Below are 227,541 nucleotides of genomic sequence, written 5' to 3'. Positions count from 1 at the left end.
ACCTGCGCGATATCGTCGAGCGGACTCTAGCCTAGAACGTTCGTGGCTAAATTGAATCGCTCCAGGCGGCAAAGCGTCCAAATCCGTCGATTTTTAATCTTTTTTTACTTAGCCACTGGACAAGGCGAATCACCTTTGATTCTTTACTGACGATTCGGAAGTACGGCGTTGCCGGATCATTTCAGCAGGTAAAAGATCGGGGAGTGCCATTTGATGGCAAAGGCGGACGCGTGGGGCGCGCCCGGCAGGATAGTTTTTGGCTGGCGAGCGACTCCGCGCCGCAGCCTGTCAGGCAACGCGCGCCTTTTCGCGGAGCCGACCTATCGCAACCTGCTGGCCGCCGAACCTCTGCTTCGCAAACTGATCCCGGCGCTGATCATTATCTTTCTGATCGTGGTTGCCGGCTTGCGGATTCTCTCGCTGATGAACGCGCAGGATGAGACGGAGCGTAACGCCAAGGCGATGCTCACGCTCGCCGCCGGCCAGCTGATCGAAACGGATTATGCCGAGGGCGGCGCCCAGGACCTGCTCGAGCGCATCGCACGCGCCGGCGCCCTGGACAGCGGCTACGTGCTTGCGATGACCGACGGCAACTTCAAGGTAGAGGCCGTCAGCCCGCGCTCGACCCAGTGGCAGGGCCGTCTGCTCGACAGGATGATCACGGGCGGACAGCCGCTGTTCCTGTTTGGCGAACGCGCCGGCGTGATGGATGTCAAGATCGGCGATAGCGACTGGTACGCGGCGCTGCAGCTCAGCCCGGACAGGAGCAAGGCGGCCGTCGCGCTGGCGCCGCAGGATGCCGTCTTCGCCGAATGGCGAAAGACCGTCTCGCTGAACGTGACGCTGTTCGTGCTGACGGCCGGTGTCCTGATCGTCGTCCTCTACGCCTATTTCAGTCAGGCATCCCGCGCCCAGGCGGCGGATCGCATCTATATCGATGCACATCAGCGCATCGATATGGCGCTGGTCCGGGGCCGTTGCGGCCTGTGGGACTGGGACATGGTGCGCGGCAAGATGTACTGGTCGCGTTCAATGTACGACATGCTGGGCTACGAGCCCTGCGAGACGATGCTGTCGTTCGGCGAGGTCGATGCCATCATCCATCCCGAGGATGGCAACCTTTTCGAACTCGCCAACCAGATCGTGGCGCGCGAGATCGATCATATCGACCAGGTCTTCCGCATGCGCCATGCCGACGGACAATGGGTGTGGATGCGCGCAAGGGCGCAGGTGATGGACCCCGAAGCGCCGGAAATCCAGCTGATCGGCATCGCCGTGGATGTCTCCGAGCAGCGGCATCTGGCGCTGCGGTCCGAGGCCGCCGACCTTCGGCTGCGCACGGCGATCGAAAACATCAACGAATCCTTCGTGCTCTGGGATTCCGGACAGCGCCTGGTGATGTGCAACTCCAAGTACCAGCAGGACAACGGGTTGTCCGACCGCGATGTCATGCCTGGCGTATCGCGCGAGCAGCTGGAGAAAAGGATGCTGGCTTTCGCCGCCGAACGGCGGATCGCCAACGCCAACGGTCCGCGCGGCGGCCTGACCTTCGAAAGGCAGCTCGCCGATGGCCGCTGGCTCCAGGTCAACGAATTGCAGACGCGGGACGGCGGCACCGTGTCGGTCGGCTCCGACATCACGCAGATCAAGCAGCACCAGGAAAAGCTCGTGGACAGCGAGCGCCGGCTGATGGCAACCATCCACGACCTCAGCCTGGCCCGCCGCGCCGAGGAAGAGCGCGCGCGGGAAATGGCCGATCTCAACCGCAAGTACATCAAGGAAAAGGACCGCGCCGAGGCCGCCAACCAGGCGAAGTCGGAATTCCTCGCCAACATGTCGCATGAGCTGCGCACGCCGCTCAATGCGATCATCGGCTTTTCCGAGCTGATGGAGCAGGCGCTGTTCGGCCCGCTCGGCTCGCAGCGCTATGAAGAGTACGCCACCGACATCAACAGCAGCGGCAAATATCTGCTCGGCGTCATCAACGACATACTCGACATGTCGAAGATCGAGGCCGGCCAGTTCTCGATGGAGCGGGAAGAGATCGACCTCAGCCCGCTGATCAGCGAAACGGTGCGTGTCATTTCGCTCGCGGCGGCGGAGAAATCCATCACGGTGGATACCCGCATCGCCGGCCCGGTCAAGCTCTTTGCCGACCGGCGGGCGATCAAGCAGATCGTCATCAACCTTCTGTCCAACGCGGTGAAATTCACCGGCCAGGGCGGCCACATAACGGTGAAGGCGCGCAACACCTCCGGCGCCATGACGCTGACGATCGAGGACAATGGCTGCGGCATTCCGAAATCGGCGCTCGGCAAGCTCGGGCGACCGTTCGAGCAGGTGCAGAACCAGTTCTCCAAGAACCACGCCGGTTCAGGGCTTGGACTGGCGATCTCGCGCTCGCTGGCCGAACTTCACGGCGGCGCGCTGAAAATCCGCTCCACCGAAGGAGCTGGAACGATCGTTTCGATCCGCATTCCGGTGAGGAAGCCGGTCCGCGCCATCAAGGCGGCGGCCTGAGCCGATAAACGAAAACGCCCGGCGGTTTATTCCGCCGGGCGTTTCCGTTTTCAGGCCTCAGACCAGAACTCAATTGTCGTTGTGGTGACCGCGCTTGCCGTGCTTGCCGCGTCGCATTTCGCTCTTTTCGATCTTGCCGTCATCGTTGCGGTCCAAAAGCGCGAACCTCTTCTTCTGCTGCGCCTCGATCTCCGCCTTGGTGACGGCACCGTCGCCGTCGGTATCGAAACGGTCGACAAGGCGCTTGGCCATGCGTTCGGAGCGCATCTTCTCGATCTGCGCAGCCACCTCGGCCACGGTCATCTTGCCGTCCTTGTCGGCATCGGCGTCGCCGATACGCTTGTCCATGGCGGCCGTGAACTCCTCGAAGCTGACGTCGCCATTGGAGTCGGCGTCAAGCTTGTCGAAGCGCATCGCGCCATGACGGGGACCCTTCGCGTCACCGCGGTCGGCTGCGACCGCGACGGAACCGGCGGTGCCGGCGAGCGCCAGGAAGGCAATGGCGAGTTTGGTTGATTTCTTCATCGGTAACTCCTGTTTGCATCGTCACCCCCGATGCTGCGGAACCGTGGCTGCGGGCGCACCCTCATCCACGCTTCCTGCGAAGCAGAAGGTCGAAGTCCTTTCGAACCTTCCGCGACGTTTCCTTCAAATGTGCCTCCAGCACCTTCATGTCCGGCAGGTCAGTCGCCGCCAGCAGGAGGTCCGCAAGTCCTGGAGGCACGTCGTCCTTCTGGAACGAGCCGGTGAGGCACAGCCTGATGATCTGTGTCAGCGTCAAATAGAGCGAATATGCGGCGCTGAGCTCATCCCTGATGCCGGGATCGGCAAACTTCGGATCGAGGCGTGACAGGATCTCGCCGGTTCCCGTCGTACGGATCTCGCCATCGACCTGCCCGGTCAGAACCGCGACCTGGGCGATGAACTCCAGGTCGATCAGCCCGCCGGGGACCAGCTTTATGTCCCAGGCGTCCTGCGCCGGCTTCTCCTTCTGGATCAGTGCGCGCATGTCGGCCGCCTCCGCCCTGATCTTGGCGGCGTCGCGCGGCTGAGAAAGGATCGCCGCCACTTCGGTCTCGATCTCGCCGCACAGGCTCTCATCGCCGGCGACCGCGCGCGCACGCGCCAGCGCCATCTGCTCCCAGGTCCACGCCTCGCTGCGCTGGTACTTGCGGAAGGCATCGAAATGCGTCGCCACCGGCCCCTTGTTGCCGGAGGGGCGCAAGCGCAGGTCCAGTTCATAGAGCACGCCCTCGGCAGTAGGCGCGGAAACGGCGGCAATGAGCCGTTGCGTCATGCGCATGAAATACTGCGACGGAGCCAAGGGCTTGGCGCCGTCGGATTCCTCGGCGTCGGCGGCGTGATCGTAGAGCAGGATCAGATCGACGTCGGAGCCGGCGGTCAGTTCGCGGCTGCCGAGCTTGCCCATGCCGAGCAGCGCCACGCGACTGCCGGGAACCCGGCCATGCCGCGATGCGAATTCCTCCATCACCGCGTTGAGCGCGGCGTCGATGGTCAAGTCGGCAAGATGCGAAAAGGCCCGGCCGGCGCGCGCCGGATCGATGGAACCAGCCAGAAGGCGCACGCCGATCAGGAATTGCTGTTCGGAGGCGAAAATGCGCAGCCGGTCCAGCACTTCCTCGTAGGCGCGGTCGCCTTCGAGGAAAGCGGCGAGCCGCGCCGACAGGTATGCGCGATCCGGCAATTCCGTCAGCAGAGCAGGATCCAGCAGCCCGTCGAAGACATGCGGGCGGCGCGTGATGATGGCGGCCAGCCGCGGCGCCGAGCCCATGATCGTCGCCATCAGCCTCAGCAGCGCCGGATTGGACTGAAGCAGCGAAAAGAGCTGAAGCCCTGCCGGCAAGCCGGCGAGGAATTCGTCGAAACGCAGGAGCGCCTCGTCGGCCCGCCTTGTCTTGCCGAAGGCTTCCAGCAGAGCCGGGGTCAGCTCCGTCAGGCGTTCGCGCGCTTCGGCGGAACGGGTGACCTTGTAGCGGCCGAAATGCCAGGTACGGATGACCCGGCAGATGTCGCTCGGGCGCTCGAAGCCCAGCTTGCTCAACGTTTCCAGCGTGTCGGGATCGTCGACATCGCCGGTGAAGACCAGATTGCCGAGGCCGGCGGAAAGCTCCGGTGCGGTCTCGAACAGCGCGGCGTAGTGGCCTTCCACGTCACGCAGGGCCGTGCGGAATGCGGCGGAAAAGGCATCCGCGTCCTCAAAGGCCAGCATATGGGCAATGCGTTCGAGACCTTCGTCGTCGTCCGGCAGGACATGTGTCTGCTCGTCCGCCACCATCTGCACGGCGTGCTCGACGCGGCGCAGGAACCAGTATTGGGCAGCAAGCGCATCGCGCGCTTCGGCCGTGATCCAGCCGCGTTCGGCAAGCTGCGCGAGCATCGGCACCGTCTGCTTGCCGCGCAGTTCAGGGAACCGGCCGCCGGCGATGAGCTGCTGGGTCTGGACGAAGAACTCGATCTCGCGGATGCCGCCCCGGCCGAGCTTGACGTTGTGGCCCTTGACGGCGATTTCGCTGTGGCCCTTGTGGGCGTGGATCTGGCGCTTGATCGAATGAACATCGGCGATCGCCGCATAGTCCATGTATTTGCGCCAGACATAGGGCTGAAGCTCCTTGAGAAAGGCATTGCCGGCCGCGATGTCGCCGGCGACGGGACGCGCCTTGATCATCGCCGCGCGCTCCCAGTTCTGGCCGCGGCCCTCGTAATAGTTCAGCGCCGCCTCCACGGGGATGGCGAGCGGCGTCGAGCCGGGGTCGGGGCGGAGCCGGAGGTCGGTGCGGAAGACATACCCGTGCTCGGTACGGTCCTGCAGGATGCGCACCAGCCGCCGGCTCAGGCGCGAAAACAGGTCGGTCGCGTCGAGCGGGTCAATGACGGCGGGAGCCTCGGGTTCGAAGAAAACCACGAGATCGATGTCGGACGAAAAGTTCAGCTCATGACCGCCGAGCTTGCCCATGCCGAGCACGATCCAGCCGGATTTCTCCGATGGCTTCTTCGGGTCCGCGAGCTTGAGCTTGCCCTGGCTGCCGGCGTCGCGCAGCAGGAAATCTATGGCAGCGGTGACGCAGGCTTCGGCGAGGTCGCTGAGACGGCGAACCGTCAGCGCCGTGTCGGCCTCGCCTCCCAGTTCGGCCAGCGCGATGAGGAAATGCGCCTCGGTCTTCAGCAGCCGCAGCCGCATCATCAGCGCGGATTCGGTGACGTCCTCGGCATAGGCGCAGTCGCCAAGCTCTTCCAGAATCCTGGCCAGCCGCTGCTCGACGGTCATGTCGAGCAGCGTATCCAGCATTTGCGGGCGCCGCCGCGCCAGATCGCGCAGGAAAGGAGACAGGTTGAATGCGGCAGCCAGGAACGCCGGCACCGCGCCCTTGCCGGCCAGCGATTTTGCCAGGCGCGGCAGGTCTTCCTCAGTCGCGGCGGCGGCAACATCGGCAAGATCCTCGCCGGCATCCGCCGCATCCAGAGGCGCCAGCGTCAGCCGGGGCTGCAAAAGCCATTCGGGCCTGGCGCTTTTGCGCACCGCGCTGGATTTCATCGGCTCTCTCCGGTCGACTGCTTTTCCCCTTCGGGAAAATCCATGACGACGGATAATCCGGGATCGCCGGGCAGAAGATCAAGCGTTCCGTGGTGGAATTTCATGATCGCCTTGGCGAGGCTGAGACCCAGTCCCGAGCCGGGCTGCGAGCGGCTGCGTTCCAGCCGCACGAACCGTTCGGTGGCGCGCGCGCGGTCGACATCGTCCGGAATCCCGGGGCCGTTGTCCGAAACGGTGAGCTTTACGCGGCCACCCGCGCGAGCGAGCGCAACACGCACGACCGGCTTGCTGCTCGAGTCCACCGAGTATTTGATCGCGTTGTCGACGATGTTGGACAGCGCCTGGCCGATCAGTTCCCGGTTGCCGTCGATGGAAAAAGCCTGGCCGACATCCGTCTCGATCGCCACGCCGGCTTCCTCGGCCACCGGCTCATAGAGATCGACGACATCGCGGATCGCGGCCGCCAGATCGACCTTGACCGTACTCTCGGAGGAGTAGCCGGCCTCCAGCCGCGAGATCATCAATATGGCGTTGAACGTCTTGATGAGATGATCGGATTCGGTGATCGTGCCTTCCAGCGCCTCGCGGTAGTCGGCTGTCTTCTGCTTTCCGGCAAGGGTGGCTTCGGCACGGTTGCGCAGCCGTGTCAGCGGCGTCTTCAGATCGTGAGCGATATTGTCCGAAACCTGCTTCAGGCCCTCGTTCAATTCGGCGATGCGGGCCAGCATGGCGTTGAGGTTTTCCGACAACCGGTCGAACTCGTCGCCGGCGCCGGTCACCGGCAACCTGCCGGACAGGTCGCCGCCCATGATACGGCGGCTCGCTTCCGAAACGCCGTCGATACGCTTCAGCGCCGCGCGGCCGACGAAGAACCAGATGAGCAGGCCGCCCAGGCCCATCATACCCAGCGCCAGCATCAGCGCGCGCCGCACGACGGCGCGGAACCGCTCCGGTTCGCCAAGGTCGCGGCCGACCAGAAGAATCATCTGGTTCGGCAGCCGCAGCACCAGCGCCATGGCGTTGTGCCCGGTTTCGCCGCCTTGCGCCTGGCTCGGATCGGAAACGTTGCCGCGCTGCCGCCCCTCCCCCTCGCCGAAGCGCTGGTAGTAGAAGGGCTTGCCGGTCCAGCCCTCGGTCTCGAGCACGCCGGGCTCGAGCGCTTGCACATTGCCGGCCAGGATCTGGCCGTTCGCATCGGCGATGAGGTAGAGGTTGGCGCCCGGCTGGCGCGAACGCTGCTCGACAGACCGGGCAAGTACCGGCAGGCCGCCGCGCTGATACGCGCGGGCAAGCCCCAGCACTTCCTCGTTGATGGTTTCCTGGGTCTGCGCCGCCAGCATGCGCGCCGACAGCGACGTCATGTAGAAAACCAGCAGGACGGCGCAGAGCGCGAAAAGAAGAAGAAAGAGCGCCGAGAGCCGCGCAGCCGTCGTCTTCATGATGGCAGGCACGGAAAGCGCCATCGTCGCTAGCTACCTCTGAGCATGTAGCCGGCGCCGCGGATCGTATGCAGGATCGGCGTGTCGAAGCCCTTTTCGATCTTGGCGCGCAGCCGCGAGACATGGACGTCGATGACATTTGTCTGCGGGTCGAAGTGGTAGTCCCAGACGTTTTCCAGCAGCATGGTGCGCGTCACCACCTGCCCGGCGTGGCGCATGAGATATTCGAGCAGGCGGAATTCGCGCGGCTGCAACGTGAGTTCGCGGCCGGCGCGCCGCACCGAATGGGACAGGCGGTCGAGTTCCAGGTCGCCGACGCGATAGACCGTATCGCTCTCCTTGGCGCTGGCGCGGCGGTTCAGAACCTCGACGCGGGCAAGCAGTTCGGAAAAGGCATAGGGTTTGGTCAGATAGTCATCGCCGCCGGCACGCAGGCCGGTGACGCGGTCGTCCACTTCGCCGAGCGCGGAAAGGATCAGCACAGGTGTGGTGTTGCCGCGCGACCGAAGCCCGGCGATCACGGAAAGCCCGTCGCGGCGGGGCATCATGCGGTCGATGACCATGACGTCGTAGTCGCCCGAGTCGGCCAGCGCGAAACCGACCTCGCCATCACCGGCGACGTGCGCCGTATGGCCGGCTTCGGTGAAAGCCTTCTCCAGATAGTCCGCGGCCTCACGATCGTCTTCGATGACGAGAATCTTCATGGGCTCGTTATACGGCATTTCGGCTGGTCTTGTGGACGGCATGTTAGAGACCTCGCGCGTTTTGCGGCAGCGGGCGATGGGGGCCCGCTGCCGCCCGAACCGGATACGATGACTGACTAACGCATCGCGGCGCGGTGCTTCCAGGACGGAGGCTCGGGGGTGTTGAAACCTCCGCCCGGAACGGTCAGGTCAACCCTTGTCGACCGGGAGCGCGACGAAGCGGTTGGCGTCGTCACGGCTGATCTGGACGAGAACCGACTTGCGTCCAGCCTTGGCCGCATCGGCCATGGCCTTGGAGATGTCGTTCGGGCCGCTCACTTCCTGCGAATTGACAGCGGTGATGACATCGCCGACCTGGATGCCGCGATCCGCCGCGTCGCTGTCGGGATCGACATCGGTCACGACGAGACCCTTGCCGTCATCCGACTTGGTCACGGTCAGGCCGAGGTCGTCGAGCGAAGCCGTCGCGCTGGGCGCCGACTGCTGATCGTCCGCCGACGCCTGCTTGTCGGTGTTCGGCAGCTTGCCGAGATCGACGCTAATCGTTTCGGACTTGCCGTTGCGCCAGACCGTCACATCCACCGGCTTGCCGGGATTGTAGGCCCCGATCAAACGCGCAAGCTCCTTGGTGCCAGCAACATCCTTGCCCGCGACCTGCGTGATGATATCGCCGGGTACGATGCCAGCCTTCTTGGCCGGGCTGTCGTCTTGCGCGCTCGAAACCAGCGCGCCCTTTTCCGACTTCAGGCCGAGTGACTCGGCGATTTCGGGCGTCACCGGCTGGATTTCGACGCCGAGCCAGCCGCGCTGGACGCTGCCGTTCTTCATCAGGTCCTGAACGACCTGCTGGGCAGTCGAGGCGGGGATGGCGAAGGCGATGCCGACATTGCCGCCGGAGGGCGAGAATATGGCTGTGTTGATGCCGACGACCTGGCCGCTGAGGTTGAAGGCCGGACCGCCCGAATTGCCGCGGTTCACGGCGGCGTCGATCTGAATGAAATCGTCATAAGGACCGGCGCCGATGTCACGGCCACGAGCCGAAACGATGCCCGCCGTCACAGTGCCGCCCAGACCGAATGGATTGCCGACGGCAACGACCCAGTCGCCGACCCGAACCTTGGCGTCATCGGCAAAATCGACATAGGTGAATTTCTGGCTGCCGCCATCGACCTTCAGGACCGCCAGATCGGTGCGCGGGTCGGTGCCGATGAGTTTGGCGTCCAGTTCCTTGCCGTCGTCGGTAACGACGGTGAAGGCGCTGCCTTCTTCGACGACGTGATTGTTGGTGACGACATAGCCATCATCGGAGATGAAGAAGCCGGAACCCTGGGCGACCGGACGCGGCTTGTCGTTCCTGTGATCGCGACGGCTAAACCGCGGGCCGCGGTCCGGCCTGCCATCACCGCGGAACTGCTTGAAGAACTCGCGCAACTGCGGATTGTCCGGAAGACCGTCCGGACCCTGGAACATGTCGGAGCCGTCATCGGAAGCGGGCTGCATCTTGGCCTTCACGCGCACGCTGACGACGGCCGGCGAAACCTGCTGGACGACATCGGCGAAGCTCGGGACCTGCGCGGCTTCGACCTTGACGGCATCGGCCAGAACAGGTGTCGTGCCGGTGGTGACCGCGCCGACGCCAATGGCGCCAGCAATCGCGAGAGATGCCACGGCAGCCAGAAGGCGGGTGCGGGTACGGGATGATTGGGGGGCGGTGTTCATGGTCTCGTGTCCTTTTGAACGGGATGCAAACGGCATCCGCTGACACGAGAGATAGAGCGGCTCACATTACGGGGCCATTTCCGGTAAATGAAATTTTGGTAATGTGGGACCGGCTTCTCAAAAGCGGTTTGCGCCAGTCACTCGCCGCGTCGCAACAGTTCGTCGAGCGTGGCCTTTTCCTGTGCGGTCAACACGGCGGTTTCATCCATCTTCTTCGAACGCGAAGCACGCAGCATGACCAGGCCTCCGGCGAGCAGGAGCAGGACAGGCGTTCCCCATAAAAGCGCGTTCTTCAAATCGAACCGGGGTTTCAGCAGAACGAATTCGCCATAGCGGGAGACGATGTAGTCCATGACTTCGTCGTCGCTGTCGCCGGCCTTCAGGCGCTCGCGCACCAGAAGCCGCAGGTCGCGCGCCAGATCGGCATCCGACTCGTCGATGGACTGGTTCTGGCAGACCATGCAGCGAAGCTCTTCCGAGAGTGTACGCGCCCGCGTTTCCAGTACCGGGTCCGACAGGATTTCGTCAGGGCGAACCGCAAAGGCAGGCCCCGAAGTCAGCGCGCAGAGCATGGCGGCTGCCAGAAGTGCCGAAATTCGAGAATTGTTCATGATGTGGCTATGGCGCGCTGAGGCTTGCGGCGCGACGGTGCGCCGACCCGTAGACGCCGGTCCATGAGCGACATCGTCCCGCCCGCCATCATCACCAGTGCGCCGATCCAGATCAGCGTCACCAGCGGCTTCCACCAGATGCGCACGGCGAGCGATCCGTCCTCCGCATCGTCGCCGATGGAGACGTAAAGCTGGCTGAGACCGATGGTCCGGATGCCGGCCTCGGTGGTCGTCGTTTGCCGCACGGGATAAAGCCGCTTGGCGGAAACGATCTCGCCAGCGGAAACGCCATTTGAACCGGTCAGGGCGAAGCGGGCACGCTCCTCGGCATAGTTCGGACCCTGCACCGGGTACAGGCCCTCGAAGCGCAGCGTATAGCCAGAAACCGTGACACTTTCTCCGGGGCGCATCGACAGGATGTTCTCGGTTCCAAAACAAACCGTGCCGACAATTCCCAATGTCGTCAGCCCCAGACCCATATGGGCGAGCGCGGTGCCGTACATGGAGCGTGGCAGGCCGGTGAAACGACGGGCCATGGTAGGCAGGCTGGTGGAGCCGGCTCCCGACTTCACAGCAAGGTCGGTCAGCGCGCCGACAATCAGCCAGAACGCCAGCCCGGCGCCCAATACGGCGAAAACCGAACTGCCGTCGACGAACAGCGCCGTCACCAGCATGGCGCCCAGCGCCACGGCAAAGGCCGTCATCAGCCTTTGAGCGGCGGCGAACACGTCACCCCGTTTCCAGGCGAGCAAGGGTCCGAACGGCACCAGAACAAGCAGCGGCACCATCAGAGGAATGAATGTCAGGTCGAAAAAGGGCGCGCCGACGGAAATCTTGTCAGCCGAAATCGCTTCCACCGCCAGCGGATAGAGCGTGCCCACCAATACGGTGGCGGTCGCGGTGGTAAGGAAGAGGTTGTTCAGCACCAGCGCGCCCTCGCGCGAGATCGGCTGGAAGAGGCCGCCCGCAGTCAGCGACGACGCCCGCACGGCGAAAAGCGCCAGCGCGCCGCCGATGAACAACATCAGGATGCAAAGGATGAAGACGCCGCGTGTCGGGTCGGTGGCGAAGGCATGGACCGACGTCAGCACGCCGGAGCGCACCAGGAACGTGCCGAGCAGCGACAGCGAGAAGGTCAGGATGGCCAGCAGCAGGGTCCAGATTTTCAGCGCCGAGCGCTTTTCCATGACGATGGCGGAATGGAGCAGCGCCGTGCCGGCGAGCCAGGGCATGAAGGAGGCGTTCTCGACCGGATCCCAGAACCAGAAGCCGCCCCAGCCGAGCTCATAATAGGCCCAGTAGGACCCCATGGCGATGCCGCCGGTGAGGAACACCCAGGCGACCAGCGTCCACGGCCGCACCCAGCGCGCCCAGGCGGCGTCGATGCGGCCTTCGATCAGCGCCGCCACGGAAAAGGAGAAGCAAACCGAAAAGCCGACATAGCCGAGATAGAGCAGCGGCGGATGGATGGCGAGGCCGAGGTCCTGCAGGACAGGATTGAGGTCGCGCCCTTCGATCGGCGCCGGCGATAGCCGGACAAACGGATTTGACGTCGTGATGATGAAAAGGAAGAAGGCGGCGCCGATGAAGCCCTGCACGGCCAGGACATTGGCGCGCAGCGTTGGCGGCAGGTTGGCGCCGAAGAATGCGATCAGCGAGCCGAAGAACGTCAGGATGAGCACCCAGAGCAGCATCGAGCCTTCATGGTTGCCCCATGCGCCGGTGATCTTGAACAGGAGCGGCTGCAGCGAATGCGAGTTCTCCCACACATTCGCGACCGAGAAATCGGATTGCGCATAGGCGATCGCCAAGGCGGCAAAGGACAGCAAGGTCAGGAAAAAGCCGGAAATGGCGACCGGCGCCGCCACCGCCATCAGTCGGTCGTTCCTGGTCCGGGCGCCGACCAGCGGCACCGCCGTCTGGACAAGCGACAGCGCAAAGGCAAGTACGAGCGCGAAATGGCCGATTTCAACCATGTTACTGACTGCTCTCCTGCCAGACGCCCTTCGCCTTCAGGCCGTCGGCGACCTCCTTGGGCATGTAGCGCTCGTCGTGCTTGGCAAGCACGCTGTCGGCGATGAAGGTGCCGCCGGCATTGAAGCTGCCCTCGGTGATGACCCCCTGTTCCTCGCGGAAGAGATCCGGCAGGAGGCCGGTATAGGTCACCTTCACCGAACTGTGCTGGTCGGTTACCGAAAATGCGACCTTCGCGCCCTGCTCCCGCACGATGGTGCCCTTTTCGACCAAGCCGCCCAGCCGGATCCGCTGGCCCGGCTGCAAGGTGGCGGCGGCGAGATCGCTCGGCATGTAGAAATAGGACGCTTTCTGGCCAAGCGCATAAAAGGTCAGGCCGGTGGCGGCGGCCAGAAACGCCAGCCCGCCCAGGATCACCGACAATCTCTTCTGCTTGCGTGTCATCGCGTTTCCGAGAGTCCAAGCGAGGTAGCGAAGGCGGTCAGCTTGGTCGCCTCGTCGCTGGCGGCGCCGAAAGCGGCGACGCCCCGATCGAGAGCGTTGCGTGCCTGGTCGTGCCTGCCCAACACCATGTAGGAACGAATGAGGCGCATCCATCCTTCCTGGTCACGCGGATTTTGTTTCAACTTTTCGTCGAGACCGGCGACCATTCCTTCGATCATGGCGTCGCGGTCCTGCGCGTTCATGGCCGACGCCGCCGCAACATCGCTCGCGTCGGGTCCGGCGGAATCTGCAGGTTGCCCGCCAGCAGAAGCCAAAGCCTGTGTCACCGCGCCATGCCATGGCGAATCCGGCGGAAGATCAACGAGCATCGCCTGCCACGCAGATGCGGCTTCCTGCTTGCGGCCCTCCTGCATCAGCGCCATGGCGAGATAGAAGCGCGCCTTGGGATTGGTTGGCTCGATCTTCAGAGCAGCCTCGAACGCAGCTTGAGCCTCGGCCGAAACCACCCCGCCGGAAACGTTGGCGATGGCTTCACCGAGCCCGGCCTGCCTTGCGGCGGTCGATCCCTCGAGCCGGATGGCGTGGCGATAGGCGGATGCGGCATCGTCAAAGCGCTGCATGCGCAGATAGATTGGGGCCAGCACATCCCAACCCCGTCCGTCGGAAGGATCGGCCGCCAGATGCGCCTCGGCGCGGGCGACGAGTTCATCGACGCTGCTCTCCGCGGGATTTTTGGCCAGACGGCTGCTCAAAGGCTGCGACGGCAAATCCGGCGAACCCAAGCCTGCATAGAGGCCCCAGCTCAGAACAGGAACGGCAAGTACGGCGGCGGCCGCCACGATACGCACGAACGTTGCCGGGCCTGACTTTGCGTTACTGGCAGGCTCGTTTCGGTCAAGCTGGAGAATGCGCCGCCCAATTTCGGCGCGTGCCTGCTCGGCTTCGGCTGGCTTGATGAGCCCGCGCGCAAAGTCTCTGTCCAGTTCGGCCAGTTGGTCGCGGTAGACTTCGAGATCATGGCTCGTGTCGGCGGATACCGTGCCAGTGCGAGCGGTCAACGGCAGCAGGACAGCAAGGCTGGCGGCCAGCGTCATTGCAGCGGCTATGACCCAAAAAAGCATGACACACCCATAGCCGCGCCACTCGTTTCTGCCAACACAAGGCGCCTGCGACGCTTTGGCGGAACAGACCGGCCTGTCAGGTCAACGGCGTCCAGCTTCCATCGGCGTTCCGGCATGCCGTTCCACGTGCAGTGACAGCCGGACCACCGGCGGTGACCGTATGCCTGTACTGTCGGCAATCCTGCGAGCCGACCCGGTAGGGCTGCGCGGCAACCACTTCGCCGTAGTGGTTCGCCTGATCACCTTTCCAGGCGACCGGCTGCCCGCTCGCCGTGTATTCCAAGGCCTTGTACTCGGCCTCGAGGCCGCTGCGCTTTTCCTGGGCGGTGAGCCCCGACCCGATGTTGCCGCCTACCAGCCCGCCATTCATCGCCGCGATGAACCCGGTTCCGACCCGCCCGCCGCCGGAAGCACTCTGACTGGGCTGCGTGGTCTTGGGCGCAACATCCTGGCCGCGCTGCAAACTTGTGGTGCTGCAACCGGAAACAACCAGAAGCGCTGCAAAAATAGCCAGATGATTCTTCATGCTAAACCCGGTTCTAGCCGCATTCTCGCAGCTGGCATCGCGTTATAGTTGATCTTTGGCCGAAATTTGGCCTGTTGCGTGCTTCAGCCATCATGAAACGCCGCGAAGGCGAACCTTCGCCTTGAGCCCTCCCAGTGACGACCTCTCCAGTGCAAGGCCGCCTCCATACTCGTTGACAAGGTCCGCGACAATGGCCAGCCCCAAGCCTGTACCGGGTTTCGTTTCGTCCAGCCGCCTGCCGCGCTGGAGAACTTCCCGGGCTTTGTCTTCGGGTATGCCTGGTCCGTCATCCTCGATGACAATTTCAAATCTGTCATCGGCATCTTCCTCGCCTACCGGCGGCACGACCGAGATTGCGACGGTGCTTTTTGCCCATTTCATCGCGTTTTCCAGCAGGTTGCCGAGCATTTCCTCAAGATCTTCCCGCTCGCCTGCGAAGACAACCTCGTCCTGCGGCAGCGAAAGCGAAAGTGAAATATCGGGATTGAGCTTCCGCATGACCCGCGTCATGCGCTGCGTCAGAGGTCCGACCGGCGTGCGGTAGACGACACTGTTGCGCTGGGCGGCGACGCGAGCGCGCTGGAGATAATGCTCGACCTGCTTTTGCATCGAGGATGCCTGCCCGACGATCAGCTTGCCCTTGGCACCGCCCAGCGCATTGCCTTCGTTGATCAACACCGCCAGCGGCGTCTTGAGCGAATGGGCGAGGTTGCCGACCTGGGTCCGGGACCGCTCGACGATGCGCCGGTTGTTTTCGATCAGGGCGTTGGTTTCGTTGGCGAGCGGTTCAATCTCGCTGGGGAACTTGCCGTCGAGCCTTTGCGCGGTGCCTTCGCGCACCATGGCCAGCGCGTTCCTAACCCGACGCAGCGGCTGCAGGCCGAGAAGGATGGCCGCGGCATTGATGGCGATCATGCCGATGCCGAAAAGGGACAGATAGGTCAGCAGGCGACGCTGGAAAGCGCCGATCTCCCGGTCGAGCTCCGACTGGTTGCCCATGACGCGAAAGCGGGCGGCACGGTTCTTCGCGTCGAGGACAAACTCGCTTTCGAAAACCTGCAGCCGCTCGCCGTCTATTCCGTCGATGGTGTAGCTGCGCTGGAAGGCGATGTTGAACGGCACCTCCGTGACGCTCGGCGACGGGATCGATTTCGTCATGGATGATGAGCGCAATTCGCCCCTGACGCCCTCGGAGGCCGGCATCACCGACCAGTACCAGCCGGAATTCGGCTCGGAAAACCTCAGATCGCCAAGATCGGGTGAACCGGTCAACGCGCCACCTTCCGATACGCCTACCGAGCCGATGAGGTTGAACAGATGCGCCGAAAGCAGGCTCTCGAATCCGCGTTCGCTGGCTTGGCGATAAAGGGTCGTGATCAGCGTGAAGATGACGACAAGCGTCAGGATCGCCCAGACGGTGGAAAACGCGACGACCCGGAATGTCAACGAGCGGAACCAGAAGCGCATCGAAGGCGCTTTACCCGGCACGCGTCTGGTGGGAGCCTGTTCCGCCTCAGACCTCCGGTTCGCGGATACGGTAGCCCATGCCGCGGACTGTCTCGATCATGTCGACGCCCATCTTCTTGCGCAGCCGGCCGACGAAGACCTCGATCGTGTTGGAGTCGCGGTCGAAATCCTGATCGTAGAGGTGTTCAACAAGCTCCGTGCGCGAGACCACCTCGTCCTTGTGGTGCATGAGATAGGCCAGAAGCCGATACTCGTGCGAAGTCAGTTTCAGCGGCACGCCATCGACGTCAGCTTTCGACGCCTTGGTGTCCAGTCGCAACGGACCGCAGGTCAGCTCGGACGAGGCATGGCCCGCGGCGCGCCTGATGAGCGCGCGAACCCGGGCGAGAATTTCCTCGATGTGGAAAGGCTTGGTGACGTAGTCATCGGCGCCGGCATCGATGCCGGAAACCTTGTCGCTCCAGCGGTCGCGGGCGGTAAGGATGAGGACCGGCATCTTGCGACCGGCGCGGCGCCAGCGTTCCACGACACTGATGCCATCGATCTGCGGCAGGCCGATATCGAGAACCACGGCGTCATAAGGCTCGGTGTCGCCGAGGAAATGCCCCTCTTCGCCATCGAACGCCTTGTCAACCACGTAACCGGCATCCGACAGCGCATCGGAAATCTGCCGGTTCAGGTCCTTGTCATCCTCGACAACCAGTATGCGCATGCAACCCTATGCGGTTGGCTCCAACACGGAGCAAGGTATAGCCGATTCCCGTATTGCAAGAACGGGCAGTTAATTCTGGGGCACGACAATCTCGGCGCGGCGTGGCCGCTGGCCATCCTTGCCAGGCACGAGGACAACGACAACGCAAACAGCCTGCCCGCCGCGTGTCGACTGCGACGCTTTGGCGAGCGTCCCGCCTTTCTGGGCGGCGACCTCCTGTCCGATCGCGTAGCAATCGGAGGCAACCGTGAGCAGAGTATCGGAACGGGAAGGCTGAGGCCGGGGAGCAGCCCCGGCCTGCGGCGCAAACAACGCGCCGGCGCAAAGCGCCAGCACCATTGATCCCACTGAGAAACGCGACTTGTTCATACCGAATGCTCTACCGCATGGGTGCTGAACGTGAAATGAACGTCGCCCTCAATCGAAGTTCCCTTCTCCGTTTGCATCCCGCCGCGCGGCGACGCTGTGAAACACTCTATCCGATCCTTTCCTTTGCGGACAACCGGCCAAAGACCGCAACAAGGCCGGAAATCGCGCTGACCGCCTGCAAAACCGTGTCGGTGAAGGCCGAACTGTCGATCCCGTCGACAGGTATGCCCGTCAGGCCGGCGGTGCCGGTGAGAATGGTGATGATCGATGCCCAGATCGTCCGGGACAGGTACCAGGGTTTGCTTGTCGCCATTTCCGTTTCCTTTTCTGATTGCGATACGTCATGGAAGCGTGAAGCGGCGGCGCGCCGGCACACCCCAGCCGACCGCCGCGCTGAATTGACGGACCGTCACATCAATCTCTCCGGCAGTGGCGAGATCGGCAGCGATGGACGCGGCTTCGTAGAGCCAAGACGGTTCGGAGGTTGTCGCGGTCCGGACAATTGCTCCGCCCGCCGGCGCGATTTCGATGCGGTATTGTTCGACATCCTCGCCAAGCGGAATGTCGCCGCCATCCCAGCGGTCGGCATCGATACGGCCGCGGCGCATCCACGAGACAGCCAGATCTCCATCGGCCGGATGGGCTTTCAGATGAACAGGCGACAGCGGTGTCAGTGCGCGCACGCCGCCAACGGCCTCGGTCGTGGCATTATCGGTCAGGGAATCGATAAAGCTCCCATCGACGCGCCAGTTGAGTTGCAGTCCGATTTCGCCCGCGAGCAGCCCCGCCGGCACGACAGCATCGTCCAGCAAAACGAAGTCGGCTCCTGACGAAGCTCCAACCAGCATCGCGTCGTCGGTTCCGAGTTGGCCGCGCAAAAGACCTGAAAGCTTCCAGATTTCCGCGCCGATCTGCTCAGCCGTCTCGAACTGCAGGATTTCCCACGCGCCGGATGCCGAGCGGACGGCAGCCGTATTGGCGCCATTGAGAAGCTGGAGCCGGCTGACGCTCGCAACCTCGGACTCGAACAATTCGACCGAGATGGACGTCGTTTTGGCGACCCGTCCTTCGAAGCCGGGAAGCAAGGGTTCGGTCAGTTTGCCGAGCCGCGCCGGCTGGCCGACTGTCGCGCGGACGGCAAAGCCCGTATCTTCGGGAGAGACAGACAAAGTTCTGGCCACCCAAGGCGTTTGCCACAGCGCCACGCGGAACTGGTTCTGCGCTTCGTTGCTTCCGATCCCCGCCGGCAGATCGAGAAACAGTGTGTGAGGCTTGCCTATGGCAACCGAAACAACCGGCAACGCCGCGGGAATCGAAGACCGCCAGGGCGACGGCGGGACAGCAAGGATCTGCCGGGCCGAAACCGTCCTCAGAATGCCGTCCTCGACATCGGTGACGAGAAACTCGGATCCGTTTCCGGACGCGGGGAGCCTGACCACCATGCCGCCTCGAACTGATGGCCGCGCAGGCTTTCGGGATCCTCCGACGAGAACATCAGCGCGACCGATCCGTCGTCCCACACCAGACGCCGGCGGCTCGCCTCGAAGCGGGGCCGGTCATGCCGCGACAGCGTGACGATGCCGGACGGACCTTCGATCATCACGTCGCGCACGTCGGCCAGCGTCTCGCCGATCAGCGCGATGCGGCCGTATTTCCGCTCGGCCAGCGGCGGAAAGCCGCGCACATGGCTGTTGACCCATTCGGCGCCGAGCCGGGTCTTTCCAGCGCCGCGCCCGCCAAGCACCAGCCAGGTGTCCGCGGCATCGCGGCCATATTGCGCCCAGCGCGCGTGGCTGACCCACTCATCGTAAAGAAGCTCGGCTTTCGCCCGCCCCAGAGCCTGCTGCGTCCAACTGCCGGGCGTAGTCCCGTGCGAGTTCGACGATCCGCTCATCGATGCGCCGGAGCGCGTCGGCCATGTCCGCATCTCGTTTTATCTGGTTCTCTTTCGCGCTGCTTTCGCCGCGCGTGATTTCGCCGATTTTTTCGAGTGTCCGCATGATGGCGGAAATAGCGTCGATCAAGGTCTTGTCGGAGCGCCCTTCCCGTTCCGCCGCTTCGGCGCGGGAAATGGCACCGTCGAGCAGCAGCCGCAGCCGCGCCTCCTGATCGGGCAGCTCGCCGGAAGCCAGACGCGCCGCGAAACCGGAGCGCCACCCCTGCTGGCGCGCGACCCGGCGCACGGTAGCCAGCTTGTAGCCGGAAGCTTCCGACAGATTTTCGGGCGTAAGCGCCGCGCCTTCGAAAAGCGCACGTATGGCGACCCACTGCGTTTCCACACCGGTTATCATGGCACCCAGATCTGTTTGCTGAGCCGGTCGGACAATCAGGACCGGCAACCCCGTCGGCGCACTTTTCCGACGATAGAGCGAGACTACCAAACCACCGTTACGGTGTCAAGAATATATTCCTATTTCGGCTAATCTTTTTTCCTGCCGAATTGGCAGCCCTCCCACCCTTGCCCCTCCCCGATAAATCATAGACAACTCCTCCCCGACTGCGGTGCCCTGAAATTGCCCGCATGCGCTGCCAGTTTGGCGTCGGGGAACGCCGGAAGTCGGGATGACTGAGCCTTTCGAGCCGAACAGAAAAAGAGGGCCTGTCGCCGCGTGGCTGCTGGCGCTCGACGCATGGCTGGATTCCTCGCTCTACGAGGTCGGCTTCGCGGCGCGCGAATTCTGGGAAGCGGCGACGATTTTCTTCCGGCGCTTCCGCGTCAAGGGATGGCGGCGCTGGCTATTCGAACTGGCCGGCGAAGGGTTCACCATGGGCGCCGCGGGTTCGGTGGTGCTTCTGGCGCTGGCGCTGCCCGCCTTCCAGGAAACCGGCGGCGACTGGCGCGCGCAGGACGATTTCGCCGTCACCTTCCTCGACCGCTACGGCAACGAGATCGGCCAGCGCGGCATCATCCAGCGCGATTCCGTGCCGGTGGATGCCATGCCGGACCCCGTCATCAAGGCGGTGCTGGCGACCGAGGACCGGCGCTTCTTCGATCATTACGGCATCGACGTGCTCGGCCTGGCGCGCGCGCTGACCGAGAACGTGCGCGCCAATTCGGTCGTGCAGGGCGGCTCGAGCATCACCCAGCAACTGGCCAAGAACCTGTTCCTCAGCAATGAGCGCACGCTGGAGCGCAAGGTCAAGGAAGCGTTCCTGTCGCTGTGGTTGGAAGCCAATCTGTCCAAGAAGGAAATCCTGCAGCTCTATCTCGACCGCTCCTACATGGGCGGCGGCACTTTCGGCATCGAGGCGGCGGCCGATTTCTATTTCGGCAAAAGCGTCAAGGACCTGAACCTCGCCGAGGCGGCCATGCTGGCGGGGCTGTTCAAGGCGCCGACGAAATACGCGCCGCATATCAACCTGCCGGCGGCGCGCGCCCGCGCCAATGTCGTGCTGACCAATCTGGTCGATAGCGGCTTCATGACCGAGGGCCAGGTGCTGCAGGCGCGGCTGCATCCCGCCGATGTCGTCGATCGCGGCGAGCAGAAGAGCCCGGACTATTTCCTCGACTGGGCGTTCGAGGAGGTGAAGCGCATCGCCGCCAAGTCGGGACAGCATTCGCTGGTGGCACACACGACCTTCGACGCCAATCTGCAGAAGGCAGCCGAAGAGTCGGTCGAATTCCACCTGCGGCAGTACGGCAAGGAGTATAACGTAGCCGAAGGCGCGGTGGTGGTGATCGAGACGAACGGCGCGGTGCGGGCGATCGTCGGCGGCCGCGACTATGGCGCCAGCCAGTTCAACCGCGCCACCAAGGCGCTGCGGCAGGCCGGCTCATCCTTCAAGGCCTATGTCTACGCCACGGCGATGGAGCATGGCTTCAAGCCGGAATCGGCCATTTCGGACGGCCCGATCAACTGGGGCGGCTGGATGCCGAAGAATTACGGCCGCAGCTATTCCGGCAAGATCACGCTGCTGACCGCCTTCGTGAAATCCATCAACACCGTGCCGGTCCGGCTGGCCAAGGACTATCTGTCGATCCCGCCGATCGTCGCCATGGCGCATGCCATGGGCGTTGAATCGCCGCTGGAGAGCTTCAAAACCACAGTCCTCGGCACATCGGGCATGACGGTGATGGACCAGGCGACCGGCTACAGCGTCTTCGCCCAGAACGGCTTTGCAGGCAGCCGGCACGGCATCACCCAGCTTGTTACGCACACCGGCGAAGTGGTCTACGATTTCGGCAAGGATGCACCGCCGCCGCACCGGGTGCTCAGCGAGCAGGCGCTCAAATCCATGAACTCGATGCTGGTGCAGGTGCCGGAGATCGGCACGGCGCGGCGTGCGGCGCTGCCCAACATCCGCTCCGGCGGCAAGACCGGCACGACACAATCCTATCGCGACGCCTGGTATGTCGGTTTCACCGGCAACTACACCGCAGCCGTCTGGCTCGGCAACGACGATTTCAGCCCCAGCCGCAACATGACGGGCGGTTCGCTGCCCGCCATGATCTGGCAGCGGCTGATGGTCTATGCGCACCAGAACATCGACCTGAAGCCGATACCGGGCATCGACCATCCTTTCGTCGATCCCAAGATCGCGGCCAAGGCTGGAGAAGCGGAAAAGAAGCTGGCGGCGGAAGAAGCTGCGAAAGCAGAGGCCGATCGGCCTCCAGTCCTTTCAAGCCGGACCACCCGGCTGTTGCGTGAACTCAGCGGAATCTTCCGTTCGGCGCCGGCACTTCAACCCAGGACCGGACCTGAGGCGCTGTCGGCATTGTGACGCATCGGCAGGAAGCCAGTTCGCCGGACCGCACCGAAATGGCGCTGTGCTTGCCAGCAACGGTCGCCGCGCGATATGCCGTGGTCCCCTGCCCTCCATTCCGCTGCGCATGATCAAGTCCGTCTTTCCCATCCTTGTCGCACTCGCCATCGCCATCGGCGGCGGCGGCGCCAGCGTCTGGTACGCATTGAAGGCTGAGGGTGGCGTCGGCGCCATCACGATCGGGCAATGGACAGCGTTCCCGGACCTCGGCACGCCCGATGCCGATCCTTACTCGCAGGCACGGGTGGCGCGGGAAGGCGTTCTGGCCCTCGGCAGGGCGGAAGGGCTTTCCTTTGTCGCCGAGCGAGACAATGAAGGCCGGCCGCTGCGCCGCGAATGCAGCTACGCGATCGAGGGCAGTTACCCGACTGCCCGGTTCTGGACGCTTTACGGGGCCGACGAGGCCCGCGCCGTCATCGATACCGGCAAGCCGCGTCCGGCGGCGCTGCACTCGTATCAAATCCTGCGGCAACCCGACAATTCGGCGACGATCTCCGTCGGCAAACGTCCCTCGCCCGGCAACTGGCTCCCGATCAACGGGGCCGGCGGCCTCAGTTTCGTTCTCACCTTTTACGATACGCCCATCGCCAGCAGCACCGGCCTGTCGGACATCGATATGCCGCTGATACGCAAGGTGGCCTGCGATGCGTAGGCTGCTGCATGCCATCATGCTGGGCATTCTGGGCGCCGGCATCGTTCATATCGTCGTCTTGTTTCTCGTGCCGGAATTCTCGGACCGCAACGCCTGGTCCCGCCTGTCGGAAGTTTCCGGGCTCTACACGATGGTGCGGCTCGATGCGGAACCGGCCGCCGCCCCTGTCGTAAAGGGGGTCGACCCGCTGTTCCAGGCGGCGGCTTGCCGGTTCGATCTTGGGGATGGAATGCTACAGATCAAAGCGCCGGGCAAGGTGCCGTTCTGGTCTGTCGCCGTCTACGACCGCGGCGGGCACATCCTTTACAGCCTCAACGATCACAGCGTCATAAACGGCGTGCTGGACGCCGTCGTGCTGACTCCGGCCCAAATGCTCGAAGTGCGCAAGGAATTGCCGCCCGAGTTCGAAAGTTCGGTCTTCATCGAGGTGCCGGCCAACGAAGGCATCGCCGTGATCCGGGCCTTCACTCCCGACAGCAGTTGGGAGCCGGCCGTATCGCGCTTCCTTGAGGACAGCGCGTGCCAGGCAAGGCCGGCTGGTTAGTGCCGTGGCTCGGACTTGCTCTGCCCCGCCTGACCTGCGGCGACATTGCCGTCGCGTTCATCGTCCAGCCGCTTTTCGTAGCGGACACCGGGAAAGATGATGATGGCCGCGGCCGGGCCCAAGGTTTGTGACGTTTGTCCTGATGCCGCGTTACGCGGCGTGAAAGACAGTATCCTGCCCATGTTCGCGTATTCCTCTCGGTTACCCCGGAGCACAACGCAACGCCTCCATAAACGATAAGGCCACCAGAGGGTTAACGGAACGCTAACGGATCGCCGATAAGTTGATCTTTGTTTCTGCGACCGCGAAACCGCCACACAGGCGACCGAGGTTGCAGACCGTGTAAAGTGTAAGGCGTACCCAGTGTCATATCCCGACTTCCGGCACATCGCTGCCAGAACCGAATCCGGCAAGGCTGAACGGCTTTTCCGCGCCGTCGTCGCCGCCTTCTGCCAGCTGACCCGGCCCTCCAAGCGGGAAATCGCTCAACTGGAAGATCTCACCTTGCCGCTCTTCGACAGCGTCTCGGCGGAGTCCCGACGCTTCGTCGCCGCGGCCCTTTCAGAATGCGACCATCCGCCCATCGGGCTGGTGCTGCGTCTGTGCGACGAGCCGGTGGACATCGCGGCGCCGCTGCTGGTCCGGTCCAAGGCGCTTGCCGACATCGACCTCATAGCGCTGATCGGGCGGCACGGACTTCCTCATGCGCGCGCCATCGCGCGACGCAAGGAGTTGAACCCGGCCATCACCGATCTCATCAAGGCGCTGGAGAAGCCGACGCTGGTCCATTCCCGCGAACCTGAAAGCGTGGCCCCCAAGCCTCAGGTCCCCGAAACGGCGCCCGCGCCCCGCATCGCACAAACTCCGGGCAAGGCGGCCGAAGAAACGCGCCACCGCCTCCGCGCCATCATGGTCGCCGGGCACAAGCCGGATCAGCGGGCCGAATTCCAGACCTATGACAAATTGCGGGAGACGGCGCTCACCGGCCACGCCGCATTTTTCCAGACGGCGCTTGCCGATTGCCTCGGCGTCGATCTGATGACAGCCCGGTGCCTCACCGCGTCGTCGGACTACTCACTCCTGCTGACGGCGCTCCGCTCCCTGGAACTGAGCGAAGACCAGGCCTTCCTCATCGCGGTTGCCGTATTCCCGGCATCGTTTCCGCATCCGGAGGCCATTAGGCGTTTCCTCGAACGCTATCGCGCCCTGGGACACGATACGATCCGCGACCGTATCCGCGAATGGAAAGCGCAGGCGATTTCCCATGCGGTCGGGCCGCGGTCTCCGACCGCCAACACCGACAGTCCGGCGGCCGCGAAAGCCGGCGCCGGCCTCAGAGCCTGACGGAAATCAATTCCTCGACGGCAAGCGGGCCGGGCTCGATCTCGACGACCCATATGTCGGAATCGAAGCGCTGCTCCTTTGCCAGGCGCGCTTCCGCCGCGTCCGGATCGCCACCGGTATCCAGACGGCTGAAAAAGCGCTCGTCGGGCTTGGCCGAATCGTAGGTCGTCTGCGGCGCCGGCCCAAACAGGTCCGTCTCCCCTAGCCTGCCCCGCACCAGGATAAACACGGCTCCGGCCTCGGTGGCGCCGCGCCGGACAACGGCGGCGAAACCACCAGCGCCAAAGATCCGCCGTATCAGGGCCGAAACCCAAAAGTCCGTTGTGACCCGCATTCATGACTCCTGACTGGGAGCCAACATAGCGGGAATTGCTACTGTTCGCGATGCGATCAGTTTGTCAGGCCGATTTCGCGCATCTTGGTGTAGACCACCTCGTCCGGTTCGCCGGTTTCCGGCAGGCCGAACAGCGACTGGAATTCGCGGATCGCCGCCTTGGTCTGCCCGCCGACGACACCGTCGAGCTTGATGTCGTTGTTGCCGAACGCCTTGAGGCCGGCCTGGATCCTGACGATCCTGTCATTCGTGCTCGGCGGCTGGGTTTCGGTTTCGACCGAAGCTTTCAACACCAGGCTCGCGGCAGAGTCGGACCGCGCGGCGGGCTTCGGAACGGCGGCCGTCGTTGCGCCGAGCTGCTCGATCAGCGTGTCGTCGATCGACCCGGTGACAGTCAGGCCGACCTTGCGCTGATAGGCTTCGACCGCGCTACGCGTATTGGGTCCGGTCAACCCGTCGACCGTGCCGCCGTAGAAACCCAAATCCCTCAGCACGCCCTGGACCCGCTTCACCGCCGGATCGCCGACCGCCGGAGCCGCGACGGCGGGGCGTTCTATGTTGATCGTCGTTTCAGGCTCCATCACCGGAGCGGGAAAATGCTCGATGCTTCGCGTCTCGAAGAAAGCGCCCGAATGTGGATATGGCTGATACCAAAGTGCATTGGCCGACACGTAGAAGAGCGTCACCAGAAAGGCCGTCGAGCCGCCGACCAGGATGGGGTTGCTGGAAATGAAGCCGCCCACGGCCACCGCGCCGTCCTGAAAGGCGCTGTGACGTCTGGCGGGAGCCTTCTTGCTAGGCCGTTTTGCGGAGCGAGCCATCGCGTTCCTCTTTCGTAGTCTTCGCGGTCATTGGCAGCACCACCTGTTTCGAAAGGCGCTCTTTCGGGCCATCGACGGGAAGGCTGACCGAAACCTTGGTGCCCATTCCAGGCGCGCTCTCAACCGACATCGTCCCATCGTGAAGTTCGACCAGCCCCTTCACCAGGGAAAGGCCGAGACCGGTGCCTTCGAACCGGCGCGTATAGTCGTTCTGGATCTGCATGAAGGGCTGGCCGAGCTTGGCGAGATCGTCGGCGGCGATGCCGATGCCGGTGTCGCTGACCCAGAAATGAAGCCGCGAGCCTACCCGGCTCGCGCCGATGACCACATTGCCGTAGTCGGGCGTGAATTTGACGGCGTTGGAAACCAGATTGATGAGAATCTGCTGCACCGCCCTGCGGTCGGCCGCGATTTCCCCGATATCCGGCCCGAGGCGGGTGTCGAGCGCGATGCCTTTCTTCTCGGCCTGCAATTGCATCATCGACTGGCACATGCCGACCGCATCGGAAAAACGGAAGGCCTCGGGCTGAACCGAATAGGCGCCCGACTCGATGCGCGAGACATCAAGTATGGACGTCACGACATCGAGAAGGTGCTGGCCCGACTCCCTGACGAGGGCGACATATTCCTTCTGTCGCGGGTCCTTGAAGGAGCCGAACATCTCGTGCAGCAGCATGTCCGAGAAGCCGAGAATGGCGTTGAGCGGCGTGCGCAGCTCATGGCTGACGGCGGCCAGAAAGCGCGACTTGGCGACATCGGCGCTTGCCGCCGTTTCCCCGGCAGCTGTCAGTGCCCGCCGCAACTCCACCACATCGTCATTCGTAGTCAGGATGCCGACCGTCGCGCCGGTCGCAGCCGGTTGCGCGAGTTCGAGTGAGAAATCCCCGTGGTTGTTGCCACCTTCGCCTGCTTCGGACCGAGGCAGGCGGATGCGCAGGTCAACCTTGCGCCGGGTCGCCCCCTCACGCATGTCGGCCAGAGCGCTGAGATAAGCGACGCGATCGGCCACATGGATGCGGTCGAACAGACCGGTGCCGGTCAGCAATTCCGGCGCGATGTTGAGCAGGTCGCGGGTCTTGCCGGTTCCGTCCAGGACATCGCCGTTACGCCCGAAGCGGAAGACTGCCGCATCGATTATGTCTTCGAGGACAAATTCCCGGTAGTGCTCCTGCCCGTCATGGAACGATGTCAAAAAGGCTTTGGCCCGCGGTAGGAACGTGATGGCCCATGCCAGCGGAATCAGCCAATGCCAGGCCGCCGGCACGGCAGAGCCTGCCGGAAAGACAGTACCAATGATGAACTGCAGCACGATTGCCGCGCACCCGGCCACCGCGCCTTCGATTGCGGCGCGCCGTGACGGTGTGACCCAAAAGGCCTCCAGCGGCAGGATCAGGACCAGAAGGGCAACAGGCGATGCGAGGCCGCCGGCCGAGGCAACCAGCCCGGCAATACCCAGGGCGGCGACGAACAAGGCAATATGCTTTGTCCAGCCAAGCCGCGCAGCGGTTGCGGCCGCCAGTGCAGTGAACCAGCCGAGACCGAAAACGGCAAATATCACGGCGACAGTGACGCCGGCGCCGATGCTGGAAGTGGCCAGCGTCACCGCGGCGCCCGCCAGAAGAAAGGGAGCGACAAGCGCCTGACCGATGAAGCGCCGATGACTCTGACGCTGAGACTCCTCCGTGACGCCCGGATTGACCAGGCGCTCGCAACCCGACGCGATGGCGTCGGACAAATCGGAGACTCTGTTTACAAACGAACTCAACGCAACGCACCCGTACCTGTCTGCTTGGCAGATCCTTGGTTGCTCCGACCCTCGCATCCAGCGTTTAAGGAAAGGATAAAACAGGGCCGCGGAAAGGACTTTCCCCGGCAAATGTCGGGCTCATCGGCGCGTCATCCCACCCGATCTGCCGCCATAGTAAACGGGCCGTTAGCCGGGCATTCGAAGGTGCGGACGAACGCAAAATCGACATGACTCCACCTGTCGATTTTATCTGATCATAATCAATGACTTGCATGGTTAATCCAACCTGAAGAAACCGATCCCGATTCGAGACAGGACCAAATGGAAAGGGGACCTTTCGAATTTGCATAAAATTTGCCGAAATTTTTCGCTTCGTTTGAAAGTCGTCCTTCGTCCGGCCATGTCATGATAGCCTCAATAAACGAGGCCAAGCCGACTGAGCGAGGCCCGTCACGAGAGAGGTCGATCCCATGGGCTTGCTGATAAGAGCCGCATTCTGGTTTTCGCTGGTGCTCCTGGCGCTGCCGCTTGGAACGGGCACGGACGAGACGGGCCGCGAGGCTGTTGGTCCCCTGCAGGCGTTGATGGCCGCGCGCGAGGCAGTCGGCGACATCGCCGGCATTTGCGAACGCAAGCCGGAAGTCTGCGAAACCGGCAAATCGGCCATGCACACGATCACCGTCCGCGCCAGGCACACCGCGGCGATTGCCGCCGAGATGCTGGACGACGACGCTGTTGCCCCGGCCGCCACAGCCAGACCGACCGAAACGGTCGAACTGCCGGACACCGTCAATCTGACCGGCAGCGTTCTGCCGAAGAACTGATTTCCGCTTCCAAGTCTACGCCTCTTCTTTTTCGCCCTCCAAGGCGACACCGCAGCCTCCGACCTCCGGCTGCGGTGCTTCTTTTTCCGTGACCTTGCGCGGCCGGGTGATTATATCCGGCGCATGGGCACGACGATCCAGACGATCCGCGACGACTTCTCCCTGCTGGAAGAGTGGGAGGACCGCTATCGCTACGTGATCGAACTGGGTGAGGCCTTGCCCGAGTTTCCCGATGCCCAGCGGATCGCGATGAACAAGGTGCCCGGTTGCGTGAGCCAGGTCTGGCTGACGACCGAATACGGATCGGGCCGCGATCCCGTTCTGACATTCGAGGGCGATTCGGACGCGCACATCGTTCGGGGACTGGTTGCCATCATGCTGGCGCTGTTTTCCGGACAGAAGGCGAGCACCATCTTGAGCACAGACGCCGAGGAAACGTTGAAGACGCTGGGGCTCGACGAACATCTGTCGCCGCAGCGCGCCAACGGCCTTCGCTCGATGGTCAAGCGCATCAAGCGCGACGCCGAGGCCGCCCTTGCAAGCACTGCCTGAATAGATTCAGTCGATGCTTGGGCGGTAGTCTTCAGCACCCCAATGCAATGCCTGCCGGCGATGCGTCCCAGTTACTGCCGGGTGATAGTGCCGGGCCAACGCCGCCAAAGCCGTTTTCAGCACAATTTTAGCCGACCGCACGGGCCAGCCGCGTTCCATTTCGACCAGTTCCAATCCCTTCAGAAAGCAGCAGACGTCGATCAGCACGCCGGCAAGTTCCGGTCCGACTGCGGCGATTGCTCTGTCGACGCGCTGTCTCGCGGCGAGCGCGGCGTCGGTCAGATCGACCATGCCGCCGCCCGACCCGCGTTTTCCGGACGACACGCTGGCGATCCAGTTGGCGCCGAGGCGCGGCATGATCTGGCCGCGCGTATAGTCGGCGCGCAATCGTTCGCCGGCGTCGAACTCTCGCCGGGTCAGAAACAACGCACCGTCCCTGCCCTTCCTGCGCGCCAACTGGCTCAGCGGCGATTCCGCCATGTTTGCCAGCACCACGCCGGGGCCAGCCTCAGTTTCCACCGTAATCGTGTCGAGATCCCGCTGGCTGGAAGAACTTTCCAGTCTCGCCGCGAGAAGCCTTTGCGCCAGACGCGCTCCTTCGGCGGAAAGGGCTGCGGTGTGCGAGTTCGGCGCCACAAGGCCTTGTGTCGTCATGGCGTCCCACACGGTGCGGTTCACGGCAATGGTGCCGCGCGTTTCATGTTCAAGCAGCACCTTGCCAGTGGCGGTGGCCGGCCGCAGCGAAGCCGGTCCAGCGGCCAGGAAGCGCAGCACGCGGTGCCCGCCTTCGGGAAAACCCTCCAGATTTTCCACGATCAGATATCCAGGCGGTTCCGGAAAGCGGCGTGGGCGATGCGCTCCACCACTTGCACGACGCGGTCGAACTCCTGATCGTCGCGCATGTCCTCGATGACCTGGCAGGCGTGGAGCACGGTCGTCCTGTCACGGCCGAAACCCCTGCCCACTTCCGCCTGGGTCAGTTGCAGGACGACATGGGCGACATACATCGCGATCTGCCGCACGCGGGAAACCGGAACTGCCGTCCGTCCTGCCTTGCGCAGTTCCTTGCTGGAAACGGCGAAGAACGCGGCAACGATATCGATCAGGCATTCGCATATCTCGACGCTGATCTCGTCGCGGCGCTTGGCTGTCGGCTGCCAGCCGGCCTGCGAGACATCTTGTGTCGGGCCTTCAGCTTCTTTTGGCGCGGCTTGCGACATCAAATGCACAGAACTTCTCCCCCTTGATAGGAATAAGTTCCTTATATGCCGTGACCGAAGCCTTGTGAACAAAATAAGAACAAGTATCCAGGGTCCGCTCACGCAAGTTCATGAAAAGCTTGCGGTTTTAATTTCCGGAGGAACAAACCTCCGCTGTTTCTTTCCCCGCGTCCGCGGCGCCCCCGATAGTCGGGTCATTGGCAGTATTGCGGGGTTTGGGAATGGAAGGTTTCGAACAGGGCGCACGGCAGTTTCGCGCGCGCAAGCAGGCGGAAATCGATCACGCCCGCCAGATGGCGGCAATGAGCCTTGCATGCGGATTGGATATGGCGGCTGTCCTGCGGGAGCCGGCGGAAAGCAGGATCAGGATCTTGCGCCGCCTTGAACGCGTCATCGAACGCGAGCGTCTGAAAGGGATGCGTCGCCACTGGAGCTACGATTTGAACCGCCACATCGCACTGAAACAGGTTTTGGACCGGTTGCGCGATCTTACCGGCGTCCCTGCGTCCCGGCAGGCGGTCAAACCGGAGTAAGCCGGAAAAACAAACGGCGCCCGAAGGCGCCGCTCAAAGCATAGCAGGGCCGTTGGGCTTATCTGCTGACCTTGCGCTTGCGGCCGAGGCCCATCTTCTTGGCGAGTTGGGAACGGGCCGCCGCATAATTCGGCGCGACCATCGGATAGGTCGCATCGAGGCCCCACTTTTCGCGATACTGGTCCGGCGTCAGGCCATAGTGGGTCATCAGATGCCGCTTCAGCGACTTGAACTTCTTGCCGTCCTCGAGGCAGACGATGTATTCTTCATGGACCGAGCGCTTCGGGTTCACGGCAGGTTTCTGCTTGTCCACCGGCGCCTGCTCGGGCGCACCGCCGACACGGCCGAGGGCCGCGTGAACGTCTGCGATAAGGTTTGGCAATTCACCAACCGGCACAGGATTGTTGCTGACGTATGCCGCGACAACATCAGCGGTCAACTCGATCAGCATGTCGCTGTTGGTTGATGGCGTTTCGGAAATATCCATCGTCTTTCAGGCCCCAACGAGAGTTCTACTTTTCGCCCCATTTTTGTTTGAAAGGGCGTTATGCGATTCTCACAGGCAATAAAGCTGCGAGTCGCTCGACGATTTTCTTAATGGACTTGTTCAAAAAGTATGTCAATTCGATCAGCAAATATATTTGTTCTCTTTGCCGAGATACTAGCTGTAGCGTCCCAATAGCTACAATTCGTATAACTATTTGGACAGCTTTGAACGGGCAGCCAGTAGATACGCGCACAAAAATCTCCACCCTTACGTGGAAAATCTGCCTCGCCTGCCGCTGAGTAAGCTGAATAAATCACCCAATCGGAAACATCTTCCGGATAAAAGCTTCCATGCTGAAAAATTTTGAGGCAAGCCGGAGTGCGCCGACGTCAATTCCCCAACAATTTTCATATCGCCCTTGAACCGCATGGCATCGGCGTGCTCATTCGTCGCGCAACAGCGGATAGCGAGATGCAATGACCAGAAATGCAGTGTTTCCGAGCGCGGCGGCGCCGCGGCCTGAAAAAGTGGCGACCACCCATACCGTCCATGGCATAGCGCGTAGCGATGAATATTCGTGGATGCGCGCTGACAACTGGCAGGAAGTGTTTCGCGACCCCTCGCTGCTCGCGCCCGGAATCCGTACCCATCTCGAATCCGAGAATGCCTATCAGCGCGCCCTGATGGCCGACACGGCCGATCTGCAACAGACGCTGTTCGCCGAGATGAAGGGCCGCATCAAGGAGGACGATTCTTCCGTCCCCATGCGGGATGGTCCTTTTGCCTACGGCTCGGCATTCAGGCTGGGCGGCCAGAGGCCGCGTTATTTCCGCACGCCCCGCGATGGCGGCGAGGAACATGTCCTTCTCGACGGCGACACCGAGGCGGGTGACCTTTCCTATTTCCGTCTCGGCGGCGTCGAGCATTCACCCGACCACAAGCAACTCCTGTGGTCTTTCGACGACAAGGGTTCCGAATTCTATACGCTGCGCGTGCGGGATCTTTCGGGTGGGCAGGATGCGGCCGACCTGGTCCCCGATACCGGGGGCTCGGGTGTGTGGGCCGCCGACAGCGGCGGCTTCCTCTACACCTATGTCGATCCCAACCACCGGCCCTGCAAGGTTTTCTTCCACGCCGTGGGGACGGACCCCAGGCAGGACAGGCTGATTTACGAGGAAACCGATCCGGGATTCTTCATGAGCGTCGGCGGCACGCGCAGCAACGAATGGATCCTGATCAGCATAAGCGACCATGAGACATCGGAATATCGGCTGCTGAGTGCTAGCGATCCACTTGCCGAACCTGTGATCGTCTCACCGCGCGAAGAGGGTCTGCAATACGATCTCGAGGAAGGCGGCGACATCTTTTTCGTGCTGACGAACGCCGACGGCGCCGAGGATTTCAAAATCATGACGGCGCCGGCCAAGGACCCCCGGCGCGCCAACTGGAAAGAACTGGTGCGGCATGAGCCTAGCCGGCTGATCCTGTCGATCATCGGCTTCCAGGATCATCTGGTGCGGCTTGAGCGCAAGGACGGTCTGCCGCGCATTGTCGTCCGCGACCGCATAACCGGCGACGAGCATGTCATCTCCTTCGACGAGGAGGCGTATTCGCTCGGCCTTTCCGGCTCCTACGAATACGACACGGAGGTGATGCGCTTCTCCTATTCGTCGATGACCACGCCTTCGCAGCTCTTCGACTACAATATGCGCACGCGCGAACGGACCTTGCTGAAAACGCAGGAAGTGCCGTCCGGCCACGATCCGGACCACTATATCACCCGCCGGCTCATGGCCCCCGCGCAGGATGGCGAATTGGTGCCGGTTTCGCTGCTGCATCATCGCGACACGCCGCTCGACGGGTCGGCGCCCTGCCTGCTCTACGGCTATGGCTCCTACGGCATCGCCATGCCGGCGGGCTTTTCGACCGCCTGCCTCTCGCTGGTCAACCGCGGCTTCGTCTATGCCATCGCCCATACGCGCGGCGGCAAGGACAAGGGCTACCACTGGTACGAGGACGGCAAGCGCGACAGGAAAACCAACACCTTCAAAGATTTCATCGCGGTGGCGCAGCATCTCGTCAAGGAAGGCTACACGGCGCACGACCGTATCGTCGCGCAGGGCGGTTCGGCCGGCGGCATGCTGGTCGGCGCGGTTGCCAACATGGCGCCGGACGCCTTCGCCGGCTTGATCGCTGAAGTGCCCTTCGTCGACGTGCTTTCGACCATGCTTGACGCTTCGCTGCCGCTGACGCCGCCGGAATGGCCGGAATGGGGCAATCCGATCGCGTCCGAGAAAGATTACCGCACCATCGCCGCCTACTCGCCCTACGACAATGTCGGAGCGCTTGATTATCCGCCCATCCTAGCGGTGGCTGGCCTCACCGACCCGCGCGTGACCTATTGGGAGCCGGCGAAATGGGTCGCCCGGTTGCGCGACCGGAAATCGGGCAGCAACCCGGTGCTGTTCAAGATCAACATGGATTCCGGCCACGCCGGCGCTTCCGGGCGCTTCTCGCGGCTGGAGGAAGTCGCCTTCACTTACGCCTTCGCGCTCAAGGTCACGGGCCTCGAAGACAAGGCGCCATTGTCGTAAGCGCGGACAGACGACATCGTCTGCGCTTGCCAAGCCGATCGTTCTGTTACCGGAGACCACAATGCTTCTGGTGGATGTCTATCTCGACCGATCGCCCGTCCAGGGCATCGGGGTCTTCGCCAAGACGCATATCGCCAAGGGAACGCTGGTCTGGAAACTGCACCCTGACTACGACCGCCGCATTGCGGTCGAGCAGTACGAGCGGGAGACCGGGCCGGTGAAAGATTATCTCGACCGCTACTGCTATCCCGACCGCCGCGACCGCAACTTCATCGTCTTCGAGGCCGACGACGCGCGCTACATGAACCACGCCGACGACCCGAACTGCGACATCTCAAACCCGGAGGAAATGTATGCGTTGCGCGACATCGCGCCGGGCGAGGAACTGAGCTGCGACTACAATCACTTCTTCGAGGACGGCTTCGAGTTTCTCGGCGACCGGCACGTGTGAACGTTCAGGTCAGTTGGCCGGCGCGGGCTTGCGCGCCGGATAGCCGTTCGGATGCGGCGGTATCGCCTTCAGGTAGGCGGCGATGGCGTTACGATCCTCCGGCGTCAGCTCGGCCATGTTCTTCTGCACCTCGACCATCGAGCCGCCGGTGGAGTCGAAATCGGGCGTGAAGCCGGTCTCGAGGAAGCTGGCGATATCGCTCTGCGACCAATCGCCAATGCCGCCTTCCCCTTGCGTGATGTTGGGGACGATTCCCTCGCCCTCGGCCGCACTGGCGCCCGCCAGCCATTGGCTCTTGTCGGTTCCGCCGGTGAAGCTGCGCGGCGTGTGGCATTCGCCGCAATGGCCGGGACCTTCGACAAGATAACGGCCAGCGAGGATTTCAGCCGGCGCGCCTTCGGGGAACGCGACCACCGGCTGATCGTCCAGATAAAGCCGCTTCCACAGGCCGAGACCTCTGCGGACAGTGAAGGGAAAACTCAGCTGATGATCGGGCGCCTTGCCGGCGACGGCAGGCAGGGTCTTCAGGAAGGCGTATAGATCGGCGATATCGGCCGGCTTCATCCGGGCATACGAGGCATACGGGAACGCCGGATAGTAGTGCTCTCCCGACGGCGACACGCCCTTCATCATGGCGTTGGCCAGGTCTTCCGCGGACCATGAACCGATGCCGTCCGCCTTGTCCTGCGAGATGTTGGGCGCAACGAACGTGCCGAACGGCGTCTTCAACTGCACGCCGCCAGCAAGCTCGAATCGGGCATCGCCCTCGGCCTTCGGCTTTGCGTGACAGGATGTGCAGCCGCCGGCGAAGAAGATCCGCTTGCCTTTGACCGGGTCGCCCGGCCCAAGCTGGGCAACGGCCTGCGGGTCCAGGCGAACCGGCGCCGACAGATACCAGCCCGCCACGGCGCCGACGCCGATCAGGACAATGAGAGCGCCGGCGAGCTTTTTCAGCAAGGGCTGGCCTCGTCAGCTCTTCTTGACGCGGTAGGCCTGGTGGCAGCCGCCGCAGCTGGCGCCGATCGGGCCGAACTGGGCCTTGAGCGCGTCGGCATCGGCGGGCGCTGCCTGCACGGCGGCCTTCACCGCCTGCACATATTTGTCTTCAGCGGCGTTGAAGCCGGCCTTGTCTTCCCAGATTTTCGGGCTGGCCTCGGTGTCGCCCTGATCGCTGCCGGCCGGGAACAGGGCTTCGACGTCGAACTTTTCGCCATTGGCTTCCAGCGCCTTGAGCGCCGTCATGACGGCGGCGGCGTCGTAGGTTTCCTCGCCCTTCACGAATTTGGAAAGGCCGGCGACGATCTTGCCGCGTTCCTTCATCAGGGCCTGTCTGTCCGCGATCGGGTCTGCAAACGCCGCTGTTCCGGCTAGGGCGAGCATCGAGATGGCGATAACTAGCTTTCTCATTCCAGGCTCCGTGTTGGGATATATCGTATGGGAACGTATCGAAGAACAACGCTCGGCGTCGCGTAACAATTCCCCCGTCCTCGCTCACGCTTTCGTTACCGCGCGCGAGCGGGCCAAAAAAAGCCCCGGACCAGCCGGGGCTTTTGCTCGATCAGGCTTTCGCCTTCTCATACATCTCCAGCACGTAATCCCAGTTGATCAGGCTGTCGACGAAGGCTTCCAGATATTTCGGCCGGGCATTGCGGTAATCGATGTAATAGGAGTGCTCCCACACATCGACACCGAGGATCGGCGAAGCCCCATGCACGAGCGGGTTCTCGCCGTTCGGCGTCTTGGAAATCGCCAGCTTGCCGTCCTTGACCGACAACCAGGCCCAACCGGAGCCGAACTGCGTCGTGCCGGCGGCGACGAAATCGGCCTTGAACTTGTCATAGCCGCCAAGATCGCTGTCGACTGCCTTCTGCAGCGCGCCGGGCAGTTTGTTGCCGCCGCCACCCTTCTTCATCCACTTCCAGAAATGAATGTGGTTGTAGTGCTGGGCGGCATTGTTAAACAGGCCGGGGTTCTTGCCGAAAGACTGCTTCACAACCTCTTCGACCGACAGGCCATCCATGCCGGCTTCGGCCGCCAGCTTGTTGCCGTTATCGACATACGCCTTGTGGTGCTTGTCGTGGTGATATTCCAGCGTTTCCTTGGACATGTAAGGCTGAAGCGCCTCGTAGTCATACGGCAATGCGGGCAATTCAAAAGCCATGGATCGTACTCCCTTGTGCAAAAAACCAAGCGTCGCTACGGCACTAACATAGGTCTCGCCAGAATTGAAACAACTCCGGTGCGCAACGCCATTCTTTAAAAACTTGTAGTGAAATAACCGCCGGATATGGACCGGGTCGGTGGCAATCCCGCGCCTGTGTGGTGACCATGCGTTGCAAAGTCCTTGCACCTTGCGCCCCGGCGTTTCACAACTACCGCCATGCATCATGCCTATGTGTTCGACGCCTACGGGACGCTTTTCGACGTTCATGCCGCCGTGCGCCGGCACGCCGAGGCGATCGGCCCTGACGGACAGCTGCTTTCCGAGATATGGCGGGCCAAGCAGCTCGAATATTCCTGGGTCAGGACCCTGATGGGCGCATACACCGACTTCTGGAAGCTCACCGAGCAGGCGCTCGACTATGCCCTGAAGAAGGTGCCGTCCGCCGACCCGGGGTTACGCGCGACATTGCTGGAAGCCTATTGGCGGCTGGACTGCTATCCGGAAGTGCCCGCCGTGCTGCGGGCGCTGAAGAAATCCGGCGCGCGGCTGGCGATCCTGTCGAACGGCTCGCGCGAAATGCTGGAGGCGGCGGTCAAGTCCGCCGCATTGGATGAAATCCTCGACGATATCTACTCGGTGGATGCGGTGCGCCGGTTCAAGACCGACCCGGCGGTCTACGACATGGTGACGACGGCGTGGCGGCTTTACCCGGACGCGATCTCGTTCCAGTCGTCCAACCGCTGGGACATTGCCGGCGCCACGAAAGCCGGTTTCCGGACAGTCTGGATCAACCGCGCCGGCCTGCCGGACGAATACACCGACCTGGCGCCGAAGCTTATCCTGCCCTCGCTTGAAGGACTGCTGACGGGCGGGTAAACGCCGTTGCCGAATGGCAACAGTGTCGCCGCCATCGTCATGTCGCCGTGATTTGTTCACCTTACCGCCAGATTTGGCGTCGCCTATCGCCACACATCGATAGCCTCGGGCGTTGAAGAACGCGCCTGCCCGGACACAAATTGAAAAGAAGAAGAATGTTGAAGAATTCGTCGTCTCAAACGATCACCCGTCGCCGCTTCCTCAATACGGCGGCGCTGGGTGCGGTATCGGTCGCCGCGGCGGCCTGCTCCACGGTGGGTCGAGAACCCCCGCCAATGGAACCCGTCGCTCCCGCCGGGCCGGCCTTGCCCGACTACGCGACCATGTACGGGCCGATGATCGACGAAGGCTTTGAAATCCCGGCAATACCCATCGACAAGATCGATCCGCAGTTCCTGCGCCAGGTCGTTGCCGACCCGACCGGCGAGAAGCCGGGGACCATCATCGTCGATACGACCGGCCACTTCCTCTATCTGGTCCAGCCCGGCGGGCAGGCGATCCGCTACGGCGTCGGTCTTGGCCGCGCCGGTTTCGAATGGGCCGGCAACGCCAATGTGCAGTGGAAGCAGAAATGGCCGAAGTGGACGCCGCCGGCCGAGATGATCGCCCGCCAGCCCGAGCTGCAGAAATACAGCGTCGACAATGGCGGCATGCCGGGCGGCCTGACCAACCCGCTCGGCGCCCGCGCGCTCTATCTGTTCCAGAACAACGAAGACACGCTCTATCGCCTGCACGGCTCGCCGGAATGGAACTCCATCGGCCGGTCGGTCTCCTCAGGCTGCGTGCGGCTGATGAACCAGGACATCATCGATCTCTACGACCGCGTCCCCGGCAAGGCTCCCGTGATCGTAACGAGCAATCTGGGCCAGGCCGTTGCCGGTGGCTCGTCCTATCGCCGGGCGATCCCGATGGACGCCGGCGTTCCGGAGGAAGCCGAACTGCTCGGCCGCCTCTGGTAGCATCTGTGGCGCGGGTTAACGCCCGCGCGAGAGACTTCCCAAAATGCCGCGCACGATGGCGCGGCCCACCGATGAGCCCACCGAGCGGACGACGGATTTGATCGCCGCTTCCGCCACCGTCTGGCGGTTCGAGGCGCGCGGCGCCCGGCGCTGGGTCGTGCCGGCCGGCGCGTCATCGCCGCCGAACCCCGGCAGCGTCCAGCGGGATTTCCCGCTCTCTTGCGCCTGCTGTTCGGCATCCTGGGCCTCGGTGGCCTTTTTCTGCAGCATCTCGAAAGCCGATTCGCGATCAACCGTCTCGTCATATTGTCCGGCGACGGGGCTTTCGAGGATGATCTTGCGCCGTTCGTCAGGTGTGATCGGACCCAGCCGCGAGGACGGCGGACGGATCAGTGTCCGCTGCACCATCGAAGGTATGCCTTTATTTTCCAGAGTAGAGACCAGCGCCTCGCCGGTGCCGAGCTGGGTGATGACGGTGGCGCAATCGAAATCCGGGTTTGGCCGGAATGTCTCCGCCGCCACCCGCACCGCCTTCTGCTCGCGCGGCGTATAGGCGCGCAGGGCATGCTGGATGCGGTTGCCGAGCTGGGCCAGCACGGTCTCCGGCACATCGAGCGGGTTCTGGGTGACGAAATAGACGCCGACGCCCTTGGAGCGGATGAGCCGCACCACCTGCTCGACCCGGTCGACCAGCGCCTTGGGTGCCTCGTTGAACAGGAGATGCGCCTCGTCGAAGAAGAATACCAGCCGCGGCTTGTCCGGGTCGCCGACCTCGGGCAGTTCCTCGAACAATTCGGACATCAGCCACAGAAGGAAGGTTGCGTAGAGACGCGGGTTCATCATCAGCTTGTCGGCGGCCAGAACGCTGATCGCGCCACGCCCGTCGCGGGTCGTGCGCATCAGATCGGCGATCTTGAGCGCCGGCTCGCCGAAGAAGTTCTTGCCGCCCTGCTGTTCAAGGATGAGAAGCGAGCGCTGGATGGCGCCGATGGAGAGCTTGCTGACATTGCCGTAGCGGGCGGCGATTTCATCGGCGCGCTGGGCGAGATTCGCCAGCAGCGATTGAAGATCCTTCATGTCGAGAAGAAGGAGGCCATCCTCGTCGGCGATGCGGAAGGCGATGTTCATGACGCCTTCCTGCGCTTCCGTCAGGTTCATCAGCCGCGACAGAAGCAGCGGCCCCATTTCGGAAACGGTCGCGCGGATCGGGTGCCCCTGCTCGCCGAACAGGTCCCAGAAGATGACAGGAAATTCTTGGAACTCATAGGGATCGAGCTTGATCTGCTCGGCCCGCTTGGCGAGGAAATCCTGCGCGGTTCCCATCACCGCAATGCCTGAAAGATCACCCTTGATGTCGGCGCAGAACACCGGCACGCCAGCATTCGAGAACCCCTCAGCCAGGATCTGCAGCGTCACGGTCTTGCCCGTACCTGTCGCGCCGGTGACGAGACCGTGGCGATTTCCGTAGCGCAGCAGCAGTTCCTCGGGCCGTTGGTAGCTGTCGTCCGGCTTGCGGCTGGCGCCAAGGAAGATGCCCGTGTCTTCAGCCATTCTATGGTCTCCGCAACGCTTTCCTGTGGCTCCGCACCGCCAGAGCCCTATGGCAGGTATAGTGAAGCCGCCCTGAAAATCAAAGATACAAGTTCCAAGCTGCCCTTTGTGTGCATTGCGATGCAGAGCAAGGGACCCTAGACTGTCCCGGCCCGGCTAGCGGCAATGACAGATCAAGAAGGATGGGAGCCGGAGCGGCGATGGAAACCCTTGAAACGGAAAAAGCTGGACGGCGGCGGTGGCTGGAATTGGCCGACAAGGCGCTGGACGGCGCATCGTTCGAGGACAGACTGGTTTCGCACACCGAGGACGGCGTCCGCATCGAGCCGCTGTACGAACGGGCTGCCGAAGGAGAGCCTAGCCTGCGCGTCAACCCGGAAGCTGCATGGGCTATCGTCCAGCGTGTGGACGATCCCGACCTCGATCGTGCGAAGGCGCAGGTCGAAGACGATCTGTCTCAGGGTGCGACAGGCCTGGCGCTGGTTTTCGAAGGCGCACCCAATGCCTTCGGCTACGGATTGCCTGCCGGCGCCGAGACGCTGGAGCGTATCCTGGAGGGCGTTTCCCTCAATCAGGTGCATCTGCGCGTCGATGTCCATCCCTCCAGCCGAGCCATGGCCGACTGGCTGGTCGAGCTGTTGACCCGCAGACGCGTCGATCCGGCGAAATTGAGCCTGTCTTTCGGCATCGATCCCGCCGCGATCTTTGCCGGCACCGGCCGGCTGCGCATGTCCATCGAAGCGCTGCAGGCTTCGATGCCGCAGTCGCTGGCGCATTTTTTCGCCATGGGGGTTCCCGGCATCCTGCTCGAAGCAGATGGACGCGTCTTTCATAATGCCGGCGCAACCGAGGCGCAGGAGCTTGGCATCATGCTGGCGTCGGCGGTCGCCCACCTGCGGCTGTTCGAGGAAGCGCGCCAGGCGCTGATCTATGCCGCGCCGCATATCGGCTTCGCAGTGAGCGTCGATCAGGATCAGTTCGTGTCAATGGCCAAGATCAGGGCGCTGCGCCAACTGTGGAAGCGTGCGCAGGAACTGTGCTCGATCCCCCCCTCGGTCGCCCACATCCATGCTGAGACGTCCTACCGAATGATGACGCGGCAAGATCCGGAAACGAACATCCTGCGCAGCACAATCGCCTGTTTCGCGGCGGCCACGGGTGGCGCGGACACCATATCGATCCTGCCGCATACGATCGCGCATGGCCTGCCCGCGCCCTTCGCGCGGCGCATTGCCCGCAACACGCAGCTCATCATGGCGAACGAAAGCCATCTCGATCATGTCGGCGATCCCGCTTCGGGCTCGGGCGGCATCGAAGCGCTGACCAACGGCCTGTGCGAGACCGCATGGTCGGTCTTCCAGCAAATCGAAGCGGAAGGCGGCATACTGGCAAGCCTGCAATCGGGCCGCATCCAGCAGCGCATCAACGCCGCGCGCACCCAGCGCGCCGTTGCTTTCGACAGTGGCCATCGGACGATTGTCGGCACGACACTTCATCCAGCCGCGACCGAACGGCAGGCGGAAACGCTGCCGGCGGACCATCGCGCAGTGCCAGCGGACGGAGTGGTCTTTTGCGAAGCCCTGCTCCCAGGACGCATAGACGAATCTCTCGGAGCGGCCGAATGATCCCCGATTTTGGCCGCATCGGCTGGACGGCGTCGCGCGAAGCGGCCGCCGGGCCGAAAGGCATCTGGCATACGCCGGAAGGCATCAAGGTAAAGCGCCTCTATACGCAGGACGATCTCAAGCGCCTGCCGGCGCTCGACACATATCCGGGCCTGCCACCCTTCGTGCGCGGCCCCTACCCTACCATGTATGTCCAGCAGCCGTGGACGATCCGCCAATATGCCGGCTTCTCGACGGCCGAGGAATCCAACGTCTTTTACCGGCGCAACCTGGCGGCGGGGCAGAAGGGGCTTTCCATCGCCTTCGATCTGGCCACCCATCGCGGCTATGACAGCGACCATCCGCGCGTCGCCGGCGATGTCGGCATGGCCGGCGTGGCCATCGACTCGATCCTCGACATGCGCCAGCTCTTCGACGGCATCCCTCTCGACCAGATGACGGTGTCGATGACCATGAACGGCGCCGTGCTGCCGATCCTGGCGCTCTACATTGTGGCCGCCGAAGAACAGGGCGTCGCCCAGAAGGATCTCGCCGGCACCATCCAGAATGACATTCTCAAGGAGTTCATGGTCCGCAACACCTACATCTATCCGCCGAAGCCTTCGATGCGGATCGTGTCGGACATCTTCTCCTATACCTCGCGGCACATGCCGAAGTTCAACTCCATCTCGATCTCCGGCTATCACATGCAGGAAGCCGGGGCGACGGCGGACCTGGAACTCGCCTACACCATCGCCGACGGCATCGAATATGCGCGCGCCGGGGTCGCCGCCGGGCTGGACATCGACAAGTTCGCGCCGCGCCTGTCCTTCTTCTGGGCCATCGGCATGAACTTCTTCATGGAGGTCGCCAAGCTTCGCGCCGCCCGGCTCCTGTGGTCGCAACTGATGGACAAGAACTTCTCGCCGAAGGACCAGCGCTCGCTGTCATTGCGCACGCATTGCCAGACGTCGGGCTGGTCGCTGACGGCGCAGAACCCTTATAACAACATCGTTCGCACCATGATCGAGGCGATGGCGGCGACGCAGGGCCACACGCAGTCACTGCACACCAATTCCTTCGACGAGGCTCTGGCGCTGCCGACCGACCATTCGGCGCGGATCGCCCGCAACACGCAGCTCATCCTGCAGAAGGAATCCGGCACCACCCGCATCATCGATCCGTGGGGCGGTTCGGCCTATGTGGAGCGGCTGACGCATGATCTCGCCGCCCGCGCCATGAGCCATATCGAAGAGGTCGAGGCGCTGGGCGGCATGGCCGCGGCGACCGAGAAGGGCATTCCCAAGCTGCGCATTGAGGAAGCGGCGGCGCGCACCCAGGCCCGCATCGATTCCGGCGAGCAGAGTGTGATCGGCGTCAACGCCTATCGGCCGGAGCAGGACATGGAGGTCGATGTCCTCAAGATCGACAATGCCGAGGTGCGGGCGCGTCAGCTTTCCAAGCTGCAGCAATTGAAAGGCACTCGGGACGTCGCCGATGTCGAGAATGCACTGAGCGCGCTGACCCGTGCGGCAGAAAGCCAGGACAATCTGCTGGAATTCGCCATCCGCGCGGCGCGGGCGAAAGCGACGGTGGGCGAGATTTCGCTGGCGCTGGAAAAGGTTTTCGGCCGGCACGTCGCCACGGTGCAGACCATATCGGGCGTCTACCGCAAGGAACTCGGCGACAATGCGGCCGTCACCCGGTTGGAAGAAAAGCTTGCGGCCTTCGAGAAGAAGACTGGCGGCAAGCCGCGCATCCTGGTTGCCAAAATGGGACAGGACGGTCACGACCGCGGCCAGAAGGTGATCGCCACAGCGTTCGCCGATCTTGGTTTCGACGTCACCGTCGGCGCGATGTTCCAGACGCCGGAGGAAATCGCCAGACTGGCCGACGAGCACAATGTCGATATCGTCGGCGCATCGTCACTGGCGGCAGGCCATCTCACCCTGATCCCGGAACTGAAGACTGCGCTGAAGAAGATTGGCCGCGATGGCGTTCTGGTGGTCGCCGGCGGTGTCATCCCGCCGCAGGACTACGACGCCGTTCTGGCGGCAGGCGCGGCGGAAATCTTCCCGCCGGGAACGGTTATTCCGGAAGCTGCGGAGCGGCTGATGGAGCGGCTGCTGGCCGAAGACTAAGCGTTATAATCTCTGTTGTAACTTCGTTCGTTTGTGTTATAATTCTCGTTACAACATAGGAGCATCCCATGAACACGGTCATCCGCAAGATCGGCAATTCCGAAGGTGTGATCCTGCCGAAGGAGATACTCGAGCGCCTGAACATTAAAGCCGGAGATCAGCTTTCAATCACTGAAACGGCGAAGGGCGTCACGCTTGAAGCGGTTGACGACAGCTTCGAACGCCAGATGAAGGCCGCGCGCGAGGTCATGGACAAATACAAGGTCGCGCTCCAGAAGCTCGCGGAATGAACTGGGAGTTTCTGAGCCGGCGATCCGTGGAGGCCATGCATGCTGAACAGTTGCGCAGGCACGGCGGCGCGCAAGGCCTAAGGGATGAAAATTCGCTCGAGTCCGCTTTGGCGCGTGCTGAAAACAAAGCTAATTATGGCGAGCCCGCCATTCACGATTTAGCGGCCGGCTACGTTTTCGGAATTGCCCGAAACCACGCCTTCGTCGATGGCAACAAGCGAACGGCCATCGTCGCCGCCGGTACGTTCCTGATCGTAAACGGGTACGCGCTAACCGCCGACAACGGCACGATTTATGAATTCACGATGGGAATCGCAGCTGGCGAAATAGATGAGGAAGGCGCCACCGCCTATTTCAGAGACCATACCGTCAAGCTGGCCCCATAAGCCCTTCACCCCTTCGCGCTCAGCTTGACGATCTCCCATTCCCTGCCGTTGACCGTCACCAGGTCGCCCGCCTTTTTACCGAACAGCGCCTGCGCCATCGGCGACACATGCGAGATGGTGCCCTTGGCCGGATCGGCTTCGTCCTCGCCGACGATTTTCCAGTGGACCTTGCCGCCGTCCTCATCTTCCAGGGTGACGCCCATGCCGAAGCGGGCCACGTCGCTATCGGCATCCGGAACGGAGACTTCCGCGTTCTCGCGCCGCGCCGTCCAGTAGCGAAGATCGCGCGACGCCATGGCGAGGCGTTCGCGGTCCTCTTGCCGCTCCGCCTTGCCAAGCTCCTCGCGCAACCTCGCCAGTTCGGCTTCGATCTGCGCCAGTCCGTGTTCAGTCACCAGATTGCGGTGCGCGCTCACCGGCTTTTCGCCGATGTCGGCGATGGATTCGTTGTCTTCTTCGCGGGTGAAGGCTCTGCTCATCGCCCGAATCTAGGCCCGCAAGCCCGGCTTCACAACCGCAAAGCGACATCCGCGATCTGGCACGCTAATTGCGCCGTACAGCTTGAGAGCCGGAAAGCTGTGCCAATGTTGAACAGAAGACGTTTCTTGACCGGCACCGCGGGCTTCGCGGTGCTTGGCCTTGCGATTGGCAAAGCCGGCGCAACCAACCTCTCCACCATCCAGACGGCATCCCTGCGCGGCTCGATCAACGCGACCGATTTCGGTGTGCGGTCCGGCGCGACGGACGACCAGAGCAAAGCTTTTGCAAAGATGCTGCGCGAGGCAAGCGACCGCAATGCGCCGGTCATGCTGCCGCCCGGCACCTATATCGTCTCGAACCTCACCCTGCCCGACCGGGTGCGGCTTTCGGGCGTTCCCGGCGCGACGCGCATCGTCTATGGCGGCGGCGGCCATCTGATGATGAGCGAAGGCGCCGAGGTGGTCGATCTCGCGGGCCTCGTTTTCGACGGCGCCAATCAGTGGATCGGCGACCAGGCCGAAGGGCTGCTCGACCTGCGCCGCGTCGGCCATCTCACCATCGATGATTGCGTCGTCGCCGGCAGCGCGAGAAATGGCATCGTGCTTGAAGGAGCCGCCGGCCGCATCGAACGATCCACCGTCACGGGCGCGGCCGACGCCGGCATATGGTCCATCCAGGGCGCCGGAATGCGGATCGCCGGCAACAGCGTGGCGGACTGCGCCAATGGCGGCATCCTCGTCCACCGCTGGCAGGCGGGCGAGGACGGCACCATGGTCTCCGGCAATCGGGTGCAGCGGATCGGCGCGGCCGCCGGCGGCACCGGACAGAACGGCAACGGCATCAATGTCTTCCGCGCCGCCAATGTCATGGTCACCGACAACATGGTCTCGGACTGCGCCTTCTCCGCCGTGCGGGCGAACAGCGCCAGCAACGTCCAGATCGGTTCCAACACCTGCCTGCGCTCCGGCGAAACGGCGATTTATTCGGAGTTCGCCTTCGAGGGCGCGGTGATCAACGCCAACATCGTCGATGGCGCCGCCAACGGCATCTCGATCGTCAACTTCAACGAAGGCGGCCGCATGGCCACCTGCACGGGCAATGTCGTGCGCAACCTGTCGGCGGTCGGGCCCTATACGCCGGACTCGCCCGGCTTCGGCACCGGCATCTGCTTCGAAGCGGATACGACCGCTACCGGCAATGTCATCGAGAACGCGCCGCTCTATGGTCTGCAGATCGGCTGGGGACCATACCTGCGCAACGTTGTGGCCAGCAGCAACATCATCCGAAACGCTGGCACCGGCATCGCCGTTTCGGTGGTCGAAGGGTCCGGATCTGCGATCCTTACCGACAATGTCATCGACGGCGCCTTGAAGGGTGCGATCGTCGGCCAGCGCTGGGCGGAACCGGTAACAGGCGACCTCGCTTCAAGCGGCAATGCGGGCTATGCGCATTTGACGGTGGAGAGAAACCACGTCAGCTAAGCAGGGCTCCGCCCGGCTGCAGCAGGCCGACCTTTGCGCCGACACGGCTTTCGATGCCCGGCCGTGCGAGTTCGTCCAATCTGGCGGCAAGTGTCGCGTCGGCGCGCAGCAGGCGTGACAAAACAGCCGCGATCATTACCTCGGCGGCGCGTCCCGCGCCGTCGTCGCATTTCAGCGCGATGCCAAACCCAAGCTCCGGAATCGCGGCGCAATAGACGCCTTCGGCGCCGGTCTTGACGAAAATCCGTCCCGGCGCCGCCTGCATCAGCGGAACATCGGCCCTGCCCGTACCCGCCACAAGGAAAGGCTCGGCCATGCAGGCGGACAGAAGCCGCTTCGCCGCCGCGGCCCGCTTTGGGTCCAGCCCAACTCCGGTTGCTATTTTGGCAAAACCATGGGCGAAACTGCGCAGCGGCACGGCATAGGTCGGGATCGAGCAACCATCGGTGCCGCAAAGCTCTGTGCGTTGCGCCGCGCCGGTGACGGATTGCATCGCGTCTCGCACCAGCTTCTGCGATTCATGCCCGGCCTTCACGTAGCCGGATGGCGCTACGCCAAGATGAACGCAGGTGCAGAGAAAGCCGGCGTGCTTGCCGGAGCAGTTGTTGTGCAAGGCATTCGGCCAGCCGCCCGAACGCGCCAGTTCGATGGTCGCATCGTGGCTGGAAGGCCAGTGCGCGCCGCATTCCAGCGCCTCCTTGTCGAGCCCGGCTTTCGCCAGCATCGATGCCGCCAGATCGACATGCTGCGGTTCGCCTGAATGGGAAGCGCAGGCCAGCGCCAGTTCGCGGTCGCCGAAACCATAAGCATCGGCGGCACCGCTTTCGACAAGCGGCAGCGCCTGGATGGCCTTGACCGCCGAGCGCGGAAAGACCGGTTGGCCGGCATCGCCGATCTCCCAGACGGTCCTGCCATCGGCATCGACTACCGAGATGGCGCCGCGATGGGCGCTTTCGACCACCTCGCCGCGCAGAACCTCAACCAGAACCGGATTCGTCATGCTGTCACCGCACGGCCATCATCGACTGACGACTATTGCGGCGCAAGGCGACATGCAAGCGGCGTTCTTACCCTCCCCCTTGTGGGGAGGGTAAGCAAGATCGCGTGCGGAGCAAGCGACCGAGACGGGGCGGGGGTAAAAGGACTTTGAGCCCAACCCACCCCGAGATGCAACTACTTCACCCGCTCCAGGATCGACACGTAGTTGGCGACGGCGGCGCCGCCCATGTTGAAGATGCCGGCCAGCTTGGCGTCCGGCACCTGGATGCCGCCGGCTTCGCCGGTCAATTGCATCGAGCTCAGCACATGCATGGACACGCCGGTCGCGCCAATCGGATGGCCCTTGGACTTCAGGCCACCGGACGGATTGACCGGCAGCGGGCCTTCCTTGCCCGTATAGCCGTTCAGCGCCAGCTTGCCGCCTTCGCCCGGCGCGGCAAGCCCCATGGCCTCATATTCGATCAGCTCGGCGATGGTGAAGCAGTCATGCGTCTCGACGAAAGAGAGGTCGTCGACGGTGACGCCGGCATTCTTGTACGCCCGCGCCCAGGCTTCCGAAGCGCCTTCGAACTGGAGGATATCGCGCTTCGACATGGGCAGGAAATCCTGCACATGCTCGTTGGCGCGGAAGCCGATCGCCCGGCGCATGGTCTGCGCCGTCTCGGCATCCGTCAGCACCAGCGCGGCCGCGCCGTCCGAAACCAGCGAGCAATCCGTGCGCTTCAGCGGGCCGGCGACGAACGGGTTCTTCTCGCTTTCGTGGCGGCAGAACTGGTAGCCGAAATCCTTGCGCATCTGCGCATAGGGATTGTCGACACCATTCCTGTGATTCTTGGCGGCGATCATGGCCAGCGCGTCCGACTGGTCGCCATAGCGCTGGAAATAAGCCTGCGCGATCTTGCCGAACACGCCGGCAAAGCCCGCAGGCGTATCGCCCTCCTCCGGCAGGTAAGAAGCCTTGAGCAGGTTCTTGCCGATTTCCGGGCCGGGCGTCGTGGTCATCTGCTCGGCGCCGACAACCAGCACGACGCGGCCGGCGCCGGAATCGATGGCGCGGATGCCCTGCCGCACCGCCGCCGAACCGGTGGCGCAGGCGTTCTCGACCCGCGTCGCCGGCTTGAAGCGCAGCCGGTCGTCAGCCTGAAGCACAAGGCTGGCGGTAAAATCCTGCGGCGAGAACCCGGCGTTGAAATGCCCGAGCACGATCTCGTCGACGTCTTCCGGCCCGATGCCGGCGTGTTCGAGCGCTTCCAAGGCCACCTTGGTGATCAGGCCTTCGAGCGTTTCGCCCTCCAGCTTGCCGAAGCGCGAATGCGCCCAGCCAACGATACATGCGGTCATCGGTGCCTCCAGCATTTGTCTTGAAGAGATGTAATCCAGCCTGCTCCCATCGCCAAGATGGTTCAAGGCTGAACCGACTGCGCCAGAGCGCAATACGACGCACAACGGATGCGCATTTTTTATTGATTGATGAGTCAATAAAAAATAAAATCGGTGAAAGGAGCAGAACGATGCCAAAAATCGGAATGGAACCCCTGCGCCGCCGCGCGCTCATCGACGCCACGATCTCCGCCGTGGGAGAGCGCGGCTCGCTCAACGTCACCGTTTCGGAAATCGCCGGACGGGCTGGCGTCTCATCGGCGTTGGCGCATCACTATTTCGGTCCCAAGGAAGAACTGCTGCAGGCGACGATGCGGCAACTCCTCGCCGATCTCGGCACCGATCTCGGCAAGGCTCTGGCCAAGGCTTCGACGCCACGCCGGCGCATCAGCGCGGTGATCGCGGTCAACTTCAACGCCGCCCAGTTCCGCGAGGAGACGGTGCATGCCTGGCTCGCCTTCTATGTCGAGGCGCAGAATTCGCTGATGCTGCGGCGGCTGCTGAGGGTCTATGCGCGCCGCCTGCATTCCAATCTGATGAGCGGGCTTATGCCGCTGGTGGGCCGGCCGGAAGCCACGCGCATGGCGGAGGCGATCGCCGCCCTGATTGACGGGCTCTACATCCGCCGCGCATTGCGGGACGGCCTGCCCAACCCTGCGAGCGCCGCCGCGCTTGTCGAGGACTATGTCGACGCCAAGCTGGCGAACCGGTCGGGCACATGACCCCTGTTCGGATTTCGCACGACCCTCGCCCCGGTGCGCGGTGTGGCAGCCATGCTTGAGGCGGACTTCGTCATCGTCGGTTCCGGTTCCGCCGGTTCCGCGCTGGCCTACCGGCTGTCGGAGGACGGCCGGCATTCGGTGATCGTCATCGAATATGGCGGCTCGGATGCCGGGCCGCTGATCCAGATGCCGTCGGCGCTGTCGATCCCGCTCAACATGCCACTCTACGACTGGGGCTTTTCCAGCGAACCGGAGCCGCATCTCGGCGGCCGGATTCTGGCGACGCCGCGCGGCAAGGTGCTGGGCGGATCTTCCTCGATCAACGGCATGGTCTATGTGCGCGGCCATGCCCGTGACTTCGACCACTGGGCCGAGGAAGGCGCGGCCGGCTGGAGCTTCGCCGACGTGCTGCCCTACTTCAAGCGCATGGAAGACAGCGAGGACGGCGAGGACGGCTGGCGCGGCATCGGCGGACCGCTGCATGTGCAGCGCGGCCCGAGGCTTAACCCGCTCTACAGCGCCTTCCTCGAAGCCGGCCGGCAAGCGGGCTTCGAGACCACCGACGACTATAATGGATCGAAGCAGGAAGGCTTCGGGCCGATGGAACAGACAATCAAGAATGGCCGGCGCTGGTCCGCCGCGGACGCCTATCTGCGGCCGGCGCTGAAGCGGCAAAATGTGAGTCTCGTCAAAGCCTTCGCGCGGCGGGTGGTCATCGAGAATCAACGCGCCGTCGGGGTCGAGATCGAAGCTCGCAAACAGATTCAAGTCGTTAAGGCGCGACGTGAAGTGGTCGTCGCCGCATCGTCGATCAATTCGCCCAAGCTCTTGATGCTGTCCGGCATCGGCCCGGCGCGGCATCTGGCCGAGAGCGGCATCGATGTCGTGGCGGATCGGCCGGGCGTCGGGCAGAACCTGCAGGATCACATGGAGCTCTACATCCAGCAGGAATCGACAAAACCCATCACGCTCTATTCGGTGCTCAATCCTCTCTCGAAGGCGCTGATCGGTGCGCAATGGCTGTTCTTCAAAACGGGGCTCGGCACCACCAACCATTTCGAGGCGGCGGCCTTCGTGCGCTCGGCGCCGGGCATCGATTATCCAGATATCCAGTACCATTTCATTCCGGCCGCCGTGCGCTATGACGGCAGAGCGGCGGCGAAGTCGCACGGCTTCCAGGCGCATGTCGGCCCGATGCGCTCGAAGTCGCGCGGCTCGGTATCGCTCCGGTCGTCAGACCCTTGGGCAAAGCCGGCGATCCGCTTCAACTACATGTCGCATCCCGACGACTGGTCCGACTTCCGCCATTGCATAAGGCTGACCCGCGAGATTTTCGCGCAAGCCGCGTTCGACGACTATCGCGGCAAGGAGATTTCGCCCGGCAGCGCGCTACAGTCCGACGAGGAACTGGACGCCTTTATCCGCGACCATGCCGAGAGCGCCTACCACCCGTGTGGCACCTGCCGCATGGGTGGCGCCGACGATCCGCGCAGCGTCGTCGATCCCGAGTGCCGGGTGATCGGGGTCGAAGGTCTGCGCGTGGCGGACTCCTCGATCTTCCCGCGGGTAACCAACGGCAATCTGAACGCACCATCGATCATGACGGGGGAAAAGGCCGCCGACCATATATTGGGACGAACGCCGCTGCCGCCGTCCAACCAGGAACCATGGATCAATCCGCGCTGGCAGGTGAGCGACCGGTGATTGCGGTCTACAACCCCTCATCCGACCTCGCTTCGCTCGGCCACCTTCTCCCACAAGGGGAGAAGGAAACGCGCCGGGACGCGCTGACGCCAATCGCCAACATAGGCGATTTGCAGTAAGCCATGTGCAAGCTGCCTTCTCCCCTTGTGGGAGAAGGTGGCCGAGCAAAGCGAGGTCGGATGAGGGGTAATCGCGCCGCTCCCTGTGCCAAGGAGAACTCATGAAAGCTCAACCCAAGGCCTCCCACTACATCAACGGCCGTTTCGTCGAAGACGACCAGGGGGCTGCCCTACCCGTCATCTATCCGGCGACCGGGGAGACCATCGCGACGCTGCATGCGGCGACGCCGAACATCGTCGAACTGGCAGTCGAAGCGGCGCGCGCCGCGCAGCCGGCCTGGGCGAGGCTGAAGCCGGCCGAACGCGGCCGCGTGCTGCGCCGCGCCGCCGATCTGCTGCGCGAGCGCAACGAGCATCTGGCGCGGCTGGAAACGCTCGACACCGGCAAGCCGCTGCAGGAGACGCTGGTGGCGGACGCGCCTTCCGCCGCCGACTGCCTGGAATATCTCGGCGGCGCGGTCGCTTCCTTCAATGGCGAATTCATCGATCTTGGCGGGCCGTTTGCGTATACGAGGCGCGAGGCGCTCGGCGTCTGCGTCGGCATCGGCGCCTGGAATTACCCGATCCAGATCGCCGGCTGGAAATCGGCCCCGGCGCTGGCCATGGGCAACGCCATGGTTTTCAAGCCATCGGAACAGACGCCGCTCTCGGCTCTGGCACTGGCCGAAATCTACACGGAAGCCGGGCTGCCCGACGGGCTGTTCAACGTCGTGCAGGGCTACGGCGACGTCGGCGCGGCACTCGTCGAGCATGAGGTCGTCGCCAAGGTCTCCGTCACCGGCTCGGTTCCCACCGGCCGCAAGGTGCTGGCGCTGGCCGGCTCGAAGATGAAGCACGCGACGATGGAACTGGGCGGCAAGTCGCCGCTGATCGTGTTCGACGACGCGGACCTCGAAAGCGCCATCGGCGGCGCGATGCTCGGCAATTTCTATTCGAGCGGCCAAGTCTGCTCCAACGGAACCCGCGTCTTCGTCCAGAAAGGGCTGCACGACCGCTTTGTCGAACGCCTGCTGGAGCGGACGAAGAAAATCCGCATCGGCGACCCCCTCGACCCCGAAACGCAGATGGGGCCTCTAGTCAACCGGACGCAGCACGAGAAAGTGCTGTCCTATATCGAGGCCGGAAAGCAGGAAGGCGCGACGCTGGCTTGCGGTGGCGGCGTGCCGTCGCTGCAAGGTTTCGATGGCGGCTTCTTCATTGAGCCGACCGTGTTCACCGGCGTGGCGGACACCATGCGTATTGCGCAGGAGGAAATTTTCGGCCCGGTGATGAGCGTGCTCGCCTTCGAGGGCGAGGAGGAGGTGATCGACCGCGCCAACGACACCGAATTCGGCCTCGCCGCCGGTGTCTTCACCGCCGATCTTGCCCGCGCCCATCGCGTCATCGGCGAGTTGCAGGCTGGAACCTGCTGGATCAACGCCTACAATCTGACACCGGTCGAGATACCGTTCGGCGGCTTCAAGCAATCCGGTATCGGCCGCGAGAACTCGCTGGCAGCGCTCGAGCATTATTCGCAGGTGAAGTCGGTTTACGTGGAGACCGGCAAGGTCGACAGCCCGTACTGATCCCGAAGCCAGATTGCGCGGCGATTAGTCCCGCCCCGCGGTGCTGTCCAGATACTGCGTCAGCGCACACACCAGGTGATAAAAAATGCTGGCCGGCACGTCCTGCGCCAGCGAACGCCCGCGCTCATCGATGCGATCGATCCACAGCCCTGTCGGCGCCGGATCGACGTGCCACCGGAACAGCCGTCCGACGCGCGCCTCGACTTCCGGCTTCATGTCCGGACCGCCGGCGGAATCCAGCGCGATGGCAGCCTTGATCGCCTCCGATTGCGGCCAGCTGCGCGAGACCTGGTCGAGCGGCATGCCTTGACGAGACACGGCAGCGTAGGCCAGGCCGGTGGCGCGATTGAGCCCATTTGCGATGGCGGAAGCGTAAAGCTTGCGGGCGAACACCATCAGGTCGTTCTGGCCGCTGCGCGTCGCGAAATCGACCAGCAGCGACGCCCATTCGAAATGGTGGCCCGGCTCCGTCCACAACCCTTTCTCACCTGTAACCGGACGCCATTCGGCGTCGAAATATTCGCCCAGCGTCCAGCTTTCCGGATCGAAGAAATGGCTGCGGAACAGGTCGATGATGCGCGCCGCGCGGCGCAGGTAAGTGCGGTCGCCGGTCGCCTGATGCCATGCGAGAAACGCTTCCAGCAGATGCATGTGCGGGTTGGAACGCCGTTCCTCCTCGCCGTCCGAGGTTTCGAGAAAACCCGTCAGCCGCCTGTCTTCCAGATGCGCATCGAGGAAGGCGAAGGTTTCGCCGGCAAGGGCTAGGGCGTCCGGATTGCCGCACATATGCGCATAGGCCAGCGCCAGCAGCACGCAGGAATGATCGTAGGCGTCCTCGGCGGCATCGGCGACCGTGCCATCGACGTTCAAGGTTCGCACCCACCCGCCCCGGTCCGTGCGCCCGTGGCGCGTCATGAATTCGATGCCATGTGCGATCAGCTTGTCGGAAGGACCGTCCCAGCCGCGCGCCTTGGCCACGGCGAAGGCGTAAACCTGGCGCGCCATGGTGCGCATGCGCTTCGGCTTCATCAGCGGCCTGGCGTCGAATCCGAGCGCTTCGTGAAAACCGCCATGATGCTCATCGACACCGGCGGTCGACCAGAGCGGCAATGTCTCCTCGAAGAGCCAATGCCGGACCCGTCGACGCCACGCGCCGCTTTCCATGACGCGGTCATGCGCCGGCGTGAACCTGGTTTCGAGACGGCCGCCTTTTTCGAGCTGCTCGACGATCTTGCGCACATTCTGGCTGTGGCTAACCGGCGCGACGAATGTCGCGTCGGCTGTCGCCACGATGGCGACGTCCCTCATGCCCACGGCCGAGAGCAGGCGGCCCTCGCTGCGGATATACGAGTTCTGGCAGTCTATCGCGACGACATCGCCGAGGATGACATTGCCGTTGCCGTCCAGCGGCCCGACATCGAGCAGGGATTGCCAGGAGCCCAGGTCATTCCAGCGGAACGTGGCCGGAACCATGGCGATGTCCTTCGCCTGCTCCATGATCGCGTAATCGATCGAAATGGACGGGATTGCACCATATAGCTCGGCAGACATATAGAGGCCCGAAACATCGGCGGACGCCTGGCTGAACGCCGCTTCCGTGGCGTTCCAGATTTCGGGCTGGAATTTCAGGAAAGCGTCGCGCATGGCGCTGGCGCGAAACAGGAAGATGCCGGTATTCCAGTAGAAATTGCCAGCCCGCAGATATTCTTCCGCCTTGGCCAGATCCGGTTTCTCGACGAAGCGCGACACGTCGAACACACCGCCCTTCTCGTCCGCGACTTCGATATAGCCATAGCCGGTTTCGGGATGGCCGGGCTTGATGCCGAACACCACCAGCCGGCCTTGGCGGGCGGCTTCGGCGCCGGCTTCCACGGTCTGCCAGAATCGCGCGGTGGTCGAAATCTCGTGGTCGGAAGGAACCACCAGCACCAGGCTGTCGCCGAATTGCCCAAGCGTCCGCAAAGTGGCCAGCGCCACCGCCGCCGCCGTGTTGCGGCCGAGCGGTTCGTAAAGCGCGCCGCCGCCAGCCAGATCGAGGCCGGCGAGGTCGGCATTGATGCGGGCCGCGTGCCGTTCGGCGGCGATCAGGAACACCGGCGTTTCGCCGGCACCCTTGTCGCGGGCGGTGAGACGCAGCAGCGTCTTGACCAGCATCGAGCCGCCGCCGGACAGGTCGTGGAACTGCTTCGGATTGTCCTCACGCGACAGCGGCCACAGGCGCGAGCCGACGCCGCCGCTCATGACGAAACTGACGATGCGTTGGCTCATGCGGGTACCGTGGTCAGAACGTCTGGTTGTACGGGCCGACCTCGGGATTGCGCCGCAGCACGGCATCGACCCCCTCGAACATCTGCCGCCGGCGTTCGGACGATACAGGGCTTTCGACCACGACGACAAGCTCCGGCTTGTTGGAGGAGGCGCGTACCAGACCCCAGGTGCCATCCTCGGCGACGACGCGCACGCCGTTGACCGTGATCAGATCGACGATGCGCTGGCCAGCGAAGATCGCACCTTCCGCCTTCATCGCCTCGAAAGCCGCAACGACCCTGTCCACCACGCCATATTTCACCTCGTCGGCGCAGTGCGGCGACATGGTTGGCGTGCCATACGTAAGCGGCAAGTCGCGGTAGAGATCGGCCATGGACTTCGCCGGGCTGCGGTCGAGCATCTGGCAGACGGCGATCGCGGTGACGAGGCCATCGTCGTATCCGCGCCCGATGGGCGGATTGAAGAAGAAGTGCCCCGATTTCTCGAAGCCGGCGATGGCGTTCAGTTCGGCAACCCGCCTCTTGATGTAGGAATGCCCGGTCTTCCAGTAATCGGTCACGGCACCACTGGCTTTGAGGTCCGGATCGGTCATGAACAGGCCGGTCGATTTGACGTCAACCACGAATTGAGAGCCCGGATGCAGCCGCGAAATATCGCGTGCGAGCATGACGCCGACCTTGTCGGCGAAGATCTCGTTGCCCTCATTGTCGACCACGCCGCAGCGGTCGCCGTCGCCGTCGAAGCCAAGGCCGATGTCGGCGCCTGTCTCCAGAACCTTGTCACGGATGGCGTGCAGCATCTGCATGTCTTCCGGGTTCGGATTGTAACGCGGGAATGTATGATCGAGTTCAGTGTCCAGCGGGATCACCTCGCAGCCGATGCGCTCCAGCGCTTCCGGCGCGAAGGCGCCCGCCGTGCCGTTGCCGCAGGCCGCGACAACCTTCAGCCGGCGCGAGATGCTTTTGCCCGCGGTGACGTCATCCAGATAGGCGGCGCGGAAATCGGCAACGAAGTCGTAGCTGCCGCCGCCGGTCAGATCGAAATCGCCGGCCAGCACAATTTGCTTCAGCGCAGTCATCTCGTCCGGGCCAAAGGTCAGGGGCCGCGCCGCGCCCATCTTGACGCCGGTCCAGCCGTTCTCGTTATGCGAGGCCGTCACCATGGCGACCGAGGGCGTGTCGAGCGCGAACTGCGCGAAATAGGCCATCGGCGACAGCGCCAGGCCAATATCCTTGACCCGTGCGCCGGCGGCCATCAGGCCGGAAACCAGCGCCAGCTTGATGCCCAGCGAATAGGCGCGGAAGTCGTGGCCGGTGACGATGTCCGGTCCGACGCCGAGGCGGCGGATCAGGGTGCCCAGGCCCATGCCCAGCGCCTGGACGCCGACGAGATTGAGTTCCGGCGGCACGTCGCTGCCGTCGCGGCCGAACCACCAGCGCGCGTCATATTCGCGGAACCCGGACGGCTTGATGAGCGCCGAGGTTTCAAAGGCGAATGTGTTCGGCAGGGCCTCGGAAACGATCTTCAAGGACAATCGGCGGCACTCCAGACACAAGTTGTCGTCGCACCTCGCAGGCACGGGCGCGTCGTTTGCAGTCTTTTAGACCGGCTTGCCTAACGGGAAATTGAAAACATCCGGCGATCTGCGGATAAAGCTAACGATTTGCCTCGCCGGCCACGGCTTTGGCGCTTGCAGGAAGCGGACGCGGCGGCTATAAGCCCGCCGTCTGGCAGCGGAGTGTAGCGCAGCCTGGTAGCGCACCTCGTTCGGGACGAGGGGGTCGCAGGTTCAAATCCTGCCACTCCGACCAGCCAGATTTTTCCCGCTTCCACCTCACCTCAGCACGATCGCTATCGGCGTCGGCCGATCCCAATAGGCAAAGTCCGTGCCGCGCTGATCGCGATTTTGGAACAAGGCGCCGTTTCCGATAAACGCACAGGCGCTGCCGCCGGAATCGGCCAGTATGGCGTCCGTCATCCCCGATTCGGCCGCGATTTCCGATAGTTCGCGGGCGCTGCAACTGGCCCCGATCAGATAGTGCAGATTACCGACGTGATCGAAGCCGACTATGGATTTCGCCCGCTCTTCGGATTCCACGAATTTATGGAATGTCGCCGGCACGCAGCGGGTGTCCTCGTCGCTCCGGCAGAAACTGTCCATCCCCTCGCCTGACGGAACTACCGTTCCGTCGCTGACCAGCCTCGGCCCGCCCTGGAATGCTTCCTGTATATCGCCGTCCAGCGTCCACTTTACGGACCCCGTATCTATCAGCGAATCGATGGCCTCGGCGTTGAAACCGGCCGTCTTCCTTATGACGACAACGCAACCGCTGGCGGGGATGGCGAGTTGGCCTTCCGTAGCCCAGGCAATCACCTTGTCACGTATGATGACGAACCCGTAGCAGTCCTCGCCCAGCTCCGCATAAGGCTGCGCCTTTGGATGACGAATATGAAACCGGATGTCCGCACGGGAACCAGGCGACAGCCGCTTTCCGCTTTCGGTCTCCAGCACCATATCATCCATGGACATCTTGCGGATGCTTATGGCTCCGGACACCGCTTGAACCAGTGTGTTCCTCGGCAACAAGGCGGGCGCGTAAACCTTCCCTGCCCTGACGCAGAGCCCGTAGACGTCGCCGATCGCGCAGAAGTCCGAATTCACTTCATCGGGATCCATCGAGAAGAAGGGCCCGACCGTCAGCACCTGGTTGTGATAGTCGATGCCGGTCCTGCGGATTGTGCCCAGCCGATCGAAAAACAGCCGCCGCTCGAAGGTCGAGTCCCGCCAGCCGGCATAATCCCTCAGATGGCGGCTGGAATGGATGAAGCCATTGTCGAAAAGGGCGCGGACCTGGCCGCTGTCGGAACCGTTCGCGGCATGGGCGGCCAGATAACGCTTCGCCAATGTCCTGAATTCCAGCATGTTGGCGTTGCCGATCCTGCGATCGTTCCGGAACATTGACGGAATCTCCGAGCCAAGCTCCGGCAGCAACATACATTCGACATTGCCGTGAAAGGCCGCGTATGCGTGGCCGAAATCCTTCATCAGCACAGCGCCGTCCTCGTTCTTCGTATCAATTACACTGAACGATTTGGCAGAAATCTTGATTAAATCTCTGTGAGAATGGCTCACGCTATCCGGCAAATAGCTTTTTTGAATATTTATTCCATTCATTCTTCAATTTAACCTATGGTTTATTTTCCCGCTTCGAGAATATGTGACGTTCCGGGTGGTTGCAACGCTTTATGCCAGCGTTTTCGCGGCAATCGGGGTCGTCACAGATTTCGGCCCAGAAGCTACCGGTCCAAAGCCTCCACACGTCTATGCAATCTTTAGTTGCATTGCCAGTTGTCGGATTGGCGAAGAAGCAATGGCATCCTCTTTGCCATGGAAACCGTTGGCAGGCACCCCTCGTATTTCAAGGATTTCGGCTCCTGCCGCCGCGCCACATCGGCCGTGGAGTTCGCCCTGCTGGCGCCGCTCTTCATCTTTCTTTTGCTCGGAATGGTTGCATATGGCATTTATTTCGGCGCCAGCCATTCGCTGCAGCAGATCAGCGCCGATGCCGCGCGCACCGCGGTTGCAGGCCTCGACGCGACGGAACGGCAGACCCTGGTCAGCCAGTTCATCGCCGCCAACGCCGCCGGCTACCCGTTCATCGATGCGCTGAAGCTGACGGTCGCAGCCGATGACAGCACGGCTGACGCCAACCAGTTCGTCGTTTCGGTGACCTACGATGCACGCGACCTGCCGATCTGGAATCTTTTCAGAACCCTGCCGCTGCCGGACACGACCATTTCGCGCCGTTCGACGATCCGTATCGGAGGATTGTGATGCAGCTGGGACCCTGGACTTCCATTCTTCGAAGGGCAGCCGGCGACCGCAGGGGAAATTTCGCGGTCATGACCGCTGTCAGCATGCCGTTTGCCATCGCGTTGAGCGCCTTCGCGGTGGATCTCGGCTCGCTCTACACCGAGCGCAGGGAAGCGCAATCGATCACCGACCTCGCGGCGATCACCGCGGCCGCGAATATGTCCAATGTCGAGGCGGCTGTGCTGGCGACGCTCGGCGACAATGGCTTCCCGCCAGCCACCGTCCAGCAGCCCGACCAGGCGTTGAAGCCGACGAAGGGGAAGCCGGTCGTCGAAATCATCAAGGGCCGCTACGTCGCTGACGCCACCGCGGCGATCGGCAAGAGGTTCGAAGCCGGCGCCGAACCGGCCAACGCCGTCAGGGTTTCGCTGCGCAAGACCGGCAATCTGTATTTCGGCGCCTCCCTGATGGAGGAGCCGATCATCGGCACCTCCGCCATCGCCAGCACATCGTCGCAGGCGGCCTTTTCGGTCGGCTCCCGGCTGCTGAAAGTGGATGGCGGCATCCTCAATGCCCTTCTCCAGGGGTTGGTCGGCGGCAACATCTCGCTCAGCGTCATGGACTATAACGCGCTGATCGCCGCCGATGTGAACGTGCTCTCATTCCTCGATGCGCTGGCTGTGGACCTCAATCTCACCGGGGGCACCTATTCGCAGGTGCTGGCGTCGCAGGCGACCGTCGGCCAGATCGCCAAGGCGATGGCAAACACCGCCGGCATGGGCCAGTCCGGCAAGCTGGCGCTGCAGGCCATAGCGGCGGGAGCGGCGAGCACGGTCAAAATTCCGCTCAATCATCTGGTCGATCTCGGTCCTGTCGGCAGGCTGGGGCTTGGCCAGCAACCTGCCGGGCTTTCCGTGGACGCCAGCGCCATGAGCATGCTGACGGCGGCGGCGGCGCTCGCCAACGGGTCGCACCAGGTCGAACTCGCGCTTGGCGCAACAATTCCCGGACTTGCCGGCGCGACATTGGCGGTCGCCATCGGCGAACCCGAGCAGTTTTCGCCATGGCTGGCGGTCGGCGAAAAGGGAACTGTCGTCAGGACCGCGCAGACGCGCATCAAGCTTGTCGCCACCGTCGGCGTCGGCAACAGCAATCTTGGCGGCGGCATCGAGCTCTTGTCGGTCAAGCTGCCGCTTCATGTCGAAGTGGCGCACGCCGAGGCAAAACTGACCGACATCACCTGCTCGACAGGTCGGCCGGACAGCCGCAAGGTCACCATTTCCGCCCGGCCCGGCATCGCCTCGCTACGAATTGCTGATGCCGACGCCACCGGCTTTGCCGATTTCAGCAAGCCGCAGAGCTTCCGCGACGCCGCGATCGCCGAGGTGAGCGTGAAACTGCTGCTGCTTACGCTCGACCTGCTGGGGGTCAATGGGTCTGCCTCGGTGGCGGTGACCAACAACAACCCGACCACGCTTGTCTTCGACAATGCCGATATCCTCGCCAAAAAGATCAAAACCGTCTCGACGCGGAACGTGACCCAATCGCTGACGACATCGCTCGTCAACGACCTTTCCCTGAAGGTGAGCGCGCTTGGCCTCGGCCTCGACGTGACGGCGCTGCTCGGCACGGTGAAGCCGGCCGTCATCACGCTGTTGAACGGCGTCACCGCGCCGGTCGATACGCTGCTCTACAATGTGCTGGCGGCGCTCGGCATCAAGGTCGGCGAAGCCGATGTGCGCGTGACCGGCGCAAGCTGCGGACGCTCCGTGCTGGTTCAGTAGCCGCGCCGTCAGCCCAGCTGGCCGATGAACGCCCGCAATCCGGGCAGATGCAGCGTGCCGCCCTGCAAGGCGGCGCCATAGCCGGCGAAATCGATGGCCTCGATCGATCCCAGGTCGGCCGGCAAAGTCCAGGACGCATCGCCTTCGGCGAAATTGAAGGCGCAGAGCAGCCGCTCCCCGCCGCCCTCGCGGACGAAGGCCAGCATATCGCCCTCGGTCTCCAGGAACCGGATCGACCCCGCCACCAGCGCCGGATGCGCCTTGCGGATCGCCAGCACGGCGCGATAGTGGTTCAGGACCGAGTTGATGGCGGCTGCCTGCACGTCGACGGCGCGGGCGCGCTGCGCGTCCGGCACCGGCAGCCATGGCTTGCCGGTCGAGAAGCCTGCATTGGCGGCGTCCGCCTCCCAGACCATCGGCGTGCGGCAGCCGTCGCGGCCCTTGTTGCCCGGCCAGAAGCGGATGCCGACCGGATCGCGCAGATCCTCGTAGCGCAGTTCCGCCTCCTGCAAGCCAAGTTCCTCGCCTTCGTAGAGGCAGATCGAACCGCGCAGGCACGCCAGCAGTTCGATCGAGAATTTCGCCACCGCATCGGCATCGCCGCCCGGCCGTGTCCAGCGGCTGACGTGGCGCACGACATCGTGGTTGGAGAATGCCCAGCACACCCAGCCATCCGGCGCCTGTGCCTCGAAGGCTTCGACGCAGCCGCGCACATGCGCGGCGGAGAACTGCTGGCCTAGCAAGTCGAAGGTATAGGACATGTGCAACTTGTCCCCGCCCGACGTGTAGGCTGCCAGCGTCTGCAAGGACCGGCCCTCGTCGCCGATTTCGCCGACGCTGGTGCGCGCGCCGTACCCATTCAGCACCGATCGAAAGCGCTTCAGGAAATCGAGGTTCTCCGGCTGCGTCTTGTCGAACAGATGCTCCTGGAACAGGTAGGTGCTGTTTTGGCCATTGGTGCCCTCGATGCTGGACGGCAGCGGCGGGTTGTCGCGCAACCATCGGTCCTGGACATAGTAATTCACCGTGTCCAGCCGGAAGCCATCGACGCCGCGGTCCAGCCAGAAACGCACGGTCGAGAGCAGCGCGTCCTGCAGGTCGGGATTGTGGAAGTTCAGCGCCGGCTGCGCGGCGAGGAAATTGTGCAGGTAGTATTGCCGGCGCGTGGCGTCCCATTCCCAGGCCGGCCCGCCGAAGACCGACAGCCAGTTGTTGGGCGCGGTGCCGTCCGGCTTTGGGTCGGCCCAGACATACCAGCCGGTCTTGCCGTTATCGCGGCCTGCACGGCTTTCGACGAACCACGGATGTTTGTCGGAGGTGTGAGCGAGAACCTGGTCAATGATGACTTTCAGGCCGAGCCGATGCGCCTCGGCGACCAGCGTGTCGAAATCCTCCAGCGTGCCGAACATCGGATCGACCGCCTCGTAGTCCGAAACGTCGTAGCCCATATCGGCCATCGGCGACTTGAAGAAGGGCGAAAGCCAGATCGCGTCAACGCCGAGCGAGGCGACATGGCCGAGGCGGCTGGTGACGCCGCGCAAATCGCCGCTGCCATCGCCGCTCGTGTCCTGGAATGAACGCGGATAGATCTGGTAGATCGCGCAGCCGCGCCACCAATCGGCATTATCCTGATTGGACACCGTCCGCTCCACACCTTGTTGCGTGGTCATGCCAAGACCTTTCCTAGCCTGCATAACATGACGAGGTTCTAGCCGACCTCGACCCGGCTTTCTAAAAGGAAACGCACCGCGCGTCCCGGCATCGGGCGTGACAGATCTGCGTCGTCATGTTCGGGCTGCGCCGGTCGCCACTGGAAGCCCTCGCGCGCGGGCAGCGTGAAGACGCAGGCGCGGCGGTCGCCATTGACCAGCACAGCGAGCCGACCGCCCTCGTTCATCGACAGAACCATGATGAGACGGCGGCGTTCCGCGTCCTCCCAGTCGATCGTCCGCATCGCCACGCCGGTTTCAGTCAGCCACGACACCTTGTCATCGCTCAGCCATGCGGTTTCGGACAGTGCCGGCGCGGAACGGCGCATCGCCGAAAGCGCGGCGACGAAATCCTCCAGCGCCGCGTCGCGGTGCCGCCAATCCAGCCATGTGACGGCATTGTCCTGCGCATAGGCGTTGTTGTTGCCGCGCTGGCTGCGGCCGAACTCGTCGCCCGCCGTCAGCATGATCGCGCCGCGCGAAGCGAACAGGGTGGCGAGCAGCGCGCGGACATCGTTGCTGCGGGCGGCCGTGACCTTGGCGTCTCCGGAATCCCCCTCGACGCCATTGTTCCATGACAGGTTCTCGTCGTGGCCGTCGCGGTTGTCCTCGCCATTGGCTTCGTTGTGCTTGTGCGCATAGGCTGCGATGTCGGCCAGCGTCATGCCGTCATGCGCGGCGATGAAGTTCACGCTGCGGGTGGCCCTTGCGCCCTCGGACGCGAACACGTCCGACGAACCGGCCAGCCGAGTCGCCGGCGCGCCGACCGTGCCGCCGTCGCCGCGCCAGAAGCGGCGCACATCGTCGCGATATTTGTCGTTCCATTCCAGAAAGGACGGCGGGAAATTGCCGAGCTGGTAACCGCCCGTCCCGATGTCCCACGGCTCGGCTATCAGTATACGGTCTGAAAGCACCGGATCGGCGCGCATGGCGGTGAGGAGCGGCGCGTCCGCCCGGAAGCCGTCATCCGTGCGGCCCAGCACTGGCGCAAGGTCGAAGCGGAAGCCGTCGACACCGGCATGGAGAACGAAGTGCCGCAGGCTGTCGAGCACCAGTTCCTGTACGACCGGATGGTTGCAGGCCAACGTGTTTCCGGTGCCGGTGTCGTTGACCAGCCTGCCGTCGCGATGCCGGTAGTAGGCCGGCGCATCCAGCCCGCGCAGCGACAGCGTCGGCCCGTGCGCATCGCTTTCGCCGGTGTGGTTGAAGACCAGATCGAGGATCACTCCGATGCCAGCGCGGCGCAGCGCTGCAACAGCATCACGCAGATCCGCCAGTCCGCCCGGGGCCAGCCGTGGATCGAGCGCCATGAAGGTCACGGGGTTATAGCCCCAGGCATTGGTGAGCCCGAGCGGTCCCAGATGCCGTTCGTCGATCCACGCCGTCACCGGCATCAGTTCGACCGCCGAGACGCCAATCCTGGTGAGATGCCTGATGACGGCGGGATGCATCAGCGCGCGGATCGTGCCACGGTCTTTTTCCGGGATGTCCGGATGGAGCATCGAAAAGGACCGCACCGAAAGCTCGTAGATCAGACCGCCGGGTTGAAAGAGCGGCGGCGTCGGCTTGACCGGCGCTGGGGCGATAGTCACCGCCTTCGGCATCAAGGGTGCCGTGTCGCCACCCTCTCCCCGCCGCGCGGCCAATCGCGGATCGTAGATGTAAGGGCGATCGATCTCGATGGCATACGGATCGACCAACAGCTTGTCGGGATCGAACCACAGGCCGTTGTCCGGGTCATAAGGCCCTTCGGCACGAAAACCATATTTCGCCCCGGCCTTCAGGCCCGGCACGACACGCGCGTGGACGCCCTCGCCTTCGGGTTTCAGCTCGAGGCGTTCGACTTCACGCGTGCCGCTTTTGTCGAACAGGCAGACCCACAAGCGTTCGGCGCCGCCGGACCAGACGGCAAAGCGGACGCCGTCCTTGTGGACAAGGCTACCAAATCGCGGATGGACTTCGGATGCTGATTTCGACGGGCTCAGGTAATCACGCTCGGCTTGTCGCGGCCGGTATGGCTGCGAATCCCGGCAATATCATCGGCGGCGGCGATCAGGTCGGCAAGCGCTTCCTGCGTATCGATGCCGTGCTTGCTGGCATCGGGCTCGTAGCGCTCGACATAGAGCCGTAGCGTCGCGCCTGACGTGCCTGTGCCGGACAGCCGCAGCACGATACGTGACCCGCCTTCGAACAGGATGCGGATGCCCTGATGCTCGCTGACCGACCCGTCCACCGGGTCGTGGTAGGCGAAGTCGTCGGCCTTCTCGACCGTCAGGCCGCGCACCTTCTTGCCCGGCAGCGATCCGAGCCTGGCGCGCAGTTCATCGACCAGCGCATTGGCCTTGTCGCTCTCCACCTCCTCGTAGTCGTGGCGGGAGTAATAGTTGCGGCCATAGGTCGCCCAATGCTTCGTCACGATGTCCTTGGCGCTCTCGCCTCGCGCGGCGAGGATGTTGAGCCAGAACAGCACCGCCCACAGACCGTCCTTCTCACGCACGTGGTCCGAGCCGGTGCCAAAACTTTCCTCGCCGCACAGCGTCACCTTGCCGGCGTCGAGCAGATTGCCGAAGAACTTCCAGCCGGTCGGTGTCTCATACATCCCGACGCCGAGCTTCTCCGCCACGCGGTCGGCGGCGGCGCTTGTCGGCATCGAGCGCGCGATGCCGGCGATGCCCCTGGCGTAGCCCGGAGCAAGCCTGGCGTTGGCGGCGATGATCGCCAGCGAATCCGACGGCGTGACAAAGATGCCCTTGCCGACGACCATGTTGCGGTCGCCGTCGCCATCGGACGCAGCGCCAAAATCCGGGCCGGAAGCGCTCATCACGTCGTCGTAAAGCGCCTTGGCATGGACGAGGTTCGGATCGGGGTGGTGACCGCCGAAGTCCGGCAGCGGATGAAAATTGCGGCAGGTGCCGTCGGCAGCGCCAAGCCGGTTTTCGAGAATTTCCTTGCCATAGGGGCCAGTGACCGCGCTCATGGAATCGAAGGCCATGCGGAAACCGGACTTGAACAGCTTGCGCAGCGCGTTGAAGTCGAACAGCTCCTCCATCAACTCGGCGTAGTCGGTGACGGGGTCGATCACCTCCACCGTCATGCCGGCGGCGTCCACCGTGCCGATCGTGTCGATGTCGATCTTGGCTATGTCGGCGATGCGGTATTGCGAGATCGCCTTGGATTTGGCGAAGATGGCGTCAGTCAGCTTTTCCGGCGCGGGGCCACCATTCTCGGCATTGTACTTGATGCCGAAATCCTCATGCGGGCCGCCCGGATTGTGGCTGGCCGACAGGATGATGCCGCCGAACGCCTTGTATTTGCGGATGATGTGGGAAGCGGCCGGCGTCGACAATATGCCGCCCTGCCCGACCATCACCTTACCGAAGCCGTTGGCGGCGGCGATGGCGATGGCCTTCTGGATGACTTCTCGGTTGTAGTAGCGGCCGTCGCCGCCGATCACCAGAAGCTTGCCCTTGAACCCATCCAGCGAGTCGAAGATCGACTGTATGAAGTTCTCGGCGTAGTTTTCCTTCTGGAAAACCGGCACCTTCTTGCGCAACCCGGAGGTGCCCGGTTTCTGGTCGTCGTAGGGCTTTGTCGCGACGGTGCGTATCATGTTTCAGGCAATCCTTTTCGAGAGAAGCCGGCGGTAGATCTCAACGTATTTTTCGGCGCTTCGATCCCAGGAAACATCCGCCTTCATGCCCTGCTGCTGGATCGAGGTCCACACAGCCTTGTCGCGATGCGCCGCAACCATACGGCTGACGGCATGGAGCAGCGCGTCGCCATCGTCGGGCGCGAACTGGAAGCCGGTGGCGACGCCGGCGGCCATCGCCGCTTCATTGGCGTCGATGATGGTGTCGGCAAGGCCGCCGGTGCGGGCGACCAGCGGCACGCAGCCGTAGCGCAGGCCATAGAGTTGCGTCAGGCCACAGGGCTCGAAACGCGAGGGGATGACGATGGCCTCGCAACCGCCCTGCAGAAGATGCGACAGGCCCTCGTCATAACCCACCACCACGCCGACGCGGCCGCGATGCCGTGCGGCAGCCGCCAGCAACGCACCTTCCAGCCCGGCGTCGCCGGAACCCAGAATGGCGAGGCGCGCACCCGCTGCGACGATGCCGGCGGCGGCCGACGCGAGTATGTCCATGCCCTTCTGCCAGGTCAGGCGGCTGACGATACAGATGATCGGACTGTCGTCGCTATCCAGGCCGAAGCGTTCCTCGACCGCTCTCTTGTTGGCAGCGCGCGCCTTCAGCGTCTTTGCCGTGTAGTTGGAAACGAGGTGCTTGTCGGTCGCCGGGTTCCAGATATCGGTGTCGATGCCGTTGACGATGCCATGGAGATCGACCGAGCGCATGTTGATGAGGCCATCCAGCCCCATTCCGAATTCCGGCGAGCGGATTTCCTGCGCATAGGTGGGGCTGACGGTGGTGATCGCCCAGGCGGCCTGCAAGCCGGCCTTCAGATAACCGACGCCGCCATAATATTCGACGCCGTCCAAGGCCATTGCCTGCCCTGGCAGTCCAAGCTGACCGAAGATCGCCGCCGGATAGCGCCCCTGAAAAGCGAGATTGTGGATCGTCATCACCGTCGGCGTTGTCACGGCCTTGCCGTAGCGCGCGTAGGCGAGCGTCATCGCCGCCTGCCAGTCATGGGCGTGGACGATATCCGGCAGGTAACCCGGGATAGCGCCGCCGGCAATATCGCCGCCAACCTGGCTGAGCGCTGCAAATCGCCGCCAGTTGTCGGGCCAATCATGGCCGGTCTGGTCGCCATAGGGACCGCCGGCACGGTCGAAGAGGTGCGGCGCATCGAGAACAAACAGGTCGAGCCCGGCAATATTGACCGCGTGGACCGACGCCTTGCCGCCCTGCAACTGGGCGTATTGCAGCACGGCCTTCTTTTTCTTGAAGGCGCTCATCACCGAGGGGTAACCGGGAATGAGCGAGCGCATCCCTATCCCTTTGCCCGCCATCGCAACCGGCAGGGCGCCGGCGACGTCGGCCAGCCCGCCGGTCTTGATCAGCGGGAAGATCTCAGAGGCGACGGAAAGCACTTCCATGCGTCTACATACCCAATTTGTCGATCATATCCTGCGTGATCAGGCATATGCCCTTTTCCGAAACGCGGAAGCGCTTGGCGTCCAGAACCGGGTCCTCGCCCACCACCAGTCCCTCTGGAATATGGACCCCGTGGTCGATCACAACTCGGCTGAGGCGTGCGTTGCGCCCGACGTGGCAGTCGGGCAGCATCACCACCTCTTCCAGCTTGGAGTAGGAATTGATGCGCGCGCCGGTGAAGATCAGGCTGCGCCGCAGCGACGCTCCGGACACGATGCAGTCGCCGGACACAAGCGACGAGATCGCCTCGCCACGGCGGCCATCCTCGTCGTGGACGAACTTCGCCGGCGGCTTCAATTCGGCATAGGTCCAGATCGGCCAGTCGCGGTCATAGAGGTCGAGTTCCGGAATGATGTCGGTCAGGTCGATATTGGCTTCCCAATAGGCATCGACCGTTCCGACATCGCGCCAGTAGGGTTCGGCCTCCTGGGTGGAGCGCACGCAGGATTTGGCGAACCGGTGAGCGATGGCTTTGCCGCCCTTGACGATCTGCGGAATGATGTCCTTGCCGAAATCGCGGCTGGAATTCGGGTCGGCGGCATCCTTGCGCAGCATGTCCATCAGGAACTTGGTGCGGAAGACGTAGATGCCCATCGAAGCGAGCGCGAAATCCGGCTTGTCGGGAATACCTGGCGGGTCGGCCGGTTTCTCGACGAAGTCGATGATGGTGTCCTTCTTGTCGACATGCATGACGCCGAAGCCGACGGCTTCCATGCGCGGCACCTCGAGGCAACCGACGGTCACGTCCGCGCCCGCATCGACATGCTGGCGCAGCATCAGCTCGTAATCCATCTTGTAGATATGGTCGCCGGCGAGGATGACCATGAACTCCGGGCCATAACTCTCGATGATATCGATATTCTGATACACCGCGTCGGCCGTGCCTTCGTACCATTGCGTTTCCGAAACGCGCTGGCTGGCGGGCAGGATGTCGAAGCTTTCATTGCGTTCCGGCCGCAGGAAGTTCCAGCCGCGCTGCAGATGGCGGATCAGCGAATGCGCCTTGTATTGCGTCGCCACGCCGAGTCGGCGGATGCCGGAGTTCAGCGCGTTGGACAAAGCGAAATCGATGATGCGGGTCTTGCCGCCGAAATAGACCGCCGGCTTGGCGCGCCGGTCGGTCAGTTCCTTCAGGCGGCTTCCGCGCCCGCCGGCAAGCACATAGGCCATGGCGTCGCGGGCCAGCGGCTGGGTGCGTTTCATATCGGCCATTCAGTCCTCCCCAAAACCCTTATTGCGGAACGAATTCAAGCATGATCGTGGCCAGCGGCGGCAGCATGAGCGTGGCCGCGGCCGACGCGCCATTGGCGTGAGCCTGCACCGCCCCCGCATTGCCCTTGCCCGAACCACCGTAGTCGGTTGCATCGGTGTTCATGATCTCGCGCCATTCACCCGCATGCGGCAGCGGCACGCGATAATTGTCGCGCGGCACCGGGGTGAAATTCGAGATGACGGCCACCGGGTTCTCCCCCGGCGCCTTGCGCAGCCAGGCGAACACCGAGTTCTCCTTGTCGTCGACGATCAGCCATTCGAAGCCTTCCGGCTCGCAATCCCGGGCGTGCAGCGCCGGACGCGAGCGGTAGAGGTAGTTCAGGTCGCGCACCGCCTTGCGCACGCCCTGGTGCGGGGCGTGGTCGAGCAGGTTCCAGTCGAGCGCGCGTTCCTCGCTCCATTCTCGGCGTTGCGCGAATTCCTGCCCCATGAAGAGCAGTTTCTTGCCGGGATATCCCCACATGAAGGCATAGAAAGCGCGCAGTGTGGCGAATTTCTGCCAGTCGTCCCCGGCCATCTTGGCGAGCAGGGTGCCTTTGCCGTGCACCACTTCGTCATGCGAGAGCGGCAGAACAAAGTTCTCGCTGAAGGCGTAAACCAGTCCGAAGGTAAGCTGGTCGTGATGATGCTTGCGGTGGACAGGCTCCTTGGCGAAATACTCCAGCGTGTCGTGCATGAAGCCCATGTTCCACTTGAAGCCGAAGCCGAGCCCGCCTTCATGGACGGGCGCCGAGACCTTCGGCCAGGACGTCGATTCTTCGGCGATGGTCATGACGCCGCTCTGGTGGCCGTAAAACTCGGTGTTCATTTTCTGCAGGAAGCTGACCGCTTCCAGGTTCTCGCGCCCACCTTTCTCGTTAGGGATCCACTCGCCCGCCTTGCGCGAATAGTCGAGGTAGAGCATCGAGGCCACCGCATCCACCCGCAGCCCGTCGACGTGATATTTTTCCGCCCAGTAAAGCGCATTGTTGACCAGGAAAGACCGCACCTCGCTGCGGCCGAAATTGTAGATCAGCGTGTTCCAGTCGGGATGGAAACCCTTGCGCGGGTCCTCATGTTCGTAAAGCGCTGTGCCGTCGAACCGCACCAGTCCGAACGCGTCGACGGGGAAATGCGCCGGCACCCAATCCAGCAGGACGCCGATTCCGGCGCGGTGCGCGCCATCGACGAAGCGGGCGAACCCCTCCGGCTCGCCGAAACGGGCGGTCGGCGCATAGAGACCAGTGGTCTGGTAGCCCCAGGATGGATCGTAGGGATGCTCCGAGATCGGCAGGAACTCGATATGGGTGAAGCCGGCATCGACCACATAAGGGATCAGCCGCTCGGCAAGCTCGTCCCAGGAGAGGAAGGTGCCGTCGTCGCGGCGCTGCCAGGAGCCGGCGTGAACCTCGTAAATGGAGACCGCCTCGCGGCGGCTGTCGGCGGCGCCCCAGAATTTGCGATGCGCCTCGTCACCCCATTCGTGCGCGTAGGGCGCTGCGATGATAGAGGCCGTATCCGGTCGCAGTTGCGAGCGGAAGGCGAAGGGGTCCGCCTTCAGCGGCAGGCGCACACCATCGCCGGCCAGGATTTCGAACTTGTAGCAGCGGCCGGCATCAATGCCGGGAATGAAGATTTCCCAGATGCCGGTGTCCTGCCGGTTGCGCATGGCATGGCGGCGGCCATCCCATTCGTTGAAATCGCCGACGACCGAGACCCGGCTGGCGTTGGGCGCCCAGACGGCGAAATGCACGCCGATCGCCCCCTCGTGCTCGATGACATGCGCGCCGAGCTTGTCGAACAGCCTGAGATGCGAGCCTTCAGCGATATAGTAGTCATCCATCGGTCCCAGCACGGGGCCGAAGGAATACGGGTCACTCACCCACCAGTCGCCGCCTGCGTTGCGGGCATGATATTTGAGCGGCTGACGCTTGCGGATCGACAGCTTGCCTTCGAAAAAGCCCGCGTCGTCGCGACGCGTCAGTTCCCCGGCATCTTTGCCGTCCAGCGTGTAGGCGGTCACCTCGTCGGCATGCGGCAAGAAGCAGCGCGCTACCAGACTTTTGCCCGCCTGTTGAATGCCGAGAACGCCGAACGGATCGCCATGTGTGCCGGCGACGACAGCCTCGACATCGCCGGCCGCGGCCTGCTCGTCGGGCCCGCTTATCGCAGCGGTCGCGCGCGGCTTCCTCATAAACGGTACCCCTCCCTGGGCATCCGAGCCACTATCTATGCCTCATGCAATCACATCAGGCCGGCACGTTCCAGATGTCTTTCGCATATTGACGAATGGTCCGGTCGGATGAGAACCAGCCCATTCGGGCAACGTTGCGGATGGCCTTGGCGTTCCATTCGGGGCTGTTGCTCCAGACGCCATCGACCGTCCGCTGCATGGCCGCATAGGAGTCGAAATCGGCGGCGACCATGAACCAGTCGCTGTCATAGAGACCGTTCATCAGTTCACGGTAGCGGTCCGGATCATCCGGCGAGAACACGCCGGATGAAATGGCCGAAATCGCCTGGGCGAGTTCCGGTGAACCTTCGATGATCGCCCTCGGCTCGTAGCCATTGGCGCGGCGGTCCGCCACCTCGTCAGCCTTCAGCCCGAAGATGAAGATGTTGTCGTCGCCGACGCATTCCTTGATCTCGACATTGGCGCCGTCCAGCGTGCCGATGGTGAGCGCGCCGTTGAGTGCGAATTTCATGTTACCGGTGCCGGAGGCTTCCATGCCGGCGGTCGATATCTGCTCGGAAAGATCGGCCGCCGGCATCATGATTTCAGCCAGGCTGACATTGTAGTTCGGCACGAACACCAGCTTGAGCAGGCCACGGACAGCAGGATCTTTGTTGATCACCTTGGCTACATCATTGGCGAGTTTGATGATGAGCTTGGCGTTGTGATAGCTCGGCGCCGCCTTGCCACCGAAGAACTTCACCCGCGCCATCCAGTCCCGATCCGGATGGGAGCGTATCTGGTCGTAAAGCGCCACGGCCTCGAGAATGTTGAGCAACTGGCGCTTGTATTCGTGGATGCGCTTGATCTGGATGTCGAAAAGCGCCGAGGGATCGACCTTGATGCCCAGCCGCTCGGCGACGAGATTGGCGAGCCGCACCTTGTTCGCCCGCTTCACGCCGGCGAATTTCTCGCGGAAGGCGGCATCGTCGGCGAATGTCTCCAGCCCCTTTATGGCGTCGATATCGTCAAGGAACCTGTCGCCGATGGTCTCGCGCGCCAACGCCGTCAGGCCGGGATTGCACTGGATCAGCCAGCGCCGCGGCGTGATGCCGTTGGTCTTGTTGTTGATGCGTTCCGGATAGAGATTGTGGAGATCGGCGAAGACCGTCTCCTTCATCAGTTCCGTGTGCAGCGCCGAGACGCCGTTGATGGAATGCGAGCCGACGAAAGCCAGATTGCCCATGCGCACGCGCCGGTCGCCGTTTTCCTGAATCAGCGAAATGCGGGCGATCTGCTCGTCGGAGAAACGTCTTGTCGCCCGCGCCTCCAGAAGGATCTGGGCGTTGATCGCATAGACGATCTGCATATGCCGCGGCAACAGCCGCTCGAACAGCGGCACCGGCCAGCTTTCGAGCGCCTCCGGCAGCAGCGTGTGGTTGGTGTAGGCAAAGGTGCGCTTGGTGACGTCCCAGGCTTGATCGAAGTCCATGCCGTGGACATCCAGGAGCAGCCGCAGCAACTCCGTCACCGCGACCGCCGGATGGGTGTCGTTCAGATGGATGGCGGCCTTGTCCGGGAGCGAAGCCAGATCGCCATACTGGCTGAGATGCCGCTGTACGATGTCCTGAAGCGATGCTGAGGAGAAGAAATATTCCTGGCGCAGCCGCAATTCCTGCCCGGCCATATGGGAATCGGCGGGATAGAGGACACGGGAAAGTGCATCCGCCTTGTTGCTTTCGGCCAACGCGCCGATGTGGTCGCCGGCATTGAATTTGTCGAGCAGGATGGGATCGACAGGCATGCCGGACCACAACCGCAGCGTGTTGACGCGGTTGGCGCGCCAGCCGACCACCGGGGTGTCATAAGCCACCGCCAGCACATGCTCTGTCGGCCTCCAGACATGCCGTTCGAGGCGGCCATCTTTAGTGGTTTTCGATTCTACCGAACCGCCAAAGCCGATCTCGAAAGAGCGCTCGCGGCGCTCGAACTCCCACGGATTGCCGTGGTCCAGCCAGGTTTCCGGAAGTTCGACCTGCCAGCCGTCATGGATTTCCTGCCGGAACATGCCGTTGGCATAGCGGATGCCGTAACCATGGGCGGGAATGTCGACCGTGGCCATCGATTCCATGAAACAGGCGGCGAGCCGGCCCAGGCCCCCATTGCCCAGCGCCGCATCCGGCTCCAGCGCGGCGACCGTGTCCAGGTCGACGCCAAGCGCGCCCAACGCCTCGCGCATCGTTTCCATCAGGCCGAGATTGGAAAAGGCGTCGCGCATCAGGCGGCCGATGAGGAATTCCAGCGACAGATAATAGACCCGCTTTTCCTGCTGGGCGTAGGTTTCCTTGGTGGCCTCGATCCAGTGATCGATGATGCGGTCGCGGATCACCACGATGGACGCAGCCAGCCAGTCGTGCTGCGTGGCGACGGTCGTATCCTTGCCAAGACGATACTTCAGCGCCTTGAGGATTTCAGCCGCAAGCGTCTGCGGATCGGGATTGTCCGGAAGAGAGACAGGGGAGCCGGATTTCTCTGCGCGCGTCATTTCGTATCCCGTGCTGCTCAACTCGGACTCCAGTGCCGTCGTATCATTCCTCCGTCTTCATGCTAGACAAGCGGAAAAAAAATTCAAACGATTTAGTCATTTCCCGTCAGTCGACCCTGCGGCAATTCGACTAGGCAGCGACAACGGCCTCAGGAGCTGGCTTGGCGCCGGTCATGAAGGCGACCGCGTCGGACATCGAATACTCCTTTGGATCGATGACGCACAGACGACGCCCGAGCCGATGGATGTGGATGCGGTCGGCGACTTCGAAGACATGCGGCATATTGTGGGAAATCAGAACGATCGGCAGGCCGCGACGCTTGACGTCGAGGATCAGTTCCAGCACGCGCCGGCTTTCCTTGACGCCGAGCGCCGCCGTCGGCTCATCCATGATCACCATCTTGGAGCCGAAGGCCGCAGCGCGCGCCACCGCCACGCCCTGGCGCTGACCGCCGGAAAGCGTCTCGACCGCCTGGCTGATGTTCTGGATGGTCATGAGCCCCAGTTCGGTCAGCTTGTCGCGAGCGCGTTTTTCCATTGCCGGACGGTCCAGCATCCGCAGCCACTGGCCAAGGATGCCGGGCTTGCGGATTTCGCGGCCGAGAAACATGTTGTCGGCAATCGAAAGGGCCGGCGACAAGGCAAGGTTCTGGTAGACCGTCTCGATGCCGGCGGCACGCGCCTCCATCGGCGACTTGAAGCTTACCGTCTTGCCTTCCAGTTCGATTACACCTTCGTCCGGAACGACCGCCCCGGAAATCGCCTTGATCAGCGACGACTTGCCGGCGCCGTTGTCGCCGATGACGGCGAGGATTTCGCCGGGGTAGAGGTCGAAATCGGCGTTGTCGAGCGCCGTCACCCGGCCATAGCGCTTGACCAGGCCCTTCGCGGTCAGGATTGGCTGCGTGCTCATACCGAAACCTTTCTGATCCACTGGTCGACTCCGACCGCGCCGATGATGAGGACGCCCGTCAGCAGCACCTTCCATTGCGGATCGGCGCCAAGCATGTTCAGGCCCATGGAGACAACGCCGACGATCATGGCGCCGAACAGCGTGCCGAGGATCGAACCACGGCCGCCAAAGAGGGAAATGCCGCCGATCACCGTCGCGGTAATCGCCTGCAGATTGTAGTCGGTGACCGCCCAAGATGGCGAAATGGAGCCATTGCGGCCAATCGCGACCCAGGCGGCGAACGCGGCGATCAGCCCCGCCAGTCCGTAGACGGCCATCAGCACCTTCTTGGTCTGGATACCGGACAGCTTTGCCGCCTCGGGATCGTCGCCGACCGCGTAGACGTGCCGCCCCCAGGCGGTGTGGTTCAGGACGTACCAGAGCACCAGGACCAGAAGCACCATAGCGATGACGCCGGCAGTCAGCACGGCGCTGCCGATCTTGAAGCTGGAGCCGAAAACATGAAGCAGCGGCGCCTGCGCATCGACATCGGTGTCGCGAATGGTCTCGTTCGCCGAATAGATGAAATTCGTCGCCATGACGATGTTCCACGTGCCCAGCGTGACGATGAAGGGCGGCAGCCGCATATAGGCCACCAGCACCCCGTTGAGCAGACCGCAGAGCGTGCCTACGACCAGGCCCGCCAGGACGGCGATCGGTGTGGGCAAGCCGTAAATGACCGCGACATTGCCCATGACCACCGCCGAAATGACCATGATGACGCCGATCGACAGGTCGATGCCGGCGGTGAGGATCACCAGCGTCTGCGCCGCGCCGAGGATGCCGACGACGGCGATCTGCTGCAGGATAAGCGTCAATGTATAGGACGAGAAGAAGCGTCCGCCGATGGTGAGGCCGAAGACGACGATCGACAGCAACAGAACGATCAACGGCACGGCCGCCGGGTTCGAGTGCAGGAAATGCTGCACGCGCTTGAGCAGGGACATGCCGCTTTCCTCGAAGGAGGCGACGCTGCTCTCGCTTCCCGAAAGCACCTTCTCGAATTCCTGAGCCTGGGACATTTTTCCTCCCGTTTGGCGCACCCGGTGCGCAACGTTCCCTATCGCCTGTGCCGCCGGTCCGGCGCCAGCGCTTTCGAGAGGCGGCGCGTTCATCGTCGATCCAAACCGGCTGGGGATCAAGCCCGGTCGGTTTGTTCGAACGGCAGCCCAGGATTGGGCAAAAGCCGGATGGGAATTCGCCGCGGCGAGACCGTCAAATGGCCGCCGCGGAATTCATGCCGACACCCGGCCAGGGACCCGTTGCCTATGGCAACTCCCCGGCCAAAGCGAACCGTCACCCTGCCGCTCGCCAGGGCTCGGGGCGTTCGATGACTTCGGGAGGTCCACCGGACCTCCCGATTCGCCTTTGGCGAACCGTCACCTCACCCCCAGCACTTGGCCGTGCCTTCCTTGGTGTCGATCGACTTTACGCCGGTCGCAGGCTTGTCGGTGACGAGGTTCACGCCGGTGTCGAAGAAGTTCTTGCCTTCGGTCGGCTTTGGCTTGGTGCCGTCCTTGGCGAAGGCGGCGATGGCTTCGATGCCGAGCGATGCCATCATCAGCGGGTATTGCTGCGAGGTCGCGCCGATGACGCCGTCGGCAACCGACTTGACACCGGGGCAACCGCCATCGACCGAAACGATCAGCACCTGGCTTTCCATGCCGACCGCTTTAAGTGCCTGATAGGCACCGACGGCGGCCGGTTCGTTGATCGTGTGGATGACGTTGATGGTGTTGTCCTTCTGCAGAAGGTTCTCCATCGCCTTGCGGCCGCCCTCTTCATTGCCGTTGGTGACATCATGGCCGACGATGCGCGCATCATCCTCGTCGCCGATCTTGTTGGCGTCCTTGGGGTCGATGCCGAAGCCGATCATGAAGCCCTGGTCGCGCAGCACATCGACGGTCGGCTGGTCGGGAGTGAGATCCAGGAAGCCGATCTTCGCGTCCTTGGCCTTGTCGCCCAGCGTCGCGGCGGCCCAGGCGCCGATCAGCTTGCCGGCCTCGAGATTGTCGGTGGCGAAAGTGGCGTCAGCCGAATCCAGCGGATCGAGCGGCGTGTCGAGCGCGATCACGAGAATGCCTGCGTCGCGCGCCTTCTTCACCGTCGGTACGATGCCCTTGGTGTCGGATGCCGTTATCAGAATGCCCTTGGCGCCGTCGGCGATGCAGCTTTCGATCGCCGCGACCTGGCTTTCGGAATCGCCATCGACCTTGCCGGCATAGGATTTGAGGTTGACGCCGAGTTCCTTGGCCTTGGCGGTCGCGCCTTCCTTCATCTTGACGAAGAAGGGGTTGGTGTCGGTCTTGGTGATCAGGCAGGCGCTGACATCAGCGGCGGAAGCCGGCGCTGCCAGAGATGCGAGACCCGCGGCCGTTGCAGCGAGCAACGCCGACTTCATCAGACGGTTCATGAAATATCCTCCCGGAACAATACCAATGCCGGACCAGCCCGGCATCGAAGGCAAAGCGTACTCCCAGGTTCCGCTTGCCGTCGACGCGACGAAACACCAACCGCTCCCATCTGTCAATAATTAAATCACTCTTATTTATTATTGACACAGTTGCGGTGCGGCACCATTCTGATGCAAAAGAATTTCCAATAAAAATCAGGGAGGAAGCGGTGGAAACCGGCACTTCGAGAGACGGCTCTCCCGAGCCGGCAGAGAGCCGTTTTCACCGCGGCACCAACCAGAGCGGCATGCGTGACCACAATGAGCGGCTGGTGCTGTCGCTGGTGCGCGAGAGGGGCAGCCTGGCCAAATCCGACATCGCCCGGATGACCGGCCTGTCGGCGCAGACGGTGTCAGTCATCATGCGTGAGCTGGAGGAGGAAGGTCTGCTGCTGCGGCAAGCGCCGTTGCGCGGGCGCATCGGCCAGCCATCCATTCCGATGTCGCTCAACCCGAACGGCGCCTATTTCATAGGCCTCAAGATCGGACGCCGCAGCGCCGAGCTGGTGCTCATCGATTTTCTCGGCAATCTCCGCGCGATGCAGCGGCAATCCTATCGTTATCCGACAGCGCGCGAGACGGTGAGGTTCGTCGCCAGCGGCATAGGGGAACTGCAGCAAAGTCTGAGCGAGAGCGAGCGCCGGCGTATCGCCGGACTGGGCATCGCCATGCCGTTCGAGCTGTGGAACTGGGCGGACGCCGCCGGCGCGCCGCGCGAAGTGATGGACGAATGGCGGCATCGCGACATCCGCGCGGAAGTTCAGGCGCTGTGCGCCTTCCCGGTCTACCTTCAGAACGACGCGACGTCAGCCTGCGGCGCCGAACTGGTGTTCGGGACAGGCGGCAGCGGGCGCGATTTCGTCTATTTCTATATCGGCGCGTTCGCAGGCGGCGGTATCGTGCTCAACGGCCGCATCTACAGCGGCACGACCGGCAATGCAGGCGCTTTGGGATCAATGCCGGTGCCGGGCACCAACGGGCGGCCGGCGCAGTTGATCGACGTCGCCTCGGTGGCCGCGCTGGAGAAGGCGCTCAACGCGAAAGGCGTCGAGGCATCGCACCTTTGGACCTCACCGGAAGACTGGGGCGACATCGGCGTCGAGCTGGATGAATGGATCGGCAGCGCCGCTTCGGCGCTCGCCTACGCCATCGTGTCGGCCAGCTCGGTCATCGATTTCGAGGCCGCGGTGATCGATGGGTGGATGCCAACCGCCGTGCGTGCGCGGCTTGTCAACGAAGTCGCCAGGGCGCTGGGCAAGGTCGATGCGGAGGGCTTGAAACTGCCATCCGTGCGTGAGGGCACCGTCGGCATTCATGCGCGCGCTCTCGGCGGGGCCAGCCTGCCGCTTTCGGAGCGATTTCTCGTCGGTCCGGCGAACTCCGTGGTCAGGACGCCTTGACCGTGTCTTTCTGTACCCCTGCCCTGCCCGCGACTGTGCAATCCGGCGGGCCAACAATCGTCCAGATCCATCTTCGGGAATACTGACCATCATGATCCTTTGCTGCGGCGAAGCCCTCATCGACATGCTGCCGCGCCATACGACGGCGCAGGAAGGGGCATTTGCGCCCTATGCCGGCGGCGCTGTCTTCAACACCGCGATTGCGCTGGGAAGGCTCGGCGCGCCGGCCAGTTTCTTTTCCGGCCTGTCGCTGGATTTCTTCGGCAAGCAGCTGCGCGAGGCGCTGGCGGCGAGCCATGTCGACACGCGTTATGCGCCACTCTCGGACCGGCCGACGACTTTGGCCTTCGTCCAGTTGAACGACGGCCACGCCAGCTACGTCTTCTACGACGAGAACACCGCGGGACGGATGCTGACGCCAGCGGACCTGCCTCAACTCGACGATAGCGTGGACGCCATGCTGTTCGGGGCCATCAGCCTTATCTCTGAACCGGCAGGCGGCACCTACGAGGACTTCATGCGGCGCGAGCAGGCCGATCGCGTGATGATGCTCGACCCCAACATCCGCCCCAATTTCATCCCCGACAAGGCCAGGCATCTGGCGCGTATCCGCAACATGATGGCCATGGCCGACATCGTGAAATTGTCCGACGAGGATCTCGCCTGGTTCGGCGAGGACGGTTCACCCGAAGCGGTAATACAGCGCTGGCTGGAACGTGGCCCAAAACTGGTCGTCGTCACCCATGGTTCGAAGGGCGCGATGGGCTACACAAAGCATCACACGGTCACCGTCATGCCGCAGAAAGTCGATGTGGTGGATACGGTCGGGGCCGGCGACACTTTCAATGGCGGCGTGCTCGCCTCCCTGCACGAACAGAAGCTTCTCTCCAAGACCGCAATCGCCCATCTCACCGAGGACGCTATCCGCAGCGCGCTCACTCTCGGCGCCAAGGCCGCCGCCGTGACTGTCTCGCGCGCCGGCGCCAATCCGCCCTGGCGGCATGAGATCGCCTGATCGCCCAAAGCTCCATTGGCTGGCTGGATGACAAGGTGATCTTGCGCCTTTTCCGGCCTATGTAAGTCTGATACCAGCGGGCAAATTCGGTAACGGAAGCGAAAAGACATGCAGTTCATCGATCTGGCGGCGCAAAGGAAACGGTTGGGCCAGCGGCTGAAGACGGCGATCGAAAACGTCGTCGAGGAAGGCCGCTACATCCTCGGGCCGCAGGTTGCAGAATTCGAGCAGAAGCTGGCAGCCTATGCCGGGGTGAAGCATGTCGTCGCCTGCGCCAACGGCACCGACGCGCTTCTTCTACCGCTCTATGCCTCGGGCATCGGACCCGGCGACGCCGTGTTCGTGCCGAGCTTCACCTTTGCCGCGACGGCGGAAGTGGTGGCGCTGGCGAAGGCCGAGCCGGTGTTCGTCGATGTCGATCCCGAAACCTACAATATCGATATCGCCAGTCTCGCGGCGGCGATCGAGATGGTCAAAGCCGAAGGCCGACTGCGGCCCCGCGCCATCATTCCGGTCGATCTGTTCGGCCTCACCGCCGACTATGACGCGATCATGGAAATCGCCAAACGCGAACAACTCCTGGTGATCGAAGACGCCGCCCAGTCCATCGGCGGCTCCAAGGACGGGCGCATGTGCGGCGCCTTCGGCCATGTGGCTGGAACCAGCTTCTATCCGGCCAAGCCGCTGGGCTGCTACGGCGATGGCGGCGCGATGTTCACCAATGATGGCGACCTAGCCGAAAGGCTCCGCTCCTTCGCCTTCCACGGCAAGGGCGAGACGCAATACGACAACGTCCATGTCGGCCTGAATTCGCGGCTGGACACGTTGCAGGCGGCCATCCTGATCGAGAAGCTGGCCATTCTGGACGAGGAAATGGAAGCCCGCCGGCTGGTGGCGGACCGCTACGCGCAGGGGCTCGGCGACGTGGTGACGGCGGCGCGCAACCCGCTGAGCGGCCGCTCGGCCTGGGCGCAATACGCCATCGAAACGCCGAAGCGCGACGGGCTGAAGGCTCATCTGCAGGAAAAGGGCATTCCTTCGGTCATCTATTACGTCAAGCCGCTGCATGAGCAGGTGGCGTATCGCGATTATCCGCGCACGCCGACCGGCCTTGGCGTTTCGGAAGGGCTGCCGGACCGTATCCTCTGCCTGCCGATGCATCCCTATCTGGAAGCCGCCGACCAGGATCGCATCATCGAGACGATCCGCAACTATATCGGCTCGAACTCGGCGGATGCGGCGGCGGAGTAGGCTCGGATCCTCCCTCAAGGCGGAGTGAGCGCGCCGCTGGCGATGAAATTCGGGTTGGCGAAATCGACATCGGCGGCCTGGTTGCGCTTGCCGTAGGCCAAGGGCAGTCCGTCCAGCGTGCGGGTCATGCCGCCAGCTGCGCGCAGGACGGCGTCGCCCGCCGCCGTATCCCATTCCATCGTCCGGCCGAAGCGCGGATAGACGTCGGCTTCCGCGCCGGCAAGCAGGCAGAATTTCAGCGACGATCCGACCGAGACGATCTCGGCCGCACCGATGGTCCGGATGTAGCTCTCGGTTTCGGGCGTGTTGTGCGACCGGCTGGCGACGATTGTCAGCGGCTCGATGGCCACGCGCGCCGCGATCCGCCGACGACCCGCGATGGCAAAATCCTCATCGATCTCCAATGCTTCGGCAAACCCCGGCCGGCCCGAGAAGAACCGGCCGCTGCACGGCGCGTAGACGACGCCGATCTCCGGCGCTCCATGCCGTATCAGGGCGATGTTGACGGTAAAGTCCGTGCGCCTGCTGACGAATTCCTTGGTGCCGTCCAGAGGGTCCACCAAAAAGAAAACGTCGCCCGGATCCGATGGGGCTTCGCCGGCGGCAGCCTCCTCCTCGGCAACACAGGGGATATGCGGGAACTGGCTGCGCAGTCCGGCAAGGATGATCTTTTCGCTTATCCGGTCAGCTTCGGTTACGGGCGATTGGTCGGCCTTTTGCTCGACCGCGCAGCCGGCCTTGAAAACGCGCATGACCTCGCGGCCCGCGGCGAGCGCGAGATGCTCAAACGCCGCGAGCATTGCCGCGTCGTCAGATGCCGCCGCCGTAGTCGTACTGGTTTTCGGCATTGTCACGCTCGGTAAGCCACTGTTCGACCGCTTCTACCATTTCTTCGGCCGATCTGCCGAGCGTCTTCAGATGAATCTCCGGGCTTTCCGGGGCTTCGTAGGGAGAGTCCACGCCGGTGAAGTTCTTGATCTCGCCCTTGAGAGCGCGAGCGTAGAGGCCTTTCGGGTCGCGCCGGGCGCATTCCTCGAAGGGCGTATCGACGAACACCTCGACAAACTCCTTCCCTTCCATGAGTTCGCGCGCCATGCGGCGCTCGGCCCGGAAAGGCGAGATGAACGACACGATGACGATCAGGCCGGCATCGGCCATCAGCTTGGCGACCTCGGCCACCCGGCGGATGTTCTCGACGCGGTCGGCGTCGGTGAAGCCGAGATCGCGATTGAGGCCGTGGCGCACATTGTCGCCATCCAGAATGTAGGTGTGGCGGCCGTTGGCGTAGAGCTTCCGTTCCAGCAGATTGGCGATGGTCGATTTGCCGGAGCCCGACAGGCCCGTGAACCAGAACACAGCCGGCCGCTGGTTCTTCATGTCGGACCGCGCCCGCTTGCCGACATCAAGCGACTGCCAATGGATGTTCGCCGCCCGCCGCAAAGCGTGCGTGATCATGCCGGCGCCGACGGTCGTGTTGGTGATGCGGTCGATGAGGATGAACGCGCCGGTCGAGCGGTTCTCGGCGAACGGGTCGAAGGCGATCGGTGCGCGCAGCGAGATGTTGCAGACACCAACCTCGTTCATCGCCAGGGACCTGGCGGCTTCCTGCGAGAAATCGTTGACGTCGAGACGGTATTTCAAATCGGTGACGACGGCGCTGACCTGGTCGGTTTCCGTCTTCAGGATATAAGAGCGGCCGGGCAGCAGCGCCTGTTCATCGAACCAGACGATGTTGGCGGCAAGCTGGTCGGCAACCTCCGGACGGGCGGTGGGCGCGACCAGCATGTTGCCGCGCGACACCTCGACTTCCTCATCCAGGACGAGGGTGACAGCCTGCCCCGCAACCGCGCTTTCAAGATCGCCGCCATGCGCGACGATGCGCCTGACGCGCGCCGCCTTGCCGGATTTGGCGACGACGATCTCCTCGCCCCGCGTGACCGAACCCGACGCTATGGTTCCGGCAAAGCCACGGAAATCCAAGTTCGGCCGGTTCACATACTGGACGGGGAAACGAAAGGGCAGATCGTTGACGGCATCGTCGACCACCACGTCTTCGAGGTGCTCGATGAGCGTCTGTCCGGAATACCATTCCATGCGCGATGACGGGCTGGTGACATTGTCCCCGAAACGGGCCGACATCGGGATCGGGGTGATGGTCTTGAAGCCGAGACTGGCGGCAAAGGCCTGATAGGATTCGGCAATGCGATCGAATGCCTGTTGATCGAAATCGACCAGATCGATCTTGTTGACCGCCACGACAACGTGGCGGATGCCGAGCAGCGATGCGATGATCGAATGGCGCCGGGTCTGGCGCAACACGCCCTGGCGAGCATCGACCAGCACGATGGCGAGGTCGGCGGTCGATGCGCCGGTGGCCATATTGCGGGTGTATTGCTCGTGGCCGGGCGTGTCGGCGACGATGAACTTGCGCTTGGAGGTGGCGAAGAAGCGGTAGGCGACATCGATGGTGATGCCCTGCTCCCGCTCGGCCTCCAGCCCATCCACCAGCAGCGCGAAATCGATGTCCTCGCCCGTCGTCCCGTGCTTGCGGGAATCGCGTTCCAGCGCCGCCAGCTGATCCTCGAAGATCTGCTTGGTGTCGGACAGGAGACGCCCGATGAGCGTCGACTTGCCGTCATCGACCGAACCGCAGGTCAAAAAACGCAGGAACGACTTATGCTCCTGGGCGAGCAGGTAGTCGCGGATCTTGTCGGAGGGGACGAGGCTTTCGGCCGGAATGTGACGCATACTCAGAAGTAACCCTCGCGCTTCTTCTTTTCCATGGAACCGGACTCGTCCCGGTCGATGAGCCGTCCCTGGCGCTCGGACGTGCGCGCGGTCAGCATCTCGCCGACGATGGCCTCAAGCGTATCGGCATCGGATTCGATGGCTCCCGTCAGCGGGTAGCAACCGAGGGTGCGGAACCGCACCATGCGGTTCTCCACCTTTTCGCCCGGCCGCAACTGCATGCGATCGTCGTCCTTGAGGATCAGCATGCCGTCGCGTTCGACGACCGGGCGCTCCTTGGCGAAATAGAGCGGCACGATCGGGATGCTTTCCTGCAGGATGTACTGCCAGATATCGAGTTCGGTCCAGTTCGACAGCGGAAACACCCGGATCGACTCGCCGGCGGAAATGCGGGTGTTGAAGATGTTCCACATTTCCGGGCGCTGGTTCTTCGGGTCCCAGGCGTGCTGCGCGTTGCGGAAAGAGAAGATGCGCTCCTTGGCGCGCGACTTCTCCTCGTCGCGGCGGGCGCCGCCGAAAGCGGCGTCGAAACCGTATTTGTCAAGCGCCTGCCGCAGCGCCACCGTCTTCATGATGTGGGTGTGGGTGTTGGAGCCGTGGTCGAACGGGTTGATATTATCGCGCACGCCGTCCTCGTTCACATGGACGAGCAGGTCGATACCGAGCTTCTCCGCCATGGCGTCGCGGAAGGCAATCATCTCGCGGAACTTCCAGGTCGTATCGACATGCAGGAACGGAAAAGGCGGCTTGGCTGGATAAAAAGCCTTCATCGCCAGGTGCATGAGCACGGCCGAGTCCTTGCCAACGGAATAGAGCATCACCGGCTTGGAGAAATTCGCCACGACTTCCCGAAAAATATGGATGGACTCGGCCTCGAGCCGTTGAAGGTGCGTGAGCGCGATGTTCATGGGGCCAGGTATTCTTTCATGCCAAAAAGGCTCCCGGCCGTCTTGGGACCAAGAACCAGCCGGCCCGGGAGCCAGCCGTTCCAATGGGCTTTTTAGCAGCCAGCCAACTTGAGAACACGCAATATCAAGCTGGCAAACACCCCTTTGAGAGACATGGTTTTCCGCTCATCGGCGAAATGCGACAAACTTCTTCCCCGGTTCCGCAGCCATGCATCCGCCGAACCCATCGCGCCGGCGCAGGCCGAAAAAACTGCCGTTTGCAGCCGATGGGCTGCGGCGGCCATTGTCACAATTCCATTTCAGTTCCGTGTCAGTGGTGGTAGACCGGCGCGCGACTTCTGGACAAGGCGAAGCGAAATTGAAAATCACTATTTTTGGCGTAGGCTATGTGGGTCTGGTCACCGGCGCGTGCTTTGCGGAAGTCGGCCATGAGGTTCATTGCGTCGATGTCGATCAGAAGAAGATCGACGGGCTGAAGAACGGCATTGTTCCGATCTACGAAGCCGGGCTTCCGGAGCTTGTCGCCAAGAATCAGGAAGCCGGACGCCTCGTCTTCACCAACGATGCCGCCGGAGCCGTGGCGTTCGGCCAGATCGTCTTCATCGCCGTGGGAACTCCCCCGAACGAGGATGGTTCGGCCGACCTCACCCACGTCCTGTCGGTGGCCGAGACGATCGGCACGCATATGTCCGAGTTCAAGGTCGTCGTCGGCAAGTCGACGGTGCCCGTCGGCACCATCGACCGAATCCACAACAAGATTCTGGAAACCCAGAAGCTGCTCGGAAAGGCGCATGATTTCGAGGTCTGCTCCAATCCGGAATTCCTCAAGGAAGGCTCCGCGATAGAAGATTTCACCAAGGCGGCGCGCATCATTGTCGGCACCAACTCCGAGCGGGCGCGCAAGGTCATGCGCGAGTGTTATGCGCCGTACAGCCGCAACCATGACAAGGTGATGTTCATGGACCCGCGCTCGGCGGAACTGACGAAATATGCCGCCAACGTCATGCTGGCGACGAAGATCAGCTTCATGAACGAGATCGCCAATCTGGCCGAACGGCTGGGGGCCGATGTCGAACAGGTGCGTCTCGGGATCGGCTCGGACCCCCGCATCGGCTATCATTTCATCTATCCCGGATGCGGCTATGGCGGCTCCTGTTTCCCGAAGGACGTACAGGCGCTCGGGCGTACGGCGGATCAGGTGGGCTATGACGCTCCGCTCATCAAGGCGGTCGAGGAAACCAACAATGCGCAGAAGAACGTGCTCTTTCGCAAGCTGGAGCAGATTTTCGACGGCGACCTCAAGGGACGCCGCATCGCGGTATGGGGGCTGGCCTTCAAGCCGAACACCGACGATATGCGCAGCGCGCCGAGCCAGGCCCTGATCGACGCCCTGCTGGCCAATGGCGCGCATGTGCGGGCTTTTGATCCGGCGGCCATGGACAAGGCGCGCAGTGTTTACGGAGACCGGCAGGATCTGGTGTTCTGCGCCAGGCAGGAAGACGCCGTGACGGGAGCCGATGCGCTTGTCATCTGCACGGAATGGAAACAATTCCGCATTGTTGACTTCAAAAAGCTCAAATCCGAGCTGAAAAATCCCATCATCGTCGATGGACGCAACCTTTATGAGCCGATGGAACTGCGGGACTACGGCTTTCTGTATTACGCGATCGGCCGTGGCGACTCCGCGAGCCTGTTTGCCGGCAAAGCGGCCTAGGTCTTACCTGGTTGCGACCTGCAGGTTCTATTTCGGATGGAAATTTTAGTTTTCTTGGAGAACCGATGGGAGGAGACTACAGTGACTGACGACAGTGCCCGGGGAATACACAGAACGTGAATCAGCATCGTATCCTGAGGTATGCGGGTTCTGTTCTTGACGTCGTCACGGCGGCGGGCGCGTTTATCTGCTCCTACCTGACAATTTTCGGCGTCGATCTCTATCGCAACGTTCCCGGAATCCAGGAAAAGACGCTGGCTTTTGCCGGCGTTTTCACCCTGTTCTTCTGGCTATTGTCCATGCATCGCGGATCGTGGCGATACGTTTCCATTCCCGACCTCACGACCATCATCAAGGTCAGCTTCGCCACCGTCATCACCTATACGGTCTTCGCTTTCCTGTTGACGCGCGGCAGCAATGTGCCGCGCTCGGTGCCGGTCCTGACTCTGTTGTTCATGATCGCCGGACTGTCGACTTCGCGGCTGGTGTATCGACTGTTCATGGAACGGGCGTTTCTGCTGCCCGCCGACAGCGAGCGATCGCCATCACGCAAATCCATCAACGTCCTGCTCTACGGGCTTACGGACAATGCCGAAAGCTTCATCCGGGCCAATCGCCGTGGCGCAAGAAGCGACTTCCATGTCGCCGGCATACTTGACGACAACGTTCTCAACCAGACGCGAATTGTCCAGGGCGTGAAGGTGCTGGGCGATTTCGCTTCGCTCGGCCAGATCGTCAGCCGGCTGGAAAAATCCCGGACCAAGATTTCCGAGATCATCATCACCGAAATCGGTCCGAACCGCCAGCATCTCGCTGAAATCGTCGAGAAGGCGGCGCGGCTTGGCATCAAGGCTTCGAGAATTCCGGACTTCACGGAAACGTCGCTGATCACCAGCCAGACGATGCTTCAGCCCAAGGCCATCGAACTCGGCGACCTTTTGGGACGGCCCGAAGTGGTGGCCGATCTGCAAGGCGTCGCGCGGCTGATCAACAACAAGGTCATTCTGGTCACCGGCGCCGGCGGTTCGATCGGATCGGAGCTTTGCCGCCAGATAGCGAGCTTTGGGCCGAGCCTGCTGATCCTGACCGATTTTTCCGAATACCACCTCTACATGCTCGACATGGAGATCCAGGAAAACTTCCCCAACCTCAATGTCGTGACGCGGATCGTGAACGTGCGCGACAAGGGCCGGGTGACCAGTCTTTTCGCCGAATTCCATCCGGACTCGGTGTTCCACGCGGCGGCGCTCAAGCATGTGCCGCTGGTCGAGGCCAACCCCATCGAGGCGGTCAAGACCAATCTGCTCGGGACCCGAAACGTGGCCGACGCCGCCCTGCAATACGGCGCGACCAATTTCGTCATGATCTCGACCGACAAGGCCGTAAATCCCACCAATGTGATGGGCGCGACCAAAAGGGCGGCCGAGGCCTATTGCCAGTCCGTCGATATCAGTTCGCAGAAGACGCGCTTCAAGACGGTCCGCTTCGGCAATGTGCTCGGGTCGAACGGGTCGGTGGTGCCGCGTTTCCAGGAGCAGATCGCCAATGGCGGTCCGGTTACAGTTACCCATCCGAACATCGTGCGTTTCTTCATGACCATACCGGAAGCGGTGCGGCTGGTGCTGAACGCGTCCTCGCACGAGCACGGCAAGCAGGATGAGCGCGGCAAGATCATGGTGCTCGACATGGGCAAGCCCGTCCGCATCGTCGACCTCGCCGAGCGCATGATCCAGCTTGCCGGCTTCAGGCCGCGCGTCGATATCGACATCGTCTTCACCGGACTGCGTCCCGGCGAGAAGCTCTACGAAGAGCTTTTCGACCCCTCCGAGATGCAGGAGCACTCGCCCGAGGACACTTATTTCGTCGCCTCGCCGCGCGTCATCGACAAGGGCGTCCTGCACAAGACGCTTGTCACCTTGCAGGAGGCCGTTTTGCGCGAAGACCGCGCGAGGACGATCGAGCTGCTCAACCATATCGTCCCCGAATACAAGCCCGGCAATACGAGCGTGCCCGAGCCATCCTTTCCGAAGGACGACGTCACCGACAGCAATCCGCTCAACTGATCGGCAGTCGGCAAAATCTGAGCCTGCGGGCTAATCGGCAAGTCTCCGTCAAGTTTCCTCATCCATGAAAAAGGCCGCCGCCCTTGCGGGGCAGCGGCCTGAACGATGCCCCTTGTGAGGGCTGTTTTTTACTTTGCGGGTTTGGACGGGATCAGCGACCAGACCGCCGGCGCGATCGCGGCGGCGAGGCCGGCCTTGATCAGATCCGGGACCAGGAAGGGCATGACGCCGAAGGCCCATGATTTTTCGGCGCCGATCAGCCAGGCGAGCCAGGCGAAGCCCATCGCCAGCATGACGATGTCGGCAACGATCACGGCGCCGAACAGCTTGAAGGGGTTACGGTCCCAGCCACGGTCGGCGGCCCAGCCAACAATGGCGGCCATGACGACGAAGCCGGCAAGATAACCGCCGGTCGGGCCCACCATATAGGCAAGGCCGATGCCCTTTTCCGGCGTGCTCTGGAAGACCGGCAGACCTGCGGCCCCTTCAGCCATGTAAAGCAGCAGCGTGGCGACGCCGAGACGCATGCCGAACGCGGCGGCGATCAGCATGACGACCAGCGTCTGCAAGGACAGGTCTACCGGGCCGAGAACAACTTTCGTCTTCGCCGAAAGCGTCAGGAGCAGCGTTCCGGCGACAGCCAGAAGGATCTGCATGCCGAGGCGATTGACGCCTTTTTCCGGCAGCGCGAAGGAAACCAGCGGACGTAATGTAGTTGCAAGTGCCATGATCTTTCCCATCCGTTCGACGCGAGCAGGATGGCTGCGCCGCGGTTTTCCTATATTGGCTTCCATGTTAAGCGGCAATCGGTTTTGCCGTTCAACGGGAGCATCATAGGCCGATGGAGATCAAATTCGATAGCCATTTCGACCCCGCCTATGGCGCAGCGGTGCCCGTTGCGCCTGGCGTTTTGCGCATAACCGCGCGAAATCCCAGCCCCTTCACCTTTCATGGGACCAACAGCTATGTGATCGGCTCCGATACGCTGGCGCTGCTCGACCCCGGACCGGATGATTCGGAGCATTTCCACACGCTGATGGAAACGATCGCTGGCCGGCCGGTCAGCCATATCTTCGTCAGCCATACGCACCGGGACCATTCGCCGCTCGCCGCGCGGCTGAAGGCTGAGACCGGCGCGGTGACGGTCGCGGAAGGGCCGCACCGTCCGGCGCGTCCGCTGCGCATCGGCGAGACAAATCCGCTCGACGCCAGCGCCGATGCCGACTTCGTTCCCGATCTTCGCGTGAAGGACGACGATACCGTCCGCGGCGACGGCTGGGCGATGAAGGCCGTGCTGACGCCCGGTCACACGGCCAACCATGCCGCGTTCGCGCTTGAGGGGACCGACATCCTGTTTTCGGCCGATCACGTGATGGCATGGGCGACGACAATCGTCGCGCCGCCGGACGGCGCGATGAGCGACTATATGGCTTCGCTGGACAAGCTGCTGGCGCGGGACGACCGGCTGTTCCTGCCAGGGCACGGCGGACCTGTCACCGCGCCGCGAACCTTCCTGCGGGGGCTGAAAGCTCACCGCAAGATGCGCGAGCGCGCCATACTGGAGCGGCTGCACAAGGGCGACCGCACGATCAAGGACATGGTAGCGGCGATCTATCGCGACACCGATCCCCGGCTGCACGGCGCCGCCGGACTTTCGGTTCTGGCCCATCTCGAAGACATGTCGGCACGCGGAATTGTCAGGACTGACGGAGCGCCGTCAATCGACGGTCTTTTCCTTCCTGCCGGCTAGGATCAGGAACTGTTTCATATCTATTCGGCCAGAGCCGGCCCGATCCGCCCCGCCACTTCCTGATCCAGTTCGGACAGGAAACGTTCGATGCGCGCGGCATTGTCGCCCAGATCGTGGCGGCCATAGCGGGATGCCGAGCGCATATCGACGAGCGCCGCCTCACCCTCGTCGCTTACGCGTATGGCGATATCGGCAGGAAGCTCCAGCACGAAGCTCGACGCGACGGCGTTCACGGTGATCTGCGCCTGACCGACGGAGGCGGGCATTGGTTCGACCCGCCAGCCTTGCCGCGCCACCACGGCTTCGACAGCGGCGAGCACATCCTCGAATGGCAGATCGTAGCGGTGCGTGGTCACCAGCGGATAGTTTTGCGCCTGCAGCCGCTTTTCGCCCGGCGTTGCGGGCACGGGTGCATTCATCTCAGCCGTCCGGCCGGCGGCATCCAGCTGCGGCGGATCGTCGAGATCGGTGGAGACGTCCCTCAAGGAGGGATAGGCGGTCAGCCAGTAGGCGGCAACGCCGAACGGCGCGAGCGTCAGCAGCGCCAGCAGCGCGCCGAGCGTGAGGTCAAGGCCGCCGCGGTCGCCATGGCTCCAAAGCCGCGCAAAGGCGAAGACGGCAAACAGCAGCGCGCTGGCCGCGAGCAGGACCACCAGACCCAACACCCACAGATAGCCGATCGTCTCGACCATGCCGAAATGATGGCCGATCCATACAGTCGCGAGCAGCACGATGCTGAAGGCGCCGGAGCGCCGCGCCCAGCCAGCCGCTTTCGAGGTCCGCCGTTGGAAATTATCCCGCATCTTTACCCAGCACCCGAGCCCGCACGAAGGCTTAGAGCGTTTCCCAAGGAGATTGAAGCGGAAAAGGGGGCTTCATTCGGTCGGCAGCTTATAGTCCTCGAACTGCTTGCGCAGCGTGGTCTTCTGGATCTTGCCCGTCGCCGTGTGCGGTATCTCGTCGACGAAGGCGACATCGTCGGGCATCCACCATTTGGCGACCTTGCCCTGCATGAAGGCGAGCAAGTCCTCCTTCGTCAGTTGCTTGCCGGGCTTGCGGACAATGACCAGGAGCGGCCGCTCGTCCCATTTGGGATGATGCACACCGATTACCGCCGCTTCGGCCACGTCCTGATGACCGACGGCGAGGTTTTCCAGCTCGATCGTCGAGATCCACTCGCCGCCCGACTTGATGACATCCTTGGCGCGGTCGGTGATCCGCATATAGCCGTCGGCATTGATATGCGCGACGTCGCCGGTATCAAACCAGCCTTCAGCGTCGAACTGTTCGGTGCCGGCATTGCCGTAGTAGGCGGAGGAGACGGCCGGGCCGCGCACCTTCAGGCGGCCGAACGTAACACCGTCCCATGGCTGGGCCACGTTGTCGTCGTCGGTGATCCGCATCTCAATTCCGAAAGGCGTGTAGCCCTGCGTCTGCTTGAGATCGAGCAGCGCATCGTCATCCAGCGCCGCCTGTTCCGGTTTCATCGTGCAGAGCGTGCCGAGCGGCGACATTTCCGTCATGCCCCAGGCATGGATCACCTCGACGCCATAGTCCCGCTGGAATTTCTGGATTATTGCGCGCGGCGCAGCCGAGCCGCCGATGACGACCCGGTTCAAATAGGGAAGCTTCTTGCCGGTTTCCTCCAGATACTGCAGCAACATGAGCCAGATGGTCGGAACGGCCGCCGTGAAAGTCACCTTCTCGCCGTCCAGCAGTTCATAGATCGATGCGCCGTCCATCTTGCTGCCGGGCATGATGATCTTGGCGCCGGTCATCGGCCCGCTCTGCCCCAGGCCCCATGCATTGGCGTGGAACATCGGCACGACCGGCATCACCACATCGCGCGAGGAAATGCCCATAGCATCCGGCATCGCCGCGATCATCGCGTGAAGCACGTTGGAGCGATGGCTGTAGAGCACGCCCTTCGGCTCGCCGGTGGTGCCGGAGGTGTAGCACATGCCGGCGGCAGTGTTTTCGTCGAAGGTTTTCCAACGGAAATCGCCATCCGCGCCCGCCAGCCAGTCCTCATAACAGACCACATTGGGCAAGGCGGTTTGCGGCATGTGGGCGCTGTCGGTCAGTACGATCACCTGTTTCAGCGACTTGACCGAGCCGGCGATCTTCTCCAGCAGCGGCATGAAGGTCAGGTCGACGAAGATCGCCTTGTCCTCGGCATGGTTCATGATCCAGACGAGCTGTTCGGGGAAAAGGCGCGGGTTCAGCGTATGGTAGATGGCGCCGACACCCATGATGCCGTACCACGCTTCCAGATGGCGGGCGGTGTTCCAGGCCAGCGTCGCGATGCGGTCGCCAAGGCCGTAGCCTTCCCTCTCCAGCCGCTGCGCCACCTTGCGCGCGCGGGCGTGCACCTCGGCATAAGTGGTGCGGACTATCGGTCCTTCGATGGAACGCGAGACGATTTCGCGGTTGCCATGCTGCAAGGCCGCATGGTCGATGAGCTTGTGGCAAAGCAGCGGCCATTCCTGCATCAGTCCAAGCATCTGATCTCCTCCCTTCGAGCTCCCTGTTTTGGACATTGTGGAAGGAATGGCCGCAATGTCCAGATGCCGTGTTCTGCTTTGACTTGGCCGGGCCCAATGGCCGATGCCACAATGCGGCCATTGTCGCGGTGGAGGCTATTTCGTGGCGGGGTGCGAATGGCGGATGGAGTGGTTCGCAATGACCCAGCGCGATGAAAAAGCCCTCGAAGACACACTTGCCGAAAGTCTGGCCGATCTCGTTCCCGACGCTGAAAGCGTGTCGGAGCAAGAGTTCGCCGAGGTGGTCGGCGGCGCGCTGGAGGCTGTCGGCGGCAGATTGCTTTTCAAGATGTGCGTGGGTGGCGAAGGCGCTCAGGAACATGTGGCCGCCGCGGCGGTGGGCGATGGCAAAAGCCAGCAGATCCTGATGATGACGCTGCCGAAGAGCGGCGGAACGCTCAAGGTGGAGCCGGCTGCCAAAAGCGGAAACCCGGCCGCGCGCATCGCGGACGCCTATGCGGGCCTGATGGACGTTTTCCAGGCCGCTGCCTGATAGGCCAGCAGCCGAACCGTTCTTGAACCAGGACGGAAAGGATTTTGCGGGCCGCGGTCCAGCAGCTACACCATTGGGAGCGATGCATGCGATCCCAGAGCCTTCACGGTCAGGTGACCTGAGGGACTTGCCGCTGCCGGAGTGAGCCATGACCGAACAGTTGCCGTTGAGCAACCTGCAGACGCGGGATATCGAATCCGTCATCCATCCCTATACGCCGCTTCACAAGCTGAAGACGACGGGAACCCTGGTCGTCAGCCACGGCAAGGGCGTGCATGTCTACGACACGCAGGGACGTGAATATATCGAGGGCATGTCGGGTCTCTGGTGCGCCGGGCTCGGTTTCGGCGACGAGGAAATGGTGGACGCGGCGACCGAACAGATGCGCGCCCTGCCCTTCTACCATCTGTTCGGCGCCAAGAGCTTCGAACCGGCCATCGAACTGGCCGAGAAGCTCAAGGAGATCGCGCCGGTGCCGATCTCCAAGGTGTTCTTCACCTCGTCAGGGTCGGAGGCCAACGATACGCAGGTCAAGCTCGCCTGGTTCCTGAACAATGCGCGCGGCAAGCCGCAGAAGAAGAAGATCATCTCGCGCATCAGGGCCTATCATGGCGTGACCGTCATGGCCGCCTCGCTGACCGGCCTGCCCGGCAACCACAATGGCTGGGACCTGCCGGTCGACCGCGTGCTGCACACCGACTGCCCGCACTTCTACCGCTTCGGCAAGGAGGGCGAGAGCGAGGCGGATTTCGTCGACCGCATCGTCCAGTCGCTGCGCGACCTGATCGAGCGCGAGGGCGCCGACACCATCGCCGCCATGATCGCCGAGCCGGTGATGGGCGCCGGCGGCGTCGTCGTGCCGCCGAAAGGCTATTTCGAGGCGATCCAGGCGGTGCTCGACGAACACGACATCATGCTGATCGCCGACGAAGTCATCACCGGCTTCGGGCGCACTGGCAACTGGTGGGGAACCGAGACCTTCAACATGCGGCCGAAAACCCTTTCCGCCGCCAAGCAACTGACTTCCGCCTATGCCCCGCTTGGCGCGGTGATGGTGCCGGAGGATATCTACCAGGCCTATGTCGACTACACCGCCCAGCTCGGCACCTTCGGCCATGGCTTCACCTATGGCGGTCATCCGCTCGGCTGCGCGCTCGGCGTGAAGGCGATCGAGATCTACCAGAGGCGCGACATTGTCGGCCATGTGCGGCGGCTTGCACCGGTGTTCGAGGCGCGGATGAAACGGCTGGCCGAATTCGAACTCGTCGGCGAGGCCCGCTATTGCGGCCTTGTCGGCGGCGTCGAGCTCGTCGCCGACAAGACAACGCGGCGCGCCTTCAAGCCGGCTCAAGGCGTCGGGCCATTGACGGCAAAGCTGCTTGAGGAAAACGGCCTGATCCTGCGCGCCATGGGCGACACGATCGGCCTATGCCCGCCCATGGTCATCAGCGAAGGCGAGCTGAACGAATTGTTCGACCGCCTGGAAAAGGCCCTTCGGCAGGCGGAAGAACATGTGACCAAGGAGAAGCTGCGCGCCGCGTGACCTGAGCGACGCGCCGTACAGCATAAATCCAGACACTTCATGCAGTTCAGAAACCGATTCGTTTCCTGTCCGCATGTCGTTGTTTTGTTTGACTATCTGCCCTTGATCGCCGCCTGCGCCGCTGCCAGCCGCGCGATCGGTAAGCGGTAAGGCGAGCAGGACACGTAATCCAGGCCGACCTCTTCGCAGAAATGGATCGAGGCCGGATCGCCGCCATGCTCGCCGCAGATGCCGAGCTTGATGTCCGGCCGTGTCGCCCTGCCCTTTTCGGCCGCCATGCGGACGAGTTCGCCAACCCCCTCGATGTCGAGCGAGACGAACGGGTCCTGCTCGATGATGCCCTTCTGCCGGTAGACTTCGAGGAAGGAACTGGCGTCGTCGCGCGATATGCCGAAGGTCGTCTGGGTCAAGTCGTTGGTGCCGAAGGAGAAGAATTCCGCCGATTCGGCGATGACGTTTGCCCGAATGGCCGCGCGCGGCAGTTCGATCATCGTGCCCGAGAGATATTCGATCGTGACGCCGGTCTCCTTCATGACGCTGGAAGCCACGGCGTCGATGCGCGCCTTGACGAATTCCAGCTCCTTCACGATGCCGACCAGAGGCACCATGATTTCCGGCACCACCAGCTTGCCGCTCTTGCGGCCGGCCTCGACCGCCGCCTCGAAGATGGCGCGCGCCTGCATCTCGGCGATTTCGGGATAGGATACGGCCAGCCGGCAGCCGCGATGGCCGAGCATCGGGTTGAACTCGTGCAGCGCCTCGGTGCGCTGGCGAAGTTTATCGGCCGACACGTTCATCGCCGCCGCGACCTCGGCGATTTCCTCCTCGGTCTTCGGCAGGAACTCATGAAGCGGGGGGTCGAGCAGCCGGATCGTCACCGGCAGCCCGGCCATGATCTCGAACAGTTCGAGGAAGTCCGAGCGCTGCATCGGCAGAAGCTTGTCCAGCGCCATGCGCCGGTCCGCCTCGGTGTCGGCGAGGATCATCTCGCGCATGGCGACGATGCGGGCGCCGTCGAAGAACATATGCTCGGTGCGGCAAAGCCCGATGCCTTCGGCGCCGAAGGAGCGCGCCATGCGTGCATCGGCCGGCGTCTCGGCGTTGGTGCGCACCTTCATGCGGCGCACGGCATCTGCCCATTCCATAATGGCGGCGAAATCGCCCGACAGTTCCGGCCGCAGCATTTGCACCGCGCCTTTCAGCACCTGGCCGTTGCTGCCGTCGATGGTGATGACGTCGCCCTTGCGGAAGGTAGCGCCCATGGCGATCAGCGTGCCGGTCCGGTGATCGACGCGCAGCGAGCCGGCGCCGGAAACGCAGGGCTTGCCCATGCCGCGCGCCACAACGGCCGCATGGCTGGTCATGCCGCCGCGCGTGGTCAGGATGCCTTCGGCGGCGTGCATGCCGTGGATGTCCTCGGGGCTGGTCTCGACGCGCACGAGGATCGCCTTGCGGCCCTGCCCTTTCAAATCCTCGGCATCCTCAGAGGAAAAGACAATCTCGCCTGTGGCGGCACCCGGCGATGCCGGCAGGCCGATGCCGATGACGTTGCGCTCGGCCTTGGGATCGATGGTCGGATGCAGCAACTGGTCGAGCGAGGCCGGATCGATGCGGGCGACGGCTTCTTCCTTCGTAATAAGGCCCTCCGCGGCCATCTCCACGGCCATCTTGAGCGCCGCCTTGGCGGTGCGCTTGCCGGAGCGCGTCTGCAGCATCCACAGCTTGCCGCGCTCGATGGTGAATTCCAGGTCCTGCATGTCCCGGTAATGCTTTTCCAGCTTGTCCGAGATCGTGACGAAGGAAGCGAAGGCATCCGGCATCAGCTTCTGCATCGACGGCTTGTCTGAGCCGGCGGCGATGCGGGCCTTTTCGGTGATGTTCTTCGGCGTGCGGATGCCGGCGACGACGTCCTCGCCCTGGGCGTTGACGAGGAACTCGCCGTAGAGCGCCTTCTCGCCGGTCGAGGGATTGCGGGTAAAGGCGACGCCGGTGGCCGAGGTGTCACCCATATTGCCGAACACCATGGCCTGGACGTTGACGGCGGTGCCCCAGGCCTCCGGAATGTCGTGCAGGCGGCGGTAGGTGATGGCGCGGGCATTCATCCAGCTTGAGAACACCGCGCCGATGGCGCCCCAGAGCTGTTCGCGAGGGTCCTGCGGGAACGGCTTGCCGAGTTCCTCCTCGACTTTCGCCTTGTAGAGCGCGATGACCGCCTGCCATTCGGCTGCGCTGAGCTCGGTGTCGAGTTCATAGCCGAGCGTTGCCTTGCGGTCTTCGAGGATCTCCTCGAAGACCTCGTGATCCAGCCCCATGACGACATCGGAATACATCTGGATGAACCGACGGTAGCTGTCATAGGCGAAGCGGGGATCGCCCGAATCCTTGGCCAGCGCTTCGACCGTCTCGTCATTCAGGCCGAGATTGAGAACCGTGTCCATCATGCCGGGCATCGAGGCGCGGGCTCCGGAGCGTACGGAAACCAGGAGCAGTTTTTCCGGATCGCCGAAGCTGCGGCCGGTCAAATTACCGATATGGCCGAGCGCGGCATCGACATCGGCGGCCAGGGAGTCCGGATAGGCATTGCCATTGGCATAGTACCAGTTGCAGGCTTCCGTGGTGATGGTGAAGCCGGGCGGGACCGGCAAGCCGAGGCTGCACATCTCGGCGAGGTTGGCGCCCTTGCCGCCGAGCAGGTTCTTGTCGCCGGCACGTCCCTCTGCCGCGCCATCTCCGAAGGTATAAACCCACTTGGTCATGTTCGCTCCATTGCCAAAGGGCGGGCTTCGGTCCGCCGGGCCGAGCGATAGAATGCTGCGCTGCGAAAGGCAAGGCGTGGACCGGATGGCCGAAGCGTACAATCGATTAGAGCGCCAAGTGGTCTCAGGCAAACATCGAGGCGGAAGAAATTGTTGCGCCGAGTCGTGCATCGATATAGAACAAATGCGGAACGCGAAGGTGTGACATGAAACAGACGGGCAAGCTCGATTTCTTCGAAATGCCGGCCACCCACGGCAGGCTGGATAGCGTGAAGGCGTTCTACAGTGCCGCCTTCGCCTGGTCCTTCACCGATTACGGGCCGACCTATTCCGGCTTTGACGAAGGATTGGAGGGCGGCTTCCAGGCCGATGCGGCGGAAGCCAGCGACAAGCCGCTGCCGGTCCTCTATTCGGACGATCTGGAAGCCACCCTTGCAGCGGTGGAAGGCGCCGGCGGAAAAATCGCCAAGCCGATCTTCTCGTTTCCAGGCGGCAGGCGGTTCCATTTCCTCGATCCGGCCGGCAATGAATTGGCGGTTTGGGGAGAGTGAGCGATAAATTCCTGTAACAACCTGAAAAACAACTATTTTCAGATTCGTGCATATCGCACTAAGTCGTTGATATCACCGCATATCAGTGATCTTTCCCGCGGCCAAAACCGGGTTGCTGATCTGGTTTGACGAGGTTTACAACCCTCCGTTTTCGAGCTAGGTCCCCTGTGAAATCGACCAGCGTTCTCCTGCACTCCTTCTGAGTGAGCTCGGAAAGGGCATGCCCATTCAAGATTTGCCGAACCGTGCCTGGGCCACCAGTGAGCAGCTTGCTGCCTATGTCCGGCTTCATGCCTTGCAGATGACGCATCTCGGCCGGAGTTCGCATGTAGGCTCCGCGTTCTCCATCGCGGACATCCTGGCGGTGCTCTATGCGGATGTACTCGATGTCTCTTCAGACGACCCGAAACGGCAGAATCGCGACCGTTTCATTCTGAGCAAGGGTCATAGTGGCGCGGCGCTCTATGCGACCTTGGCCGAATGCGGTTTCATGGCCGTCGATTATCTCAAGAACCACTACCAGAATGGTTCGGTTCTCTCCGGGCACATATCTCACAAGGGTGTTCCCGGCGTCGAACTGTCAACCGGTTCGCTCGGACACGGATTGTCCGTAGGGGCGGGCATGGCGCTGTCCGCCAAACTTAAAGGCGAAAAGCACAGGGTTTTCGTGTTGATGAGCGATGGCGAATGCGACGAGGGTTCCGTGTGGGAGGCTCTGCTTCTCGCAAGCCACCGCCGGCTCGACAACCTCGTGGCGGTCATCGACTACAACAAGCTTCAGTCACTCGCCAGCGTCCAGGACACGCTGGCGCTTGAGCCCTTCAACGCCAAGCTTACCGCCTTCGGCTGGACCGTCCACGAAGTCGATGGCCACGATCATTCTTCGCTGCGGGAAGCGTTCAGTCTGGAGAGTAAAGTGGCAGGCAAACCAACCGTTGTCCTGGCCCACACCACGAAGGGCAAGGGTGTGAGCTTCATGGAAAACAAGGTTCTTTGGCATTATCGCACAGCGCAAGGCGAAGAATATGAAAATGCCGTTGCGGAATTGAAGGCGAAGATCCCAGCCTCATGAGAGACAGTTTCGTCAACACGGTCATCGATCTGATGCGGCACGACGACAAGGTCGCGCTGATCACGGCGGATTTGGGCTTCGGCATTTTCAACAAGATCGTCGAAGAGTTTCCCGGCCGGTTCATCAATGTCGGCGTCGCCGAACAGAGCATGATCGGCACGGCCACCGGCATGGGCCTCGAAGGTTGGACAGTGTTCGCCTACTCGATCGGCAATTTCTCCACGCTGCGCTGCCTCGAACAGATTAGAAACGACGCCGCCTATCATGAGGTCAACGTGAACGTGGTCGCCTCGGGCGGCGGGTTCACCTATGGCGCGCTCGGCATGTCGCATCATGCGACTGAAGATTTATCGATCCTGCGTGCGCTTCCCGGTGTTACGGTGGTCGCGCCCTGCGATGCCTACGAGTCAGCTGAAGCGACGCGGGCGTTGGCGGCAAGACCAGGCGTTGGTTACCTGCGCATCGAAAAGGATGTGCCTATCGCGACGAAAGACGCTGGCGCCTTCACCATCGGTAGTGCCAGACGCCTGCGCCAGGGCCGCGACGTTTGTCTTATCGGATCGGGCGGAATCGTTTCAGAGGCCATGAAGGCTGCGGATCGGCTGGCCGATGAGGGCGTCTCATGCTCGGTCGTCAGCATGCATACGCTGAGCCCGCTTGACGAGGCGCTTGTCCTTCAGGTTGCCGGAGAGCACCGCGCGATTGTCACCGTGGAAGAAAACACCATCCACGGCGGCCTCGGTGGCGCGGTGGCGGAAATCCTCGCGGAATCGTCCGCCAGGGTATCGTTCAAACGCGTGGGTCTGCCCGGTGTGTATTCCTCGATCGTCGGGGATCAGGATTATCTTCGACAAAAATACGGCGTCGATTCCGAGGCAATATATGCGGCCACGAAGCTCCTGCTGAGCTAAGACGCCTGCAAACCCACCCGTTCAAGGCACGGATGCTGATTCGACGACCGCAGACGCGTCAGTGCGTGGGGCATCCTTACCCTTGAACTGGCGCGTCAGCCGCGACGCAAATTCCATCATCGGCCTTTCCACGTAACGGAAAGTGAATTGAGAAAAGAGGAGGGTCAGCGGGAGCCCGACAGCGCCTGCCGCCAGCCATATCCATAGGTTCGTCGTGCCCACATAGCTGCCAAAGATATAGAACCAGCACCAAAGCAGGGGGTAATGCCACAAAAACGTTCCGTAGCTGATATCGCCCAGCCAGCGCAGCGCGGGCGAGTTGATGAAGCGATGGAACGGACCCCGGTCGAGTATGGCCCAGACGACAAGGCAGGCGCAGCAGGTCGATACCAGGAAGGTCAGGTCATATTGAAAAATCTGTACTCTAATCAGAATTCCCAATCCAACGATTCCGGCGACCAGAAACGGAAGTGCGCTGGTATTCTTGAAATCGGGGGTATTCGCAATAAATCCCAAAAATATTCCAGGTATGAACATCGGCATGAGCTGCTTGTAGGATGGCCATATTATCCACCATCCCGTCTTCACGATTAATATAGATAAAATAATAAACAGGCATCCGTAGATAAGCGCCTTCAAGAGAGGTCTCGATCCCGCTAAAACGATAAATGGAATAAGGATGTAACCGACAATTTCAATTTTGAGCGTCCACCCTGGTGGATTAAAAGTCGTCAAGAATAGTAATATATTGTCAATCCAAATCGAAAACGTGAAGTTTGCATAATTTTTCCACTGCGTTTCGATTCCCAGGATCGCCCTCAGTGCGTACATTTCAACGAATGCAAATGACACGACTACGATCAGCAGCGGAAATATTCTGAATATCCGCCGGACGAAATACGATAGAATTATAATTCCGTCCCCTCCGCCTTTTGCGTTGCGGATAGACAGGGTCAGGACCATTCCCGAGAGAACGAAGAAAATCGTGACCGCCAGTTCCGAGCCGGTGGAAAGAGCAGCGTGCGCCGACTTGAAGGATGGATATGGCAAATTCGCCATGGATATCCAATGCCACAACGCGACGGTCGCGGCAGCGATTCCGCGTACCGCATCCAGTTCAGGTATCCCGCGCCGCCGGTCAGGTGAAATCATCTTTTCTCAGTACAGATGCCAATTGAAGGGGGAACTATGAACCGAGGCTTTGGGAAAGGTCCGCGACTTCTTCGTCGGTAAGTGTCCAGTTGAGAACGCCGGCGTTTTCGATCATCTGTTCCGGCGACTTAGCCCCAACCACCGCGATGTCGATCAATCCACTATCGAGAACCCAACGAACGGCCACTTCAGCGATCTTTTTCTCACGCTTGCGGGCGACATCTTCCAATCTCGCCAGAATCCGAGCATTGGCTTCCCATTGGCCGGGATCGAATTGCGCCAGTCTATTGCGGCGATCGTTGCTCTCGAACCTGGAGCTTTTGGCGTATTTTCCGGTCAACAGCCCTTGGGCGAGCGGACCATAGGCAACACAGGCAAGACCGGCTTCCCTGGCTGCCTTGAAAGCTGTTTCTGCGCCATCCTGACGAAGCAGGCTGTACGGTCCTTCAAGCGCGGAAATATTGCGGCTACTTGCAGCGCTCACGGTATTCGCATCGAAATTGGATAGACCGAAGTTCAGGATTTTGCCTGATTGCCGCGCGTCTTCAAGAGCAGCGAGCGTGTCGTCAATTGGAGTGGCCTGGTCGGGCCAGTGGACCAGATAGAGTGGAATGGCGTCAATTCGCAGACGCTTAAGGCTGCCTTCCAGCGCCTTCGCCAGGTATGAAGGCGATGAGTCTTTGAACGTTCTTGCCCTTCCCCCTGCCGATTCGTTCTCCCACCTGACGCCGAATTTGGTGATTATGAAGGCATCTTTTCGACGCACGCCCAAGGCGGCCGAGAGTTCTTCTTCGCTCCGACCCAAGCCATAGACATCAGCGGTGTCAAATACGGTCACGCCAACATCAAGCGCCGCCGCTACAGCTCGCCTGACCAGCGAGAGGTCGATAACGCCCCAGTCCGTTCCCCCCAAAGGTTCACAGCCCATAGCGATGCGGCTTATCGGTAAACCGTTCCAGTTGAACGGCTTCATTTCAACGTAGTCTCGCAACGCGCAGGAGAGTTTGGGCAATCAGCTGCAAATCGAGCAGAAAACCTCTCTCCCTTACATATTTGATCCGCAGCTTATTTTTGGCCGCCAGCACCTTCGTCTCAAATTCCCGGTCCGGATCTTCGTCCCCTATAAGCTCATTCAGGTTCGAAAACTGGATGGAAGAAAAATCCGTAATTCCTGGCCTCACCGCCAATATGAGCTTCTCGTCGCCGGTGTATTGCTCGGTATATCTGAGCAGTTCCGGTCTTGGGCCAACGACACTCATGTCGCCGAGCAGCACATTGAAAAGTTGGGGTAATTCATCAAGCTTGAACTTGCGCAAGATTTTCCCAACCGGTGTCACTCGCGGGTCATCCCGACTGGTGGTGCCAGCACCACGATCCGATCCGACATACATCGATCGAAATTTCATAATCTGGAACGGAACGCCCAAGCGACCCGCTCGTGTGCCTCGGTAAAGGATCGGACCAGGGGAAGACAGTTTGACCGCGACCGCAATTGTCAACAGTACGGGCGAGAGCAACACGATCCCAACGACCGCGGCGCTGATATCGAACAGCCGCTTTATTATCTCGTATCCTCTGTTTGGATGAAATTCCGTCACTTCGGCAAGCGCGGTCAAAGCGAGGGCTTTTCGAACCAAACGCCGCCTCGACCATCTTCAAACAGCGGCGCCTTTATGTTTCGTTCGGCAAAGAATTCGTCAACGGCTTTGCGTGAGCCAAAGCACGTCGCGTAATCATCAATGATCACATAGCCACCGGGAGAAACGTTGTCGTAGAAATTCTCCAGAGGCACCTTCGTGGACTCATACCAGTCACCATCCAGCCGCAGTACGGCGATCTGGCCCACGACATCGCGCTTGACCGGGACGGTATCCTGGAACCAGCCTTTGACCAGCGTCACTTCGTCCTTCGGGAACTTAAGAGTATCGAACATAAGCTCGCCCACCTGTTCGATCGTGCCCAGGCAGGCCCCCTTAGGAAGCGGCCTGATGAAATTCCCAACCTTTCCGCCCTCATAATCTTCGGCTGTTGGTTCGGGCAGGCCCTCATACGAATCAAAAAACCATTTCGGACGAACAGTCTTTCCCAGTTCGCGGCTGGTCAGCGCGATCATCGCCGCAGTTCCGCCCTCGGCAACACCACATTCGACCAGACTTCCAGGAATATTGTTCCGTTCCGCTTTCGCAGTCAGTTCGAAAGCATTTTCGAGAGCCTTCTTCCCCCCCATGCTGTACGGCAACAGCTTGCGGGTCAGCGACGTTCTTAGCTTGTCTTCACGGCTGCCCACGACATGCGCTGCCGCATAGCGCAACAGATAGCTCTGGCGCAGGGTCCATTTGTAACCGTTGTAAAGCGCATCATATGTGACGCGGTAGAGGCCGCTTGGCAAAGTTCGCTGCAGGAACGGGATCAAGATCCGGGCAAATCGCCCAACCAGCCCTGGGCGGTATTCAATCCTGTTGACGCCATCCAAAGTATGCTGTTCCGACATTGGTTTGTCCTCCAGGAGGTGGCGCTCGAGGCGCACTGAATCGGCATGAGCTCGAAGAGCTCGTCTCGGTTCGTTATTGGATCAGGCGGTCCCTTAGCAGAAGCTGGATAGCGTTTCCAGCGCTGCCAAGGTGGATCGCCTCGTCGCGGATATCCGCTATCCCGCAAGTGTGTCTTTTTTTTCGACGGCGGCAGAACCGGCGCGGACTCTTTCTTCTATGTGGTCGCAAAACGCCTCATAGACGATATCGGCATCGAAGTCTTTTTGAAACACGGCCCGCGCTCGGGCTCGTATTGGTTCACCCGGCTTCAGGTCAGCCAATCGGGTAAGCGCTTCGGCGATACCGTGGGGGGTCGAGGCGACTGTGTCGATAAAGCCCTGGTCACCGTACTCTTGCTGCATCACGCCATTGATCGTCGTAACGACCGAGAGGCCGCTCATGAGATATTCCCCAAACTTGTTGGGAAAACTGGCTTGGAAATCCGGAGTGTTATCGTAACAGAGTAGTCCATAGTGACTGTTGTCATACAAGAATTGCACCTCATCGCGAGGCACGAAACCAGCATAGATCATGTGCTCGCATGCTTGTTTGACGGAAAGAATTTGGTTTTGCAGATCGCCCCGTCCACAAATGACAACCTGAATCCGGTCGCGGACTTCTTTGGACAGCAGGGTCTGGGCTTGAACCAGTGCGCGTGTCGCCTGCTGATTGGTCAACGACCCCGCCCACGCGAATATTGTCTTGCCGGAATTCGGGTCGAATCCCCTGATCTTCCAAGCCGTCTCGATCTCCTGCCAGCGCGTCTGGTTACGGGAAATCGCCCTGGATGCGAGACGAAAGACCCTATCGTGGTCCGCTTGAGCATCCGTTCGACTACCCTTCGATTGCGCCCATTCGAGGCAACCCTGCGTAATCGCAGTCACGCTGTCGGCATGTGAAAGAGAATGTTTCACATCCCGCTCATAAGGATAAAGCAGCCACTTGGGTGCAAACCCGAACTTCTTCTCCAACCGGTCTGCGATCACGTCCGGCCAAAGATCGCGAACATCGACCATCAGCGGGACGCCGTGCCGATCAGCATAGTCACTTGAGGCCCTCACCAATTCCGGCGTGGGCATACTGGCGACAATTATATCCGGCACCGGCTCCTTGACCGCCGCTTCCCGAAAGCTGCGGCCAATCCGCCAATGATCGTAGAAGCGCATCAGGGAAATGTTGGACGAATAGCCCGGCGAATAGAGCAGAACGACTTTGGAATTTTCCGAGCCGGGTATCGGCACCTCATTTCCTGGAATGCGGTGGTACAGCTTGGTCGGGTGTTCGAACTGGCCCGTCCACCAGACGACTTCATGCCCACGCTCTACGAGGCGGCGCGCCAATTCACCCGAACGGAAAAGATGACTGCCGACTGAATCCGGCAAAAACGGAACGCTTTCGCCATACTTGACGATCCAGATACGCAAATCGATTTCCTATCAGCGAACAGGTGGGTGAGAAACGCCGAGCGCGGCGGATGACTTAATAGGCCACCTTGCCCCAATTGTGACAGCCTAGAGGATCGCAGCCGAACGCGACTGGCGACAGGTTTTGCAGGAATTGCATTCTGATCCCTAGATTCGAACGGCCGGACGGATAGCATCATCTGTCCGGCGAAGCCAGCTTGATCGGGTCGCACCCGTCGAAGGCTGCTGCGGTGCCGGAAACACAGCATCCATCCTTAATCTCGGCCGCTCTTTGTCCACACTATCGGGCGCGAGCCTATCCTTGCCGGTTAACCGCCGCAAAAGGACAGCCCATGGAAAACACGCCCAACCTCTCCCTCCCCTACCTGATGCCGAGCCAGGCGCAGAAGCACGTGACGCACAATGAAGCGCTGGACCTGCTCGACGCGCTGGTGCAGATCGCCGTGCTGGACAAGGATATCGCAACCCCGCCAGCCACCCCCGGCGATGGCGACCGCTATATCGTCGCGGCGACACCGACCGGCGACTGGGTAGGTCAGGCTGGCAACATTGCGGTTTTTCGCGACGGCGGCTGGAGCTTTCTGCAACCCCGTGCCGGCTGGCATTGTTTCCTCGCCGACGAAGTCGCTTTCGTGTGTTGGACAGGCTCGGCCTGGCAGCCGGTTTCCGAGACGATCGACGCCCTGCAGAACCTGACCTTGTTCGGCGTGGGCACGACCGCCGATTCAACCAACCCTTTTTCAGCAAAAATCAACAAGGCCCTGTGGACCGCATTGAGCGCGGCCGAGGGCGGCACGGGCGATCTTCGCTATACGCTCAACAAGGAAGCCTCCGCCAACATCCTGTCGATCCTGCTGCAATCCGGCTTCGGCGGCAGGGCGGAACTCGGCCTCCTCGGCAATGACGACCTGACATTGAAGGTTTCGGCCGATGGATCGACCTGGAATTCGGCCATGGTGGTGGACAGGGCGACTGGCAATGTGCAGGCCTCCGGTCTGGCGGCGACCGTGGATATCCAGACCTTTGCCGCGGGCGGTACCTGGACCAAGCCCGCCAATGCCAAGCTTGTTCAGGTCACCTGCATCGGCGGCGGGGGCGGTGGCGGCGGCGGGCCCAAGGTGGCGGCAGCGACCGCCGCTTCGGGTGGTGGCGGCGGTGGCGGCGGCTCCCGCCTCGAATGCACGTTCAACGCCAGCGCCCTGCCCGCCACTGTCGCGGTGTCCATCGGAGCCGGAGGCGCGGGCGGCGCAGGCGCCACCTCGACCGGCGACGGCGGCAACGGATCGGGGCCTGGTGGCGACACCATCTTCGGCGCCTCGCTGGCCACGGCCTATGTCGCAGCGCGCGGCGGCGGCGCGGGCGGCGGCGGCGGCGCCGGCCGCGCCAGCGGCGGCGGCGGCGGCGCGGGACGCAACCAGGCAGGAGGCAACGCCAATGGCGTAACCGCCGGCGCGGCCGGCATGGGCGGCGGCATGGCCGGCGCCACCGGCGGCAGCAACGGCCTCTACCAGGTGAACGATTTCGGCGGCGGCGGCGGCGCGTCCTCGCATCAGGTGACCGGCGCGGGCGGCGGCGGCGGTGCCGGGCTGGCCGGCCCGGGCGGTGGCGCCGGAGGCGGATTCTCGACGGCCAACACGGCCCTTGCCGGTGCCGGCGTGCTGACGCCATTCACGACGGGAGTCGCCGGCTCCACCGGTATCGGCGGCGCGGCGCCAGGCGGCGCCGGAAGCAATGGCGGCGGCGGTGCATCCTCAACTTCCGGCGACGGCGGCACTGGCGGCAACGGCATTCTGCCCGGTCAGGGCGGTGGGGGCGGCGGCGCTTCGCAAGCGGGCAATGGCGGCGCTGGCGGCGCCGGGGCGTCAGGTCAGGTGACGGTCGTCACCTATTTCTGAACTGGCACCCCGAAGCCATCCAAACGATGCCGAACGATTTCCCGGCCGGCCGCATCAGCCAGCGACGAGACGCAGCGTCTCGCCGCTGCGCTCATAGCGTTCCCCGCTGCGCGGGCAGACCAGCGTTTCGTCGAGGATTTCGCCGGCCTTCGATACCCAGCCGATGCGCCGCGCCGGAACGCCGGCCATCAGGGCAAAGGCAGGCACGGTCCTGGTGACGACCGCGCCAGCGGCGATCAGGCAGTATTCGCCGAGCTCATTGCCGCAGACGATCGTCGCATTGGCGCCGATCGTCGCGCCGCGGCGCACGCGCGTCGGTCGAAACTCATCCTTGCGTTCCACTTCGGCGCGGGGATTGAGCACGTTGGTGAAAACGCAGGATGGGCCGCAGAACACGCCATCCTCAAGCTCGACGCCTTTGTAGAGCGCGACGTTGTTCTGGATCTTGCAATTGTTGCCGACCGTGACATCGGGTCCGATCATGACGTTCTGGCCGATCGAGCAATTCTCGCCGACCCTGGTGCCGGGAAGAATATGCGCGAAATGCCAGACCTTGGTGCCATCGCCCAGCACCGCGCCGTCATCGACATAGGAGCTTTCGTGGACAAATGCTTTCTTGCTCATAGGCGTGCTCCTAGCGTGCCGGTTGCTGCAATTCCAGATTGGCGCGCAGCGCCTTTTCCGCCTTGTCCAGCACCCGCAGCACGGCAAGGCCCTCCTTGCCGTCGGTGCGCGGCGTGTTGCCGGTTTCGATGCATTCGGCGAAATGCCTGCACTCGTCCTTCAAAGGTTCGGATTTCTCGACCGCGATGCGCTCGGCATCGGCTTTTGCCGGATTCGGGACCGCACCGGACCGGTCGATCGTGTGGCGGTAAAGCAGCAGCTTGTCTTCCCAGGCCGGGGCGCTGTCCTCGAACACGGCCATGGCCTTTTCGCCGATGACGACCAGACGCTGCTCCTTGAACGGGTGCATCCAGGAGGCCTGGACATGGCCGCTGCCACCGCCGGGGAAATGCATCTGCACCGTCACCATGTCGGCAATGCCGGGCAGGAAAGAGACGTTGCCCTGTGCGGAAACGCTGGCCGGCTCGGCGCCGTAGAGACCGAGGATCATGGAAATATCGTGCGGCGCGAACGACCACAGGACGTTTTCCTCGTTGCGGAATTTGCCCAGTGACAGCCGGTTCGAATAGACGTAGAGCAGCCTGCCGAGATCGCCGGCTTCCACCATCCGCCGCAGCTTCACGTAGCCGGGGTGGTATTGCAGCAGGTGGCCGACCATCAGCACCCTGCCCGTGCGTTCGGCCAGCGCGCAGAGCGCCTCCGCCTCGGTTACATCCAGTGCCACCGGCTTTTCCACATAGACGTGCTTTCCGGCCTCCATGGCCGCCTTCGCCTGGGCGAAATGCAGGCCGGCCGGCGATGCGATGGACACGGCATCGATTGATGGATCGGCCAGAACGTCCTCGAAGGAAGCGGCGCGCACGCCATATGCTTTGGCCGCCGCCTCGGTAACGGCCGGGACCGGATCGACAAGCGCCGCTAGATGGCCGAGCTCATGGAAATTGCGGGCAAGGTTCTTGCCCCAGTAGCCGTGCCCGACATGCGCAATGGAAACCATGAAACTGCCTTTTTTGATTCCGGGAAACGATGCTGGCGATACCGAACGGTCGTCTGCCTGTCTACCGCAAGAGCGGTGTGATTGGCGAAACGCGAGGGATCAACCCTTTGCCGAAATTTCTTCGTAGAGTGCCAGAAGCTTCTTTTCCTCGGCCTTCCAATTGTATTTCTCGGTTATGGCGCGGCGGCCGTTCTCGCCCATTCGCCTCGCGATCTCAGGATTGTTCACAAAATGATCGATAGCCTCAGCAATCGCTGAAGGGTTCAGCGGATCGACGCACAGGCCGCAGTCATCGCCTTTGACGATGTCGCGCCAAAGCGGGAAATTGGAGGCGATGACCGGCAACCCGGCCGACATGTATTCGAACATCTTTATCGGGCGAGATTCGATATGATTTGGTGTGGCCAGCAGGGTGCAGAGACCCGCCACCGACTGGTCTAGGACCTGACGAATTTCGGCCCGCGACAAGAAACCCAGTTCATTTATTTTCGTCCAGCCGGGGTATTCCTCGACTTCAGATTTCAGGCGCCCCTCAGAAAAGCTGCCAACCAGATTGAGCCTCGCCGGGCTGTTGGACAATTCCATCGCCCGTACAATTTCTTTTATCCCACGAGCAGCCGAAATACCGCCCACATAACAGACCTCGCTTTTCTTCTCGCGCCACGAGGTGGAAGCTTCCAGTTCTCCTTCGAGCGGGTAGTTGTTGATATCCACGGTCCTGATTCCGAAAGCTGCAAACTTTTCCTTGATGACAGGGGTCGCTGCGACCACCGCATCAAGTCTGCGGCAGGCGAAACGCTCAAAAATAGCCGCCGATGTGGAAATTGGCCGCCGGACGATCGGAGGCAGATAAGTCTTCGCCATGATCTGCTGCGGCAGATCCTCATGCGCATCAAAAATTACATGCTTGCTTCGCCGTTTGAGTGACAACGCCGCGGGCAGCAGTTCGGGGTCGTGCAGGTGATAGATGTCCGCATCGAGTTCGACAGCGCGGCGAAGCACCTGGCGCGTTACGCCGGTCATCCTATCGAGTCGCCCTTTTGGCTTGCCGACGTCGAGGATCGAAACGTCTTCCCGCTCCGCGTCGCCAAGTCCATCTGCGACGATCAACGACACCTGATAACCAGCCGAGGCAAGACTACGTGCCTGTTTCAGAAAAATCCGCGTATCGAACCGCTGATGGGCGGATGTGAGGTGAGCGATTTTTGTCATAACGGGCCCATTCAGCGACGGATCGAATTGTCGACATGGAAGCCGTCCGCAAATCCTCCGGCTCTGCTGTTGTTGCTGGCGTGCCTCCGTCTCGGCTCAATCAAGCTGAGCAGCAAGAGAGATACGATCATTCCATGAGTCAGAAAAAGAGTGATAAAATCCGTTGACGAAAACATGGTGACTGCGGGGGCAGTCATAATGGCGGCGACGAGTGGAAGGCCAATCGTTCGGGACTGGGCGTTGATGTATGCGACGACGAGGCCCACGCCGATCGCGTAAAGAAGAGTTCCCCAGATCCCGGCCTGCGCGAAACCGCTGCCGATATAACCGGTGTTTGCGCCCGCCTCTAGAGAGCCCAGAAAAGCCTCTCCTATTACATATGGAGCGGTCACCGCATATGGCTGCGATATCAACCCAAGGGATAGCCTGGAAGAGGACCAAAAAAACCAGGGATTTTCAGAAAAGAACTCGATATAATTATAGTCCAACAAAGATGGAACCATAATAGATCTTCTAACGAGAAAATTTGAATACAGCCCAAATAACCCGTTTGTCGAATTTTCAGATATCATATATACATCGAAAAAAGAAACGCATATCAATCCAATTATTAAAGCCAATATATACGAATAGCTCATACTTTTCTTCAAAGCAAAATAAATGAATACCGCCATCAATGGATAAAAGATCGCTCCCTTGTGCGTGGTGAACCCGAAAACCAAAATGCCGGTCATTGAAAACACAATGGCCGCTGTGTACTTCCGGTAAAACAGAGCTGCGGCTACGGCGAAAGGTATCACCGCTTTCGATATTATCGGGGTCAAATAGTTGAATATAGACGGAAGGTTGGCGGAAACCTCGTCTCTTAAGTTATAGACTTCATTTATGTCTAAATTGAAATTTTTGATTCCGCCGAAAGGCAAGAAAGAAAATAAAAATATCAATATAAATACCGAAGTTAAGTAAAGTAGTTTCTTTGAAGAGATGCTTCCTGCAGTAATTCTCTTCATAGGGAGCGCACTGACCAAGAACACCATCGCTAATGCGACCCAGCCGACCATGGCAAGACCAAATCTCATACCGCCCAATGCATACAATACGAGTGAGGGGATCAGATTAATCGTCATAGTCAGATTGAGTAGATATGACCTTGCATCGAACACCCTCGGGGATATGAAAACGAAAAAAACTATTACAAGAAAAGAGGAATAGAAATTCAAATAGTTCACTTCCCATTCAAATCCAATGTAACTCCAGTATATTACAATATATGTCGAGTAAGAAAAACAAAGAAAAAGAAAATAAATAATATACAATAGGAGTCTATATAAAATAGATTCCTTATTTTGACTAATTCCATAATCTTCTATATCTTTAATCATTTCTCTTTTTGGTTTTATCGGACGATATCAGATACGGTCCGGCTTTACTCAATCACAAGGAAGCCGGAGTGTACTCGAAGCGACCGTCTCCTTTATCGATCAAGCGATAGCCAATTGGTGCCACCGACAGTAGTTGACCCAACGCCATAACTGCCATGAAAAACTCATCTCACCGGAAACCATCTTATCAAAGACGGCCAGCAGGTTCGTTCTGTTTATAAAGGAGATATTGCCACACCCCTCCAGCCAGCCTCTCAGGTTCGGAGCGGCATTCATCAGCCAATCGCGCTCCGGTGTGGCAAATCCGATTTTATCCCTGCGGTCGAGAATTTGATCGGGAACAAGGCCTCGCATGGCCGCTCTGAACACATGTTTCGTCTCGCCCGCGTCCGAAATAAGATATTCTTCCGGCAGCGTCAGCAGCAGTTCCGCCATCGGCAACGTCAAGAAGGGCACTCGGCTCTCAATCGAGAATGCCATAGCGTTTCGGTCGCCGTGGCGAAGCAAATGAGGAAGCCCCCGGGTTTGCAGGCTGTATGCAAGTTGTTCCATCACGCGCCTGCCTTTGGCCCCGGTCTGCAGTGCAGGTCTGGATTCGCGGAATTTCACTCCGTTGTCGCGCAGGAAATCAACGGCCAGCCAGGCGGGCTGGAAATCGCGTCCAAGTCCCTTGCGGCCATAGGCGTAAAGTCCATCGGGAAGAACGGTTCTTCCCAGGTACGCCCACGCCCTTCCATATGATCTGCCAGGCCATTCTCCCCAACTGCGCGCAAACCCATGCAGTGCGCCGAGACGGCCATTCTCGACAAGGCTCAGCATTCGCTGCCCCGGATAGCCGTGATACCCTGCTAAAAGTTCATCGGCGCCCTGTCCGTCCAGGGTCACGGTGATGCCGCAGTCGCGAGCGAGCCGAAAGACGCAATACTGCGCATAGATGCTGGTGCTGCCGAAGGGCTCCCCTTGCGCAGCTATGATGACGTCCAAATCACGCACCAGATCAGCCCCGCTCGCTTTCACCTTATGCGGCGTTGCATTTATCGTATTGTTGACCAGATCGACCCAGTGCTCCTCGGAGACATCGCTGCCTTGCGCAATATAGCTGAAGGTGTGAATGGGCTTGTCCGGCTCGATCTTGCGCATAGCGCAAACCACCGCCGAGGAGTCGATGCCACCCGATAGCGCCGCACCCAAAGGGACGTCGCTGCGCAGATGGAGTTTGATGTTATGCAGAAACTGTTCCCGTACCGCATCCACCGCATCGGCATAGGATAATCGGGACGTCTGTTCGATTGAAGGCTTCCACCACGATACAGGCGCGGCTTCTTGCTTCGAAGACAGGTCGATATCAAGAAACGATCCCGGCAACAGATGTTTCACGCCTTCAATAAACGTGCGTTCCTGACTGTCATAGTCTCCGTGGACGAGGTAGTCGTAGCTCCGCTGCAGATCCGGACGGGGCAACTCCCGCCGCAGGGACCGCATCGCCGACTGTTCCGAGGCAAACAGGAACCCTTCGTCGTTCTGGGCGTAAAAAAACGGCTTGATGCCGAAAGCATCGCGCGCACAAAAGAGCCGTTCGTTCCGGCGGTCGTGAACGACGAAAGCAAACATTCCCTCCAGTTTGGTCAGGCATTCCTTGTGCCAATGGGCCCAGGAGGCCAGAAGAACTTCCGTGTCCGACTCTGAACGGAACACGTGCCCAAGCGCGCGAAGTTCATCCCGCAATTCGCGATAATTGTAGATTTCACCGTTGAAGACGATCGCCAAGGACCCATCGTCGCTGACCATGGGCTGATGGCCGCCGGAACTGAGATCGATTACCGAAAGCCTGGTCTGGCCGATCGCAACCGTATAGTTGGGTTTCGACTGCAGTTCGGTGCCGTGGTCATTGGGGCCACGATGACGCATGCAGCGCAGGGCCGCATCGAGGCGTTGCTCGATATCGTTTGCCGATACCCTCCAGATGCCGCCGGCAATTCCGCACATGACGTTTCCTCAAATTGCCTTGTCTGGAGTCAACGCACCGTGCGTCCGAACGTGCAGAATCACCAGCGCAGTGGCGCAGGCATATCCGACACCGTTGGCCACGGCATAGCCCATGACCGCAACGTAGGCATCTCCTAAATAATATCCGTAAGAGATCGCCAGAACTTTTATCACAAGAAGAATAGCGTGTATGAATAAATTCTTCTTCTGCCCTTCTGAAGCCAGAAGCAGAACAGATATGGAGGAATAAACGACTTGTACGGCAAATCCCAAGACCAATATACTTGAAAAAATGCCCGCCTGCCGCCATGCTTCGCCAAAAATCAGTGAAAATAGTGAAGCGCCAAAGAAAAACACTATCAAAGCAGGCAAGATTAATGTCGCAGAAAGGCCTGCGACGGTAACGGTCACCATTCGATTTATCGTTCCGTCGAGGAGGGCCTGGCGGCTTCTGGCGTAGAGGACCTGGCCGATCGCCTGTCCTAGCAAACCCGCCGGTGCTCCAAGCACGCGATCTGCAATCGAATAAAAACCCGCAACGACCGGCCCGAACATGGCGGCAAGAAGAAGATTCGGAAATTGGGTGCTGACTGTGTCCAGGACCGATGCCGCGACGTCGAATTTGGGGAAGCGATCATAACGGCGAGCAAGAACCCGGACGCGGCGCCGATTTATGGCCCTGCGCAGATCGGCTGACCGGTCGAGACTGCCTCGAGCCAAACGAAACAGGCCGGCCGAGAATCCGAAAAACTGACCTATGATAAGTCCGACGGCGCCTAGCCCTGCCACGCCCCCGGCAATCTGGAGCACAGCGTTCGCCAAGGACTGAAGAATCCGCGTGTGGGCAACCGCCTTGAAATCGTGCTGGCGAACGGCCCACATCCTAAAGACCTTGTATGAACCGGCCCCGAACAGAACAAATGGAAGCAGCCAGAGAACCGACGCCAATTGCGGCACGTTCACAAGTTGACTTAGGTCCCGCCCCCAGAAGAACAGGATGACAGCCGCCAGCACACAGGTGATGCCGTTCAAGATCAATGAAAGAGCGACAAGGAGCCTGCCGTTCCTTCCGGAGCGAGGCAGAGGTATGGCAAATTCATAACGCAGACTGGACGCGACGAGACACGAAGACATCAGCGCGTTGAAGGCAGCAAAAATTCCAACGTCATGAGGCGTGTAGAGCCGGGTGACGAAAGGGGTGGCGGCCAATAGAATGATCTGGCCGACGACATTTGCGGAAGCCAGCGTGAGGATAGACCTCAAGAACACGCTTCGGTACAGGCTTTCCCATCTTGCGACGACCATGCTCAGAAATCCTGCAGCAGTGTTGTCGCTTGATCTACGCGAACCGATCCGATCATCGAAACTCAGTCGCGGCTTCGCGAGAACGAGCCAGATTCAGGCCGAAATGTCTTGCCACGATCGACCACGATCTACGCTCGGATGACGTTCTCATGCGCTTCCCGGAACTTGCCCCTTGTATCCACTATCAGCCTGGAGTGCTCCAGAATTGTGTCGTAAGGCAGGTTCGTGTGGTCGGTGAGCAGGACGACGCAGTCGTAGGACCGCAGCACCTCCGGCGTCGGCTCGACTGACTTCAGTTTGAAATTGTGCTCGCGCATCTTCGGGAACACGGGAACGTTGGGGTCGCAATATTCAACGTGCGCGCCCTGGTCCCGCAGGATTTCCATCACTTCGACCGAAGGCGATTCGCGCATGTCATCGACATCGCGCTTGTAGGCGATGCCCAGCGCCAGGATGCGGCTGCCTTTCAGCGAACGCTCGCGGTCGTTGAGCGCGGCGGTGATCTTGCCGACCACCCATAACGGCATGTCGCGGTTCACCTCGCCGGCGAGCTCGATGAAATGCGTATTGAGGCCGTATTCGCGCGCCTTCCAGGTCAAATAGAACGGGTCGATCGGAATGCAGTGGCCGCCAATGCCGGGGCCGGGATAATAGGGCGTGAAGCCGAACGGCTTGGTCGCGGCCGCGTCCAGCACCTCGAAAATGTCGATGCCCATCTTGTCGGCGATGATCTTCATCTCGTTGACGAGGCCGATGTTCACCGAACGCTGGATGTTTTCCAGCAGCTTGGTCAGTTCCGCCGCGCGGGTGGAGCTGACGGGCACCAGCCGGTCGATCACCTGGCCGTAAAGGCCGAGGGCGACTTCCAGACAGGCGGGCGTATGGCCGCCGCACACTTTCGGGATCGTGCGGGTGGTGAAGTTGGGGTTGCCGGGGTCTTCGCGCTCAGGCGAATAGACCAGGAAGAAATCCTTGCCCGCCTCGAAGCCACGCTTGGCGATGCGGGGCAGAAGCTCTTCCTCGGTGGTGCCGGGATAGGTGGTGCTTTCCAGCGACAGGACCTGCCCCGCTCTGAGATGCGGCAGCAGCGTGTCCACGGTATTGGTGACATAGCTCAGATCCGGCTCGCGGTGCTTGTTCAGCGGCGTCGGAACGCAGAGAATCAGCGCGTCGACATCGGATGCCTGGGCGAAATCGGTGGTGGCGGAGAAACCGTTGGCGTTCGCCTCGGCAATCCGCGCTGCGTCGATGTGCTCGATATAGCTGCGGCCCTGGGCGAGAGCCTCGATCTTCGAGTCGTCGATGTCGAAGCCGACCACCTTATAGCCAACTTCGCTGAAACGCAGGACCAGCGGCAGGCCGACATAACCCAGCCCAACCACGCCAATCACGGCCTCCCTGGCGGCAAACTGGCCGAGGATACGCGTCTTCAAATCGATATCAGCATTCACGCTGCAGCCTCCAGAAGAGTTAGCATTCAATCAACAAGGTGCGGTCTGCTTAAAAGTCGAATATGTCTATCCGACGACTATAGAGCAGCGGCGGCGCGGCGGCGTGTGAACATGTGGATAAGGCCGGCCACACCACCCAGAAGCGCTCCGGCCGCCGCAGCCAGCAGGAGAAGCAGAATCTCGAAGCGCGTTATCCAGGCTCCGGCGATCTGCTGCGGCTCGGCCGCAGCCCTGAAAAGATTCATATAGGTCCCGAGCGTCGTGCTGCTGAGATCGGCATAGATTCGATTTGCCGATTCCGTATAGCTTTTCAATTGCGAGAGCAGGACGGGCATTGTCACCGTATTCGCAGATCCGACATCGCGAAGATAGAAGTCGACACCGACATTCGTGCTGCCGCCGGGGAAGTCGCCCACCGCGACACTGTGGATGTCCTGGGCCAGACGCAGTCGGAGAGCAATGCGCTCGGTGACAGCAGCATAGTTCTTAAGCTTGGCCATGATTCCGGGAATATCGGTGTCGATCTTCTTCACGAAAGTCTGGTACTGGCCGGCTTCTTCAGGCGCCGGACTCGCGTCGGATTTTGAAAAGACGTTGATATATTCGACAATCCTGCCGATCTCCTCATCAAGGTCCGCGCTTTCCTGCTGCAGATCCACCATTTGTTTCAGCAGTTCCTGCCGGAACTTGGCATCGCCGCCCTGCTGAGAAAGCGCAATGATGCGATCGAGGAAGGCATCGCCGAACTGCGGGATGACCGTCGAATTGCCGCCCGGAAATTCCGCCCCGCCACCTTGGGCCGACGGGGGGCCGTTGCGGCCCATACCCTGATAGCTCTGCCCGGCGTTCTGCAGCACTCGCGCCTTGTTTTCCAGGGTTTCCTTGGAACGCCGCAGTTCCTGCAAGCGCGAATTGTAATAAATCCGTACGAAATCGGGGTTTTTGGCGATGCCGAGCGACAGAATCGGCGCGGTCAGCTGCTTGAGATCCCCTTCGGTGGTATCGAACAGCAGACGGTCGACATCGCGCGCCGCCAACCCCGTCTCAGGGTCTACTGCGAGATTGCCGGACGGCGCCGCCACGATCTGCTGGATATTGTCACGAATGAGCTTTGCCCGATCGCGCAGGAGGTCGATCGCCACCAGATATTCCATATTGTCGACCTGCTTGGGGTCGAACAGCGTTTCGGAATAGAGGTTGATCGGAAGGCCCAACGCTTGCGATTTCGCTTCCGACGTCGAATCCGCCCAATCGGCCGGCAACTGCGTCAATTGCGTTGCCGACCGGTCGACCATCCGTGCCAGGGATTCGATATTCTGTCCCGTTGTCTTGTCCTGGGCCAAATTTCCGCCGGGCAGCCTGGCCAACTGATTCAGGTAGCCGCGTAGCGCGACAAGATTCTTGCTGACGAAATCGAGCGTGCTCAAGCGCTCCAGCCCCTGGACATTGGCCGGATCGAATATCTTGGGGTCGATGGTGCGGATGTCCTGCTTCAGCACGCCGCGCGTTTCGATCGCGGTGCTTTCCCATGTCTTGGCTATGTCCGTCAGAATGGCGGAAACCTTGTCTGCTGGGAGCGCAAATCCTTCCTGCGAGAAGGTAATGACGGCATAGCGTTGCGAGGCGATGTCGAGATCGCGAGTCAGCGCATCCTGGGCTTCCCGCAGTTCTGCTACAGTCGCCCCTCGGGCATTCAACGCCTGGCTGTAGGAGGCTATGATGAAGGCTCGGGTCGGGACATAGGGCGAGATAGAGACGGCCGACTGGAAGTCGCGCAGGGAAAGGCCCTGCTCTGCCAGCTTCTGCCTTTCGAAGACCTGCGTCAGCACAGCGGGGGCAACGATGTCGCCCAGCGAGAATGGAACGCCATTCGGATAGCGATTTTCGGCTCGGCCTTCAAAACGGAACTGGATCACATACTGCGATCTGGTCTGATAGTCGCCCACCCGCAATGCGAGAACCGCCACCACAGCCAGCAACAGCGCCAGCAGGATCCCAGCTACGATCCATACGCGGATGCCCCAGATTGCCTTGAAAAGGCTGGCCAGAGTGATCTCGTTTTCGTCCTGGTCAATTTCTGAGGTCGGAGCTGGTCTTGGCATCAAAGCCTCGCATGCGGTCAAGGGGCGAATTCAGCACACGATGGAGAATCGCGTTGAGCGGTGTTCGCTTGAATACCGGGAAACCTGGTTACAATTTGGGCCGGTCTGTAGAGGAACAGCCTGCGAATTGCAACACGGAGCGGACGTCGCACAAACGCAAGGCAGGCCAGTAAGCTCCTGCCATTGGCGGTTTGATTGCCGTGCAATCAAAAATCTTTCAATGCGTTTTCCACGCCGTCTGGCGCAGAATATACGCTTTGTAGTCGGCCACTGCGGAAGCCGAAACGTCGACGCGTTCTCGCTCCGCTGAGATCGAGTTTAGCAGGACAATGAAGGCGCAGTAGTAGAACACTTTGATATCGTGGTAGAATCCGATGTTGGTCATGTTGTATATGAACGTGTAGCCGACAAGGATTGCTGCTAAAGCCAGCCATGGAGCCGGCTTTGCCCGGACTGCCATGATCGGTGACCACAAAACAAGACAGAAGGCCAACAAGCCGAGCGCGCCTGAGGCCACAGCCTCAGTCAGATAGGCATTATGCAGATGCGTGTAGTGGAAGAAGCCATCGCTGGCGTACTGAGCGTTCGCCACAGACATCACATTTTGGCGTCCATACGCAAACAATGGGTGATCGAGGAACGCTGCGAACCCTGCCCTGAGCATTTCGACACGGCTGGTGAAACCCAACTCGGCGCCCGCAATATCGGGATGGAGCAAGGTGTCGAATAAGGCTTGGGACCTGTAAAATACGCCCCTGAATGCCCGCGTAGTGCTTAGCAACTGATAAAGGCCCGCCAGCGCGACAACGGCAATGTAGAGGCCGAACAGGAGACGACGCCAGTTCAGGACTCTGTTCACGTAAATCCAGACGGGAACGCAGACGGCGGCAACGATCAGGAAGAAAGCCACCGGAGCTCGGCTTCCTGATAGAACCAGGGCGACGATGCCGCCAAGAGATCCCGCCGCGTGCAGGAGCCGTGATCGGCCAGTGGTCGACGCCGCGAGCCAGCCATTCATCAGCGCCGAAATGCCGGCCATGTACGCATAGACCAGCGAATTCCCTGCGAACGCCTCGATGCGGGCCGTGCCTGAATAGGTCGCCAGAAGCGCCCCCGCGAGACCGGACACCATGCCGCCGGCTGCGATAGAGGTCAGGAACCAGCGGTCCCAGTAAGGCCGGTAGAAATGTCTTAGAACAGGCAGAAGGGGCAGCAGGAGAAGAAAACCCAGATTGGTCACGACAGCGCGCAAACCATCCAGGAACTCCACATTCGCGACTGCGAATAAGAATGTCAGGCCCAGATAAATGAGAAACGTGAGGGCTATCAGCTTTTCGCCCGACTTGAATGCAAAAGTTTTCGGGTCCAGCAGCAGGTAGATCCACGCGATCAGCGCGCCGCCTCCGAGAACGAAACTGAACACCGAACCGAATGTTGGCATCAGCGCGACTGTCGCCGCCATCAGAAGCATCCAGCGAAACGATGCACTTTCGTCCGAACGGTGGAAACTGGTCCAGAAAAAACTCGAAAATGCCGACATTTGTCATCACACACCTGTTCTGGCAGGTAGTGCTAAGGCAACGAAGCTGGAAAGTCACGGACGCTTGCTCTGCGTGAACATCTAAGGAAAGCACATTGGAAAAACGCACCCCGCACGCCACGGATGCCGACGCCAAGCTGAATGTTGCGAATGCCGCATTCGTCAACCGGCTTCTGGCAATGGGCAATGCCAGCGACCCCGACTTCCGTCTCTTGTGTTATTCCCGGGCGGCCGATGCTTTCACCAGCTACATGATCCAGTCCGCCGGCCAAATCTCGGAAGCCGACCTGGATGGAATCCGGTTGAACCTCCTGACCGAAATCAAGGAGACTGAAGACCGGTTCGGTGGTGCTCGAGGGAGCCACGACCATGGGACTCCATCCCTGCCCATTTCTTTGACATATCCGGTCGCGGTTCGCGTCAGGAAGCTCGCCCGCGCAGGCGGCAGCGATTCAAAGATGTCCCGTTTCGTTCGCAAATGGCGAGATTTGATCGTTGGTCTGTTCCTGGGGAGCTCGCTCCTCTATCTGGGCTTTTTCGCCATGCAGGCGACTGGCCTTATCTATGTCCACAACCAGCCTGAAGGGGTTTCCCAACTCAAAAAACTCAATGCGAGCATGGCCGATGCAGCGCCGCAAGTGGATGACATCGTTCGCGTGCTGAATGCCACGCGGGATAAGGCCGTGGACTTCATAACGTCCGCCACAGCCGAGAGTTCGTCCGACATCAGGACGAAATATGTCGTCGTGGAAAAGGCTTTCCCGGAGTTCTACGCGACCATCGAGCCGCTGGTGCCGAGAAACTCCACTTTGATCATGCGCCTCACACCCGACGGACGCGGATACAAGATCCTGATGCAATCCGAGCTTTGCGGTGCTGTTGCTTTGCTGCACCCGGATTTCGTCGACCCGGTGCGCAACAATCACAGCATCTTCTGCCGTTACCTCGGTGTCTGGGACGAGACGGGACGGCGGCTGTAGCTTCTCAATCCCGCAAGGCAGCGATGATCTCGTCCTGCACCTTCGGCTCCAGATAAGGGTGCATCGGCAGGCTTATGACCCGCGAAGACAGATCTTCGCTCACCTTCAATCCGGCCGGGTCGCGGGGATAATCCTTGTAGGCATTCTGCTTGTGGAGCGGCACGGGATAATAAACCACGGTGGGCACACCGGCAGCTTTCGCCTTGGCCTGCAGCGCATCGCGCTCTTCTGTCGAAGCCAGCTTCAGCGTGTACTGCGCCCAGACGCTCTTCAGCCCGTCCGGCACGTATGGGGCCTCGAAACGGTTGGAAAGCCCTCGCTTGTAGCGGTCCGCGACAAGCTGGCGAGCCTCGATCTCTTCGGCATAAACGGCGAGCTTTTCGATCAGGATAGCCGCCTGCAGCGTATCCAGACGGCTGTTCATGCCGATCCGGTCGTTGAAATATTTGTGCGAGCCCTTGCCATGAACCCGGTAGGAATCGATCAGCGCCGCCAGTTCGTCATCGTCGGTAAACAGGGCGCCGCCGTCGCCATAGCAGCCAAGCGGCTTGGCCGGGAAGAACGAGGTCGTGGTGATATCGGCCAGCGAACCGGTGACCTTGCCCTTGTAATGACCGCCGAACCCTTGCGCGCTGTCGCCAATGATCTTCAAACCGTTTTCCCGTGCAATCACGGCGATCGCATCGTAGTCGGCGGGCAGCCCGAACAAATCGACCGGAATCACGCAGGCCGGCCGCAAGCCCTTGGCCTTCGCCTCTTCGATGGCGCGCTTGAGGCTTTCGGGATCGATGTTGAAGGTATCGGGAAGAACGTCAACGAAGACCGGGGTCGCATTCAGGAAAGGCACAACCTCGGCCGTGGCGGCGAAGGTGAATGAAGGCACAAAGACCGCGTCGCCATGTTTGATTCCCAGAGCCATCAATGCCAATTGCAGCGCATCGGTACCGTTGGCACAGGTCAGGCAGTGCCTGGCGCCGCAGAATTCGGCGAGTTGCTTTTCCAGCCGGGCCACGTCCGGCCCCATAATGTACTGGCCTTCCGACAGGACCCGCGCGATCGCGCGATCAAGCTCGGGGCGAAGGCGCGACTGCTGGGCTGCGAGATCGATGAACTGGATATTCATCTGCGATCCTCTCTTGAAACGATCCTGGGGGGGCGGGACGAGTTTTCCGCTGTCTATACAAAACCGGATTCACAGGCAACTCTTCCGGCTTTGGTCCAACCCGACACGTCGAGGAGGCATGTTGGCGGGTATTTCGACCGCTGCTCAGGCGTTTGGGAGATAGGCGAATCAGACGATTGTTTTTTGACTTCGCCGTGCCTATAAGCCCAACCGTGTCGAAGACGCGGCTCGGACAATGGGGCGTCGCCAAGTGGTAAGGCATCGGTTTTTGGTACCGACATTCCCAGGTTCGAATCCTGGCGCCCCAGCCAAGCAATTCAGGCGTGCAGTGCAAACAGACGGCAACCTGGCCCAAGCCTACCTGCTCAGGCTTGATGGAAAATATTGAGCTTTCAGGGTTCTTCGGTTACGACCCGCCCAGTGCAGGAGGTCCAGATGGATGACAAGTCGCCGGTTGAGAAACTTCGGCAACGGATCGAGGCGGAGATCGCAAGGCTCCCGCAGAATACGAGCGCGGCCCGGGAAGCGATTTATGACAAATTTCGCGCCGTTGTCACAGGAAACCCAAAGTTCACCCATCTTATAGGCGCGCTGGAAAGCACGATTACTCAAATAGAGCAGGTGGAAATGGTACATTCTCCGGAGCAGCCTTCGCAGACATCGACAATGAGACCGGGAGCTGCCGAACCCACCGTAAGGAGCAAATCCGTTCCCCTGATAGCGATAGCTCTCGCTGTCATCGTGTTGGCAGGCGCCGGCTGGTGGTATCTGGGAACGAAAAAGCCGAATCCCGAATTTGACCGGGGTGCTGCCGGATACGCCATCGATCCGGAAAATTTAAAGGCTGCATCCGGCAACCCGCAATATGTTGGCAAGCAGGACGGTCAGGACTACGTTCTTGAAGCGACCGGTCCATCCCCGATCTACGCAGCCAACGCAGTCGCGATCGATCCTGCGAAGACCTATCGTCTGACCGCAAAGATCAGGGTTTTGAGCGACGACCCCGCAATGCAAGGCGCGAGCACTTATGTCGGCGTTGCGACCTATGACAGCAATGGTGTGTTGCAGACGTCGGCCCCCGGCGCCCACCGTTACGCGGCAACCGCCAACAGGATTATAAAATCCAGCGACGGATGGGTCGAAGTGCAGGGCGAGATAACCGGTGAAGGCAATGAAACCCACAATCAGTTCCGCCCCGGCACCAAGTCGGTGAGGCCTATGGCTTTGCTGAACTACAAAAGCCCCGGCGCGGTTTCGCAGATCAGCTATCTGCGGTTCGAGGAAGTGAAATAGCTCAAGCGCTGTTGGCGCCGCCCTTCCATTCCGAACGGTACCAGTCGACAAACCGCGCGAGGCCGTCTTCGATGGTCACGCGCGGTTTGAAGCCGAAATCCCGTTCCATCGCGGTCGTATCGGCGAAGGTCTTTTCGACGTCTCCAGCCTGCATCCCCTCATACTGACGTTCCGCTGGCAGGCCGAGCAGTTTTTCCAGCGTGTCGATGAAACGTCCGAGATGTTCGGGGCGGCTGTTGCCGATATTATAGACGCGATGCAGGACTGACGACGCCGGCGGTTTGTCGAGTGCCGCGACAATGCCGTCGACGATATCGTCGATATAGGTGAAATCGCGCCACATCTCGCCCTGGTTGAAGACGCGGATCGGTTTGCCTTTCAGGATTGCCTCGGTGAAGAGCCAGTAAGCCATATCCGGCCTGCCCCACGGCCCATAAACGGTAAAGAACCGCAGGCCCGTCTGCGGAATTCCATAGAGATGGGAGTAGGTGTGGCTCATCAGTTCGTCCGCCTTCTTGGTGGCGGCGTAGAGCGATACCGGGTGGTCGACGCGGTCCTCCTCGCTGAACGGCACCTTCTTGTTGCCGCCATAGACCGAGCTGGAAGATGCGTAGACCAGATGCTCGAAATTCGGAAGGTTTCGGCACAGCTCCAGGATCTCGATGTGGCCCATCAGATTTGAGCGGACATAGGCGCGCGGATTTTCCAGCGAGTAGCGAACACCGGCCTGCGCGGCCAGATGCACGACCTTGACGATCCCCTCGCCACGCAGGCCATCCATGGCCTGTTCGTCGGCGATATCGATCTTGCGGAAGGTGAATCCCGGCTTGCCGGTCAGCCGCGCGAGGCGCGCATCCTTCAGCGCCGGATCGTAGTAATCATTCAGATTGTCTATGCCGACGACCTCGTCGCCCCTGTCCAGCAGGGCCTTGCAGACATGGCTGCCAATGAAGCCGGCCGCTCCGGTGACCAGAATGGGCAAGGGGAAACCTCTCTAAGCTACAGCGTGTCAGCTTGCTTCGCGCATGGATTCGGCGGCCTGCAAATCGACCGACACGAGCTGGCTGACGCCCTGCTCCGCCATCGTCACGCCGAACAGCCGGTCCATGCGCGCCATGGTGATGGGATTGTGGGTGATGACGACGAAGCGTGTCTCTGTCGAGGCGGACATCTCGTCCATCAGATTGCAGAAGCGCTCTACATTATGGTCATCGAGCGGCGCATCGACCTCGTCGAGCACGCAGATCGGCGCGGGGTTGGTCAGGAACACGGCGAAGATCAGCGACATCGCCGTCAGCGCCTGCTCGCCGCCGGACAGCAGCGTCATCGTCTGCGGCTTCTTGCCGGGCGGCCGCGCCAGAATTTCCAACCCGGCCTCCAGCGGATCGTCCGATTCGATCAGTTGTAATTCCGCCGTGCCGCCGCCGAACAGATGCGAGAACAGCCGCTGGAAATGGCCGTTCACCACTTCGAACGCGGCCAGCAACCGCTCGCGGCCTTCGCGGTTGAGGCTCTGGATCGCCTGACGCAGCTTGCGGATGGCTTCAACGATGTCCTCGCGCTCGGAAACGATGGTTTCCAGCCGCTCCGACAATTCCTTCTGCTCTTCCTCGGCGCGCAGATTGACGGCGCCCAGCCGCTCGCGTTCGATCTTGAGCCGGTCGAGCTGACGCTCGATTTCGCCAACGTCCGGCATCGGGCTGTCCGCCTCGAGCCCGGTGTGGCGGATGACCAGGTGCGGCGGCGTGTTGAGCGCCTCCTGGATGCGCGCCTCGACCTCCTGCCGACGCTCGTCGGCGGCTGTCAGCCGCTCCTCGGCGCGAACGCGGCTTTCCCGCGCCTCCGACAGGGACTGGATGGCTGCCGTGGCCGCCTTGTCCAATGCGGACTGGCGGTTTTCGGCCTCCTGCAGACGGTCGCTGGCGGCCTGGCGCAGCGTTTCGGCTTCCGAAAGCTGCGACAGCAGCGCACGCCGCCGCGCATCCAGTTCGTCCGGCGCGTCCTCCAGCGTCGCACGTTCGGCGGCGGCTTCGGTCTTGCGCTCATTGAGGGCTGCGATCTGCGCCGATGCATTCTCGGCGCGGGACAGCCAGTTGCCGCGTTCCCCGCCGATAGCCTGCAAGCGGCGCGCCCGCGCCTCGGCTTCGCGCTTCAGCCCTTCATAGACGGCACGCGCATCGGCCAAGGCCGCCCGGTCGCGCGAAACATGGCCTGCTGCCTGATCCAAACGCATCTGCAGGTCGGCGAGATCCGGCGCCTTGGCCAGCAATGCTTCGGCCTGCGCAAACGCGGCGGCGGCTTCTTCCAACCCTTCCGCCACCCGCTTGCGGGCCTCGTCTGAGGCGGCGCGGCGGCTGGACAGTTCGCCCGACGCCTTCTCCGCCTGGAGAAGCGCATTGCGGGCCGCATCCAGCGCGTGCTGGGCGTCGCGGCCGGCCTGGCGGGCTGTCCGTTCCTCCTCAACCTTGAGCTTCAGCGCGACCTCAGCCTGGGTCAGTTTTTCCTCCGCCCCCCGGACGGCCAAGGTCGCAGCAACGGCCTCGGCGTCCAGTTCGGCCAGCCGGTTCTTCTGGGCGAGACGCATGGCGGCCGGCGTCGGCGCATCGGCGCTGGCGGTGAAGCCGTCCCAACGCCACAGCGCGCCCTCGCGGCTGACCAGCCGCTGGCCGGGAGCCAGAAGCGATTGCAAACGACGTCCCTCGGCAGCATCGACGATACCGATCTGCGCTAGGCGACGTGCCAGCTGGCGCGGCGCCCGAACCACGCTGGCCAGCGTCCTGACACCCTCCGGCAGCGCCGGATCGCCGGACTGGACATCCGTATCGCCCCAATGCGCCGGCGCGGCCGGATCGAGCGGCACGTCGAGGTCTTCGCCAAGCGCCGCACCCAGCGCGGTTTCGAAGCCACGGTCGACGCCGATCTTTTCCAGCACCGCCGGGAAAAGGTCGCCGCTGGCAGCGTTCAGCATTTTCGCCAGCGTGCGCGCCTCTGTTTCGATGCGTGCAAGCTCGGCCTTGGCTTCCTGAAGCGGCGAGCGCGCTCCCGTTTCGGCGGCGCGCGCCTCGAATACGGTCTGCTCGGCGCGGATGGCGGCGGCTTCGGCCTTCTCCAGCACCGCGGCGGCCTGATCGACCAGAACCCTTTTCTCCGCAGGATCCGGCAGGCCGCCGATGCGCGCGGCGAGCTCCGCGATTTCCCGGTCCACATCGGCCAGCTGCCGGGCAAAACGGTCGCGTCGCTCGGCGGTTTCGCGCAGCGTCCGTTCGACCTGGTTGCGCCCGGCGGCGGCTTCCGCCCGCTCCGCCGTCAGCTTGGCCAGAACGTCTTCGCTGGCCGCCAGCGCCGCTGTCGCCTGTTCGAAAGCCGAGCGCGTGTTGGCCTCGCGTTCGGCTGAGCCGGCATTGTCGGCGTTGAGCGCGGCCTCCTCGGCGGTCAACCGTTCCAGCACCTCGGCATTGTCGCGCACCATGCGCTCCTCGCGGGCGATGTCGGCGTCGAGCTGTTGCAGCCGGCGACCGAGCTCACCCTGGCGGGCGCGGATGCGCTCGGCCTCCTCCTCGATCTGGGATTTCGCGATCGACAGGCGCTGGAAAGCCGCGCCGGCCGCCGCCGAAGCATCGCGCAATTCCGGCAGCCGATGCGCACCGACGGACTGTTCCTTCGCCGCGTTCATCTGCGAGGCGGCGCGTTCGCCAACCAGCGAGGTCGCCACGGCTAGCGCCGAACGCGCCTCGCCTTCCTGCAGCTTGGCGGCAGTCCATCGCAGATGCAGCAGGATGGCCTCGGCCTTGCGGATATCCGCGGAAAGGTTCTTGAACCGCGAGGCCTGTCGGGCCTGACGCTTCAGGCTCTCGATCTGGCTTTCCAGTTCGCCGACGACATCGTCCAGCCGCTCGAGGTTCTGCTCGGCGCCCTTGAGCCGCAGCTCGGCCTCGTGGCGGCGGGTATGCAGGCCGGAAATGCCGGCGGCTTCTTCCAGCAGCGCGCGGCGCGCCTGCGGCTTTGCCTGGATCAATTCGCCGATACGGCCCTGCCCCACCATGGACGGAGACCGTGCGCCGGTCGACTGGTCGGCGAACAGAAGCTGCACGTCCTTGGCGCGCGCTTCCTTGCCGTTGATGCGGTAGACGGAACCGGCCTCGCGCTCGATGCGGCGGGACACCTGCAACTCGTCGGCATCGTTGAAGGCGGACGGCGCGGTGCGGTCGATGTTGTCCAGAAAGAGCGTGACTTCGGCGGTGTTGCGGGCGGGCCGCGTGCCCGAACCGGAGAAGATGACGTCGTCCATGCCGGACGCACGCATGTTCTTGTAGGAGCTTTCGCCCATCACCCAGCGCAGCGCCTCGACCAGGTTCGACTTGCCGCAACCGTTCGGCCCGACGATGCCCGTCAGGCCGCGCTCGATGACGAATTCACCGGGCTCGACGAACGACTTGAAGCCGAGGAGGCGAAGGCGGGAAAATTTCATGCACGCGGCTCCGCGCGCCTGCGGCGCGCCGGCTCAGCCGCCTGCGAGGCGTCAAAGCATCGGGTCGATGATGGCCGACATTTCCGCAATCGACAACGCACCCTTGTAGGTTTTCCCGTTGATGAAGAAGGTGGGCGTGGAATCCACCTTGAATTCGTCCGCGCCGCGCTTTTGCACAGCTCTGACATCGTCCAGAAGCTTTTGGTCCGTCAAGCAGGCGTTGAAGGTCTCCTGTGTAAAACCGGCCAGCTTGGAAATCTGCAGCAGCGAGTCCTTGACGTTTTCCACCGCGACCCAACTGTCCTGCTGCTTGAACAGCACGTCGACCATGGCGAAATAATTGTCGCCCGAGCAGCGCGCCAGCATGAAGCCTGCCTCGGCGCGCGGATCGAACGGGAATTCGCGCAGGATGTAGCGGACCTTGCCGGTGTCGATATATTTCGTCTTGAGCTCGGGATAGGTCGTCTCGGCGAAGTGCGCGCAGTGCGGGCAGGTCATCGAGGCGTATTCGACGATGGTGACCTTGGCGTCGTCCTTGCCGAGCGACTTCTCCGGCAGCGCGCCGGGCTTCAGCAGTTGCGCCATGTCGACATTGCCGGCAGATTCCGGGGCGGCGGCCGCAGGCGTCGCGGGCGCTGCCGTATCCGTTGCGGTGGACGCAGCAGGCTGCGCCGGCGCTGCCGGCTTGGCATCCGCGGCATTCGCCTCCTCGCCGGAATCGCTGCAAGCTGCAAGCGCAAGCGCCGCAGGCACGGCGGCCAGCGTGGACAGGACGGTTCTGCGGGACAAGGGTCGGATCATGCGAATCACCTGACAGGAAATTGATTTTGCAATGCTGAAGCACGAAAAGGCGAGAGTTGGCGGGAATTAAGGCATTGCCGTCCCCAATCCAATCGGCAATTTTTCTTACCGCGATCACGAATATGCGAGAATTACTTCTTCTCGCCGAGAATGGAGGCCCCAAGCCGCTCCAGCGAGGCGCGCAGATCGTCATCCTCGATCTTGCCGACCGTGCGGGACAATTTCGACTTTTCGCCCTCTGAAAGCGGCCTCGGGCGCGGTCTCGGCTTTGCTACCGGCCCACTCAACGGTTTCTGCACGATCTTCAGACGGCCGACGGCGTTGAAGCCGAGAAAGGAATTGACGCGCCCGATGACCTCACCGGTCTGGTGCTGCAGATGCAGCGCCGCCATGCCCTCGCTGGCGACGACCAGCGTCGCCGGCTCGAACGGATCGTCATCATGCAGGCGGCGAGGCCAGTTGATCTTTTCCGGGCGCGAACTGGTCGCCAGCTTCGGGCCGACGATTTCCTCCCACGATTGCACCAGCGCCACCGAGATTCCGGCGCGCTTGCGCAACATCGGGTCGAGGATTTCAGTCGCCAGATCGCTGACGGGAACGGGGTTGCCGAAAGGCCTTTTCCCTGCCATGCGTTCTCCTGATGCCGGTCAAACGGCGAAGGCCGGTTGCCTCGATCAATGACACCGCAACGCCCCATCCGCAAGCCCGCAAAGGCCCGGGACGACGATCTCGCCGGCCGGCTGCTCGACTGGTACGACGCGCATCACCGCGAACTGCCGTGGCGTACTCCGCCGCGCGATCTCGCCGCCGGCGTGCAGCCGGACCCATACCGCGTCTGGCTTTCCGAGGTCATGCTGCAACAAACGACTGTCGAGGCGGTGAAGGCTTATTTCACCGCCTTTACCGCCAGATGGCCGACCGTTTCGGCGCTCGCGGCGGCAAGCAATGACGACGTGATGAAGGCCTGGGCCGGGCTCGGCTATTATTCGCGCGCCCGCAACCTCAAGGCCTGCGCCGATCTGGTCGCCGCGCAAGGCGGGACATTCCCGGACACCGAGGATGGCTTGCTAGCGCTGCCCGGCATCGGCGCCTATACGGCGGCGGCGATCGCGGCGATCGCCTTCGACCGGCCGGCGGCGGTGGTCGACGGCAATGTCGAGCGCGTGGTGACGCGGCTGCGCGCCATCGCCACGCCCCTACCCGAGGCCAAGCGCGAAATCCGGCTGCATGTCGAAGAGATGGCGCCACGGGTTCGCCCGGGCGATTTCGCCCAGGCCATGATGGACCTCGGCGCGACGATCTGTACGCCGAAGCGGCCGAAATGCATGCTTTGCCCGGTGCGCGAGGATTGCAACGCGCTGGCCAACGGCGATCCCGAGCTTTATCCGGTTCGGCCTGCGAAATCCGAAAAGCCCCTGCGGCGCGGCGCGGCTTTCGTCGCGGTGCGCGGCGACGGCGCGATCCTGTTGAGAAAGCGGCCCGACAAGGGCCTGCTCGGCCGCATGACGGAGGTGCCAGGCACGGCCTGGACCGCTCGCCTCGACGGCGAGACTGGCGTAGAGGCTGCACCCTTCCCGGCGGACTGGCGGCACCGGGGCAGCATCTCGCATGTGTTCACGCATTTTTCGCTCGATCTCACCGTCTATGCGGCGGAGGTCGGCGAGATGCCTGCTCCCGCCGGCCATTTCTGGTCGCGGCCAGGCTGGCTCAATGACGAAGCCTTGCCCACCGTCATGAAAAAAGCCATCGAAGCCGCGATCCCCGGCGCGACGAAACGAAGCCAGTAACGAGGAAGCATGACCGAAATCCGCCACATCGTCTTCGACATCGGCAAGGTGCTGATCCACTACGATCCGGATATTCCCTACAGCCGGCTGATCCCCGATGCGGAAGAGCGAAAGTGGTTCTTCGACACCGTCTGCACGCATGACTGGAACATCGAGCAGGATCGCGGCCGTACATGGGAAGACGCCGAGGCGCTGCTGATCGCCGAGCATCCGGCGCACGCGGACAATATCCGCGCCTTCCGCCGCCATTGGCACGAGATGGTGCCGCACGCCTATGACGGCAGCGTCGCAATCATGGAAGGGCTGATAGACGCCGGGCGCGACGTAACCATGCTGACCAATTTCGCCGCCGACACGTTCCGGGAGGCGCAGGAGCGGTTCCCGTTCCTGAAACGGCCGCGCGGCGTGACGGTCTCAGGCGAGGTCAGGGCGATCAAGCCGGATCGCGAAATCTACGACCGTCATGTCCGCGCCTTCGGGCTCGAGCCGGCCGCGACCCTGTTCATCGACGACAGCCAGAAGAATGTCGACGGCGCCAAGGCGGCCGGCTGGCAGGCGGTGCTGTTCACCGACCCGGAGCGGCTCGCGCAGGACCTGAACCAGCTTGGAATCGCGGTTTGATTTGAATCGCTTCGGCCTGGCCGCTGACAAAGTGATTCAAGCGATCGCGCGGCTCACGGCGCGATTGCAACCGGTCCGGACAGGCGCTGTTAGGCCCCTGCCCGCTCCATCCCCAGCCGCGCGATGCGGCGCAGTTCGTCGATCGGCGTCAGCCCGCCGGCGCGTTCATAGTGCCAGAAGGTCCAGCCGTTGCAGGCGTCGAGGCCCTGCACTTCGGCGCCCATCCTGTGGATCGAGCCGGCGTTGTCGCCGATAGCGAGCGTGCCGTCGGCACGGACTTTGGCAGCCCAGCGCTTGCGTGTGTCGTAGAGGGTTGCGCCGGGGGTGATCAGACCGGTGTCGAGCAGGCTGACGAAAGCGACGCGCGGCTCGGCGCGCTTGCCGGACATCACGGTCAGGTCGGAAGCATTGAGCGGCTTGATCGCGGCGATGCGCTCGTAGGCAGCGTCGATATACTCCTGCTCACGCTCGATGCCGACGAAATGGCGGCCGAGACGCTTGGCCACCGCGCCCGTGGTGCCGGAGCCGAAGAACGGGTCGAGCACGACGTCGCCCGGCTTGGTCGACGCCATCATGATGCGGGCGAGCAGCGCTTCCGGCTTCTGCGTCGGATGCAGCTTGTCGCCATTATCGTTCTTGAGCCGTTCGCCGCCGGTGCAGATCGGAAACAGCCAGTCCGAGCGCATCTGCACATCGTCGTTCGATGCCTTCAGGGCATCGTAGTTGAACGTGTAGCCCTTGCCCTTCTGGTCGCGTGATGCCCAGATCATCGTCTCATGCGCGTTCTGGAAGCGGCGGCCACGGAAGTTCGGCATCGGGTTGGTCTTGCGCCAGACGATGTCGTTGAGGATCCAGAAGCCCAGGTCCTGCAGCTTCGAACCGACGCGGAAGATGTTGTGGTAGGAGCCGATGACCCAGATGGTGCCGTTCGGCTTCAGCACCCGGCGCGCCGCCAGCAGCCAGGCGCGGGTGAAGGCGTCGTAGGCCTCGAAGCTTTCGAACTGATCCCAGTCGTCATCGACGGCGTCAACCCTTGATTGATCGGGCCGGTGCAGGTCGCCGGCAAGCTGAAGGTTGTAGGGCGGATCGGCGAAGATCACATCGACCGAATTTGCCGGCAGCCTTTCCAGCGCCGCGACGCAGTCGCCCTTGAGGATGGTATCCAGCCACTCGGCCTGGCCGGGGGCGTGGGAAAGCTCGTCGAGGAGGCGTGCGGCTGACATTGGGATACCCGGGAACGCGTTACTGTTTACTGCCCGTTATGGTTACCGTTCTGCGTAAATATTTAATGAAGCGGCCGACGGAATTTGCCCGGCGCGTCCTGTTGGTGTAATGCCCGCCGCTTGCCTGCGAAGGCTTCCCTCTCTTGAGATCGAACGCGGACCGCCATGCCCCAGCCAGACCTTGTCATTTTCGATTGCGACGGCGTGCTCGTCGATTCCGAAATCATCGCCGCGCGCGTCGAGGCCGACCTTCTGACGGAAGCCGGATACGAGATTTCCGCCGAAGAGATTGCCGAGACCTATGCCGGCCTCACCTTCAAGGACATCATGGTCGCGGTGGAGGAGAAGGCGCGCATCCCGTTCCAGATATCGATGATCGACCGCGCCGAGGACCTGATCGACAAGCGGCTCAAGAAAGAAGTCCGCGCCATCGAGCGCGTCCATCAGGCGATAGCCGCGTTGACCGCGCCGCGCTGCATCTGCTCCAATTCCCGCAGCGAGCGCATCGAGTTCATGCTGGAGAGGACCCAGCTCCTGCCGCTCTTTGCCGGTCGAATCTTCTCGGCGCTGGAGACACCCACGGGCAAGACGAAGCCGGCGCCAGACGTTTTTCTGCACGCCGCCGATACACTGGGCGCGAACCCCGCGAACACCTTCGTCATCGAGGATTCGGTGCATGGCGTCACCGGCGGGCGGTCTGCCGGTATGCGGGTGATCGGCTTCACCGGCGCCTCGCACAGCTATCCCGGTCATGCCGATGCGCTGACCGAAGCCGGCGCCGAGACCGTCATTCGCCGCTGGGCGGATTTGAAAAGCGTGCTGGACGCGCTCTCCGCTTGGTCCGACGCCTGAGGACGGGTGAAGAGGCGGCGGCCGCCGCCTCTTGCCTGCAACCGCCGCGATTATCCGCGCGGGATATCCGACATGGTGCCTTGAGTGCCCTGTGGCTGTGCGGGCTGGGGAGCCTGCCGCGCCGGTTTTCTCACCCGGCGAACGGCGCGCTTCGGCTCGTCGCTCTTCTTGGCCTTCGGCGGACCCTCGTCGAAGCCGGCATATGCCTGATATTCCCTGCCGGTCGGGATCGGCACGCTGACATTGGCGTCGGTGAAGACGAACTGGGTGGCCGCGGAGGTGTCGGAAACCTGGACCTTGTACTGATGCAACTGGCTGTAGAGAACCTCGCCGCCGCGTGTCACCGCCACCCGGATCGGCATGGTCACGGTGCCCGCGGCCGCCTGCGGACCCGGCACCACCCTGCCGGCAACGGCGATCGTCATCGTCAGCGCGCCGGTGGCGCGGCTGCAGCTGCGGGTGACGTCGGAAATGGATGCCTGATAGGCGAGCTTGGCCGGATCGTCCTGGCCGCCCTTGGCATAGGTGCTGAAATAGGCGGTGCCTTCGCGCAGCGTCACTTTCGGGCAAAAGCCCTCCAGCTCGCTCGACCGGGTCTTGCCATCTGGCGCGGCCGCCGTCTGGGCGGCCGGCGCGGCGCCGGACTTGCCGTCGACGTTCAGAACACTGGCACTGTCACTGGATTGGCAACCGCTGGCGGCCAGAACAAAGCCGGATAAGGCCAGACCGGCAAAAAAGCGGCTGCTGAACGAACGAAACACCATGAACTGCACTTCCCTCTCGTAAAGCTGCTGTCCTATAGCAACGCGGCGGCAAAAATGCGACTGAGTGCGCCCAGAAAATTTACCTTGATCCGGCCAAGGATGCGGCCGGGCGGCAATGGACGGTCGGAAATGCGTTATGTAAGCACGCGCGGCGAAGCACCGGTGCTTGGTTTCTCGGATGCCATCCTGACGGGCCTGGCACGCGACGGCGGGCTCTATGTTCCGCAGGAATGGCCGCATTTCTCGGCGGACGACATCCGGGCGATGCGCGGCCTGCCCTATGCCGACCTGGCGATCCGCGTGCTGACGCCTTTCGTCGGCGGCGAGATTTCGTCGCCGGTGTTCGAAAGGCTGGTGCGCGAAGCCTACGCCACCTTCCGGAATGAGGCGGTCTGCCCGCTGGTGCAAATCGGGGCCAACACATTCGTGCTGGAGCTTTTCCACGGGCCGACACTGGCGTTCAAGGATGTGGCCATGCAGTTGCTGGCGCGGCTGATGGACCATGTGCTGACCGAGCGCGACCAGCGTGCGACGATCGTCGGCGCCACCTCCGGCGATACGGGCGGCGCGGCGATCGACGCTTTCGCCGGCCGCGACCGCACCGACATCTTCATCATGTTCCCGCATGGCCGCGTGTCGCCTGTCCAGCAGCGGCAGATGACGACCTCGCAGGCGGCCAACGTCCATGCGCTGGCCATCGAAGGCAATTTCGACGACTGCCAGGGCCTGCTCAAGGACATGTTCAACGACCATGGCTTCCGCGACCGGGTGGCGCTGTCGGGCGTCAACTCCATCAACTGGGCGCGAATCATGGCCCAGATCGTCTATTATTTCTCCTCGGCCATTTCGCTCGGCGCGCCCGACAGGCCGGTTTCGTTCACGGTGCCGACGGGCAATTTCGGCGACATCTTCGCCGGCTACGCCGCCAAGCGCATGGGCCTGCCCATCGAGCGGCTGGTGATCGCCACCAACGACAACGACATTCTGGCGCGCACCATCGAAAGCGGCGAGTACCGCACGAGGGGTGTCGTGCCGACCACCTCGCCGTCGATGGACATCCAGGTTTCGTCCAATTTCGAACGGCTGCTTTTCGAAGCGGCCGGCCGCGATGCGGAGAGCGTGCGGCGCTACATGAATTCGCTCAAGCAATCCGGCGCTTTCACGATTGAAAGCAGTGAGATCGCCGCCATTCGCGCCGAATTCGGCGCCGGCCGGGCCGATGTGGGGCAGACGGCGGCGACGATCAAGGAGACGCTTGCGGCTAGCGGCTACCTTCTCGACCCGCACACGGCCGCGGCGGTGCATGTGGCTGGCGAGCAGGCATTGTCGGGCACGTCGATGGTCGTTCTCGGCACCGCGCATCCGGCGAAATTTCCCGCCGCGGTCGAAGCCGCCTGCGGGATCTCTCCGGCCCTTCCGGCATGGCTCGCCGGAATGATGGATTTTGATGAAAACTACGCGGTACTTCCATCAGAGGTAAAAATGGTGGAAGATTACATCAGCCGCCGAGCACGAGCGGCGCGTTAGGGAGTTTCTATATGGGTGTTGAGGTAAGCCGTCTGTCGAACGGCCTGACAGTCGCCACCGAAACCCTTCCAAGCATCGAATCCGTCGCCCTCGGGGTCTGGGTCAAGTCCGGCGCCCGCAACGAACGCGACGAAGAGCACGGAATGGCGCATCTGCTTGAACACATGGCGTTCAAGGGCACGAAGCGACGCAACGCATTCCAGATTGCTTCCGAGATCGAAGATGTCGGCGGCGAGATCAATGCCGCGACCAGCGTCGAAACGACATCGTTCTATGCGCGCGTGCTGGTGGACGACATGCCGCTGGCGGTCGATATCCTGGCCGACATTCTGCAGGAATCGGAGTTCGATCCGGAAGAATTGCGCCGAGAGCAGCATGTGATCCTGCAGGAGATCGGCGCCGCCCACGACACGCCGGACGACATCGTATTCGACCGTTTCACCGAAACGGCGTTCCGTCACCAGACAATCGGCCGCTCGATCCTCGGCACACCCGAAACCGTCAAATCCTTCACCTCGAAGCAGCTTCACGACTTCATGGAGCGCCAGTACGGGGCGGAGCGCATGGTGGTGGTCGCGGCCGGCGACGTGAAGCACGACGAGTTCGTCCGGGAAGTCGAAAAGCGGCTGGGCGGCTTCCGGCAGAAGGCTGAGAGCACATTGCCGCAATATGCGCAGTATGTCGGCGGCGACTTCCGCGAAAACCGCGACCTGATGGATGCGCAGATCGTTCTCGGTTTCGAAGGCCGCGCCTATCATGTGCGCGACTTCTACGCTTCGCAGGTGCTGTCGATGATCCTCGGCGGCGGCATGTCCTCGCGTCTCTTCCAGGAAGTGCGCGAGAAGCGCGGCCTTTGTTATTCGGTCTACGCGTTTCACTGGGGCTTTTCCGACACAGGCATATTCGGCGTCCATGCCGCCACCGGGCAAAGCGACATCGCCAAGCTGGTTCCCGTCATCATCACCGAACTGGAGCGCACCGGCGAAAATATCCTGCAGGAAGAACTGGACCGCGCCCGCGCCCAATATCGCGCCGGGCTGATCATGTCGGCCGAAAGCCCGGCGAGCCGCGCCTCGCAGATCGCGCGCCAGCTCCTTCTTTTCGGGCGGCCTATTCCCAAGGAAGAGCTGATGGAACGGCTTTCGGCGTTGACCGTCGGCCGCCTTACCGACCTGTCGTCGCGGATTTTCACGACCAAGCCGACGCTGACAGCGGTCGGTCCGGTTGGAACCCTTGCGCCATACGAAGCGATCCTCGATGCGCTGCCCGGTGTTCAACCGGCGGCGCGCAAGCTCGCCGGCTGATTTCTCCGAGGCCAATGTGTTCGCGCTCCCTTTCTTCCGCCGCGACCTGCCGGCGCTGAAGGGCGAAAAGGTAACGCTGCGTCTGCCTCTGGCGAACGACTATCAGGAGTGGGCGGCGCTGCGAGGCAAAAGCAGAGGCTTCCTCGAACGCTGGGAACCGCGCTGGACCCCCGATGAGCTGGAGCGCACGGCGTGGCGTCACCGCATCGGCCGCTACCGCGAAGACCATGCGCAGGGCATAGCCATCGCGTTCTTCATCCTCGACCGCAACACGGGAAGACTTGCCGGCGGCATTACGCTCGGCAATATCCGTCATGGCGTCGCCCAGAGCGGGCATATCGGCTACTGGATCGGCGAGCCTTTTTCCGGCCGCGGCCTGATGACGGACGCGGTAAACGTGCTTGCCCGCTTCGCCTTCGATACGCTGAGGTTGCACCGCATCGAAGCAGCCTGTATTCCCGACAATGCCCGTTCTATCCGGGTGCTTGAAAAAGCCGGATTTCAGCGCGAAGGACTTCTGCGGTCCTATCTCAAGATCAACGGTACGTGGCAGGACCACTACCTCTACGCTCGCCTGGCGGAGGACTTTCCGCAAGGCGCACCGAAGCACCAGAAGGCGTAAGCAAAGGCTGATTTGTTGAGGCATTTCCTGCGAAACGGGTCGCTGCTTGCTTTCGTCATCGCGGCGATCGTGACGTTTTTCGCGGCTTCGGCCGCCTTTGCCGTCGAACCCATCAAGATTTCCCGCGACGATGTTGCGCTGGACCTATCCGGCGCGGTCGAAATCTACCGGAATCAGGGCGAGAATTTTCAGGTTTCGACCGCTCCAGGACCGGACGGCATCGTGCGGCGAATCGAAGTCGAGGCCAACGATGCCCGCTCGACCGGCGACTGGGCCGTGTTCGCGCTCGCCAATACCACCGACCAACAACTCGACCGGCTGATCGTCGCGCCGCATTTCAGGCTGGTGAATTCCGGTATCTTCTGGCCGGATCTCGGCGCCACCCGCATCGCCGCGATCACGCCGAGCGAAGGCTTTGCGCTCGATCGTCAGGGCAGCAACGACGCCGACGTTTTCCTTGTCACCCTGAACCCCGGCACCGTCGTCACCTTCATCGCCGAACTGGCTTCGCCGAAGCTACCGCAGGTTTATCTGTGGGAGCCTGAATCCTACAAGGATTCGGTCAATTCCTACACGCTGTTCCGCGGCATCGTCATCGGCATTGCCGGGCTTCTGGCGCTGTTCCTGACCATCCTTTTCGTGGTCAAGGGCACCTCGATGTTTCCCGCCACCGCCGCCCTTTCCTGGGCGGTCCTGGCCTATATCTGTGTCGATTTCGGCTTTCTGAGCAAGGTGATCGAAATTTCCCCCGGCAACGAGCAGATATGGCGGGCCGGAACCGAGGTGGCGCTGGCCACCACCTTCGTGGTCTTCCTCTTCGCCTATCTCAATCTCAACCGATGGCATGGCCATTTCAGCTATGGCGCAATCGTCTGGCTGCTGGGCCTGATCCTCATTGCCGGCGTCGCCATCATCGACCCGGCCATCGCCGCGGGCATCGCACGGCTTTCCTTCGCGGCAACAGCCGTAACCGGGCTCGGCCTCATCATCTTCCTCGGAATCCGCGGCTACGACCGCGCCATCATGCTCGTGCCCAGTTGGGTCATGGTGCTGTTATGGCTATGCGGCTCATGGATGGCCGTTACCGGCCTGCTCGACAATGATATCGCCCAGCCGGCGCTCGGCGGCGGGCTGATCCTGATCATCCTTCTGATCGGCTTTACCGTCATGCAACATGCGTTTGCCGGCGGCGCGCTGCACCAGGGTCTGTTTTCCGATCTCGAAAGGCAGGCGCTGGCGGTTTCTGGCTCCGGCGACACCGTCTGGGACTGGGACGTCCTGCGCGACCGCGTGGTGACGCGTCCGGACGTCAGCCTTCAGCTCGGCCTGGCGCCGAACAGCCTTGGCGGAGCGGCGCGCAACTGGCTGCCCGTTCTGCATGCCGACGACCGTGACACCTTCCGCACCACGCTGGACGTTGTGCTGGAACATCGACGCGGCCGCGTGTCGCAGAATTTCCGACTGCGCGGCGCGGACGGCCACTATCACTGGTTTTCCCTGCGCGCCCGGCCCGTCGTCGGGTCCGACGGCGAGGTCATCCGCTGCGTCGGCACGATGGTCGATGTCACCGAACAGAAGAAATCCGAGGAACGGCTGCTGCACGACGCCGTTCACGACAATCTGACCGGGCTGCCCAACCGCGAACTCTTCATGAACCGCCTCGAGGCGGTCATCTCGATTGCCCGCACCGAGGAAAAGGTGCGGCCGACGGTCTTCGTCATCGACATCGACCGCTTCAAGCAGGTCAATGACGGGCTCGGGATTTCGGCAGGCGACACCATCCTGCTGACCGTGGCGCGGCGGCTGCACCGGCTGCTCAAGCCGAAGGATTCGCTTTCGCGCTTCGCCGGCGACCAGTTTGCGCTGATGCTCCTGTCCGAGCAGGACCCGGCGCGTATCGCCACTGTTGCCGATGCAATCAAGCACGCGATCAGCGCGCCGATCACCTTCGCCAAGCGGGAAATCGTTCTGACGGCATCCATCGGCCTCATCACCTGGACATCGACCGAAGTTTCCGCCGAGGACATCGTCAAGGATGCCGAACTTGCCATGCATCAGGCAAAGCGCTTCGGGGGCGACCGTATCGAACCGTTCCGTCCAGCCTTCCGGACGGTCGGCACCGACCGGCTGCAGTTCGAGTCCGACCTGCGCCGCGCCATCGAGCGGCGCGAATTCACCCTCGCCTACCAGCCCATCGTGCGGCTGGAGGACAACAGCGTCGCCGGGTTCGAGGCGCTGCTGCGCTGGGATCATCCGCGCCGCGGCATGATCCCGCCGGGGGACTTCATTCCGGTGGCGGAAAGCTGCGGCGTCATCGTGCAGCTGGGTCTTTTCGCCATGCAGAAGGCGGCCGAAGACCTTGCCGGCTGGCAAAAGCAGATCGGCGACACGCCGCTTTCGGTTTCGGTCAACTTGTCGAGCCGCCAGCTCATCCGCCGCGATCTCGTCAGCGACGTGCGTTCGGTGATCGCGCGCGCCAACATCAAGCCGCGATGCCTGCGGCTCGAACTGACGGAATCGCTGGTGATGGACAATCCCGAGCAGGCCGCCCATGTGCTGGGCAAGCTCAAGCAACTGGGCATCGGCCTGTCGCTCGACGATTTCGGCACCGGCTATTCGTCGCTGTCCTACCTGACGCGCTTTCCCTTCGACACGATCAAGATCGACAAGAGCTTCGTTGACGACACGACGCCGAAACGGGCCGTTCTGCTGCGCTCCATGGTCAACATGGCGCACGAGCTCGGCCTGTCGGTCGTCGCCGAAGGCATTTCGGACCAGCGCGACGCGCTGGAGCTGCGGCAGATGGGCTGCGAATATGTCCAGAGCTTCATGTTCGGCGCGCCGATGGCGGGCGATGCCGTGGTCAAGCTGCTGAAGGAACAGTATCCCGTCGGTCAGGCGTGACCGGCGGCGAGGCTCAAATGCGCCAGATCGATGCCGATGGACGCCAGCACGCGATCGTATTTGCTTTCGATGTCGCTATCGAAGAGCAGCGCGGGCGTGGCCGGACAGGTCAGCCAGCCGTTCTCGGCGATCTCGCTTTCGAGCTGGCCAGCGCCCCAGCCGGCATAGCCGAGCGCCATCAAGGCATGACGCGGGCCCCTGCCGGCGGAAATCGCCCGCAATATATCGACGGTGGCGGTGAGGCAGATGTCGTCCGACACAGGCAGGGACGAGTCGACCCTGTAATCGCCGGTATGCAGCACGAAGCCCCTGCTGCGGTCCACCGGACCGCCGTTGCGAACGACGAAATCGCGCGTCTGCGGCGGCAGGCGAATGGCCTCCTGCTCGTTCATGATGCCAAGCTGGACCAGGAGGTCGGGAAACAGCATCTGCTGGGTCTGGTTGATGATGAGGCCGATCGCGCCCTCGTCGCTATGGGCGCAGATATAGATCACCGAGCGTGCAAAACGGTCGTCCTTCATGCCGGGCATGGCAATCAGGAACTGGTCATCCAGGAAGCCGCTTCGTGCGGCTGGCCTCTTGTGACGCAAAAGATCCATGCCGCAAGGTAACGCGTTTTGGCCTGCCTTGAAAGATGCGGGAGCAAGCCGGTTTGGCCGGCGTCGTCGCACAGGTCACGCAAAAATGATGGTCGCGTGTCGGCGCCTGCGGTTGCGCCGCCACAAAGACAACGTCAAATCACCGCCATGAATAAGCTGGAAGTCCTGTCGTTCAGCCTGTTTTTTACAGTCGCGGCCTGCGGGTTCGCCTCGGCGTCGTCGTCGGCCTGGTATGAAAGCCAGGGGGGCCGCGTGCGGCTCGTCACGACGGGGACTGCCGATCAGGCGGGCCGGATACAGGGCGTTCTGGAGATCGCTCTCAAGCCGGGCTGGAAGACCTATTGGCGTGATCCGGGCGACAGTGGCGTGCCGCCGCAGATCGACGTGAACGCCAGCGCGAATGTGGCAGGCGTCGACCTGTCCTTTCCCGCGCCGCAGCGCCATGACGACGGCTACGGGCAATGGGCAGGCTACGACCGTTCGGTAGCCTTGCCTGCCGTCTTCACACTGAAATCCCCCGGCGACAAAGCGTTGATCGAAGCGCATGTGTTTCTCGGCATCTGCGAAACCATCTGTATTCCCGTGCAGACGACGCTGTCGGTCGACCCCGCCTCGGACCCCGACAACGCCACCGACGCCGAACTCGTCAAGACCGCGTTCGCCGCGCTGCCGCAAGCGGAGAGAAGCGATTTCCGCGCCGTCACCGTGGCAGGGGATGATGAGACGCTGAATGTCGAGGTGGCTGCTCCAGGCGCGCCGGATGACGTGGATTTCTTCGTCGCCGGGAACCAGGATTATATGTTCGGCCCGCCGACGCGGACGGAACAGAACGGCAAGGTGCTGTTCTCCGTGCCGATCCTCGACCGGCCGGACACTATTCCCGCCGGCGCCGGGCTGCATTACACCGTGACGGGAACCACTGGCGCGGTCGAAGGGTTGCTGCCCTATCCATGACCTGGTCCTGGCGGTTGCGGCGTCAGCTTTGCTCCGCTATCGCTGCATCTGCTTTTCCACTTGCGAGGTTTTCATGACGATTTCCGTTGGCGACAAGCTGCCCGAGGCGACGTTCAAGACCATGACCGCCGATGGCGGCAAGGCCTTGAGCACGGCCGAGATATTTTCGGGCAAGAAAGTCGTGCTTTTCGCCGTTCCAGGCGCTTTCACCCCCACTTGCAGCAACAACCACCTGCCGGGCTATCTCGACAATTACGACGCCATTCTGGCGCGTGGGGTCGACACGGTGGCCGTGGTGGCGGTGAACGACCATCATGTCATGGGCGCATGGGCCCGCTTCACCGGCGGCGAAGGCAAGATCCTCTACCTCGCCGATGGCAATGGCGATTTCGTCAAGGCGCTGGGGCTGGACATGGACGCGAGTGGCGGCGGCATGGGCCTGCGCTCGAAGCGGTTTTCCATGATCGTGGATGACGGCAAGGTCGTCACCCTCAACATCGAGGGCGCGCCCGGCCAGGCGGTGGAATCGGGCGCTGTGAGAATCCTCGAGCAGCTCTGAAAATTCCATCTCGCCGCATATCCCGCGCCGGTGTCGAAAAGCCGGCCGTGAAGTCAATCACGTTCAGGAGCACCTGCATGTTGGAACTGGTCCTGCGTGGAGCCGCGATCGGTCTCGGCGCGACGGTGCTCATGGATTTGTGGGCGATAGTTCTCAATCGCGGTTTCGGGCTGCCAAGGCCGAACTGGGGCCTTGTCGGCCGCTGGGTCTGGCATCTGCGCGATGGAAAAATCTTCCACGACGCCATCGGCAATGCCGCGCCCTATTCAGGCGAGCTGGCGCTCGGCTGGGCTTTCCATTACGCGGTCGGCATCCTCTACGGGATCATCCTGGCCTTGCTTGTCGGCGTCAGCTGGTTCGTACAACCGACCTTCCTGCCGGCCTTCATCTGGAGCATTCTGACGGTCGGCGCCGGCTGGTTCCTGCTGGCGCCCGGCATGGGCGCAGGCTGGGCGTCCTCGAAAGCGCCCAATCCGACGAAGGTCCGAGTGCTCAACCTTGTCTCGCACACGGTGTTCGCGCTCGGCCTCTTCGGTTCGGCGCTGCTGATCCGCTAAGCCTGCCAGCGCCTCAATAGCTCTGGTTGGACCGCCGGACCGGCTTCTTCGCCGGGCCGGGTCGCTTGACGGAGGCGGAAGACGCGACCGACTTCGTCGGCTTGAATGGCGCCATGCCGGCGCGGGCGAGTTCGTCGGCGCGCTCGTTCTCCGGGTGCCCGGCATGGCCCTTCACCCAGTGCCAGGTCACGGTATGACGCTTGCGCGCCTCATCCAGCGCCTGCCACAGCTCGGCGTTCTTGACCGGCTTCTTGTCGGCCGTCTTCCAGCCATTGCGTTTCCAGCCATCGATCCAGCCGGAAATGCCGTCCTTAACGTAGCTGCTGTCGGTGTAGAGATCGACAACGGTGCCGTCCTTGATGGCGTTCAGCGCGCTGATCGCGGCCATCAGCTCCATGCGGTTGTTGGTCGTCAACTGCTCGCCGCCATTGAGCTCGCGCGTCGCGCCGTCATTGGCCCCTTCGCTGCGCAGGCGAAGCACCGCGCCCCAGCCGCCGGGGCCGGGATTGCCGGAACACGCGCCGTCCGTATAGGCCTCGACGCGCCTCACGCCGTCACCGTCTCGATCTTGAGGCCATATTCCTCGGCCGAACCGATCTGCCGGTGGAAGCGCATGCGCCGCAGATATTCGAGCGGGTCCTTCTTGACCACCAGACTGCCCGCCGGCGTGTTCAGCCAGTCGTAAAGCCGGGTCAGCAGGAAGCGCAGGGCCGAGCCGCGCGCCAGTATGGGCAGCGCCTTCGCCTCCTCGGCGGAAAGCGGACGCACGGCGGTGTAGCCGCCGAGCAGCGCCATGCCCTTGGTCAGGTTGAAGGCGTTGTCCTTTTCGAAGCACCAGGCGTTGAGGCAGATGGCAATGTCGTAGGCCAGAAGGTCGGTACAGGCGAAATAGAAATCGATGACGCCCGACAGGCGCTTGCCGAGGAAAAAGACGTTGTCGGGAAAAAGATCGGCATGGATGACGCCTGATGGAAGTTCGGTCGGCCAGTTGGCTTCCAGAAAGGCCAGGTCGCTTTCCACTTCCGCGGCAAGCCCCTCTTCGACCTCGCCGGCGCGGTCGCGGGCCTTGTCCCACAGGGGCCGCCAGCCGGACACGGACAGGGCATTGTCCCGGCGCATGGCAAAATCCTGGCCGGCGAGGTGCATTTGCGCCATCGCCCTGCCAACCTCGCGGCAGTGGTCCACCGTCGGCCGCCGCATCCACATGCCTTCGAGGAAAGTGATGATCGCGGCGGGGCGACCGGCCAGTTCGCCGATGGTCTGGCCATCCTTGCGCGTGACCGGCAGCGGGCAGCTCAGGCCCTTGCCGGCGAGGTGCCGCATCAGTCCCAAAAAGAACGGCAGGTCGTCCCGGTTCACCCGCTTCTCGTACAACGTGAGGATATAGACGCCGGTGGAGGTGTGCAGCAGGAAGTTGGAGTTTTCGACGCCTTCGGCGATGCCCTTGTAGGAGAGCAGTTCGCCGATGCCATAGTGCTCAAGGAAAGCAGCGAGCTCGATCTCGCCGATGTCGGTGTAGACGGCCATGCCTATGCCGTCCCGTTGACGAAAGCCATGTCGGCGGGCGTCAGCTCGACATCGCGCAGCACGCGCATGACCGGGAAGTTTTCCGTTTCCTCGGCGGTGGCGGCGAGTTCGACCCTGACATCGAAGCGCTGGCGGAACGCGTCGATGATCTCGTCGACGATGATTTCAGGCGCCGACGCCCCGGCCGAGAGGCCGAGAACCGAAATATCGCCGAGGGTCTCCCACGGTATCTCGCCGGCGCGCTGCACCAACAGCGAACGCCTGGCGCCAGCACGCTCGGCGACCTCGACCAGCCGGCGCGAATTGGACGAATTGGGCGCGCCGACCGTCAGGAAGAGATCGGTGCCCGGAGCCGCCTCCTTCACCGCGTCCTGGCGGTTTGTCGTCGCGTAACAGATCGATTCAGCCGCCGGCGCCTGCATGTTCGGGAACTTCTGCTCCAGCGCCCTCAGCAGGCCGGCGGTGTCCTCGACCGACAGCGTCGTCTGGGTGACGAAGCCAAGCGCATCGGCGTCCCGCGGCACGAAATTGGCAACGTCTTCCTCGGTTTCGATCAGCGTCACCGCGCCTTCGGCAAGCTGGCCCATCGTGCCGATGACCTCGGGATGGCCGGCATGGCCGATCAGCAGCACGTGGCGGCCCTGCCGCTGGTGGCGCATGGCCTGCTTGTGTACCTTGGAGACGAGCGGGCATGTGGCGTCGAGATAGAAGAGATTGCGGGCCTGCGCGTCCGCCGGCACCGATTTCGGCACGCCATGGGCGGAAAACACCACCGGCGACCGCCGATGCTCTGCGGGTATCTCCGACAGTTCCTCGATGAACACCGCGCCGAGGTTCTGCAGGCCCTCGACGACATAGCGGTTGTGGACGATCTCGTGGCGGACATAGACAGGCGCGCCGTATTTTTTCAGCGCCAGCACGACGATCTGGATGGCGCGGTCGACGCCGGCGCAGAAGCCGCGCGGCTGGCACAGCCTGATCGTCAAGGGCGGCTTGGTGTGAAGCATTCTTCCGGTTCCGTTCAAGGCTGGAAATGCGGCGTGCGTGTCGCACTGTCAAGGCCGGCGGCGCATTTGAGAAGCGCCAGGTCCAAATACCACGCCAGCCGTCGAAGCACCCCTCACCGGCAAATATCCGGCTCTATTTTCCCTTGTATTGACGCCGCAGCCACACCAGCAGCACACCGAGCAGCGCCAACGCCAGCCCGTACCATGTCACGGCATATTGCAGGTGATTGTTGGGCAGGTCGACAATGGTGACGCCGCCGACCGGCAGGCCGCCGGGATTGGGCGTTGCATCGGCGTCGATGAAGATCGGCACGATGCCGGCGCCGGCCGGAAGCCCAGCCGTTGCAGCCATCGCGTCGCGGTCCTTCCAGTAGAAGATGTTCTTGGCCGGATCGTTTTCGGGCACCATCGACGACGGCTTGCCGGCCAGCGGATTGCGCGCAAGCCCGGTGACGGTGACCCTGCCGGCAGGCTGGCTTTGCGGCCGCCTTGCCGGTTCCTTGAGGTCGTAGGGCACGAAGCCGCGGTTTACCAGCACGTAGCGGCCGTCATCGAGCCGCAAGGGCGTGAAGATGTTGAAGCCGGAATCGCCCTGCCATGTAGCAAAGAAATGGCGCTCGCCCTGATTCAGGAATGTGCCCGACACCGTGACCGGCACATAGTCGACATCGCCGGAGGCAGCGAATTGCCGCTCCACGTCCGCCAGGGGCAGCGGCGCCGAATGCATGCGCGTCTCGATCGTGTGCAGCAGGCCTTCCTTCCACTGCAGGCGCTGCACCTGCCAGGTGCCCAGCCCGATCAGGATCAGGAAAGCGATTGCGCCGAGAACCAGCGCCAAAGCCTTGCGGGGCCGACTATGGCCCGCATCCGCTTGATGCACACCGGTGCTCATTTGCCGCCGTCCAGCCTGCCTTCGGCTGCCTTGTTGCTGTATTGCAGCGTCAAGAGCACGCCCTTGATGAGGCGCAGCGCACCGAGACAGAGGACCAGCGTCAGCGGCACCCACAGGATGAAGTGCAGCCATAGCGGCGGATTGAGCGTCACCTCCATCCACAGCGCCAGTCCGACCACGACGAAACCGATGATCAGGATGACAAAGACGGCGGGACCATCGCCGGCATCGGCGTAGGAATAATCCAGTCCGCAATTGACGCAGCTTTTGCCGACCGACAGGAAGCCGGAAAACAGCCTGCCCTCGCCGCAGCGCGGGCAGCGGCCCCGCAGGCCGGCGGAAATCGGCTCGACGGGCGCCCACAGCGCTTTGTCTTCATCCATGATCAACTCCCACGGCCGAGGCCATGAGCGTCGTTTAAAAGCGACGCCAAAAAGACAAGGGGCGGCCATGTCGCCACGGCCACCCCCTCATATCATATCGATCGGGCTCAGCCGGCGTGTTCGATGACCGCGCCGTGCGAGGCCCACACATAGATGCAGGCGAACAGGAACAGCCAGACCACGTCGACGAAGTGCCAGTACCAGGCCGCCGCCTCGAAGCCGAAATGCTGCTTCGGGGTGAAATCGCCGCGCATGGCGCGCACCAGGCAGACGCCTAGGAAGATGGTGCCGATGATGACGTGGAAGCCGTGGAAACCGGTCGCCATGAAGAAGGTGGCGCCGTAGATCGAGTCCTTGAAGGCGAACGGCGCGTGGATGTACTCGTAGGCCTGGACCATGGAGAACAACAGCCCGAGGCCGACGGTGAGCACCAGGCCGTTGATCAGGCCCTTGCGGTCGCCATGGATGAGCGAATGGTGCGCCCAGGTGACCGTGGTGCCCGAAAGCAGCAGGATGATCGTATTGTAGAGCGGCAGGTGGAAGGGATCGAGCACCTCCATGCCCTTCGGCGGCCAGACGCCGCCGGTGAATTCGGCGCGCGCTACCTGATGGATTTCGTTCGGGAACAGGCTGGCGTCGAAGAAGGCCCAGAACCAGGCGACGAAGAACATCACCTCGGAGGCGATGAACATGATCATGCCGTAGCGCAGGTGCAGGGAAACCACCCGCGTGTGGTGGCCCTCATGCGCTTCCTTCACCGTGTCCGACCACCACGAGAACATCACATAGAGGATGACCAGCAGGCCGACAAAGAAGATCCACGGACCGGCGATGTTCAACCCGACCAGGTGGAACTCGTTGCCCTTGAGATACTGCATCCAGGCGACGCCGCCGATGGCCATGATGAGCGCACCGACCGAGCCGATGAACGGCCACGGGCTGGGATCGATGATATGGTAGTCGTGTTGCGGTTTTGCGTGTGCGTCTGCCATGTCAACCCCCGAGAGTCTCTGCGGTATTCGGAATAGTCGTGCTCTTGTCTTCGACCGGCGCCGCGGCAACCGGCTTGTTCGCCTCGATCGGGAACATCGTATAGGAAAGCGTAATCGTCTTGATGTCTTTCAGTTCTGGCGCATTGACGATGTCGGGGTCAACATAGAAGACCACCGGCATATCCATCGTCTGGCCGGCCTGCAAGGTCGTATCGGTGAAGCAGAAGCACTCCACCTTGTTGAAATAGGCGCCGGCCATTTCCGGCACGACGTTGAAGGTCGCGCGGCCGGCCGACGGCCTGTCGAACTTGTTGGTCGCGGTATAGTGCGCCTGCGCCGTCTCGCCGATCTTGATCGTCATCGAACGCGCCACGGGCGCGAAATCCCACGGCACGCCGGAGGTGTTGGCGTCGAAGCGGATCGTGATGTCGCGGTCGAGCACGCGGTCGGCATATTGCGTCGTCCGCCGCGTGGTGCCGCCATAGCCCGTCGCCTGGCAAAACATCTGGTAGAGCGGCACGGCGGCGTAGGCCATCCCGATCATGCCGACGAAAAACGCCACGCAGATGCCAGCGACGACGCCGTTGCCCCTGGCACCGGTAGCCTTCTGTCTGGTTTTTTCAGCAGGCTGGCTCATTCAATCCCTCACAGCGGCCGGTTGAGGATCGAGGGGCCGAACTTGGCGATGGTCGCCACATAGAAGATGATGACGAGCACGCCAAGCGCCAGGCCAATCGCCACCGAGCGATTGCGGCGGGCCTTCTTCTGCCGGTCGGTCAAGGTGACGAGTTCGAGCTTTTCTTCGGGCATGGTTACAGGCCACCCATCGAGAGGAACCGCTCGACGACGCTGTCGCCAAGGTAGGCCGCGAAGATGGCGAAGAGATAGAGCAGCGAATAGCCGAACAATGCCTTGGCCGGCTTCATCACCCGATCGGAGTCCGGCATGGTGAAAACCCGCCAGGAATAACCGACGAAACCGATGCCGAGCAGCGCGGCGGCAACACCGTAGACGGCGCTCGTATAGCCCATTGCCCAGGGCAGGACGCCGATTGGCGCCAGGACCAGCGCATAGGCGAAAATCTGGCGGCGGGTCGAGGCCTCACCGGCGACGTTCGGCATCATCGGGATGCCGGCGCGCGCATAGTCGCCCGACTTGAACAAAGCCAGCGCCCAGAAATGCGGCGGCGTCCACAGGAAGATGATGAGAAACAGGATGACGCTTTCGAGGCTGACCGATCCGGTCGCAGCCGCCCATCCGATGACCGGCGGGATAGCGCCGGCGGCGCCGCCGATGACGATGTTCTGCGGCGTCCAGCGCTTCAGCCACATCGTGTAGACGACGGCGTAGAAGAAGATGGTGAAGGCGAGCAAAACGGCGGCCAGCCAGTTGACCAGCACGCCGAGCGTCATCACCGACAGCGCCGACAGAACCAGCCCGAAGACCAGCGCTTCGCCGGGCAGCACGCGGCCCGACGGCACCGGCCGGTTGGCGGTGCGGGTCATGACCGCGTCGATGTCGGCGTCATACCACATGTTCAGCGCGCCCGACGCGCCGGCGCCGATGGCGATGGCGAGGATGGCGATGACGGCGAGAAGCGGATTGATCGCGACCGGGGCGGCCACCAGCCCGACGAACGCGGTGAACACCACGAGTGACATGACGCGCGGCTTCAAGAGGGCGAAGAAATCCCCGGCGGTGGCTTCCGACACGCGAAAGCCCGCTTCTTCGATCCGGGTATCGTCAACAAGGGCCATACGTACTCAAATTCCAGTCATTCTGGCCAAAATCGCTGGCCGTTTGGCCAAAACCGCCGGCGGGGCCGGCGGTCCTGAACGTTCTGCTGCCGCTTACTTGATCCTGGGCAGCTGCTCCCACTGGTGGAAGGGCGGCGGCGAAGGCAGCTGCCATTCCAGTGTCGTTGCGCCCTCGCCCCACGGGTTGGCGCCGGCGACGCGCTTCTTCTGGAAGGCTTCGAACACGCCGTAGAGGAAGATCAGCACGCCGACCGCCGAGATGTAGGAGCCGATCGACGAAACATGGTTCCAGCCGGCGAACGCGTCCGGATAGTCGATGTAGCGGCGCGGCATACCGGCGAGGCCGAGGAAATGCTGCGGGAAGAACACCAGGTTCACGCCGACGAACGTAACCCAGAAGTGCGTGTTGCCGATCACCGGCGAATACATGTAGCCGGTCATCTTGGGGAACCAGTAGTACCAGGCGGCGAAGATGGCGAACACGGCGCCGAGCGACAGCACGTAATGGAAGTGCGCCACGACGTAGTAGGTATCGTGCATCGAACGGTCGAGGCCGGCATTGGCCAGCTGCACGCCGGTGACGCCACCAACCGTGAACAGGAAGATGAAGCCGACTGCCCACAGCATCGGGGTACGGAACGAGATAGAGCCGCCCCACATGGTCGCGATCCAAGAGAAGATCTTCACGCCGGTCGGCACCGCGATGACCATGGTTGCGAAGACGAAATAGCGCTGCGTGTCGAGCGACAGGCCGGTGGTGTACATGTGGTGCGCCCACACGACGAAGCCGACGGCGCCGATGGCGACCATGGCATAGGCCATGCCGAGATAGCCGAAGACAGGCTTGCGGGAGAAGGTCGAGACGATGTGGCTGACGATGCCGAAGCCCGGCAGGATCAGGATGTACACTTCGGGATGGCCGAAGAACCAGAACAGGTGCTGGAACAGGATCGGGTCGCCGCCATTTTCGGGCACGAAGAAGGACGTTCCGAAATTGCGATCGGTAAGAAGCATGGTGATGCCGCCCGCCAGAACCGGCAAGGAAAGCAGCAGCAGGAAGGCGGTGATCAGCACCGACCAGGCGAACAGCGGCATCTTGTGCATGGTCATGCCCGGCGCGCGCATGTTGAAGATGGTGGTGATGAAGTTGATCGCGCCGAGGATCGAGGAAGCGCCGGCGATGTGCAGCGACAGGATCGCCAGATCCATGGCCGGTCCGGGCTGGCCCGACGTCGAGAGCGGCGGATAGATCGTCCAGCCGCCGCCAACGCCCCAGGCACCGGGCGCGCTCGGCATGAAGGCCGACAGGATCAGCAGGATGAACGCCGGCGGCAGAAGCCAGAAGGAGATGTTGTTCATGCGCGGGAACGCCATGTCCGGCGCGCCGATCATGATCGGAACCATCCAGTTGGCGAAGCCGCCGATCAGCGCCGGCATGACCATGAAGAAGATCATGACCAGCCCATGGGCGGTGGTGAAGGCGTTGTACATCGACTTGCCGGCATCGATCGATTCATCGGCGCCGACGCCGTAGACCATCTGGGCGAGACCGTTGAATATCTGGATGCCCGGCTCCGCCAGCTCCCAGCGCATCATGACCGAAAGGAACCCGCCAAGGCAGCCGGCGAAGATCGCGAAGATCAGATAGAGCGTGCCGATATCCTTGTGGTTGGTGGAATAAACCCACCGGACCCAGCCACGATACGGCTTGTGGTCATGATCGTCGTGAGCTGCAGCGTGCGCCATTTTCCGCTCCGTTCCCTATTCTTGCTTGGCCGTGCGTCAGTTGCCGGCGGCCGCTACCTTGTTGGTACCCTCGACCTCGGCCATCAGCGCCTTGTTGGCGCCGGGAAGGTCTGCCTTGGCCGCTGCCAGCCAGGTGTTGTATTGAGCATCCGAAACGACGCGGATCGCGATCGGCATGAAGGCGTGGTCCTTGCCGCACAATTCCGAGCACTGGCCATAATAGAGGCCTTCCTTCTCGGGCTTGAACCAGATTTCGTTGATGCGGCCGGGCACCGCGTCGGTCTTGACGCCGAAAGCCGGCATGGCGAAAGCGTGGATCACGTCGGCCGCGGTCACCAGAACGCGCGTCGTCGTGTTGACCGGCACGACCATCTCGTTGTCCACCGCCAGCAGGCGCGGGTAGGCAGCCTTGTCTTCCTTGCCGAGACCGGCGCGATCGCCGTCCTGCAGCAGGGCTGAGTTGTAGGAAAGCGGCTGATCGACCTGATATTCGTAGTCCCAATTCCACTGGTTGGCCGTCGCCTTGATGGTCAGCTTCGGCTCTTCCGGCGGCGTGTACTGCGCGGTCAAAAGCTGGAAGGAGGGAATGGCGATGAACAGCAGGATCACGACCGGCCCCACGGTCCAGAGCACCTCGATGAAGGTGTTGTGGCTCGTGCGCGTCGGGGTCGGGTTGACGCTGTCGCGGAACCTGAAGAAGCAGTAGGCAATCAGCCCCAGCACAAACAGGGTGATCGGTACGATGAACCAGAGCGTGTAATGCTCGAACCAGGTGATCTGGCTCATCATGCCGGTGGCGGCGGGCTGGAATGTCATCTGCCATTCGACAGGCTGCGCCGCATGGGCGGAAGCACCTGCGAGAAACGCGGTCGTGGCGCTGGCGCCTGCAATAAATTTCCTCATCGCCCTCATCATCTCCCAGTGCCCTCACGATCCGGCCGCAAGAATACATAACAATGCCCGAACGGGAATCCCGGACAGCTAAGCGTGGTTCAAACCATACTCTTTTTCCCGCCGCAAGAAAGGAGCGGCCGAAACCGTGCGGCATTTTTGCGCGTAAGGCTGGCGGCGGCTGCACGCCGCGCCAGATATCGTGCGGAAGGTTGCCCGCCGGGCCTGTTTTTCCGCCATCGCACGGTATAAAGCAGGGCGAACGGGTCCGAACGAGGATTTTGGCCTGAAAACCGCATTCGAGCCGCATTCAAGGCGGACTGAAGCCTGTCGCCTGCTTTTCCTCTGCTTTTGCCGGGCTTAAAGTGCCGTGATTCGTGATGGAGCCGTTATGAACTCTTGGGTCTCGAAAATTTCGGCGAAGGTCGTCCTGCTTGCCGCCCTGTCGATGTGCGCAAGCGCGTATGCCGCGCAGCCGAGCGGCACGGTGAAATCGACCCATGGCGCCTGGTCCATCATCTGCGATACGCCGGCCGGCGCGACCTCCGAGCAATGCGTGATGATGCAGAATGTCGTCGCCGAGGACAGGCCCGAGATGGGCCTTTCGGTGGTCGTCCTGCGCACCGCCGACAACAAGGCGGAAATCCTGCGCGTGCTGGCGCCCCTTGGCGTGCTTTTGCCGAACGGCCTTGGCCTGAACGTCGACGGCAAGGATATCGGCCGCGCCTATTTCGTCCGCTGCTTCCAGGACGGGTGCTACGCCGAGGTCATCCTCGAAAAGCCGCTGCTCGACACGCTGAAGACCGGCAAGGCCGCGACCTTCATCGTCTTCCAGACGCCTGAGGAAGGCATCGGCATCCCGGTCGACCTGAAAGGCTTCGGCGAAGGCTTCGCAGCGCTGCCCTGACCTATTCGGCTTTTCGCCTGGCCTTCTCTGCGCGCCGCTTGTCGGTCATTCCGTCGTGCGGACCAAGCGCGTGCGTCGGATGACCGTCCCACCAGTCGGGATGCAGCGGTCTGCGCTCAGGATGGAGGGGATAGAATACACGGTTCTCCGGCTTGGTCCGTTCGCCCACCACGAGAAGGCGGACGTCGGCGTCGGTGTTGTTGAGAAAGCTGTGCGCGATCCCGGTGCCGGCCGGAAACCCGACGGCATCGCCAGGCACTAGCCGATGGAGATAGCCGTCGATCCAGACGTCAGGTTCGCCTTCGATGACGTAGACAAACTCTTCTTCGGCACTCTCGGCATGCGGAAAGGATGTGCGCCGGCCGGGGGGCAGCCGCTGATGGTGGATGCCCAGCTTTGTCAGGCCGAAATGTCTGCCGAAAGGCGCTCCGATGCTCATCGGCTCGTCATCTTCGTCATAGTGCCAGTCGTCGTCGTGTTCGATGTCATGCCAATGGGCGATGAAGGATGGTCTTTCCCGTACCGGCATTTTTGATCCTCGAAGGTTTGCGGCGGACAGCTTCCGCCGCGGGGTTGCCATATCCTCGCGGGGCTAAGGCCAATGAGCGGAACGGCAAAGACTGCTGGATCAAGGCCTTGCCGAGGAAGGCTCCCTTGCCAATCTGGACGTCGCCTTCGTTGGCAGCGTCACGCCAACATATGTATATGCGGAAATCGGTCCGCGATATGGCAGTCCTTCATGGTTCGCATCAAGGCGTCCGTCCGCCAGTAGCGGTTGCCGAATGGGACCGACGCGCCTACATCGGTGAAAACCATTCCCCGTTCAGGACAACCCTCCATGACCAGCCTCATCGGCAAGTTCGACATTTCCGAAGACCGCATCAAGCGGATCGTCGCCGATACGCTCAACGGCGCCGACGATGGCGAACTGTTCCTCGAATACAGCGAGAGCGAAGCGCTGATGTTCGACAATGGCCGGCTGAAGACGGCCAATTTCAACACCGACCAGGGCTTCGGACTGCGCGCCGTGGCCGGCGAGGCAAGCGGCTACGCCCATTCGAGCGAGCTGTCGGAGGCGGCGCTCCTGCGCGCCTCCGATGCCGTGGCCACGGTCAAGGGCGGCTATTCCGGCACGCTGGCGGAAGCGCCGCCGCGCACCAACCGCCATCTCTACAGCGACGAGAACCCGATCCCGTCGCCGTCCTTCGAGGCGAAAGCCAAGCTGCTGCAGGAGGTCGACGCCTTTTTGCGCAACGCCGATCCGCGCGTGCGGCAGGTGACGGCCTCGCTCACCTCGTCGTGGCAGCATGTCGAGATCGTGCGTGCCGACGGCCAGACGGTGCGCGACATCCGCCCGCTGGTCCGGGTCAATGTCGGCGTCGTCGTCGGCGAAGGCGACCGCCAGGAAAGCGGTTCCTTCGGCATTGGCGGGCGCACCGGCTTCGACCAGTTCGTCGCCGAGGACAGCTGGAAGCACACCGCGCAGGAGGCGCTGCGGCAGGCGCTCGTCAACCTCGAGGCCATTCCTGCCCCGGCTGGCACCTTCGACATCGTGCTGTCGAGCGGCTGGCCAGGCGTCATGCTGCACGAAGCGGTCGGGCATGGGCTGGAAGGCGATTTCAACCGCAAGAAGACCTCGGCTTTCGCCGGATTGCTCGGCCAGCAGGTCGCCGCCAGGGGCGTGACGGTCGTCGACGACGGAACCATCGCCGAACGGCGCGGCTCGCTGACCGTGGACGACGAAGGCACCCCTTCGGCGCGCAATGTGCTGATCGAAGACGGCAAGCTGGTCGGCTACATGCAGGACCGGCAGAACGCCCGTCTGATGGGCATGAAGGCGACCGGCAACGGGCGGCGCGAGAGCTATGCCCACCAGCCAATGCCGCGCATGACGAACACCTACATGACCGCCGGCGACATGGAACCCGAGGAAATCATCGCCTCGGTCAAGAACGGCATCTATGCCGTGTCCTTCGGCGGCGGACAGGTCGATATCACGTCCGGCAAGTTCGTGTTCGGCTGCACCGAGGCCTACATGATCGAGGACGGCAAGGTCACCCAGCCGATCAAGGGCGCCATGCTGATCGGCAACGGCCCCGACGCCATGCACCGCGTCTCCATGATCGGCAACGACATGAAGCTCGATACCGGCATCGGCATGTGCGGCAAGGCCGGCCAGGGCGTGCCGGTCGGCGTCGGCCAGCCGCATCTCAGGATGGACCAGATGACGGTCGGCGGGACGCGGGTTTAGTCGCTCCGAACCTTGTTTTCCTGATCGGCTAAACCCAGGAGGCTGTCGTCTTGGGCAAGCGGTGATCCGGATCGATGACGTTGAGCTTCGGTGCGCCGTCCTCGTTCCAGCGCCACAGCGCCACGCAGGTGCCGCCCGGCGACATGACGGAGGGGTAAATCACGCCGTCAAATCCGTCTGCCAACAGCCGCTGTCTCAATGCGTGCGTCTCAGGCGTCAGCCCCCGGTCCATCGCGTCGCGCCATTGGCAGCGATGGATGTCCGGCCCGATGTTCAAAGCGGCCAGCGTCTCCTCATGGGTCAAATCGGCCAGACGCGCCTGCAGCAGCTCAAGTTGCGCGATCAGCGCCGGATGCTGGACAAAGCCCTGATTGTATTCGGCCCAGGCGGTCGATAATTCGCGAGCCGCGTAGATCGTCCTGGCGCCGACGGGGTTCCATCGCCCGCCGAAACGCGCCGCCCCTTCGCCCGAAAGCGGCACATGAGCCCAGCGCGGGACGAAGGCCCGCCAGAGCACCTGCGGCGGCAGCGATTCAGGCATAGACGCCGGAACGCACTGCCTCCAGATAGGAAAGCACTTTTTCGGCCTTGCCGTCGTGGACGAGATCGTAGGCCGTCTTGCCGGCCCAGCCGGGGATCGGCTGATGCTTGAACCAGATGGCGGCGCGCTGTTCGTCGCCGGCCATTTCACTGGCCATCGAGAGAATGCGGACGACAGGGCTCAAAGCCGCATCGACCTTGCGCGCGCCAGTCTTGGCAGTCAGCGTGTTGCGGGCGACACCGATAAGGCCGGCCAGTTCACCCAGATTGACGCCAAGCTGTTCGGCAACGCGCCTTGCCGAGAGGAAGGGGGTTCGTCCTTCCTCAAACCGCAATGCCGCAATTTGGAATGCCGCCGAGCTCATTTATTCTATCCATGAATTGACTAGGTCATGTCAAAATAAGCTCAATCGGTGCGCAATTCAAGCCCGCGCCCATCAACGCCTTTTCCGCGGCTTCTCCAGCAGCGCGACCGCCTCGACATGCGGCGACCAGAGGAACTGGTCGATGGGCGTGACGCTTTTCAGCCTGTAGCCGCCGTCCAGCAAGATGCGCAGGTCGCGCGACAGCGTCACGGGATTGCAGGACACAGCGGCCACATAAGGCACGTCGGAGCGGGCAATCTGCTTTGCCTGGTCCTCGGCGCCGGCGCGCGGCGGGTCGAACACCAGCCCGTCGAAAGCGGCCAGTTCCTTGAAGGTGAGCGGACGGCGGAAAAGGTCGCGCTTCTCGGTCGTCACCCGCTTGAGGCCGCTGGCGAAGCGAAAGCCGCGGTCGAGGGCGGCAAGCGCGGCGGCATCGCCTTCCACTGCATGGACCTCGGACTTCGACGCCAGCCGCAACGCGAAACTGCCGCAGCCGGAAAACAGGTCGGCAATCCGCTTGGCTTTCGCGAGATGCTCGCCGACCAGCCCGGCCATGGCCTGCTCGGCTTGATGGGCCGCCTGCAGAAACGCACCGGGCGGTGGGCTGACGGCGACATTGCCGAACATGACCACGGGCTTTTTCGTCTCGACGACGACCTCGCCATCGACGGAAAGCCGCGCCAGGCCTTCGCGGATGGCGAAATCCGCGGCGTCGCGACGCTGCCTGTCATCCAGAAGGCCAGAATCCTGAGCAGCGACATCAAGGCCGGAAATCGTGGCCGTTACAGTCAAATGAAACGGCTTCGTCGTGGTGCAGATGGAACTTGCAACGGCTCTCAGCCTGTCGAAAGCACCGACGATCTCGGGAAGCAGGATCGGGCATTCCTCGATGGGAATGATCTCCGACGACAGATGCCGGTTGAAGCCGAGCAGCATGCCGGCCTCGGTGCGGCGCACGGCCAGCGTGGCGCGGCGGCGCGTGTGCGGTTCGCAGGCAATGATCGGACCGACAGCGCAGTCGATTCCTCTCAAGGCCTGAATGACCCGCTCCCTTTTCCAGGCACGGTAGGCGTCGGTTTCCAGATGCTGCAGCGCGCAGCCGCCGCATTCGGTGAAATGACGGCAGGGCGGCACGACACGCAGCGGCGAAGGTTCGAGCACAGCCATCAAGGCGGCGCGATCCCTCGCAAGCGCCGCCGTCACCGTTTCGCCCGGCAGCGTGAAAGGGATGAAGACATCGCCGGACTCGGTCCGGGCGATGCCGTCACCGTGCGCGCCCAGCCTGTCGATGGTGAAACGCACGTTCATCGGTCCTTTATCCCACCAAGCAGGAATTCGCGGTTGCCGTCGCCGCCTTCGATTGGCGAAGGATGCAGGCCGACAGCATGCCAGCCCGAAACGGCATTCAGCCAGTCACGCAAATCTTCGGCTATGCGCTCGGCATCCGCCGGGTCCCTCAGAAGTCCGCCCTTGCCAATGCGTTCGCGGCCCGCCTCGAATTGCGGCTTGACCAGCAGGACGGCCTTGGCGTCCTTTCCCGCCAGGGCGAGCGCCGGCGGCAGCGCCAGCTTCAGCGAGATGAAGGAAACGTCCGAGACGATGAAATCCGGCACGCGTCCGGCCAGATCGGACGCGGTGAGGTTGCGGGCGTTCAGCCCCTCGACGGATGTCACGCGGCTGTCGGCGCGGACCGAAGAATGCATTTGTCCGTGGCCGACATCGATGGCCGTGACATGGCCAGCGCCGCGCTCGAGCAGGACCTGCGTGAAGCCGCCGGTCGATGCGCCGATGTCGAGCGCATCCGCGCCTTGCGGATCGAAGCCGAAATGGTCCAGCCCGGCGATCAGCTTCAGCGCGGCGCGCGAGACATAATTCCGGGCCGGATCGGCCACGGCGATCTCGGCGTCGCCGGAAACCAGAACACCCGCCTTGACCTGCGCCAGTCCATCGACGGAAACCGTGCCGCGCTGAACCGCGTCGCGGGCGCGCGACCGGCTGGCGAACAGGCCGCGTTCGACGAGCAGTTCATCGAGCCGCTGACGCTGGCTGGCTGGCTGATTGTTCATCCGCCTTCAATGGCGAAAGCGGACCACGAACGCAACCGTTGTGACCGCAGGTGCCGCGGTGAGGACGATCAGCCCGCGTCCTTTGCCCCGGCCGAAGCCTCTTCACGCGGCGCCGCGAAGGGGACGGATGGAGCCCGGATCAACTGCGGTGTCTGGGCGTAGGAAAAGCCGCCGCGTATGTCGCCCATCTTGGCGGCGACGATGCGCATGACCGCCTGCTCCAGCTTGCGGTCATAAGGCGTTTCCGCCGTCGCCTGCGCGGTGACGAGCATGAAAAAGGCCATGCCCGCGAGAAGCCGTGTCATTCTTTTTATTCTCCCTGCCGGATCGTTTCCTAGCAGGTGCGCGTTGAAAAACGGCCAAGAGACAAGGTAAGCATGATGTCAAAAAGGAGCGTAAACAACCCGTTAGAATGGATTTCAGACAATCCGATTCATCAAGCTGGGAAACTGATTCAACGCGCCGGATGCAACGCGCTAGATCGCTTGGCATCCCTTGCAAGCCACAAGCAACCAACCGTCGAGAGCGCATAGACCGTGCTGATCGCCACCTTCAACATCAACAACGTCAACCGGCGGCTGGAGAACCTGACGGCCTGGATGCGGACCCGCAAGCCGGATGTGGTGTGCCTGCAGGAGTTGAAGGCCGATCAGCGGTCGTTCCCCGAACAAGCCATAGCCGAGGCTGGCTATCGCTCGGTCTGGGTGGGGCAGAAGACCTGGAACGGCGTCGCAATCCTGGCCCGCGGTTCAGAGCCGGTGGTCACCAGGACAGAATTGCCGGGCGATCCCGATGACACTCAGGCCCGCTATATCGAGGCAGCGGTGCGCGGAGTCCTCATTGCATCGATCTATGCGCCCAACGGCAACCCGCAACCGGGGCCGAAGTTCGACTACAAGCTTGCCTGGATGAAGCGCCTGCAGGCCCATGCGACCAAGCTCCACAAGTCGGGCGCTCCCATCGTCCTCGCCGGCGATTTCAACGTCGCCCCGACAGAACTCGATATCTACCCGACGAAATCCTGGGATGACGATGCCCTTATCCAGCCGGAAAGCAGGGCCGCATTCAAGAGACTGGTCGGCCGCAGTTGGACCGACGCGCTGCGGACGATCCACCCGGACGAGCGCATTTACACCTTTTGGCACTACATGCGGAACCGTTGGCCGCGCGATGCGGGCTTGCGGCTCGACCATTTGCTGTTGAGCCCTGACCTCGCCGATCGCCTCGAAGACGCTGGCGTCGATCGCGACCTGCGGGGCGAGGAAGGGGCGAGCGACCATGCTCCGGCATGGGTCAGGTTGGCGCGTGCGTAGGTCAGTGCGGATTTAAATCAACCGACAAAGTCGTGATCCCATTTCGAGGAACAACTGTCGGGCGCCTTCGTTGGACCATAATCGCACTTCAGCGATCAGGGAGAGTTTGATGAAGTCCATTCTCACAGCAACACTGTTTTCACTTGCACTGGCGACAACGGCCATGGCGCAGACGAGCGGCTCGGGCAGCAACAACAGCGACACGCCCACGACGGTTAACCCGCCAGCGACACCAAACGCCGGAACGGGAACGCAGACGATGTCCCCTGATGGAAGCATGAAAACCAATAAGACGCCGGAACAGGCGGCAGATTGCATGGATGCAACCAAGGGCACCAACAACAGCATGGCCGCCGATGGCACTAAGAAGCCGGATTGCGCGGCCAAGTAGGCTGCATGATCGCTCTATCGGGGCGCCCAAATGGGCGCCTCGATAATTTTCAAGCGGCTGCGGCACCAACTTTCACAATGCTCCAGGCGACCAGTTCCGGCAGCGCCAGGCAGCCGAAATTTACCACTAAAATACAATAAATATTGTGCGCTTATGCGCGCTGGGCGCTGGTGGAGTGGCCAAGCGCGGAAAAGACGGTGTGCACGATGCCCGTCGAGTCGAGCCCGGCATCGACATACATCTTCTCGGGCTTGGCGTGGTCGACGAAAGCGTCCGGCAGGATAAGCGGACGAACTTTCAGGCCGCTTTCCAGAAGCCCTTCATGCGCCAGGAATTGCAGGACATGACTGGCGAAACCACCGACCGAGCCTTCTTCCACCGTCACCAGTATCTCATGCGATCGAGCCAGCCGGCGGATCAGATCCTCGTCGAGCGGCTTGGCGAAGCGCGCGTCGGCAACCGTCGTCGATAGCCCGGCGGCGCCGAGTTCCTCGGCGGCGAGAAGGCAATCCTGAAGCCGCGTGCCGAATGACAGGAGCGCGACCTTGGTGCCTTCCCTCAGCACCCTGCCCCTGCCGATTTCCAGCACCGACCCGCGTTCCGGCATGTCGACGCCGACGCCGTTGCCGCGCGGATAGCGGAAGGAAATCGGGCCTTCATCATAGGCCGCGGCGGTGCGGACCATGTGCTTGAGTTCGGCCTCATCGGCGGCGGCCATGACCACGAAACCGGGAAGCAGGGCGAGATAAGCGGTGTCGAAGGCGCCGCAATGCGTCGGTCCATCGGCGCCGACAAAACCTGCCCTGTCGATCGGGAACCGCACCGGCAGCTTCTGGATCGCGACGTCATGGACGACCTGGTCGTAGGCGCGCTGCAAAAAGGTGGAATAGATCGTGGCGAAGGGCTTGTAGCCCTCGGTGGCGAGGCCTGCCGCGAAGGTGACGGCATGCTGCTCGGCGATGCCGACATCGAAAGTCCGTTCGGGAAAGGCATCGCCGAACAGGTCGAGGCCGGTGCCGGAAGGCATGGCGGCGGTGACGGCGACGATTTTCTCGTCCTCGCGCGCTTCCTGGATCAGGCTTTCGGCGAACACCCTGGTGTAGCTCGGCGCATTGGCGGGCGCCTTGGCCTGCGCGCCGGTGACGACGTCGAATTTGTTGACGCCATGGTATTTGTCGGCGGCCGCTTCGGCGGGCGCATAGCCTTTGCCCTTCTGCGTCACGATATGGATCAGCACCGGGCCGTCGCCATTGTCGCGGACATTCTTGAGGACAGGAACCAGATGCTCGAGATTGTGACCATCGATGGGGCCGATATGGTAGAAGCCCAGCTCCTCGAACATGGTGCCGCCGGTGACATAGCCGCGCGCGTGCTCGACAGCGCGCTTGATGGCCCGGTCGGCGCGCTTGCCGAGATAAGCGGTCAGCTTCTTGCCGAAATCGCGCAGCCCGAGATAGGCGCGGCCGGAGGCGAGACGCGCCAGATAGGCGCTCATCGCGCCGGTGGGCGGCGCAATCGACATGTCGTTGTCGTTGAGGATGACGATCAGCCGCGCGTCGAGAGCGCCGGCATTGTTCATCGCCTCGTAGGCCATGCCGGCTGACATGGCGCCGTCGCCGATGACCGCGATGACGTTGTTCTTGCCGCCCGACAGGTCGCGCGCCACGGCCATGCCGAGGCCGGCGGAGATGGAGGTCGACGAGTGCGCCGCGCCGAACGGATCGTATTCGCTCTCGGCGCGCTTGGTGAAGCCGGAAAGGCCGCCCTCCTGCCGCAAGGTGCGGATGCGGTCGCGGCGGCCGGTCAGGATCTTGTGCGGATAGGCCTGATGGCCGACGTCCCAGATCAGCCGGTCGTCGGGCGTGTTGAAGACGTAGTGCAGCGCCACCGTCAGTTCGACGACGCCGAGGCCCGCGCCGAGATGGCCTCCCGTGTGGGAGACCGCATCGATCAGTTCCGCCCGCAATTCGGCCGCAAGCTGCGGCAGATCGCTCTCATCAAGCGATCGCAGGTCGGCAGGAATGCGGACCTTGTCGAGAAGCGGCGTTTCAGGTTTCGGGCTCAATTCAATATGCCTGTGCTACCCATGCGAAATAGGACGGCTGGCCGGCAAAGTAAATGCGCGGCGGTGACGCGGCTCAGCTTTCGGGCAGCGGGATGAACTCTTCCTCGTCGCCCGGAACGATGTCGAAACGGCCGGTTTTCCACTCATTCTTGGCCTGTTCGATGCGCTCCTTCGAAGAGGACACGAAATTCCACCAGATGTAGCGCTTCGAACCGAGAGACGCGCCACCGAAGAGCATGAAATGCGCGCCCGATTGCGACGAAACGACGATCTCGTCGCCGGGACGGAAGACAAGCAGCCGCTCGGCGGGGAAAACATCCCCGGAAATCGACACCTCGCCTTCCAGCGTATAGATGGCGCGCTCCTCGGCATCGGCCGGTATCTGAACGCGGGCGCCGGGCGAGAGCCGCATATCGGCATAGAGCGTTTCGGAAGCAGCGCGCACCGGCGATTTCAACCCGCCGAACTCTCCAATGACGACACGGCCCCTGACGCCCTCGGCGTCGAACTCGGGCAGCGTGGCGCTGGCGGTATTCTCGAAGACGGGAGCGACCTCTTCCTTGCCGTCCGGCAAGGCCAGCCACGTCTGCAGGCCCGAAACCGACATCGGCGCGCAGCGCAGTTCCTCCGGGGTGCGTTCGGAATGCACGATGCCGCGGCCGGCGGTCATCAAATTCACGTCGCCGGGTTCGATGACCATTTCGGTGCCGAGCGAATCGCGGTGCCTGATCTTGCCGTCGAACAGATAGGTGACGGTGGACAGGCCGATATGCGGGTGCGGGCGCACGTCCAGCGCCTGCCCGGCGCGCAGGATGGCAGGCCCCATGCGGTCGAAGAAAATGAACGGGCCGACAAGCCTGCGGCGCGCCGTCGGCAGCGCACGGCGGACCTGGAAACCGTCAATGTCGCGCGCGTTGGGGATGACCATCAGTTCGATCTGGTCGCTGGCAAACGCATCGCCCGCATGCGGGTCGTTTCCGGGGAAGAAGCTCATGGCCGATCAGGAATCCTCGAAGACGATCTTGGGAAAGCGCTGCGCCGACTTCGCCCGCGCCCTGGCGGCGACTTCCTCGCGGTCGCGGGGGTGCTGCGTCGTCTCCAGGGAATCCAGCAGTTGGCGGGCCGACGCGGCAACCGCATCGACAGCCCGGTCGAAAACATCCTGGTTTTTCTTCGATGGATGCGTGGTTCCGCTCAACTTGCGCACGAATTGAAGCGCGGCGTCGCGAACCTCATCGTCCGTCGCCGGCGGATCGAAATTGAACAGCGTCCTGATGTTGCGGCACATCGCTGAACCTCCTTCGGTCTTTGCTATTCCGCGTCCAGGGGCTCGGTTCCAACCGGCCGGCCTTCGCGTGAGAGGCGTATTTTCTCAACCTTGTCCTCGGCGGACTTCAGCAGGCGGTCGCAATGCGCCTTCAGCGCCTCGCCACGCTCATAGATGCGGATCGACTGGTCGAGCGGCACGTCGCCGCGCTCCAGATCATCGACGATCTTCTCCAGCGCATCGAGCGCCTGCTCGAAACTCATCGCCTTGACATCCTCGTTCGGCTCGTCGGCCATTTCCTATCCTTTCATGAGACGCCCGACATGGGCCGCAACGGAGAACGCCAGCCCCTGCAGATCATAACCGCCTTCCAGCAGGCTGACGAGGCGGTTGGATGAATGGCGGGCAGCGCGTTCCATCAATTGCCCGGTGGCCCAGTCGAAATCGTCTTCGGTGAGATTGATCTCAGCCAGCGGGTCGCGGTGGTGCGCGTCGAAGCCGGCCGAAATGATGATGAGATCGGGGCAGAAGGCGTCCAGCGACGGCAGCACGCGCGACAGCAGGGCGTCACGGAACTGCTCGCTGCCGGTTTGCGGCGCCAGCGGTGCGTTGACGATATTGCCGGCGCCGGTCTCGGTCTTGGCCCCGGTGCCCGGATAGAGCGGCATCTGGTGGGTCGAGCAGTACAGAACCGTAGGATCGTCCCAGAAGATATCCTGCGTGCCGTTGCCGTGGTGGACATCCCAATCGACGATCGCCACCCGCTCGGCGCCGTGTTTCGCCTGCGCGTGGCGGGCGGCAATGGCGGCGTGATTGAACAGGCAAAAGCCCATGGCCGTGGTTTTCTCGGCATGGTGGCCGGGAGGCCGCGAAGCGACGAACACGTTGGCCGCCCTGCCCTCGAAGACGTCGTCCACCGCGGCATTGGCGGCACCGATTGCCGTCAGCGTCGCCTGCCAGCTTTTCGGGCTCGCCACAGTGTCGGCATCGAGGCTGGCCAGTCCGGCTTGCGGGATCGCGGCGCGCACGCTTTCGACGAACTGCTCCGGATGGACGCGCAGGATCGACTGTTCGTCGCCCATCGGGGCTTCGACCCGGTCAAGCGCGGCGAAACCTTCCTCATCCAGCGCCCGGCTTATCGCACGAAGGCGGTCCGGCCGCTCCGGGTGGCCGGGCGGGGTGAGATGCTCCAGGTAGATGGGATGCGTGTAGAGACGGGTAACCATTGCCCTAACATAGAGCGCCGAAACCGGCCCCGCCATGCAAACGCGCAATTCGGCTGGGGAAAGTCGCGCGTAAAAACCCGACGCGGCCCTGTTCACGCAAAGCAGCGGCAGCTATCCTCGTTTCGCTGCCAGGTGCCCGCCGCAAGGCGGGAGAATCGGGAACACGGTTGAAATCCGTGGCGTGCCCAGCGCTGTAAGGGGGACCATTCCGGTCAATGCCACTGCCTTTCAGGCGGGAAGGCGCCGGAGCGGGATGAACCCAAGCCAGAAGACCGGCCCGGCAGACATGGTCCCCCGCATGGACGGGCGGGGCGACTTGCTGCCGATCGCGAGGGGACAAGCGATGTTCGCCACTCATACTCCCGTTAATGCCGTCGACGCCGCCGCCAGACCCGCTTTCGACGACGCGGATCGCGAGGCCGTCTATCGGGCGATTTTCACCCGCCGCGATGTTCGCTCCGATTTCACGGATGAGCCTGTCGACGATCCGACCCTGGCGCGGATCCTCAACGCGGCGCATCACGCGCCTTCCGTCGGCTTCATGCAGCCATGGAATTTCATCGTCATCCGCGACCGGGCCATGCGCGAGCAGGTCCGCGACCTGTTCCTGAAGGCACGCGGCGAAGAAGCCGCGCACATCGCCGGGGACAGGCAGGCGCTTTACCGGAAGTTGCGGCTTGAGGGGATTTGCGAGAGCGCGCTCAACCTCTGCGTCACCTGCGATCGCGAGCGCGCACGGGATTCGCCGCTCGGGCGCTGGCACAATCCCGAGATGGACGTGTTCAGCACAGTCTGCGCGGTGCAGAATTTGTGGCTGTCGGCGCGCACTGAGGGCATCGGCGTCGGCTGGGTGAGCATTCTCGACACAACGGCGCTAAAATCGCTGCTGTCGATCCCGAACCATGTCGTTCCGGTGGCTTATCTTTGCGTCGGTCGGGTGCCGGAATTCGCTCCTCGGCCTGAGCTGGAAACCAAGGGCTGGCGAAGCCGCCTGTCGCCATCCCAACTCGTCATGAGCGAACGTTTTGGCGGTGAAGGCGAAGGCCAACTCAAGGTGGCAATCGACAAGCTGACCCGGTAATCGCGCATTAAAGATCAGATGATTTCCGTGCTGGTGATGCGCAGCCCGAAACCTTCCAGCCCGACGAAATGCCGCTCGCGGGAGGCGAGAAGGTTGATCGAGGAAATGCCGAGGTCCTTCAGTATCTGGGCGCCAAGGCCGATCTCACGCCATTCGTTTTCACGGCGGCGGGCTTCGTCATGGTCCTCGCGTTCGCCGGCGACCGGCCGGTTCCTGTCCTGGTGGGCGACGCCGACCGAGCCTTCGCGCAGATAGACGATGACGCCACGCTTGCGCTCGCCCATGGAACGCACGATCTCGTCGAGCTTGTGCGTGGTGCCGAAGACGTCGGCGACGACATTCTCCGAATGCAGCCGCACCGGCACGTCCTCGCCGTCGCGGATGTCGCCGAAGACGATGGCGACGTGGTCCATGACGTCCCATGGCAGCGTGTAGGTGAAGACCTTGGCCGGGCCGCCCAGCGTCTCGATATCGAAACAGGCGACGCGCTCGACCAGCGTTTCCTGGCGCTGGCGGTAGGCGATAAGATCGGCCACCGAGACCTGCTTCAGCCCGTGCTCCTCGGCGAAAGCGGCGACTTGCGGGCCGCGCTTGACGGTGCCGTCATCATTGACCAGTTCGGATATGACGCCGACCGGCGGCAGGCCGGCCAGCTTGCACAGATCGACAGCCGCTTCCGTATGGCCCGAGCGCATCAGCACGCCGCCTTCGCGCGCGATCAGCGGGAAAATATGGCCGGGGCGCACGAAATCCGCGCCGCCGACATTGCCGTTGGCCAGGTTGCGGACGGTCAGCGTGCGGTCCTCGGCGGAGATGCCGGTCGTGGTGCCATGTTTGAAATCCACGGACACGGTGAAAGCCGTGGTGTGGGCGGAATCATTGTCCGCCACCATCGGCGCGAGGTTCAGCCGCCTTGCGTCTTCCTTCAACATCGGCGTGCAGACGATGCCGGATGTATGGCGCACGATGAAGGCCATCTTTTCCGGCGTGCAGTGAACGGCGGCGACGATCAGATCGCCCTCGTTCTCGCGCCCGTCGTCGTCCATCACCACGACGATCTCGCCGCGCTCGAACGCGCGCACGGCTTCGACGATCTTCTTCTGGTCGTAAGGCATCAGAGCGGCAGTCGGCAGTCGGCAGTCGGCAGTCGGAACATGATTGATCTTTTGCTCACTCTTGGTCCTCCAGCCTGACTTTCCGTTGAGCCGGGAAATCGACTGCCGATTGCCGATTGCCGACTGCCTCGTTCCCCACCTGTCCCCGATGCCGCAGATAATGATCAGCGATGGCGCAGGCGACCATCGCCTCGCCGATCGGCACGGCGCGGATGCCGACGCAGGGGTCGTGGCGGCCCTTGGTCATGACATCCACGTCCTTGCCGTCCTTGTCGATCGACTTGCGCGGCGTCAGGATCGACGAGGTCGGCTTGACGGCGAAGCGCGCGATCACCGGCTGGCCGGTGGAAATGCCGCCGAGGATGCCGCCGGCATGATTGGACAGGAAGACCGGCTTGCCGTCGTTGCCCATGCGCATCTCGTCGGCGTTCTGCTCGCCGGTGATGCGGGCGGCCTCGAACCCGTTGCCGATCTCGACGCCCTTGACCGCGTTGATCGACATCAGGCCGGAGGCGATGTCCTGGTCGAGCTTGGCATAGATCGGCGCGCCCAGCCCCGCCGGCACGCCTTCCGCGACAATCTCGATCACCGCTCCGACCGACGAGCCGGCCTTGCGAATGCCGTCGAGATAGTCGGCGAAGACCCGGACAGACTTCGCATCCGGCGTGAAGAACGGGTTTTCCGCGTCCTCGACGAAATTCCAGTTCCAGTTGGCGCGATCGATCGATTTCTCGCCCATCGAGATCAGCGCCCCGCGCACGACAAGTCCCGGCACGACCTTGCGCGCCAATGCACCCGCCGCCACCCGCGCCGCCGTCTCGCGCGCCGAGGAACGGCCGCCGCCGCGATGGTCGCGGATGCCGTATTTCGTCTCATAGGTGTAGTCGGCATGACCCGGACGGAACTGGCGGGCGATTTCGCCATAGTCTTTCGAGCGCTGATCGACATTCTCGATCAGCATGGAAACCGGCGTTCCGGTGGTGATCATGGTCTCGCCGTCATCGTCCGTGACGAAGCCGGACAGGACCTTCACCTCATCCGGCTCGCGCCGCTGGGTGACGAAGCGCGATTGGCCGGGCCGGCGCCGGTCCAGCTCGGCCTGGATATCGGCGCGCGTGAAGCGGATGCCGGGCGGGCAGCCGTCGACGACGCAGCCAAGGGCCGGGCCGTGGCTCTCGCCCCAGGTGGTCACGCGAAACAGGTGGCCGAAGGTGTTGTGAGACATTGGTTCAAGCGCCCCGCCGGCAGCCGGCCGGTTTACCAACGCCTTCTATTTGCGTTTCCCGCGAGGGTCAATTTGTCATACACATGATAGCCGGTTGTGATCTGCCGGATTAAGTTTTGACACATTCTGTTGGTTTCTGATCTGCTCCGTTCATCGCCAAATTGTCCTTTCGCTCCACGCGAAGGAAATAAAAACAAGAGGGCTTTCATGCGTATGCTGATTGGCGCGGTTGCCGCCACGTTTTTGCTTTCGACCGCCGCCTTCGCCGGCCAGACCGAGGGCCATATCCAGAAGATCGACAAGGAAAACCTGACGCTGACGCTGGACGACGGCAAGACCTACAAGATGAATCCCGAGATGGATGTCGAAGCGCTGAAGGAAGGCATGGACATCGTCATTGCCTTCGACGTGACGGATGGCGAGAACGTCATCACCGACATGACCCTGTCGGAGTAGCGGCGGGACCGGACGGCCCGGCCACCACAAATCCAGCCTACACCCACTCCAGTCGGTCGCCGCTCAGCCGCAAGATGCGGTCCTGCGGCACTTCCAGCGCCGCGGCTTCGCTTTTCGGCATCTTGCCGATCAGCCGGAACAGCGCGCGGACAATGCCGCCATGGGTCACGCACACGGTCGGGGCGCTCAGCGCCTCGTACCAGGGCCGTATCCGCTGCAGCAGCATCTCGTAGCTTTCCGCGCCCGCGCCCGGCGGCAGGAAATCCCATTTGTAGTGGAATCTGCCATGCGTCGAACCCGGCTGGCGCGCCTCGAGTTCGGCCATGGTGAAGCCTTGCCAATCGCCGAAATTGATCTCCACCAGACGTGGATCGGTGCGGTAGCCTGTGGGGTCGAGGCCCATGGCGGTACGGGCCAGTTCCATTGTCTGGCGGGTGCGCAGCATCGGGCTGGCGACGAAGTCGAATCCCTGCGGATCGGGGATCTGCGCCGACAGCTTGTGTCCGTTGGCGCTCGCCTGCTCGCGCCCCAGCGCATTCAGTTCGGTGTCGGCCTGCCCCTGCAGCCGGAACTCTGCGTTCCAGGCCGTTTGGCCGTGGCGAACGATGTAAACGATGGGAGGCATTGCACTGACAGATTGGAGGGACGGTCCGGCCTAGGACCTAATCCTTGACGACGGAAATGTCGGGCGCGTCCACGGCCTTCATGCCGACGACGTGGTAGCCCGAATCGACGTGGTGCACCTCGCCGGTGACGCCGCGCGACAGGTCGGAGAGGAAATACATGCCCGAATCGCCGACTTCTTCCGGGGTCACGGTGCGCTTCAACGGCGAATTGTATTCGTTCCACTTGAGGATATAGCGGAAGTCGCCGATGCCGGACGCGGCAAGCGTCTTGATCGGGCCGGCCGAGATGGCGTTGACACGGATGCCCTTGGCGCCGAGATCGACGGCAAGATAGCGCACGCTCGCCTCAAGCGCCGCCTTGGCGACGCCCATGACGTTGTAATGCGGCATCACTTTTTCGGCGCCGTAATAGGTCAGCGTCAGCAGCGAGCCGCCGTCGGTCATCAGCGCCTCGGCGCGCTTGGCGACCGTGGTGAAGGAGAACACCGAAATGTCCATGGTGCGCAGGAAGTTGTCGCGCGTCGTCTCGACATAGCGGCCCGTCAGTTCCTCCTTGTCGGAGAAGGCGATGGCGTGAACGAGGAAATCGAGCTTGCCCCAGCGCTTGGCGACATCGGCGAAAACCGCGTCCAGGCTTTCGGGGTCGGTGACGTCGCAATGGCCGGCGACATGGGCGCCAAGCTCCGCGGCCAGCGGCTCGACGCGCTTCTTGAACGCCTCGCCCTGATAGGTCAGCGCAATCTCGGCACCCTGGTCGGCGCAGGATTTCGCGATGCCATAGGCAATGGAGCGATTGTTGGCGACGCCCAGTATGAGGCCGCGCTTGCCGGCCATAAGCCCTTGTCCACCCGCCATGTGAGCGTCTCCGAACGAATTTTCTGGTTGGACAGCCTATCGCACAGGCTTACCGAGCCTTCAAGCGCGACAGGCGGGAGGCTGCGAACGAAAAGCTCAATCTTTCCAGTTTCGAACCAGATTTTCGAGGTCGGGACTGCCGCCTTCGGGCAGCATCAGGCGGACATGCGCATAGAGATCGCCATGGCCGCCGGCCTTCTGCGGCAGGCCCCTGCCCCGGATGCGCAACACCTTGTCCGAACTCGAATTGGCCGGCACGTTGACGGCGATCCTGCCGGTCGGCGTCTCGACCGCGACCTTGGCGCCCAGCACGGCATCCTTGAGCGGCACGGGCAAATCCGCGTGCAGGTCGCGTCCATCGACGCGGTAGCGGGGATGGCTGCGCAGATGGATTTTCACCAGCGCGTCGCCGGGCTGGCCGTAGCCCTGCTCGCCCTGGCCTTTCAGCCGGATCGTCTGGCCGTCCTCGACATAGGCGGGAAGCTTGACGGCGATCTTGCGGCCATCCGGGAACATCGCCGTGACCTTGGGCGCCGTGGCGGCTTCCTCGACGGTGATGGGGAGCGTCACATTGATGTCGTTGCCGGCGGGAGCCTGTCGGCGGCGCTCGCCGGGCCTGGCGCCCCCACCCATGCCGCCGGGCTGCTGCTGCGCGAACGCATCGCCGAAAATGTGGCTGAAAATGTCGGCGCCGCCGAAATCGCCGCCCGGCCCGCTGCGGAATTCGAAGCGCTGCCCGCCGGGGCCGGCCTGCGATTGCCTGAAACCGGCGAACGGGTCGCCGCCGGCGCCTTCGAAGCCCTGGAAGCGCTGCTTGCCGTCGGCGTCGATCTCGCCACGGTCGAACGCCGCCCGGTTCTTGTCGTCGCCGAGGATTTCATAGGCCTGGTTGGCCGCGGCAAAGCGGTCCTTCGCCTTCGGATCGTCCGGATTCTGGTCCGGATGATGCTTCTTGGCGAGCTTGCGGTAGGCCGATTTTATGTCTTTGGCCGAGGCGTTCTTGGCAACGCCCAGCACCTCATAGGGGTCGCGCATGCATCCTGCCTGCAAATGGGAACGGGATCAGTTGCACCCTATATGCGCCTGCATAGGAAGAAATTCCAGTGTTTGAGGGCGTCATACCCCAGGAAAATCGCCGCTACAGGTTCAAAGTGCCTTGAACTCGTCCAGCCGCCAGGCGCCTTCGGAAATCAGGCAGGCGCGGCCATAGAACATCGCCACGCCATCGAAGCTTTCACGCGAAGCGCTGAAGCGGCGGCAGAGGACCCCGGTATCCTTGGTTTCGGCCAGTTCGTTGATCGATCCGCGCGAACCGGTGCCGGGGTTGGCCCAGGGAATGGCCTTGCCGCCCAGGCTTTCGATGTCAGCCGAGGAAACCGCATTGCGGATGGTCGCCTGATCGGCAGTGAAATTGGCATCCGCCGTTTCCGCGGCGGGCGTGGCGCTGGTCAGGATGGAATGATCCACCTCCGCCTTGTCGAGGCTGAAGCCGCCAACGCCGCAGCCGGTGAGCTGCAGCACCGCGAAGAACAGCACCGTCCCCGACGTGGCCCAGGATGCGCCGTCACGCAATCGGCGAAGAGTTTGCGCGATGCGCGGCAACCGGCAATCTCCACTGACAGCTAAAACTTTCGAAAACTATGAGCAAACCGGGGTTAACAAGATGTGACCTGAAACCGGTTGATGACGCAGTTTCACAAGATGTGATCGGTTCCATGCCGGACGGGTGGGCAAACGCGGTCCACCGCCAGTCGCGGCGGGCGGCGGAAACAGCGGTCGAACGGCAGGGATCAGGCCTTCTTGCGGCTCATGAAAGCCATCAACGCGGCGCGCGCCTCGTCGGAAGTGAGGCGTTCCCTGAAATGATCGGCCTCTTGCCTGATGCGGGCGACGAGCGCATCGGTCGGTCCACGCATCAGGTCGCGCGCGATCTTCATCGCCTGCGGCGGTTTGGCGGCGATGGTTTCGGCGGCCGCCAGCGTGGCGTTTTCAAGTTCCGCCTCCTCCACAACCTCATGGATCAGCCCCGCCGCCTTGGCCCTCTCGGCGGAAAACCCTTCGCCCAGCGCCAGCAGCGCGAAAGCCGCCTGCCGTCCCAATATCTGCGGCGCGATCAGGCTGGAGCCGGCTTCGGGAACGAGCCCGAGATCGACGAACGGCGTGCGAAACACGGTGCGCGGCGTGGCGAAGGTCAAATCGCAATGCAGGTTCAGCGTCGTGCCGATCCCGACCGCAATGCCGTCGACACCCGAAACCATCGGTTTTTGCGCGGTGGCAAGGCAGATCAGGAAATCCCACACCTCGCCGCCACCCTGCCCGCCGGTTGCCATGGTGATGAAATCGGCGATGTCGTTGCCGGCCGAAAAGGCGCCGGGCACGCCGAGGAAGACATGAGCACGCACGGAGCTGTCCGCATCGCCCTGCTTCAGTGCGGCGGACATTGCGGCATACATGGCGCTGGTGAGCGCGTTCTTCTTGTCGGGCCGGTTCATGCGGATGATCTGAACCGCGCCCCGGCGCTCGACGACTACATGATCGGTCACGATGGGTTTCCTTGTTGTGTTGCTAGGCCCAGACGAGCGCCCTGGCAGCGGCGGCGAGGCTTTCGCCTCCATCCACCACGCGTTCCCGGAGCGCGGCCGTTTCGCCGAGCAGGTTCTCAGCGAAAAACCGGCAGGGCGAAATGCGCTCTTCGGCTCCCTCGGCCAGCGCGCCGCGCGCCAGATACGCGCCGCCCGCCGCCAGCGAGAAAAGCCGCAGATAAGGCGTCGCGCCGGCCAGCGCTTCCTCGACACGGCCATCCACCAGCATGGCCTGCAAAACATGGGTGGCTTCGGTGAGATCGGCGAGAGCGCGGTCGAGGCGGTCGGCGGTCGCGCCAAAGCCGGCAAGATTTGATTCCCGCACGCCGGCAACAATCTCCAGCAACTCATCGATATAGGCGTGAACATGCTCGCCGCCGGCGAGCGAAAGCTTGCGGGTGACGAGGTCGATGGCCTGGATGCCGTTGGTGCCTTCATAAATCGGCGCGATGCGCGCATCGCGGTAGAGCGCCGCCGCTCCCGTCTCCTCGATGAACCCCATGCCGCCATGGATCTGCACGCCGAGCGACGAGACCTCGACGCCGACATCGGTGGGAAAAGCCTTGGCCAGCGGCGTCAGCAGATTGGCGCGCTCCTGCCAGTGCCGCGCTTCGTCGCCCTTGCGGGTCCGCGCCATGTCCATCGCATGGGCGCAGGAATAGGCGATGGCGCGGGCCGCCTGCGTCAGCGTCTTCATGGTCAGGAGATTGCGCTGCACATCCGGGTGATGGACGATGGGCGCCATGCCTTGGCCGGAATAGCCGGCGGCCTTGCCCTGGCGGCGCTCGTTCGCATAGGCCAGCGCCTTCTGATAGGCGGTCTCGGCGATGGCGACGCCCTGGATGCCGACGGCCAGCCGGGCATTGTTCATCATGGTGAACATGCAGGCCAGGCCCTTGTTCTCCTCGCCGATCAGCCAGCCGATGGCGCCCGGCGTCTGGCCCTGAAAGCCGTCGCCGTAGATCATGGTGCAGGTGGGCGAACCGTGGATGCCCAGCTTGTGCTCCAGCCCGGAACAGAACACGTCGTTGCGTTCTCCGAGGCTGCCATCGTCGCCGACGAGGAATTTCGGCACCAGGAACAGCGAGATGCCGCGCGTGCCGGCCGGCGCATCGGGCAGGCGCGCCAGCACCAGATGGACGATGTTGTCGGTGAAATCGTGCTCGCCATAGGTGATGAAGATCTTCTGGCCGAAGATGCGGTAGGTGCCGTCGCCCGCCGGTTCGGCGCGGGTGCGCAGGGCAGCCAGATCGGAGCCCGCCTGCGGCTCGGTCAGGTTCATCGTCCCCATCCATTCGCCGGAGACGAGTTTGCCCAGGTATTTTTCCTTGAGCGCATCCGACGCATGCTTGTCCAGCGCCTCGACCGCGCCCATGGTCAGCGTCGGGCCGATGCCGAACGCCATCGCCGCCGAGTTCCACATTTCCAGCACGGAAACCGCGACCATGGTGGGCAGCGCCTGGCCGCCATGCTCTTCCGGCGCGGAAAGCGAATTCCAGCCGCCGTCCATCCAGCGCCGGTAAAGCGCCTTCCAGCCCGGCGGCGTGGTCACCGCGCCGTCCTTGAGTTGCGCGCCGATCTCATCGCCGACCTTGTACAGAGGCGCGATCTCGTCGGTGGCGAAGCGTCCGGCCTCCTCCAGCACGGCATCGACGACATCCTCGCCGAGTTCGCCGAAAGCGCCTTTGTCGAGCGCCGGCTTCAGCCCGGCAACATGCTTGAGCGTAAACGCGATTTCGCCGACAGGTGCCCGATACATGCCGTTGTCCTCCCCGGATGGCCGTCGCGACACCATGCAGGGCGCACCGGCTACGTCACTTGCAATCTACTGCGTCTTCTTTTTACGTAAACGTCAAAGCTTGTCACGCGGATTTTGCGAGATCGTGCCTTTTGCGGATTGCGCGGCCGCACCAAGCCGCATGAGCAGCAACCGGCCGCCCATTTGCAAAACTCGACGCACACTCGTTGAATTTCATGATTGCCCTCACTCAATTGGGTGGGGGTACAGATGGTACAATGAATCCAGTGAGACGCGACGCGCTCAACCGCTCTTCGCTGCGCCGGCTTCCCGTTCCACCGCCCGCCAGCCGATATCGCGGCGGCAGAAGCCGTCCGGCCAGACGATGCGGTCGACGGCGGCATAGGCTTTCGCCTGCGCCTCCCTGACCGTGACGCCGATCGCCGTCACATTCAGCACCCTTCCGCCATTGGCAACGAGCGCACCACCATTGACGGCGGTGCCGGCCTGGAAGATTTGCGCTCCGTCGGCGGCGGCTTCGTCCAGACCACGGATGACGGAGCCTTTTTCCGGCGTGCCCGGATAGCCGCGCGCGGCCATCACCACCGTCAGCGCCGCCTCGTCAGACCAACGGGTGGACACATGCGCAAGCTGGCCGTCGGCAGCCGCGTTGAGCAGCACAAGCAGATCGTCCTTCAGCCGCATCATCAGCACCTGGCACTCGGGATCCCCGAAGCGGACATTGTATTCGATAAGTTTGGGGCCGGCATCGCCGATCATCAGCCCGACGAACAACACGCCGGAAAAGGGCATGTCCCGCTCCGCCATGCCACGCATGGTCGGCTCGACGATCTCGCGCATGGCGCGGTCGATCATCTCCGGCGTCATCACCGGGGCCGGAGAATAGGCGCCCATGCCGCCGGTATTCGGGCCGCTATCGCCATCGCCGACGCGCTTGTGGTCCTGGGCGGTGCCGAAAGGCAGCGCGGTAACGCCGTCGCACAGGCAGAAGAAGCTGGCCTCCTCGCCGGTCAGGAACTCCTCGATGACCACTTCCGCGCCAGCCGCGCCGAACGAGCCGTCGAAGCAGGCCTCGAGCGCTTTGGTCGCCTCGGCCACCGTCATCGCCACGGTGACGCCCTTGCCGGCGGCGAGACCGTCCGCCTTGACGACGATTGGCGCGCCTGTCCTGGCCAGATAGGCCTTGGCCTCCTCCAGATTGCCGAAGCGTCCATAGGCTCCGGTCGGTATGCCGTATTGCGCGCAGAAATCCTTGGTGAAACCCTTGGACCCTTCAAGCTGGGCGGCGGCTTTCGACGGCCCGAAAACGCGGATGCCGGCGGCGCGCAGCGCATCGGCAAGGCCGGCGACCAGCGGACCCTCGGGGCCGACGACGACCAGATCGATCTCCCGTTCCGTGCAGAAAGCCATCACCGCTTCGTGGTCTTCGATATTGAGCGGGACCAGATGGGCGCATTTGGCGATGCCGGGATTGCCGGGCGCGGCATATAGCGTCGTCAGCATCGGCGAGGCCGACAGCTTCCAGGCCAAAGAATGTTCGCGGCCGCCGGAACCGAGCAGAAGAACCTTCATTTGCGAATCCTCACCAATCCGTGTCTCGCGGCCTCTCCGCTATTGGCGATGGGACGGGAGGTCAAGGCAGGATGACGTACGGCAGCCCACATCGGCCCGGCTGGTCGCCGCGCCACCGTGTCGGCTTGACGACACGCAGAGCGCCTGCCACTTCCGTTCCATGGAAACAATCCAGTCGAAGGCTTCGCAGGGCCGGGTGTCGGATGCGCCCAGCGGACATTGGGTCTACCGGGTGCTGCCGCGCTGGCTGTGGCCCTATGCGCAGCTCGCCCGCTGGGACAGGCCCATCGGCTGGCAGCTTCTTCTGTGGCCCTGCTGGTGGTCGGCGGCGATGGCCGCCAGCGCCTATGCCCGCCCGGACGATCCGCTGCTTTCGCTGCTGCCGCAGCTATCGACGCTGGTGCTTTTCCTGCTCGGCGCGATCGCCATGCGGGGCGCCGGCTGCACCTATAACGACCTGGTCGACGAGGACATCGACGCCAAGGTCGAGCGCACCCGTTCGCGTCCCCTGCCTTCCGGGCAGGTCAGCCGGCGGCAGGCTTGGGTGTTTCTGCTGATCCAGGCATTTATCGGGTTTGCGGTCCTGCTGCAATTCAACAGCTTCGCCATCGGCCTCGGTATCTGCTCGCTGCTGGTTGTTGCCATCTATCCATTCATGAAGCGAATCACCAACTGGCCGCAACTCGTTCTGGGGTTTGCGTTTTCCTGGGGCGCGCTGATGGGATGGGCGGACGAGTTCGCCGACCTCGATGGCCCGGCAACGCTGCTCTATATCGGCTCGATCCTGTGGGTGATCGGCTACGACACGATCTATGCCCATCAGGACAAGGAAGACGACGCCATCGTCGGCGTTCGCTCGACGGCGCGGCTTTTCGGCGAAAATACCAAGCCTTGGCTGGCGGGGCTTTATGCGGGTGCGCTGATGTGCTTCGCGGTCGCCTTCGCCGCCGCGCAGGTTCCGGTCGTGGCGCTGGCCGGGCTGATCGCGGCCGGCGCGCATATGGCGCGGCAGATCATGACGCTCGATATCGACGATCCCGACCAGTGCCTGAGACTGTTCAAGTCGAACAATCAGGTCGGCTGGCTGATCTTTGCCGGATTGATCGGCGGCGCGGTATGGGTCGCGGTCAAGCCACTGTTGTGAGCGGCACCCTTTTACCCTCCCCCTGTGGGGAGGGTCGGCGAGCAATCGAAGCAAAGCGAAGATTGAGAGACGGGGTGGGGGTGCTCAGCAGAGTGCCGTCGGATCACCCCCACCCCGCGTCAAAAACCTCGCAAGCTCGGCTTTCTCCGCGACCCTCCCCACAAGGGGGAGGGTGCAGGTTATTCCACTTCCCGCGAAATAATCTCCTCGCCGTCGACGACGAGGCGCAGTCCGAGGTCGCCGGTGCGGCGGCGGGCGAGAAAGCGCGGACGGCGCGTGGTCGAGATGCGGCCCTTGCGGCGCTCCTGCGGCGGCAGCGCCTTGATCGCCGCGCCCAGCGATTCTTCCAGTGTGCGGGCGACGCCATCGGCCTCGATCAGCAACATGGGCAGGCGATAGGCATCGGCCCAGGCGCGCCAGTCGGCGGCGACGTCGTTGAGATCGTCGGCCACCAGCAGCGGCACCGACAGCATGGGATCGTTGTGGAGAAGCTCCAGCGTCACCGTGACACTGCCATATGGGTCTTCCATCGCCCGGGCCGCCACGCCGCGAAAGGCGCAGGCCGGCAAGGCGATCACCGCCGGCAAGCCGCTCATCTCCAGCAGGCGCTTAACCGTCGCGCCGCGATGGTCGATGGTGAAGGTCACATCGCCGAAGTCGTCGCGGGTCGCATAGCTTACTACTTGCGGCAGGCGGAATGGGTCGAGGCGCATGTTGCGTCCCGCCCAGACTGGCTTCAGTCCGGTGCTCATCGATTGCCTTCCTGTTTCTCCTGAGAGCCGGTGTTCCGGTCTCTCCGGACCGGTTTTCCCGGCCTCTTGAACAGGAAGGTAGCGCCGGCTCCTTACCGCCGCGCTTAAGAAAGTCAGTTAAATTTTGCTGATTCCGGCAGATGGTTATCGGAATCCCACCGGTGAAGATTCAGATAACCTTACCCGGATTCATGATGCCGGCAGGATCGAACGCCGCCTTGACGCGGCGCATCAGATCGAGGCCGACCGGCGGCGCGGTGGCCAGCAGTTCGTCACGCTTCAACTGGCCGATGCCGTGCTCGGCCGAGATCGAGCCGTTCATCGCCCGCACCACGTCATGCACGGCCTTGTTCATCGGCCTGTAGAGATCGAGGAAGGCCTTGTCGTCGCCGTCCGCCGGACGCGAGACGTTATAGTGGAGATTGCCGTCGCCCATGTGGCCGAAGCAGACGACGCGCGCGCCGGCGCTGACCGACTGCACCGCCTTTTCCGCTTCCGCGATGAAAGCGGGGATCGAGGCGACCGGCAACGAGATGTCATGCTTGATCGACGCGCCCTCCGGCTTCTGCGAATCCGACAGCATCTCGCGAAAGTTCCAGAAGGACGCTGCCTGCGCCAGGCTGGCGGCGATCACGGCGTCCCCCACATGCCCGGCTTCCAGGCCGGCGGCCAGAATATCCTCGATCAAAGCACGCGCATCCTCGGCCGAGCGGCCGGAGGAAATCTGCACCAGTGCGTACCACGGCCAGTCTTCCGACAGCGGCCGCGCGATGCCCTTGCCGTGCGCCATGGTGAAATCGTAGGGCCGCTTGCCGATCAGCTCGAACGCGGTCAGCGCCGCGCCGGCGCGGTCGGTCGCGAGACCGAACAGGGCGAACGCGGCCTCCGGCGATTCCAGCCCGACAAAGGCCACTTCATGGCCCTTCGGCTTGGGGAAAAGCTTCAGCACGGCGGCGGTGATGACGCCGAGCGTGCCTTCCGCGCCGACGAACAGGTTCTTCAAATCGTAGCCGGTATTGTCCTTCTTCAGCTTGCGCAGGTCGTCGAACACCTCGCCGGTCGGCAGCACGACCTCGACGCCGAGGCAGAGTTCGCGCGCATTGCCGTAGGACAACACGGCGGTGCCGCCGGCATTGGACGACAGATTGCCCCCGATCTGGCACGAGCCCTGCGAGGCCAGCGACAGCGGGAAAAGCCGGTCAACAGCATCGACGGCGTCGTGCAGCGATTGCAGGATCACACCCGCTTCCGCCGTGACGGTGTTCGACAGCACGTCGATTTCGCGGATGCGGTTCAGCCGCGACAGCGACAGCACGATCTCGCGGCCGGAAGCGTCCGGCGTCTGGCCGCCGACAAGGCCGGTATTGCCGCTCTGCGGCACGACGGGCGTGCCGGTTTCCGTCGCCAGCCGCATGATGCGGCTCACTTCCTCGACGCTGCCGGGACGCAGCACCAGCGAGGTCCGGCCGTGCCAGAGGCCGCGCCGCTCGGTGATGTAGGGCTCGATGTCGCCCTGGTCGTGAAGCGCGTATTTGTCGCCGACGATGGCGGCGAACCGCCGGGCCAACTCGGGTGACAGCGGTGAGGTCATTTCATCCATGACGAAAAACTAGGCCTCCTTGACCGTGTTGTCACGCGGGGCCGCCGCCCGCGCCAGCCGGTCGTTGATCGCCTCGCCAAGGCCCTGGAGAGGGATCGGTTCGACGGCAATGGTGGCCGCGCCGCCGCGGTCCAGTTCCTGCAGGAAGGCGAAGAGATTGGTGGCGGCTTCGCGCAGATCAGCCTGTTCGGACAGGTTTGTCACCGCGACAGCGTTCTGCCAGCCCGCCGCGCGGCTGGGGCCGAAGGCGAGCAGCGCCTCGCCGGGATGCACGTCGTCGACGTTCAGCCGGACGGCTGCGCCCGGCGCATAGTGCGACGCCATCATGCCCGGCGCCTCAATGCCGTGCGCGCCGCGCACGAGTTCTGTCCCAGCGGCGTCTTCCAGTTCTTCAGCCGATATGCCGCCCGGCCGCAGCAGGCGCAGACGCCCGTCCTCGACCTTGACGATGGTGGATTCCAGACCGACCGGCGTCTGGCCGCCATCGACCACAAGCGGGATTCTCGCCCCGAGATCGGCGGCGACCGCCGCGGCGGTCGTGGCGCTGATCCTGCCGGACGAATTGGCGCTCGGCGCGGCGAGCGGCCGGCCAAGGTGCGCGATCAATTCGCCGCCAAAACCCTTCGGCATCCGCAGCGCGATGGTGTCGAGACCGGCGGTGGTCAGCGGATGAATGCCGGAGCCTGCCTGCAGCGGCACAACCAATGTCAGCGGTCCCGGCCAGAATTTTTCCGCCAGCCGTTCCGAGAGGGAATCGAAGACGCCGATGCGGTTGGCCATCCTCATGTCGGCGACATGGGCGATCAGCGGATTGAAGCGCGGCCGGCCCTTGGCCTCGAAGATGCGCGCCACGGCCTCGCCATTGGTGGCATCGCCGGCCAGCCCGTAAACCGTCTCGGTGGGGATCGCCACGACCTCGCCGGCCGCGAGCAACGCCGCCGCCTGTTGCAGCGCCCGCCCGCTCGTAGCGGAAATGATCTCGGCCATCGTCTGGTCCTTTCAGCCGGGTGGCTATAACGGCCACGGCCCGGCGGCAAGGGCGCGGTGGCAAATTATCAATCACTAAAAGCCTATGCTTTGCCGCAAGCCGGCATCAATCCATGCGGCCTATGGTGGGAAGACAACAAGGGAGCCAGCCTCATGCGCCGGACAGGAACGGTCCTGCTGTCGTTCGCCGCGACGATCGCGCCAATGATTTCCGGCGCGCAGGCTTCTTCATTCGTGACGCCGGGGCCGGGCGCCGAGGCGACGCCGTCGATTGTCGCGATCGGCGGCCCGCCGCCCTCCCCGGCCGGCCGGCAAACGCCCGCCGCACCAGCACCGGATATTTCGGTCGCGCCAGCGCGCGCCGCGACCGCGCCCGATATCCAGACCCGGTCCGTTGTCGTGATGGGCGCGCCGGAGGTGAGCGACGAGAAGGTGGCGGCCATTCCGGACAAACGCGGCGGACCGCCGGGAGCCGGACCGCTTGTGATCCGCGCCGGTATCGTCGGCGGCGCATCATCGTCGAACCCGGCTGCGGCAATGTCTTCGGCTTCGGCGCCGGCCACCGCGCCTCAAGAGGCCAAGACGCCGCTGCCTCCGAATGGCGAGCAGGGGCCCAAGAACCTGCGCGAAGCCGTGGAGGCCACGCGCTGATGTCTCAGCCGGCGATCCTGGAGAAATCGGCGACCTGACCTGTGACGGCGCGGATGCGCGAAAGCAGCGCCAGCCGGTTGGCCCGCACCGCCGCGTCCTCGTCGTTTACGAGCACGCCTTCAAAGAATGAATCAACCGGTTCACGCAATGCGCTAAGGGCAAGCATGGCGGCGGAAAAGTCTTCATTCCGAATCGCTTGCGCGGCTTCGCTCTCGGCCTGATTCACCGCGGCGAGCAGGACTTTCTCGGCATTGTCGCGGAACAACGACGGATCGACGGCAGCGGCGACCGCCGTACCTTTCTTCTCCTCGGCGGCGAGGATGTTGGCGGCGCGCTTGGTTCCGGCGAGCAGGTTCCTGCCGTCCTCGGTGTCGAGGAATGAGCCCAGCGCGGTAACGCGGCGGACGATGGCGAGAAGGTCGTCGTTCTGGCGCCGACCCTCCCCCTTGTGGGGAGGGTCGGCGCGCAGCGGCGGGGTGGGGGTGCCGGACGTCTCCGTTGATTCACCCCCACCCGCGCCTATGGCGCGACCTCCCCACAAGGGGGAGGTAGGGACGCTGCCACTGGCCAGCACCGCGTCGATTAGATCGTGCCGCGCACCCTGGTCGCGCAGGTAGACTTTCAGGCGGTCGTGGAAGAAGGAGAGGAGATCAGTCGCCGCAGCGACAAAATCGTAGGGGATGGATTTTGAGGTGCGTTCACGTACTAGCAGATAAGCAATTTTTTGAGTTGTAGTGAGATCTCGCGTTTCTTTTTCGAAGAGCATGTCCTCAGTAAACCGCTGGATTGCTTGCTCGTCTGCAAAACGGTTGAGAAGAAAAACGGCCATTGGAAGCATGGCAGAATGGATTGCCGGAGACACCGATAACTTCACCCCATTCTCGACCAAAATCCTGATCACGCCCAACGCAGCCCGTCTCAGTGCATAGGGGTCCTTGCTGCCCGTTGGCTTCTCGTCGATGGCCCAGAAGCCCACCAGCGTATCCAGCTTGTCGGCGAGCGCCACGGCCACCGAAACCGGATCGGTCGGCACGCGGTCGGACGGACCCTGCGGCTTGTAATGCTCCTCGAGCGCGGCGGCGACGGAGGGCTGCTCGCCCTGTAGAGCAGCATATTTGCGGCCCATCGCGCCCTGCAATTCGGGAAACTCGCCGACCACTTCGGTCTGCAGATCGGCCTTGGCCAGCACCGCGGCACGGTCGGCCAGATCGGGATCGGCGCCGACGATGGGTGCCAGATCGCGCGCCAGCCGGCGGATGCGCTCGACCCGTTCGCCCTGCGTGCCGAGCTTGGCATGAAAGGTGACGCCCAGATGATCGAGCCGCGCCATGCGCTGGTCGAGCGGCTTCTTCAGGTCCAGATGGAACTTCGCCGCCGAGTCCTTCAACGCCGCGATGTCCGGCAGGTCCGACTGGTCGGTCTTCCAGAAATAGAGCGCATCAGAAAGCCGTGCGCGCACCACCTTGCCGTTGCCGTGGGCGATTTCGACGCCGCCATCGTTCGCCTCGATGTTGGCCGTGAGGAGGAAGCGGTTGGAGAGACGCCGTTCACCCTCCCCCTTGTGGGGAGGGTCGGCGCGCAGCGTCGGGGTGGAGGTGCTCGGCGCTTCCTCACCCCCACCCGCCCCTTCGGCGCGACCTTCCCACAAGGGGGAGATTGAAGGGTCGGCGCAGACAAAACACTTCTGGTTCGCACGGATCGTCAGACGAATGACCTCGGCGGGGATTTCGAGAAAATCCTTTTCGAACTCGCCCATCAGCACCACCGGCCATTCGACCAGCCCCGAGACCTCCTCCAGCAGCGCGTCATCCTCGACAAGATCGAGCCCATTGGCGAAGGCGATGTTGCGGGCGTCGGCGAGGATGATCTCCTTGCGGCGGTCGGCGTCGAGCACCACCTTGGCCGCCTGCAATTTGGCGTCATAGTCATCGAAGCGGCGCACAGTGATCGGGCCGGGCGCATGGAAACGATGACCGTAGGTGACGTTGCCGGCGCGGATGCCGTCGATTTCGAAATCGACAACCACAGGCTCCTCCGTCTCCGGGCTGAAGGTGCAGACGATGGATTGCAGCGGACGCACCCAGCGCAGCGCGCCGGGCCTTGCGGAAGCCTTGCCCCAGCGCATCGATTTCGGCCACGGGAAGCTGCGGATAACCGCCGGCATCAATTCGGCGATGACCTCTTCCGCCGCCCTGCCCGGCTTCGAGATATGGGCGACGTAGAAATCGCCCTTCTTCGGATCGGAATGGACATGCGCCTCGGCCACGGAAGCGAGGCCCGCCTTGCGCAGGAAGCCCTGGACCGCTTGTTCCGGCGCTTTCGTCGATGGCCCCTTGATCTCCTCGCGCACGTCGCTGGAGCGGGCGGTGACGCCGCGAATGTCGAGCGTCAGCCGGCGCGGCGTCCAGTATTCGCGCGCCGCCTCGTAGGTCAGCCCGGCCTCGACCAGACCGTCGGTGACGAGCTTCTTCAGGTCGCCGGCGGCCTTGCGCTGCATGCGCGCCGGAATTTCCTCGGATCGAAGTTCTAGAAGCAGGTCTGGCATGGGGGCTCGCGCGGTCGTTACGGGCGCGGCATAGCAACTCGGCTCGCCGCTGTCACCCTTTTGCCGGGCCGGACGAGCCGCGTCGTGGTTTGAAGAGAAGAAATTGCACGCCGTTTGTCGGGGCCGCGCCGCGCCGCGCGTCCTAGGGGCACAGATTCCAATGAACCGAACGCTGCGCTGAAGCGACCAACGCTCAGGCAGAGAGCTATTGGCTGAACGGCAATGAAAACGGCATCGACACTTCTTCAAATCCTCGCGCTGACCGCGTGCTTCGCGGCCCAGGCGCATGGCGCGTTCTCGATGCCGGGCGTACGCCGCGCGCTGCAGACCATGGGCAGCACGACCGTTTCGGTGACGGTGGCCACCATGACGGACCGCATGGAGGCTTGATCTCAGTTCAGGATGACCGGATTTCCCAGCAACGGCTGAAGCTCGCGCCATTCCTCACGATATCCCGGCTGCCACGGAAACGCGCCTGATCTGGTATCGGGATAGACCATCTGCAGCACGGGGAACGATTGGCGGTCGTAGAACCAGCTGGCCCATGTCGTGTATTTGCGGTCGCGATCCGGCGCATCGGCGGCGACCAATGTCACCGGATGTCCTTCGAGGAATTCATCGTAAAACCCGCCGGCTTGCAGTGTTTGGCCAGCCTTGGCCCGCTCCGCATAATCGTTGATGACGAAATGCGCGACTTGCCGGGGCAGGCTGAAGACGATCACTTCCGGCTTGCCGGTCAATTTGTAGATGCCGCTTGAATAGGCGAAGCCCGGACCTTCATCGTTTCCGAGGACAAACATCACATGCCAGCCATGGCGCTCGATGATGTCGAGGAATTGGCGCTCGCCATCGTCGGTCGGCACCGGCATGGTCAGGCCGCCAGGCCGCCCGCCTGGGTCAGCAGAAACGCTTCGCCGCAGGCCTTTGCAAGATTGCGCACGCGCAGGATGTAGCTCTGGCGTTCGGTCACCGAGATGACGCCGCGCGCGTCCAGGAGGTTGAAGACGTGGCTGGCCTTGATGCACTGGTCGTAGGCGGGAAACACCATGCGGTGCATCGGGCTGTTGGCGGTGGAAGGCGGTGCGCCGGCATCCAGCAGCGCCTTGCACTCGGCTTCCGCGTCCTCGAAATGGCGCAATAGCATGGCCGTGTTGGCGTGTTCGAAATTGTGCCGCGAATATTCCTGCTCGGCCTGCAGGAAGACCTCGCCATAGCTGACCCTGTCATCGCCGTCGCGACCGTTGAAATTCAAATCATAGACGTTGTCGACGCCCTGCACATACATGGCCAGACGCTCCAGCCCGTAGGTCAACTCGCCCGCCACCGGCGCGCATTCAATGCCGCAGACCTGCTGGAAATAGGTGAACTGCGAGACTTCCATGCCATCGCACCAGCATTCCCAGCCCAGTCCCCAGGCGCCGAGCGTCGGGCTTTCCCAGTCGTCCTCGACGAAGCGGATGTCATGCAGCAGCGGATCGATGCCGATCGCCTCGAGCGAGCCGAGATAAAGCTCCTGCAGGTTCGGCGGGTTGGGCTTCAGGATCACCTGGTACTGGTAATAGTGCTGCAGCCGGTTCGGGTTCTCGCCGTAGCGCCCGTCCTTGGGGCGGCGCGAAGGCTGCACATAGGCGGCGTTCCACGGCCGCGGTCCCAGCGCCCGCAGCGTCGTGGCGGGATGGAAGGTGCCGGCGCCGACTTCCATGTCATAGGGCTGGAGAATGACGCAACCATAGGCCGCCCAGTAATTGTGCAGCGTCAGGATCAGGCCCTGGAACGAGCGCTTGGGGTCCATGGGGTCGGGCTGGGTGGGGTTCACGGGCGGTCTCGGTGCAAATGAAAATGCCGCCCCTCGTAGAGGCGGCATTTTTTCACGTCAAGCTTGGGCGGCCGCATAGCATCCCCGGATGCGCGGCAAAAAGCCTACTGTACCTTGAGTTGGGCCTGCATGCCGGCCTCATAATGACCTTTGATATTGCAAAACACCAGATAGTTGCCCGCCTTGAGCGTGGCTTTCATTTCGCCGCTTGCACCCGGTTTCAGGTCGGAAACCTCTCCGAGGCTCCTGAGCTTTTTTTCGTCAACCCTGTGCCTGGCTTTGTTGAGCGGTATCGCCTCGTCGGCATTGGTCAACCGGACGAGGATCATCTCATGTTCCTCGGTCGCCGCGTCGTTCTTGACCTTGAACACGGCCGGGCCGGCGGCAACTGTCTGCTGGTCGAGCTTGAGGCTCATCGCGCCTCCGCCTTCGCCGTCCTCGACGACGTTTATGACCGTTGCAGCAAACACTGGCGACGCCAGAACTCCAAGGCCCACCATCAACGCGGAAGCGGCCATGCGATTTGCAGAAAACATCTAATCAATCCTTCTGGAAGGTTTGGGGCAGATAATTTACCCCCTACCCTTCCGCGAAGATTGGGTTCGCTTTGCGGCCTACGCGTGGCTGTTTCGAGACCGCGACAAAGGTCCGAAACAAAGCTGTCACCGGAGCCGGCTCGCCCGGCCAAAGTCAGGCCGCGCCAGAACCGGCCTCCCGATGCAGTCGCCCACGCGCTTCGGTTTCGGGCCGTCCTCAGCCTTTCGGCGTGGGTGTCGGCCCGGGCTTGGTCTTTGGTGTTTCCTGCGCGGTATTGGCTTCGATCGGCGACAGGCCCTTGAGCAGCTTCTGCTGCACGGAGGCGAGCACCGTCGGGTCCGGCTTGAGGTCGCGCGCATGGCTCCACTGGAAGGTGGCTTCCAGCTTGCGGCCGACGCGCCAGTAAGCGTCGCCGAGGTGATCGTTCAGCACCGGATCCTCCGGCTTCAGCGACACGGCGCGCTCCAACTCACGCACCGAATCCTCGAAGCGGCCGAGGCGGTAATAGGCCCAACCCAGCGAATCGACGATGTAGCCGTCGCTCGGGCGGAGATCGACCGCCTTCTGGATCATCGCCAGCGCTTCCTTGAGGTTGCTGTTCATGTCCACCCAGGAATAGCCCAGATAGTTCAGCACCTGCGGCTGATCGGGATAGAGCTCCAGCGCCTTGCGGAAATTCGGCTCGGCCTTTGGCCATTCCTTCAGCCGTTCATAGGCGATGCCGCGCTGGTAGAAGATGTTCCAGTCGGCCTTGTCGGGCGTCTTCAGGTATGAGGCGGCCTTGTCGTAGAGATCGGCGGCGGCGCGATAATCCTCCTTGGTGGAATAGACGCCGCCAAGCGCCAGATAGCCGCGCATGTCATCGGGATGCGCATCGACCAGCGCCTTCAGATGGCTGATCGCCTCGTCCTTGCGGTCGAGATCGGCAAGATTCAAGCCGAGCTGGAGGTCGGACACGGCCTTCAGCGGCGAGGAATCCGGAATGCGGCGGTAGAGCGAGATGGCCTTGTCGCCATCCTTCATCTCCTCGGCTACGCCGGCAAGCTGCACCAAGGCCGCGTCGCTATCCGGCCGCAGCGCCAGCGCATATTCGAGATAGAGCCGCACGAACGGCTCGCCGCCGCCGCGATTGAGCGCCGTGGCAAGGTCGAGCAGAATTTCCGAAGAGCCCTGCGCCGGCGTCGAAACCAGCGGCTCGACCGTCTCGCCCTTGGTGATCTTTTCGCGCAGGGCGATGATCTCCGGCTTGCCGGTGACGAAATTCTCGGCCTGGCTGATGACGGCCAGCGCCTTGTCCTTCTCGCCCTTGCGGGCAAGGAAACTGGCATAGGCCTCTGCGTTCCGAACCCAGGTTTCAGGCGCCGCGCCGCCCAGCGTGGTGTTGGCGAGGGTTTCGGAATAAATCTTGTCCGCCTTGTCCGAAAGGCCGGAGGCGTCGGCGATCAGGGCGCGATGGTAGTTCTTGAACAGTTCGAACCAGTCCGGCCCCTGCAGCTTGTCGACGAAGGCCATCGCGTCGGCGCCCTGCCCGGCTCCCTGACGCGCCCAGCCGGTCATGACGCCGGAGATCAGCTTGTCGAGATCGGATTCAAGCGAGAACTTCAGCCAGTATTCGGCCTTGGGATAGTCCTTCTTCTTCACCGCATCGACGGCGAGAGCCAGACGGGAGAAGCGCTCCACATCCGGCACTTCCTTCAGCTTGTCGGCATAGGCAAGCGATTCCTCGAAGCGACCCTGTGCGACGAGCGTCAGCATCAGGCTCTGCTGCAGGCTGACATCCTCGGGCGCGAAGGCAAGCGCCTGCTTGTAGTAGACGATGGCGTTGTCGAGGTCATTGTCTCGCTCAGCCGTGCGCGCCGCCAGGTAGGCGCCGGAAAACGAGGTGATCTCGATAGGTGCTTCGCCTTGCTTCGCCAGAACGGGCTGACTGGAAATCGCAATACCCGTCACCAGAGCCAGCCCCGAAAGCCAGCGAGCGCGTGTTAGCCGCATCGTATCCCTTTCTGCCCGGCGAGGCCCCGTGGGCCGGACCCGCCTTCGAATCCTTTATCGGGCCGAAGCATGGCCTTTTTGGGGTCGCGCTTCAACCGCGGCCCGGTTCACAATCCGGGCATCCCGCCGCCGAGGCAGGTCAGGCGGCGAGGCAGGATCGCTCCGGGTCAGGAAACGCGGCTGATGCAGAAGTCGATCACGTCGATCAGCGCCGCCTTCTGCGGCGTGCTTTCCAGCGGCGCCAGCGCGTCACGGGCGATCTCGCCGAAATGCCGGGCGCGGCCGATCGTGTCGGCGATGGCGCCGTGCCGCGTCATCAGGCCGATGGCCTTTTCCAGGCCGGCATCGTCGGCGGCGTTTTCCTCGATCGCCTTCTTCCAGAAACCGCGCTCGGCCGGCGTGCCGCGCCGGTAAGCCAGGATGACCGGCAGCGTCACCTTGCCCTCGCGGAAATCGTCGCCGACATTCTTGCCGAGGTCCGAGCTCGAGCCGCCATAATCGAGCGCATCGTCGATGAGCTGGAAGGCGAGACCGAGGTTCATGCCGTAGGAGCGCAGCGCGGCGCGGTCGGTACGCGAGGCGCCGGCGATCACCGGGCCAACCTCGGCGGCGGCCGAAAACAGCGCCGCTGTCTTCGCCTTGATGACGGCGAAATGCTCGTCCTCGGTGGTTTCGAGGTTCTTGGCGGCGGCGAGCTGCATCACCTCGCCCTCGGCGATGATGGACGCGGCGGTGGAGAGAATGTCCAGCGCGTCGAGCGAGCCGACATCGACCATCATGCGGAAGGCCTGGCCGAGCAGGAAATCGCCGACCAGCACGCTGGCCTGGTTGCCCCAGATCATGCGGGCCGTTTTCTTGCCCCGCCGCATCCCGCTTTCATCGACGACATCGTCGTGCAGCAGGGTGGCGGTGTGCATGAACTCGACGCTGGTGGCGAGCTTGACGTGGCTCTCGCCCGCGTAGCCGAACATCTGCGCCGCCGCCAGCGTCACCATAGGACGCAGGCGCTTGCCGCCCGAAGATATCAGATGGTTGGCGATCTCCGGGATCATCTCCACGTCGGAGCCCGCCTTCGACAGGATCAGCTCGTTGACGCGCGCCATGTCCTGCGCGGTCAGATCGACCAGCGCCTTTATGGTCGCGGCGTCGCGTTTTCCGCCTTCGATATTGAGAACCACACCCACAAAATTACTCCCGTCCTGATGCGTGACGGCACCCTGCCCGTCCTAGACTCTAGGCAAGGGGACTTTGGGCGGCAAGAGGCGAATTGGCGCGGCACGCCTGCCCGGGTACTGGCGGGCGTGCCCGCAAGCGTCTACATGTCCCGGACACAGGAAGTTCCGCCACGATGATCGAACTCATTCGCACCAATGACGCCGTCATCATTTCATTCGTGGAATCGCTGATGCGGGACGCCGGCATCGGCTTCCTCACCGCTGACCAGAACATGAGCGTGCTGGACGGGTCGATCGGCATCCTGCCGCGGCGCATCCTGGTGGAATCCGACCGCGCCGACGAGGCGCGCCGCATCGTCAGCGATGCCGGCATCGCCCACGAGCTGCGCAAGACATGAGCGTCGGCGCGCAATCCCTGCCGGATACGCCGGCCCATACGGTCGATGCCTTCCATCGCGGCCGCTTCTGGCTGGTGCAGCCGCAGAAATCCGGCCACCGCGCCGGCATGGACGCCATGATGCTGGCGGCTTCGGTGCCGGCCTCTTTCACCGGAACTCTGGCCGATTTCGGCGCCGGCGCCGGAGCGGCCGGCCTTGCGGTACTGTCGCGCTGCAAGAATTCGACGGCCATTCTGGTCGAGCGCGCGCCCGAGATGAAGGCCTTCTGCGAGGCGACACTGGCGCACCCCGCCAACCAGCATCTGGCGGACAGGGCTTCGATCCTGGAGGCCGACGTGACGCTTGCCGGGCGGGCGCGCGAAGCGTCGGGGCTGCGCGACAATTCCGTCGATTTCGCCATCATGAACCCGCCCTTCAACGCCAGCGAAGACAGGGCTACGCCCGACGACTTGAAGCGGCAGGCGCATGTGATGGAAATCGGGTTGTTCGAAGCCTGGATCCGCAGCGCCGCCGCCGTGGTGCGGCCGCGCGGCGGGTTGGCGGTCATCGCCCGTCCGGAATCGCTGCGCGCCATTCTCGACGCCATCGACGGCCGTTTCGGCAATGCGGAATTGCTCGCCGTCCACCCGAGGGCCGACGCGGCGGCGATCCGCATCGTGGTCCGCGCCGTGCGCGGCGCGCGGGGAAAGCTTTCGCTGCGGCCGCCGCTGGTGCTTCATGAGAACGGCAGCGACCGGTTCCGCGCCGATGCCGACGCCATCAACAACGGCTTTGCAACGCTTTTCGGCGATTGACGTCGGCGCGGCATTGCCGTTCCGCTGCGAATTCCTACATGCAATTTCACCTCACAGGAAAAAACCGCTTGCGCCGCTTCCTCAATCGCCTGCTCCCGAAATCCTGGCGTTCCAGCGTCATCACCATTCCCGTCATCCGGCTGCAAGGCGCCATCATGAGCGGCGGCAGCCAGTTGCGGCCCGCCCTTTCGCTGGCCAGCACCGCCGGCCTGATCGAAAAGGCCTTCGCCTTCGAGGCACCCGCCGTCGCCATCTCGATCAATTCGCCGGGCGGCTCGCCAGTGCAGTCGCGGCTGATCTACAAGCGCATCCGCGACCTGGCGGTCGAAAAGAACAAGCGCGTGCTTGTGTTCGTCGAGGACGTCGCCGCTTCCGGCGGCTACATGATCGCGGTGGCCGGCGACGAGATCATCGCCGACCCATCCTCCATCGTCGGTTCGATCGGCGTGGTGTCGGCCTCGTTCGGTTTTCCGGAACTGATGAAGAAGATCGGCGTCGAGCGGCGCGTCCATACCGCCGGCAACAACAAGTCCGTGCTCGACCCGTTCAAGCCGGAAAAGAAGGAAGACATCGAGCGGCTGAAAGCGCTGCAGCTCGAGGTGCACGAGACGTTCATCGACCTGGTCAAGGAAAGGCGCGGCGCCAGGCTGAAGGACGATCCGGACCTGTTCACCGGCCTGTTCTGGACCGGCAAGAAGGGTCTGGAACTCGGCCTCGTCGATGCGCTCGGCGACATGCGCGGCGTGATCAAGAGCCGGTATGGCGCCAAGACCCAGCTCAAACTCGTTGCCGCGCCGCGCGGCTTCCTTGGCCGCTTCGGCCTGTTCGGATCGAATGCGGGAGGTCCCGCGGCAGATATCGCGGCAGCGGCGGCGGGCGGCTTGGCCGATGTGGCGGAAGAACGCGCCCTGTGGGGACGATACGGCCTTTGAAAAGTCGCACGAAGCGTCTACCATGATCGCCTACCGACCTGATCGGCCACCCCCGACCGGCCACCCAAGGATGCCCTGAGGGAGGAGTTTTGACATGCAGCTCATTTTCTTCGCCGCCGTTGGCATCGCCGCTTATGTGGGCTACCGCTCGTTCATCCGCGAAGCCGAGCGCGTGACCGCCAAGGTGCGCCGCGCCGAGAAGCAGAACGCCACCGGGGCGAACGGCACGCTGGTCAAGGACCCGAAGACAGGCGAATACCGCCTCGCCAAGGACTGATCCTTTCCGGTGGACAGCGCCGTTTCGCCTCTGACGGGCCTCGCGCCGGCCAAGATCAATCTCGCTCTTCATGTCACCGGCAGGCTCGCCGACGGCTATCATTCGCTCGAAAGCCTGGTGGTGTTTACGCGTTTCGGCGACCGTCTTGGCGCATCGTCTTCCGAAGAGGACAAGGTCGGGATATCCGGACGCTACGGCCCGCAACTCGCCGATGACGAGAACAACCTGATTGTGAAGGCGCGCGATGCGTTGCGCCGCCAAGCCGGCTCCGACAAGGCGCCGCCCGTGCATATCACCCTGGAAAAGAACCTGCCCATCGCATCCGGGATCGGAGGCGGCTCCAGCGACGCGGCGGCGGTATTGCGAATGCTGGGGCAAGGCTGGGGCATCGAGTCTGGCCTCCTGGGCGAGGTCGCCCGCTCGCTCGGCGCCGACGTGCCGATGTGCATGGAAGCTCGACCGCTGGTTGCCCGCGGCATCGGGCAGGATACAGCCTCGGTGCAAGGCTTTCCGCAGTTGGCCCTTGTGCTGGTCAATCCGGGCGTCGCGGTCTCGACACCCGATGTGTTCGCGGCGCTGAAGCAGCGCGAAAACCCGGGCCTGCCGCCGCTGCCGAAGCAATTCGATTTCCATTCGCTGCGGAATTGGCTGGACACCACGCGCAACGACCTGGAAACACCGGCGCGCGAGCTCGAACCCGGAATCGGCAAGGTGCTGAAGACCCTGGACAAGGCAGGATCGGCCTTTTCCCGCATGTCCGGCTCGGGCGCGACCTGCTTCGGCCTCTTCGAAACCAACAATATGGCCAAGCGCGCCGCCGCCGAAATCCGCAGCCGGCAGCCGGACTGGTTCGTCGCCGCCACCCGCAGCATCGCATCGGAAGATCAGGATCATGGCCAGGACTGACGAGACGCGCGCTTTCATACCGGTTGGCATCGCTGTGCTGACCGTTTCGGACACACGCGGCCTGGCCGATGACAAATCCGGGCAGGTGCTGGCAGACCGTATCGTGGAAGCCGGACATGTGCTGGCGGCGCGCGACATCGTGACGGACGACAAGGACAAGATCCGCGACAAGGTGCTCGGCTGGTCGAAAGACGATGGCATCGACGTCGTCATCACCACCGGCGGCACCGGCTTCACCGGCCGCGACGTGACGCCGGAGGCGCTGGAGCCGATCTTCGAAAAGCGCATGGACGGCTTCTCGGAAGTCTTCCACCGCATCTCCTACGACAAGATCGGCACGGCGACGATCCAGAGCCGCACCACCGGCGGCGTCGTCAACGCGACCTTCGTGTTCGTGCTGCCGGGTTCGCCCGGCGCCTGCAAGGACGCCTGGGACGGCATCCTCAAAGCGCAGCTCGACTACCGGCACATGCCGTGCAATTTCGTGGAGATCATGCCCCGGCTGGACGAGCACCTGCGGCGTGGCAAGAGCTAGGTTCGCTCAGGGCCTGCGGTACGCCGTCGGCGGCCCGTAGAGATAGCCGATGCGGGTGATGGCCGGCTTCAGTTCCTCGACGCTCACCATCATGGTGTGGCCGCTGGCGTGGATGATGCGCGTCGCATCCAGCATGATCGCGACATGGCCTTTCCAGAACACCAGGTCGCCGCGACGCAGGCCTGCAAGGTCGGCGCCGGGGTCGAGCAGTTCGCCGATGCTCTTCTCCTGCATGTCGGAATCGCGCAGCACGCCGCGCCCGGTCATGCGCATGGCGAGCTGGACCAGCGCCGAGCAGTCGATACCGAAACCGGACGACCCGCCCCACAGATAGGGCGTGCCGAGGAACATCTCGGCGACCGTCACATAATCCTGCGACAGCTCGGCAATGGGCCGGACATGGCGGGCGATCACCGCTTCGCCGGACGGCAGCAGCGCATAGTGCGTGCCGCGCGTCTCGGCGCTTCCGGCTATCGTCACCGCCGATCCCATGGAGAGTTCGCCGCTGCGCGGGAAGCGCAGGTCGGCACCGGGATAAACGAAGGTCCGTGCCACCGAAATGACATGCGTCGCCGCGGGTTCAAGCCCTGCGATGCTGGTGTCCGGCACGTAGCCGACATAGCCGTCCTGCTCGCCCTGCACCCAGGCCCAGCCATCGGCCTCCTCGAAAACACGCACCTCTTCGCCATAAAGGAATTGCGTGTTGACGCCGGCGTCGGGCCGCGGCGCCTTGCGCACGTCAACGACCGAAACGCCGATGCGGGCCGGGCGGCCGGCGACGAAACGCTCGGCTGTCACCTCGCCCTGCAGGCGGGCATCGGCGAGGTCGGCGCGAAAGGCATGAAGGCGGGCGTCACGCAGGGTCACAGGCAGCATCCGGGCGGTGGGGTCAGATCGGCAGTTCGAGCGCCTTGGCGATGATAGCATCGCCGAAACGCTCGACATAGAGCGCGCCGGCAACCGTGCGCTTGACGAGCACGTTGCGCTTGTCAAGCTCGTCGCGATGGCGCGACACCAGCTTCAATGCGCCCATCGTGTCCAGCGCCCGGGTGATGACCGGCTTGGTGACGTTGAGCCGCGTCGCCAGTCCCCTGATGGTATGCGGCGGCGGGTCGAGATAGATGGTCAGAAGAATGGCCATCTGGCGCATGGTGAGGTCGGGCGCGTCGTCGCGCACCTCCGACAGCATCACCTGCTGCCACAGTCGCAAGGCCTGACTCGGGCGCAACAAAATAGCCATGCGCCATCATGGCAGGGAAACGTTTCGGTTCCGTTTCAGTCTGGTCAGCCGAACCGTGCCGCGATAACGCGCTCCAGCGCACGGATGCACTGCGCCTCGCCCCCGACCGGGCAATGCGGTCGCTCGGATGGATTCCAGGCGAAGATGTCGAAATGCGCCCAGGCGGATGTCTTCTCCACGAAGCGGCGCAGGAACAGCGCGGCGACGATCGAGCCGGCGTGGCCGTCCGAGGTGACGTTGTTGATGTCGGCGATCCGGGACGACAGCTTCGCATCATAGGCGTCCCACAGCGGCATGCGCCACATCGGGTCCTCGGCCGCGGTCGCCGCGGCTGCGACCTCGGCCGCCAGCGCATCGTCGCCCGTGTAGAATGGCGGGACGTCTGGTCCCAGCGCGACCCGCGCCGCGCCTGTCAGCGTCGCCATGTCGATCAGCAGTTGCGGCTCGTCGTCGTCGGCAAACGCCAGCGCGTCGGCCAGCACCAGCCGCCCCTCGGCATCGGTGTTGCCGATCTCGACGGTGATGCCCTTGCGGCTCGGCAGCACATCGCCGGGGCGGAAGGCGTCGCCGGCGATGGCGTTCTCGACCGCCGGGATCAGCACCCGCAGCCGGACCTTCAGCTTGGCCGCCATGATCATCGAGGCCAGCCCCAGAACGTTGGCGGCGCCGCCCATGTCCTTCTTCATCAAAAGCATGCCGCTCGCCGGCTTGATGTCGAGGCCGCCGGTGTCGAAGCACACACCCTTGCCGACCAGCGTCACCTTCGGCGCATTCTTCGCCCCCCAGGTGAGATCGATGAGACGCGGCGCCTGCGGCGAGGCGCGGCCGACCGCATGGATCATGGGGAAATTCCTGGCCAGAAGCGCGTCGCCCTTGATGACGGAAACGCTGGCCTTGTGCGTCTTCGCCAGCGCCCGCACCGCTTTTTCCAGTTCGTCCGGCCCCATGTCGTTGGTCGGCGTGTTAACGAGATCGCGGGTCAGGAAAACACCGTCCGTCACGCGGCGCACGCTCGCCGCATCGACGCCGGCGGGTACGGCGAAACGCAACGCCTTGCCGGGCTTGCGGCCGTAACGGGTGAAGACGTAGCTGCCCAGCACCAGTCCCTGCAGCGCCAGGTGCGGCTCCGCCAGATCGCTGGCGAAGCGCCAGCCCCCTTCCGGCAGCGCCTTGGCCAAGGCGCCGAAGCCGAGCGGATTTCCGCCATTGCCGATGCCGAACAGCGCGCCGGCAATCGATCCGTCCGCGCCGGGAAGAACAAGCGTCCTGCCCGACTCGCCGGAAAAGCCGTTGGCGTTCGCCCAGACCAGTTGTTGAGGCGACAGGTCCGCCGCTTCCAGGCCGTTCTTGCCGATCAAATAGACAGGCAGCGTTTCACCAGGCTTTTCGGCAAGCTCGACAGGCATTGGTTTGTCGCTTCGGCTGGAGGATTTCGCCTTCCGTAGTGCCGGGAAACGGCAACGACGTCAATTCGCACGGCATCCCATATCTTTCCGCGATTGCTGCCTGATCACCTCAAATGATAAGCAGATGATCCATTTGGAACATTGCTGTGACCGTTCTGGAAGCGACCAAGGAAGCCAAGCCCCGGCGCAGGGATGCCGTAAGGACTTTCCTCGTGGCGGACCGAACGCCGATGTGGTTTACCGCCGCCGCCTTGCTGGCCGGAGCCGCAGGCACCTATTTCATCGCACCGCAGGTCAATGCGAAGTTCGAAGCGCAGAAAATCAAAACCGACTTCGTCATCCGCAACTACAGCGATTTGCGGACCAAGATGGAGGATTTCCAGGGCCTCTACGGCGTCGTCGCCCAGAAATTGGCGGCGGGCCAGGACGTCCAGGCCGATGTTTTCAGGCTCCAGGAGATCATGGGGCGGGTGAGCGCCCAGAACCTTTCCCTGCTGCCGATGTTCAGCACCGAAAACGGCCCGAAATCCGCTGCCGGCGTCAACACCGCCATGAACGGCATGATGGCCGTGATCTTCTCGAATGCCGGCAAGAAAATCGAAACGCCGGAGGAAGTCGCGACCTACAATTCGGAAGTGCTCAAGGCGACGCAGCAACTGGTGGTTCCTTTGCTGGAACTCTACGTCCGCATCGGTGAGGTGGGCCAACTGAAACCCACCGAAAAGGACACGGACCTGCAGCCAAGCCGTTAAGATTAACCTTCCATTAGGGTTAACAGAATATTTCTCGGGTCAGGTGGCCGTAACGAATGGGGGCCTGCGCCGAATGTCTTTCCATAGCTCGAAATCCAATATGACGAAGCGCGTCCTCAAAGGCGCCTTCGCGATCGCGCTGATGGCCGGCGTGGCCGGCTGCGGCACCAGCAAGATGACGACCGGCTCGATCAGCCGAGGCGGCAGCGGTCCGGCGGTGGAGTCCATGTCGGCAGGCCAGTTGCGCGATGCTTCATCGTCGCTGGGCCGCTCCTATGCGAAGAACCCCAACGACAAAGCCACGGCGATGAAATACGCCACCGTCCTGCAGATGAACGGTGACGCCGACCAGTCGCTGGCGGTCATGCGCAAGCTCGCCATCGTCTATGCCAAGGACCGCGACGTGCTCGCCGCCTATGGCAAGGCGCTGGCCGCGAACGGCCAGTTCGAACCGGCTCTCGATGCCGTGCGCCGCGCCCAGACGCCGGAATATCCGGACTGGAAGCTTGTTTCGGCGGAAGGCGCCATCCTCGACCAGATCGGCCAGAAGGACGAGGCCCGCCAGCGCTATCGCAAGGCCCTCGACCTGAAGCCCGACGAACCGTCGATCCTCTCCAATCTCGGCATGTCCTATCTGCTGGGAGGTGATCTCAAAACCGCGGAGACCTATCTTCGCTCGGCCTCCGAGAAGCCGAACGCCGACAGCCGGGTGCGGCAGAACCTGGCGCTCGTCGTCGGTCTGCAGGGCCGTTTCGACGAGGCCGAAAAAATCGCGTCGCAGGAACTGTCGCCCGAGCAGGCGCAGGCCAATGTCGCCTATCTCCGCTCGATGCTGGCGCAGCAGAACGCCTGGAGCCAGCTCAAGGCGCAGGACAAGAAGAAGGTCGCCGCGGCCAACTGAGTTTCAATCCCGTCAGCGGCCCGACCCGACAGCAGCCCCCTTCCCTTCAAGCAAAAACCGCGCTGGCCAAGGCCGCGCGGTTTTCTGTGTCAGGCAGATGGAAGCCCGAAGGACTTATTCCTCGGTGCTGGTCTGCGCGTCGCCGAAGATGCCACGCTGGCTGATCTGCATGCCGGCCGGGCCAAGGATGATGGCGAACAGCACCGGCAGGAAGAACAGGATCATCGGCACGGTCAGCTTCGGCGGCAGCGCGGCGGCCTTCTTCTCGGCCTCGTTCATACGCATGTCGCGGCTTTCGCTGGCCAGAACGCGCAGCGCGTGCGCGACAGGAGTGCCGTAGCGCTCAGCCTGGATCAGCGCCTGCGAAACGGACTTCACCGATTCCAGGCCGGTGCGGCCGGCGAGGTTTTCGTAGGCCTGCTTGCGTTCCTGCAGGAAGGACAGTTCGGCATTGGTGAGCACGAACTCCTCGGCAAGCTCGACCGATTGCGTGCCGATCTCGTCGGCGACCTTGCGCATGGCGGCTTCGACCGACATGCCGGACTCCACGCAGATCAGCATCAGGTCCAGCGCATCGGGCCAGGCGCGCTGTATGGACTGCTTGCGCTTGGTGGCCCGGTTGCTGACGTAGAGCACCGGCGCGTAGAAGCCGGCATAGGCCGCGACGATGCAGATAAAGAGCTTCATCACCAGCGGCCGGTCCGGCAAGGCGCCCAGCACGAAGAGATAAAACGCCGCCAGGGCAAGCCCGGCGAATGGCAATACCAACCTGAAGAACAGAAAGCGCGTCAGCGGGTTCTGGCCGCGGAAGCCGGCCATCTTGAGCTTCTGCATGGTGCTTTCGTCGGCCAGCGCGCGCCGCAGGTCCAGACGGTCAACGATGTTGCGCATACCAACGGACTGCTCCTCGCGCAGGCCCCTGCGACGGCGGTCTGCTTCGGCGGCCAGCCGGGCGCGCTGCTTGGCGCGCAGTTCATCGCGTTCCAGCGCGACCGATTTCATGCGGGCCTTGAGCGAGTTGCCACCGAAGGCGGGCAACAGCGTGTAAACGGTGGCGAACACCGCGACGGCCACCAGCATGGCGATCAGAAGAGCCGGATCCGTAAGGGTTTTGGCGATGCCCATCTTGTAGCCCTTAGACCTCGAAATTCATCATCTTGCGCATGACGAAGATGCCGATCGACATCCACAGCCCGGCGATGCCCAGGATGAGATTGCCCGTATGGGTGACGAACAGCGGCATGATGTAATTGGGGCTCGAGAGATAGACCATGAAGGCGACGACGAAGGGCAGCGCGCCGATGATAACGGCAGAAGCCTTGGCCTCCATGGACAGCGCCTGCACCTTGGCTTTCATCTTCTTGCGGTCGCGCAGCACGCGCGAGAGATTGCCCAGCGCTTCCGACAGATTGCCGCCAGCCTGGCTCTGGATCTGGATGACGATGCCGAAGAAGCCGGCCTCCGGGCAGGGCATGGTTTCCGGCATGCGCATCACCGCTTCGGGAATCGAGATGCCGAGCTGCTGGGAATCGACGATGCGGCGGAATTCGGTCTTGACCGGTTCGGGGGATTCGTTGGCGATGAGGCGGATGCCGTCGTTCAGCGGCAGGCCGGATTTCACCGCGCGCACGATCACGTCGAGGGCGTTGGGGAATTCCTTCAGGAAAGCCTTGACGCGGCGGCCGCGGCGGAAGGACACGAACCAGCGGGGAAGACCGAGGGTCCCCGCCAACGTGACGCCGAGAAGAGCGTAGAGCGGCACGCCCAGAACGAAGGCGATGAGCGTAAGCACCAACCCGCAAATTCCGGAATAAATGTAGAACCGCTCCATGCTGATATCCATTCCGGCCTGCCGGATCTGGATCTTGAGAGGCGGCTTCTTGACGTTGACGTTCTTGACCTTCTGCTTTTCCTCGAGATCCTTCAGCGAATCCTGCACCGACTTGCGGCGCTTGGCCGCTTCGGCCACGCGATCGCGGGAAGCCTTGACGACATTGCGGTCGGTTTCGGCAGCCTTGATGTTCTGCAACCGCTTGCCGGTCTGGTTCTCGTTGGCGATGCGGGTGAACAGCAACGCGTAGGCCACCGCGCCGGCGCTGCAACCGGCGAGGAGGACGAATGCCAGAACGGTCGTGTCTATTCCGAACATCAGGGTCGTGACCTGTTAATCTGGTCGAAATGGTGAGAGGCCATCAATCGGCCCGCTTTTCCATCGCTTCCATGGCGGTGGCCAGGCGCTGTTCCTCGCCGTAGTAGCGGGCGCGGTCCCAGAAATGCGGCCTGCCGATGCCGGTGGAGACGTGCTCGCCGATCAGTTTTCCTCCCGCGTCCTCGCCCTTGTTGTTGTAGAGGACGAGGTCCTGCGTGATGATGACATCGCCTTCCATGCCGATGACTTCGGTTATGTGGGTTATCCGGCGGGAGCCATCACGCAGGCGCGCGGCCTGGATGATGACGTCGACCGAGCCGACGATGATTTCGCGCACCGTCTTCTGCGGCAGCAGGAAACCGCCCATGGCGATCATCGATTCGATACGGTTGAGGCATTCGCGCGGGCTGTTGGAGTGGATGGTGCCCATGGAGCCGTCATGGCCGGTGTTCATGGCCTGCAGAAGGTCGAAGACCTCCGGTCCGCGCACTTCGCCGACGATGATGCGTTCGGGGCGCATGCGCAGGCAGTTCTTGACCAGGTCGCGCATGGTGACCTCGCCCTCGCCCTCGAGATTGGGCGGGCGGGTTTCGAGGCGCACGACATGCGGCTGCTGCAGCTGCAGTTCCGCCGAGTCCTCGCAGGTGATGACCCGTTCCTCGCGGTCGATGTAGTTGGTCAGGCAGTTGAGCAGGGTCGTCTTGCCGGAACCGGTGCCGCCTGAAATGACGATGTTGCAGCGGACGCGGCCGATGATCTTGAGAATTTCCGCGCCTTCCTGGGAAATGGCGCCGAAGCGGACGAGCTGGTCGAGCGTCAGCTTGTCCTTCTTGAACTTGCGGATGGTGAGCGCGGTGCCGTCGATGGCGAGCGGCGGCGCGATGACGTTGACGCGGGAGCCGTCCGGCAGGCGGGCGTCGCAAATGGGCGAGGATTCATCGACGCGGCGGCCGACCTGGCTGACGATGCGCTGGCAGATGTTGAGAAGCTGCTGGTTGTCGCGGAACCGGATGTTGGTCTGCTCGACCTTGCCCGCGACTTCGATATAAACATTGCGCGAGCCGTTGACCATGATGTCGGCGATGTCGTCACGGGCGAGCAGAGGTTCGAGCGGACCGTAGCCGAGGACGTCATTGCAGATATCCTCGAGCAGTTCCTCCTGCTCGGAGATGGACATCGCGAAATTCTTGATCGCGATGATGTCGTTGACGATATCGCGGATTTCCTCGCGTGCGCTGTCCTGATCGAGCTTGGCGAGCTGCGACAGGTCGATCGTGTCGATGAGCGCGGCGAAGACCTGGCTCTTGGTGTCATAGTAGCTTTCGCTGCGCTCGCGCTGTGCCCGGCGCGGTTCCGGCGACAATGGCGGCGGCTCGACCGGGCGGCGCGCAGGCGCGGGCGGCGCCACCGGGGTGGCCGCAGTCGCCGCGCGCGCCGGGCCCGCGACTTCCGCAGGTTTTGCAGGCGCAGCGCTTTCAGGCGACCGGGCCGGCGCTGTTACCGTTGCCGCCGGTGAAGGCTGACGGAACTCCGGAATGGTCCGGCTGCCGTCGTCATTGCCTCTTTTGCCAAACATGATTGACTACCAATCCCGCCGCTTAATCAGTCACTTCTTACGCATGAGTTTGCCAAGCATGCCGCCCAGGCCTGCCTTCTTCCTCGACTTGACCTCGCCACGGCCGGTGAGCACATGGGCAATCTCGTTGATGATGGCGACCGTCGGGTTCTTGGCGTCCATCTCGCCCAGCATGCGGCCATTGTTGGCGGCGTTGCCGAAGAGCAGCGCGTCGAAGGGAATGACGGCGATCGGCGTTATGCCGAGCGGTTCGGCAAAGTCCTGCGCGGTGATTTCCGGCCGCTTGGGCACGCCCGCCTGATTGAGGACAAGCTTGGGCGGCGGATCGTTCGGACGCAGCCGCTTCAGCATGTCGACCATGTTCTTGGTGTTGCGCAGATTGGCCAGTTCCGGCGTCGCCGTGATGACGATCTCGTCGGCCTTGATCAGCGTGTTCTTGCTCCATCCCGACCAGATATGCGGAACGTCGAGCACGAGCATGGGTGCGCTGCGCTGAGCGGTGTCGATGATCTGCGTGAAGGCTTCCGGATCGAAGTCGTAGACCCTGTCCAGCGTGGACGGCGCGGCAAGCAGGGACAGGTTCTCCGCGCACTGCGCCAGCAGGCGGTCGAGGTAGACCTCGTCGATGCGCTCGGGCGAGAACACGGCTTCGGCAATGCCCTGCGCCGGATCCTGGTCGAAATTGATGTTGGCGGTGCCGAAGGCGAGGTCGAGGTCGGCGACCACGACTTCCGACTTGAACAGCGACGACATCGCCCAGGCGACGTTGTGGGCGATGGTCGAGGAGCCGACGCCGCCCTTGGCGCCGACGAAGGCGATGGAACGGCCGATCGGCTCGGCATCCGGATCGACGAAGATCGAGGAGATGACGCTGACGATATCGACCATGGAGATCGGCGCGATGACATATTCGGAGATGCCTGAACGGATCAGTTCGCGATAGAGGCCGACATCGTTGTAGTGGCCGATGACGACGACCTTGGAGGAAGGATCGCAATACTCCGAAAGTTCGCCAAGCTGGGAAATCAGCGCCTGCGGCTCGGCGCGGGATTCCAGCACGATGAGGTTCGGCGTTGGCGCCGACTGATAGAACTCAATCGCGGTCGCGATGCCGCCCATATGCACCTTGAGATGCGCCTTCGCCATGCGGCGGTCTTCGCCGGCGCGTTCGATCGGGTTGGCTACGCCTTCCGTCTCGCAGAACGCCTGGATCGAGATGCGCGGGATCGGCCGCAGCGCCTGCATGGCGGCAACGTCCTGCTGCGAGGATTCGGCGGCAGGCAGATCGGGATCGTAGGCAAGGTTGCTCATCGTCATGCTCTTTCCCTGCGATGCGCGGTCAGTAATCGACTTCCGAGTTGCTCAGGAATTCGTCCGAAACACCACGGCCCCGGTATACGTCGATGACCGCGTCGCGATTTTCGGCGTCTATCGTTGTCCGCTTGCGCGGGCCGATCAGATCGGCCGGATTGGCGACCTGGGCGGCGAGGTTGTTCTGGTAGGAGCAGCCGAAATTCTTGTAGTGCTTGTTCTCGGTGGTATCGCCGATATCCTCGGGCCAGCGTCCGCATTTGTCCGTCTGCGCCCTGATCGAGGTGAAGGCCACCCGGACGGGCGCCGAAGTATCCGACGCACCGACCTGATAGACTTCGGTGGAAATGCGCCGGGAGCTGACGCCGTTGGCGATCGCGGTGCGGGCGAATTCGCGGGCGGCGGCGCGCGCCGCCACTTCGTTCGACGAACCGGCAGGCGTCATGATCGTCAGGACGGGCGCCGCGCTCCTGTCATATCCATCGAGGAAGCCAAGCAATGTGTCGCGCTGAGCCTTGCTCATGCCGCGGTCGCCGGCGGCGACCGGCAGATCGATCTTCTGGTATTTCTCCGAGATGACGATCGGATGGTTGGTGCGATAGTCGTCCGGCACGGAGCCGACCGTGATGCTGTCGCGGTTGGCGCAGCCCGCGAGGAGAACCGCTGCCGTCATGGCCAGGAGCGGAAGCGCCTGCTTGTGGAACGCCCGGCCGTTTGCCCGTACTGCCCCGGCCTTCAAGATCGACGAAGACATGTCCCGTTCCCCAATCATTTGTAAATGAAGCCGACGACGCCGTGATACCGGCCGGCGGGCTTGTCCGTCTGCATGGTGCCGTAGACGCGGTTGACGCGGCCAAGGAACATGCCCGCGCCATCGCTGGCGGGATTGAAATTATCATCCGGCTTGGCGAGGTCGTTGCGGGCGACCGGCCGAGCCAGGTAAGGCGTGATGATGATGACCAGTTCGCTTTCATTGCGGACGAAGTCGCGGCTGCGGAACAGCGTGCCGAGTACCGGAATCTTGGAGAGGCCGGGCAGGCCCTGAACGGCCTGCCGAACATCGTCACGGACGAGACCGGCGATCATCATCGACCCGCCCGAAGGCAATTCGACCGTTGTATCGGCCAGCCGCTTGCGGATCGAGAGCAGGTTCACGCCATAGGCGTTGCTCTTTGAGCCCCTGCTCGAGCCACCCTCCAGCGTCGTGGAACCTTCGGTGGTGGGTTCCGACACCGAGGTGCGGACCTTGAGGCTGATGCGCCCGGGCGACAGCACCACGGGCTGGAACTCCAGGCCGATGCCGTACTCGATCTTTTCGTTGGTGTAGACGACCTGGCCGGTGTCCTTGTCGACGTTGCGGCTGGTGATGAGATTGTATTCACCGCCGACCTTGAACGTCGCCTTTTCGCCGGAAACCGCCGTCAGCGTCGGCTCGGCCAGCGTCTTCATGACGCCCGCCTGCTCCATCGCGTTGACATAGGCGTCGATGGCAGAGGTGCCGAGAGCCAGCGTCGAGGCCGACAAAGGCTTGCCAAGGCCGTAGGAATTCTCGCTCAGGGCGCCCCAGCTCAAACCGTTGCTGTCGCCGCTGCCGATCATGTTGACGCCAAGCTGCTTCATGACCGAGCGGCTGACTTCGGCCACCGTCACCTTCAGCGTCACCTGGTCGTCGCCGATGATCTGCAGCAAATTGACGATCTGGCTCTTCTGGCGTTCGGAGTCCGGGTTGTTGATGTCGACGCCGCCGTCCGAGGAGCCGCCGGAAGCGGTCTGGGAATACTGGCCCGTGGTCGCCTCACCACCGGTGACGAAGATGTTGGCAAGATCCGCTGCGCGCTTGGCGTCGAGCGGCGTCTCGACCGTTCCGGTCAGGACGACGTTGTCGTTGAGAAGCTCGACCTTGATGTCCGAATTGGGAATGAAGCGTTCCAGATAATCCTGGAGGCCGGCGACATCGCGCTCGATGGAGAGATCGAGGCTGGCGATCTGCTCGCCATTGGCGCCGAAGACGAAGATGTTGGTTTCGCCGACCGCCTTGCCGAAGAGATAGATGCGCCGCGACGTGCGGGTGACCGCATCGGCCACCGCCGGATTCGCCACCAGAATGTCATAGGCGTCGCTCGGCAGGTCGATGACCACCGATTTGTTCAATCCCACCTTGACGCGCTGCGTGGCGGCGGATGCGCTGACCTGTGTCCTGCTGGCCGCGCTGGCGTCGACAACGCCCTGTCCCGCGGTTCCGGCGAGCAGAAGGCCGACGGCAGTCGCCGCGATCAGCGGAAGCTTTCCTATTAAGATCATTTCCTTGCCCCTACTTCGGAAATCTCGCCCGACTTGATGAGACGAACGGTTCCCTTCCGTCCGTTGCCGCTGACGAGATAGTCGGCTTCGTCCGTGACCTTTTCCTGCGTGTCGGTGATCGAGCGCAGCGCCAGTGTCAGCCGGTCCGCCATCTGCTGCGCCACGGTGATGATCTCCGCCTGCTGCGGCGTCAGCTCCAGCGTGGCGGTCTGTCCGACGCGCGTCTTCTTGCCTTCCTCGTCCTCTTGGATGGTCTGGTCGATGGCCAGCACCCGGATATTCTTGAGGATTGTCTCGGTGGTGAAGCCGCTGCCGCCATTGGCTCCGTCAGCGCGGCGGGTCATGATGACATCGACATAGTCGTTGGGAAGAATGAAGCCGCCGGCCGACGTGTCCGCGGCGATCGATGTGGCGACCGCCCGGCTGCCGGAAGGCAGGATGGACGACATGAAGCTCTGTCCCTCGCCGATCAGCTTGGACCGGCGCACCGGTTCGCCCGAATACATGGCGACCCGCGCAACGGAGTCCTTCAGCTTCTCCACCGCTTCGGGTTCGTTGGCGCGGGTGATGAAATTGGCGTTGACCGCGTCGGACGGCCAGGCCTGCCAGCCGATATTGCTGTCGAGCGTCGTGCCCATGCCGACATCGCCTGTCAGCGCAAGCACATCCTGCGTGACGATGGACGGCGCCTTGGGGCCTTCGGTCGCCACCTCGGTGGGCGCGGGAACCACCATGTTCTTCGCGACATAGCCGGCGCCGCCGGCAGCTGCGAAGGCTACGCCTAAAATGATCAATCGGGACGCCGGCATATCTCAAACCCCATTTGGCAAACGCCTAGCCAGCCCGGACTGTGCAGCGGCAATCGTCAAATTAGGGTTAATGCTCTGCTTACGATCATGCTTAATTTAACGTTTATTCAAATTGGAAAGAGTTAACCGCCGGTCGCACCTGGCGCAAAGCCGAAACGAAGGCTGAGGTTGGTCCTTAACCGGCCAGGCGGCCGAGCGCCCAGATCATGAGAGGGCTGTCGGGAAAGGCAATCAGCCCGCCGACGCCAAGGGCGATGCCATACGGCACGCCGACCGATTCGTCGGCGAAATTACTCAGGAACCGGTTGTTGCGGGTCATGATCATCAGATCCGAGTTGCGGTACAAGATGATGGCCAGGGTCAGGAGACCGCCGACGAAAGCCGAAATGACCAGATACTGGATGAGCGGCATCCCGAAACCCATCCACAAGGATGTGGCGGCCAGCAATTTGGCGTCGCCGCCGCCCATGCCGCCCAGCGCGAACAGGCCGAAGGTAACCGTCAGGACCAGCGCGCCGGCTGCGATATGCCAGCCATAGGTCGCCCAATCCATGCCCGTCAGCGGCGCCACGGCCAGGAAGACGCCTGCCAAAAGCAGGGATACCCGGTTGGCGATCGTCATCGACAGCATGTCGGAAATGGCTGCAAACAACATGCAGAACGGAAAGACGACAAATATCAGAGCTTCGATCATCGGTTTCACGCACGGTTCGAAAACCAGCATATGATAAAAGAGACCCGTTAAGGATCGGTGAGCCGAACCCGTGGTTTTGCGTCTATTTCTTAAGATTGCAGCGCGACAGCCGGCTGGCTTAACCGTTGGTTCACCAATCCCGTTCATATTCCGTTGAACACTCTGCCTGTCCCGGAGATGAAGATGGCCGTGTCGAGACCGCTCCTGCTAGCTGCCGTACTTGCCGCCACGGCCTATGTGCTGCCGGCACAAGGCGGCGCCGGCATCGAAGTCACCATGAACCAGGCCAAGATCCTTAAGCTGACGCGCGCCGCCGACACCATCGTGGTCGGCAATCCGCTGATCGCCGACGCGTCGGTGCAGGACGCTTCCACCATCGTTTTGACCGGCAAGGGCTTCGGCGTGACCAATCTGGTCGTCCTGGATCGCGAAGGCAGCCCGATCATCGACGAACAGGTGACGGTGGTGCGCGAAAACGCATCGACCGTGCGCATCTACCGTCGCTCGCAGGTGCAGACAATGTCCTGCGCGCCCTATTGCGAAAGCTCGTATAAATCCGACGCCGAGAAGCAGTCCGAAGCGGAAATGAACGCCGGCCAGTGATCGGAACGACGCGGAAAACCGGTTGGTAAACCATCGGTAAAGCGCACGCGTCCAAATCTAACAATCATCCAAACCGGGCCTCAACAGGTTTCGTATAGGGTCATTCCAGATACCTTGCGACAATCGGGCAGAGGCAAAATGGACATTCTTTCGTCCCCAACGGGCGAGCGTAAAGAAAAGCGGACCCGCTTGTTCAGGCGCTTCGCACGGGAACGCGACGGCAGCACGGCGATTGAATTCGCGGTGCTTGCCATTCCGTTCTCGCTGCTGGTCTTCGCCGTCCTCGAATGCTGCATCTCGTTTGCCGCGCAGGAAGTGATGACGAACGCTACCGACAGCGTCGCGCGGCAGTTCCGCACCGGCCAGATCAAGGCAGCCGATGCCTCGGCGACCCAGGTCAAGAACCTGATCTGCGCCAAGCTCGAAATCATGGTGGCGAAGGGCTGTCCGGGACTTGAAGTCGACCTGCGGACCAAGCCGACATTCGAAGCGCTGGCGAACGCCAGCTTCGCCATCCAGAACAAGAAGATCGTCCTGCTTACCAATGGCGCAGCCGAAAGCGGCGGCTTCAAATTCGAACCCGGACTATCGACGCAGAAGAGCATGTTGCGTGTCTTCTACAAATGGCCGGTGATGACCGATTTCATGGCCAAGAGCATGGCTAATCTCGAAAACGGGGCAACCCTGCATTTCGCTTCGGCGACCTGGCAGAACGAGCCCTTCGATAACTGATCGTATCGATACCGGGGTGGAAGGTAGATAAATGTCGTTTCGTGCGGGGGCACATATCGGGCAGGCCGGCAGGACGCTTCGCGCGCTGCTGACCGGGGCAAAGCGTTTTTGCAGCGACCGCCGCGGCATCGCCGCCGTCGAGTTCGCGCTGATCGCTCCGCTTCTTCTGGCGATGTATTTCGTCACCATGGAGGTGGCGCAGGCCATCGAGACCAACAAGAAAGTGAACCGCCTGAGTTCCATGGTGGCGGATCTCGTCGCGCAACAGCTCGACGTGTCGACGAACGATCTCAAAGCGATCCTGAAGATTGGCGATACGACGCTGCAGCCTTATGGCCGCACCGACCCGAAGATCGTCATCACCGCGATCCAGATGACGAACGACGCCACGCCCAAGGCCAAGGTCGCATGGTCGTGGAAGGTGCAAAACGGCGCCTACAGCAAGGATGTGGCCAAAAACACGGAAACGACAGTTCCGGCCAATCTCAACATTGCCAACACGTTCCTGATCCGCGTTCAAACCGAACTCGACTACCGGCCGGTGCTGACCTGGGCCGCCGACGGCAAGAAGGCCGCCGGCCTTACAGCGGCCTTCGACAAGCTGCCGATGGAAGAGACCTATTATCTGCGCCCGCGCGTCACCAACACGATCACCTGCTCGGATTGCCCCTGACGCAGCCGCGCCTTTCCTGATGGTGGCGCCGGACAGGCGGCCTCGTCGGGATCGATCCCGCAGTTCCCTTCCCTGCCGTCGGTTCAGGCCGGAAATGGTTTGCCAAGTCTGACGCGCAATCCTATGTCTGGGCCTTAACAGGGACTGGACCATCCATGGCGCGTGCGTTCGTTTTCGTTCTCGACTCGTTCGGAATTGGCGGCGCGGGCGACGCCGACCGCTACGGCGACACGGGTTCCAACACATTCGGGCACATCGCCGAGGCATGCGCTGCTGGTCGCGGCGACCGCGATGGCCTGCGCCAGGGACCGCTGAAGCTTCCCAACATGGCAGCGCTGGGCCTGGGCGAGGCCGCCAGGATCGCTACCGGCTTCGACTTCGACGGTGGAACCGCCCTTCCCTCCTCCATCCGCGGCGCGGCGCAGGAAATATCCAACGGCAAGGATACGCCGTCCGGCCACTGGGAAATCGCCGGCCTGCCGGTGCTGTTCAACTGGGGGTATTTCCCCGAGACGATCCCCGCTTTTCCCGCCGACCTGACGGAAGCGATGATCCGCGAGGGCAAGGTGCCCGGCATTCTTGCCAACCGCCACGCCACCGGCACCGGCGTCATCGAGGACTATGGCGAAGAGCATATCCGGACGGGAATGCCCATCTGCTACACCTCCGTCGATTCCGTCATGCAGATCGCGGCGCACGAGACGCATTTCGGGCTGGAGCGGCTTTACGACTTCTGCAAGGTGGTGCGGCGGCTGGTCGACCCCCTCAACATCGGCCGCGTAATCGCCAGACCCTTCCTCGGCGAACATCCGGGCGAATTCCAGCGGACGCCCAACCGCAAGGACTTTTCGGTTCCGCCGCCCGAGCCGACCTTGCTCGACCGGCTGGTCGAGAATGGGCGCCGCGTCATCGCCATCGGCAAGATCGGCGACATCTTCGCGCACCGAGGCATTTCCGAAGTGCGCAAGGGGCCGGGAAACATGGCCATGTTCGATAAGGCGCTGGGCGCGATGGACGATGCCCGCAACGGCGACTTCGTGTTCGCCAACTTCGTCGATTTCGACACGGACTTCGGCCATCGCCGCGACGTGCCCGGCTATGCCGCCGCGCTCGAGGCGTTCGATGCGCGTATCCCCGAAGCGCTGGCCAAACTGAAGTCCGGCGACCTGTTCTTCCTGACCGCCGATCATGGCAACGATCCGACCTGGAAGGGCACCGACCACACGCGTGAGCGCATACCGGTGATCGGCTTTGCGCCCGGCCTCAAGGGCGGCGATATCGGTTTGCGGGAGACCTTCTCCGATCTCGGCGAAACAATCGCGGAGCATCTCGGAATCGCGCCCGGAAAATACGGCAAATCCTTCTACGCCGCGATCGGCGGCGATGCCTGAACTGCCGGAGGTCGAGACCGTCCGGCGCGGTCTGCAGCCGGTGATGGAAGGCGCGCGCATCGTCCGCGTCGAGGCCCGCCGTCCGGATCTGCGCTTTCCGCTGCCGGAAAATTTCGCCGCCCGCCTCGCCGGCCGGAAAATTTTGTCGCTGGGCCGCCGAGCCAAATATCTGACCATGCATCTTGAAGGCGGGCCGGCGCTGATCTGCCATCTCGGCATGTCGGGCTCGTTCCGCATCGAGACGGCGAACGCCAGCGAAACACCCGGCGACTTTCATCACCAACGCACGGCCGCCGGCGCGCATGACCATGTCGTCTTCGAGCTCGAGCCGGCGGCAGGACCTGCCGCACGCATCGTCTTCAACGATCCGCGCCGGTTCGGCTTCATGCTTTTCGCCGAGTGCGCGCCGGACGAGCACCCGATGCTGGCAAGCCTGGGAATCGAGCCCACGGGCAACGCGCTGGACGGCCCTCTTCTCGCCGGCCTTCTGGAAGGCAGGAAAGCGCCGCTCAAGGCCGCCCTTCTCGACCAGACGCTGATCGCCGGCCTCGGCAACATCTATGTGTCGGAGGCGTTGTGGCGGGCGGGGCTTTCGCCGCTGCGCCGGGCCGGCACCATCGCCGGACCGACCAAAAGAGCGCGCGCGCATGCCGAAGGTCTTGCCGGAGCGATCCGCGCCGTCATCGCCGATGCGATCGCCGCCGGCGGCTCATCGCTGCGCGACTACAGGCAGGCGGACGGCTCGCTCGGCTACTTTCAGCACTCCTTCGCCGTCTACGACCGTGAGGGCGAGCCGTGCCCGAGACCGGGCTGCGGCGGCGCCATAAAGCGCATCGTGCAAAGCGGTCGCTCGACCTTCTATTGCCCGACCTGCCAGTATTAAATCACCTCGGTTACACGGAATACTTGTATCCGCCGGAAGCTCTCGCTACAGCGCAAGGAGAAGCGAGAGGAGCAGGACATGGACTACGAAACCATCATCGCCGAAACGCGCGGCAAGGTCGGCCTGATAACGCTGAACCGCCCCAAGGCGTTGAATGCGCTGAATTCGCAAATCCAGGCGGAAATCGTCAGGGCGGTCCAGTCGTTCGAGGCCGATGCGGCCATCGGCGCGATGGTCATCACCGGGTCCGAAAAGGCTTTCGCTGCCGGCGCCGACATCAAGGAGATGCAGGCCAAGGGCTATGTCGATGTTTACCTGGAAGACTTCTTCGTCGGCTGGGAGGAGCTGACCCGCGCCCGCAAGCCGATCATCGCCGCGGTTGCGGGATACGCGCTGGGCGGCGGTTGCGAACTGGCCATGATGTGCGATTTCATCATCGCCGCCGACACCGCCAAATTCGGCCAGCCGGAAATCACGCTCGGCGTCATGCCCGGCATGGGCGGGTCGCAGCGGCTGACCCGCTTCGTCGGCAAGTCCAAGGCCATGGATATGTGCCTTACCGGCCGCATGATGGACGCCGCCGAGGCCGAACGGTCTGGCCTGGTGTCGCGTGTCGTTCCGGCCGCCGAGCTTCTGGACGAGGCCTTGAAGGCCGCGGCCAGGATCGCGGCTTTCTCGCTGCCGTCCGTGATCATGAACAAGGAGGCGGTGAACCGCGCCTACGAGACCACGCTGGCCGAGGGCCTGCGGTTCGAGAAGCGGCTTTTCCACTCGATGTTCGCGCTGGAAGACCAGAAGGAAGGCATGACCGCCTTCGTCGAAAAAAGGCCGCCGAATTTCCGTAACCGCTAAGCGGCCGGTCAACCAAAAAGAACACGGCGCGGCGTTGACGCGTCGGAAAAGCTGCACTATAAGCCGCACCAATCGAGGCGGCCGCTTGGCTGCCCGTTTGTTTTTTGCGCCCTGCGGCATGCCGCGTGCGCCCACCACTGAGATCGGAAGAGAGGCATCCATGGCCAACACCTCATCGGCCAAAAAAGCAACGCGCAAGATCGCCCGCCGCGCCGCGGTCAACAAGAACCGCCGTTCGCGCGTGCGCAACTATGTGCGCAAGGTCGAAGAGGCCCTGGCCGCTGGCGACAAGAGCGCGGCGGAAGCGGCCCTCAAGGCGGCCCAGCCGGAATTGATGCGCGCTGCGACGAAGGGCGTCCTTCACAGGAATACCGCGTCCCGCAAGGTTTCGCGCCTGGCGCATCGGCTGAAGACGCTTTCTGCGTAAATTCCACTTCGCAGTCTGGACTTTTCAAGAAACCCGGCGCTGGACGCCGGGTTTTTCTTTTGCCGGCAAGATTGCGAGATGGGTGTGCTGATTAACTCGGCGACGAAGAACGCAGGCTATTTGAAGTTTTGCCGGCATATCCTTCCCGCATAACGGGGATCGGCACCTGAAGGATACCTGCAACTTTACAAAAGTTGACGACTAAAATCCTTTAATATCAAAAGCTTAAAGCAGGTCACTCCACAGGTTGTTCACACTGTCCCCGGATGGCGGGGGACAAGTGGCTGTCAAGAAAAATATTATAAAAAATTTCGCGCCAGCTACCGATTTTCACATTCGCCGGAAAACGTTTTGAATCACAACGGCTTTGCGGATCGGGTCCGTTCGAAGGCGGCGCCAAAGGCCCCATCAGAGACCCCGATTCGTTAAAATTGCGTTTAACTTGGCCTTGCCCTTTCGGCGCCGATTTCGTTAGTGTCTGTCCATCGAAAGGGACGGGCCTTTGGCCCTCGACCCAGCCAAAATCGTCGGCTTTCACGACGCGAAGCAATTCGCGAACGGGGTTGTGTGTTCTTTCGATGCGTGTTGGGGACTGGGGTCATTTGCATGGTGATTTAAGGGACAACGGCGTTTCGCCGGAGGGCCGTGCTTTGCCGTCAGGTGTTGGGCCTGAAGCGCAATTCATAAATTGCGATGGCACCAGGCGTCGATAGCACGGTTGGATTTGTTGCCGGATCAAGGATGCAGGAGGCGCATCCCGGCGACAGAACAGACGAGACAATAAGGGACATAAAAGTGCAAAGCGGCATCGACAGGAAATTGAGCGGCGACGTGCCATTTCCAGGAAATCTGGTTGGAGAGAATGGCATGGTGGCGACGACGGAAACCGATCTTCGGTTCGAACGCGTCAGGACCCAGTTGAAGGCTCGCCTGGGCAGCGAGGTCTATTCCAGCTGGTTCGGAAGAATGAAGCTGGACGAGATGTCGAAGGCCGTCGTGCGGATGTCGGTGCCCACGGCTTTCCTGCGCTCGTGGATCACCGGGCACTACCTCGATCTCATCACGGAATTGTGGAAGCAGGAAAACCCGGACCTTCTCAAGGTCGAGATCGTCGTGCGAACCGCGACCCGCCACATGCGCGCAGCGGAAGCCGAAGCCACCCCGGCGCTCAAGGCAACCAGGCAGGCGCAAACGGCGCTGTCGTCCGGAACGCTGAATGCCGCAGGCAAGCAGGAGCGCTCCGCCTCGCCCCGCATTTCCAGCCCGGAGACCGAGTTCCGGCAGAGCGTGCTCGGCTCGCCACTCGATCCGCGCTATACATTCACCTCTTTCGTCGAAGGCCCCTCCAACCGCGTCGCTTTCGCGGCGGCGCGCGCCGTGGCCGAATCCGCCACAAGCGCCGTCCGCTTCAATCCGCTGTTCCTCCACGCGACGGTCGGCCTCGGCAAGACGCACCTTCTGCAGGCGATTGCCGCGGAATCGCTGCGCAACAATCCAAGATCCCGGGTCGTCTACCTGACGGCGGAGTACTTCATGTGGCGCTTCGCCACCGCCATCCGCGACAACAACGCCCTGACGCTGAAAGAGCAGCTGCGCGACATCGACCTTCTGATCATCGACGACATGCAGTTCCTGCAGGGCAAGTCGATCCAGCACGAGTTCTGCCATCTGATCAACATGCTGCTGGACAGCGCCAAGCAGGTTGTGGTGGCGGCGGACCGTCCGCCGGCTGAACTGGAATCGCTCGAGCCGCGCGTGCGCTCGCGCCTCAATGGCGGCGTGGCGCTGGAAATGTCGGCGCCCGACTTCTCCATGCGCCTCGGCATGCTGCAGATGCGGCTTGCAACAGCCAAGGTGGACGATACGTCGCTCGATTTTTCCGAAGAAATCCTGAACCACATCGCCCGCACCGTGACGGGCAGCGGACGCGAACTGGAAGGCGCTTTCAACCAGCTTTTGTTCCGCAAGTCGTTCGAGCCTCAGATCACGATCGATCGCATCGATGAAATCCTCGGCCACATCTACCGCACGGGAGAGCCGAAGCGTGTCCGCATCGAGGACATCCAGCGCATCGTGGCGCGCCACTACAATGTCTCGAAGACGGAACTGCTCTCCAACCGGCGCACGCGCACCATCGTCAAGCCGCGCCAGATAGCCATGTACCTGTCCAAGGTGATGACGCCGCGTTCGCTGCCGGAAATCGGCCGCCGCTTCGGCGGCCGGGACCACACCACGGTGCTGCATGCCGTGCGCAAGATCGAGGACCTGTCCGGCGGCGACAACACGCTGGCGCAGGAACTGGAGCTGCTCAGAAGGCTGATCAACGAGCAGGCCTGACGCGCTGAAAAAGCAGGTGGCTTCGCGGCCGCCGGCTTTATCCCCAGAAAGGCTGCCCGCCGCGCCGGAACCGACGCCGCGGGCTTGCTTTTGCAAGGCTTTTCCTGTCAGTTTGACTGGATTCTGAACGTGTTCGGATCGTTCGCGGGCCGCCGGTGATCGGGGACCCGCCTATTCATTGAAGCGAGCCTGTTTCGTCATGCGTGTTATTCTGGAACGGTCAAACCTGCTGAAGTCTCTGAACCACGTGCATCGCGTGGTGGAGCGCCGCAACACGATCCCGATTCTCTCCAACGTGCTCTTGGCGGCCGAAGGCGGCAGTCTCGAAATGAAGGCGACGGATCTCGACCTCGAGGTCACCGAGGCGACGCCCGCCAAGGTCGAACAGGGCGGCGCCACCACCGTTCCGGCGCATCTTCTCTACGATATCGTGCGCAAGCTGGCCGACGGCGCCGAAGTGATGCTGAAAACGGACGAGGACGGCAACGCCATGACGGTCGCTTCCGGCCGGTCAAGTTTCCGCCTGCAGTGCCTGCCGCAATCCGATTTTCCGGAGCTCTCGGCGGGCTCGTTCTCGCACATCTTCCGAATGGATTCTGCGGGGCTCAAGGGCCTCATCGAGAAGACGCAGTTCGCGATCTCCACCGAGGAGACGCGCTATTACCTGAACGGCATCTACCTGCACACGCATGAATCGGGCGGCAAGCTCAAGCTGCGCTCGGTGGCGACCGACGGGCACCGTCTGGCGCGCGCGGAGATGGAAGCGCCGGCTGGGTCGGAAGGGATGCCCGGCATCATCATTCCGCGCAAGACCGTCAGCGAGTTGCAGAAGCTCGTCGACGATCCCGATGTCGCCGTCACCACCGAGCTTTCCGACACCAAGATCCGCTTCACCATCGGCAGCGTGGTTTTGACCTCCAAGCTGATCGACGGGACGTTCCCCGATTACCAGCGCGTCATTCCGACCGGCAACGACAAGAAGCTCATCATCGACCGGCAGACCTTTGCCGCCGCCGTCGATCGCGTCTCCACCATCTCGTCCGAGCGCGGCCGGGCAGTAAAGCTCTCCATCGCCGAGGGGCAGGTGACGCTCGCCGTCAACAATCCGGATTCCGGCAGCGCGACGGAGGAACTGGCGGCGGACTATTCGTCCGACCCGATCGAGATCGGCTTCAACGCCCGCTATCTGCTCGACGTCGCGGCGCAGCTGACCGGCAGCGAGGCCCGCTTCATGCTGGCCGATGCCGGTTCGCCGACCCTGATCCACGACACCAGCGACGAGAACACGCTCTACGTTCTGATGCCGATGCGGGTGTAGTTTACCTTCCTGCTTGCGGGGAGGGTCGCAAACGCAGCGAGCGGGTTTGGGGTCGGCCGCATAACCTTTGCACCTGTCGAGTAGGTACTTTTTGAATACCCCCACCCCGTCTCGCGAACCTCACTTCGTTTCGTTCGCTTGCCGACCCTCCCCGCAAGGGAGAGGATAAAACGTGTCCGCCACCCATATAAGTAAGCTCACGCTTACAAACTTCCGCAACTATGCGAACCTGTCCGTCGAGCTGCGGCCGGGGCCGGTCGTGTTGACCGGCGACAATGGCGCCGGCAAGACGAACCTGCTCGAGGCCATCTCGCTGCTCACGCCGGGACGCGGGCTGCGGCGCGCCTCCTATGCCGAAATCGCGCGCGAAGGCGGCGATGGCGGCTTCGCCCTCCACGCCACGCTGGATGGGCCTGCCGGGGAAGCAGAGATCGGCACGGGTGTCATCGGCGGCGGCGACGCCGACAGCAGCCGGCGCGTTCGCATCAATGGCGCCCCTGCCCGCTCGGCCGACGCCATGCTGGAATGGCTGCGGGTGGTGTGGCTGACGCCGGCGATGGATGCGCTTTTCACCGGGCCTGCCGGGGACCGCCGGCGCTTCCTCGACCGCCTGGTGCTCGCCATCGACGCCAATCATGGCCAGCGCGCGCTCGACTACGAAAAAGCCATGCGCGGACGCAACCGGCTGCTTTCCGAAGGATCGCGCGATGGTGCCTGGTTCGATGCCATCGAGACGCAGATGGCCGAGACCGGCGTGGCGATCGCCGCGGCGCGCGCCGAAATGGTGCGGCTGCTTGCCGTCATGATCGAGAAACTGCCCGGCGACGGACCGTTTCCGCAGGCCGATATCGGTCTCGAAGGCGAGCTGGAGCAGGCTGTCACCACTCTGCCCGCCGTCGAGGTGGAGGAAAAATTCCGGCGAGCGCTGGCCGAGGGCCGCGAGCGCGACCGCGCCGCCGGCCGCACGCTGGACGGCCCGCACCGTTCCGACCTCGTGGTGCGGCACCGGCCAAAGGCGATGCCGGCGGAGCTATGCTCGACCGGCGAGCAGAAGGCGCTGCTGGTCGGCATCGTGCTCTCGCACGCGCGCCTGACCGGGGAGATGTCCGGCCTGCCGCCCATCCTCCTGCTCGACGAGATCGCCGCGCATCTCGACGCCGGACGGCGCGCGGCGCTGTTTGCGATCCTCGAAGAGCTGAACTGCCAAGCCTTCATGACGGGAACCGACGCCGCGCTGTTTTCGTCGCTCGCCGGCCGGGCGCAGTTCCTGTCGGTGGACCACGGCGCGGTTGTGGCAATGGGCTAAATCGTCATCCCGGAAACCATTTGGAGCGAAACGGAGAGCGGATATCCGGGATCCATGCCAGAACACAGGCCATGTTCCGGACTGGATCCCGGCTCAGCGCTCGCAAGCTCGCTTGGCCGGGACGACGGCGGAGTTTCCGGTCGATTTCGTTTTTGCCGAGAATTGCGGGATGACGCACCGAGACGAAACGCTCTAAAGTTCATCAATGGCCATCGCAACACCCCTCACCGACGAAGAACTCGAACGCTATGCGCGCCACATCGTGCTGCCTGAAATCGGCGGCAGCGGGCAGCAGAAGCTGAAGCGCGCGCGGGTGCTGGTGATCGGCGCCGGCGGGCTGGGCGCGCCGGTACTGGAATATCTCGCCGCCGCCGGCGTCGGCACGCTGGGCATTGTCGATGACGACACGGTTTCGCTGTCGAACCTGCAGCGACAGGTCATCCATGGCACGGACTCCATCGGAATGGCCAAGGGCGAGAGCGCAAGACAGTCCATTGCCCGCATCAACCCGAATGTCGCGGTGGAATTGCACGATTTCCGCATGGCGGCGGAAAACGCCGCTGCCCTCGTCAGGGCCTATGACATCGTCGTCGACGGCTCCGACAATTTCGAAACGCGCTACGCGGCGGCGGATGCCTGCGCGGCGGAGAAAAAGCCGTTGGTCCATGCCGCGGTCGGCCGTTTCGACGGATCCCTGACTGTGCTGAAGCCGTTCGAGACCGGCGCGGACGGACAGCCCAATCCCTCCTATCGCGACCTCTTCCCGGAAGCCCCGCCGGCGGGGCTGGTGCCGTCCTGCGCCGAGGCCGGCGTGCTCGGGGCGCTGACCGGCGTCATCGGCATGCTGCAGGCGATGGAAGCGATCAAGCTCATCACCGGCATCGGCGAGCCGCTTGTCGGGCGGCTGCTGCTCTATGACGCGCTGGCCGCCCGCTTCGACACGATCCGCTACAAAAGCCATCGGCCGTGAGCCTGCACCTTACCGTGGAAGAGCGTGCAATCGCCGGCGGCCGCGATGGCCAGGGCGCGGCCATGGCGATGCGCATCGTCGCGACCAGCGCAAGCCTGCTCGGCGCGCCACGGCTCATCCCGATCCAGTCCGCGCATATCGACGGCGCGCTCTATCACGGGGATTCCGGCACGCTGTTCGCCGAGCGGCTGGTTGCGGGCGGCGCCCGGGTAAAAGTGCGCTCGACGCTCAATGTCGGCGCGCTGGACCTGACCGGCTGTTCGCATGTGCGGCTGGCCGAGCCGCGGCGCGGCATGGCGCGGCGCATGATGGAAGCTTACCGCGAACTCGGCTGCGAACAGAGCTGGACCTGCGCACCCTACCAGGCCGGGCACAGGCCGGCATTCGGCACCGACGTCGCCTGGGGCGAGTCCAACGCCGTGGTGTTCTGCAATTCGGTGCTCGGCGCGCGCACCAACCGCTACGGCGATTTCCTCGACATCGCCTGCGCCATTGCCGCCCGCGCGCCGGATTATGGGCTGCACAGGCAAGAGAACCGCGGAGCCCGCCTGGCGTTCGATGTATCCGCCCTGCCCCACACCTTCCTCGACTCCGAGATCGCCTGGCCGGTGCTCGGTTCTCTCTACGGTCGCGAAGTGGGCGACGCAGTCGGCGTCATCGCCGGCATGGCCGGCCATCCGGGGGAGGATGCGCTGAAGGCGTTCGGCGCGGCCGCCGCGTCTTCCGGGGCGGTAGGCCTGTTCCACATCGCCGGCATCACACCGGAAGCCCCCGACCTGGAGACCGCGCTGGGCGGCAAACCCGCGGACATGACGATCCAGGTGACTCCAGCCATGGTGGCGGATGCGCGGGCAAGGCTATCGACCACCGCGGCCCCGGACCAGATCGACGCCGTCGCCATCGGCAGCCCGCATCTTTCGCTGGCCGAATTCGTCGCGCTGGAGCGGCTGCTCGCCGGGCGCCGGCTGCGCGTGCCTCTCTATGCCTGCACCGGACGTCACGTCGTGACCGAACTCGACAGGCAGGGCCGGCGCGAGGCGCTGGAAGCGGCGGGCGTGACGGTCGTCGCCGACACCTGCGTGGTGGTGACGCCCATCCTGGCCGAACGTTTGGGCGGGGTGCTGATGACCAATTCCGGCAAGTTCGCGCATTATGCGCCAGGCAACACCGGCTATGCGGTGCTTTACGGTTCGCTGGCGGAATGCGTGGAAAGCGCGGTGGCGGGACGGCCAGTGTTTCTGGATCTTGCCGGGCAAGAGTGGCGCACCCCCACCCCTAACCCCTCCCTTCAAGAGAGAGGGGAACTTGGTCGTATTTCCACCACGGCTCCAGAGCCGGCAAGTTTGCAGGGCACATCGGCAGCGAGGTCCTCCTCCCCCTTGAGGGGTGGGGGTGTGCAGACCGAACCAGCCAAGGGGAACCTTCAAGGTAACGGCGCCACAGCCCAAATCCTCGTGTCCGGCGCTCCCGGCACCGGCGAGGCCCTCATCCTCACCGCGCCGATCAGCTTCTGGGGCGGGGTCGATCCGGCCAGCGGGCGCATCGCCGACGTCCGCCACCCGCAATGCGGCGAGAGTGTTTCAGGCCGCGTGCTGTTCCTGCCCGGCACGATCGGTTCGTCCTCGGCGTCCGCCGTTCTGCTGGAACTCGCCCATAACGGCCACGCGCCGGCGGCGCTGGTGCTGCATGAGCCGGACGCCATCCTGCTGCTCGGCCTCATCGTCGCGCGGGAAATGGACTGGCCGACGCCGATGGCAGTGAGATTGGATCGGGCTAGGTTTGAGACCTTCAAGATGACCACCGTCTCCGTGGCCGTCGATGGATCCATGACCCTGGCAAACGGAGGTGGGCTTGGCCGTCGTAAGTGAAACGAGCGTCACCTTCCGACTCCTTGGAGATCAATTGGACCCCGACGAGGTGACGTCCCTGCTAGGTGTCCAGCCAAGTGACTCTCGGAGGAAAGGCGGCACTTGGCACACGCCTAAGGGCAAACCAATGATTGCACGCACGGGTAGATGGTCGCTCGAAATCGAGAGGGCTGTTCCCGGAGACCTCAGCACGCAGATTCGCCAGCTTCTCGGCAGGATGACAGACGATCTAAGCATTTGGCGCGATTTGACTTCGCGCTTCGAGGCAGACTTTTTTGCGGGCTTTGGCTCAATCGCTGGAATGAAGGCGAAGTCTTGATGCCGGACGTGCTGTTGATGCTTGGCCAACGCAATATCAAACTTGAGCTGGACATCTATTCCGGCAATGACGACGGGTAGCGAAGAGTTCCAGGCGAACAACCGGCCTAGGTTCGAAGCGGCAAGACCCGATCGGGCGGGCGGTGGCCGTCGAAGAAGGCGCGGATGTTGATGATGACCTTCTCGCCCATGTCGATGCGGCCCTCCAGCGTGGCCGAACCCATATGCGGCAAAAGCACCACCTTGCCCTTGTTGGCGAGCTTGAGCAGCTTGGTGTTCAGCGCCGGCTCGTGCTCGTAAACGTCCAGGCCGGCGCCGGCGATCTTGCTGTCCTGGATGAGCTTCACCAACGACTCCTCGTCGATGATGTCGCCGCGCGCCGTGTTGACGAGATAGGCGGTGGGCTGCATCAGCGCCAGCCGCCGCGCCGACAGCAGATGAAACGTCGCAGGGGTCGAAGGACAATTGACCGAGATGATGTCCATGCGGGCCAGCATCTGGTCGAGGCTTTCCCAATAGGTGGCTTCCAGCTCGTCCTCCACCGCCGGCAGGACGCGATGGCGGTTGTGATAGTGGATCGACAGGCCGAAGGCCTTGGCGCGCCGCGCCACCGCCGTGCCGATGCGACCCATGCCGACAATGCCGAGGCGCTTGCCCCAGATGCGGCGGCCGAGCATCCAGGTCGGCGACCAGCCCGCCCATTTCTTGTCGCCGGCAAGCACGTTGGCGCCTTCCGCCAGCCGGCGCGGCACCGCCAGCATCAGCGCCATGGTCATGTCGGCCGTGTCCTCGGTCAGCACGTTTGGCGTGTTGGTGACGGTAATGCCCTTCTTGGCGGCGGCGCTGACATCGATCTTGTCGACGCCGTTGCCGAAATTGGCGATCAGCTTCAGGTTCTCGCCAGCCTGGGCGATCAAGGCGGCGTCGATATTGTCGGTGACTGTCGGGACGAGAACGTCCGCCTCCTTGACCGCCGCCACAAGCTCGGGCTGCGTCATCGGCCGGTCGTCGACATTCAGCCGCGCATCGAACAGCTCGCGCATCCGCGTTTCGACCGGGTCAGGCAGCTTGCGCGTGATGACGACCAGAGGTTTCTTTTTGCCGGCCATTCCTGCCCTCGATGCGGGTCTGTTGAGACCTCTTTAACCAAGACAGGCGAAACTGCAAATCGGTTGCGCCTCCCAGTCTCATGTAACAAGCGCGACCGCCGAAGACAAAGAAAAAGGGGCGCCGGGCCACGGGCTGCGGCGCATGACGAGGGAAATACAGTGTCCGCTTTCGCGTCGCTTCGCCTGGCAACGTGCGCTGCCCTTCTCGGGGCGATCCTGATTTCACCGCAGGCTTCCGCCCAGAGCGCTGCGGCGCAGAGCGTGACGCTCGGTCCCAGCGGCCTGCCCCTGCCCCGTTTCGTCAGCCTGAAATCGGCGCGCGTCAATTCGCGGGTCGGCCCCGGCGTCAATTATTCGGTCGACTGGATGTACACCAAGGCCGGCCTGCCGATGGAGATCGTCCAGGAATACGACACCTGGCGGCGGGTGCGCGATGCCGACGGCTCGGAAGGCTGGATCAACCAGTCGCTCCTCTCGGGCAAGCGCACGGCAATCATCGCGCCGTGGCAGCGCGGCGACAAAACCCAGATCAACCTGCTGGACGACAAGGACAAGAACGCCGCGGTCGTCGCGGTGGTCGAGCCGGGCGTGATCGGCAGGATCAAGTCCTGCGACGGACAGTGGTGCGAGATGGTGCTGGGCGGACACACGGGCTGGCTCAGCCAGTCGCTGGTCTGGGGCGCCTATCCGGGAGAGTTGGTCAAGGATTGAGGCTTGGGGCCCGAGGTCGGCGAACTTACGCCGCTCACGCCTTGAACGGAGCCGTCAAACCGGACGGCGCGGCCGCAATCTCACAATGATATCGACATTGGCGATTTCCATGCCTTCGGGCGCCTGCGGCAGGTTCGTGACCTGCACGGGGCCGCCCGATATGTCGAATATCCGGTTCTCGCCTTCGATATAGAAATGGTGATGGTCCGAGGTGTTGGTGTCGAAATAGGTCTTTGCGCCTTCGACAGCCAGGATGCGCAGAAGCCCTGCCTGGGTGAACTGGTGCAGCGCGTTGTAGACGGTGGCCAGCGACACAGGCACGCCGGCCGCCAGAGCCTCTTCGTGAAGCTCCTCGGCCGCAAGGTGGCGGTCGCCCTTGGCGAACAGCAGATCGGCCAGCGCGATGCGCTGACGCGTAGGCCGCAGACCGGCCTCCCTGACCCTTTTCGCTACCGACACCGCTTCGCTCCGGGCACTCGAATCCACCTGGGTTTTCAACCCATACCTCCTCATTGCGCCTCCTGAACGACGGAAATCCGGCGAAAAGCAGACGCCAGGCGCATCCGGACATATATTCTGTCGGCGGGATGCGATCAATAGCGCGCATTGACCCGTGGGAAAGGTCGCGGTACAGCCTCCGTTCGACGCGGCGGCGGTTTTCCGCGCCCGGCAGACTGTGTTACGACAGCCAAGGGACAAGGGCGCACCACGCCCGAAGCATGACGGGGAAGACGCTGATGGCGGTTGCAAAATCCAGCTACGACTATGAAGAGCTGCTTGCATGTGCGCGCGGCGAACTGTTCGGGCCGGGCAATGCACAGCTTCCCTATCCGCCGATGCTGATGTTCGACCGCATCACCGAAATCAGCGAGACCGGCGGCGCCTTCGACAAGGGCTTCATCCGCGCCGAATTCGACATCAAGCCGGACCTTTGGTTCTTTCCCTGTCATTTCATCGGCAACCCGATCATGCCCGGCTGCCTCGGCCTCGACGCCATGTGGCAGTTGACCGGCTTCTACCTCGGCTGGCTCGGCGAACCCGGCAAGGGCATGGCGCTTTCGACCGGCGAAGTGAAGTTCAAGGGCATGGTCACGCCTTCGGTCAAGAAGGTGGAATATGGCGTCGATTTCAAGCGCGTTATGCGCGGGCGTCTGGTGCTGGGCATCGCCGATGGCTGGCTCAAGGCGGATGGCGAACCCATATACGCGGCAACCGACCTCAAGGTCGGCTTGTCCAAGCAGTCGGCCGCCTGACGGCCGCGACCATTTCACGAGGAGCGCAGCATGAGACGAGTCGTAGTAACGGGCCTCGGCATCGTGTCGTCCATCGGCAACGATGCCGGCGAGGTTATGGCTTCGCTGCGCGATGCGAAGTCGGGCATCACCCGGTCCGAATCCTTCGCCGAACACGGCTTCCGCTGCCAGGTGTGGGGGGCGCCGACGCTCGATCCTACCGATCTGGTCGATCGCCGCGCAGCGCGCTTCCTGTCGCAGGGCGGCATGTGGAACCACGTCGCCATGAAGCAGGCGATCGCCGATTCCGGTCTCGAGGAGAGCGACATCTCCGGCAATGAGCGCACCGGCATCATCATGGGTTCGGGCGGTCCCTCCACTCACACGATCGTCGAGGCCGCCGACATCACGCGCAAGAACAACAGCCCCAAGCGCATCGGCCCGTTCGCGGTGCCGAAGGCCATGTCGTCGACCGCGTCGGCGACGCTGGCGACCTGGTTCAAGATCCACGGCGTCAACTATTCGATCTCGTCCGCCTGCTCGACCTCGGCGCATTGCATCGGCAATGCCGCCGAGATGATCCAGTGGGGCAAGCAGGACATCATGTTCGCCGGTGGCCACGAGGATCTCGACTGGACGATGTCGAACCTGTTCGACGCCATGGGCGCCATGTCTTCCAAGCACAACGACACGCCTCCGACCGCTTCGCGCGCCTATGACGTCAGCCGCGACGGCTTCGTCATCGCCGGCGGCGCCGGTGTGCTGGTGCTGGAAGAGCTTGAGCACGCCAAGGCGCGCGGCGCCAAGATCCACGCCGAGATCGTCGGCTATGGCGCGACCTCGGACGGCTACGACATGGTTGCCCCGTCGGGCGAAGGCGCGATCCGCTGCATGCGGCAGGCGCTGGCGACCGTGAAGGGCCCGGTGGATTACATCAACACCCATGGAACTTCCACGCCGGTTGGCGATTCCAAGGAGATGGGTGCCATTCGCGAGGTGTTCGGCGACAAGATGCCGAACATAACCTCAACCAAATCCTTGACCGGCCATTCGCTCGGCGCCGCCGGCGTGCAGGAATCGATCTATTCGATCCTGATGATGCAGGGCGGCTTCATCGGCGAGAGCGCCCATATCGAAAACCTCGATCCGGAATTCGAAGGCATGCCGATCGTGCGCAAGCGCATCGACAACGCCAGGATCGATACGGCGCTCTCCAATTCCTTCGGATTCGGAGGCACCAACGCGACGCTCGTTTTCCAGCGCTATTCGGCATAAGGACCACTTGCCATGGAAGCACTGATGAAAGGCAAGCGCGGCCTCGTCATGGGGGTCGCCAACGATCATTCCATCGCCTGGGGCATCGCCAAGAAGCTCGCCGAACAAGGCGCGGACCTCGCCTTCTCCTACCAGGGCGAGGCTTTCGGCCGCCGCGTGATTCCCCTGGCCGAGCAGGTGAACGCGTCGCTGATCGTGCCCTGCGACGTCGAGGACAGCAACTCCGTGGCGGTGATGTTCGAAGCGCTGAACCAGCACTGGGGCGGACTCGACTTCATCGTCCACGCCATCGGCTTTTCCGACAGGAACGAGCTGAAGGGCCTCTACGCCGATACCACGCGCGACAATTTCGTCCGCACAATGGTGATCTCCTGCTACTCCTTCACCGAGATTGCCCGGCACGCCGCCGCCTTGATGAAAAACGGCGGCTCGATGATTACGCTGACCTATGCCGGTTCGGTGCGGGTGATGCCCAATTACAATGTGATGGGCGTCGCCAAGGCGGGCCTCGAAGCCAGTGTCCGCTACCTCGCCAATGACTACGGTCCGCGCGGCATCCGCGTGAACGGCATTTCGGCCGGGCCGGTGCGTACGCTGGCTGGCGCCGGCATCGCCGATGCGCGGCACATGTTCAGCTACCAGCAGCGCAATTCGCCGCTGCGGCGCACCGTCACCATCGACGAGGTGGGTAACTCCGCGCTGTACCTGCTGTCGGGTCTGTCATCGGGCGTGACGGGCGAAATCCACTATGTCGATTCCGGCTATCACATCGTGTCGATGCCGACGCTGGACGAGCTCAAACGGACCGATGGCGGCCGCGAATAGGTCGCAAATCAGACGTTTGAACTACAATTTCCGAATTTAAGCCCGGTCTCATAAAATTCGACGGAATGGCGGAAAGCCATTTTAAGGGGATTTCCTGTAGCAATTCCCGGAACTTGGGGACTTGCGGGACAATGTCAGCGACGGGCAATCCGAATCGCACGCCGACTTTCAGGCTGTTGACCATAGCCAGCTCTGGCTTTGGCAGCTTCATTCTGGGCCTGTGGGGCCTGCATATCGGGCTGGGCGGCGATATGGCCCTGATGCCGGTGCAGACGATCGGCGGCGTCATCGCGGCGCTGTGCGCCCTGACGGCGGCGACCGCGGCCATGTCCTTCTTCGCCGGCGTCGATGAATCCGCCGACTATGTGTTCAAGGAAACCCATTTCGACAAGATGACCGGCGTGCTGACACGCACCGCCATGGTCGGACAGGTCGCCGGGGCCGCATCGGCCACCATCAGGTCCGGCAAGCCGGTCTTCCTGGTGGATATCGACATAGACCGCTTCAAGCCGATCAACGACAGCATAGGCTACAGCGCCGGCGACGAGCTGATCCGCCTTTTCGTCGAGCGGTTGAAAAGCCTGGCGCCGGAAGGTGCGCTGATCGGACGCCTGGGCGCCGGCGAATTCGCCGTATTGCTCCACGACGAGAAGATACCGGGTTCTCTGGACACGCTGCTCGACATGCTGATCGAGCGGTTGAAGCAGCCTTACCAGCTGAAATCGCATCTGCAGACGATCAGCGTTTCAATCGGAATCGTCGCCATGCCGAAGGACGGGCTAGATCCGACTCTGATCCTGCGGCGTTCGAACCTGGCGCTGCAATATGCGCGGAGCAGCGGCTCCGGCAACTGGGCGGTGTTCGATCCCGACATGGGGCGGGTGGCGGACTACCGGCAATGGGTCGAGTCCGAGCTGAAGACTGCCTTCGACCGCGGCGATTTCGAACTTTACTACCAGCCGCAACTCGATCTGCTCCGTGGCAACATCGTCGGCTACGAAGCGCTCATCCGCTGGAACCATCCCGAACGAGGCATGATCCCGCCGATGGAGTTCATTCCGATCGCCGAGGAAACCGGCATGATCGGTCCTATCGGCGAATGGGTTCTGCGCAAGGCTTGCATCGACGCACGCCAACTGCCCGACGATTGTTTCGTGGCCGTGAACATCTCGCCCGTCCAGTTCATGAACAGGGATTTCGTCCAGTTCGTGCGTGCAACGATGGACAGTACCGGCATCAAGCCATCGCGGCTTGAGCTGGAAGTGACCGAAACCGCGATGGTGCAGGACCGCGACCGCGCCGCGATCATCTTCAAGGAATTGTCGGATATGGGGGTTTCGGTTGCCGTCGACGACTTCGGCACCGGCTATTCGAACCTGAGCTATCTGATCGATTTCTCATTCAGCAAGCTCAAGATCGACCGCTCCTTCGTCAGCCGCATGGAGTCGGACGCCAATTCGGGAGCCGTGGTGTCGACCATTGTCGGTCTATCGCGGGCGCTCGGGGTCAGCATCATCGCGGAAGGCGTCGAAACCGAAAGACAGGCCACGCTGCTCAGGGCGGCGGGGTGCGACGTCGTCCAGGGCTTTTTGTTCGGCGAGCCGGCTCCGCTGCCCATCGAGGCCGAGCAGTCATACACGCCCTACCCCGCACGGCTGCCGCGGGTCGCCAACCTGCACTAACCTACGCCAGCATCAACGCCGCGCGGTCAGCACCTTGAAGCTGGAGTCCCCCGCGATCTCGGCGCAGTTCGCAAAGCTCGCGGACACCACAGCCTCATAGGGAAGCCGCCGGTTGGCGACCATCACCAGCCTGCCGCCGCCTTTCAGCGCCTTCGCCGCAGCGCGGATCATGCCGGCGCCGATTTCCGGTTCCGTCGCGCGGCCGCGGTGGAAAGGCGGGTTCATGACGATGGCGTCGTAGCGGCGCGTGACCTGTTCCCGCAGCAAATCGGTCCAGAAAAAACCCGGCTGGAACCTGGCCGGGCGGATATTGGCCTTTGCCGCCTCCAGCGCGTCATAGTCCGCCTCATAAAGGTCGAGAGCAGGGATTTCGGGAAATCGACGCAGGATTTCCGCCGACAGATAGCCCCAGCCGGCGCAGAAGTCGGCCACCTGCCCCGACAGTTTCGGCATGTTTTCCGCCAGCAGCCTCGACCCCGGATCGATCCGGTCGAAGGAAAACATGCCGGGCGCGGTATGAAAGCGGCCTTCGACAAGCAGCGCCGGATTGGCGGCGCGCAGAGGTTTCGTCACAGAGGCAGCGTCCGCCGGGACGCGGGACCAGAAGGCGATGCCGTGATATTTCGGCAGCGAGCCTTCAACCTCGATCAATTCGCCCAATCGCTTGCGCAGGCTGGCGATCCCATCATCCTTGCCGCCGGCGACAACGATCAACGCGCCCGCCGCCGTGCGCTCCATCGCTTCGGCTATGCGCAATTCGTTCTGGCCGCGATGCCGTCCGGCGAGGATCAAGGCCATGTCGTAGCCCGTTCCCTCGGCGCGCGGAGTCACCGTATGACCAGCCCGCTCGAGCGCGAGAAAGTCGGGACGAAAGCCCTGTACGGCGTCAATCGCACCGCCCCATCCTTCCGGTAGATGAAAGCCGGGTTCGGCGCCGAGGAAGAGGGTGCGCGCGCCTTCGGCGGGCGCTTCCAGCATCTCCGTTTCGAAGGGATGAAAAAGGGTTTTCAGGACATCCGAAATCATGGCGGCGATCTCCACCCTCCCCCTTGTGGGGAGGATCGTCGAGCAATCGAAGCAAAGCGCAGATTGCAAGACGGGGTGGGGGTGCTGCCACCCCCACCCCGCTCACTACGTTCGCGACCCTCCCCACAAGGGGGCGGGTAAGCGCTGATCAGGCGGCGTCTTCTTCGCCGTCCTGCTTCTTGTCGCGGGCGATCTCCTTGCCGGTCTCCTGGTCGACGACCTTCATCGACAGGCGGACCTTGCCGCGCTCGTCGAAGCCCATCAGCTTGACCCAGACCTTCTGGCCTTCCTTGACCACGTCGGTGGTCTTCTGGACGCGCTCGCCGGCGAGCTGCGAGATGTGGACGAGGCCGTCGCGCGGGCCGAAGAAGTTGACGAACGCGCCGAAGTCGGCGGTCTTGACGACCGTGCCCTCGTAGATCTCGCCGACTTCCGGCTCGGCCACGATGGTGTGGATCCACTTCTTCGCCGCCTCGATCTCCTTGGCGTTGGACGATGCGATCTTGACCGTGCCGTCGTCCTCGATGTTGATCTTGGCGCCGGTCTTTTCGACGATTTCGCGGATGACCTTGCCGCCCGAGCCGATGACGTCGCGGATCTTGTCGGTCGGGATGTGCATGACCTCGATGCGCGGCGCGAACTCGCCGAGTTCCTGACGGCCCTCGGAAATCGCGTTCGCCATCTCGCCGAGGATGTGCAGGCGGCCGTCCTTGGCCTGGCCGAGCGCGACCTTCATGATCTCTTCGGTGATGCCGTCGATCTTGATGTCCATCTGCAGCGAGGTGATGCCGCCAGCCGTGCCGGCGACCTTGAAGTCCATGTCGCCGAGGTGATCCTCGTCGCCGAGAATGTCGGACAGCACGGCGTAGCGCTCGCCTTCCTTGATCAGGCCCATGGCGATGCCGGCGACGGGCTTGGCCAGCGGAACGCCGGCATCCATCAGAGCCAGCGAGGTGCCGCAGACGGTGGCCATCGAGGACGAACCGTTGGACTCGGTGATCTCCGAGACGACGCGCAGCGTGTAGGGGAACTGCTCGGCGGACGGCAGCATCGGGCGGATGGCGCGCCAGGCCAGCTTGCCGTGGCCGATCTCGCGGCGGCCCGGCGAACCCATGCGGCCGGTTTCACCGACCGAATAGGGAGGGAAGTTGTAATGGAGAAGGAACTTCTCCTTGTACATGCCGGTCAGGCTGTCGA

The 227,541-nt window shown here is 62.9% G+C and carries 210 protein-coding genes, 2 tRNA genes, 1 pseudogene and 1 riboswitch (2 of these 214 cut by a window edge); of the genes and pseudogenes, 84 read left to right on the top strand and 129 right to left on the bottom strand.

Annotation, left to right across the window (positions count from 1 at the left end):
- Together pepN and J2X35_RS02120 are read left to right on the top strand one after the other, a co-directional pair.
- A protein-coding gene (pepN, locus tag J2X35_RS02125; RefSeq protein WP_310180639.1) for an aminopeptidase N crosses the window boundary here: on the top strand, positions 1–35 show its 3' portion. Its footprint begins 2,614 nt before the window's first position; the window shows 35 of its 2,649 coding nt (coding positions 2,615–2,649); its start codon lies beyond the left edge, outside the window; the stop codon is at positions 33–35.
- A gap of 178 nt (positions 36–213) precedes the next feature.
- Positions 214–2,520, top strand: a complete 2,307-nt coding sequence (locus J2X35_RS02120) for an ATP-binding protein (RefSeq protein WP_310180638.1) — start codon at positions 214–216, stop codon at positions 2,518–2,520.
- Between the two features lie 69 nt (positions 2,521–2,589).
- Here J2X35_RS02120 and J2X35_RS02115 read toward each other — a convergent pair whose 3' ends face one another.
- The 17 genes and pseudogenes from J2X35_RS02115 to J2X35_RS02035 form a co-directional block, all read right to left on the bottom strand.
- A complete protein-coding gene (locus J2X35_RS02115) occupies positions 2,590–3,045 on the bottom strand; it encodes an EF-hand domain-containing protein (RefSeq protein WP_056108116.1) in 456 nt (151 codons plus the stop codon).
- Positions 3,046–3,106: 61 nt separating this feature from the next.
- The gene (locus J2X35_RS02110) at positions 3,107–6,073 is read right to left on the bottom strand and encodes a bifunctional [glutamine synthetase] adenylyltransferase/[glutamine synthetase]-adenylyl-L-tyrosine phosphorylase (protein ID WP_310180635.1); all 2,967 of its coding nucleotides are present in this window, start codon (positions 6,071–6,073) and stop codon (positions 3,107–3,109) included.
- A complete protein-coding gene (locus J2X35_RS02105; RefSeq protein WP_310180633.1) occupies positions 6,070–7,536 on the bottom strand; it encodes a HAMP domain-containing sensor histidine kinase in 1,467 nt (488 codons plus the stop codon). Before J2X35_RS02105 ends, J2X35_RS02110 begins: the two co-directional genes overlap by 4 nt.
- A gap of 5 nt (positions 7,537–7,541) precedes the next feature.
- Positions 7,542–8,216 (bottom strand): response regulator transcription factor, encoded by a 675-nt coding sequence (locus J2X35_RS02100; protein WP_056108108.1) that lies wholly within the window; start codon positions 8,214–8,216, stop codon positions 7,542–7,544.
- A gap of 189 nt (positions 8,217–8,405) precedes the next feature.
- The gene (locus tag J2X35_RS02095) at positions 8,406–9,935 is read right to left on the bottom strand and encodes a Do family serine endopeptidase (RefSeq protein WP_056108106.1); all 1,530 of its coding nucleotides are present in this window, start codon (positions 9,933–9,935) and stop codon (positions 8,406–8,408) included.
- 137 nt (positions 9,936–10,072) lie between these two features.
- Entirely contained in the window at positions 10,073–10,546 is a 474-nt protein-coding gene (locus J2X35_RS02090; RefSeq protein ID WP_310180630.1) for a cytochrome c-type biogenesis protein, read from the bottom strand.
- Complete coding sequence (locus tag J2X35_RS02085) at positions 10,543–12,522, bottom strand: heme lyase CcmF/NrfE family subunit (RefSeq protein WP_310180628.1); 1,980 nt, start codon at positions 12,520–12,522, stop codon at positions 10,543–10,545. The genes J2X35_RS02090 and J2X35_RS02085 overlap by 4 nt, the downstream gene beginning before the upstream one ends.
- A gap of 1 nt (position 12,523) precedes the next feature.
- Complete coding sequence (gene ccmE / locus J2X35_RS02080) at positions 12,524–12,964, bottom strand: cytochrome c maturation protein CcmE (protein WP_056108100.1); 441 nt, start codon at positions 12,962–12,964, stop codon at positions 12,524–12,526.
- Positions 12,961–14,085: a c-type cytochrome biogenesis protein CcmI gene (gene ccmI / locus J2X35_RS02075; protein WP_310180624.1), complete on the bottom strand. Its 1,125-nt coding sequence runs from the start codon at positions 14,083–14,085 to the stop codon at positions 12,961–12,963. The genes ccmE and ccmI overlap by 4 nt, the downstream gene beginning before the upstream one ends.
- A gap of 76 nt (positions 14,086–14,161) precedes the next feature.
- A complete protein-coding gene (locus J2X35_RS02070) occupies positions 14,162–14,611 on the bottom strand; it encodes a hypothetical protein (RefSeq protein ID WP_056108095.1) in 450 nt (149 codons plus the stop codon).
- 90 nt (positions 14,612–14,701) lie between these two features.
- Positions 14,702–16,078 (bottom strand): ATP-binding protein, encoded by a 1,377-nt coding sequence (locus J2X35_RS02065; protein ID WP_310180622.1) that lies wholly within the window; start codon positions 16,076–16,078, stop codon positions 14,702–14,704.
- 46 nt (positions 16,079–16,124) lie between these two features.
- Positions 16,125–16,790, bottom strand: coding sequence for a response regulator transcription factor (locus J2X35_RS02060; protein WP_056108089.1), 666 nt, complete (start codon positions 16,788–16,790; stop codon positions 16,125–16,127).
- Positions 16,791–16,859: 69 nt separating this feature from the next.
- Positions 16,860–17,159: a hypothetical protein gene (locus J2X35_RS02055; protein WP_056108086.1), complete on the bottom strand. Its 300-nt coding sequence runs from the start codon at positions 17,157–17,159 to the stop codon at positions 16,860–16,862.
- A 106-nt stretch (positions 17,160–17,265) separates the two neighbouring features.
- Positions 17,266–17,472, bottom strand: a complete 207-nt coding sequence (locus J2X35_RS02050) for a hypothetical protein (protein ID WP_056108084.1) — start codon at positions 17,470–17,472, stop codon at positions 17,266–17,268.
- Positions 17,473–17,500: 28 nt separating this feature from the next.
- Positions 17,501–18,601, bottom strand: coding sequence for a hypothetical protein (locus J2X35_RS02045; protein ID WP_310180618.1), 1,101 nt, complete (start codon positions 18,599–18,601; stop codon positions 17,501–17,503).
- Positions 18,598–19,053: pseudogene (locus J2X35_RS02040) on the bottom strand (terminase large subunit domain-containing protein); the annotation flags it as partial. The pseudogene J2X35_RS02040 and the gene J2X35_RS02045, both read right to left, overlap by 4 nt.
- A complete protein-coding gene (locus J2X35_RS02035) occupies positions 18,962–19,498 on the bottom strand; it encodes a hypothetical protein (protein WP_156459743.1) in 537 nt (178 codons plus the stop codon). The gene J2X35_RS02035 and the pseudogene J2X35_RS02040, both read right to left, overlap by 92 nt.
- A gap of 223 nt (positions 19,499–19,721) precedes the next feature.
- Between J2X35_RS02035 and J2X35_RS02030 the strand changes: the two genes are divergently transcribed.
- The 3 genes from J2X35_RS02030 (at position 19,722) to J2X35_RS02020 (ending at position 23,119) form a co-directional block, all read left to right on the top strand.
- A complete protein-coding gene (locus J2X35_RS02030) occupies positions 19,722–21,881 on the top strand; it encodes a PBP1A family penicillin-binding protein (protein ID WP_310180615.1) in 2,160 nt (719 codons plus the stop codon).
- 109 nt (positions 21,882–21,990) lie between these two features.
- On the top strand, positions 21,991–22,575 hold the full coding sequence (locus J2X35_RS02025; RefSeq protein WP_310183702.1) for a DUF1214 domain-containing protein: 585 nt from the start codon (positions 21,991–21,993) through the stop codon (positions 22,573–22,575).
- Positions 22,568–23,119, top strand: coding sequence for a DUF1254 domain-containing protein (locus tag J2X35_RS02020; RefSeq protein WP_310180612.1), 552 nt, complete (start codon positions 22,568–22,570; stop codon positions 23,117–23,119). The genes J2X35_RS02025 and J2X35_RS02020 overlap by 8 nt, the downstream gene beginning before the upstream one ends.
- On the opposite strand, the gene J2X35_RS02015 is transcribed toward J2X35_RS02020, so the two are convergent.
- On the bottom strand, positions 23,116–23,301 hold the full coding sequence (locus J2X35_RS02015) for a hypothetical protein (protein ID WP_156459742.1): 186 nt from the start codon (positions 23,299–23,301) through the stop codon (positions 23,116–23,118). The genes J2X35_RS02020 and J2X35_RS02015 overlap by 4 nt on opposite strands.
- Positions 23,302–23,482: 181 nt before the next feature.
- On the opposite strand from J2X35_RS02015, the gene J2X35_RS02010 reads away from it, so the two are divergent.
- Complete coding sequence (locus J2X35_RS02010; protein WP_310180609.1) at positions 23,483–24,463, top strand: DUF2336 domain-containing protein; 981 nt, start codon at positions 23,483–23,485, stop codon at positions 24,461–24,463.
- Here J2X35_RS02010 and J2X35_RS02005 read toward each other — a convergent pair.
- Genes J2X35_RS02005 through J2X35_RS01995 form a run of 3 tightly spaced genes read right to left on the bottom strand, consistent with a single transcriptional unit; the run spans position 24,453 to position 27,320 of the window.
- Positions 24,453–24,797, bottom strand: coding sequence for a DUF1491 family protein (locus J2X35_RS02005; RefSeq protein WP_310180607.1), 345 nt, complete (start codon positions 24,795–24,797; stop codon positions 24,453–24,455). The genes J2X35_RS02010 and J2X35_RS02005 overlap by 11 nt on opposite strands.
- A 56-nt stretch (positions 24,798–24,853) precedes the next feature.
- Complete coding sequence (locus J2X35_RS02000) at positions 24,854–25,618, bottom strand: peptidoglycan-binding protein (protein WP_310180605.1); 765 nt, start codon at positions 25,616–25,618, stop codon at positions 24,854–24,856.
- A complete protein-coding gene (locus J2X35_RS01995) occupies positions 25,593–27,320 on the bottom strand; it encodes a sensor histidine kinase (RefSeq protein ID WP_405023191.1) in 1,728 nt (575 codons plus the stop codon). Before J2X35_RS01995 ends, J2X35_RS02000 begins: the two co-directional genes overlap by 26 nt.
- Positions 27,321–27,835: 515 nt before the next feature.
- On the opposite strand from J2X35_RS01995, the gene J2X35_RS01990 reads away from it, so the two are divergent.
- Complete coding sequence (locus J2X35_RS01990; RefSeq protein WP_310180602.1) at positions 27,836–28,189, top strand: DUF5330 domain-containing protein; 354 nt, start codon at positions 27,836–27,838, stop codon at positions 28,187–28,189.
- A gap of 123 nt (positions 28,190–28,312) precedes the next feature.
- Positions 28,313–28,741 carry a SufE family protein gene (locus J2X35_RS01985; RefSeq protein ID WP_056108007.1) on the top strand — a complete coding sequence of 143 codons (429 nt, stop codon included), beginning with the start codon at positions 28,313–28,315 and terminating at the stop codon, positions 28,739–28,741.
- A 6-nt stretch (positions 28,742–28,747) separates the two neighbouring features.
- Here the strand turns inward: J2X35_RS01985 and J2X35_RS01980 are convergent, their stop codons facing one another.
- Together J2X35_RS01980 and J2X35_RS01975 are read right to left on the bottom strand one after the other, a co-directional pair.
- Positions 28,748–29,554: a DUF6456 domain-containing protein gene (locus J2X35_RS01980; protein WP_310180600.1), complete on the bottom strand. Its 807-nt coding sequence runs from the start codon at positions 29,552–29,554 to the stop codon at positions 28,748–28,750.
- Positions 29,555–29,556: 2 nt separating this feature from the next.
- Positions 29,557–29,961: a helix-turn-helix domain-containing protein gene (locus J2X35_RS01975; protein WP_310183699.1), complete on the bottom strand. Its 405-nt coding sequence runs from the start codon at positions 29,959–29,961 to the stop codon at positions 29,557–29,559.
- A gap of 221 nt (positions 29,962–30,182) precedes the next feature.
- Here J2X35_RS01975 and J2X35_RS01970 point away from each other — a divergent pair, with 221 nt between their 5' ends.
- Positions 30,183–30,494: a hypothetical protein gene (locus J2X35_RS01970; protein WP_056107999.1), complete on the top strand. Its 312-nt coding sequence runs from the start codon at positions 30,183–30,185 to the stop codon at positions 30,492–30,494.
- A gap of 58 nt (positions 30,495–30,552) precedes the next feature.
- On the opposite strand, the gene J2X35_RS01965 is transcribed toward J2X35_RS01970, so the two are convergent.
- Entirely contained in the window at positions 30,553–30,981 is a 429-nt protein-coding gene (locus J2X35_RS01965; protein ID WP_310180597.1) for a MucR family transcriptional regulator, read from the bottom strand.
- 476 nt (positions 30,982–31,457) lie between these two features.
- On the opposite strand from J2X35_RS01965, the gene J2X35_RS01960 reads away from it, so the two are divergent.
- Both J2X35_RS01960 and J2X35_RS01955 read left to right on the top strand, forming a co-directional pair.
- Positions 31,458–33,575: a S9 family peptidase gene (locus J2X35_RS01960; protein WP_310180595.1), complete on the top strand. Its 2,118-nt coding sequence runs from the start codon at positions 31,458–31,460 to the stop codon at positions 33,573–33,575.
- Positions 33,576–33,636: 61 nt separating this feature from the next.
- Entirely contained in the window at positions 33,637–34,026 is a 390-nt protein-coding gene (locus J2X35_RS01955; protein WP_056107987.1) for an SET domain-containing protein, read from the top strand.
- Positions 34,027–34,035: 9 nt separating this feature from the next.
- Here the strand turns inward: J2X35_RS01955 and J2X35_RS01950 are convergent, their stop codons facing one another.
- The 3 genes from J2X35_RS01950 to J2X35_RS01940 form a co-directional block, all read right to left on the bottom strand.
- Positions 34,036–34,983: a cytochrome c gene (locus J2X35_RS01950; RefSeq protein ID WP_056107984.1), complete on the bottom strand. Its 948-nt coding sequence runs from the start codon at positions 34,981–34,983 to the stop codon at positions 34,036–34,038.
- A gap of 12 nt (positions 34,984–34,995) precedes the next feature.
- The gene (locus J2X35_RS01945) at positions 34,996–35,433 is read right to left on the bottom strand and encodes a cytochrome c (RefSeq protein WP_056107982.1); all 438 of its coding nucleotides are present in this window, start codon (positions 35,431–35,433) and stop codon (positions 34,996–34,998) included.
- A gap of 151 nt (positions 35,434–35,584) precedes the next feature.
- Positions 35,585–36,187 (bottom strand): superoxide dismutase, encoded by a 603-nt coding sequence (locus J2X35_RS01940; protein WP_056107979.1) that lies wholly within the window; start codon positions 36,185–36,187, stop codon positions 35,585–35,587.
- Positions 36,188–36,406: 219 nt separating this feature from the next.
- Between J2X35_RS01940 and J2X35_RS01935 the strand changes: the two genes are divergently transcribed.
- Together J2X35_RS01935 and J2X35_RS01930 are read left to right on the top strand one after the other, a co-directional pair.
- Positions 36,407–37,066, top strand: coding sequence for a haloacid dehalogenase type II (locus tag J2X35_RS01935; protein WP_310180584.1), 660 nt, complete (start codon positions 36,407–36,409; stop codon positions 37,064–37,066).
- Positions 37,067–37,221: 155 nt separating this feature from the next.
- Positions 37,222–38,025, top strand: a complete 804-nt coding sequence (locus J2X35_RS01930; RefSeq protein WP_310180582.1) for a L,D-transpeptidase — start codon at positions 37,222–37,224, stop codon at positions 38,023–38,025.
- Positions 38,026–38,040: 15 nt separating this feature from the next.
- Here the strand turns inward: J2X35_RS01930 and J2X35_RS01925 are convergent, their stop codons facing one another.
- On the bottom strand, positions 38,041–39,576 hold the full coding sequence (locus tag J2X35_RS01925) for a DUF853 domain-containing protein (protein ID WP_310180579.1): 1,536 nt from the start codon (positions 39,574–39,576) through the stop codon (positions 38,041–38,043).
- Between the two features lie 182 nt (positions 39,577–39,758).
- On the opposite strand from J2X35_RS01925, the gene J2X35_RS01920 reads away from it, so the two are divergent.
- The 4 genes from J2X35_RS01920 to J2X35_RS01905 all read left to right on the top strand — a co-directional run bounded on the left by J2X35_RS01920 (position 39,759) and on the right by J2X35_RS01905 (position 43,997).
- On the top strand, positions 39,759–41,201 hold the full coding sequence (locus J2X35_RS01920; RefSeq protein WP_310180576.1) for a methylmalonyl-CoA mutase subunit beta: 1,443 nt from the start codon (positions 39,759–39,761) through the stop codon (positions 41,199–41,201).
- Complete coding sequence (gene scpA, locus J2X35_RS01915; protein WP_310180575.1) at positions 41,198–43,321, top strand: methylmalonyl-CoA mutase; 2,124 nt, start codon at positions 41,198–41,200, stop codon at positions 43,319–43,321. The genes J2X35_RS01920 and scpA overlap by 4 nt, the downstream gene beginning before the upstream one ends.
- A 68-nt stretch (positions 43,322–43,389) precedes the next feature.
- The gene (locus J2X35_RS01910) at positions 43,390–43,611 is read left to right on the top strand and encodes an AbrB/MazE/SpoVT family DNA-binding domain-containing protein (RefSeq protein ID WP_056107964.1); all 222 of its coding nucleotides are present in this window, start codon (positions 43,390–43,392) and stop codon (positions 43,609–43,611) included.
- Positions 43,608–43,997, top strand: coding sequence for a type II toxin-antitoxin system death-on-curing family toxin (locus J2X35_RS01905; protein WP_310180572.1), 390 nt, complete (start codon positions 43,608–43,610; stop codon positions 43,995–43,997). Before J2X35_RS01910 ends, J2X35_RS01905 begins: the two co-directional genes overlap by 4 nt.
- A 5-nt stretch (positions 43,998–44,002) precedes the next feature.
- On the opposite strand, the gene greA is transcribed toward J2X35_RS01905, so the two are convergent.
- The gene (gene greA, locus J2X35_RS01900; RefSeq protein WP_056107958.1) at positions 44,003–44,476 is read right to left on the bottom strand and encodes a transcription elongation factor GreA; all 474 of its coding nucleotides are present in this window, start codon (positions 44,474–44,476) and stop codon (positions 44,003–44,005) included.
- A gap of 105 nt (positions 44,477–44,581) precedes the next feature.
- Here greA and J2X35_RS01895 point away from each other — a divergent pair, with 105 nt between their 5' ends.
- Positions 44,582–45,958, top strand: coding sequence for a TIGR03808 family TAT-translocated repetitive protein (locus J2X35_RS01895; RefSeq protein WP_310180570.1), 1,377 nt, complete (start codon positions 44,582–44,584; stop codon positions 45,956–45,958).
- On the opposite strand, the gene J2X35_RS01890 is transcribed toward J2X35_RS01895, so the two are convergent.
- Positions 45,951–46,958: an asparaginase gene (locus tag J2X35_RS01890; RefSeq protein ID WP_310180567.1), complete on the bottom strand. Its 1,008-nt coding sequence runs from the start codon at positions 46,956–46,958 to the stop codon at positions 45,951–45,953. The two genes, J2X35_RS01895 and J2X35_RS01890, sit on opposite strands and share 8 nt — an antisense overlap.
- Positions 46,959–47,131: 173 nt before the next feature.
- Positions 47,132–48,298: an acetyl-CoA acetyltransferase gene (locus J2X35_RS01885; protein ID WP_310180565.1), complete on the bottom strand. Its 1,167-nt coding sequence runs from the start codon at positions 48,296–48,298 to the stop codon at positions 47,132–47,134.
- 170 nt (positions 48,299–48,468) lie between these two features.
- Between J2X35_RS01885 and betI the strand changes: the two genes are divergently transcribed.
- The 3 genes from betI (at position 48,469) to betB (ending at position 52,447) form a co-directional block, all read left to right on the top strand.
- Positions 48,469–49,059, top strand: a complete 591-nt coding sequence (gene betI, locus J2X35_RS01880) for a choline-responsive transcriptional repressor BetI (protein WP_056107949.1) — start codon at positions 48,469–48,471, stop codon at positions 49,057–49,059.
- A gap of 51 nt (positions 49,060–49,110) precedes the next feature.
- Positions 49,111–50,763: a choline dehydrogenase gene (gene betA, locus J2X35_RS01875; RefSeq protein ID WP_310183696.1), complete on the top strand. Its 1,653-nt coding sequence runs from the start codon at positions 49,111–49,113 to the stop codon at positions 50,761–50,763.
- A 220-nt stretch (positions 50,764–50,983) separates the two neighbouring features.
- Complete coding sequence (gene betB, locus J2X35_RS01870) at positions 50,984–52,447, top strand: betaine-aldehyde dehydrogenase (protein ID WP_310180563.1); 1,464 nt, start codon at positions 50,984–50,986, stop codon at positions 52,445–52,447.
- A 24-nt stretch (positions 52,448–52,471) separates the two neighbouring features.
- Here betB and J2X35_RS01865 read toward each other — a convergent pair whose 3' ends face one another.
- Entirely contained in the window at positions 52,472–54,715 is a 2,244-nt protein-coding gene (locus J2X35_RS01865) for an AGE family epimerase/isomerase (protein WP_310180561.1), read from the bottom strand.
- Between the two features lie 13 nt (positions 54,716–54,728).
- Complete coding sequence (locus tag J2X35_RS01860) at positions 54,729–56,249, bottom strand: phosphomannomutase/phosphoglucomutase (RefSeq protein ID WP_310180560.1); 1,521 nt, start codon at positions 56,247–56,249, stop codon at positions 54,729–54,731.
- A 200-nt stretch (positions 56,250–56,449) separates the two neighbouring features.
- Here J2X35_RS01860 and J2X35_RS01855 point away from each other — a divergent pair.
- Positions 56,450–56,526, top strand: a tRNA-Pro gene (locus tag J2X35_RS01855).
- Between the two features lie 23 nt (positions 56,527–56,549).
- Here J2X35_RS01855 and J2X35_RS01850 read toward each other — a convergent pair.
- The gene (locus tag J2X35_RS01850) at positions 56,550–57,674 is read right to left on the bottom strand and encodes a phosphodiester glycosidase family protein (RefSeq protein ID WP_310180558.1); all 1,125 of its coding nucleotides are present in this window, start codon (positions 57,672–57,674) and stop codon (positions 56,550–56,552) included.
- Between the two features lie 429 nt (positions 57,675–58,103).
- On the opposite strand from J2X35_RS01850, the gene J2X35_RS01845 reads away from it, so the two are divergent.
- Both J2X35_RS01845 and J2X35_RS01840 read left to right on the top strand, forming a co-directional pair.
- Entirely contained in the window at positions 58,104–58,550 is a 447-nt protein-coding gene (locus tag J2X35_RS01845) for a pilus assembly protein (protein ID WP_310180557.1), read from the top strand.
- The gene (locus tag J2X35_RS01840) at positions 58,550–60,313 is read left to right on the top strand and encodes a pilus assembly protein TadG-related protein (RefSeq protein ID WP_310180556.1); all 1,764 of its coding nucleotides are present in this window, start codon (positions 58,550–58,552) and stop codon (positions 60,311–60,313) included. Before J2X35_RS01845 ends, J2X35_RS01840 begins: the two co-directional genes overlap by 1 nt.
- An 8-nt stretch (positions 60,314–60,321) precedes the next feature.
- Here the strand turns inward: J2X35_RS01840 and J2X35_RS01835 are convergent, their stop codons facing one another.
- The 10 genes from J2X35_RS01835 to J2X35_RS01790 all read right to left on the bottom strand — a co-directional run bounded on the left by J2X35_RS01835 (position 60,322) and on the right by J2X35_RS01790 (position 76,461).
- On the bottom strand, positions 60,322–61,983 hold the full coding sequence (locus tag J2X35_RS01835) for an alpha-glucosidase family protein (protein ID WP_310180554.1): 1,662 nt from the start codon (positions 61,981–61,983) through the stop codon (positions 60,322–60,324).
- A gap of 38 nt (positions 61,984–62,021) precedes the next feature.
- The gene (glgX, locus tag J2X35_RS01830) at positions 62,022–64,007 is read right to left on the bottom strand and encodes a glycogen debranching protein GlgX (RefSeq protein ID WP_310183693.1); all 1,986 of its coding nucleotides are present in this window, start codon (positions 64,005–64,007) and stop codon (positions 62,022–62,024) included.
- On the bottom strand, positions 64,004–65,632 hold the full coding sequence (locus J2X35_RS01825; RefSeq protein WP_310180552.1) for an alpha-D-glucose phosphate-specific phosphoglucomutase: 1,629 nt from the start codon (positions 65,630–65,632) through the stop codon (positions 64,004–64,006). The genes glgX and J2X35_RS01825 overlap by 4 nt, the downstream gene beginning before the upstream one ends.
- A 3-nt stretch (positions 65,633–65,635) precedes the next feature.
- On the bottom strand, positions 65,636–67,081 hold the full coding sequence (gene glgA / locus J2X35_RS01820; RefSeq protein ID WP_310180550.1) for a glycogen synthase GlgA: 1,446 nt from the start codon (positions 67,079–67,081) through the stop codon (positions 65,636–65,638).
- Positions 67,082–67,085: 4 nt separating this feature from the next.
- The gene (gene glgC, locus J2X35_RS01815; protein ID WP_056107916.1) at positions 67,086–68,351 is read right to left on the bottom strand and encodes a glucose-1-phosphate adenylyltransferase; all 1,266 of its coding nucleotides are present in this window, start codon (positions 68,349–68,351) and stop codon (positions 67,086–67,088) included.
- 19 nt (positions 68,352–68,370) lie between these two features.
- Complete coding sequence (gene glgB, locus J2X35_RS01810; protein WP_310180548.1) at positions 68,371–70,584, bottom strand: 1,4-alpha-glucan branching protein GlgB; 2,214 nt, start codon at positions 70,582–70,584, stop codon at positions 68,371–68,373.
- 55 nt (positions 70,585–70,639) lie between these two features.
- Positions 70,640–73,108 carry a glycogen/starch/alpha-glucan phosphorylase gene (locus J2X35_RS01805; RefSeq protein WP_310180546.1) on the bottom strand — a complete coding sequence of 823 codons (2,469 nt, stop codon included), beginning with the start codon at positions 73,106–73,108 and terminating at the stop codon, positions 70,640–70,642.
- A 130-nt stretch (positions 73,109–73,238) separates the two neighbouring features.
- Positions 73,239–74,021 (bottom strand): ATP-binding cassette domain-containing protein, encoded by a 783-nt coding sequence (locus J2X35_RS01800; RefSeq protein WP_056107907.1) that lies wholly within the window; start codon positions 74,019–74,021, stop codon positions 73,239–73,241.
- Entirely contained in the window at positions 74,018–75,082 is a 1,065-nt protein-coding gene (locus J2X35_RS01795) for an ABC transporter permease (protein ID WP_056115235.1), read from the bottom strand. The genes J2X35_RS01800 and J2X35_RS01795 overlap by 4 nt, the downstream gene beginning before the upstream one ends.
- Before the next feature lie 362 nt (positions 75,083–75,444).
- Positions 75,445–76,461, bottom strand: a complete 1,017-nt coding sequence (locus J2X35_RS01790) for a sugar ABC transporter substrate-binding protein (RefSeq protein WP_405023190.1) — start codon at positions 76,459–76,461, stop codon at positions 75,445–75,447.
- Between the two features lie 221 nt (positions 76,462–76,682).
- On the opposite strand from J2X35_RS01790, the gene J2X35_RS01785 reads away from it, so the two are divergent.
- The 3 genes from J2X35_RS01785 (at position 76,683) to J2X35_RS01775 (ending at position 80,178) form a co-directional block, all read left to right on the top strand.
- Positions 76,683–77,912: an ROK family protein gene (locus J2X35_RS01785; RefSeq protein WP_310180538.1), complete on the top strand. Its 1,230-nt coding sequence runs from the start codon at positions 76,683–76,685 to the stop codon at positions 77,910–77,912.
- Positions 77,913–78,003: 91 nt separating this feature from the next.
- Positions 78,004–78,927, top strand: coding sequence for a carbohydrate kinase (locus J2X35_RS01780; RefSeq protein ID WP_310180536.1), 924 nt, complete (start codon positions 78,004–78,006; stop codon positions 78,925–78,927).
- 108 nt (positions 78,928–79,035) lie between these two features.
- Positions 79,036–80,178, top strand: coding sequence for a DegT/DnrJ/EryC1/StrS aminotransferase family protein (locus J2X35_RS01775; protein ID WP_310180535.1), 1,143 nt, complete (start codon positions 79,036–79,038; stop codon positions 80,176–80,178).
- Positions 80,179–80,192: 14 nt separating this feature from the next.
- On the opposite strand, the gene cysQ is transcribed toward J2X35_RS01775, so the two are convergent.
- The 4 genes from cysQ to J2X35_RS01755 form a co-directional block, all read right to left on the bottom strand.
- On the bottom strand, positions 80,193–81,026 hold the full coding sequence (cysQ, locus tag J2X35_RS01770) for a 3'(2'),5'-bisphosphate nucleotidase CysQ (protein ID WP_405023169.1): 834 nt from the start codon (positions 81,024–81,026) through the stop codon (positions 80,193–80,195).
- Entirely contained in the window at positions 80,989–82,926 is a 1,938-nt protein-coding gene (gene cysN / locus J2X35_RS01765; protein ID WP_310180533.1) for a sulfate adenylyltransferase subunit CysN, read from the bottom strand. The genes cysQ and cysN overlap by 38 nt, the downstream gene beginning before the upstream one ends.
- A gap of 2 nt (positions 82,927–82,928) precedes the next feature.
- Positions 82,929–83,834, bottom strand: a complete 906-nt coding sequence (gene cysD / locus J2X35_RS01760) for a sulfate adenylyltransferase subunit CysD (RefSeq protein WP_056107891.1) — start codon at positions 83,832–83,834, stop codon at positions 82,929–82,931.
- 92 nt (positions 83,835–83,926) lie between these two features.
- Positions 83,927–84,118 (bottom strand): hypothetical protein, encoded by a 192-nt coding sequence (locus J2X35_RS01755; RefSeq protein ID WP_310180532.1) that lies wholly within the window; start codon positions 84,116–84,118, stop codon positions 83,927–83,929.
- 74 nt (positions 84,119–84,192) lie between these two features.
- Between J2X35_RS01755 and J2X35_RS01750 the strand changes: the two genes are divergently transcribed.
- Together J2X35_RS01750 and J2X35_RS01745 are read left to right on the top strand one after the other, a co-directional pair.
- A complete protein-coding gene (locus tag J2X35_RS01750; protein ID WP_310180531.1) occupies positions 84,193–85,548 on the top strand; it encodes a UDP-glucose/GDP-mannose dehydrogenase family protein in 1,356 nt (451 codons plus the stop codon).
- A 116-nt stretch (positions 85,549–85,664) separates the two neighbouring features.
- Complete coding sequence (locus J2X35_RS01745; protein WP_310180530.1) at positions 85,665–87,611, top strand: nucleoside-diphosphate sugar epimerase/dehydratase; 1,947 nt, start codon at positions 85,665–85,667, stop codon at positions 87,609–87,611.
- Positions 87,612–87,739: 128 nt separating this feature from the next.
- On the opposite strand, the gene J2X35_RS01740 is transcribed toward J2X35_RS01745, so the two are convergent.
- The gene (locus tag J2X35_RS01740) at positions 87,740–88,339 is read right to left on the bottom strand and encodes a biotin transporter BioY (protein WP_310180529.1); all 600 of its coding nucleotides are present in this window, start codon (positions 88,337–88,339) and stop codon (positions 87,740–87,742) included.
- Positions 88,340–88,452: 113 nt separating this feature from the next.
- Here J2X35_RS01740 and J2X35_RS01735 point away from each other — a divergent pair, with 113 nt between their 5' ends.
- A complete protein-coding gene (locus tag J2X35_RS01735) occupies positions 88,453–89,361 on the top strand; it encodes an MBL fold metallo-hydrolase (protein ID WP_310180528.1) in 909 nt (302 codons plus the stop codon).
- 20 nt (positions 89,362–89,381) lie between these two features.
- Here the strand turns inward: J2X35_RS01735 and J2X35_RS01730 are convergent, their stop codons facing one another.
- Both J2X35_RS01730 and J2X35_RS01725 read right to left on the bottom strand, forming a co-directional pair.
- Positions 89,382–90,164: a DUF1499 domain-containing protein gene (locus J2X35_RS01730; protein WP_310180527.1), complete on the bottom strand. Its 783-nt coding sequence runs from the start codon at positions 90,162–90,164 to the stop codon at positions 89,382–89,384.
- A gap of 72 nt (positions 90,165–90,236) precedes the next feature.
- Positions 90,237–91,865 carry a 3-(methylthio)propionyl-CoA ligase gene (locus tag J2X35_RS01725; protein ID WP_310180526.1) on the bottom strand — a complete coding sequence of 543 codons (1,629 nt, stop codon included), beginning with the start codon at positions 91,863–91,865 and terminating at the stop codon, positions 90,237–90,239.
- A 178-nt stretch (positions 91,866–92,043) separates the two neighbouring features.
- Here J2X35_RS01725 and J2X35_RS01720 point away from each other — a divergent pair, with 178 nt between their 5' ends.
- Entirely contained in the window at positions 92,044–92,397 is a 354-nt protein-coding gene (locus J2X35_RS01720) for a hypothetical protein (RefSeq protein ID WP_310180525.1), read from the top strand.
- A 148-nt stretch (positions 92,398–92,545) separates the two neighbouring features.
- Positions 92,546–93,940, top strand: coding sequence for an aminotransferase (locus J2X35_RS01715; RefSeq protein ID WP_310180524.1), 1,395 nt, complete (start codon positions 92,546–92,548; stop codon positions 93,938–93,940).
- Between the two features lie 92 nt (positions 93,941–94,032).
- Here J2X35_RS01715 and ppdK read toward each other — a convergent pair whose 3' ends face one another.
- Entirely contained in the window at positions 94,033–96,696 is a 2,664-nt protein-coding gene (ppdK, locus tag J2X35_RS01710; protein WP_310180523.1) for a pyruvate, phosphate dikinase, read from the bottom strand.
- Between the two features lie 206 nt (positions 96,697–96,902).
- Here ppdK and J2X35_RS01705 point away from each other — a divergent pair, with 206 nt between their 5' ends.
- From J2X35_RS01705 to J2X35_RS01695, 3 genes are all read left to right on the top strand, one after another.
- Positions 96,903–97,247 carry a VOC family protein gene (locus J2X35_RS01705; RefSeq protein WP_310180522.1) on the top strand — a complete coding sequence of 115 codons (345 nt, stop codon included), beginning with the start codon at positions 96,903–96,905 and terminating at the stop codon, positions 97,245–97,247.
- Positions 97,248–97,467: 220 nt separating this feature from the next.
- Positions 97,468–98,319, top strand: coding sequence for a transketolase (locus J2X35_RS01700; protein WP_310180521.1), 852 nt, complete (start codon positions 97,468–97,470; stop codon positions 98,317–98,319).
- Positions 98,316–99,230: a transketolase C-terminal domain-containing protein gene (locus J2X35_RS01695; protein WP_310180519.1), complete on the top strand. Its 915-nt coding sequence runs from the start codon at positions 98,316–98,318 to the stop codon at positions 99,228–99,230. Before J2X35_RS01700 ends, J2X35_RS01695 begins: the two co-directional genes overlap by 4 nt.
- Positions 99,231–99,251: 21 nt before the next feature.
- Here J2X35_RS01695 and J2X35_RS01690 read toward each other — a convergent pair whose 3' ends face one another.
- The 5 genes from J2X35_RS01690 to J2X35_RS01670 form a co-directional block, all read right to left on the bottom strand.
- Positions 99,252–100,382 (bottom strand): acyltransferase, encoded by a 1,131-nt coding sequence (locus J2X35_RS01690; protein WP_310180518.1) that lies wholly within the window; start codon positions 100,380–100,382, stop codon positions 99,252–99,254.
- A 34-nt stretch (positions 100,383–100,416) separates the two neighbouring features.
- The gene (locus J2X35_RS01685) at positions 100,417–101,355 is read right to left on the bottom strand and encodes an aldo/keto reductase (RefSeq protein WP_310180516.1); all 939 of its coding nucleotides are present in this window, start codon (positions 101,353–101,355) and stop codon (positions 100,417–100,419) included.
- A 1-nt stretch (position 101,356) separates the two neighbouring features.
- On the bottom strand, positions 101,357–101,998 hold the full coding sequence (locus tag J2X35_RS01680; RefSeq protein WP_310180515.1) for a sugar transferase: 642 nt from the start codon (positions 101,996–101,998) through the stop codon (positions 101,357–101,359).
- Positions 101,995–102,873 carry a TylF/MycF/NovP-related O-methyltransferase gene (locus J2X35_RS01675; RefSeq protein ID WP_310180514.1) on the bottom strand — a complete coding sequence of 293 codons (879 nt, stop codon included), beginning with the start codon at positions 102,871–102,873 and terminating at the stop codon, positions 101,995–101,997. Before J2X35_RS01675 ends, J2X35_RS01680 begins: the two co-directional genes overlap by 4 nt.
- Positions 102,874–103,029: 156 nt before the next feature.
- Positions 103,030–104,337, bottom strand: a complete 1,308-nt coding sequence (locus J2X35_RS01670) for a glycosyltransferase (RefSeq protein WP_310180513.1) — start codon at positions 104,335–104,337, stop codon at positions 103,030–103,032.
- A gap of 332 nt (positions 104,338–104,669) precedes the next feature.
- Here J2X35_RS01670 and J2X35_RS01665 point away from each other — a divergent pair, with 332 nt between their 5' ends.
- The gene (locus J2X35_RS01665) at positions 104,670–106,232 is read left to right on the top strand and encodes a DUF2793 domain-containing protein (protein WP_310180512.1); all 1,563 of its coding nucleotides are present in this window, start codon (positions 104,670–104,672) and stop codon (positions 106,230–106,232) included.
- A gap of 54 nt (positions 106,233–106,286) precedes the next feature.
- On the opposite strand, the gene J2X35_RS01660 is transcribed toward J2X35_RS01665, so the two are convergent.
- The 9 genes from J2X35_RS01660 to J2X35_RS01620 form a co-directional block, all read right to left on the bottom strand.
- Positions 106,287–106,856 carry a DapH/DapD/GlmU-related protein gene (locus J2X35_RS01660; RefSeq protein ID WP_310180510.1) on the bottom strand — a complete coding sequence of 190 codons (570 nt, stop codon included), beginning with the start codon at positions 106,854–106,856 and terminating at the stop codon, positions 106,287–106,289.
- Between the two features lie 10 nt (positions 106,857–106,866).
- Entirely contained in the window at positions 106,867–107,853 is a 987-nt protein-coding gene (locus J2X35_RS01655; protein WP_310180509.1) for a Gfo/Idh/MocA family oxidoreductase, read from the bottom strand.
- A 99-nt stretch (positions 107,854–107,952) separates the two neighbouring features.
- Complete coding sequence (locus tag J2X35_RS01650; RefSeq protein ID WP_310180507.1) at positions 107,953–109,065, bottom strand: glycosyltransferase family 4 protein; 1,113 nt, start codon at positions 109,063–109,065, stop codon at positions 107,953–107,955.
- Between the two features lie 11 nt (positions 109,066–109,076).
- Positions 109,077–110,192: a hypothetical protein gene (locus J2X35_RS01645; RefSeq protein WP_310180505.1), complete on the bottom strand. Its 1,116-nt coding sequence runs from the start codon at positions 110,190–110,192 to the stop codon at positions 109,077–109,079.
- Positions 110,193–110,546: 354 nt separating this feature from the next.
- Positions 110,547–112,433, bottom strand: coding sequence for an asparagine synthase (glutamine-hydrolyzing) (asnB, locus tag J2X35_RS01640; RefSeq protein WP_310180503.1), 1,887 nt, complete (start codon positions 112,431–112,433; stop codon positions 110,547–110,549).
- 9 nt (positions 112,434–112,442) lie between these two features.
- Positions 112,443–113,738 (bottom strand): oligosaccharide flippase family protein, encoded by a 1,296-nt coding sequence (locus J2X35_RS01635; RefSeq protein WP_310180501.1) that lies wholly within the window; start codon positions 113,736–113,738, stop codon positions 112,443–112,445.
- A 128-nt stretch (positions 113,739–113,866) separates the two neighbouring features.
- Entirely contained in the window at positions 113,867–115,189 is a 1,323-nt protein-coding gene (locus tag J2X35_RS01630) for a nucleotide sugar dehydrogenase (RefSeq protein WP_310180499.1), read from the bottom strand.
- A gap of 77 nt (positions 115,190–115,266) precedes the next feature.
- Positions 115,267–117,291, bottom strand: coding sequence for a hypothetical protein (locus J2X35_RS01625; protein WP_310180498.1), 2,025 nt, complete (start codon positions 117,289–117,291; stop codon positions 115,267–115,269).
- Positions 117,292–117,508: 217 nt separating this feature from the next.
- Positions 117,509–118,831 carry an O-antigen ligase family protein gene (locus tag J2X35_RS01620; protein WP_310180496.1) on the bottom strand — a complete coding sequence of 441 codons (1,323 nt, stop codon included), beginning with the start codon at positions 118,829–118,831 and terminating at the stop codon, positions 117,509–117,511.
- A gap of 95 nt (positions 118,832–118,926) precedes the next feature.
- Between J2X35_RS01620 and J2X35_RS01615 the strand changes: the two genes are divergently transcribed.
- On the top strand, positions 118,927–119,811 hold the full coding sequence (locus J2X35_RS01615; RefSeq protein WP_310180495.1) for a hypothetical protein: 885 nt from the start codon (positions 118,927–118,929) through the stop codon (positions 119,809–119,811).
- Positions 119,812–119,815: 4 nt separating this feature from the next.
- Here the strand turns inward: J2X35_RS01615 and J2X35_RS01610 are convergent, their stop codons facing one another.
- On the bottom strand, positions 119,816–120,934 hold the full coding sequence (locus J2X35_RS01610; protein WP_310180493.1) for a DegT/DnrJ/EryC1/StrS family aminotransferase: 1,119 nt from the start codon (positions 120,932–120,934) through the stop codon (positions 119,816–119,818).
- 236 nt (positions 120,935–121,170) lie between these two features.
- Here J2X35_RS01610 and J2X35_RS01605 point away from each other — a divergent pair.
- Positions 121,171–121,245 (top strand) — tRNA-Gln (locus tag J2X35_RS01605).
- A gap of 124 nt (positions 121,246–121,369) precedes the next feature.
- Entirely contained in the window at positions 121,370–122,227 is an 858-nt protein-coding gene (locus tag J2X35_RS01600) for a hypothetical protein (protein WP_310180491.1), read from the top strand.
- Position 122,228: 1 nt separating this feature from the next.
- On the opposite strand, the gene J2X35_RS01595 is transcribed toward J2X35_RS01600, so the two are convergent.
- From J2X35_RS01595 to J2X35_RS01580, 4 genes are all read right to left on the bottom strand, one after another.
- Positions 122,229–123,209: an NAD-dependent epimerase/dehydratase family protein gene (locus tag J2X35_RS01595; RefSeq protein ID WP_310180489.1), complete on the bottom strand. Its 981-nt coding sequence runs from the start codon at positions 123,207–123,209 to the stop codon at positions 122,229–122,231.
- Positions 123,210–123,236: 27 nt separating this feature from the next.
- Complete coding sequence (smc, locus tag J2X35_RS01590) at positions 123,237–126,695, bottom strand: chromosome segregation protein SMC (RefSeq protein WP_310180487.1); 3,459 nt, start codon at positions 126,693–126,695, stop codon at positions 123,237–123,239.
- Between the two features lie 51 nt (positions 126,696–126,746).
- Entirely contained in the window at positions 126,747–127,496 is a 750-nt protein-coding gene (locus J2X35_RS01585) for a DsbA family protein (RefSeq protein WP_056107798.1), read from the bottom strand.
- 131 nt (positions 127,497–127,627) lie between these two features.
- Positions 127,628–128,125 carry a DUF721 domain-containing protein gene (locus J2X35_RS01580; RefSeq protein ID WP_310180485.1) on the bottom strand — a complete coding sequence of 166 codons (498 nt, stop codon included), beginning with the start codon at positions 128,123–128,125 and terminating at the stop codon, positions 127,628–127,630.
- A 48-nt stretch (positions 128,126–128,173) separates the two neighbouring features.
- Here J2X35_RS01580 and mutY point away from each other — a divergent pair, with 48 nt between their 5' ends.
- Together mutY and J2X35_RS01570 are read left to right on the top strand one after the other, a co-directional pair.
- Positions 128,174–129,283 (top strand): A/G-specific adenine glycosylase, encoded by a 1,110-nt coding sequence (gene mutY / locus J2X35_RS01575; protein ID WP_310180483.1) that lies wholly within the window; start codon positions 128,174–128,176, stop codon positions 129,281–129,283.
- A gap of 9 nt (positions 129,284–129,292) precedes the next feature.
- Entirely contained in the window at positions 129,293–129,904 is a 612-nt protein-coding gene (locus J2X35_RS01570) for an HAD family phosphatase (protein ID WP_056107786.1), read from the top strand.
- Between the two features lie 89 nt (positions 129,905–129,993).
- Here the strand turns inward: J2X35_RS01570 and J2X35_RS01565 are convergent, their stop codons facing one another.
- Entirely contained in the window at positions 129,994–131,127 is a 1,134-nt protein-coding gene (locus tag J2X35_RS01565; RefSeq protein ID WP_310180481.1) for a site-specific DNA-methyltransferase, read from the bottom strand.
- Positions 131,128–131,292: 165 nt separating this feature from the next.
- On the opposite strand from J2X35_RS01565, the gene J2X35_RS01560 reads away from it, so the two are divergent.
- Positions 131,293–131,979: an HAD family hydrolase gene (locus J2X35_RS01560; protein WP_310180479.1), complete on the top strand. Its 687-nt coding sequence runs from the start codon at positions 131,293–131,295 to the stop codon at positions 131,977–131,979.
- Positions 131,980–132,029: 50 nt separating this feature from the next.
- Here the strand turns inward: J2X35_RS01560 and J2X35_RS01555 are convergent, their stop codons facing one another.
- Positions 132,030–132,743: a hypothetical protein gene (locus tag J2X35_RS01555; RefSeq protein ID WP_310180477.1), complete on the bottom strand. Its 714-nt coding sequence runs from the start codon at positions 132,741–132,743 to the stop codon at positions 132,030–132,032.
- A 129-nt stretch (positions 132,744–132,872) separates the two neighbouring features.
- Here J2X35_RS01555 and thrC point away from each other — a divergent pair, with 129 nt between their 5' ends.
- From thrC to J2X35_RS01535, 4 genes are read left to right on the top strand one after another with little or no spacing between them, the layout of a single operon-like run.
- Positions 132,873–134,270, top strand: a complete 1,398-nt coding sequence (gene thrC / locus J2X35_RS01550; RefSeq protein ID WP_310180476.1) for a threonine synthase — start codon at positions 132,873–132,875, stop codon at positions 134,268–134,270.
- 11 nt (positions 134,271–134,281) lie between these two features.
- Positions 134,282–135,574: a pitrilysin family protein gene (locus J2X35_RS01545; protein ID WP_056107778.1), complete on the top strand. Its 1,293-nt coding sequence runs from the start codon at positions 134,282–134,284 to the stop codon at positions 135,572–135,574.
- A gap of 16 nt (positions 135,575–135,590) precedes the next feature.
- Entirely contained in the window at positions 135,591–136,196 is a 606-nt protein-coding gene (locus J2X35_RS01540; RefSeq protein WP_056115198.1) for a GNAT family N-acetyltransferase, read from the top strand.
- Positions 136,197–136,211: 15 nt separating this feature from the next.
- Positions 136,212–139,100, top strand: a complete 2,889-nt coding sequence (locus tag J2X35_RS01535; RefSeq protein WP_056107775.1) for an EAL domain-containing protein — start codon at positions 136,212–136,214, stop codon at positions 139,098–139,100.
- On the opposite strand, the gene J2X35_RS01530 is transcribed toward J2X35_RS01535, so the two are convergent.
- The gene (locus J2X35_RS01530) at positions 139,091–139,699 is read right to left on the bottom strand and encodes a YqgE/AlgH family protein (protein ID WP_056107772.1); all 609 of its coding nucleotides are present in this window, start codon (positions 139,697–139,699) and stop codon (positions 139,091–139,093) included. The two genes, J2X35_RS01535 and J2X35_RS01530, sit on opposite strands and share 10 nt — an antisense overlap.
- A 147-nt stretch (positions 139,700–139,846) precedes the next feature.
- Between J2X35_RS01530 and J2X35_RS01525 the strand changes: the two genes are divergently transcribed.
- The 3 genes from J2X35_RS01525 to J2X35_RS01515 all read left to right on the top strand — a co-directional run bounded on the left by J2X35_RS01525 (position 139,847) and on the right by J2X35_RS01515 (position 141,769).
- Positions 139,847–140,653 (top strand): protein-disulfide reductase DsbD domain-containing protein, encoded by an 807-nt coding sequence (locus J2X35_RS01525; protein ID WP_310180466.1) that lies wholly within the window; start codon positions 139,847–139,849, stop codon positions 140,651–140,653.
- 73 nt (positions 140,654–140,726) lie between these two features.
- Positions 140,727–141,212, top strand: coding sequence for a peroxiredoxin (locus J2X35_RS01520; RefSeq protein WP_056107767.1), 486 nt, complete (start codon positions 140,727–140,729; stop codon positions 141,210–141,212).
- Positions 141,213–141,289: 77 nt separating this feature from the next.
- Positions 141,290–141,769 carry a DUF2938 domain-containing protein gene (locus J2X35_RS01515; protein ID WP_310180465.1) on the top strand — a complete coding sequence of 160 codons (480 nt, stop codon included), beginning with the start codon at positions 141,290–141,292 and terminating at the stop codon, positions 141,767–141,769.
- 13 nt (positions 141,770–141,782) lie between these two features.
- Here the strand turns inward: J2X35_RS01515 and rnhA are convergent, their stop codons facing one another.
- The 11 genes from rnhA to coxB all read right to left on the bottom strand — a co-directional run bounded on the left by rnhA (position 141,783) and on the right by coxB (position 150,976).
- Positions 141,783–142,319, bottom strand: coding sequence for a ribonuclease HI (gene rnhA / locus J2X35_RS01510; protein WP_310180464.1), 537 nt, complete (start codon positions 142,317–142,319; stop codon positions 141,783–141,785).
- Positions 142,316–143,296 carry a homoserine kinase gene (locus J2X35_RS01505; protein WP_310180463.1) on the bottom strand — a complete coding sequence of 327 codons (981 nt, stop codon included), beginning with the start codon at positions 143,294–143,296 and terminating at the stop codon, positions 142,316–142,318. Before J2X35_RS01505 ends, rnhA begins: the two co-directional genes overlap by 4 nt.
- A gap of 2 nt (positions 143,297–143,298) precedes the next feature.
- Positions 143,299–144,303 carry a 4-hydroxy-3-methylbut-2-enyl diphosphate reductase gene (gene ispH, locus J2X35_RS01500; protein ID WP_310180461.1) on the bottom strand — a complete coding sequence of 335 codons (1,005 nt, stop codon included), beginning with the start codon at positions 144,301–144,303 and terminating at the stop codon, positions 143,299–143,301.
- A gap of 133 nt (positions 144,304–144,436) precedes the next feature.
- Complete coding sequence (locus J2X35_RS01495; RefSeq protein WP_310180460.1) at positions 144,437–145,195, bottom strand: SURF1 family protein; 759 nt, start codon at positions 145,193–145,195, stop codon at positions 144,437–144,439.
- On the bottom strand, positions 145,192–145,578 hold the full coding sequence (locus tag J2X35_RS01490; protein ID WP_056115195.1) for a DUF983 domain-containing protein: 387 nt from the start codon (positions 145,576–145,578) through the stop codon (positions 145,192–145,194). Before J2X35_RS01490 ends, J2X35_RS01495 begins: the two co-directional genes overlap by 4 nt.
- Positions 145,579–145,685: 107 nt before the next feature.
- The gene (locus J2X35_RS01485; RefSeq protein ID WP_056107750.1) at positions 145,686–146,570 is read right to left on the bottom strand and encodes a cytochrome c oxidase subunit 3; all 885 of its coding nucleotides are present in this window, start codon (positions 146,568–146,570) and stop codon (positions 145,686–145,688) included.
- Position 146,571: 1 nt separating this feature from the next.
- Positions 146,572–147,207 carry a cytochrome c oxidase assembly protein gene (locus tag J2X35_RS01480; RefSeq protein ID WP_310180458.1) on the bottom strand — a complete coding sequence of 212 codons (636 nt, stop codon included), beginning with the start codon at positions 147,205–147,207 and terminating at the stop codon, positions 146,572–146,574.
- An 8-nt stretch (positions 147,208–147,215) separates the two neighbouring features.
- Entirely contained in the window at positions 147,216–147,380 is a 165-nt protein-coding gene (locus J2X35_RS01475; RefSeq protein ID WP_056107742.1) for a hypothetical protein, read from the bottom strand.
- Between the two features lie 2 nt (positions 147,381–147,382).
- On the bottom strand, positions 147,383–148,327 hold the full coding sequence (locus J2X35_RS01470) for a heme o synthase (protein WP_056107738.1): 945 nt from the start codon (positions 148,325–148,327) through the stop codon (positions 147,383–147,385).
- Between the two features lie 93 nt (positions 148,328–148,420).
- A complete protein-coding gene (ctaD, locus tag J2X35_RS01465) occupies positions 148,421–150,073 on the bottom strand; it encodes a cytochrome c oxidase subunit I (RefSeq protein ID WP_056107736.1) in 1,653 nt (550 codons plus the stop codon).
- Between the two features lie 36 nt (positions 150,074–150,109).
- Positions 150,110–150,976 carry a cytochrome c oxidase subunit II gene (gene coxB, locus J2X35_RS01460; protein WP_056115191.1) on the bottom strand — a complete coding sequence of 289 codons (867 nt, stop codon included), beginning with the start codon at positions 150,974–150,976 and terminating at the stop codon, positions 150,110–150,112.
- 379 nt (positions 150,977–151,355) lie between these two features.
- Here coxB and J2X35_RS01455 point away from each other — a divergent pair, with 379 nt between their 5' ends.
- The gene (locus J2X35_RS01455; RefSeq protein WP_056107733.1) at positions 151,356–151,871 is read left to right on the top strand and encodes an invasion associated locus B family protein; all 516 of its coding nucleotides are present in this window, start codon (positions 151,356–151,358) and stop codon (positions 151,869–151,871) included.
- A gap of 1 nt (position 151,872) precedes the next feature.
- Here the strand turns inward: J2X35_RS01455 and J2X35_RS01450 are convergent, their stop codons facing one another.
- On the bottom strand, positions 151,873–152,400 hold the full coding sequence (locus J2X35_RS01450) for a cupin domain-containing protein (RefSeq protein WP_056107730.1): 528 nt from the start codon (positions 152,398–152,400) through the stop codon (positions 151,873–151,875).
- Between the two features lie 309 nt (positions 152,401–152,709).
- On the opposite strand from J2X35_RS01450, the gene tldD reads away from it, so the two are divergent.
- Positions 152,710–154,122 carry a metalloprotease TldD gene (gene tldD / locus J2X35_RS01445; RefSeq protein WP_310180457.1) on the top strand — a complete coding sequence of 471 codons (1,413 nt, stop codon included), beginning with the start codon at positions 152,710–152,712 and terminating at the stop codon, positions 154,120–154,122.
- A gap of 28 nt (positions 154,123–154,150) precedes the next feature.
- On the opposite strand, the gene J2X35_RS01440 is transcribed toward tldD, so the two are convergent.
- The 5 genes from J2X35_RS01440 to J2X35_RS01420 form a co-directional block, all read right to left on the bottom strand.
- Complete coding sequence (locus tag J2X35_RS01440) at positions 154,151–154,690, bottom strand: RES family NAD+ phosphorylase (protein ID WP_405023189.1); 540 nt, start codon at positions 154,688–154,690, stop codon at positions 154,151–154,153.
- Entirely contained in the window at positions 154,656–155,027 is a 372-nt protein-coding gene (locus J2X35_RS01435) for an antitoxin Xre/MbcA/ParS toxin-binding domain-containing protein (protein WP_310180455.1), read from the bottom strand. Before J2X35_RS01435 ends, J2X35_RS01440 begins: the two co-directional genes overlap by 35 nt.
- Positions 155,028–155,099: 72 nt before the next feature.
- A complete protein-coding gene (locus J2X35_RS01430; protein WP_310180454.1) occupies positions 155,100–156,335 on the bottom strand; it encodes a class I SAM-dependent RNA methyltransferase in 1,236 nt (411 codons plus the stop codon).
- Positions 156,332–157,093, bottom strand: coding sequence for a TlyA family RNA methyltransferase (locus tag J2X35_RS01425; protein WP_310180453.1), 762 nt, complete (start codon positions 157,091–157,093; stop codon positions 156,332–156,334). The genes J2X35_RS01430 and J2X35_RS01425 overlap by 4 nt, the downstream gene beginning before the upstream one ends.
- A gap of 68 nt (positions 157,094–157,161) precedes the next feature.
- Positions 157,162–157,398: a hypothetical protein gene (locus tag J2X35_RS01420; RefSeq protein WP_056107712.1), complete on the bottom strand. Its 237-nt coding sequence runs from the start codon at positions 157,396–157,398 to the stop codon at positions 157,162–157,164.
- Between the two features lie 231 nt (positions 157,399–157,629).
- Between J2X35_RS01420 and xth the strand changes: the two genes are divergently transcribed.
- Both xth and J2X35_RS01410 read left to right on the top strand, forming a co-directional pair.
- Complete coding sequence (xth, locus tag J2X35_RS01415) at positions 157,630–158,406, top strand: exodeoxyribonuclease III (RefSeq protein ID WP_310180452.1); 777 nt, start codon at positions 157,630–157,632, stop codon at positions 158,404–158,406.
- Between the two features lie 109 nt (positions 158,407–158,515).
- Complete coding sequence (locus J2X35_RS01410) at positions 158,516–158,797, top strand: hypothetical protein (RefSeq protein WP_310180451.1); 282 nt, start codon at positions 158,516–158,518, stop codon at positions 158,795–158,797.
- Between the two features lie 151 nt (positions 158,798–158,948).
- Here the strand turns inward: J2X35_RS01410 and dxs are convergent, their stop codons facing one another.
- From dxs to J2X35_RS01385, 5 genes are all read right to left on the bottom strand, one after another.
- A complete protein-coding gene (dxs, locus tag J2X35_RS01405) occupies positions 158,949–160,862 on the bottom strand; it encodes a 1-deoxy-D-xylulose-5-phosphate synthase (protein ID WP_310180450.1) in 1,914 nt (637 codons plus the stop codon).
- Between the two features lie 73 nt (positions 160,863–160,935).
- Entirely contained in the window at positions 160,936–161,856 is a 921-nt protein-coding gene (locus J2X35_RS01400) for a pirin family protein (protein WP_310180449.1), read from the bottom strand.
- Positions 161,857–161,862: 6 nt separating this feature from the next.
- Positions 161,863–162,150, bottom strand: a complete 288-nt coding sequence (locus J2X35_RS01395) for a DUF2277 domain-containing protein (protein WP_310180448.1) — start codon at positions 162,148–162,150, stop codon at positions 161,863–161,865.
- Positions 162,151–162,173: 23 nt separating this feature from the next.
- Positions 162,174–162,425 carry an exodeoxyribonuclease VII small subunit gene (locus tag J2X35_RS01390; protein ID WP_056107698.1) on the bottom strand — a complete coding sequence of 84 codons (252 nt, stop codon included), beginning with the start codon at positions 162,423–162,425 and terminating at the stop codon, positions 162,174–162,176.
- 3 nt (positions 162,426–162,428) lie between these two features.
- Positions 162,429–163,355, bottom strand: coding sequence for a histone deacetylase family protein (locus J2X35_RS01385; protein ID WP_310183688.1), 927 nt, complete (start codon positions 163,353–163,355; stop codon positions 162,429–162,431).
- 113 nt (positions 163,356–163,468) lie between these two features.
- Positions 163,469–163,651: riboswitch (cobalamin riboswitch) on the top strand.
- A gap of 47 nt (positions 163,652–163,698) precedes the next feature.
- Between J2X35_RS01385 and bluB the strand changes: the two genes are divergently transcribed.
- Complete coding sequence (gene bluB / locus J2X35_RS01380) at positions 163,699–164,436, top strand: 5,6-dimethylbenzimidazole synthase (protein WP_310180447.1); 738 nt, start codon at positions 163,699–163,701, stop codon at positions 164,434–164,436.
- Positions 164,437–164,450: 14 nt separating this feature from the next.
- Here the strand turns inward: bluB and ribB are convergent, their stop codons facing one another.
- Together ribB and aroC are read right to left on the bottom strand one after the other, a co-directional pair.
- Complete coding sequence (gene ribB, locus J2X35_RS01375; protein ID WP_056107688.1) at positions 164,451–165,551, bottom strand: 3,4-dihydroxy-2-butanone-4-phosphate synthase; 1,101 nt, start codon at positions 165,549–165,551, stop codon at positions 164,451–164,453.
- Between the two features lie 55 nt (positions 165,552–165,606).
- Positions 165,607–166,776, bottom strand: a complete 1,170-nt coding sequence (gene aroC, locus J2X35_RS01370) for a chorismate synthase (protein ID WP_310180446.1) — start codon at positions 166,774–166,776, stop codon at positions 165,607–165,609.
- Between the two features lie 207 nt (positions 166,777–166,983).
- On the opposite strand from aroC, the gene J2X35_RS01365 reads away from it, so the two are divergent.
- A complete protein-coding gene (locus tag J2X35_RS01365) occupies positions 166,984–167,232 on the top strand; it encodes a DUF1344 domain-containing protein (protein ID WP_056107682.1) in 249 nt (82 codons plus the stop codon).
- A 37-nt stretch (positions 167,233–167,269) separates the two neighbouring features.
- On the opposite strand, the gene J2X35_RS01360 is transcribed toward J2X35_RS01365, so the two are convergent.
- The 7 genes from J2X35_RS01360 to purD all read right to left on the bottom strand — a co-directional run bounded on the left by J2X35_RS01360 (position 167,270) and on the right by purD (position 174,626).
- Positions 167,270–167,857, bottom strand: coding sequence for a histidine phosphatase family protein (locus tag J2X35_RS01360; protein WP_310180445.1), 588 nt, complete (start codon positions 167,855–167,857; stop codon positions 167,270–167,272).
- A gap of 37 nt (positions 167,858–167,894) precedes the next feature.
- Positions 167,895–168,713, bottom strand: a complete 819-nt coding sequence (fabI, locus tag J2X35_RS01355) for an enoyl-ACP reductase FabI (RefSeq protein WP_310180444.1) — start codon at positions 168,711–168,713, stop codon at positions 167,895–167,897.
- A gap of 96 nt (positions 168,714–168,809) precedes the next feature.
- Positions 168,810–169,748 carry a J domain-containing protein gene (locus J2X35_RS01350; protein ID WP_310180443.1) on the bottom strand — a complete coding sequence of 313 codons (939 nt, stop codon included), beginning with the start codon at positions 169,746–169,748 and terminating at the stop codon, positions 168,810–168,812.
- 111 nt (positions 169,749–169,859) lie between these two features.
- Positions 169,860–170,315: an RT0821/Lpp0805 family surface protein gene (locus J2X35_RS01345; RefSeq protein WP_310180442.1), complete on the bottom strand. Its 456-nt coding sequence runs from the start codon at positions 170,313–170,315 to the stop codon at positions 169,860–169,862.
- A 188-nt stretch (positions 170,316–170,503) separates the two neighbouring features.
- A complete protein-coding gene (locus J2X35_RS01340) occupies positions 170,504–171,256 on the bottom strand; it encodes a crotonase/enoyl-CoA hydratase family protein (protein ID WP_056107669.1) in 753 nt (250 codons plus the stop codon).
- Between the two features lie 22 nt (positions 171,257–171,278).
- Positions 171,279–173,054: an acyl-CoA dehydrogenase gene (locus J2X35_RS01335; protein WP_310180441.1), complete on the bottom strand. Its 1,776-nt coding sequence runs from the start codon at positions 173,052–173,054 to the stop codon at positions 171,279–171,281.
- Between the two features lie 282 nt (positions 173,055–173,336).
- On the bottom strand, positions 173,337–174,626 hold the full coding sequence (purD, locus tag J2X35_RS01330; protein ID WP_310180440.1) for a phosphoribosylamine--glycine ligase: 1,290 nt from the start codon (positions 174,624–174,626) through the stop codon (positions 173,337–173,339).
- Positions 174,627–174,786: 160 nt separating this feature from the next.
- Between purD and ubiA the strand changes: the two genes are divergently transcribed.
- Positions 174,787–175,770 carry a 4-hydroxybenzoate octaprenyltransferase gene (gene ubiA, locus J2X35_RS01325; protein WP_310180439.1) on the top strand — a complete coding sequence of 328 codons (984 nt, stop codon included), beginning with the start codon at positions 174,787–174,789 and terminating at the stop codon, positions 175,768–175,770.
- A gap of 179 nt (positions 175,771–175,949) precedes the next feature.
- Here the strand turns inward: ubiA and J2X35_RS01320 are convergent, their stop codons facing one another.
- The 3 genes from J2X35_RS01320 to J2X35_RS01310 all read right to left on the bottom strand — a co-directional run bounded on the left by J2X35_RS01320 (position 175,950) and on the right by J2X35_RS01310 (position 179,109).
- Positions 175,950–176,522 (bottom strand): DUF6101 family protein, encoded by a 573-nt coding sequence (locus J2X35_RS01320; RefSeq protein ID WP_056107659.1) that lies wholly within the window; start codon positions 176,520–176,522, stop codon positions 175,950–175,952.
- Between the two features lie 169 nt (positions 176,523–176,691).
- On the bottom strand, positions 176,692–178,122 hold the full coding sequence (locus J2X35_RS01315) for an FAD-binding oxidoreductase (protein ID WP_310180438.1): 1,431 nt from the start codon (positions 178,120–178,122) through the stop codon (positions 176,692–176,694).
- A 9-nt stretch (positions 178,123–178,131) separates the two neighbouring features.
- Positions 178,132–179,109, bottom strand: coding sequence for an L-threonylcarbamoyladenylate synthase (locus tag J2X35_RS01310; protein WP_310180437.1), 978 nt, complete (start codon positions 179,107–179,109; stop codon positions 178,132–178,134).
- Positions 179,110–179,262: 153 nt separating this feature from the next.
- Between J2X35_RS01310 and J2X35_RS01305 the strand changes: the two genes are divergently transcribed.
- Positions 179,263–179,760, top strand: a complete 498-nt coding sequence (locus J2X35_RS01305) for a hypothetical protein (protein WP_310180436.1) — start codon at positions 179,263–179,265, stop codon at positions 179,758–179,760.
- A gap of 4 nt (positions 179,761–179,764) precedes the next feature.
- Here the strand turns inward: J2X35_RS01305 and J2X35_RS01300 are convergent, their stop codons facing one another.
- Positions 179,765–182,305 carry a glycine--tRNA ligase subunit beta gene (locus J2X35_RS01300; protein WP_310180435.1) on the bottom strand — a complete coding sequence of 847 codons (2,541 nt, stop codon included), beginning with the start codon at positions 182,303–182,305 and terminating at the stop codon, positions 179,765–179,767.
- A 222-nt stretch (positions 182,306–182,527) separates the two neighbouring features.
- Between J2X35_RS01300 and J2X35_RS01295 the strand changes: the two genes are divergently transcribed.
- Positions 182,528–182,695, top strand: a complete 168-nt coding sequence (locus J2X35_RS01295; protein WP_310180434.1) for a hypothetical protein — start codon at positions 182,528–182,530, stop codon at positions 182,693–182,695.
- Between the two features lie 2 nt (positions 182,696–182,697).
- Here J2X35_RS01295 and J2X35_RS01290 read toward each other — a convergent pair whose 3' ends face one another.
- From J2X35_RS01290 to J2X35_RS01270, 5 genes are all read right to left on the bottom strand, one after another.
- A complete protein-coding gene (locus J2X35_RS01290) occupies positions 182,698–183,174 on the bottom strand; it encodes a DUF4262 domain-containing protein (RefSeq protein ID WP_310180433.1) in 477 nt (158 codons plus the stop codon).
- A gap of 2 nt (positions 183,175–183,176) precedes the next feature.
- On the bottom strand, positions 183,177–184,097 hold the full coding sequence (locus J2X35_RS01285; protein ID WP_056107641.1) for a glycine--tRNA ligase subunit alpha: 921 nt from the start codon (positions 184,095–184,097) through the stop codon (positions 183,177–183,179).
- A gap of 128 nt (positions 184,098–184,225) precedes the next feature.
- Positions 184,226–184,639 (bottom strand): plastocyanin/azurin family copper-binding protein, encoded by a 414-nt coding sequence (locus tag J2X35_RS01280; protein ID WP_056107639.1) that lies wholly within the window; start codon positions 184,637–184,639, stop codon positions 184,226–184,228.
- A 235-nt stretch (positions 184,640–184,874) separates the two neighbouring features.
- Positions 184,875–186,650, bottom strand: coding sequence for a tetratricopeptide repeat protein (locus J2X35_RS01275; RefSeq protein WP_056107635.1), 1,776 nt, complete (start codon positions 186,648–186,650; stop codon positions 184,875–184,877).
- Between the two features lie 167 nt (positions 186,651–186,817).
- Complete coding sequence (locus J2X35_RS01270) at positions 186,818–187,834, bottom strand: polyprenyl synthetase family protein (protein ID WP_056107632.1); 1,017 nt, start codon at positions 187,832–187,834, stop codon at positions 186,818–186,820.
- Positions 187,835–187,998: 164 nt separating this feature from the next.
- Here J2X35_RS01270 and J2X35_RS01265 point away from each other — a divergent pair, with 164 nt between their 5' ends.
- From J2X35_RS01265 to moaB, 6 genes are all read left to right on the top strand, one after another.
- Positions 187,999–188,223: a DUF2007 domain-containing protein gene (locus J2X35_RS01265; RefSeq protein ID WP_310180432.1), complete on the top strand. Its 225-nt coding sequence runs from the start codon at positions 187,999–188,001 to the stop codon at positions 188,221–188,223.
- Positions 188,220–189,017, top strand: a complete 798-nt coding sequence (locus J2X35_RS01260; protein ID WP_056107628.1) for a tRNA1(Val) (adenine(37)-N6)-methyltransferase — start codon at positions 188,220–188,222, stop codon at positions 189,015–189,017. The genes J2X35_RS01265 and J2X35_RS01260 overlap by 4 nt, the downstream gene beginning before the upstream one ends.
- Positions 189,018–189,085: 68 nt before the next feature.
- Entirely contained in the window at positions 189,086–189,949 is an 864-nt protein-coding gene (locus tag J2X35_RS01255) for a S49 family peptidase (protein WP_310180428.1), read from the top strand.
- 94 nt (positions 189,950–190,043) lie between these two features.
- On the top strand, positions 190,044–190,226 hold the full coding sequence (locus J2X35_RS01250) for a hypothetical protein (protein ID WP_056107626.1): 183 nt from the start codon (positions 190,044–190,046) through the stop codon (positions 190,224–190,226).
- Between the two features lie 9 nt (positions 190,227–190,235).
- Positions 190,236–191,132: a 4-(cytidine 5'-diphospho)-2-C-methyl-D-erythritol kinase gene (locus J2X35_RS01245; protein WP_056107621.1), complete on the top strand. Its 897-nt coding sequence runs from the start codon at positions 190,236–190,238 to the stop codon at positions 191,130–191,132.
- Positions 191,119–191,667: a molybdenum cofactor biosynthesis protein B gene (moaB, locus tag J2X35_RS01240; RefSeq protein WP_310180426.1), complete on the top strand. Its 549-nt coding sequence runs from the start codon at positions 191,119–191,121 to the stop codon at positions 191,665–191,667. Before J2X35_RS01245 ends, moaB begins: the two co-directional genes overlap by 14 nt.
- A 6-nt stretch (positions 191,668–191,673) precedes the next feature.
- Here the strand turns inward: moaB and J2X35_RS01235 are convergent, their stop codons facing one another.
- From J2X35_RS01235 to J2X35_RS01225, 3 genes are read right to left on the bottom strand one after another with little or no spacing between them, the layout of a single operon-like run.
- Positions 191,674–192,534 carry an NlpC/P60 family protein gene (locus J2X35_RS01235; protein WP_310180425.1) on the bottom strand — a complete coding sequence of 287 codons (861 nt, stop codon included), beginning with the start codon at positions 192,532–192,534 and terminating at the stop codon, positions 191,674–191,676.
- Between the two features lie 22 nt (positions 192,535–192,556).
- Positions 192,557–192,907: a MarR family winged helix-turn-helix transcriptional regulator gene (locus J2X35_RS01230; protein ID WP_056107617.1), complete on the bottom strand. Its 351-nt coding sequence runs from the start codon at positions 192,905–192,907 to the stop codon at positions 192,557–192,559.
- A 44-nt stretch (positions 192,908–192,951) separates the two neighbouring features.
- Positions 192,952–194,313: a M17 family metallopeptidase gene (locus tag J2X35_RS01225; protein ID WP_310180424.1), complete on the bottom strand. Its 1,362-nt coding sequence runs from the start codon at positions 194,311–194,313 to the stop codon at positions 192,952–192,954.
- 146 nt (positions 194,314–194,459) lie between these two features.
- Between J2X35_RS01225 and J2X35_RS01220 the strand changes: the two genes are divergently transcribed.
- Both J2X35_RS01220 and J2X35_RS01215 read left to right on the top strand, forming a co-directional pair.
- Positions 194,460–195,065 carry a hypothetical protein gene (locus J2X35_RS01220; protein ID WP_056107614.1) on the top strand — a complete coding sequence of 202 codons (606 nt, stop codon included), beginning with the start codon at positions 194,460–194,462 and terminating at the stop codon, positions 195,063–195,065.
- Positions 195,066–195,165: 100 nt separating this feature from the next.
- Positions 195,166–195,966: a tetratricopeptide repeat protein gene (locus J2X35_RS01215; protein WP_244478701.1), complete on the top strand. Its 801-nt coding sequence runs from the start codon at positions 195,166–195,168 to the stop codon at positions 195,964–195,966.
- 114 nt (positions 195,967–196,080) lie between these two features.
- Here the strand turns inward: J2X35_RS01215 and J2X35_RS01210 are convergent, their stop codons facing one another.
- From J2X35_RS01210 to J2X35_RS01175, 8 genes are all read right to left on the bottom strand, one after another.
- Positions 196,081–197,091 carry a type II secretion system F family protein gene (locus J2X35_RS01210; protein WP_056107594.1) on the bottom strand — a complete coding sequence of 337 codons (1,011 nt, stop codon included), beginning with the start codon at positions 197,089–197,091 and terminating at the stop codon, positions 196,081–196,083.
- A gap of 10 nt (positions 197,092–197,101) precedes the next feature.
- Positions 197,102–198,115 (bottom strand): type II secretion system F family protein, encoded by a 1,014-nt coding sequence (locus J2X35_RS01205; RefSeq protein ID WP_056107591.1) that lies wholly within the window; start codon positions 198,113–198,115, stop codon positions 197,102–197,104.
- 43 nt (positions 198,116–198,158) lie between these two features.
- Positions 198,159–199,691 (bottom strand): CpaF family protein, encoded by a 1,533-nt coding sequence (locus tag J2X35_RS01200; protein WP_310180423.1) that lies wholly within the window; start codon positions 199,689–199,691, stop codon positions 198,159–198,161.
- 30 nt (positions 199,692–199,721) lie between these two features.
- Complete coding sequence (locus J2X35_RS01195; protein WP_200946433.1) at positions 199,722–201,002, bottom strand: CpaE family protein; 1,281 nt, start codon at positions 201,000–201,002, stop codon at positions 199,722–199,724.
- 28 nt (positions 201,003–201,030) lie between these two features.
- Positions 201,031–201,756: a CpaD family pilus assembly protein gene (locus J2X35_RS01190; RefSeq protein WP_310180421.1), complete on the bottom strand. Its 726-nt coding sequence runs from the start codon at positions 201,754–201,756 to the stop codon at positions 201,031–201,033.
- 14 nt (positions 201,757–201,770) lie between these two features.
- Positions 201,771–203,303, bottom strand: coding sequence for a type II and III secretion system protein family protein (locus J2X35_RS01185; RefSeq protein WP_056107580.1), 1,533 nt, complete (start codon positions 203,301–203,303; stop codon positions 201,771–201,773).
- On the bottom strand, positions 203,300–204,112 hold the full coding sequence (gene cpaB, locus J2X35_RS01180; RefSeq protein ID WP_056107577.1) for a Flp pilus assembly protein CpaB: 813 nt from the start codon (positions 204,110–204,112) through the stop codon (positions 203,300–203,302). Before cpaB ends, J2X35_RS01185 begins: the two co-directional genes overlap by 4 nt.
- Positions 204,113–204,287: 175 nt before the next feature.
- Positions 204,288–204,806 (bottom strand): prepilin peptidase, encoded by a 519-nt coding sequence (locus J2X35_RS01175; protein WP_056115182.1) that lies wholly within the window; start codon positions 204,804–204,806, stop codon positions 204,288–204,290.
- Positions 204,807–204,989: 183 nt separating this feature from the next.
- Here J2X35_RS01175 and J2X35_RS01170 point away from each other — a divergent pair, with 183 nt between their 5' ends.
- The 13 genes from J2X35_RS01170 (at position 204,990) to J2X35_RS19790 (ending at position 218,485) form a co-directional block, all read left to right on the top strand.
- Positions 204,990–205,409, top strand: coding sequence for a pilus assembly protein N-terminal domain-containing protein (locus J2X35_RS01170; protein WP_056115179.1), 420 nt, complete (start codon positions 204,990–204,992; stop codon positions 205,407–205,409).
- 138 nt (positions 205,410–205,547) lie between these two features.
- Positions 205,548–206,141, top strand: a complete 594-nt coding sequence (locus J2X35_RS01165) for a TadE/TadG family type IV pilus assembly protein (RefSeq protein WP_056107575.1) — start codon at positions 205,548–205,550, stop codon at positions 206,139–206,141.
- 31 nt (positions 206,142–206,172) lie between these two features.
- Positions 206,173–206,814, top strand: a complete 642-nt coding sequence (locus tag J2X35_RS01160; RefSeq protein ID WP_310180419.1) for a pilus assembly protein — start codon at positions 206,173–206,175, stop codon at positions 206,812–206,814.
- Between the two features lie 155 nt (positions 206,815–206,969).
- Positions 206,970–208,205, top strand: coding sequence for a phosphopentomutase (locus tag J2X35_RS01155; RefSeq protein WP_056107569.1), 1,236 nt, complete (start codon positions 206,970–206,972; stop codon positions 208,203–208,205).
- Positions 208,198–209,088, top strand: coding sequence for a bifunctional DNA-formamidopyrimidine glycosylase/DNA-(apurinic or apyrimidinic site) lyase (gene mutM, locus J2X35_RS01150; RefSeq protein WP_310180418.1), 891 nt, complete (start codon positions 208,198–208,200; stop codon positions 209,086–209,088). The genes J2X35_RS01155 and mutM overlap by 8 nt, the downstream gene beginning before the upstream one ends.
- Before the next feature lie 78 nt (positions 209,089–209,166).
- The gene (locus J2X35_RS01145) at positions 209,167–209,940 is read left to right on the top strand and encodes an enoyl-CoA hydratase (protein WP_310180417.1); all 774 of its coding nucleotides are present in this window, start codon (positions 209,167–209,169) and stop codon (positions 209,938–209,940) included.
- Between the two features lie 160 nt (positions 209,941–210,100).
- Positions 210,101–210,367 (top strand): 30S ribosomal protein S20, encoded by a 267-nt coding sequence (gene rpsT, locus J2X35_RS01140; protein ID WP_056107560.1) that lies wholly within the window; start codon positions 210,101–210,103, stop codon positions 210,365–210,367.
- A 795-nt stretch (positions 210,368–211,162) separates the two neighbouring features.
- Positions 211,163–212,704, top strand: coding sequence for a chromosomal replication initiator protein DnaA (dnaA, locus tag J2X35_RS01135; protein WP_310180416.1), 1,542 nt, complete (start codon positions 211,163–211,165; stop codon positions 212,702–212,704).
- Between the two features lie 199 nt (positions 212,705–212,903).
- Positions 212,904–214,022 (top strand): DNA polymerase III subunit beta, encoded by a 1,119-nt coding sequence (gene dnaN / locus J2X35_RS01130; RefSeq protein ID WP_310180414.1) that lies wholly within the window; start codon positions 212,904–212,906, stop codon positions 214,020–214,022.
- Positions 214,023–214,194: 172 nt separating this feature from the next.
- On the top strand, positions 214,195–215,328 hold the full coding sequence (recF, locus tag J2X35_RS01125) for a DNA replication/repair protein RecF (protein ID WP_310180413.1): 1,134 nt from the start codon (positions 214,195–214,197) through the stop codon (positions 215,326–215,328).
- A 205-nt stretch (positions 215,329–215,533) separates the two neighbouring features.
- Positions 215,534–216,298, top strand: coding sequence for a molybdopterin-synthase adenylyltransferase MoeB (locus J2X35_RS01120; protein ID WP_310180412.1), 765 nt, complete (start codon positions 215,534–215,536; stop codon positions 216,296–216,298).
- A complete protein-coding gene (locus J2X35_RS19795; RefSeq protein ID WP_405023168.1) occupies positions 216,295–218,166 on the top strand; it encodes an aconitase X in 1,872 nt (623 codons plus the stop codon). The genes J2X35_RS01120 and J2X35_RS19795 overlap by 4 nt, the downstream gene beginning before the upstream one ends.
- Entirely contained in the window at positions 218,144–218,485 is a 342-nt protein-coding gene (locus tag J2X35_RS19790) for a DUF4279 domain-containing protein (protein ID WP_405023167.1), read from the top strand. Before J2X35_RS19795 ends, J2X35_RS19790 begins: the two co-directional genes overlap by 23 nt.
- 106 nt (positions 218,486–218,591) lie before the next feature.
- On the opposite strand, the gene J2X35_RS01105 is transcribed toward J2X35_RS19790, so the two are convergent.
- Entirely contained in the window at positions 218,592–219,593 is a 1,002-nt protein-coding gene (locus tag J2X35_RS01105) for a D-glycerate dehydrogenase (protein WP_310180411.1), read from the bottom strand.
- Positions 219,594–219,752: 159 nt separating this feature from the next.
- On the opposite strand from J2X35_RS01105, the gene J2X35_RS01100 reads away from it, so the two are divergent.
- Positions 219,753–220,304, top strand: a complete 552-nt coding sequence (locus J2X35_RS01100; RefSeq protein ID WP_056107542.1) for an SH3 domain-containing protein — start codon at positions 219,753–219,755, stop codon at positions 220,302–220,304.
- 54 nt (positions 220,305–220,358) lie between these two features.
- Here J2X35_RS01100 and irrA read toward each other — a convergent pair whose 3' ends face one another.
- Entirely contained in the window at positions 220,359–220,817 is a 459-nt protein-coding gene (gene irrA, locus J2X35_RS01095) for an iron response transcriptional regulator IrrA (RefSeq protein ID WP_056107539.1), read from the bottom strand.
- A gap of 224 nt (positions 220,818–221,041) precedes the next feature.
- Between irrA and fabA the strand changes: the two genes are divergently transcribed.
- The 4 genes from fabA to J2X35_RS01075 all read left to right on the top strand — a co-directional run bounded on the left by fabA (position 221,042) and on the right by J2X35_RS01075 (position 225,318).
- Positions 221,042–221,557, top strand: a complete 516-nt coding sequence (fabA, locus tag J2X35_RS01090) for a 3-hydroxyacyl-[acyl-carrier-protein] dehydratase FabA (RefSeq protein ID WP_056115172.1) — start codon at positions 221,042–221,044, stop codon at positions 221,555–221,557.
- Between the two features lie 30 nt (positions 221,558–221,587).
- Entirely contained in the window at positions 221,588–222,811 is a 1,224-nt protein-coding gene (gene fabB, locus J2X35_RS01085; protein WP_310180410.1) for a beta-ketoacyl-ACP synthase I, read from the top strand.
- Positions 222,812–222,823: 12 nt separating this feature from the next.
- Positions 222,824–223,636 (top strand): enoyl-ACP reductase FabI, encoded by an 813-nt coding sequence (gene fabI, locus J2X35_RS01080; protein ID WP_056107533.1) that lies wholly within the window; start codon positions 222,824–222,826, stop codon positions 223,634–223,636.
- Between the two features lie 131 nt (positions 223,637–223,767).
- Positions 223,768–225,318, top strand: coding sequence for a bifunctional diguanylate cyclase/phosphodiesterase (locus J2X35_RS01075; RefSeq protein WP_310180409.1), 1,551 nt, complete (start codon positions 223,768–223,770; stop codon positions 225,316–225,318).
- Positions 225,319–225,330: 12 nt separating this feature from the next.
- Here J2X35_RS01075 and J2X35_RS01070 read toward each other — a convergent pair whose 3' ends face one another.
- Positions 225,331–226,344 (bottom strand): class I SAM-dependent methyltransferase, encoded by a 1,014-nt coding sequence (locus tag J2X35_RS01070; protein WP_310180408.1) that lies wholly within the window; start codon positions 226,342–226,344, stop codon positions 225,331–225,333.
- A gap of 148 nt (positions 226,345–226,492) precedes the next feature.
- Positions 226,493–227,541: the end of a polyribonucleotide nucleotidyltransferase gene (gene pnp / locus J2X35_RS01065; protein WP_056107525.1), read on the bottom strand. Its footprint extends 1,099 nt past the window's final position; only the last 1,049 of its 2,148 coding nucleotides appear in the window; its start codon lies off the right edge, out of view; the stop codon is at positions 226,493–226,495.

Origin of the sequence: Mesorhizobium sp. BE184 (assembly GCF_031457045.1) — a bacterium.
Lineage (GTDB): Bacteria > Pseudomonadota > Alphaproteobacteria > Rhizobiales > Rhizobiaceae > Mesorhizobium.
This window is presented reverse-complemented; position numbering and strand designations above follow the sequence as displayed.

What these genes read in the sequence shown, in the direction of transcription:
- J2X35_RS02120 (WP_310180638.1), top strand. Translation starts at nt 214, where the DNA reads ATGGCAAAGGCGGACGCGTGGGGCGCGCCCGGCAGGATAGTTTTTGGC.
- J2X35_RS02115 (WP_056108116.1), bottom strand. Translation starts at nt 3,045, where the DNA reads ATGAAGAAATCAACCAAACTCGCCATTGCCTTCCTGGCGCTCGCCGGC.
- J2X35_RS02110 (WP_310180635.1), bottom strand. Translation starts at nt 6,073, where the DNA reads ATGAAATCCAGCGCGGTGCGCAAAAGCGCCAGGCCCGAATGGCTTTTG.
- J2X35_RS02105 (WP_310180633.1), bottom strand. Translation starts at nt 7,536, where the DNA reads ATGGCGCTTTCCGTGCCTGCCATCATGAAGACGACGGCTGCGCGGCTC.
- J2X35_RS02100 (WP_056108108.1), bottom strand. Translation starts at nt 8,216, where the DNA reads ATGAAGATTCTCGTCATCGAAGACGATCGTGAGGCCGCGGACTATCTG.
- J2X35_RS02095 (WP_056108106.1), bottom strand. Translation starts at nt 9,935, where the DNA reads ATGAACACCGCCCCCCAATCATCCCGTACCCGCACCCGCCTTCTGGCT.
- J2X35_RS02090 (WP_310180630.1), bottom strand. Translation starts at nt 10,546, where the DNA reads ATGAACAATTCTCGAATTTCGGCACTTCTGGCAGCCGCCATGCTCTGC.
- J2X35_RS02085 (WP_310180628.1), bottom strand. Translation starts at nt 12,522, where the DNA reads ATGGTTGAAATCGGCCATTTCGCGCTCGTACTTGCCTTTGCGCTGTCG.
- ccmE (WP_056108100.1), bottom strand. Translation starts at nt 12,964, where the DNA reads ATGACACGCAAGCAGAAGAGATTGTCGGTGATCCTGGGCGGGCTGGCG.
- ccmI (WP_310180624.1), bottom strand. Translation starts at nt 14,085, where the DNA reads ATGCTTTTTTGGGTCATAGCCGCTGCAATGACGCTGGCCGCCAGCCTT.
- J2X35_RS02070 (WP_056108095.1), bottom strand. Translation starts at nt 14,611, where the DNA reads ATGAAGAATCATCTGGCTATTTTTGCAGCGCTTCTGGTTGTTTCCGGT.
- J2X35_RS02065 (WP_310180622.1), bottom strand. Translation starts at nt 16,078, where the DNA reads ATGCGCTTCTGGTTCCGCTCGTTGACATTCCGGGTCGTCGCGTTTTCC.
- J2X35_RS02060 (WP_056108089.1), bottom strand. Translation starts at nt 16,790, where the DNA reads ATGCGCATACTGGTTGTCGAGGATGACAAGGACCTGAACCGGCAGATT.
- J2X35_RS02055 (WP_056108086.1), bottom strand. Translation starts at nt 17,159, where the DNA reads ATGAACAAGTCGCGTTTCTCAGTGGGATCAATGGTGCTGGCGCTTTGC.
- J2X35_RS02050 (WP_056108084.1), bottom strand. Translation starts at nt 17,472, where the DNA reads ATGGCGACAAGCAAACCCTGGTACCTGTCCCGGACGATCTGGGCATCG.
- J2X35_RS02045 (WP_310180618.1), bottom strand. Translation starts at nt 18,601, where the DNA reads ATGGTGGTCAGGCTCCCCGCGTCCGGAAACGGATCCGAGTTTCTCGTC.
- J2X35_RS02030 (WP_310180615.1), top strand. Translation starts at nt 19,722, where the DNA reads ATGACTGAGCCTTTCGAGCCGAACAGAAAAAGAGGGCCTGTCGCCGCG.
- J2X35_RS02025 (WP_310183702.1), top strand. Translation starts at nt 21,991, where the DNA reads ATGATCAAGTCCGTCTTTCCCATCCTTGTCGCACTCGCCATCGCCATC.
- J2X35_RS02020 (WP_310180612.1), top strand. Translation starts at nt 22,568, where the DNA reads ATGCGTAGGCTGCTGCATGCCATCATGCTGGGCATTCTGGGCGCCGGC.
- J2X35_RS02015 (WP_156459742.1), bottom strand. Translation starts at nt 23,301, where the DNA reads ATGGGCAGGATACTGTCTTTCACGCCGCGTAACGCGGCATCAGGACAA.
- J2X35_RS02005 (WP_310180607.1), bottom strand. Translation starts at nt 24,797, where the DNA reads ATGCGGGTCACAACGGACTTTTGGGTTTCGGCCCTGATACGGCGGATC.
- J2X35_RS02000 (WP_310180605.1), bottom strand. Translation starts at nt 25,618, where the DNA reads ATGGCTCGCTCCGCAAAACGGCCTAGCAAGAAGGCTCCCGCCAGACGT.
- J2X35_RS01990 (WP_310180602.1), top strand. Translation starts at nt 27,836, where the DNA reads ATGGGCTTGCTGATAAGAGCCGCATTCTGGTTTTCGCTGGTGCTCCTG.
- J2X35_RS01985 (WP_056108007.1), top strand. Translation starts at nt 28,313, where the DNA reads ATGGGCACGACGATCCAGACGATCCGCGACGACTTCTCCCTGCTGGAA.
- J2X35_RS01975 (WP_310183699.1), bottom strand. Translation starts at nt 29,961, where the DNA reads ATGTCGCAAGCCGCGCCAAAAGAAGCTGAAGGCCCGACACAAGATGTC.
- J2X35_RS01970 (WP_056107999.1), top strand. Translation starts at nt 30,183, where the DNA reads ATGGAAGGTTTCGAACAGGGCGCACGGCAGTTTCGCGCGCGCAAGCAG.
- J2X35_RS01965 (WP_310180597.1), bottom strand. Translation starts at nt 30,981, where the DNA reads ATGGATATTTCCGAAACGCCATCAACCAACAGCGACATGCTGATCGAG.
- J2X35_RS01960 (WP_310180595.1), top strand. Translation starts at nt 31,458, where the DNA reads ATGACCAGAAATGCAGTGTTTCCGAGCGCGGCGGCGCCGCGGCCTGAA.
- J2X35_RS01955 (WP_056107987.1), top strand. Translation starts at nt 33,637, where the DNA reads ATGCTTCTGGTGGATGTCTATCTCGACCGATCGCCCGTCCAGGGCATC.
- J2X35_RS01945 (WP_056107982.1), bottom strand. Translation starts at nt 35,433, where the DNA reads ATGAGAAAGCTAGTTATCGCCATCTCGATGCTCGCCCTAGCCGGAACA.
- J2X35_RS01940 (WP_056107979.1), bottom strand. Translation starts at nt 36,187, where the DNA reads ATGGCTTTTGAATTGCCCGCATTGCCGTATGACTACGAGGCGCTTCAG.
- J2X35_RS01935 (WP_310180584.1), top strand. Translation starts at nt 36,407, where the DNA reads ATGCATCATGCCTATGTGTTCGACGCCTACGGGACGCTTTTCGACGTT.
- J2X35_RS01930 (WP_310180582.1), top strand. Translation starts at nt 37,222, where the DNA reads ATGTTGAAGAATTCGTCGTCTCAAACGATCACCCGTCGCCGCTTCCTC.
- J2X35_RS01925 (WP_310180579.1), bottom strand. Translation starts at nt 39,576, where the DNA reads ATGGCTGAAGACACGGGCATCTTCCTTGGCGCCAGCCGCAAGCCGGAC.
- J2X35_RS01920 (WP_310180576.1), top strand. Translation starts at nt 39,759, where the DNA reads ATGGGAGCCGGAGCGGCGATGGAAACCCTTGAAACGGAAAAAGCTGGA.
- scpA (WP_310180575.1), top strand. Translation starts at nt 41,198, where the DNA reads ATGATCCCCGATTTTGGCCGCATCGGCTGGACGGCGTCGCGCGAAGCG.
- J2X35_RS01910 (WP_056107964.1), top strand. Translation starts at nt 43,390, where the DNA reads ATGAACACGGTCATCCGCAAGATCGGCAATTCCGAAGGTGTGATCCTG.
- J2X35_RS01905 (WP_310180572.1), top strand. Translation starts at nt 43,608, where the DNA reads ATGAACTGGGAGTTTCTGAGCCGGCGATCCGTGGAGGCCATGCATGCT.
- greA (WP_056107958.1), bottom strand. Translation starts at nt 44,476, where the DNA reads ATGAGCAGAGCCTTCACCCGCGAAGAAGACAACGAATCCATCGCCGAC.
- J2X35_RS01895 (WP_310180570.1), top strand. Translation starts at nt 44,582, where the DNA reads ATGTTGAACAGAAGACGTTTCTTGACCGGCACCGCGGGCTTCGCGGTG.
- J2X35_RS01890 (WP_310180567.1), bottom strand. Translation starts at nt 46,958, where the DNA reads ATGACGAATCCGGTTCTGGTTGAGGTTCTGCGCGGCGAGGTGGTCGAA.
- J2X35_RS01885 (WP_310180565.1), bottom strand. Translation starts at nt 48,298, where the DNA reads ATGACCGCATGTATCGTTGGCTGGGCGCATTCGCGCTTCGGCAAGCTG.
- betI (WP_056107949.1), top strand. Translation starts at nt 48,469, where the DNA reads ATGCCAAAAATCGGAATGGAACCCCTGCGCCGCCGCGCGCTCATCGAC.
- betA (WP_310183696.1), top strand. Translation starts at nt 49,111, where the DNA reads ATGCTTGAGGCGGACTTCGTCATCGTCGGTTCCGGTTCCGCCGGTTCC.
- betB (WP_310180563.1), top strand. Translation starts at nt 50,984, where the DNA reads ATGAAAGCTCAACCCAAGGCCTCCCACTACATCAACGGCCGTTTCGTC.
- J2X35_RS01865 (WP_310180561.1), bottom strand. Translation starts at nt 54,715, where the DNA reads ATGAGCCAACGCATCGTCAGTTTCGTCATGAGCGGCGGCGTCGGCTCG.
- J2X35_RS01850 (WP_310180558.1), bottom strand. Translation starts at nt 57,674, where the DNA reads ATGTTCCGGAACGATCGCAGGATCGGCAACGCCAACATGCTGGAATTC.
- J2X35_RS01845 (WP_310180557.1), top strand. Translation starts at nt 58,104, where the DNA reads ATGGAAACCGTTGGCAGGCACCCCTCGTATTTCAAGGATTTCGGCTCC.
- J2X35_RS01840 (WP_310180556.1), top strand. Translation starts at nt 58,550, where the DNA reads ATGCAGCTGGGACCCTGGACTTCCATTCTTCGAAGGGCAGCCGGCGAC.
- J2X35_RS01835 (WP_310180554.1), bottom strand. Translation starts at nt 61,983, where the DNA reads ATGACCACGCAACAAGGTGTGGAGCGGACGGTGTCCAATCAGGATAAT.
- J2X35_RS01825 (WP_310180552.1), bottom strand. Translation starts at nt 65,632, where the DNA reads ATGATACGCACCGTCGCGACAAAGCCCTACGACGACCAGAAACCGGGC.
- glgA (WP_310180550.1), bottom strand. Translation starts at nt 67,081, where the DNA reads ATGGAAGTGCTTTCCGTCGCCTCTGAGATCTTCCCGCTGATCAAGACC.
- glgC (WP_056107916.1), bottom strand. Translation starts at nt 68,351, where the DNA reads ATGGCCGATATGAAACGCACCCAGCCGCTGGCCCGCGACGCCATGGCC.
- glgB (WP_310180548.1), bottom strand. Translation starts at nt 70,584, where the DNA reads ATGAGGAAGCCGCGCGCGACCGCTGCGATAAGCGGGCCCGACGAGCAG.
- J2X35_RS01805 (WP_310180546.1), bottom strand. Translation starts at nt 73,108, where the DNA reads ATGACGCGCGCAGAGAAATCCGGCTCCCCTGTCTCTCTTCCGGACAAT.
- J2X35_RS01800 (WP_056107907.1), bottom strand. Translation starts at nt 74,021, where the DNA reads ATGAGCACGCAGCCAATCCTGACCGCGAAGGGCCTGGTCAAGCGCTAT.
- J2X35_RS01795 (WP_056115235.1), bottom strand. Translation starts at nt 75,082, where the DNA reads ATGTCCCAGGCTCAGGAATTCGAGAAGGTGCTTTCGGGAAGCGAGAGC.
- J2X35_RS01790 (WP_405023190.1), bottom strand. Translation starts at nt 76,461, where the DNA reads ATGAAGTCGGCGTTGCTCGCTGCAACGGCCGCGGGTCTCGCATCTCTG.
- J2X35_RS01780 (WP_310180536.1), top strand. Translation starts at nt 78,004, where the DNA reads ATGATCCTTTGCTGCGGCGAAGCCCTCATCGACATGCTGCCGCGCCAT.
- J2X35_RS01775 (WP_310180535.1), top strand. Translation starts at nt 79,036, where the DNA reads ATGCAGTTCATCGATCTGGCGGCGCAAAGGAAACGGTTGGGCCAGCGG.
- cysQ (WP_405023169.1), bottom strand. Translation starts at nt 81,026, where the DNA reads ATGCCGAAAACCAGTACGACTACGGCGGCGGCATCTGACGACGCGGCA.
- cysN (WP_310180533.1), bottom strand. Translation starts at nt 82,926, where the DNA reads ATGCGTCACATTCCGGCCGAAAGCCTCGTCCCCTCCGACAAGATCCGC.
- cysD (WP_056107891.1), bottom strand. Translation starts at nt 83,834, where the DNA reads ATGAACATCGCGCTCACGCACCTTCAACGGCTCGAGGCCGAGTCCATC.
- J2X35_RS01755 (WP_310180532.1), bottom strand. Translation starts at nt 84,118, where the DNA reads ATGGCCGCCGCAGCCCATCGGCTGCAAACGGCAGTTTTTTCGGCCTGC.
- J2X35_RS01740 (WP_310180529.1), bottom strand. Translation starts at nt 88,339, where the DNA reads ATGGCACTTGCAACTACATTACGTCCGCTGGTTTCCTTCGCGCTGCCG.
- J2X35_RS01735 (WP_310180528.1), top strand. Translation starts at nt 88,453, where the DNA reads ATGGAGATCAAATTCGATAGCCATTTCGACCCCGCCTATGGCGCAGCG.
- J2X35_RS01730 (WP_310180527.1), bottom strand. Translation starts at nt 90,164, where the DNA reads ATGCGGGATAATTTCCAACGGCGGACCTCGAAAGCGGCTGGCTGGGCG.
- J2X35_RS01725 (WP_310180526.1), bottom strand. Translation starts at nt 91,865, where the DNA reads ATGCTTGGACTGATGCAGGAATGGCCGCTGCTTTGCCACAAGCTCATC.
- J2X35_RS01720 (WP_310180525.1), top strand. Translation starts at nt 92,044, where the DNA reads ATGACCCAGCGCGATGAAAAAGCCCTCGAAGACACACTTGCCGAAAGT.
- J2X35_RS01715 (WP_310180524.1), top strand. Translation starts at nt 92,546, where the DNA reads ATGACCGAACAGTTGCCGTTGAGCAACCTGCAGACGCGGGATATCGAA.
- ppdK (WP_310180523.1), bottom strand. Translation starts at nt 96,696, where the DNA reads ATGACCAAGTGGGTTTATACCTTCGGAGATGGCGCGGCAGAGGGACGT.
- J2X35_RS01705 (WP_310180522.1), top strand. Translation starts at nt 96,903, where the DNA reads ATGAAACAGACGGGCAAGCTCGATTTCTTCGAAATGCCGGCCACCCAC.
- J2X35_RS01700 (WP_310180521.1), top strand. Translation starts at nt 97,468, where the DNA reads ATGCCCATTCAAGATTTGCCGAACCGTGCCTGGGCCACCAGTGAGCAG.
- J2X35_RS01695 (WP_310180519.1), top strand. Translation starts at nt 98,316, where the DNA reads ATGAGAGACAGTTTCGTCAACACGGTCATCGATCTGATGCGGCACGAC.
- J2X35_RS01690 (WP_310180518.1), bottom strand. Translation starts at nt 100,382, where the DNA reads ATGATTTCACCTGACCGGCGGCGCGGGATACCTGAACTGGATGCGGTA.
- J2X35_RS01685 (WP_310180516.1), bottom strand. Translation starts at nt 101,355, where the DNA reads ATGAAGCCGTTCAACTGGAACGGTTTACCGATAAGCCGCATCGCTATG.
- J2X35_RS01675 (WP_310180514.1), bottom strand. Translation starts at nt 102,873, where the DNA reads ATGTCGGAACAGCATACTTTGGATGGCGTCAACAGGATTGAATACCGC.
- J2X35_RS01665 (WP_310180512.1), top strand. Translation starts at nt 104,670, where the DNA reads ATGGAAAACACGCCCAACCTCTCCCTCCCCTACCTGATGCCGAGCCAG.
- J2X35_RS01660 (WP_310180510.1), bottom strand. Translation starts at nt 106,856, where the DNA reads ATGAGCAAGAAAGCATTTGTCCACGAAAGCTCCTATGTCGATGACGGC.
- J2X35_RS01655 (WP_310180509.1), bottom strand. Translation starts at nt 107,853, where the DNA reads ATGGTTTCCATTGCGCATGTCGGGCACGGCTACTGGGGCAAGAACCTT.
- J2X35_RS01650 (WP_310180507.1), bottom strand. Translation starts at nt 109,065, where the DNA reads ATGACAAAAATCGCTCACCTCACATCCGCCCATCAGCGGTTCGATACG.
- J2X35_RS01645 (WP_310180505.1), bottom strand. Translation starts at nt 110,192, where the DNA reads ATGACGATTAATCTGATCCCCTCACTCGTATTGTATGCATTGGGCGGT.
- asnB (WP_310180503.1), bottom strand. Translation starts at nt 112,433, where the DNA reads ATGTGCGGAATTGCCGGCGGCATCTGGAGGGTATCGGCAAACGATATC.
- J2X35_RS01635 (WP_310180501.1), bottom strand. Translation starts at nt 113,738, where the DNA reads ATGGTCGTCGCAAGATGGGAAAGCCTGTACCGAAGCGTGTTCTTGAGG.
- J2X35_RS01625 (WP_310180498.1), bottom strand. Translation starts at nt 117,291, where the DNA reads ATGCCAAGACCAGCTCCGACCTCAGAAATTGACCAGGACGAAAACGAG.
- J2X35_RS01620 (WP_310180496.1), bottom strand. Translation starts at nt 118,831, where the DNA reads ATGTCGGCATTTTCGAGTTTTTTCTGGACCAGTTTCCACCGTTCGGAC.
- J2X35_RS01610 (WP_310180493.1), bottom strand. Translation starts at nt 120,934, where the DNA reads ATGAATATCCAGTTCATCGATCTCGCAGCCCAGCAGTCGCGCCTTCGC.
- J2X35_RS01600 (WP_310180491.1), top strand. Translation starts at nt 121,370, where the DNA reads ATGGATGACAAGTCGCCGGTTGAGAAACTTCGGCAACGGATCGAGGCG.
- smc (WP_310180487.1), bottom strand. Translation starts at nt 126,695, where the DNA reads ATGAAATTTTCCCGCCTTCGCCTCCTCGGCTTCAAGTCGTTCGTCGAG.
- J2X35_RS01585 (WP_056107798.1), bottom strand. Translation starts at nt 127,496, where the DNA reads ATGATCCGACCCTTGTCCCGCAGAACCGTCCTGTCCACGCTGGCCGCC.
- J2X35_RS01580 (WP_310180485.1), bottom strand. Translation starts at nt 128,125, where the DNA reads ATGGCAGGGAAAAGGCCTTTCGGCAACCCCGTTCCCGTCAGCGATCTG.
- mutY (WP_310180483.1), top strand. Translation starts at nt 128,174, where the DNA reads ATGACACCGCAACGCCCCATCCGCAAGCCCGCAAAGGCCCGGGACGAC.
- J2X35_RS01570 (WP_056107786.1), top strand. Translation starts at nt 129,293, where the DNA reads ATGACCGAAATCCGCCACATCGTCTTCGACATCGGCAAGGTGCTGATC.
- J2X35_RS01565 (WP_310180481.1), bottom strand. Translation starts at nt 131,127, where the DNA reads ATGTCAGCCGCACGCCTCCTCGACGAGCTTTCCCACGCCCCCGGCCAG.
- J2X35_RS01560 (WP_310180479.1), top strand. Translation starts at nt 131,293, where the DNA reads ATGCCCCAGCCAGACCTTGTCATTTTCGATTGCGACGGCGTGCTCGTC.
- J2X35_RS01555 (WP_310180477.1), bottom strand. Translation starts at nt 132,743, where the DNA reads ATGGTGTTTCGTTCGTTCAGCAGCCGCTTTTTTGCCGGTCTGGCCTTA.
- thrC (WP_310180476.1), top strand. Translation starts at nt 132,873, where the DNA reads ATGCGTTATGTAAGCACGCGCGGCGAAGCACCGGTGCTTGGTTTCTCG.
- J2X35_RS01545 (WP_056107778.1), top strand. Translation starts at nt 134,282, where the DNA reads ATGGGTGTTGAGGTAAGCCGTCTGTCGAACGGCCTGACAGTCGCCACC.
- J2X35_RS01530 (WP_056107772.1), bottom strand. Translation starts at nt 139,699, where the DNA reads ATGGATCTTTTGCGTCACAAGAGGCCAGCCGCACGAAGCGGCTTCCTG.
- J2X35_RS01525 (WP_310180466.1), top strand. Translation starts at nt 139,847, where the DNA reads ATGAATAAGCTGGAAGTCCTGTCGTTCAGCCTGTTTTTTACAGTCGCG.
- J2X35_RS01520 (WP_056107767.1), top strand. Translation starts at nt 140,727, where the DNA reads ATGACGATTTCCGTTGGCGACAAGCTGCCCGAGGCGACGTTCAAGACC.
- J2X35_RS01515 (WP_310180465.1), top strand. Translation starts at nt 141,290, where the DNA reads ATGTTGGAACTGGTCCTGCGTGGAGCCGCGATCGGTCTCGGCGCGACG.
- J2X35_RS01505 (WP_310180463.1), bottom strand. Translation starts at nt 143,296, where the DNA reads ATGGCCGTCTACACCGACATCGGCGAGATCGAGCTCGCTGCTTTCCTT.
- ispH (WP_310180461.1), bottom strand. Translation starts at nt 144,303, where the DNA reads ATGCTTCACACCAAGCCGCCCTTGACGATCAGGCTGTGCCAGCCGCGC.
- J2X35_RS01495 (WP_310180460.1), bottom strand. Translation starts at nt 145,195, where the DNA reads ATGAGCACCGGTGTGCATCAAGCGGATGCGGGCCATAGTCGGCCCCGC.
- J2X35_RS01490 (WP_056115195.1), bottom strand. Translation starts at nt 145,578, where the DNA reads ATGGATGAAGACAAAGCGCTGTGGGCGCCCGTCGAGCCGATTTCCGCC.
- J2X35_RS01485 (WP_056107750.1), bottom strand. Translation starts at nt 146,570, where the DNA reads ATGGCAGACGCACACGCAAAACCGCAACACGACTACCATATCATCGAT.
- J2X35_RS01480 (WP_310180458.1), bottom strand. Translation starts at nt 147,207, where the DNA reads ATGAGCCAGCCTGCTGAAAAAACCAGACAGAAGGCTACCGGTGCCAGG.
- J2X35_RS01475 (WP_056107742.1), bottom strand. Translation starts at nt 147,380, where the DNA reads ATGCCCGAAGAAAAGCTCGAACTCGTCACCTTGACCGACCGGCAGAAG.
- J2X35_RS01470 (WP_056107738.1), bottom strand. Translation starts at nt 148,327, where the DNA reads ATGGCCCTTGTTGACGATACCCGGATCGAAGAAGCGGGCTTTCGCGTG.
- ctaD (WP_056107736.1), bottom strand. Translation starts at nt 150,073, where the DNA reads ATGGCGCACGCTGCAGCTCACGACGATCATGACCACAAGCCGTATCGT.
- coxB (WP_056115191.1), bottom strand. Translation starts at nt 150,976, where the DNA reads ATGAGGAAATTTATTGCAGGCGCCAGCGCCACGACCGCGTTTCTCGCA.
- J2X35_RS01455 (WP_056107733.1), top strand. Translation starts at nt 151,356, where the DNA reads ATGAACTCTTGGGTCTCGAAAATTTCGGCGAAGGTCGTCCTGCTTGCC.
- J2X35_RS01450 (WP_056107730.1), bottom strand. Translation starts at nt 152,400, where the DNA reads ATGCCGGTACGGGAAAGACCATCCTTCATCGCCCATTGGCATGACATC.
- tldD (WP_310180457.1), top strand. Translation starts at nt 152,710, where the DNA reads ATGACCAGCCTCATCGGCAAGTTCGACATTTCCGAAGACCGCATCAAG.
- J2X35_RS01435 (WP_310180455.1), bottom strand. Translation starts at nt 155,027, where the DNA reads ATGAGCTCGGCGGCATTCCAAATTGCGGCATTGCGGTTTGAGGAAGGA.
- J2X35_RS01430 (WP_310180454.1), bottom strand. Translation starts at nt 156,335, where the DNA reads ATGAACGTGCGTTTCACCATCGACAGGCTGGGCGCGCACGGTGACGGC.
- J2X35_RS01425 (WP_310180453.1), bottom strand. Translation starts at nt 157,093, where the DNA reads ATGAACAATCAGCCAGCCAGCCAGCGTCAGCGGCTCGATGAACTGCTC.
- J2X35_RS01420 (WP_056107712.1), bottom strand. Translation starts at nt 157,398, where the DNA reads ATGACACGGCTTCTCGCGGGCATGGCCTTTTTCATGCTCGTCACCGCG.
- J2X35_RS01410 (WP_310180451.1), top strand. Translation starts at nt 158,516, where the DNA reads ATGAAGTCCATTCTCACAGCAACACTGTTTTCACTTGCACTGGCGACA.
- J2X35_RS01400 (WP_310180449.1), bottom strand. Translation starts at nt 161,856, where the DNA reads ATGAGCTTCTTCCCCGGAAACGACCCGCATGCGGGCGATGCGTTTGCC.
- J2X35_RS01395 (WP_310180448.1), bottom strand. Translation starts at nt 162,150, where the DNA reads ATGTGCCGCAACATCAGGACGCTGTTCAATTTCGATCCGCCGGCGACG.
- J2X35_RS01390 (WP_056107698.1), bottom strand. Translation starts at nt 162,425, where the DNA reads ATGGCCGACGAGCCGAACGAGGATGTCAAGGCGATGAGTTTCGAGCAG.
- J2X35_RS01385 (WP_310183688.1), bottom strand. Translation starts at nt 163,355, where the DNA reads ATGGTTACCCGTCTCTACACGCATCCCATCTACCTGGAGCATCTCACC.
- bluB (WP_310180447.1), top strand. Translation starts at nt 163,699, where the DNA reads ATGTTCGCCACTCATACTCCCGTTAATGCCGTCGACGCCGCCGCCAGA.
- ribB (WP_056107688.1), bottom strand. Translation starts at nt 165,551, where the DNA reads ATGCCTTACGACCAGAAGAAGATCGTCGAAGCCGTGCGCGCGTTCGAG.
- aroC (WP_310180446.1), bottom strand. Translation starts at nt 166,776, where the DNA reads ATGTCTCACAACACCTTCGGCCACCTGTTTCGCGTGACCACCTGGGGC.
- J2X35_RS01365 (WP_056107682.1), top strand. Translation starts at nt 166,984, where the DNA reads ATGCGTATGCTGATTGGCGCGGTTGCCGCCACGTTTTTGCTTTCGACC.
- J2X35_RS01360 (WP_310180445.1), bottom strand. Translation starts at nt 167,857, where the DNA reads ATGCCTCCCATCGTTTACATCGTTCGCCACGGCCAAACGGCCTGGAAC.
- fabI (WP_310180444.1), bottom strand. Translation starts at nt 168,713, where the DNA reads ATGGCGGGTGGACAAGGGCTTATGGCCGGCAAGCGCGGCCTCATACTG.
- J2X35_RS01350 (WP_310180443.1), bottom strand. Translation starts at nt 169,748, where the DNA reads ATGCGCGACCCCTATGAGGTGCTGGGCGTTGCCAAGAACGCCTCGGCC.
- J2X35_RS01335 (WP_310180441.1), bottom strand. Translation starts at nt 173,054, where the DNA reads ATGTATCGGGCACCTGTCGGCGAAATCGCGTTTACGCTCAAGCATGTT.
- purD (WP_310180440.1), bottom strand. Translation starts at nt 174,626, where the DNA reads ATGAAGGTTCTTCTGCTCGGTTCCGGCGGCCGCGAACATTCTTTGGCC.
- ubiA (WP_310180439.1), top strand. Translation starts at nt 174,787, where the DNA reads ATGGAAACAATCCAGTCGAAGGCTTCGCAGGGCCGGGTGTCGGATGCG.
- J2X35_RS01320 (WP_056107659.1), bottom strand. Translation starts at nt 176,522, where the DNA reads ATGAGCACCGGACTGAAGCCAGTCTGGGCGGGACGCAACATGCGCCTC.
- J2X35_RS01315 (WP_310180438.1), bottom strand. Translation starts at nt 178,122, where the DNA reads ATGGATGAAATGACCTCACCGCTGTCACCCGAGTTGGCCCGGCGGTTC.
- J2X35_RS01310 (WP_310180437.1), bottom strand. Translation starts at nt 179,109, where the DNA reads ATGGCCGAGATCATTTCCGCTACGAGCGGGCGGGCGCTGCAACAGGCG.
- J2X35_RS01305 (WP_310180436.1), top strand. Translation starts at nt 179,263, where the DNA reads ATGCGCCGGACAGGAACGGTCCTGCTGTCGTTCGCCGCGACGATCGCG.
- J2X35_RS01300 (WP_310180435.1), bottom strand. Translation starts at nt 182,305, where the DNA reads ATGCCAGACCTGCTTCTAGAACTTCGATCCGAGGAAATTCCGGCGCGC.
- J2X35_RS01295 (WP_310180434.1), top strand. Translation starts at nt 182,528, where the DNA reads ATGAAAACGGCATCGACACTTCTTCAAATCCTCGCGCTGACCGCGTGC.
- J2X35_RS01290 (WP_310180433.1), bottom strand. Translation starts at nt 183,174, where the DNA reads ATGCCGGTGCCGACCGACGATGGCGAGCGCCAATTCCTCGACATCATC.
- J2X35_RS01285 (WP_056107641.1), bottom strand. Translation starts at nt 184,097, where the DNA reads ATGGACCCCAAGCGCTCGTTCCAGGGCCTGATCCTGACGCTGCACAAT.
- J2X35_RS01280 (WP_056107639.1), bottom strand. Translation starts at nt 184,639, where the DNA reads ATGGCCGCTTCCGCGTTGATGGTGGGCCTTGGAGTTCTGGCGTCGCCA.
- J2X35_RS01275 (WP_056107635.1), bottom strand. Translation starts at nt 186,650, where the DNA reads ATGCGGCTAACACGCGCTCGCTGGCTTTCGGGGCTGGCTCTGGTGACG.
- J2X35_RS01265 (WP_310180432.1), top strand. Translation starts at nt 187,999, where the DNA reads ATGATCGAACTCATTCGCACCAATGACGCCGTCATCATTTCATTCGTG.
- J2X35_RS01260 (WP_056107628.1), top strand. Translation starts at nt 188,220, where the DNA reads ATGAGCGTCGGCGCGCAATCCCTGCCGGATACGCCGGCCCATACGGTC.
- J2X35_RS01250 (WP_056107626.1), top strand. Translation starts at nt 190,044, where the DNA reads ATGCAGCTCATTTTCTTCGCCGCCGTTGGCATCGCCGCTTATGTGGGC.
- moaB (WP_310180426.1), top strand. Translation starts at nt 191,119, where the DNA reads ATGGCCAGGACTGACGAGACGCGCGCTTTCATACCGGTTGGCATCGCT.
- J2X35_RS01230 (WP_056107617.1), bottom strand. Translation starts at nt 192,907, where the DNA reads ATGGCTATTTTGTTGCGCCCGAGTCAGGCCTTGCGACTGTGGCAGCAG.
- J2X35_RS01225 (WP_310180424.1), bottom strand. Translation starts at nt 194,313, where the DNA reads ATGCCTGTCGAGCTTGCCGAAAAGCCTGGTGAAACGCTGCCTGTCTAT.
- J2X35_RS01215 (WP_244478701.1), top strand. Translation starts at nt 195,166, where the DNA reads ATGACGAAGCGCGTCCTCAAAGGCGCCTTCGCGATCGCGCTGATGGCC.
- J2X35_RS01210 (WP_056107594.1), bottom strand. Translation starts at nt 197,091, where the DNA reads ATGGGCATCGCCAAAACCCTTACGGATCCGGCTCTTCTGATCGCCATG.
- J2X35_RS01205 (WP_056107591.1), bottom strand. Translation starts at nt 198,115, where the DNA reads ATGTTCGGAATAGACACGACCGTTCTGGCATTCGTCCTCCTCGCCGGT.
- J2X35_RS01200 (WP_310180423.1), bottom strand. Translation starts at nt 199,691, where the DNA reads ATGTTTGGCAAAAGAGGCAATGACGACGGCAGCCGGACCATTCCGGAG.
- J2X35_RS01195 (WP_200946433.1), bottom strand. Translation starts at nt 201,002, where the DNA reads ATGAGCAACCTTGCCTACGATCCCGATCTGCCTGCCGCCGAATCCTCG.
- J2X35_RS01190 (WP_310180421.1), bottom strand. Translation starts at nt 201,756, where the DNA reads ATGTCTTCGTCGATCTTGAAGGCCGGGGCAGTACGGGCAAACGGCCGG.
- J2X35_RS01185 (WP_056107580.1), bottom strand. Translation starts at nt 203,303, where the DNA reads ATGATCTTAATAGGAAAGCTTCCGCTGATCGCGGCGACTGCCGTCGGC.
- cpaB (WP_056107577.1), bottom strand. Translation starts at nt 204,112, where the DNA reads ATGCCGGCGTCCCGATTGATCATTTTAGGCGTAGCCTTCGCAGCTGCC.
- J2X35_RS01175 (WP_056115182.1), bottom strand. Translation starts at nt 204,806, where the DNA reads ATGATCGAAGCTCTGATATTTGTCGTCTTTCCGTTCTGCATGTTGTTT.
- J2X35_RS01170 (WP_056115179.1), top strand. Translation starts at nt 204,990, where the DNA reads ATGGCCGTGTCGAGACCGCTCCTGCTAGCTGCCGTACTTGCCGCCACG.
- J2X35_RS01165 (WP_056107575.1), top strand. Translation starts at nt 205,548, where the DNA reads ATGGACATTCTTTCGTCCCCAACGGGCGAGCGTAAAGAAAAGCGGACC.
- J2X35_RS01160 (WP_310180419.1), top strand. Translation starts at nt 206,173, where the DNA reads ATGTCGTTTCGTGCGGGGGCACATATCGGGCAGGCCGGCAGGACGCTT.
- J2X35_RS01155 (WP_056107569.1), top strand. Translation starts at nt 206,970, where the DNA reads ATGGCGCGTGCGTTCGTTTTCGTTCTCGACTCGTTCGGAATTGGCGGC.
- mutM (WP_310180418.1), top strand. Translation starts at nt 208,198, where the DNA reads ATGCCTGAACTGCCGGAGGTCGAGACCGTCCGGCGCGGTCTGCAGCCG.
- J2X35_RS01145 (WP_310180417.1), top strand. Translation starts at nt 209,167, where the DNA reads ATGGACTACGAAACCATCATCGCCGAAACGCGCGGCAAGGTCGGCCTG.
- rpsT (WP_056107560.1), top strand. Translation starts at nt 210,101, where the DNA reads ATGGCCAACACCTCATCGGCCAAAAAAGCAACGCGCAAGATCGCCCGC.
- dnaN (WP_310180414.1), top strand. Translation starts at nt 212,904, where the DNA reads ATGCGTGTTATTCTGGAACGGTCAAACCTGCTGAAGTCTCTGAACCAC.
- J2X35_RS01120 (WP_310180412.1), top strand. Translation starts at nt 215,534, where the DNA reads ATGGCCATCGCAACACCCCTCACCGACGAAGAACTCGAACGCTATGCG.
- J2X35_RS01105 (WP_310180411.1), bottom strand. Translation starts at nt 219,593, where the DNA reads ATGGCCGGCAAAAAGAAACCTCTGGTCGTCATCACGCGCAAGCTGCCT.
- irrA (WP_056107539.1), bottom strand. Translation starts at nt 220,817, where the DNA reads ATGAGGAGGTATGGGTTGAAAACCCAGGTGGATTCGAGTGCCCGGAGC.
- fabA (WP_056115172.1), top strand. Translation starts at nt 221,042, where the DNA reads ATGGCGGTTGCAAAATCCAGCTACGACTATGAAGAGCTGCTTGCATGT.
- fabB (WP_310180410.1), top strand. Translation starts at nt 221,588, where the DNA reads ATGAGACGAGTCGTAGTAACGGGCCTCGGCATCGTGTCGTCCATCGGC.
- fabI (WP_056107533.1), top strand. Translation starts at nt 222,824, where the DNA reads ATGGAAGCACTGATGAAAGGCAAGCGCGGCCTCGTCATGGGGGTCGCC.
- J2X35_RS01075 (WP_310180409.1), top strand. Translation starts at nt 223,768, where the DNA reads ATGTCAGCGACGGGCAATCCGAATCGCACGCCGACTTTCAGGCTGTTG.
- J2X35_RS01070 (WP_310180408.1), bottom strand. Translation starts at nt 226,344, where the DNA reads ATGATTTCGGATGTCCTGAAAACCCTTTTTCATCCCTTCGAAACGGAG.